Genomic DNA, 230,686 nt, shown 5'->3' with positions numbered 1-230,686 from the left:
GCGGTTCCTGGCGCTGCTGGAGCTGTACCGGGAGGGCCTGGTCGCCTTCGTGCAGGAACAGGCCCTGGAGGAGTTGACCGTGCGCTGGACCGGCCCGGTCGACGGCGACACCGAGCTGCACGTCGACGAGTACGCCGGCACCCCGGCCGACCCCGGCTCACCGGGCGCCGCCCCCGAGCCGGTGGGGGTTGGGCCGGTGGGGGTTGGGCCTGCCCTGGCGGAGGGTGAGCCTGAGTTGGCGGTGGCTGAGCTTGAGTCGGCGGGGGAGAGCGGCGGGCCGGACGGGACGGGAATGACGGAGGGTGCGCGGGATGAGTGACGAGCAACGCCGGGACTCACTGGCCGACCAGGCCGCCGCCTGGGTCCCCCCGTGGGACCGCCCGCGCCCGCCCGCCGCCGAAGCCACCCCCGACAACCCCGAGGCCCCGCCGAACGAGCCGACCGAGCAGCCAGACGAGTTCGCCGCGGCGCCACCATCGAACCACGAAGATCTTGGAGAGAAAGTGCCCCTCCAGGGGCCGGAACCTTCCAAGATCTCCGACGAGCCGGGCGCGAACGCCTCGGGCTCGGCGGCGGGGGAGTCGGGGGGCGCTGGGGACGTACCCCGGCGGCAGCTGGTGGGGCGGCGGCGGGTGACCGTCGCGCCGGAGCCTGCGCCCGACATGTCCGACAGTGAGCTGCGCGGCGCCCTGGAAGCGATCCTGCTGGTGGTCGACGAGCCGGTCAGCGAGCTGGTCCTGGCGCAGGTGCTGGAGCAGCCCGCCGAACGGGTCGGGCCGATGCTCGACGAGATCGCCGCCGGCTACACCGCCGCCGGGTACGGGTTCGAGCTGCGCCGGGCGGCCGGCGGGTGGCGGCTGTACACCCGGCCGGAATACGCTACGTACGTTGAGCGGTTCGTGTTGGACGGGCAGTCCGTACGGCTGACCCAGGCGGCGTTGGAGACGCTCGCCGTGGTCGCCTACAAGCAGCCGGTGACCCGTTCGCGAATCTCAGCCATCCGGGGTGTGAACGTCGACGGGGTCATCCGTACGCTGGTCACCCGCGGCCTCGTCGAGGAGTGTGGCACCGAAACGGACAGCGGGGCGTTCCTCTACCGGACCACCACGTTGTTCCTGGAGAAGCTCGGGTTGAACACCGTTGCCGAGCTGCCGCCCCTCGCACCTTTCCTGCCCGACGACGTAGAAGAGCTTGCTGATGCGACCCGATAACCGTTCCCCCAAACCCGACGCCCCTGTCTTCGAGGGGGCTGAGCGCCTGCAGAAGGTGCTCGCCGCCGCCGGCGTGGGTTCCCGGCGTGCCTGCGAGGACCTGATCTTCCGCCGCCGGGTCACCGTGGACGGGCGGGTCGCCAAGCTCGGCGACAAGGTCGACCCGGCCATCGCCGTGATCCACGTGGACGGCGAGCGCCTCCAGGTCGACGTCCGCCTGGTCTACGTGGCGATGAACAAGCCGCGCGGGGTGGTCACCACCATGGCGGACGAAAAGGGACGCAACGAGCTGTCCGACTTCATCGGCGCCCGGCTGGAGCAGCGGGTCTACCACGTCGGGCGGCTCGACGCGGACAGCGAGGGCCTGCTGCTGCTCACCAACGACGGCACGCTCGCGCACAAGCTCATGCACCCCTCGTACCAGGTGCTGAAGACCTACCTCGCGGAGGTGGTCGGGCCGATCCCGCGCAACCTAAGCAAGCGGTTGCTGGCCGGGGTCGAGCTGGAGGACGGGCCGGTCAAGGTCGACTCGTTCAAGGTGGTGGACACGCTGGGCAAATCCGCCCAGGTGGAGCTGAGCCTGCACGAGGGGCGCAAGCACATCGTCCGGCGGCTGATGGAGGAGGTCGGCCACCCGGTCACCCGGCTGGTGCGTACCTCGATCGGGCCGATCCGGCTCGGTGACCTGCGGACCGGGCGGATCCGGCGGTTGACGAACGCCGAGGTCGCCGCCCTGTTCACCGCGGTGGGTGACTGACCCCCGGGTTCGGGGTACGGCTGCCGGTAGGCTCCACAACGGCCGGGACGCGGCCGCCGGGGTGGCGTGGGTCGCCTCCGGCGGCGTCGCGCGCGGGTCCGCCACGGACCGCGGGCATGATTGATGACGATTGACCAACCGCTTGCGGCGCCAGATCACCGGGCGATCCGTGAGGTACGGGCTGAGGAGGACACGGTGGAGGAAAACGTACGGGCCAGGCGATGTGTGGTCGCTGTGGACGGGCCGTCCGGTTCGGGTAAGTCCACCGTGTCGCGGCGGCTCGCCGTCGCGATCGGTGCGCGCTACCTGGACACCGGAGCGATGTACCGGGCGATCACGTTGGCCGTGCTGCGCTCCGGCGTGGACCTCACCGACGCCGCGTCGGTGGCCAAGGTCGCCGGCGACGTCAAGCTGCACATCGGCACCCACCCGCAGGGGTACGCCGTGACCGTCGACGGCGTGGGCGTGGACGCCGACATCCGCGGCCCGGAGGTGACCGGCGCGGTTTCGGCCGTCGCCGCCGTGCCGGCTGTCCGTGAGCTGCTCGTCACCCGGCAGCGCGAGATGATCGCCAACGTTGGCCGGATCGTCGTCGAGGGTCGGGACATCGGCTCGGTCGTCGCGCCGGACGCGGACCTGAAGGTGTTCCTGACCGCCTCCGAGGCGGCCCGTGCCGCCCGGCGCAGCGCCGAGGACGCCGCTGACCTGGCGGCCACCGCGGCCGACCTGGCCCGTCGGGATCGGCTCGACTCGACCCGCAAGGTCAATCCGCTGGCGCAGGCACCCGACGCGGTGGTGCTGGACACCACCGAGCTGGGCATCGACGAGGTCGTGGCGCGGTTGCGCGAGCTGCTCACGGAGCGAGGCGTGGCATGAGCGAGCGTAGTGAGCGAATCATCGGGCTCAGCGCGATTGGGTCTCAGGTCGGTCTGGAGCGCAGCGGAGGAGCGGCGTGAGCGAGGGTGCGGGATGGGTCGAGCTGCGTGAGCCCGACGTCGCCGTCGAGGAACCGAGCGGCCCGCAGCCGGTGGTGGCCGTGGTCGGCCGCCCCAACGTGGGCAAGTCGACACTTGTCAACCGGATCATCGGCCGCCGGCAGGCGGTCGTCGAGGACGTCCCGGGCGTGACCCGCGACCGGGTGCCGTACGACGCGCAGTGGAACGGCCGGGCGTTCACCGTGGTGGACACCGGCGGCTGGGAGCCGGACGCGAAGGACCGCGCCGCGGCCATCGCGGCGCAGGCCGAGACCGCCGTCGTCACCGCCGACGTGGTGCTCTTCGTGGTCGACGCGATGGTGGGCTCCACCGACGTGGACGAGGCCGCGGTGAAGATGCTGCGGCGCAGCGCCAAGCCGGTGATCCTGATCGCGAACAAGGCCGACAACACCGCCATCGAGATGGAGGCCACGTCGCTGTGGTCACTCGGCCTCGGTGAGCCGTTCCCGATCTCCGCGCTGCACGGGCGCGGCTCCGGCGACCTGCTGGACGCCATCCTCGCCGCGCTGCCGGAAGCCCCGGCGATCGTGGAGAACCGGCCGCGTGGACCCCGCCGGGTGGCACTTGTCGGGCGGCCGAACGTGGGCAAGTCGAGCCTGCTCAACCGGTTCTCCGGCGAGGACCGGGCGGTCGTCGACTCGGTGGCGGGCACCACTGTGGACCCGGTGGACAGCCTGGTCGAGATCGGCGGTCAGACCTGGCAACTGGTCGACACGGCCGGGCTGCGCAAGCGGGTCGGTAAGGCCAGCGGCACCGAGTACTACGCCAGCCTGCGCACCGCCGGCGCGATCGAGGCCGCCGAGGTGGCCGTGGTGTTGCTGGACTCCAGCGAGCCGATCAGCGAGCAGGACCAGCGGATCCTGTCGATGGTGACCGAAGCCGGTCGGGCGATGGTCATCGCGTTCAACAAGTGGGACCTGGTCGACGCCGACCGCCGGTACTACCTGGACAAGGAGATCGACCGGGAACTGCGTCGCATCCCCTGGGCGATCCGCCTGAACCTGTCCGCGATGACCGGCCGTGCCGTGGACAAGCTGGCCCCGGCCCTGAACAAGGCCCTGGCCAGCTGGGAAACCCGGGTGCCGACCGCGCAGCTCAACCAGTGGTTGACCGCGCTGGTGCAGGCCACCCCGCACCCGATCCGCGGTGGACGCGCGCCGCGGATCCTGTTCGCGACGCAGGCCGGCGTGGCGCCACCGCGGTTCGTGCTCTTCACCACCGGCCCGCTCGACGCCGGCTACCAGCGCTTCGTCGAGCGCAAGCTCCGCGAGGAGTTCGGGTACGAGGGCAGCCCCATCGAGATCTCGGTCCGCCCGCGCAAGAAGCTCGGCCCCGGCGGCCGAGGCAAGGCACACGGCTGACCCGTTCTTGTTCTCCCGAAATGCCGGATGGGCGTGCTCGCCCGTCCGGCATTCCTTTCACCCCACCCTCCTAGGACGCTGTAGGGGTTGTGCGGTGGTTCGGTCACCTCGCAATGCGGGTGGGGCCTGTGCGGAGGACCCGGGGCAGCTGCGCTAAGCTGTACCGGCTGCCGCGGGGGAAACCACGCGGGGGCGGGACGTAGCGCAGCTTGGTAGCGCACTTGACTGGGGGTCAAGGGGTCGTCGGTTCGAATCCGGCCGTCCCGACAGCGAGAGGGTTTCCACAGGTCAGAGCCTGTGGAAACCCTCTTTTTCGTGTTCATGGTGGTTCGTCGAGGTCGAGCACGCCGCTTATCGACCCCTTGACTCGACGGGTGACCGACATGGCTCTACTGGACCTCACCAAGCTCACGACCGACCTGTCCTCGACCTGGGCGGGGTACCTGCGCGACTGGGACCGGACGCTGCGGGCGGGCAATTATCCGGAGACGACGCGGTACAACTACCTCCTCGCCGCGGCGCAACTGGCCCGCTACCTGGACGAGCACTCGCCCGACCCTGACGCCGCCGACGCCGCGGAGGACCCCACCGAGGTGACTCGTGGGCATGCGGAGGCGTTTCAGGCGTGGATGATCGAGACCCGGTCCGCGTCGACCGCCTTGAACAAGCACAAAGGTCTGCAGCAGTTCTTCAAGTGGTTGCTGATCGAGGAAGACATCGACCGCTCTCCAATGGATCGGGTTCGACAGCCCAAGACGCCCCAGAAGTTGATCCCGATCATCCGGGACGAGGATACGAAGAAGCTCCTCGACGCCTGTAAGGGCAAGACTTTTCCGCACCTGCGTGACGAGGCGATCATTCGCCTGTACTACAACACCGGGGCGCGTTTGTCGGAGGTCGGCAACCTGCTGCTCGATGATGTGGACCTGAACACGGAGTCGGTGCATTACCACGGCAAGGGTGCCAAGGACCGCCGGGTGCGATTCGGGCCGAAGACGGCACGGGCCATCAGCCGCTACCTACGGGCGCGCGGCAAGCACAAGGGTTCGGAACTGCCGGATCTGTGGCTCGCCGACCGTGGCGGCCGGAGATTGGCGGCGAACGGCATCAAGATTCGTCTGAAGCGGTTGGGCGTCGCCGCGGGCGTGGCGAACGTTCACGCCCACCGCTGGCGGCACAACTTCGCCCACGAGTGGAAGCGTGCCGGCGGGAACACGGGCGATCTGATGCTGTTGTTGGGCTGGACCTCGGAGGACATGCCCCGGCACTACGGCGCCAGCGCGGCTGCCGAACGCGCCCAGGAGATTCAGGTGCAACTGGGCATCGGGGAAGGGGTGTAGACGCGGGCAACACGGTCGGCCGATCCGAGTGCCGGCTTGGCCGACCGCGTTGTCCTCGTCGTCGACCGGCGGGTATGAGTCGCGTCAGGGCTGGGTTCGGCGTCCTGGCTCAGGTGCAGATCCCGGTACGACTGTCGTATGGAGCTGCATCGGAGTAGCCGGTCTACCGCTGATCGGCCGTTCGTGACGCCGGTAGGACCGGTCGTAGTACCGATTGGTGACATCGCGTGACCGGCGGCCAGGCAACGACGCGCAGCTCGGCGTTGGGATCTGTCGATGACAGCGCGTCCTGGCTCGCGTACGTTGCCGCCATGGCAACCCACTGGACCTTGGGATGCGATGCCGACGATCCGCAGCAGATCGCGACCTTCTGGGCACGCGGCCTGGGGTACATCAAGGAGCCCGGCTTCGGTGAGCCCGACAGTGCGTCCATCGTCGACGCGGACGGCAGGGGGCCCGCCATCAGCTTCCTGAAGGTGCCCGAGGGCAGGACCGCCAAGAACCGGGTGCACATTGATGTACGGGTGGCCGGCCCAGGCCCTTGGGACATGACCGAGCGCGCACGACTGATCCGGCAGAAGGTGCCCGAGGTGGCTGCCGGCGCGACGGTGGTCCGCGAGGAGTGGTACGGCGACGTCTTGGGGCACGTCGCGTCATGCGGGACCCAGAGGGCAACGAGTTCTGCGTGGCCTGATGCCGTGATGGGCTAACGGGCAGCCACGATCAGCGTGCGTTGGGGTCACAGCCCGCTAGGCGCAGGAGTCCGAGTCCGTCACGGGGCACGCAGGCGTAAAGAACAAAGGTGCGACCGACTCGCTGTGCCTCCGCCCAGGCCATCACCTCAGCGACGTCGGCCCCCTCGACCTCATACTCGTCGGCGGCGCCGGTCTCGTCGTGGAAGTAGACCTGGTACTTCGGCTGCGAAATCCCCCAGGTCTGGTCACGCGGGTCGACCGCCTTGATGCCCATGTTCTAAAGCGTGTCAGAGGATCGACCGCAGACGTCAGGACATGCCGCGAGCGCGCTAGGCAGCGTCCCGCTAGGCTTCTGCAGGTGCCGTTGCGTGGGGCATCCGGTTCTTCCGGTCCCGGCCACAATCCGCCCCGGACCTACAATGGCCTCGATGACCATTCCCGAACGGCGACCCGACGACGTCCCCACCGACGAAGCCCGGGTCGACGAGGCCCTGCGGCTGCTCTCCGGCGTGCCGGTCGAACTCGATGTCGCCGTCAAATGGCTCAGCCGTGGCAGCGGTGTCTACGCTTGGTGGGCTGCTCCCTCGGTCCTTCCCGACCTCCCCGGGCTGCCGAATGAGAACGTCCCGTCAGTACGGCTGCTGTACCTCGGACGGGCGACCAACCTGCGGGGCCGGATCCTGCGCAACCATCTGAGGCGTTCGGGCAGCTCGACTCTGCGCCGTACCTTGGCCGGACTTCTGGTGGCCGAGGGCTACCGGACGACCTGGACCGACCGTGTCGTCCTGGTCCCCGAGGATGAGGCGCGGCTGACCGCATGGATGCACACGCACCTGCGCTTGACCTGGGCGGAGGACGCGGAACCGGGGACCATCGAGGCGGCACTTGTCCGGCGTGTGCACCCGCCGCTCAACGTACAAGGCGTCGACCCCGAGCATCTCCAAGCGGCCGTGGTCGCCGCCAAGAACTCATACAACGCCAGCAGCCGCCCGGCCGAGCCTCCGCGAACGCCGTAACTGGTTGCCCGACACGCGGACGGGTGCGGTTGCGCGCTCATGCCGCGAACCGCTCGCCTGTCAGGTGCCCGTGTGCGGCTCCTCGCGAGTTGGGAGGTCCAACGCGGCAAGCCGGCTGAGGATGCCGATGAGGTGAGCCAGGTCGTGCCACACCACGGGATGGTCCACGTTGCTGGCGAGCATGTCCCGCATCGAGCCGAGATCGTCGCTGAGCTGTCCGAGAGTTGCCTCGGGCGGCTTGGTGCCCTCGAATCGGAACGCTTCCTGTGGGCTGATCGTCCAGTAGTAGTCGGCCCGGAGATCGACGACTTGCCCGCGTTGCTTCTCAAGCTCGTCAAGCAGCAAGGTCATTCCTTGCCGTAGGTCTGCCAGGGATACGCAAGATTCGGCCGTCATGGGTCCAGTTTGCCCTAGGGTTGTTGCACCACATCGGCGCGCTCTTCTGCCGCGGACCGCGCGTTCGTTCTCGTCGCTCGGTGCGCAGTCATAGCCGATGAGCGGGAGTCTGGCCGGAACCGCTCAGGCGACATCCGCGTCTGCCTCCCCCAATGACGATCACGTGAGGTCGGGTCATGATCGAATCCCAACGCGAAGCGGTGCCGCGCAACGACGGTGGCGATCTCGACACCGCCCTCGCCTTCCTGTCTTTCGCTCGATCCTGCGTGGTGAAGAGGTCGCGGGCTTGAGTGAGGAGCAGCTGCGGCGCCGCTTGGTCGTCTCTGACACCACACTGCTGGCGTGGTCCAGCACCTGATCGACGCCGAACGGTACTGGTTTGGCTACACGTTCGCTGGCGACCCGCGCTACGCCGATGTGGACTTCGACATGGTGGTCGGGCCGGACCGGTCCTCAGATCAGATCATCGCTGATTACCGGGCTGCGATCGCCGAGAGCGACGCCCACATCAGCGCAGCCGCCGGCCCGGATGTTCTCACCGCGCAGCCGGTCGGTGACGCGCCTCGTACGCTTCGCTGGGTGCTGGCCCACATGACGAGTGAGACCGTCCGGCATGCCGGTCACGCCGACATCCTGCGGGAGCTTACCGACGGCGTTACCGGTCGGTAAGAGGTCGCGACTCGGGCCGCACCCCCCTCCGGTGCTACACAGCGTCGGTGAGCGCTCGGCGGCCACTGGCCCGAAAGGTCGGCCAAGCGGCGGTGAGGAAAGCACCGATCTGGTAGCCGCGATTCGCGCGTCGATGGGTCCACGCCTCCGTCGGCGGAGGCGTGGACTCAGTGAGCGGATGCCGTCCGGGTCTGGCGGCAACGGTCAGGGTTCGGTACATCCGGCCAAACGGAGTAGTGCAACTCGATGACGATGCCGTCCTCGGACTCGCTGCCGCCTGGGCCGTGGTCGTGGATGATCTCCACGATCATGTCGAACAGCGTCAGCCCTTGGCCATGCTGCGCGTTGCTGACCCTGACCTCGATGTTCGCGCGGTGCGACGGGTGGCAGGTGAGGAGGATCTGCTCCAGCCATCGGACCGTGGCGTCATAGCCGAGCGCGACGCGGGACGAGCCAGAGTTGACCCACTTGAGCACCCATCCGGTCTCAGGGGTGCCGAAGCCGCCGCGGAGGAGGTCGTTGAAGGCATCGAGGTTGCCGTTCCAGGTGCTGTGACAGAGCAGCTGCGAGAACTCGCGTACAAAGCCGGCGAAGTCGACGAACGAGGCTCCGTCGATGACGAGCACCCGAAGGGCATCGCTCTGGTTGGTCACGAGGCAAGTATGAGCGCGACCCTCAGCATCCGGATCTGCCGTCAACCGAGCATCACGCACCGCCGCACGTGGTTGGTGCAGCGGAACATCTCACCCGGCTACATCCTCGCCGGGCTGCGGAGACATCAAGATTCAGGGGCCATCCGCTGGTAGCCGCACTCATCGTGCAACCAGCGATCAAGGTAGGCCGCCCTGGCAACTCGCGAATCCACGACCGCAAGCCATTCGGCTGCCGCCTGCTTCATGTGTCGGACCGCAGCGGCGTCCTGTTCCGGCGATCCCCTTCCAGGAGCGTCCATCTCATCTGTCAGTGCTCCCCAGATGAGGTTGAGCGCGGTCGGTATGTCAGGTAGGTACTCGCCCGCGGGGGTCTCGGACATAGCCCTCATGGCCAGCCCCTGAAACTCGAGACCCGCGTCGTAGGTGGGCCAACCCTCCTCGACATCGAGCACCAGCCGTGCCTGGTTCGCAGTTACTCCCAGGAAGCCTTCATGCCCGTGTTCCGGATGCCAGCGGCCTGCCATGCCAAAGACGCTACGCCGGCCCTCGATGCCAACGAGCCGGGCTGCCCCTTCTGCAGAGCGCGCAAAGCCTAAAGCGTGGCACACGGACTCACCTGCCGCCGTACATTCGGCGTCAGCGGACGATGGCCAGGTTGGCCATGTCGACGACCGGGCGGTAGCCGAGCGCGCCGTAGATCTTGTTCGAGGTCGGGTTTGCTTGGTCGGTGAACAGGCAGACCCGCGCACCCTCGGCCTGAATCCGCCGGGAGACCTCGGCGACCGCGTTGCTGGCCCAACCACGCCCGCGCTGGGCCGGCGGCGTGTACACCGGGCCCACGCGGGCCACCCCGACCGACGGTGGGTTGACACCGGTGAGGTGCACCGGCTCCCCAGTCTCGTCGACCCAGAACCACAGCCGCCCGGCCTGGAGCCGGCGCAGCATCTCCGCGCGGTCTGGCATCTCGTGCGCACTGGTACCGCGCGGGCGACCCGCCTGTTCGTCGGCGTCGCCCACGAACGCGGCGAACCACTCCGTGACCAGTCCCACGTCATCCTCGGTCGCGACCACCAAGCCGCCAGACACAGGTGGCGGCCACGCCAGCTCGCCGAGCTCGTGCAGCCGCGTGTGCTGGGCGACCTGGACTCGACCCCCGCCGAGCCGGGCCAGCTCGGCGGCGCACAGTTCAACGGCAGGCATCGCTCCGTTGACCGCGAGTACCTCCTCCTCGCGCTCGTGCAATGCGTGGGCCAGCGCAACAGCCGCCTCGTCGGGCATGGGCAGCAGGAATGGCGGGTAGGGGGCAAACGGCGCCGAGCGCATCCCTGCACCGACCACGGCCCCGGAATCGTCGCTGACCACCAGCCACCAATTGCGGTCGGGCTGCGAGATCCCCTCGGCCCGCTGCGACAACAGCCGGTGCGCGACGGTGGTCACGACCGTGCCGACGACCGGATCGGCGCCCAGGTAGTCACCCGCAGCAGCCAGGAACTCGACCGGATCGGTGAAGAACCGCAGCCGCGGTCCGGCCATCGGGATAGTGCTCATCTGCGTACGCTAGCCACCGCCGTGCCACATCGACACCGGAATTTTGCACGGCCGAGGACCTGCAAGCGCTGAGCCAGCCGGCACCTTCGGCCGCACGGAAGCCGAACACCGCAGCCTTCAAAGTCCGCACCTGCGGGTCTGCTCTGCCTGAGTCCGCGGTTACGGATGGCCCCGGCAAATTTCAGCGGTGGGCGAAGACGAAACCGCCCTCGACGTTCGGGGCCGGCCGATGGTTCATCTCGGCCTCGACGGTGAAGCCGGCGGCGTCCAGCCAGGCCGCGACCCGGCCCGGTGGGCGGCGGTGCACGTAGACGTGCATGGGGTGACCGCCGTAGCCCTGCGTCTTCAGTCGACTGCTGTCGCCGGCGTGGAACCCGAGCAGCACGACGCCGCCGGGCCGCAGCACCCGGCGGAACTCGGCGAGGACTGCGGGTACCTCGTCGTCGGGGACGTGGATCAGGGAGAACCAGGCGAGCAGGCCGGTCAGACAGTCGTCGGGCAGGTCGAGGCGAGTCATGGAGCCCACCTCGAAACGCAGGCCGGGATGGTCCCGCCGGGCCACCTCGATCATCGCGGGTGACAGGTCGACACCGAACGCGTCCAGGCCGAGACCGTGCAGGTACGCGGTGATCCGGCCCGGGCCGCAGCCGACGTCGGCGACCGCCCCGTTCCCCTGAGCCCGCACCAACTCGGCGAAGAGCGCAAGGATGCCCCGCTGGAACGGTTCGTCGGCGAGAGCGTCGCGCAGCAGGTCTGCATAGCTGACCGCCGCCGCGTCGTAGGAGGTCCGGGTGTCGTCGAGCCAACCGGGAACGGCCATGCGCAGCACGATAACGCCGACCCAGCCAACGGCATCGGTCGGGCCGACAGCGCGTCTTCATTAGCCCGTCATCAAGTGAGCACGGAATCTGCCGCCGTTCGTGCGCTGCTGGGGATGTCACGGGTCGCTCGTGCCGGCCGGCGTTCAGGGGCAGCGTCGGTCAGCGGGGCGGCTTGGCTGTGCTTGCTGACGTCACGCGACCGTTGATTGCATCTTCGGGAGCGGTGTCTCGGCCCGTTGTGGGGTCGCCTTCAGGCGGCAGGATGACGCCATTCCTTGAGCCGGCGCACGGGAAAGTCGCCGGCAGACGGCCAGAGCTGCACCCGCCAGCTGTCGCCGGGGGTGGTCGAGCCGGGCCAGCCGCGGTTGATGAACCCCCGGCCTGATATTCGTGCGGCATACCGACCGCTGGGCACCTTGAAGTCGGCGACGGCGTCCGTGGGGCTGAAGTAGCGAAGCACATCGTCGACGACCAGGAGGCTGGCCTCGAAGACCTCCTCCCACTCCTCGTGATCATCAAGCGGCCGGTCGTCCCACACCTCCAGACGGAACGGCATCTCGAAGTTGTTTTGGTGAGGGGAGATGACGATGACCCCGTGGTCGTCCGCCGCGATGCCTGAGCCGTTGATCGCTTGTTCGAGCAGGGTCATGTGGTCGGCACCGGGCGATGGTTTACCGCAGAGGCAGAACTGCCCGTAGTCGAGCCGAACGGCTCTCTCCTCGACCTGGAACGCTGCTGGAGCACTCACGCAGGGCATTGTGCCCGATCGGCGGTGCAAGGCCACGCATCCGCCCTGGCCGAAGTCCGCTTGTACGACACGCAGTGCCTTGACTCAACGTGGCCGGAGGGCACCGAAGCCCGCGCGGCGATGGGACACGTGGACAGCAGTCCTGGGAGCCCTTTGCCATGCCGACCCTTCTACGTCACGGCGTACCTGCCTTCCCACTCGGATCGGTGCGTCGACGGCGGGACTTCCGGGACAGTTCCGCCAGCTGCAACATGTACGCCGTCCTGGCGTGTCGTGCCATTTCCGCGCGTATATCTGAATCGAGCAGGCCCTCGGGATCGACTTGTCGCTCGAAGCGATCGAGGAAACCCTGCGTCCCCGCTGCGGTGCGGGCGCGGCGGTCGGTCGTTTTGGCCCAGGATGCGTGGGCGGCCATGCGTGCCCGGCGTCGACGTTGCTCCGGTGTCAGCCCCGTCGACCCGGCTGTCGGTTCTTCGGGCTCAGACACGCTCACCGATCCCGACACGGGATTGGCTCTCCTGGGCGCGTTCGGCGGCTGCGCTGGCGCCGTAGTGCCGGGGCATGTCGTCTGAGGTCCACCCGAGCAGCAGCATCAGGTCGCCGGTGTCGCCGCCGGCGCGCTTCCACTCGTGGGCGAAGTTGTGGCGCCATCGGTGGGCGTGGACGTTCGCGACGCCGGCGCGCCGGCCGCGACGTTTGAGCATGAGCTTGATGCCGTTGGCGGCAAGTGCCCGTATGCCTCGGTCCGCGAGCCAGAGTTCGGCAAGGAACGTTCCTTTGTGCTGCGATCGTGCTCGGAGGTAGCGGCTCATGGCGCGAGCGGTCTTGGGTCCGAGCCGTACCCGGCGGTCCTTGGCGCCCTTGCCGTGGTAGCGGACGGTGTCTGTGTCGGCGAGGCTGACATCGTCAACGTGAAGGTTGGCGACCTCGGACAGCCGCGCGCCCGTGTTGTAAAGCAATCGGATGATTGCTTCATCTCGACGGTCGACGAACGCCCTGCCGCGACACGTATCCAGGATGCGTCGCGTGTCGTCGTCGCGCATGATCGGGATCAGCTTCTGCGGCGTCTTGGGCTGCCGCACGCGCTCCATCGGCGAACGATCGATCTCCTCCTCGTCGAGCGCGAGCCATTTGAAGAACTGCTGCAGACCCTTGTGCTTGTTCAGGGCGGTTGCGGGTGAGCGTGTCTCCACCATCCACGCCTGGAACTCCTCCAGATGTGCCCGGGCCACGGCAGTGGGATCGTGGGCTGCCTCCGACGTGTCAGGCGCCGATTCCGCGCGATCCTGCAGGTAGCGGGCCAGTTGTGCCGCGGCGAGCAGATAGTTGTAGCGGGTCGTCTCCGGATAGTTCCCTGAACGCAACGACCGATGCCAGTCCTCCAGGAAACCCCGCCAAGGAGTGGGCAGACCCGCGAGCATCTTTCCTGCGTCTATTGGCATGGGGTGACGCTCCAGGTCGAGCAGTCGTCGAGGACCGGCCACAGCGTGCCGGTGTGCCCGTCAAGGTGGTGGACGAGCCGATCCGCGTGTACGGTGCGGCCGGTCACCGTGGGCCCTGTCCCTCTCTGACCCGCCGGGGGACGCGGTCAGGAGTTTCGGTTCGGATGCGCCAGTCCTCAGTGGTGACCTGCCAGTGAGTGCGGGTCGCGTCGCTGGTGCTACGCCCCGCTCGGCGCCGTCTGAGCCGATTCCATCCGAGTGCGGAGGGCACCGCCTCGGTGACGACCTTCCAACCCGCGGCCCGTAGGTCGGCGGCGGGCCCGTCGGTGCGGGTGTAGGTGATCATGCGCTGGTAGCCCATGCGTCGGGCGACTCGCCACGCAGCAGCGAGCAGGACCGAGCACGCGTTGCGTGGCCCGTCGTACGCCAAGCGGGTGACCTCGGCGGTCAGGCCGTCGTCGTGGTGGCGGGCGTCGGGACGGCCGACCATTGCGACCCCGATCAGGTTGCCGGCGTGGTCGGTCAGTCCGAGGGAAAACGAGTGTCCCTGCGGTCGTTCGAGCTGCTGGTGGTGGGCGCTGATGTAGGCGCACGCCTGCCGGTAGCTGATCGGCCGTACCCACGGACGGGCTCGGCGGCGACGCGACGGACGGTGGTGAGCGGCAGTCTCCGGCTGGTCAGTCACGGTGGCCTGCCCGTACGACGAAGACCAGCAGGTGCAGGTGAGTCGGCGAGCCGTGCTGACTGGCCGCCGACCGTGCGGCGTCTGCGCTGTCCGCGCTCAGGCCTACCGGTGCGGTGATCGCGAGGATGTGCTGGAGGTAGTTCATCCCACCGGCGTGAGCCTCGGGGACAAGCCCGGCCAGGTGCACGACCTCGGTGGGCGCCGGTCGTGTCGGACGCTGCTCGACGATGAGGACCGCGAAGCCGTCCGGGGTGATGACCAGCCGGAGGGCACGGAAGAGATCGGCCACCGCACCGTCGGCCGGCCTGGGTCGCGCGAGCGGCTGGGGTCGCGGCCAGCGCAGTACGATCAGGTCGACCTGCTCCACGGCGTCGAGGTCAGCCAGGTCCGCAGCATGGGTGACCGGGCGGTAGGTACGGCCCGCGGCAACGCTCTCGTCGCGAACGGTCGGGTCGCCGTCGAAGTCGACCACGGTCGCGCCGCGCCGGCTGTAGACGGCGATGATCCGACGCGCCAGCAGGCGGCGGAACGTGGACTCGCTGATCTCGCCAAGGGCGCCGCTGCGCCAGACCGAGATCCAGATCGGCGAGCCACCGACGATGACGTCGACGTGAAGAAAGTCGCGGTGGTGACCGAAGGTGGACCTGTCGGCGTATGGATCGGGTCTGCAGCCTCGGGACGAGGGGTTCGGCCCGCTGGGATTCTCGGGTGTTGCGGAGGATCTGGTCATCGGTGGGTGGCTTCCACACCGGCTGGCCCGTGCTCACGACCACCAAGAGCGGTCGTGACGGCGACTCTGCGGGGGGAGTAGTGCGTTGGCCACCCAACGGCAACCCAACGGTTGGCAACCTGCTGTCAGGAGGCCCGCCGGGTCGGCCCAACAGCGGGGCGCTGTTACCCAACGACGGCGAGATTCGACCCAACGGCGGACGGGTGCCCGGGGGACTGCTGTTCGGACCACGTCGAGCCGTCCGGTCCTCAACCTTGCAGCAGACCGTGCGCGCGGTTGATGCACCAGCCTCCTAGCGGGTCGGCCGCGCCTTGTTGGCCAGGTTTCTACCCAACACCAGCCAACAGTCCCTTGAGCTGCTGGAACAAGCCCTGTCAGCGAGCTCCGGCCGCGGTCCTGCGAAGAACGGCTTCCTGTTGGCTAACAGGACGGCTCAGCGCTGTGGCCTGCGGACAACAGTCGTATGTGTACCCGGGTCTTGATCGGTTCTCTACGGAGTAGACCATCGATGAACGGCAGGCTGCGTTGGGTGCGCGTGTGTGGATGAGCCTCGAGAGCTACCGCCGCCGGCGGCAGCCCGCCGCACACCGGGAGTACCGCGATGCCTTCCTTCTCCGAATGGCCCGAATCTCCGCTGGACTCCGCCCAGCGCGCGTTCGACCTGCTCGTCCACCCGCCCACGACTCTCCAGTTCGACGGCCGCCGGTTCGACGGCTGCCCGGACCGCCTGATGTCTCTGTACGAGCTGAAGCGGTTCCTCCTCGACCGGGACACCTCGCGGGAGGTCCGCGACCTGGTTTGGCGGGAGCTCGTCGTCCGCTCGCGCCAGGACGGCCCCGGCTGGGGGTTGGGGGCGGTCGGCCTCGCGATGCCCGGCCTGCGGGCCTTGGCCGGTGGGCTGGCGCGGGGTTACCGGGGCGACAGTGACGATATCGACGCGGAGATCCTGGGGACCTTCTGGGACCGTCTGATGCGCCGGGTGGACGTCGACCAGCCGCGGATCCTCCCGCGCATGCTCGACGCCGCCGGGCGGGCGGGCCTCAAGGTGCGTTACGCCGACGTCACCACCGAACCCTTCGACAGTGAGCCACCCGGGCCGCGTACTCCGCTGCAGCCGTGGGATCACCCGGAGTTCGTTCTGGCCCGCGCGGTGGCGATCGGGGTGATCGACGCCGACGACGCCAACATCATCGCCGAGACGCGGCTGGAAGGCGCATCGGTGCAGGCGGCTGCCGCTCGGTGGGGCATCGCGGGACAGTTGGCCTCGCACTGGCGTGATCGGGCCGAGTCGAGGCTGGTCGATGCGATCTGCGCCGGGGAACTCGCCCACGTCCGGCTGCGTTCCCGCCCGGCCAAGCCGGTCCGCCGCACGTCCTTACGGGCGTGGCCCGGCCAGTGACCGGGCGAGCCGTTGGGTGACGGTTGGTCATGCGTTGGCCGGTCAGCCCCGGGAAACCGGGCCCAACACAGGCTCTTGGCGGTCACGAGACCGATCACCCCTCCGACACGCCAGCCGGGGTACGCGAGCGGTCTCGGGCGCCGCCCGGCACGGGTGGTGACTCGGTCCGGCTCCAGGTCCGTGCTCACCACGAAACCGAACCCGGTGTGGAAGGAGCAGTGCTTCCACGGTCCCCGCTCGTGCGGGCGGCGCCTCCCAACCGCTTTCGAGTACGCCCCACCGAGAGGTGGGGCGGGAGGTGACCACCGATGCGCCGCATCCTGAACCGACTGTCCCTGTCCACTACGACCAACGCCAGTGTCCTGCTCGGCCTGGCCGCGCAGGCCATCGCCGGAGCGCCGGACCTGCTCGCCGTCAACAACCTCCCGACCGTCATCAACAACCTGGTGGTCTGGATCGTCGGCATCCTCGTCGGCGTCGCCACGTTGTTCCTCACCTACGGTGGGGCGCTGTACCTGATGGCCGGCGGCGACCCCGGGCAGGTGGAGAAGGCCAAGGGCGCACTCAAGGGCGCAGCGACGGGCTACGCCCTCGCCGTGCTGGCCCCGGTGCTGCTGACCATCCTGCGCGGCATCCTGGGGACCTGACCCCGATGTTCTGGGACATCGCCGGAGTCGGAACCCTGCTGGACGAGATCCTCACCTGGCTGGCACAGCGGGTCGCGGACATCATCGACGCCTTGTGGTCGTTGCTGTCCTCGGCGTTTCTCGTCGTACCCGATGTCACTGGGCTGCCGCAGGTGGAGTCGATCAGCGCCCGCGCCCTGATGATCGTGAACACCTGCTTCGTGCTGGCGATCATCGCCTGCGGCGTCGTGATCATGGGTCGGGACAGCGTGCAGGCACGCTACGGCGTCGGTGAGCTGGCGCCGCGCCTGGTCATCGGCTTCATCGCAGCGAACTTCGCGACGCCGCTGTCGAAGGGGCTCATCGAACTGGGCAACGCGCTCACCCAGGCGCTCACCAGTGACCCCATCGCCACCGACAGCTCCCTCGCTCAGATGAAACGCACCGTCGTCGGCGCCCTCACCAACCCCGCCAATGCGCTCCTCACGCTGATCATCGGGATTGCCATCGCAGCTCTCGTCGCGATGATCATGGTTGGTTGGATCCTGCGCCTCGGCCTGCTGGTGATCCTCGTCGGCATCGCACCGGTGGCGTTGGCCTGTCACGCCACACCATGGACCGAACCCGCGGCGAAGCTGTGGTGGCGAGCCTTCATCGGTGCCCTGGCCACCGTCATCGCCCAAGCACTCGCCCTGCACACCGCGCTGACCGTCTTCCTCAGCCCAACGGCGAACCTGCCCGCCCTCGGCCTGCCCAACGACCCGACCGGCACGTTCAACCTGTTCATCATCTGTTGCCTGCTGTTGGCCGTGGTGAAGATCCCCGCCCTGATGCGCCGCTACGTCACCGGGGGTCAGTCCAACAACGTCGTTGGCGCGTTCGTCCGCGTCGCGATCGTGCAGCAGGTCAGTCGGGCCCTGACCGGAGGTATGTGGCGCGGTGGCCGACAGGCCAGCCGGTCGGCGGCGCGAGTGGCCGCCGGCCAGGCTGGCCTCGGGGGACCAGGGACCGGCCCATCGTTGCCGAGACCGACTGGCGGCGGACCACGGCCCGGGCCGGTCCCGCGCAGGACCGCGCCGACGGCGGCACCGGCCTCCGCGGAGCGTGCTCTCCCGAGGGTGCCGTCCGGGCGGACCCCGGCCACCGCGGTACCGCAGCGGATGCCCCGCTGGCGTCGGTCGTGGGCCTACACCGAATCCGGCACCGGCTGGCCGGCGGACTCCCCGGTCCAAGGCCTGAGCGGGGCGAATCGGCCGTCACGTGGGTCCGGAGCGGCGCCGTCATCGATCGGGCCGGGGCCGGCGGCGGCAAAAACCCCGAGCGGTACGGGTTGGCCGTCAACGACGGCGTATGGCCCGAGCACCACCCGCGCGTCAGCGGCAGCGCGATCCCAAGCCGCCAGCGCTCTGCCACCGACTCCATCCTCCCGACAGTCGGCCCGACGCAACAGCACCGGTAACGGCTTGCCCGGCTGACACCCCGCGCCCCAGACCCAACCATCTGCCTGAGGAGACCCCATGTCTGATGTCGATCTTCGTGCCAGGATCCCCGCCGACGTCGAAACACCCGATCGCCTGCTGTTCAACCTGACCACCCGGCAGGTCGCCATCCTGGCCACCGCCGTGGCCACCGCCTACCTGCTGTTTCGGACGCTGCTCGATGTTCTGCCGATGCCGGTCCTGCTCGGCGGTCTGGTCCCGCTGCTCGGCACCGCAACCGTCCTCGCGCTGGGCCGCCGCGACGGATTGAGCCTGGACGCCTGGCTGCTCGCCGCGGTTCGCGGCTCCCGCACCCCACGACGGCAGGTTCCCGCACCCGGCGGGGTGATCAAGACGCCGCGGTGGGCACCGGTCCCCAGCAGCGCCGAAGGTGAGCTGACCCCACCCACACCACTGCGCCTGCCGGCCCGGTCCATCGCCACCAACGGGGTGGTCGACCTCGGCGGTACCAGCGCCGCACTGGTCGCCGTCAGCACCGTCAACCTCGGACTCCGCACCGCAGCGGAGCAGGCCGCCCTGGTCGGCGCCTACGCGCGGTGGCTCAACAGCCTGACGGCCCCGGTGCAGATCGTGGTCTCCACCCAACGCGTCAACCTGGCCGGGCACGCCCAGCGCATCGCCGACGCGGCGGACCTGCTGCCCAACGCTGCGCTAGCGGACGCCGCAGCGGACTACGCCGAGTTCCTCCTCGATCTGGAAGACGAACGGCAGCCGCTGTGGCGCACCGTCACCATCGTCCATACCGCAACCGGCGCCCGCCGCGACCAGGACGCATTGCGCGCCGCCGAGCACACCGCTGGTGCCTTGCAGAGCCTGGGCGCCAGCACCCGCGTACTCGACGGCCCTGCCGTCGCCGCAGTGCTGGCCGCCGCCGTCGATCCCTACACCCTGCCCGTGCCGGGCGAACGGGCCCTACCTGGCGAGCCCATCACCTCCGAGGAGCCGTCGTGAACCTGCTGCGACTGCTTCGTCCTCGTCGGCCTGCCATCCCGGCCGCACCCCCGCCTGCGGAGGCCGACACCCTCGCCGCGCTGATCGGCCCGGCCAGCGTGGAGGTCACCCCCCGCTACCTCAAGATCGGTGAGGGCTACGCCTCGACGTTGATCGTCAACGGTTACCCGGCGGAGGTCGGGGCTGGCTGGTTACTCCCACTAACCGGCTGGCCCGGTCGTGCCGACGTCGTCATCCACATCGAACCGCTCGCCCCGCAGGTCGCCGCGTCCCGGCTGCGCCGCCAACGCGCCCGACTGGAATCCTCCCGGCGCGCCGATGCCCAACACGGACGCCTCGACGACCCCGGCACCGAGGCTGCCGCCGCGGACGCCGCCGAACTCGCCGACCGGGTCGCCCGCGGCGCGAGCCGCCTGTTCCGGGTCGGCCACTACGTCACCGTGCACGCGCCCAACCTGGACGAGCTGACCGAGTCCGTTGCCCACGTACGGGCCACCGCCGCCTCGGTCATGCTCGACACCGTCCCAGCCACCTGGCGGCAACTGCCGGCCTGGACGTCGACCCTGCCGATGGGCGTAGACAGCATCGGCATGCGGCGGGTCTTCGACACCGATGCCCTCGCCGCAGCGATGCCCCTGGCCTCCGCGGACCTGCCCGCCCCGTTGCCCGGCGACCCGCCCAGCGCCTCCGGGGTGCTCTACGGGGTCAACACCGCCACCAACGGCATCATCTGGCACGACCGCTGGGCCGCCGACAACCACAACAGTGTCGTACTCGCCCGATCCGGTGCCGGTAAGTCGTACTTCATCAAGCTCGAAACCCTGCGCTCCCTCTACGACGGAGTGCAGGTCAACGTCATCGACCCCGAAGACGAATACCTGAGGCTCGCCGAAGCGGTCGGCGGCACCGTCATCCAACTCGGCGCACCCGACGTCCGGCTCAACCCGTTGGACATCGCCGTCGACGACAACCGACCCGACGCCCGCAACCGGCGAGCGCTGTTCGTGCACACACTGGTCAACGTCCTACTCGGCGCCAGCGGCCAGGACGGCGCGATGGCACCCACCGAGCGCGCCGCCCTCGACCGGGCAGTCAACACCGCGTACCTTGCTGCCGGCATCACCAACGAACCGACCACCTGGGCTCGCCCGGCTCCGCTGCTACGCGACATCGCCGCGGCCCTGGAGGTCGACGCCACACCGCCGGCGCTCACCCTTGCCGCCCGCCTTTCACCCTGGACCACCGGCAGCTTCAGCCACCTCTTCGACGGACCCACCACCACCGGACCCATCGGGCACCTGGTGGTCTGGTCCACCCGACAGCTCGCCGACGAACTCCGCGCCCCCGGGATGCTCCTCGCCCTCGACGCGATCTGGCGCACCGTCGACGCCCCACCCGCCGACGGCCCGACCGCCGACCCACGCCGCCTCGTCATCGTCGACGAGGCCTGGACCCTGCTGCGCGACGGCGAAGGCGTCCGATTCCTCAACCGGCTGGCAAAGGCCGCCCGGAAACGGCGGGCCGGGGTGTCCGTGGTGACACAGGATGCCGCTGACCTGCTGGGCTCCGAACTTGGGCAGGCCGTCGTCGCGAACTCGGCCACTCAGCTCCTCATGCGCCAAGCCCCGCAGGCCATCGCCGCCGTCGCCGACAGCTTCAATCTGACCGGGGGAGAGGCGCGGATGTTGCTGTCAGCGCAACGCGGGGAGAGCCTCCTCCTCGCAGGTGCCAACCGGGTAGGCGCCCACGCCGTGTCCTCCCAACGGGAACACGAACTCTGCGTCACGGGCGACCTCGACAGGCAGACACCGTGACAGCGCTCGCCTCAACGACACCGCCGCCGACGATGCCCGGCCCGCCGCCGTCGCCCTTCGTGCCTCCGCCGGTGCCCTCCAACCCGATCGCGGACGTCATCGTGAACGCACTCCGGTGGGCGACCGACCGCCCGTGGCTCGCCGTCGTCATCGCCGCCCTCGGGCTCGTCGTACTTATCGCGCGAGGACAACTGCACAGCTGGCGGCACCGGCGGCTACTGCGCCACGCCCACCAGGTCGTCATCACCCCACCACCGGAAGTCGATCCGGACAGCGCCGCCCGCTGGTGGGCGACCTGCGCAGAGATCCTCCGCCCCGCCGGATGGCGACGCCTGATCCACGGCACTCCACACGTCGGTTTCGAATACCGATGGGCCGGCCGGCAGTTGACCATCAACATCTGGTTGCCCGGCACAGTGCCCACCGGACCCGTCCTCGCCGCCATCACCGGCGCCTGGCCGGGCGCCACCGCCGCCGTCGCTGACGCCACCGCACCGATACCCCTGGCGACCCTCGACGAGGGCGGCGCCCTGCTTCCCACCCTCGCGGCCTGGTACCCGATCGTCACCGACCACGACAGGGACCCCCTGCGACCACTGATCTCCGCGCTGTCTGGGCTGCAGGATCCCGAGTACGCCTGCGTGCAGGTACTCACCCGCCCAGCCACACCCCGGCAGATCCGTCGGCTCCGGGCCGGAACCGGGGCCCTCCGCAGTGGCCAGCCCGCACGAGGGCTGCTCGACCCCACGGCCTGGCTACGCGGTCTGCTCGAACTGATCGTGCCCGGCCCCGGCCGGGCCCCCGCGGGCACTCGGGTCGCCGCGTCCCGGTCGGTACCGACGGATCCGGAACGTGATCGTGACGCCCGCGCCGCAGTCGACAAACTCGCAGCCGGGCAGCTGTGGGAGACCTCGATCCGCTACGGCGTCGCCCACACCAACCCCCGCAAGGTGGCAGAAGACAATCTGCGGGCACGACTGAAGACGCTCGCCCACGGCATTGCCTCCGCCTACGGCGTCTACACCGCCCGCCAACGACTGCGCCGCGTCCGGCTCAAGCAGCCCGCCGCAGTGTTGTCCGCGCGACCACTGCGCTCCGGGTACCTGCTCGGGGCCGGTGAACTCGCTGCCGTCGCCGCCCTACCGACCGACCTGGCCGTGCCCGGCCTCCGACGCGCTCGCGCGAAGTCCATGCCAGCGCCGGTCGAGGTTCCCGCCGGCGGACGCGGCGTCAAACAACTCGGACACGCCGAGATCGGCGGTCACGCCGTAGGGCTGCCCGTCGTCGACGCCCGCCAGCACCTGCACGTCCTCGGCTCCACCGGCGTCGGCAAGTCGACCTTCCTGGTCAACATGATCCTCGACGACGTGGCCGCCCGCCGCGGTGTCGTGGTCATTGACCCCAAGGGAGACCTCGTCACCGACGTCCTGGACCGGCTGCCGGAGACCGTCGCCGACCGGGTCGTCCTCATCGATCCCGACCAGGACCAGGGCGGCTACTTCAACCCGCTCTCGGGAGACGACCACGACCTCGCCGTCGACAACGTCGTCTCCATTTTCAGCAAGATCTTCCAAAGGCACTGGGGGCCGCGCATCGACGACACCCTGCGGGTCGCCTGCCTCACCCTGATGCGAAAGGCGCACGCGACGCTCGCGTTGGTGCCGCCGCTGCTCAACGACCGCCAGTTCCGGATGGCCTTCACCGAGGGCCTCGACGACCCGGAAGGCCTACTCGGTTACTGGAGTTGGTACGAGTCGATGCCGCCGCCGGTGCGGGCACAGGTCATCGGACCCGTCATGGCCCGGCTGAGAGCATTCCTGCTGCGGGATTTCCCACGCCGCACCCTCGGCACGCCCCGCTCTTCATTCGACATGGGGCAACTGCTCGACAACGGCGGTATCCTGCTCGCCCGCCTCCCCAAAGGCCAACTCGGCGAGGACACCTCCCGACTGATGGGCTCCTTCGTGTTGGCCCGCGCCTGGCAGGCCGCCACCGCCCGCGCGAGACTGCCGGAAGACAAACGACGCGACTGCACCGTATTCGTCGACGAGTGCCACAACTTTCTGAATCTGCCCGGCTCGGTGGACGACATGCTCGCCGAAGCCCGCGGCTACCGCATGAGCCTGGTGCTGGCCCACCAAGACCTCGCTCAACTGCCACGACCCACCCAGCTCGCCCTGAGCGCGAACGCCCGCAACAAGATCACCTTCAACGTGGCGCCCGAGGATGCGCACCAAATGGCCCGGCACATGTTCCCCGAACTGTCCGAACACGATCTGAGCCATCTGGACGCCTACCAGGCAGCCGCGAGGCTGGTCATCGGCAATCGGGAGACCGCGGCGTTCACCCTGCACACCCGGCCACCCCGCCCCGTGGTCGGCGCCGCCCCACACATCCGGGCAGCCTGTGCCGCTGCCAGCGGCAACGCGACCGACCCGACCGCCATCGAGCAGCTCGCCAAGCGCCTCGCTGGCAGCGATCGAGGCAAGACATTCCGTCGCAGCGACTGACGTCGGAGCTCACCACCGCATACACCAAGGTTGGTTCCCACCCTGGTCGGCGGTCCGGCCCGGCCATGGTCGCTGCGAGCAGCCTGCAAATCGGTCGCTGCTCACCCAACGGTGCAGCTAGGAGACGTACATGAGCCATGATCAGCCGTCCCGACAGTCCCACCGGGGGGACATCTCCCAATCGGGGGGTGCTCCGTGACCCCCCGATCCCGATCCGACCCCCGTCGCTCCACGACCACGCTGTCCGACGTCTCAGCCCGCCTTCGCCCTCGCGATCGGGTGATCGCCTTCCTGCTGTCCGACCACACCTCCCTCACCACGGATCAGATCACCTCGGTCCTGTTCGACTCACCGGTCACCTGCGTCCATCGCCTCTACTCCCTGCGACGGCTCGACTTCATCGACCGTGTCCTGCGCTCCCACCCCGGCCAACCTGCTCAGGTGTACTGGGTGCCCGGCCGGCTCTCCGCCCGCTTCGTGGCCCTCGCCCGCGGTGACACCCCGCCCACCCCGAAAGCCGTCGCACTCGCCGCGGACTCGGTGCTGTCCAACCGGATCCGGCAACACACCATTGAGACCAACCAGTTCTTCATCGACCTCCTCGCCCACGGGCGCCGTCATCCCGAGGTGAGGCTGACCCGCTGGTGGTCCGAGCAGCAGACAGCCGCGGCCTTCGGCCAACGGGTACGCCCCGACGCGCACGGCGTCTGGACCAACAGCCGCAGCAGCGTCGGCTTCTGGCTCGAGTACGACCGAGCCACCGAAGACCACCCGCGCCTACGCGACAAGCTGGAGCCCTACCGGCGCCTACGGATGGACGGCGGACCCGGCCACATCCTGCTGTTCTCCCTGCCGAGCCGGGAACGCGAACGCAACTTCCACACCAAGCTCGCCGACGCCGCTCGCCGCGATCACCGCGTCGCCGACGCCCTGGCCACACTCACCATCGCCACCTGTGCCCGAGACCGGATCAACGGACACAGCCCGGCCGGACCGGTATGGCGGCTCGTGGGCAATGGGGGACACCGGCTGAGCCTGGTCGATCTACCCACCACCGACGACGAACCTGGCCCGCTCAACCCCGGCCCACCACGCCTGGCCGACGACCCGCTCCAAGAGCTGCGTGAAGAAGCAGAGTAAACCTTCGTGGGCGTCGGTAGCTGGCAGATCGGGACCTGCCGAGTCGCTGCCCGTCCGCCCCAGTAGGGTCGCCCGGTGACCGCGTACGACATCGTCGCCAGACTGCCTTCCATCGACCGGCTGCGGCAGCGGTGTAAGTCATTGGCCGTGCTGGAACGAATCATCGACGGCGGGGCTGCGTACTACGCCTACACCCGAGCCTGGGGCACGGACGAGGCGGCGCTGATGAGCAATGGCAGCGGCGACGAGTGGGCCGTCGTGTTCACCCCCGACGGCGTATTCATCCGGGTCTTCGATCACGAATCGGCGATGTCGCCCTACGGCGATCCAGACTACGAGCTGTGGCCGGGACTGCTCGACGGCCTGCCGGTAGAGCTGCGTCCGCAGATCGAGGAGCCTGCTTTCTGCGACGAGGCCGGGCAGTTCATCGCTACTGCCGTGCTATGGCGGCTGGCCGGTGACGACCGCTGGCATGCTGGTGACGGCATCGTCTTCCCGCCCCTTCGAGGGCCGTACGACGACACCGGGCCGGACGGGTCCGGCATGCTCGAGATCCTGCTTGACGACATCGTTGACCGTTTCGTCGAGTTCGCCAGCGACTACTACGAGATCGAGGTCGATCGGACGGCGGTCGAGAACGTCGTCGCCAACCGGCCGCTCACCGACAGCGTGATAGAGGCGCTGAACCCTCAACTCAACGTTGCCGAACTGCGGAAAGACCTCGCCACGATTGGCTACCCGATCGCCTCGGTGTAGCAGCAGGTAGAGGTAGCCGTCCGTCCGGCGACAGCGTATGTCTGTCATGGACAGGGACGCCTGGCGGCGTCAGATCGGCTATCGGGTTGGCCGCTACTCGACGGCGCGTCGTCCAGATTCGTGAGCGTCACTTCAGCGCCGGCCCGTCAACTGGATGCTGGCGGGGTCAGGACTGTCCGAAGACGTTCGAGGACAGTGCTCGTTACGCTCATGCTCATGCTCATGAAAGCGTGCCGGCTTGTGGTCGTTGCCTGCCTGGCCTTGCTGGTCGCATCGGGTTGTGGCTCCGGGCGTTCCACACCCGCAGCAGGCACCCCGACGACCTACACGTGTTGCGATGGCGAGGACGTCGATACGGTCTACCAACCTGGCCAGGACATGACGGTTAACTGGATCGTCAGGCCGGGGACTGACCCCGCCGCGAAGCCGGCACAGGTCGAGCTGACTGCGCGTCTGACTGGCCCGTACGGGGATGTCAGCGAACTGAAGAGCGCTGCGGGGGGTACGGCTCGGCCCGCTTTGGGAGTGGTGACGTTCGAGGCCCAGCCGGTGCGGCCATCCGGTGCGGCGGGCGAACGACCGGCCAGCGTCATTCCCATCGCGGAGGACGCGCTGCCCGGCTATTACAACCTGATCTTTGGGGTGCATGAGGCTGGCGGCGGCGTGAGCGGAGCGAGCGTCGTCCGGGTGGCCCCCAAAGCCTGAGCCCATCGCATACTCAGGCCGGGGCGGCGCAGTTCTGTTCCCGGTTGGCGGGGGTACGCCACGGGCCGTTGCGTTCGTTCCTCCTGCGGTTGCGGGCCGCCGCCGCCGACGACGATCCGGTCCTACCTGTGACGGGCCGTCGAAACCGTGCGAGGGGATGTGCGTGGGGTCACGACTCGTCGCCTTCTCGACTAGGTTCTGGCGATGCCATCGAACGCAACCTTGGTCTTCGAGAAGCTGGAGCAGGATGTCAACGCCCTGCTGACGCTACACAGCGGTTGCGGATCCCCCGGCCGGCCGAAGGGAGACAACGGTCCTCTGCTGCGATCCGCGCTTGTTCTGCTCGTGACTGCCTGGGAGAACTACGTCGAGCAAGTTCTCAGCGAGGCGATCGACCGCGTCATTCCAACGATCGCTGCTGATCCAAGCCTGCTGTCACCCTTCTTGAGAGTGGCCGTAGCTAACAAGGCCGAGAAGTCCGTCTGGGCTGTCATCGGCGACGGCTGGCTCGACGTCGCTCGGAGACGTCTGAGTCACGAGATTGGCACCTTCAACAACGCGGCCGGCCGCCAAGTGAACGATCTGGTCAAGAAGGTGCTAGGTATCGAGAACATCCTTGATGCGGTCAGCTGGCAGCAGTACGACGCCGTGAAAGCCCAACTCGAGCTGACCTCGCTGGTCAACGACATCAGAGGCGAGATCGTGCATCGAGGCACAACCCCTGGCAGCCTGCACCTGGCCGGAGTCGAGTCGTGGCGGAGCTTCATGAACAACCTCGTGCGTAGCTTCGACGAAGCGCTGGCGGAGGCGGTTGCCATGCGATACGGATCCCGCCCCTGGTGAAGCCGCCGGTCGGGCATCCGACACCGAACGGAACGGCTTCGCCATCGCCGTACTGGCAATCATTAATGTCGCACCGCTGGCTGCGCACTGATCACCCTCGGTGCCGTGCTCGTCATGGCGCTGACCAAACGCCGGCCGGCATAGGCCCTCTGGATGGTCGGCGCCGGCCGGTCCGGCGTACGGCGGCTCTTCTCACTGGAGTTCGCGGCGGCCGTCGCGCTCGGGGGTCTGCTTGGGATCGCTGTCAAGCCCGCCGCTTCCCTCATCGAGTATCACGGGGCGCTGCTGAGGGCGTGCGCGGCTCGCCCTTCGCCGTGCCGTGGCCGCGCTCGCGCGTGGCCGTCCGCGCCGCCCGGACGCACGTCCACCTCGACCCTGGCGTCATGCCGATGTCCCTGGAATCCGGTCCGCTGATGCTCGCTCGTCAGCGTGGGGTGACCTCCCGTGCTCAACGTCCAAATCCCAGACCGCAGAGTCGGCGGCATCTTCGCGCACGTGATCGTCTGAAAGGGCACGCGACTCGGTGGGTGGGACAAGTCTGGGTCGGCCCCACTTGCTCAAGGCCGATCGGACCAGCGCTAGCTCGGCCGCTTAACTGTTCTGAGGGGCGGTTCGCTTGACTAGCCTGGACGTCATGGCAGAACCCTCGGAGTACGAGCTTGCGGCGTGGCGTGCCATTCAGCGGTTCAAGGGCCGACCGCTGTCGGCCGCGTTGCGCAGCGCCGGTGAGGGCGTGTCCAACGGCGCCGCGGCACTTGGTCGGCGTGCGTCGACGTACCTGGAGAACCATTCGGGTGCGCAAACAGTCGTGTCGCGGGGGCGCGGCATCGTCGCCAAGGGTGCTGGCGCCATCGGCACCGGGGCCCGCAAAGCCGTCGGCGTCCTCCCCGTCAGCGCGGGGGACTGGAGTGGCAGTGCTCTGGGCTCGGCGCAGCGAATGGTGGCGAGGATTTCGCGAGCGGGGCTCTCGCCCAAGCGGGTGGTGGAGCTCTACCAGAAGCGCGGGCACGAGGTCACCAAGCTCTCCGACCTGCGGCGCCTCGACCTCGAGCAGATCCACGCGGTCCGCGGGCGGGCCTTGAGTTGGTACTACCCGGCTGCTGCCGCAGTGTCGGGGATGGGTGCGGGGCTGGTGATCTCGGGAGGCGAGTTGGCTACCGCGGTCTCCGGTGGCGCGGCGGCGGCGCCGTCGGGAGGTGCAATCGCCAGCGCTTTCGCGGGCGACGCCGCCATCGTCATCGGACTCGCATCCCGCGCGGTCGGCCATGTCTCGCTGCTGTACGGCTACGATCCCGAAGAACCAGCCGAGAAGCTCTTCGTGCTGTCCGTCGTCAACGCCGGGACGGCCGCGTCCGCGGGCGCGAAGAACGCCGCCTTCGCCGACATCTCGCGCCTCACCCAGGCGCTCGTCCGCGGTAAGACGTGGAAGGTCCTGAACGAATCGGTTGTCGCCCGGATCGCTGGACGGTTCGCGGATGCGGTCGGCCGCACCCTCACCAAGAAGGGTCTCGGCAAGGTCGTGCCGCTTGCCGGAATCCTGGTCGGCGGCACCCTCAACTGGACCACTTTGGAGGGAATCGTCGATACCGCCGAGATGGCTTACCAACGTCGGTTCCTGCTCGAGAAGTACCCTCAGCTTCTGGATGAGGAACCAATCGAAGGCTTCGTTGTCGAGGACACGGACGACCCGAACGACGTAGTCGACGACGGGTTCAGCGTGCTCGATGAACTCGCCGTAGAGGGCGGACCCGACCTGCGCTGAATCCGGAGCGGGCCACCTACGACGGCAGGAACTTGCCAAGCCATCGTTGCCGTGCAGACGAATTCGCTGGCCGTCACGGTTCGGTGGCCCGCTCGCGCCGATGACGGCCCGCAGGCCGTACTCCCAGGCATTGACAGCGCCATGGGTCATCAGCCCGCCCAACCTCCGAGGCCAAGCCCAGCATTCCTCATGGCCGAGAACGGTGGCATCCGTTCACCGGCTACGAAGTGCGTCCGCCGCAGCCCGATCCCGCATCGCGCCGACACGGTCGGCGTCCGATGCTGCCCGACGGAGGGCTGCCGTGATGAGGTAGATCATCGCCCACGAAGTCAATGACGCTGCTGTCAACGCCTCAATCGTGGGGGCCGGCAGCCATACGCGCGGGTCATTGTCGTCCATCAACGCCAGGTAGGTGCGAACCCAACACCCCGCGTCGCGGCACCCAACACCCTTGGCCACTCAATGGCTGCCGGTCGTCGAACCGCCCAACACCCCTGCTTAAAGAGCCGAGCACTGAGGCGATACAGCAATGATCATTTCTTGTTGGGTCGGCAGGATATCGTGAACTCTCTTCCATAAAACTCCCATCACCGCACCACCTCGGGCCTTGGCTCGCCCCGGCAGGAGCCCGCCCACCCGCCATTTTGGCCGGTCGGCCGCGACACGTCCTCCCTGGCACCCACGCCCACCCGCACCACCCCGGCGCCACCGCGCCAGCCCTGCCGTACAGGCAGCATCGCCTCGACGCGCTCGCGTCATCACGCTCGGGATCCCGCCCGCCGGAGCTTCCACCGGCGCCAGCCCTGCGATCCCCGCGCCCCACCTCTCTGTCCGTCGACGCTGTCGCCTGCCCGCGCCTTCTCGCGCGATCGCACCTCAGCCGTGTCCCCGCACCCTGCCTGGAGGAGCCCATGCCCGCACGTCCTGTCGTGCACACCATCGTGGTCTGCGTGCCCACCGACGCCACACCCCAATCCATGCCCGCCCTCGCGGCGACCCGCCTCGTTGCACAACAGCTTCGTCCCGCCGGCCCTGTTGGCCACTTCGCCGCCCGCCACCGACCGACCCGCCAATTGCTGCACCGCTACCAGGGCTACGCCGCCGGCGGCCCGGTCCGTCACCTTGACCTGGCCGGCATGCGTGCCCGCGCCGCCACCAGTGCTGCCTGGCTGTGGCACCGATGGCGAGACGTCGTCGACGGCACGCGCGACGCCCAACCGCTCTCGGCCTTCGTCGACCGCCATCGCGACGACCCGGCACGCTGGCCGCTCAGCCGCGCCCAACAGGCATTCCTCGCCCAACCTCGGGTGCTCGCGATGAACACCTACACCGCCGCCTACCGGCAGCAACCTATTCCCATCGCGGACATCGAAGCCCTTCAAGCCGGCCTCAACAGCTACCGCACCCTCGCGGCACTCGCGGCCGTGCCCGGCGATGCCCTGGCCACCGACGCCGCCAACTGGCTCACGCCCAGATCGGGCCGGCTGGCCGACCAGCTGGACTATCTGTACGCCGCCAACGACCACATCGACCGGCTGCGCCCGAACGAGCAACTGGTCGCGATGGCCGCTTGGCCCCTCGCCTAGCAACCGCCCAGCCTGCGGCGCAACCTGCCGGGCCGGGCGTACCAGCAACGCCCACGACAAGCCGCAATCGACTCGGACCAGTGCAGCGACGGTAGACCCCGCCCCGCCAACTGGCCCGTCTGACTCGCCAACCGCCGTACCTCCCGGCCGGATCAGGCACTCGCCTGACCGGCCGTTTTGCGTGCCCAGAGGTCCCCGACCTCACGACAGCAGAGGAGAAACAAGATGACCATCACCGCGATGCGGCCGCCACTCGACATCCATAAGTCGGCGCCTGCTCCGGCACAACAGGCCACCTACCTAATGGTCGGTCCGTCCGGACGGCTGACCGTCCTGGAGGCCCCTGCCGATGGCGGCGGGTTTCGGCTCGGCCGACGCATCACCACCGGTGCCGCCTACCGAGTCCAGCTCGATGAATGCACCGTCATGTGGCTCGAGGACGACCAGCAGGGCAGGGGAGTCCCCAACTGGACGGCCACCCAGATGGCCCTCGAGAGCACCGGACTTCCGTACCTCGGCCCGTGGGACGAGCCCTACCTGTGCGGGCCGGTCATCTTCACTGGCGCCGGTCGTGGCGCGGAACTGATCGGGCTCACTGACCGGCAGTTCTCGCTGCTCGTGGACGCCCATGCCGCTACGGAGCTGTGGTGATGAGGTCGACGACGGCGCTGTTCGACGAATTCGCTGCGCGTCGGTCCGGCGATCTCTCACCACGACCTGGCGTCAGCCCGGCTGCCGACGGCCGCCCCGGCACCCCCGTTGGACGGGGAAGAGCATGAGGCGAAGCACCGTCGCGGACGCTGTCCGAGCATTCCAACGACTGCGCAACGTCAACGCCGGAAGTTTGGTTGGGGTCCCCCTGGCGGACCGGTACCGCACCTCACCACCACTGAAGGTCGACACACTGCCACCGGTGCAAGCTGCGGTGCTGGGCGCCTCTATCGAGGCTCGGACCGCTGGGGTAATCGACGGGAAAACCCCCGCGTACCTGGTCTACTCCGGCGATCTTCCGGTGGCCTGGTGCACGGTCCGGGCCGCCGTCGTCACCCCTGATCTCGTACTCGACGGAACGCCGGCCCGGCACCAGCGGATGGCGGTGCAGGCGTTGTCCAACCTTGCCCGATGGGTGCTGGTCGCGCTCGCCGATGCCCGGGCGGAGAGCGAGTACGCCGTCGTCCAGTCGGTGATGAGCGAGGAGGGGGCCGTACGTATCGCGCCTGCCGACGACCTGACCTCGTCCGCAGCCGTACTGCTCGACGGCGACCTCATCGCAGCCCGGGCCAGCATCGCGAAGGTGCTTCCGGTCAATGCCGCAGCGGAGGTGGTGGTCATCGACGCGCACGGCTTTGGCCGGTACGGCCGCGACTCGCACCGACTGCCCCTGCCGGTGCTGTGCGCGATGCGTCGGATCGCCTCGACCCATCACCTGCCGTTGGCTGCGGTCGGCGACTGGCTCGCGGCGAGTGGCGGCGTCGACGTGGACGTACCCGCCGACGACCTGCCCGCGATTTTCACCGCCGACTTCCTCGGGCTCTTCCCGCACCGCTCGGACTCCGCCGAGAAGTACCTGGTTGAGCGCGGCTGGGCCGCGGCGCTGGAGCGCATCGGGATGCCCGGGCGCTACATCGACCACGAAGCCCTGGAGCGAGACCTGTTCGACAACGACGTCCACGCCGTCGCCACCACCGATGCAAACGGTGGCCAGGCTGTCGCCGTGTTCCGTCGTCCGGTCCTGTCCTGGCCTGAGACACCGACCTCCACCTCCATTCCTGCCCGTACGCCAGCGCGGGCATCGACGAAGGGAAGGCACCCATGACCGAAGCGTTCTCCGGGGACATCGGGCGGCTCGGCTGCACGGCCGCCCAGGCCTGGCGGGAGGTTACCGGCGAGCCGGTGCCAGATGACCTGCTGACCGCATTCCTCGCCGCCGCAAGCAGCCCCGCCAGTGAACTATCCGCCGCCGCTTGCGAGCACGACCACACCAACGGCGATGACCGCATCGTCTGTCACACCCGGTTGATCGAGGATCTGCTTCAGGCCCGAGCGCGGGCCAGCCGGGCACGCCACGAGGCAGCCGAGCACCGCGCCGGCCTGCGTCGGCTGCAACTGGGCGTCCGCACGGCCGGGCTCGGCACTCTCGGCGAGAACCCTGACTTCGAGGGGAGCCTCAGCGAGGCGCTGGCCGACTGGGGACTGCCACCGATCCCCTCGGACCACCGGGTAACCCTTCGCGTGCCGATCACCATCTGCATCTCCGCGGTCGACGACGACGAGGCTGTCCGCCTGGCCGTCAGCGAACTCAGCGAGGAGTTGCCCCGGCTGCCCCGCCGGCCACTCTTCTGCGCTGACGAGGTGGAGGTCGTCTCCGTCACCAGCGAGTGACCGCGATCGCCGATCTCGACCAACCGAACGATCCGCGCCGTCCCAACAGGGGGCGGCGTTCTTCGTCTCAGCCAAAGGAGGTAACACGATCATGACCGACACCGTCGAGCTGCTCGACGCCCAGAACCGCGCAACCCCGGAAGCTGCGGATCCGGAGACCGGGCCGGCCGCCACCGACTTGATGATCCACACCGCGGTCACCGAGGAGATGCTCGTTGCGGCCTGGCAAGCCACGAACGGGTCTGGCGACACACCGGTGTGGCTGAGCAGGGTCGCGACCCTCCTCGCCGCCGGCTACGGGCCGATGCCCGCCACGCCCACCGACGAGACGGCCCACCACCTACTCACTGCGGCGGCCGCCGCCGCCAACGCGACTGCCGAGGCCGCCGTGGTCGAGGCCAACGCCAGGCAACTCGCTCACGACGAGTTCAGCAATGACGTACGCCGTAGGGCGGCCCGTGCCGTCAACAACCGGGAGATCTGCCTGTCGGGCACGAACTACGCCCTGGAGCGGCTGGGGATCACCAATCTCCCCGTGGAATACAGCGTCGAGCTACTCGTCCCGGTCACCGTCCGGGTGCGCGCGACCGACGAGGAAGACGCCTATGACCGCGCCGCGGACGAGGTGCGCGACATGCTGTGTGGTGGCGACCTGGACTTCGACGAGTACGACCTGCGCCGCGAGGGTGCCCAGGTCAGCGACGAAGAAATCGACCTCGACGACCTCGACTGATCGCTGCGGCCGGCATCCCGTTCACGAGCCTGCCCGATGCCGTTGTCGCTAGGGCAGCGGGCCCAGGTGCGGGCACGCCGCGTGCGACACCGTGAGCGGCGGCTCGTCCGAGCTGGTTCCCGTCAGGCGATAGGCCCATCAAGGGCCGGTACCCACCCCAAGGCCCGGGGGCGGGCCTCGCCTGCGACAGCGGCCCGCCCCCGGAGCTCCTCCATGAAGGAGCCCAATCATGCCCAAACCCGATGCGAGATCCACCGACAGAGGTGATCTGCTTCGCACGACCGCGACCATCGCAGTCGTCGCCATCCTCGCGACCGCACCGGTTGCCCTCCTAGCCTCGGACGGCCATCTCGCGGCGGCGGTACTCGTCGCCGTCATCGCCATGCAGAGCTGGATCCCGGTTGGCATCACCGCGACGACCCGGCTCATCCGGCAACGCCGGAGACTCGCTGCGGCCCATGCCCGCGAGGAGGAATTGGAACGTCGAGTTGCCGCCGGCGCCGCTTCTGAGGAGCTGCTACGGCGAGAACTCGCAGCCGCCCAGTGCGACTCGCTCACCGGACTACCCAACCGGGCACTCGCTGACCGGGCCATGGCCGCCGCCGACGCGGTGGCTGCACCGCTGACCATCGCCTTCGCCGATGCCGACGGCCTCAACACGGTCAACGCCAACGGCGGACACGCCGCAGGCGACCAGTACCTGAAGGCCATCGCCGCCCGCCTCACCCACGCGGCCGCCTCCGTCAGCGCCGGGGCGCAGGTTGCCCGTACGGGAGGTGACGAGTTCATGGTCCTCGTGCCCGGCGCGGACGCCACGGCCCTGCGCAACGCGATCCGCGTGGCCCTCGTCAGGCCAGCGACCGTTGCGGGACGGCGGATGCAACTCCGGATCAGCGTCGGAATCGCCGTCAGCAGCGGTGGTAACGCCCGCTACGCCCTAGCCCAGGCCGACGCCGCCATGTTCACCGCCAAGCGAATGGGCAACCAGACGCTCATCTACGACGCCGACCGTGACGGCGTGCCGGAGCTCGACGGCACCCGACCTCAGGTGCGCCGCCGGGATGTCAAGCCCGACCGCGCCACGGCGGCCCGGGCGACCGACGGCACTGCCCCGACGACGAGGCTGGTCTGCTCACTGGACGATGCGGCCACCATCGCGAACGCCCTCTGGCTCGCCTACGACCGGTGGGCGGCCGTGCTCCAGACCGAGCCGAACGATCCCGCGGCATCCACTGCTCCGGCCGAGACGATCGACGTCACACCCACGGCGGAAGGACTCGACCGCACGGCCGCTTTCGCCGAGACGGAGATGGCCAAGTACGCGGGATTGGCACGGCGTATCTCGGCGCTCATCGACACCGTCAGCGAGCAGTCGTGAACGAACCAGAAGTGCCCGGCACTCCGTCTGCCAGTGCGCGGGGAACCGGCTGCGGAGCTGGATCGCCGTCTACCCGTCAACGAACCGAAGTACGGACCGTCCCGCTTCGGACGCCGGTGTCCGTGAATCCGATCATCCCAATCGCGCTCGCCCGCAAGCGCGGCCAGCCGAGAGGAACATGCTGATGCCCAAGCACGTCGCCCCCGAGACCAAGAGCGGCTTCCTGCGCCGTTGTCTGCGCCGTGGACTCCACCCCGCCGTCCACGTCCTTGCCCTGGTCAGCCTGCACGTCGTTGCCCTGGTCGTCATCTCCGCAACCGGCCTCGGCTCGCTCGGGGGCCACTGACGCCGACCGCCTCGCACCGAAAGCTGTGCAGGGCACTCGCAGCCACACTCGCGCGACCGAACGCCGCCGAGTGACAGCCATCCGCGCAGGTCGAGCCCGCGCTGACCTCACCTGACGGCGCTGCTTGCCTCGACCCTGACCTCCGCCGGCAGTACCCCGGCGATCCCGAGACGACTACGCCTGGGCGCGGCGAAGCGCCGCGCCCAGGCCTAACAACCTCCACAAAGGATGCGTGGCTGGCGGCTGTTTCCACGATCCCGTGACCCGGAAGGAGACCGAAGCTGACATGAGCACCATCGACGACCCAAGAGTCGCCCGCGCCGTCCTGGCCCGGCTGACCATTGTCGGCGACCGACTTATCCACACCATGATCCACGAGGAGGGCCCGGAAGCGGTCCTCCGCCGGTTGATCGCCGGCCACCTGCCTCAGGCTGAGGCGAGTTCCGCAGCTACCGAACAGTTGGGTGCAGCCGGTCTGCGGCAGGTCGCCATCAGGATCATTGCCGACACCGAACGGATCGGTGCACGGATCGTCATCCCGCAGGACGCGGAGTGGCCCAAAGCGCTGGAGGACCTGAACCAGCACAGCGACGCCACCAACGACGATGCCCGGCTGCCCGCCCCACCGCCGTGCCTGTGGGTTCGCGGCGCACAGCCCCTCGTAGAAACGCTGCACCGGTCTGTTGCGGTCGTCGGAGCCCGCGCGGCCACCAGCTACGGGCAGCATGTCGCCGCCGAACTCGGCCACGGCCTCGCCGAGAGCGGGTGGACCATCTTCAACACCGGTGGGTACGGCGTCGACGCCGCAGCGCTTCGCGGCGCACTGACGGCTGGACACGTGGCCGTCGCGATCAATCCCGCTGGACTCGACCGTCCCCACCCGCAGGGCAACTCAGCGCTGTTCGAGCGGGTCTATCTCATCAGCGCCTGGCCGCCCGGCAGTGCACCGTACCGAAGCCGCATCGCCGTCAACGGTGCCTACCTGGCAGCGATGACCGGCGGATGCGTGCTCGTAGAGGCAGCCCTCCGCAGCGGCGCCCGGACCGTCCTGGCGCAGGCCAATGCCCTCGGCCGACCTGTGATGGCGGTGCCCGGTCCCGTGACCTCCGCCCTTTCCGTCGGCTGTCACCAGGCGCTGCGCGAGACGCCGCAGGTGCGTCTGGTCCGGGACGTCGCCGACGTCATCGGACACCTGACAGAGCGACACCCATCCGAGGGAACGACGACATGAAGGCCTCCCGGAACTGGCTGGACCTGCTCGAGTTTGTCAGAGCGGCGGGCGAGACCGACGCCAGGAACGGCACCTCGCTGCCCACCGACCACGAACTGTGGGCGGTCGCCCACCGTAGCCAGAGAGTCGTGCCGCCCGATCAGATCGACAACGACCTGCTCGCTGAACTACGCGACGCCTTCAACGACGGGCGGCAGCCCACCCGCTTCGACATGCAGGCCGTGGTCGTCGAAATCGCCAGGCACGGTCATCCCGCACACATCGACCAGTCGGGTGGGAATGCCGCCACCATCTACGCCGTAAGCCAACACACCGACCAGAGCGGGGATGCCCGCTGGGCGGTCACTGCCGGCCCCGGCTGGTTCGCAAAACCCGATCACCGGGAGCCGGTCGCCGACACGAGCGAGTTCCAGATTGGGCCGGACGACGACACCTGGACCATCGCGGTGCCGGACCACACCAGCCCGACGGAGGTCGCCGCCCTGATCGTCGCGGTCATCGAGCAGGTCGCCGAAGGGCGGGCACGCCTCACCGAGTCCCCACCCCTACCAGTCCAGATCCATGGCCACGATCAGTCGGACGCCGCGGAGGAGGAGCCAACGCGGGGAAAAGATCATGACTGACATCGTCTGCTCGCGGTGCCAGACCCTCAGCAGACTGTGGCGTCACGGCCTGCGGTGGTGTGAAGCCTGCGAGATATACCTCGTCAACGACGCCGGGACCGGCAGGTGGGTCAGCTTCGCCGATCGCGAGCAGCGTCAGCGCGCGGCGGAGAACGAACGGGCCATCGCTAAGTCCGTCGACCTCGTCGACGAGCACCTGCCAGAGGCGCAACGGCTGGTCCCCGAAGGGTGGGCCGCCCGACGCCACCAGACCGACGGTGCCCGGTGCGCCGTTGCCATCGATGCGCCGGCTGATGTCAACGCAACCAGCTACCTGTCTCCACCCGACGGCAGATTCGGCTGGTACGTACGCGTCCACAACGGCACCACCGGGATCGACTTCCCGCTCTACACCGACGGCGGGGCGCGCGCCGCATCGTTCGACACGATCGAGGCTGCAGTCGCCGCCGCCGTTGAAGCGCTTCGCATGGAGAGCGCCAAGGAAGCGTGGCGTCGCTGACGGCCTGAAACACGCAGTAGCAGGTGCCGCGAGCCGAACGTCCAGGACCTACTGGGCACCTTGCACCCCCTCCACTGGCCAACCGAATGTCGCCCGGTGCGCAATCGCACGCCCAGGCGCTCCGTCTCGGCCGTGGCTGCGGGCGGTGCCGGCCAGCACACAAGAACCGACCTTGTAGCCCGGGATCGCCGCTCGCGGTCCCGGGCTGCTCGCTCTGAAGGGACCAACCTCGATGACTGACGACGCCTCTGGCGGTAACGAGGACTACCCGTACATCCGTGCCTGGGGCCGCATGCGCGGCTCTGCCCCCGACTATCTCGCCTACCTGCTCGACCTGGCCCGGGCACAGAACGCGCCCGCCGACGCTGTGGAGTTCCGACACCGCGATGGTCACTGGATCACCACCGACGAAATCTGGGCTGCCGACAGCCGCCACCATCTGGGTCTGGACCCGATTCCACCGATTGCGCCCGACCTTGACCTGGTGGTCGCGGAGATCAGCTATGCGATGCGCTGCTCGCGTTGGATGACCGACCGCAACGGGCTCCGAGAAGTTCAGCGCCTGGACCTGAACCGACTCCGGATGACCTTCGCCACCGGCTTCACCAGCGACCTGCACGTGGAGATCACCCCGCCCCGGCCGTGATTCCGCTCGCGTCAACGGCCGTGCACCGCGCGGGTGCGCGCACCTGGCTTCGTCCGGCGAAGAGGCATCCCTCTGCGCACAGCCGTCGACGCGCACCTCCACGCGTACCCCGGACCTGAATTCACGCCTGGTAGATCGCCCGCGCGCTCGGGCGTGCTCGGCGGAGTCCTTCGCGCCCGCCAACACCTGACCGAACTCGACCAGGCCCCGCAATCCCACACCAATCCAGCCGCTCTCGCGGTGGATCCGAATCGGAAGGAAACACGATGACCAGCCCCGACAACTCCATCCTGCCGGTGCGTTCGGCCGCAGAAATGCTCGCTGCCGTGCCGCACCTGGTCGGATTCCATCCGACAAACAGCATCGTCCTGATCGCGATCGCCGGGACAAAGGTCGCTCTGGTCACCCGGGGAGATCTGCCCGCAGGGCTGGACAGCATCGCGCAGGCGCTGCCGGCCCTCGACCAGGTCGACGCGACCCACGTGGTGATCGTCGCCTACGGGCCAGAAGATCTCGCGACGCCGGCGGTGGACGCTGCCCGTGCGGTACTCACCGTCGCCGGCCTAGAGGTGTACGACGCGCTACGCGTCACCGATGGCCGGTACTGGTCCTACCTGTGCGACAACCCGACGTGCTGCTCACCTGAGGGCACCCCCTACGACGCAGTCGCCAGCCCACTGTCGGTACGGGCCGTGGTATCCGGATCCAGCCCGTTCACGGACCGCGCAAGCCTCGCGGCCTCCATCGCACCCACCGACGACGCCCTCCGTGCTGCGATGGACGAAGCAACCGACCGCGCCCGCCGACGGCTGGCGGACCTACCGGCCAACCTCAGCGCCGTCGAGGCCGAAGGACGGGCGGCGTTGACGGAGGCGGCCAACCGGTACCGGAGCGGCCAGCGGTGCACCGATGACGAGGTCGCCTGGCTCACCACGCTGCTCACCACCATCGCCGTTCGGGACCATGCCTGGCTGACCGCCAGCCGCGAGGAATGGCACCTCGACCTGTGGCGAGACCTCACCCGGCGCGCCGACCCGGACCTGGTCGCGGCGCCAGCCAGCCTGCTGGCCTTCACCGCCTGGCTTCAGGGGAATGGTGCCCTGGCCGACATTGCGGCGCATCGCGCGCTGACGGCCGATCCGAGCTACGGGATGGCACTGCTCGTCCTCGACGGCCTCCGCGCCGGCATTCCCCCGTCAGTCCTCGAGAACTGGCAGAGCTGGGCTGCCCAGCACACCGACCGCCCATGATCCGCCCCGATCAGGAGGGGAGCAACACCGTGATCAACCCACCCACTGACTCGGCCGCCGCCACCGTCGTGCAGCAGAACCCTTGGGGCAGCGAGGAGATCCTCGACCTGCTGTATGCCGGTTTCCAGCACTCCCGCACCGTCGCCCCGGACGTGGACGCGGTCCGCGCCGCCGCCGACCTCGTCGCCCAACAGGTGGCCCTCGTCCGGCAAGCCGACACCGATCTGATCGCCGCGCTGCGCGGCGCACTCACCCTGGCCGATCACGAGATCCGCGACAGCGGTGCGGCCGTCGAGGAAAGCTACCGGCAGTTCGTCGACCTGGTTCGGCGCTGGATCATCTTCGCGGTCAACACTGGAGCACTTACCGTTCCGGACGCGAACGACGCCCTGCGCTACCTGACCATGCCCCCGCCACTGCGGACCCACTTTGAAGCCACCGTCCACACCCCGCTTGCCATCGAAACCGACGCGGCCAGCAGCGACGAGGCCGTAGCCGCCGCAGAGCGCCTCCTGCGCGTCGAACTTCGCTGCCTACGGGATGCATCCGTCCACCCGACCAAACATTGGCAGCTGCGGCTGCGCGCGCTCGACGAGACGCCACTGACCAGCACCGTCAGCGGCGAGCGAGGTTCCCGTTATCGGATCGTCTTCGTGGTGCCACTCGTCGTCGAAGTCAAGGCCCTCGACCCACGAGGTGCCATCTCCGTCGCGGTCGACGTCGTAGCGAACGACCTGGACCGCCTCGAGGTCGCACGCGCGCACACCGACAAGATCCGCGCGGTCGACGTGGTGCCCGTCGACCACCGCGAGTACGACTTCGGCACCGACTGACGACCGCGTTCTCCACGCCCGCACCCCGGGTGACGCACCAACAGGTGCGCCCCTGGGCGCCGGATCACACCGATGTGCGGTGCCGGCGCCTATAGGGCGCCGGCACCGCCCTTCTGGAAGGCGCAAACCTGATGCGATCGATCACCCGAACGCGTGGCCAGCTCGTCGCCACCGCGCCCCGCCTGCCTAGTGCCGCGACCCCGTGTCGACACGTCCCCGGTCCGACCCCGGACCGCCGGGAGGACAGGGGCGCCACGGCGGACGTCGTCGCTTGGACGACCGCCCGGCAGGCGTATGTCACGACACCCGACACTGCACGCAGCCTCGCCCGACCGACCCGTGACATCGGGGTCGCGCCGTCGCGACGACGGGCGGGTCGCTGATGGACATCCGACTCGTCCTCGTGGGCATCGCCGTCGCCGTCGCCGTCACGGCAATCGACGTCGTACTTCGGCGAACCGCCCGCCCGGTTGGACCGGGACGGTCCCTGACCGACATCGTCATCACCACTGCAGCGACCCTCACCACCCTTGGCCTGGCCGGTGTCGCTGGCGCGGTCAGCTACGACCACCTCCGCGAACTCGCCGAATCGCGCGGCGAGCACGGCTGGAAGGCACACGCTTTCCCGCTGACGGTCGACGGCATCGAGGTCGTCGCCACCTTGGCGATCCTCGCCGATCGACGGGCCGGCCGCCCCTCCGGCGCGTTCCCGTGGATCGCCCTCGCCGCAGGCGGCGTCGTCAGCCTCGGCGCGAACATCCTCATCGCCGAGGACGACGTCATCGCCCGGATCATCGCCGGCTGGCCCGCGGTCGCGCTCATCGCCGCGATCAAAATGCTGTCGCGGATGCTCGAACACCCCACCGCCAGTCCGGTGCAGCGTGATGAGAAACCTGAGCCGCAGGCGAGCGGCGAGCGACATCTCAGCGAGCCGGAGATCACCGGGCGAGCGCCGGACCACGACGACAACAGGCCGGACGACGTTTCGCGACACGATCCCGACGTGTTGCGGGATGACCCTGACATGTCGCGACACGACGGCGATGACCAAGAGTCCGGCGAAGACCTCGAGCAGCCGTGGCCGGTCGACCTGATCCGCCGCATCCCCGTGAATGCCGACCGCTACCGTCGCTGGCAGACCGTCTGGGCGGACATGAAGGACGGCGAGACCGACCTTCGTGCCCTCGCGCAGCGACACAACTTCGATGTGCGCTCAGTCCAGGCGATCCGGCGCGCCGGCCAGGTCGGCATGCTCGACCACCCCGTCCCGACCGCCCGCCGGCTGGCCGAACTGGCCTCGCGCAACGGGAGCCACGACAACCCGCCCGAAGTACCGGCGGCACCCTCGATTTCTGGGCACTGAGTGCCTATGAGGGCCGGCTCCGCCTGACCCATCCCGGTCGGTACCCCTCTGTCCCGGTGGTGGGGTCATCCCTACTTGCGTAGAGGGGCAGAGGGGGCCGGCCCGGGCCACACCTGGGTAGACCCAATTCTCGAGGTCGAAGAGCGACCCGCGCCTGGTCCTCGCGCCCATGCGCTCCCGCCCGAGCCTGATCCGCCGAACCAATCCTGCTCAGCCTGCCCGGGATCCGCGTCCGACCTGTCCTCTCGCTGTCGATGCCCCCCGCTCGAACCCGATTTGCACCTCCTGGTGCCGCAAATGCGGCCCTTTTTGCGTTTGTAGACCTGCTCGTCGCAGCGCCAGACCCCTTCGACTCGCCGTACGCGCCGGGTCAGCTCCTCGGCGCCGCTGCGACTGCTCACCAGTGGAGGAAACATGACCATCAAGACACGTCTCCGCACCACCAATCGACCTGAGTCCTGGAGCCGGCGGTGAGTCGTCGAATGCTCGCCACCATGCTCGCTGTCGTCGTCACGGTGGTATTCGTCTGCCTCGCCGGCGCCGGCCTCCTGCTGGGAGGCTCTGCTGCCGGCTGCGGCTCTGGTGCGACACCCGGCCGATCGCTCGCCCCAGCGCCGCCCGGTGGATGGCCCGCTGTCGGCCGGTGGGATCGCAATCAGGTAGCCAACGCTGCCATCATCGCCGCCGCTGGAGCCAGCAAGGGCGTGCCCACTCGGGGGTGGGTGATCGCCGTCGCCACCACGATGCAGGAATCGACGCTACGCAACCTTCCCGGCGGCGACCGGGATTCCGTCGGACTGTTCCAGCAACGGCCCAGCCAGGGATGGGGAACCGTTGCGCAACTCCTCGACCCGACCTACGCCGCCGGTAGGTTCTACGCCAAGTTGGTGACGATCCCCGGCTGGCAGACCATGCCGCTTACCGAGGCAGCCCAACGTGTCCAAGTCAGCGCCTATCCCGACGCGTACGCCAAGTGGGAGCCGGAAGCCACTCAACTCGTCGGCACGATCACTAGCGGCGAGAGTTCGTTGCCAACTGGGGGGCTGGCCAGCTGCGGCGGCGCCAGCGGGCCGTGGACCCAGCCAGTTCTCGCGCCTGTCGGCTCAGGCTTCCGGACCGCAAGCCGGCCTGGTCACGACGGCGTGGACCTCAGCGCACCACGCGGCACCGTGATCCGAGCTGCCTCCGCCGGCATCGTCAGCCGGGTTCGCTGCAACGCGATTGACAACCGCGACGGCAGCAACTGGGGCTGCGATCGCGACGGGGATCCGGGCCTCACCAGCGGCTGCGGCTGGTACGTAGACATCGATCACGACGGCGGGATCATCACCCGGTACTGCCATATGAACGAACTACCGCAGGTTGAGGTCGGCGACCACGTCGTTGTCGGCCAGCCCATCGGTGTCGTCGGCTCGACCGGCCATTCGTCCGGGCCGCACCTCCACTTCGAGGTCCACGTCAACGGTGATGCCACTGCGGATGCGGCCATAGATCCGGTCCCGTTCATGATCAACCTAGGCGCACCCTTGAGATAAAACCTGGGGGCGCACACTCGTACGCGGACACCTGCACACCGACGCAGTCGTGACCGAGCCCGACGGACAAGTCAAGATTCACCTCGGGCCGGTCCGCTTGTCCTACCACCGCCACTGGCCGCCATCGCCGTCGAGCAAGCCGCCGACCCGGCGCGGCCCCGGACCCCACTGGCCCGAATTGCCCGCAAACCATTGCTGTTCCCCGGCCGGGCCCCCGACCAGCCGATCGCCGCGCGCCGCCTGCGCAACAAACTCCGCAGGCACGACATCACACCGGTCCCCGGCAAGCACGCCGCCCTGGTCGCCATGACCGGCGACATTGCGGCCCCGATCCTCGCCGACCTACTCGGCGTCACCCCGGGCGACGGCGGTCCGCTGGGCCGACGCTGTCAACACCGACTGGACCCACTACCTCGCCGCCCGCGACCAGACCTAATCAACGAGAGACCGCGCCTCCGATCTGCGCATAACGGCTCTGTCAATTCAGCAGGCGTTGGGCCCAATACACCTGGCCATCAGGGCCGACGTTGATCAGAGCCACCAACAAGTCGCTGACTGCAGTGGGGGCAGTAGCGACGAGGTGCTCGGGCGGTGTGTCAGGGCTCGCTGGATGCAGAACGGTCACGAAGGTCACCGGTGAGGCGTCGACAGACGACACCGTGATGGCGGCACCGGCGTTCCAGAATAACCCGTTGATGTGACGGGTCCCGATACCCTGCAGCCACGGGTAGCGCTTCTCCGCGATGTCCAGGGCTCCGTCCGAGCCGGCACCGACATCATCCGGCCGTGGCGACGTCACGCTGATGAAGCCGGGCATCCGGCGGGTGCGTTTGTCGAGGATCACGACCCGAAACGAGCCGTCATCCTTGATACCGGGTGGCCTCACCCAGGCCACCCGGCCGAGGAAGATTTGATCCCCGTCGTCCGCATGCTCGGCATTGACCGGGCTCATCGCCGTGTCCGCGGTGGCCTGGTCGACCAGTCGCAGGGTCGCGGTGGCGCCCAGGGCCTTCGGCCCATACGGGGGACGGTTGTGCCACCACCGCCAGCCCACGGTGGTTCCAGCCGCGACGAGCAGTATCGCCACACCGATGAGCAGGCCCGCTCGGCGTCTCATAAGGGGCAGTACAACACATCTTCACCTTGTCGAGCTGTCCCCAACCCACGGTGTCGCTCAACCCTGCCAGCGCACCACTGGGACCGACCCTTCAGGTGAGTACACCAGCGCAGAGCTGGCTGAGCTGTTCGGTGTAGCGAGCTCGACGGTCTACCGGGCGATCGAGCGTGCTGCGGCGGCACTTGGACCGGTTTGAAGACCACGCAATGGCCCCTCTGTCGCGAACAAGCGTCAGCGCCCGTCGCGACCCTTGCGGTATGAAGTGACGAGCCACCCGAGGAAGCCGATCAGCAGAAGGATCACCAAGACGACGGCGACGTGCCAGGGCTTCATGACATCTCCCGAATGGTGAGCCGCTCGTAAGCGAAGGTCCGCAGCATGACCTTACTGGGGCTGTCTGCGGCGACTGCTCTGTTGGGCCCACCCGTGCTCCGCAGGAAGAGTCCCGGGCACATGGACGCTGCCTCAGGGGTCGGCAGTAGCCCGCCGCTCACTTATTGCTGGCCGCCGCCTGCCAGCGGCAAGGACTCGAAAGCAGCCCACCACTCCGGCCGTCAACAGCGCCAGTCCACTGAGGATGTCTGCCACCCGGTTCGGCCAGGGCAGGATCGCGGGGGTGGTGAACCGGCCGGCAACGAACGGCTCGAGCACGGCTCCGACGGGGACGACAAGGCGGGCCGCGGCCCCCCACGGATCCAACCGGCGAGCGATCGCGCCCACCAGGCCGAACGGTCCTCCTACGACCATCGCCGCCAAAAGCCAGTGCAAGTTGGCCGCCCAGACGTTCAGATCGAACATGCCGAAGGCTATCCCCACGCCGTAGTGCACGACGCAAGCGGTGAGCAAGGCGATGACTCCAGCGGCAACGGCCGGCGCAGGGCGGCGGACGAGCCACCCGGACAGCACTGCCAGCCCGGCCCAAACCGTCCCCGCGTTGACCAGCTGGCTCAGAGTCAACCGGCCAGCCATCAAGGTGTCCGCCTTGCCTTCGAGCTGGCTCAGAGTCGTCACGTTTGAGGCAAGCGACACCAGAGCCAGCACAATGGCGGCGACAACGACCAGGCACCACCCCCGCCGATTCATAGCCAGAGGCTACGCACTTGCAGTTCGGCCCCCGCCGTGCGCTGGCTGGAGCGGGCCCTGGAGCACTACCCCGTTTTCGCCGATGAAGGGCGTAGCTTGCCCAGAGCTCGGCAGAACCCAGAGGCCGACCGGCCTGTGAGACCGGCTGTTGCTGCCCGACGATGTCGGCCGACGCTTACTCTCCGGCGTCGGGATCGCGATCTTCCTCAACCCCGGACACCGTCGGCCATCAGTTTCGGCCAGGCGACGAACGAAGGGTGCCAGGCGACGTCGTAGCTGTGTACACGACCATCGAGTCCGGCAGCGCCGCCAGCGCACGGGCTAGGTGAAGCTGGAGACAGCTACCACGACGGCGCAAGCACCTCGCCCAGACCGCAGGGGATCAAGGTGCCGAGGATGCACCCTCAATTGCTGTGCCGCACGTTCGTGACGACGATGCTCGGCGCCGGCGTCAGCCTGTGCTTCATGCATCTCTCCGTCCGCCACACCGACGCGCGAACTACCCTGTTGCCAACGCCTTGACGCAGGGGAGGTGCCGTTAGCGCGAGAGCCCCGCTTTGCCGCTCACCGGGGTGCCGCCGGGACCGGTGACCGGCAGGACACGCGTTTATCAGCTCTACGGGCACGGCCGTCAGCGGGCGCGGACAAACTGAACTGCAGTCCTCGATTGGCCTTGACGCGGGTGCGCGATGGGTGGCTACTGCTGGCAGCAGCGTTGGGGGTTTGTGGTCAGTCGGCGCAGGGCGGCGATGGTCGTACGGATACGACCGGTCAACAGTTCGTCAGCCCAGACGATGTCGTCGGCGAAGCTGGTGGCACCGAGGCGGTTGTCGCCTGCGGCGAGTTTCTCGAGACCGGGGATCGTCTCGACTGCGCGTAGCTCCAGGATCGTTGCCAGGCCATACCGGCCGGCGTAGTCGGTGACGCCGTGAAGCAGCGGCTCGGTCAGGTCTACGGTCGGTACGCCAAGCCGAGCAAGGGCGCGGGACGCCGCCACTCGGCTCCACCGGTCGCCGAGCCGGTTGCGCAGTAGCGGATCGAGGTCGGTCAGGGCGTCGCGGTGGGCAGGGGCCAGGTCTGCAACGAGGTCCGCGGCGGCGCGAGCCGGGGTGTGCCCACCGGCAAGCACCGCGCGCACGGTTGTCAGGATGGGCTGTACGCCGTCGATGGTGGCGACCATCCGAGCAGCGAGCATCTGGGCCTCCCGCTGCGGGTGCGTCCCGGCCGCCGCGCCGGTGAGCCGATCGCGAGCCGCAGGTAGCAGTGGGCGCAGTTCCTCGCCCAACTCGTCGACGAACGTCTGGGGGCCGGGCCACAGCCGCCGCTCGCCGGACAAGGCAGTGTCGAGGATGCCGAGGAGCGGCTGCACGTCGCCGGAGATTCGCCGAATGGCCAGGGCCGCCGCCGGTTCGCCGGCCTGCGTGGCCCTTGTGCGTAGGTGCGGCACGGCGGCAGGGTCATCGTGTCCGATCTCCAGGAGCGCCCACGCCACCTGTGGTCCCTCGTACGGCAGGGCGGCAAGCAGCTCCGGCACCGCCTCTGCGGCGCGCCACGTGCCGAGCACCCCGGCCAGCACGTCCGCACGGGCCGGTTCGTCGGCCAGGCGCTGGCGGACCGCAGCCAGCACCGCAGGCTCGAAGCGGGCGCCGTCGAGCAACCGCTGCGCACGGTGCCCAGCGGCTGCCGCCGCACACACCGGTTCGATCCAGCGGGGATCACCGAGCCGGGCGAGGGCACTGACCGCCCGATACTCAGCGGTGAACCCGGGCGCCCCGGCCTCCTGCGCGAACCCGGCGGCGATGCTCGCCAGCAGGTCCGCGAATCGCCCGGCCGCCGCGCCAGCCCGGCTGAGCGTGTCGAGAGCACGATTCCGCACCCCGGGATCCGGGTCGTGCAACGCAGTCGCGACCAGCGGAACGATCTGCGACGGCGCCGAACGACTGGCGTCGCACCGTTCCGACGCCGCCCACAGGCCGAGCTCCCGGGTCTTCGGCTCGCGGGCCTGCAATAGGTGGCTGAGTAGATCCAGTGCGACCGGCGCGGGCGGCGCCACCATCAGCTCATCGGACCAGTCACCGCCGTGCGCCCAGCAGTAGGTGACCGAAGCGCCGTCGTCGATCGCTGCGACCACCGCGGCGATCGCACCGTCCGGCCAGGGCACCCCGGCCCGCAGCAGCGCCACCGCCGCGGCCACCCGTACCAGCGGCGCTGCATGCAAGACCAAGTCGGCGAGCACCGGTTCGGCGGCGGCCGGATCGATCAGGCCCAGCGCCAGAGCGAGCGACGCCTGAACCGGCTCAGTGGCTTCGACCCGCCAAGCTTGCCAAAGCGGTTCGGGGACTGTCCCGGCCTGAGCCGCCGCGTAGGCCGCGGCCTCCCGTACCTTGGGATCACCGTCTGCAAGCAGCGCTAGGAGGGCCGGAAGGTGCCCGACGACTGCTGCACGCACGTCCGGGAAGTCGTCGCCGTACGCGTGCCGTGGATCGGCCAGTTGTCCGAGCATCCAGGCAAGGTCGGCCCGGCCGTGCGGAGCGGCCAGCGCCAGCTCGGCCAGGAACGGTACGGCCGCCACCGTTGCCAGGTAGACGGTGCCCTGGTGGAAGATGCTGCCGTTTAGCTCAGAGACCGCCTCCTGAGCAGCTTCCTCGTCCGGCGAGGCCGCCTGCCGTAACAGGTTCGGCGTGTCGAGAGCCTTTCCGTACGCGTGGCTCAGCTCATTCCAGCCGACCTCGTCCAGTCCCTGCAGCACGGCCGCAGCATACGTCCCCGATCGACGCTACCGAGAGACCCACCGTCTACCCACTCAACCGGGCATCCGGTGCACCCGAGTCCACCAAACGGTGCCAGCCGTTGATCGACGGCGGTCAGATCGAGGTGGGGCCTGACCGCGGTAGACCTCGGCGAGGCGGCTGAACTCAATCGCCACTGGCCGGCTATCAGCCAATCCGGCGATGGTTGCGCGACCTGCTCTGGGAGTCGCGCGCCCGGTCTCCTCGAGAGCGCTAAACCGTCCCCTCAGTCCGACGGTCCATCGGTTGGCGGTAGGGACTTGTGGAGCAGCCGATGTGCGAGTCGATGGGTATCGTCGGAGACGTCCTCGTCGATTTCCTGAAGCGCCGAGGTAAGTGCCGCCAGCCGCGCGTTGATGGCTGCGGTGTCATCAGTGGCGGCATGAGCGTTCATGGCGAGGCGAGCGACCTCCTCGTTGATCGGGTCGATGTCGCAGGCGGCGTCGAGAAGGGTCCGGGCTCGACCGGGGTCGGTGTCGGCGAGCAGAACCGCGAGTCGGGCGTGGATGTTGACGCCGACCTGCCTGCATCTGTGCTGTGGTCCGTCGATCCATTCGAAGCTGTCGTCGTAGAGCGGGCCGTTCCAGTTGCTGACTGCATCGTCGAGCGCCGCGCGCTGGGCGTCCCGGTCGGTTGTCGCGCCGGCACGGCTGACAGCGTCGAGGACGCGCCACCAGTCGACGTCGAGCAGGGCCGGGTCGAGGTAGTAGCGCCCGCCGGGGTTGACGACCGGTTTGAAGGTTTCGCTAACCGCGCTGGGGTCGAGTCCGGTGGCGTGGGTCAGCCGATTGCGGAGGTTGGCGACGTTGGTGGACAGGCGGTCGCGGGCGCGTCGTGGGGTGGCATCCGGCGTCATCGCTACCTCGATGTCGGCGATGTCCGCACCTTGACGGTGGACGGCGAGGTAGGTGAGGAGTTCATAACTGGCTCGGCGGACGCCGGGGACGGGGTTGCCGTCGGCGCCGAAGATGATCGGTCGGCCGAGCACCTGGACGCGTACCCGTGACTGCCGCTTCCCGCTGGTTCGGTGAGGTTCGGCGGGTGGGGATGGCTTGACTGGCGGTGCTGGGCTCGCGGTGGTCTCTACCGTGGATGTGTCGTCGCCACTGCTCGTGGAGCCCGGCCCTTCGGGCGACGGGTCGTTGGGCGGGGGAGATGGTGGCTCTCCGGTGTGAGCCTCGCGAATCACGGTGAGCAGCTGCAGGGTGGTATCGGCGTCTAGGACCGACAGCTTGGAGGTCTGTCCCGGCTCATTGCTGGTGGTCGTGCCGTCGGTCGCGACAGTGAGGGTGGTGCCGCGCGGCCATTGACCGGCGATGACTGCGCTGATGGCCAGGGGGTGGCCCAGGTGCAGCGCGGTGGATAGCCGAGCCCGGATCGCAGTGTCGGGAATGTCGGCGATCAGTGTGATCGGCGGGAGCGGATCGTGGTGCGGGTCGGCGTCGTGGAGCGCGGCGACATCGGTGACGTCGGCGTCGGTGACGGCACGTGTGCGGTGGATGATCTGCTCTTCGACGTATGTCAGAGCGTGGTCGAGTCCGGCGGTGACTCGCAGCCGAGGTATGGCACCGACCAGGTCGGTGATCGCGGTGCCGCCGAGTAGGTCGGCGAGGACCGTCGCGGGGATCACCACCTGGCCGCGGGCGTCTGGGTCGTAGACCCCGCCGGAGGAGAGCGTCGCCACGAGCATCGCGCGTACGGCGTCGGCTCCGCCTGGTCCGGTGAGGCCGAGGCCTCCTCGTGGGTGGTCGGGTAGTCCGGCCAGTTGCGGTCCGGACGGTCCGATCGGTGCCAGCGGCGGCCGCTCGGCGCCCGCGAGGTCACGGACTGTGGGTTGTGGCGGCGGGGGTGCCATTAGTTCGGGTGCCTGTTCACGGACGGCCCGGCGTAGCCGGCTGACCACGGCCGGCAGGGGCTGCAGGGTGGGATCGGTGGCCGGGTCGATGTCGGCGATGGGGTTGTAGCGGGTGCGTCGGCGTAGCCACACGATCGACGAGGCGGCGACCAGGGCAGCGGCCAGTCCGATGCCTACCCATCCGCCCGGTACCCCCACGCCGCGATCCTCACCGGGCGGCCGCATGGCATCGCTCTGGGCGGACGTCGCCGGGCTGGCGCTGCTGGGGGTCGAGGCCGGACCCGATGCCGCCGGCATGCCCGGTGCCGGCTCGACCACGCCGTCCGGATCCTCAACGGTTGAGGAGGACGGTGTCGACATGGGTGGGGCTGTCGACGTTGCCGGGCCCGGTGATGCGGGCACCGGGCCGGTACCCGGTGGTCGGGCGGGCTTGGCGGGTGCCGTATCGGTGGCTGGTGGCGGGACAGCGTCGGCCGGCATCCGTAGGTCCCAGCCGGGTTGGATCAGACGGGGAGCTCGCAACGTGCCGCCGACCTCGAATTGTCGGCCGCGGTTGAGCTGCCAGATCTCGGGCCATCGGTTGCCGTCGTCGAGACACTTTTCGGCGATGACCCAGAGGCTTTCGTTGCGTTGGACGACGTACACGTAGCTGTTGTCTTCGATGAGAACGTGGTGTTCGCCTGCGCACAGGATCGGTGGTTGCTGCTCGACGCGGACCTTGGCCGGGCCCGCTGCTTGGTAGCCAACCAACACCACCGGGGTGGCGTGCGCCGCCGCGGCCGGCACGACCGCGGGCAAGGGTGGGAGAGTCGCCGTGGCCGGCGCGACGGTGGCGGTGGCGACGACCCCGGCAGTGAGTCCGGAGAGCAGCCAACCTGCCAGGGTCTGTACGGACGTCAAGCCGCGCAGTCTCGGCATGGGTAGGCCGCGGATCCCGGCGATTGCCTCGGCGAGGAGGCTGGCGGTGAACACGGCCCAGAGCAGCCACAGGGCGATGGCCAGCAGGTTGACCGCCATCGTGTCGGTGAAGCCGGCGGTGAGCCATGCCTGCCAGCCGGCGGTGTCACGCGGGACGGCGCGAGGGAGGGGCCAACCGATGTGGGCGGCGAGACCGTAGGGGATGCCGACGGTGATGGAGAGCAGCGCGGTGGCGCTGGCGAGGCGGGTGAGGAGCCGGCCGAGCGCCGCGGTGACGTTCATGGCACCCCCTTCATGGGGTTCTAGCTGGTCACGGGTTCGGCGCGTTCGGTGGTCGAGACGGTGACGGTGGTGATCCCGATGGCGGCGAGTAGCGGCGTGGGTCCGGTCTTGGTGACGGTGACCGTGACCAAGGTCGTGGTGGCGGCGACGGTGCCGGTTGCTCCGACCTGGGCGAGGTATTCGGTCGCTGCGGCTTCGGCCAGGACCGGGTCGAGTTGTACGGTGCCGTCCGTGCGGAGTAGGAGTAGATCGATCTGATCTGCTCCGGCCCGTGCGGCCTCTTGGGCGACGTGACGAGCGTCGACGCGCATCGTCATCGCGGCACCGCCGTCGATGATCAGTGCGGCTGCGAGCATGCCGACGAGGAACATGCCGGCTGCCCAGCCGGTGCCCGAGCCGCGGTCATCGCGCAGCTGGCGGCGGACCGTCTCCAACCAGGGGTGGCTCACGAAACGATCTCCGAATATGTGTCCATTGGGGCCCTGGCGGTCGCGGTCGTGTCGGCGCCGCCCGGGGCGCTGACGCCGATCAGGTCATCGGTCGAGACGTGGCAGGTGACGGTGACGGTGACCGATCCGCCACGGCCGAAGTCGTCGAGGCCCGTGACAATGGTCAACGGGGTGCAACCGCGGGCCCGGCCAGCGAGGTCGGCGCGGGCGGCTTCCTCGGCGGCGGCCTGCGCAGCAGTGGCGGTGCGCTGCTGGGATGCGGCGCGGGCGGCGGACGCGGCGGCGGCGTGTACGTCGAGGCGAGTGGCCGACAACCGCCATGCGCCGACGATCAGCATCGCCACGATCACCATTACCGGCAGGACTAGCCCGACGACCTCGACGGATACCGAGCCGCCATCCCCGGACAGACACCGCCGAGGCAGGCGGGCCCGGCTGCGCTTCGTCATCGACGCCTCGTTCCTTCTCCCTGGTCTCAGCTGACGGGTGGGACAACTTCGGTGGGTGCCTGGACTTGGACCTCGATGGGCACGGTGAGCCCTGGCACGGGAACGACACGGTTCGCCGTGCCGGTGATCGTGACGGTTGTGGTGACCGGGCCACGCTCCACGGTGATCTGGATGTCGTTGATGCCGGCCGGGTTGGTTTCGGCCAGGACTTCGGCGGCTTCGCTGTAGCCGGATTCGGCCGTCGCTCCGTAGACCCGCGCCGCCTGAAGTGCCTCCTTGGCGGCGTGCCGGGCCGATTGATCGGCCAACGACCAGACGGCGGCTTGCACGATCACGGTCAGCGCGAGCAGGAAGATGACGGTGTAGCCGACGGTCTCGGTCGTGACTGAGCCGCGGTCGCCGCGGAGTCTGCTGCGGAGGTGCTGCCTGGTCCTGCTCGGACTCCCCATGATCGTGACTGTCAGAAGCCGATGGTGATGACCAGGGAGTTCCAGTACTGAGTCACGGTGTCCCGGAAGAGCATGCCGATTCCGCCGACGACGACGATGAAGATCGCGATCCACATGATCGTGTCGACGGTCTCGGCGCCGTGGTCGGGATTTTCACGGATGGCCCTGACCCCATAGGCAAGGTTGGTGCGTAGCCGGCGGATCATGGTGATCAACTCCTTCGAGCTCCGTACGGATGCGGTTTCAGAGGCCGGTGCGGATGGCCGCGATGGCCGGGTACAGCAGGAAAAGGCCGTAGCCGAGGGCGATGAGCATGACGGGTAGGGACATCCGGACCCCGGCCGAGCGGGCGGCGGATTCCATTGCGGCGGTTGTGCGAGCGCGCATCCCCGAGGCCCGGGCGGCGAGGGAAGCGCGGACCCGGGCTCCTTCGGCCCCGGCCAACTGCATCGTGGCGGCCAACTCGGCCAGCTCGGTCACGCCGGTGTCGAGGCCCAGTTGGCCAAGGGGCCGCCACGGGGGCTGCCGGGTCAGCCGGGCGGTGCGTAGCGCGGCGCGCAGCTGGTCGGCGGCCCATCCCGTGCAGACACTGGCGGCATCGTCGAGGGCTTGTTCGACGCCGGCGCCACCGGCCAGGCTGATGGTGACCAGGTCGAGCATCACTGACAGGGTGTGGCGCAGCTGGGCACGTCGCCTCTCCGCCTGGGCGCGGGCCCGGGTGACCGCCCATCGGTAGCCGATAAGTCCGCCCAGGCCGGCGAGCCACAGCGGCACCAACCCGCCGACACCCCACAACGCAGCAAGGACGGGCAACGCCAGTACGCCCAGCCCGATAGCCGCGGCCTGCTCGGCAAGAAACGTGGGGACATCCTTCTGCAGCACTGCCAGATCGGTCCGGGTTCGGGCGGTGGGCAGGCCCAGGCGTACGAGGGGCGCCCCCAGCACCTGATAGCGGCGTTGTCGGGCGGTCATCGGCGGTGGCGCCGGACGACGTAGGCCGTCGAGCACGTCGACCAGGGCAGGTCGGTTGGGACGTAACCCCAGCAGGACCAGCGTAAGGCCGGTTCCGGTACCGGCCCCCAGCAGCAGCGCCTCCCGGATCACCTCGTCACCCCAGGGAGGTGGGGGTTGGCGCCGGCCAGCACCCGCTCGTCACGGGCGATCCGGGACATCCGGCTGAGCCAGATGAACCCGACGGCGAACATCGCACCCACGATGGCGAGCACGACTTGCCCGGCCAGAGTGTCGTAGGGAGCGAGGAACGTGCGGTTGAGCAATACCTGTCCGACGGCCATGACCAGGGTGATCGCGATGATGATCCGCACCGACGTGCGGGTGGTCGCCCACTCGGTCTGGATGCGCATCCGGGCGGCGGCCTGCTCCCGTGCGGTTGCCGCGAGCGCGCCGAGCTGCTCGGCGAGGTTGCGAGCCTGCCTGGTGGCCGCCAGCAGCAACGACGCCACGACCATGTCCCCGGTCGGATGATCGAGATCAGCGGCGAACGCGCGCAGCGCGACCGGCAGGCGGACCCCAGCGTCGATCGCCTCCGCCAGCGCGATGACCTGCGGTCGGATCGCCGCTGGCGCGGTGCCGGCCGTCGCGGCGATCGCCTCTTCCAGCCCAGCCGCCGCGGCCAGCGTGTCGCGCAAGCTTTCCGTCCAGCCCGCGATCGCCTCCAACTGTTCCTGCTCACGCTGATGAACCCGGTTTCCGACCAGCACTGTGGGCAGGCTCCACGCTGCCAGGCCAGCCAAGATCGCGCCGACCAGCCAACCGGTTACCAGCCCCGAGACCACCGCCGCGATGATCACCGTTACGGCACGCAGGGGAGTTACGGCCGCACCAGCTCGTCGTAGCAAACCCTCCATCGGTGCAGGGCTGTCACGGTCGCGCCGCCGGGCTCCGTCAACGATCAGCCACAGGCCAAAGCCGCTGAGTAGTCCGACAAGCAGTACGACCGGCATGGCCATCCGTGTCACCACCCGTCACGGTCGAGGACCGCAGGATCCAGGCCAACATCGACGAGCCGGTCCATGGTCTCGTCCCGCAGCCGGGTCGCCGGCACCGCCTGGCGACCAGGACCGGGCCGGTATACCTCGTTGGACATGATCTGGTCCCCGTCGGTGCCGACAATCTCGCGGACGGAGGAGACAACCCGAAGGCCATTGGGAGTGCGGTCCAAGTGCACGACCACGTGCACTGCCTCGCCCAGCAGCGACGTCGCGGCACTTCGCGGATAGGACGCCGGGGGCTCCATCGCATAGGTGGTCATCCGCAGCAGCGCCTGCGAACTCGACGAGGCATGCACCGTCGCCATCGACCCGTCCACCCCGATCGACATCGCCTTGGCCATCTGCACGACCTCAGCCCCGCGAACCTCGCCGAGGATGACCCGATCCGGCGTCAACCGCAGCGCGGCGCGGACGCACTGATCCAGGCTGAACTCGCCCACGCCCTCGATGTTTGCCTGCCGTGCTTGCATCGAGACCATGTCCGGGTGGACCTGCGGGTCCAGCGACAGCTCGCGGGAGTCCTCGATCACGATGAGGCGCTCCTGCGTGGGAATCGCAGAAGCGAGGGCTCGCAGGAAGGTGGTCTTTCCTGCGGCGGGGCCGCCGCTGATGACGATGTTCCGACGGGCCAACACCAGGCCGGTGAACAGATCCGCCATCGTCGGTGTCAGCTCGCCCATCCCCACCAGGTCATCCAGGCTCACCTTCACCATCGGGTGCCGGCGGATCGACACCGCGACGCGGTCGCTGATGACCTGCATCGCGTGCAGACGCGCTCCGCCAGGCAGCTGCATGGCGAGTTCGGGGGCGTCGGGGTCGAATCGGCGCTCATGGGCCCCAAGCCGGGCGCCCATGTCGCGCAACTGCTCGATCAGTTCGGCATCGGAGTTTGCGACTGCGGCCACCCGGGCGCGGCGGCCGTCGCGGTATTGCACCTGCACGTTGTCGCAGCCGTTGATGTTGACGGTCTCGATCGCTTCGTCGTCGAGGAGCGGTTGCAGCCCGCCGGCGCCAACGAAGGAGTTGCGCAACGCTTGTCGAATCCGATGCTCGGCCATCTCGCTCAGCGGGGGTTGCCCGCGGTGCAGCGCTTCGCGCGCGTACTCGTCGAGGGCGTTGGATATCAACAGGTCGACGTCGCCCATGCTGTCTGCTCCGCCGACGACCGACACCTGTAGCCGGACGGCGACCGTGGCTCGTAACGCATCAAGAACGTTTCGCTCGCCACTGGTCAGGGCGTGGGCGCCCCCCACACCCATGCTGTTCCCCGGAGCGGAGTGCCGAGCGTTCATCGGCCGCTCACCCCGGCTTGCTCCGTCAACGGCGCGACGGACGTCTCGGTACTGGCGTGCCGATCGAGGTCCAGTGCAAGGCCACGACAGGCCCGTAGCAGTGGCAACCGCGTCCAGCCCGTCGACTGCCAACCCCGCCGCGGCACCATCCGTCCGGCCAGAATCCCGGCGCCGCGACGGTCGTTCGGGACGGTCGCGGCCAGCGGCAGCCCAAGGCTGCCGGCCACCTCCACTGCCGGCCACCCGTCGCCGCCTACGGTCACCAGCTGTACGTCCCGGACCAATCCGGTCAGCTGCTCGACGTGCTCGCGTCCCTGGCTGAGGTCTCTACCCTTTGCTGATGGGATTGGTCGGCCCGTCGGGCCGTTCAGTCGCACATCCGCAACCCGAACCTCATCTTGTACGGGCCTCAGCACCACCAGCAGGACGTCCACTGCCGATAGCAGCGCGGACGCCGGCGAAGCCGGCTCCCACCTGCCCACGTCGAGCACCACCGCTGACCGGCCAGCGGCCAGCACTCGCAGCATCCGAGGTCCCCGCACAGCTAACGCCCGCAGGCTCGCCGCCGCGGCGCCAGGCTCCGCCAGGACCACATCCACCCCGGCCGGCAACGGTTGCACCCACCGCGACGGATCCATTCGGACGTCGGCCCCGGCCCGGGCATCAGCGGCCATCGACGCCAGCCCTGGCTCCCGCCCGCCATCGTGGTAGGTGCGACCGAACCGCGCCATCAGGTCGCCGCCCGCAGGGTCCGCCTCCACGACTACGGCGCCAGGTTCGGGCCACCGCAGTGCCAGCCCCAGGGCGAGCGTCGTCGCGCCCGGCGAGCCCTTCGCGCTCGTCACCCCGATCAACACGGTGCTCAGCCGCCCGAGCCCTGCAGAATCAGCGATACGTCTCCCGAAGCGACGCTGACCTGCAGTGCCGCGTCTGACGACAGCAGGAGCGACACGGCCGTCAGCCCGGCAGCGTCCGGAACCTCGATCGCTGACACCGACGCGGACGCCCTTACCGGCTGCACAGCTGCGGTTCCGTTGCCCGTCGGAGGCACGACCAGAACGGTCACCCGCGAACCCACGGTCATGCCGGCCGGTGCCTTGCCCGCCTTGACGCCGACGGCGACGACTGATTGGCCCACCGGCGGAAACGCCGAGCCACCCATCTGGCCGGGCGACAAGAGGCTCCCGGCCACCAGTGGCACCGCCGCCGTCCGACCGACGACCGTCTCGCGCTGCGATTCGCCGACCACCTGCACGGCATCGCCGGGCACGATCCGTACGACCTTCAGGTCTGGGTCCCGGATCGTCTGGCCTGCCCTCACGTCGCGGGCCAGCGCAAGGACCGGAGTTGCCGGATCGGTCCGCAACGCGGTGCCGGCGAACAGCAGTGAGCACGCGATTGCGAGAACCAGCCCCAGCACCACGTTGCGCGGTGAACGTCGGCGCACCCCAACGGGCGGAGGTGTCGACGACGATCGCCCGTTCGCCGCCGTGGCCGGTGCTCTCGTCAATGACACTGCCATCGGTCAGCCCGCCCCGTTGAGCGCGGACGAGCGCTGCACCCGAAGCGGCACCGTGGCGGTTGTCGTTACTGGTTCGACCGACCCCGACGTGCCGCCGCCGACCCAGCCGATTTCCCAGGTCACCGTCGCCCGCACCTCGTACACGCCGCCCGGTTGGCCACTCGACGGGGCCTTGTAGGTGTGGCTGCAACTCGACGCTGCTGCCGGATCCATGCCCGCGCTCCACGGAATTCCCGCGCCCGAGCAGGTGAAGGACGCACCGTCACCAGTCGACCACCGCACCTGGGCCGGAGAGGCTGTCGCCGTCACGCTCAGGCCGGGCACCGAAGCCGTCGCTGACTGTGCCCGATAAGAAGGGCCGTCCAGCCACAGCCACGTCGGCACGTTCAGCAGCTGAGCCGCCGGCGGCGCGGGATTGGCCCGGATCGTCGGCGCAGGCAGATTCAGCCGGGAAATCGCAGACCGCGCCAAGACCGCCGGATCCGGCGACTGTGCATCTGCGATCCACACGGGCAGCCTCGCCGAAGCCCCGCCATCGTTGACGCAGTGGCGTGAGTACCACGCTCCGGGCTGAGCGGCGCCCGACGGCGGTCCGTCCCGGCCAATCAAGATGTAACGGCAACCGTCCGCACCCTCGTGCCCATCACCGGAGCCGCCGCCGGTGTTCGGCCCGCCGTTGTGTTCGTCCCCAGAGTTCCCGTCGCCGGTCGAGGGCGGTGTACCTACCTCGACCGAACACTCAGGCACGTCAGGGGTTATGCCGCAGTCCACCGGTTTCCACTTGTCGGCCTGGGCGGGAGACGCAACCACCAGCAGAACCAGGCAGAAGGCTGCGGGTATGACACCGGCAGCGGGCCGGAGCCGGAGCCTCAGCACGAGCCGACCCCCTGTACCCCAAAGGACGTCACCTTCCAGCTCTCGCCGACCATGCTCACGGTGGCGTTGACCAGTCGGCGCCCGCCGGGTGAGTCGGTAAACGGAGTGCCATTCGGAGTCGCTCTCACCCTGGTCGCGCCGGAGGTATCCGCGCAGTCTCGGACTTTTGCCTGCGTCGGCGCGGCCGCGGGCGTGAGGGACTGGATCGACGGATTCACAACGACTTCGCCCTGTCCGACCAGCCCTTCGCGACGATCGGATTCCAGGCCGCTTCTCAAGACCTTCAGCGCGTCGCCGGCCGCGAATTTTGCCAGCTCCGGATGGTCCGGGTTGGACGTCAGCCCGGCGTCGTCGTAGGCGGCCCACATGCTGCGGTACGCACCCAGCGCGAGATCCTCCGGCGTAACCGGTTCGGCGGGAGAGGTGGAGTGGTCGCCGGACGTCGGCGCTGGTGAGCCAGTCTTGTCACCGTCACCACCTTTGCAACCTGTCCCGATTCCCACCAGGCCGATGAGCGCGAGCACGGCCACCACCCTCCCCCTACGGTGTGCCACCAGTTGCCTCCATCACGGTCAACATGTTCTGTCCTATCCCAGGATCAGAGCCTGCCGCTACGGCACGTGAGTGCGCTACAACCGCGCGCGCCAATCGTGCGTCCAGTTCGTGCGCACCGCTGGTAGGGCTATATCGCGCCACCGCGACGGACTGCTCAGCTCCGCGCGGGGCGCTGATCAGAGCGGGGCCATCGGCAACCACTGCTCGTTACGGATGGATTTCGTTTTCACCCAAAGCGGCTCTAACCGGCAGCTCTCTGTCAGGTCGATAAACGAGAGGCCTTGACACCACTGCGACTACTCGGTGAAGTGAGTCCTTCGCGCAGTGTCAGATGCACGACAGCTGACGTCTCAGGCCAGGCGTTGGGCACCTGTGCGGGGGGAGACGATGAACTGTGGCATTGATCCACTTTCGGATCTTGGAGCAGGTTTTCGGGCACAGCTGGTGGGCTTCGATCTTGCTGACGCTCGCTGATCGGCAGCTTCGATACACCGAACTCGCTGCCGCCCTCGTCGAGCGCTGGGGGGCGAGGCCCGGCGACGGCCACCTGTCGAAGGCGCTCAAGCAGATGCGCCAGGCCGGCCTCGTCGACCAGATCGACGACGGACGCGGGTACCTGACCTGGACGCTGACAGCTGAGGCGCACGACAGGGCCGAGATGCTGGTGATGATCGAGAAGGCTCTCGAAGAAGGCCACATCAACAACGAGAGGAACTGATACGGACACGTCGTCCGGTTGACCTATCCGGCTCGATCCTCCGCGGCCCGAGCAGGAGGTCCACGGCAGCTACCGTCACCATCGAAGACTCCACCGGACGGCTCGCCAAATACGGCGTTGCAGGTTCGAAGCCAGCCTCGATGCAGGATGGGAGAGCCTCAGGGGTAGCCAGGAGCGCCTCAAGCACGAAGAGATCAACCCTCACCACTCCCGCTTGGCCAGCCAGACCGTTCAATGGGCGCTGATCGATCGCCCTGCCCCTCCCTGTCTCGTCCTGAACCGTCACCGTGGTAATTCCGCCATGCTCCGTGCCTTGGGGTGAGCGGCATCTGTCGTCGGCCACTGGCCGAAGGGTCACATGCTCAGAGAGTGGATGGACGACCGCTATCGGCCGGAGCTCGGTTCAGTTGGCCGGGCGTCGCGTGGCGGGGTTGCGGCGCATGGGCAGATGGCCGGGCCTTCGGGCAGGTTGATGGGCGGTTGTGGGGTGTAGCCATGACGGATGTGCATGCTCTGGGCGTCGGTGGTGGTGCTGGTCCAGGACAGCAGGTTCACGTGGTCGAGCCGGCTGCGGTGGTGGTTGAGCAAAGCCGTGGCGTGTCCGGAGCCTCTGGCTATGGGTTGTGCGGCGAGAAACGCGAGGTGGTAGTGGGGTTCGGTGGGTCGCTCCTTGGCGAGCAGTCGGTCGAGTAGGTCGAATCGGTCGGCGTGGGGGCCCGCGGCGTCGTCCAGGCGGGTGGGGTAGTTCGCTGGGGGCGGGATGGGCCGGTATCGGTGGAAGCCGACGGTCGCGGCGGTGGCGTCGTCGGTGAGGTAGATGTCGCCGTAGAACATGGCGTGTTCGATCCAGATGCCGAGGACGTCGGTGAGGATGCGGCGCCGTGGCCCTGGGTCGGGAATTAGCCATGTTGCGAGAGGGCTGGGTTGGAGGGCGTCGGCGATGAGTGCGGCGACGTGGTCTTTGTCTGCCCAGCGGGCGGCGCGGATGCGCGGGACGGTGTCCATATGGCGGGCTTTCCCGTGAGTTGTTCGTTAGTGGGGTCAGGAGTTGTCGCTGCTGGCGGCATGGGTGTGGACGAGGAATAGGTGGTAGTCGTCGACCAGGGGGCCGGTTCGGTCGCTCCCGGGTGGTGGCGTGAGTGCGGCTCGCTCGTAGGCGAGTAGTTCGCCGGTGGTGGGGTTGAGGATCAGCAGGAAGCGGATGCCGTCAGAAGTGGCGCTGACGCCTACGCCGGTTCGGCCCGCCCTGTCGGTCACCGAGCCGTGGTACGCAACGCCCGGCGTTTCGCGCAGGACGGTGAGGATCGCTGTGCGGGCGGCTTGGTTGGGAGTACGCCAGCCGAGCAGGCTGACGAGGCCGCGAATGACGGCGGTGTGTCCCAGGAATCGAGGCTGGGTGGCGTCGATGTGCGCGGTGAGCGCTGTCGGGTCGGCGGCGATCGGCCCGATGGGCCCGTCCAACTCGCCGGGGTGGTAGGTGCTGTCGTCGGTGGGCTGGTTGCCGCCGGGGTAGCGGCTGCGGATGACGCGTCCGGAGGCGTCGTCGGCGCGCCAGCGTTGCTCTTCGAACAGCACGATCCGCGCGGTGGTGCTGTTGCCCGCGATCGTGGTGTCCGTGGCCCACTGCAGCAGGTGGACGTAGGCGAACCGGCCCGGGATGGCATCGCAGCCGGACGGCCCAACCGTGACCGCTTCCAGAGCCTGCCGCGCCGAGGTCGACTCCGACAGATGCGTCGGCGACGGGTCGAGTCTCTGCTGTGCGCGTGCCTTGAGCTGTGCCGCGCTCAGGGCGGCGGGTGAGAGACACGGCGGCCCGGCCGGCCGGGACGCAGCAGTGGTGGAAGGTGAGGGTGGGGATTGGGCTGGCCCGGCGGCGCCCGTCCAGTTCGGGATAGCTGTGGCGGTGGCGAGGAGGCCGAGCGCGCAGGCGGCGGCAGTGACCTTTACGGCTCGCCGGCCCAGCGGGTGGGGCGTCTCGGTCGCGGGTCGCACGTGGGGCAGGTTGTTCACGGTCAGCTTTCTCGAGGTGAGGTGGATTGGGGCTAGCGGTAGGCGGCGGTGGCGAGGTCACCCACGGCGGCGTCGACGGCAGCGGTGATGTCGCGTACCGGCTGGTAGTGCTGCCCGGCGATGGCCTTCAAGCGAGTCGTCAGGGTGGTGATGTCGTCGTCGAGGTAGAGGTGGCTGGTGAGGCCGAGGTCTGCGACGAGGCCGGCGAGGGCGGCGGTGTGGTTGTCGGGTTGTTCGTGGCCGGCGGCGAGGTAGCGCAGGCGGGAGCGGGCGATGACCGCCCACTTGCTGTCGGTGGGCAGGTAGGTGTCGGTGCGCATGAGGCCGCCGAGGCGCCGTCGGGTGTGGTGACGCAGGATCCCGCCGGCGACGAGTCCGGCGCGGGTGCGGTCATACAGGTCGTCGGAGAACATCCGCAGCCACCCCCGCAGCGGTGGGTGGGCGTGGCGGATGGTCGCGGTCGCGGCGTCGGCGATCAGATCCCCGACTGGCCGGTCGATGTGCGGGTGTATCCGTGGGTGGCTGGCCGGGCGGGTGCCGCCGTTCGGGTCGAGGGTCACTCGCCCGGCCAGGTACAGGTCGATCAGGACCGCGCCCGCGAGTCCCAGTGCGAGGGTTTGCCGGTGCACGTGGGGGTGTCCGGTGTCGTCGTCGTGACCGAGGAGGAACAGGTCATCGCGCAGCGGCAGGCGCGGGATCGACGCGGTCATTCGAGGGCTCCTACCGCAGCCCGGCGGTGAGCCGCCGCAGCCGCTCGTGCGCCCCGCCATAGGCGGGTCCGGGGGCGGGGAGCAGGGTTTTGTCGACAGCGGCGAGGACGGTGTAGTTGGGGTCGCACACATTGCCGATCGGCGCCCGCCCCGCCTGCGACACGAGTTGGTAGGCGTCCAGGGTTTCCAGGCCGGTCAGGGCGCTGACCCAGCCAACAAGGTCGTGCTGGGCGATGCGGTACGCGTCCTCCAACGGACGGGCGCACCCGATCGTCAAGATGTCCCGGTCGGTCTCCAACCGCGGCCACCGAGTGCTCACGCCTTTGATGACGTCGATGGCGAGGGTGGTGGTCGTGGCGATCTCCACGCCGACGCCGCAGGCCTCGCCCTCGCCTTGGCGGGCGTGTCCGTCGCCGAGGGCCAGCATCGCCCCGTGGACGTTCACCCCCAGGTACAGGGTGGTCCCGGCGCGCAGCTGCGGGGTATCGAGGTTCCCGCCGTGCGTGTCGGGCACGAGTGTGGATCGGGCCTCGAACCCGCCGGGGGCGACACCGATCGTGCCGATCATCGGGTCCAGCGGCAGGTCCACGCTGTGGTCGCTGCGCGTGGCCTGAAACCGGACTGTCCCGGCCTGCCGGTCGATGCCGTACACCCACACCCGCTCCTCCAACGCCGGCTGCAACATGGCCGTGTGGGAGGTGGACGTCAGTGCCCCGAAGTGCGGGAACGTCGACGACACACCCCAGTCCCGCGTCGGGGTGATGGTGGCGAGGTGGACGGCGAGGGTGTCGCCGGGCTCGGCGTCCTCGACGAAGAACGGCCCGGACACCGGATTGAGGTACGGCATGCGGCACACCTGCGACGGCAGGTCCGCTGGCCCCCTCACGAGACCACCGAAGCAGTCCTCCGTCACGACGGTGAACACGTCACCGCCGCGCACATGCGCCACCGGCATCCGACCGCCGAAGGTGTACGCCAGCTCGTCTCGCGCGGGTCGGTAGGTGAACCTGTCCATGCCAGTCACACCCGCTCCACGTGACGCGCCTGCGGCTGCGCGGGCGCCAAGCCCGACAGTGCAGGTCGGCGGCCGGACAGGTACAGGCCAGCCAGAACGATGACGCCGAGGGCGAGCCACGCCAGGCCGAGGCGCTGGGCGGCGATGTTGGCGTTGACCACCACCCACACCAAGATCGCGAAACCGACGGCGGGCATGACCAGGTGCGCCCACCAGTTCCCGCTGCGCTCCCGGATCAGGTGATGCACCACGACCGAGACGTGCAGGACAAGGAACGCGACCATCGCCCCGAAGTTGATCAGCGACGACAACAGGGTGATCCCATCCGCACGGGTCGCCATGTACAGGCCCAGCGCCAGGGACACCGCCCCGGTGAGCAGCGTCGCGTTGATCGGCACGTTGCGCCGGATCGACACCTTCGCCAGAAACGCCGGCAGCTGCCGGTCCCGGGCCATCGCGTACAGCAACCGAGACGTCGCGACCTGCGCGACCATCGAGTTCGGCAACCCCCACGCAATGGCTGTCGCGACTGCGCACAGGGTCGCCAGCCACCCCCCGCCAGCTACGGCGGCGGCGTCGTAAAAGGCGGTCCCGTTCGGGTCACCCTCGGCCAGCAGCGAGGCCGGGTCAGGGACGAGCATCGCGGCCAACCACGTCTGCGCTATGAACAGCACCCCGGCAAGAATCAAGACGGCCGCCATCGCGCGGCCGATCTGACGGGAGCCGCCCTTGGTCTCCTCCGCCAGCATCGAGATGCCGTCGAAGCCGAGGAAGGACAGCACCGCGAGCGACACCGCCCCCGCCACCACCGACCAGGTGAACGTGTCGGCGTTGTAGAACGCGTCCCAGCCGAACCGGCCCCTACCCGAGGCAAGTGCCCAGCCGGCGACGACCAGGAAGACCGCCAGCACGATCAGCTCGCCGATCAACATCACCCGGGTGACGGCCGCCGTCATGCGGATCCCCACCGAGTTAACGACCGTGTTGACCGCGACGAACCCGACTAGCCACAGCCACACCGGCACCGACGGGACCGTGGCGTGCATCGCCACCGACGCCACCAGATACAGCAGCCCCGGCACGAGGACGTAGTCCAGGAGGATCACCCAGCCGGCCAGGAACCCAACCGTTGGGCTGATGCCGCGCCCTGCGTAGTTGTAGACGCTGCCCGACATCGGGAACGCCCGCACCATCTGCGAGTACGAAAACGCGGTGAACACCAACGCCACCACGCCGACGGCGTACGCCAGGGCGACCATCCCGCCGGAGCCGGCGTACACGCTGCCGAAGATCGCCATCGGCGCGATCGGCACCATGTACACCAGCCCGTAGGCAAGTAGATCCCTGAACCGCAGTTGGCGGCTCAGCTCCTGCCGATATCCATATCGCGACAGGTCATTCTGGAGACTCATTAGACTCCTCAGGTATTTGAGTCCTGGCTCGCAGTTGGTCCGTCAGCCAAGGCAACTACTCGTTGGTCTGAAAACGGCTGCTGATGATTTGCCTGGCAAGCCGGGGGCATCTCAACGACGAGAATTGCGTACCGAGCTAGATGAGTCGATAGCGATGATGCGGACATGCGTTGTTGTCCGCATGCGACTGTCCGCGTAGCGTTTGAGCACGTACGGTAACGCCCGTCTGACTGCGGCAGCGGCGGGCAAACGGCATCCAGGAGTACCGGTGGCTCAGGTTCCGCGACGGCTGACCCCGCATCGATCAGTGCTGCATGGGTATGGCGCCGCGCTGCGGCAGTGGCGCGAGTGCCGCGGGCTGTCCCAGCGCGCTCTAGGCAGGCTGGTGCACGTCAGCGGGGACCTCATCGGCAAGGTGGAAAAGGCCGAACGTTGGCCGTCCGCCCGCCTCATCGAGTCGTGCGAGGCCGCACTGCAGACGGGTGGCGAGCTGGTCGCTTTCCTGTCGGACCTTGAACGTGAGCGTCGACTGACCGGCGTCGGCTACCGCCTCGCCGGCGGTGCGGACGGCCAGCTCGGGGTCTTCATGGATCATTCCGAGGAGACTGACCTGCTCCGCTCGTGGCACGAGCAGCTCGCCAGTCTCGCCACAGCCGGAAACCGCACCGGATATGCGGGGATGGCGTCCACCGCCCATGCGCAGATCAGTGCCGCAGCCACCATCGGGCGACGGAGCAGCGCAACCGACCGTCGAAACGTGCTCATCGCCCAGGCCATGTGGGCCGAGTTCCTCAGCTGGATCGACGAGCAGAGCGATGCCGCCGAGGCGGACGCATGGCTGCGACGCGCCCAGCAACACGCCGTCGAGGCCAACGCGCCGGCACTAGCAAGCTACGTCCTGATGAGGCAGAGCCAACGCGCCCTCGAACGATTCGACCCGCGTCAGGCCGCTGCCTTGGCGCAGCAGGCTCTGGACGAGGTCCGGTTACCGGGCCGCATTCGCGCTCTGCTGCTGGTACGTCAGGCTCAGGCTTTCGCGATGGGCGGCGACCAGAACTCCTGCGTTGCCAGCATCGACGAGGCGCACAGAGTCGCCGGCAGCGCCGACTGGGACTCGGAACTGCCGATCGATGTTGGCGTCCACTGCAACCCGGTGTACGTGACTGCCCATGAAGCGCAGTGCCGTCTACTCCTCGGCCAGCCGGCGGCGGCAGCCGATCTCTACGAGCAACTTCTTCAGGACTGGCCAAGTCAGTGGCGTGTCGACGAAGCCCTCTGGCGATCGGCCCTGTCCACCGCCTACGTCAACAGTGGCGACGTCGAACGCGCCGCGACCGAGGCCACCAACGCCCTGACCTTGGCCGCTGGTACCTCCTCCGGGCGGGCTCTGCGCTGGTTGAACCCCACGGCGGTTGCCCTTCGACAGCAGCCAGGCGTTCCTGAGGCGGTGGCCTTCGTGCTCGCCTATCGGCAGGCGACTCTCGAAGCGTGTAACCATTAGCCCGTGGACCTGATCACCACGGCAACGAGCACCGACGAGTCCGAGCGGGCGGCGTCCGTCGCGGTCCTCCCAGTCGGGAGTTTCGAACAGCACGGCGCCCACCTGCCGTTGCTGACGGACACCATCGTGGCATGCGCGATTGCGAAGGCGGTCGCTGAGCGCTACGACCTCTTTCTGCTACCGCCCGTGACGATTTCCTGCTCCCACGAGCACGCGGCGTGGCGTGGAACGGTCAGTATCAGCGCCACCACCCTCGCCGCCGTAGTCGTCGACATCGCCACCTCTCTGCGTGAATCGGGCATCGATCAGCTCGCCGTGATCAACGGACACGGCGGGAACTATGCGCTTGCCAACGTCGTCCAGGAAGCCAACGTCGCCGGACCGCGGATGACTCTGTTCCCCGCTCGGGCCGACTGGGACGAGGCTCGACTGGCCGCCGGCCTGCACAGCACCGCCCACCAGGACATGCACGCTGGCGAGATTGAGGTTTCACTCCTCCTGCACGTCGCGCCGGAGGTCGTGCGTGATGGCTTCCAGCATGCCGACCACGTTGCGGACGACCGACGTCACCTCCTCACCCGGGGCATGGGTGGCTACACCACCAGCGGCGTCATCGGTCTGCCGTCTCACGCCACCGCCGCCAAGGGCAAAGCCGTACTCGAGGACCTTGTCCGCTCCTTCGCCGATCACTACGGCCTCCTGCCGGGGCCCAAGGCATGACCAGGAATTGACGCTGGCGGTCCGGGCGTTGCGTTTCCGGATCACTGACCGGACGACGGCTGGCATCGTCACTCCGATCGAGGCCGTCATGCGGACAAGTGCTGTTGTCCGCATCCGGGTCACATCAATGGTGACGTCGATGGCTGTCTAATGGTCGACGGGAGGCGCTGACGACAGATCCATCGTCGTTCGAGAGGGCAGATGGTGCCCCGCATCAGCGCTGTAGGGCGCGGACCGATATCGAGGTTCGACGTCGAGCGAAAGGTCGTCATGCCCGAAAAGGTCGTCACACACAAGGCATTCTGCTACATCGTGCGGAATAGGCAGCTGCTCGTCTTCCGGCACACGAATTACAGCTACGAAGAGGTGGGCATCCAGGTGCCGGGTGGCACCATCCGCCCCGGTGAGGCTCCGGAGGATGCCGCGCTGCGCGAAGCCCGCGAGGAGACCGGGCTCACGGACCTCAAGGTCGTCCGCAAGTTGGGTGAGTCCGAGTACGACATCAGCCCGCTGCGGTTCGAGACCCAGCACCGACACATCTTCCTCCTGGAGCTCTTCCAGCCCACGCCCATGCGCTGGTCGAGCCAGGAAGACCACGACGGCACCAACTGCCGACCCGGTTCGAGTGCTTCTGGGTGCCGTTGACGGCGGGGCACATCCTGCAATCCGGCCAGGGCGCGCTCCTGGGCCGGATCTTCGACTGACGGATCGGCCTCCGCGCTCGGAGTGCCTGCCGACTCCGAGCAGGACGCCGTGATCCCTGCCTCGATTCAAAGAGCGTCAGCTCCGAGCCGGCGCAGCACGCCTCGAATGTGAACCCGTCTGGACTCCGTAGCGCTGGGGCGCGCGGACCTTCACAAAGGAGTAGGCATGACGGTGATCGAAACACGACCCTCTGCGCCCGTTCAGATGGCGAGGGCAGACGTCGCCGCGGCGGTAGCCGCCGCTGAGCGGATGCTGGCCGCGCTCGGCGTCGACACACAGGTCGAGCACCTCCGGCGCACCGCGGAACGGATGGTGCTGTCGTACGGCGAGGTCCTGACGCCGGCGCCGTTCGAGGCAACGGACTTCGTCAACGACGCGAAGCATCAGGGCTTCGTGATCGTGCGGGACGTGGCGTTCGCCGCGATCTGCGCCCACCACCTGCTGCCGTTCGTCGGCTCGGCGACCGTGGGATATCTCCCGGGTGCGCGGTTGTTGGGGCTGTCGAAGCTGACGCGGCTGGTTGAGCACGCCACGCGAGGGTTGCAGGTCCAGGAGAACGTCACGCAGCAGATCGCCAACGGACTGCAACAGGTCGTCCCAGACAACGGCGGCATGGGGGTGATCGTCGAGGCGGAGCACCTGTGCATGACGCTGCGGGGAGCGAAGGCACGCGGCGCCTCGACGGTGACCTCGGCGTGGCGGGGCGCGCTGGAACGCGATGTCTCGGTGCGGTCGGAGTTCCTCAGCCTGGCGGGGCGGGGGTGGCGGCCGTGACCGCTGCCGTGTTGCCGCTGGTCACTCCGGTGCCCGCGCACGTCGTCGTCATCGCCTCAGGTGGCATGGACAGCACCGTGTTGGCGTACGCCCTGCACCGGGCTGGGTCGACGGTGACGCTGTTGTCGTGCGACTACGGGCAGCGGCACCGCCGTGAGTTGGACTACGCGGCGCGGACCGCCGAGGCCTTGCACGTGCCTCACGTGGTGGTCGACCTGACCGGCATTGTCGGTGTGCTGACGGGCTCGGCTCTCACCGACGCCCAGGTCGATGTGCCGGACGGGCACTACACCGATGCTTCGATGCGCGCCACGGTCGTACCGAACCGTAACGCGATCATGCTCGATGTGGCCGTGGCCCGCGCGGTCTCCGCCGGTGCGGACGCGGTGGCGTTCGGTGCCCACGCCGGTGACCACCCGATCTACCCGGACTGCCGACCAGCCTTCCTTGCCGCGTACGAGTCGACTGTCCGGCTGGCGAATGAGGGCTTCCTGCCCGCTGGCTTTCGGGTCGTCGCGCCATTCATCGACTGCTCGAAGGCCGACATCGCCCGGCTCGGGGACACCATCGGCGTCCGGTTCGCCGACACCTGGTCCTGCTACAAGGGCGGCGAGCGGCATTGCGGGACCTGCGGTACGTGCGTCGAGCGGCGCGAGGCGTTCGCGATGGCGGGCGTGACGGACCCGACCGAGTACGCCACCACCAAAGGGGTGATCTAGGTGTTCCGCATCGGCAAGCAATTCCGGTTCGAGGCCGCGCACTCGCTGCCCGACCTGCCCGAAGGCCACCAGTGCGCGCGCGTCCATGGCCACAGCTACCGCGTCGAGGTGCACCTCGTCTCTGACGGCGAGCTGACCCGACCCGGGTTCGTCGTGGACTTCGCCGAACTCGGCCCGTTCAGCGCGCATGTCCGCGACCACTTCGACCACCGCGACCTCAACACCGTGCTGGACGCACCACCGACGAGCGAGCACCTCGCCGCCTACTTCTACCAGTGGTGCCACGACCATCTGCGACTACCGGAACCGGTTCGCGTGGAGAAGGTCCGGGTGTCGGAAACAGCGTCCACGTTCGCCGAGTACGGGCCAGACCTGCCATGACAGCCCCGTCCATGCCCGCCGTACCGCCATTTCCAGCCGGCTCGCCTGCGGTGCCGGCGCGGCCGTTGCTGGTCGCGGAGACATTCGGCCCGACCCTGCAGGGCGAAGGACCGAGCACCGGCCAGCAGGCGTTGTTCCTACGGCTGTCGCGGTGCAACCTCTCCTGCCCACGCTGCGACACCCCATACACGTGGGATACCTCCCGCTTCGATCTCCGCGCGCACACGGCCGACCGCCCGGCCGAGGAGATCATTCGGTGGGTGTTGACACAGCAGACACGGCTGCTGGTCATCACCGGCGGCGAGCCGCTGTTGCAGCAGGACCGGCTGCTGCCCGTGGTGGACGCGATCACCGCTGCGGGGCGACGGGTAGAAATCGAAACCAACGGCACGGTCGTTCCCCTGCCGGCACTTGTCGCATCGATAGGCGCGTTCAACGTGTCTCCGAAGCTTTCTGGCTTCGCCGGACCGAGGGACGGTCGGCGGCGGATCAACCCGGACGCGCTGTCGGCACTGGCCGGCTCGGGCCGGGCCGTGTTCAAGTTCGTGGCCGCCGACACAGCGGAGTTGGACGAGATCGCCCGGCTTCAGGAGCAGTTCGGGCTGGACCCGGTCTGGGTGATGCCCGAAGGCACCACCAGTGATGCGGTCCTAGCCGGAATGCGGGACCTCGCGGACGCGGTCCTAGCCAGAGGTTGGCACCTGAGTAGCCGCCTGCACGTGTTGCTGTGGGAGGACACCCGTGGCCGCTGAATCACCGGACTCACGCAGGTCAGATGGGCTTGGACGGGGCCGTCGTTCCCGCCGTGACGGGCCGCGCGTGTGGGGGAGCGGCCCTGCGATCGTCGGCGGCGGGATCGTTCCTGCCGTCCAAGCGAACCCCACGATAGCCCAACCGGCCCCACCTGTGCAGTCCCCGGCGCACTCCCTCATGCCGTACCTGGTGGACCTGCCGCATCTGTTGGCGGCGTCTCGGCTGTGCATGCGCCGTGCCGGCGCACCGGGTGCTGACGGCGTTACCTGGTCCGGTTACCGCAGCGGGCTACGACCGCGCCTCGCTGAGCTGTCCGATCGGCTGCGGACAGGGACGTGGGAGCCGGGCCCGCTACGGAACGTGGAGATCACCTCCTACACGGGCAAGGTCTTCCCGGCGGTGATCCCAACGGTGGAGGACCGCATCGTGCACCGGGCGATGCGTCGCGCCGTCGAGCCGATCATCGAGCACCACGTCCTGGCGGACTGGGTATCGGCGTACCGGCCGCGCCGCAACCGGATCACCGCCCTGCGCCAGGCCGAGCAACATCTGGCGGCGGGACGGCAGTGGGTCGCCGATGTCGACGTGGCCGGTGCCTCGGCAGGCGGCAGCACCGATCAGTTCGTGGACTGGCTCGCCGTCCACGTGGCCGACGGCTCGTTCCTGCGGCTGTTCCGCCGCATCGTCGGGGCGCTGCCGACGCCACTGGTCCCGGGCAGCGGCCTGTGGCCGGTGCTGTTTCACCTGCGCCTGTCCCAGGTCGACGCCATGCTCGCCGGCTGGCCGGTCGTGCGGTTCGCGGACAACTACCTGATCTTCGCGACGGACGAGGCCCGCGCGGTCGCCGCGATCGACGCCCTCACCGCCGCCCTCGCCAACTGGCAGATGGAGCCGCACCCGCGCAAGAGCCGCGTCCGGGCACCGCACCAGGCCAACACCGAAGACCTCTTCCTCATCGACGGATAGGAGCCGACCGATGACCATCACGCACACCGGACCGCTCGTACGCCCCCGTAGCGTCCGCTGGATACATGTCCCTGCTGGTACCTGCCTCTACGGCGACGCCCGCAAACCCCGTCCCGTGCCTGACCTCCTCGTCGCGGAGACGCCACTGACCGCCGCCCAATGCGGCGTCGGCGACACCGACCTGCCGATCACCGGCATCAGCCACGGCGACGCCGTCGGCCTCGCCGCCGAAGCAGGCGGGCGGCTGCCCACATCGGTGGAGTGGGAATGGATCGCCGCCGGACCGAGTCGCCGCCTCTACCCGTGGGGCGACGAACCGTGGACCCCCGACCGCGCCCTACTCACGGGGACCGGACAGTCCCCACGTGCCGCCCAGCCGGTCGGCCGGTACCCATCAGGCGCCACGCCGCAGGGCGTGCTGGATCTGGCAGGCAACGTCTGGGAATGGACCGCCAGCACCGCGATGGGCCTGGGAAAGATCATCCGAGGCGGCTCGTACGCCTCCCCACCGCTGTATGCACACACCACCTTCCTCAACGCTGCCCCCGTCGAACGCCGCAGCCCCGGCATCTCCGTCAGGCCGGTGCGCACCCCATGAACCTCCCACGCCTGCGACTCGTCCATAGCGCCCATGCCGAGCGGGCAGAGCTGGTCATCGTCGGCTGCTCGGCGGAGAAGACGCCCGCGACCACGCCGCTGCCTGCCCTCGACCTCTACGACGGTGGTTGTGTGCCGCACCTGCGTGCCCGGCTCGGTCACCTGCCGCACCAGCGCAGCCGGGTCCGATTCCTGTCTGCCGAGCACGGCCTCGTCACCGCCGACACCCACCTGCACACCTACGACCGGCCCCTCGACCCGGCCCGCGCCGTCGCGCTGCGCCCGCGCGTCAGGGCTCAGCTGCAAGCCGACCTGCTCACAGACCACATCCCCGACGACATCCTCGTCATAGCCGAACCGCTCTACCTGGTGCTCCTCGCCGAACTCCTCGCCGATCCCCACCGGCCGCGTATCCACTGGATCGCTGACCACGACGCCGGTTGGCCCGAGGCAGCCAAGGTCCTCGACGCGTGGGGGTGGTGAGCATGCCCACCACCCTCAGCGAGGTGCTAGCCGTCACCGCCAACGATCACCGCCACATCACCGCGACGTTCACCCGCCGCACCGGCCTGGACTGGCATGCCCCGACTCCGCCGCAGCTCGGAGCCGGCGCCCGGCTCAGCGTCGTCATTCCCGCCTGCGACACCGCCCATAGTCTGGCACCGGTTCTCGACGCGCTCGCTGAGCAGCACACAACGGCGACGGTCGAGGTGATCGCGGTCGACGACGCTTCCACCGATGCCACCACCGAGCTGCTCGCCGCGCACCCGCGCGTCGACCGCGCCGTCCGCCTTCACGTCCGCTCGGGCGCGGGAGCTGCCCGTAACGTCGGGGTCCACCTCGCCACCGGCGACACGATCGTGTTCCTCGACGCCGACATGGTCCTGCGAGACCACGTTCTGGCCGACATCGCCGCCCGCGCCCGGCATCACACCGTCCTCGTCGGCTTTCGGAACAACATCCCCTACCTGCCCGACGCCAACGGCTACGCCGTCGTGCCGCCCGGTGAGCCTGACCTCGACGCGGACCATCGAGTGCGGTGGACCCCACCGGCCGGTGTGCCGATGTTCTACACCGGCCAGGTCTACCCGACGCCGTTCGTCGGCAGGCCACTACAGGACACCCGCGATTTCATCGACCTCGGCAACGGTCGCACCTACTACGACTGGGACCTGCCCCGCATGGCTGTGACCGCCCTCGTCGCGGTGCCTCGCCGGGTGGTGCTGGACGTCGGTGGCTTTCACCCCGCGTTCGGTGCCGAGGGCTGGGGCGCCGAAGACACCTATTTCGGTGCGGCCCTCATCGGCCACGGCTGCTTCGTCATCCCGCTGCGGCAAGCCCGAGGTTGGCACATCGATCCACCCGATCCCGCTGCTGCTTGGAAGGCCAAGCTCGCCGGTGTCGCACCCCGAATCGCCCTCTACCGGCAGCTCTGCGCGCAGCTGAAGCCCACCGGCCGCGCTGCGGACCTGGCCGAGCGCGCCGGGATTCTGCTGCGGAAGGCAGAGACCCTGCGATGATGCGAACTTTCGCCGCCCACGGCGACCACATCCACGATCCCGCATCAGGGATGACACACCGCGCTCCCACCCCCATCGGGAGCGGCCGAGTCACCCTCGCCCAGGCCACGGTGACCGGCTGGCCAGCCGTTGCGCCCGGTGACCTCGGGCGGTCTACCCCCGACAGCATTTGCTGGTCGCCGATCGTTCGGTGCAACCTGCACTGCCCGCAATGCCTCGACGACACCTCAGTGAAAGAGGCGGACACCACCGAACGGCACCGGGTTGCCCACGTCCTCGCCGATGCCGACGTTCTCGGAGTCGATATCTCCGGCGGTGAGCCGCTGCTACTGCGAGACCTGCCCAGGCTGCTGGACATCGTCCAGAGCGGGGGTCGCAGCGCCGTCTCCATCACCACCAACGGCTGGCACTTGGCCCGACGCGCCGCCGAGCTGGCCGGGCACACCGACGCCATCCGGGTCAGCCTCGACGGCCCCGACGTGGCCCGCCATGACGCCATCCGGGGATCGCTGAGCTTCGCCAGAGCCATCGAAGGCATCCAGACCGCGGTCGCGCTGCGCATCCCCGTACAGATCCAGACCGTGCTCATGCGCCGCACAGCTGGCTACCTGCAAGAGATGGTGGACCTCGCGGCCGGACTCGGGGCCTGCGGGTTCAGCGCCCTGCAGATGCTGCCCATCGGCGCCGGCACCGCTCTGCCCGACGAACTGCTCAGCGACGACGAAGCCCTGACGCTGTTCACCGCACTGGACGTTCCCGAGCGGCTCAACATGCGGCTGCGTACCCGCGATGTCGCCGGCGACTTCACCGTCATCCGCGCCGACGGCCGAGTCTGGCGCAACGACAGCACCGCCCTCAACATCGGCGGCCTGCACCCCCTTCGCAGCGCCACCGACCTCATCCTCAGCCCTCGGGAAGGCACCCCATGAACATCTTGCCGGCGCACCAACCACCTGCCCGCCCGCGCACGTTCCGCCACCAACGGATCCTCCGCATCCAGCTTGACGCATACGACCGGGCGATCGAGGTGCTGGCCGACGCCGTCCGGCAGCGGAACTGGCCCATCGCCGCCACCATCGGCATCGCCAACGGCGGTCTCGCCCCAGCGCGGGGCATCAGCGAACTCCTGCACATCCCGAGCTTCCACGTCGATGCGAAGCACAACCCAACCGACGCCGCCTACACCGAAGCGACCGGCACCGTTACCTACGACCTCAGCCCCCTCACCACCCGACCGGCTACGCGCAGCCTTGGCGGCACCGTCCTGGTCGTCGATGACATCTGTGGCACGGGTGCCACCTTCGCCACGCTGCTGCCCGAACTCGGCGTGCACCTTGGCCCGGACGTAGCCCTGCGCACCGTGGCGTTGTGCCGCAACGCTGGGAGTGTCTTCGACCCGGACCTGTGGATCTGGACTGTCGACGACTGGGTCTGGTTCCCCTGGGAACCAACACTCGCAGCCGAAACAACGATCGAGGAGCTGCCTATCCCGAGCCGGGTACGGACCGCATGACCATCGCGTTCGTCCTCGCCTCCTGGCGGCCCGATGTCCCGGCCGGGATGGAACGCGCGGTCATCGCGCACGCCGTCGGCCTCCAGCAGATCAACGCTGAATCCGTCATCGTGACCGCCGACCCGGCGGCGCCACCGACCTACCGCAACGTACCCATCGAGCGGCTGCGCAGCCTCGACGTACAGTTCCCCTGCGACGACGGCACCCTGCGCGCGGCGATCGACGCATCCGCCACCGCCATCGGCGAGGAGCTTGAGCGGCTGTTCCGGCGACGTCAGGTACGCGCCGTCGTCTACGTCGACGCCCTGTGGGGACTCGGCCGGGTCATGCCGACCCACCCCGGCATCCGCACCGTCCTCGCCGCACACGTCATCGGCCACGACGTGGACCTCCAAGCAGCACTGGCCCGTCGCCCTGATGCCATCATCGCGCCCTCAGCCACGGTGCTTACCGAGGCGGCAGTCCGCGGCTACGACAGCAGCAGTTGGAGCGTGGTGTCGAACGCCCTGCTCACCGTGCCCGAGCGCCGACCTGGCAGTTACCGCGAGCGTCTCAGGGCCAGCGGTCCCGTTCGGGCCCTTGCCCGGCTCGGACCGGAAAAAGGTGTCGCTGAACTGCTCGAACCGATCAACGTCCTCGACCGGCCCATCGAGGTTGCGCTCGCCGACGCACCATTCGAGCTGGCCGCTGGCAGCCAGGAACAGGTACGCCGCAGGTGCCGCGCCCTGGTCGCAGAGACACCCGGCTTGACCCTGCTGCCCGGCCTCGCCTGGCACGAGGTCCCGCCCTGGCTCGCCGACGCCAGCGTCGTCATCGTCCCGTCCCGGGCCGAAACGTTCGGCCTCGTCGCGCTGGAAGCCATGGCCGTCAGCACTCCGGTCGTTGCCTACGACGTCGGGAACCTGCCCCACCTGATCGGCGACGGTGGCGTCATCGTGTCGCACCGGTCCCGTCCCGACAGCCTGTGGCGCGCCGCCCAGCACCTGCTGGCCGACCCGATAAACTACGCCGCAGCATCACGGGCCGCGTACTACCGCTCGCGGGACTATTGGCCCGCCCTTGTCGCTAACCAACTCTTGAAGGTGGTGAGCTGATGGGCGGCTCTGTCCTGCCATCCGCACCCGAACCCTGTCCGCTCCTGCTCGTCGACGGACACAACCTGCTCTGGGGCGCCACCTTCGGCTTCCCCGCCGAAATCCGCTCCCGTGACAAGACACGCCTACTCACCGGCGTATTCGCGTTCTTCGCCCTGCTCCGCGTCGCCATCCGCGAAGACCTCAGCGACCAACCCGAGGTCATCGTCGTGTTCGACGGACAGTACGGCGGCAGCGACCGCAAAGAGGTCGACCCCACCTACAAGGCCCAACGGCCCACCGATCCGGCCGCACTGGCCCCGATCCAGTTCCTGCCCGACGTGAAGCGCGGCCTCGACCAGCACGGCATCGTCTGGACCGAACTCGACCACGCCGAAGCCGACGATGTCATCGCCACACTCGTCCGCATCACCCCGCCACCCCGCGAGATCGTGATCATGTCCCGCGACCGCGACTACTACCAGCTCGTCACCGATCGCGTCCGCGTCCTCAACACCAAGATGCACCCTGGCAAGCGCTACATCGGTCCCGCCGACGTCTTCGCCCGCCACCAGGTCACACCCGCCCAGTGGGCGGACTTCCGCGCTCTCACCGGCGACCCCGCCGACAACATCCCGGGCATCCACGGCATCGGTGCCAAGACCGCCGCCACCCTCCTCGCTGACGGCTTCACCCTTGACGACCTGGCGTCCTCCGACCGTCTGGACACCGGACGGGGACGCCTCGTCCGGGAACAGCTCGGCCTGGCCCGCAAATGGCGGGACATGATCTGCCTCAACCACGAGCTGGACGTTCTCGTCATCCCCGCCGGCCAGCGGAGTCAACTCCTGCCCGCACCGGCCGAAATCGTTGAAGGGCTGGGCCTGTGGTGACGCCCGACTGCATCATGCTCACCCTCATGGCGCACCCGGACGACGCCGAACTCTGGGCAGGCGGCACCATCGCCCGCCAGGTCCGCCACGGAGGCACGGCCGTCATCGCCGTTCCCCACCACGATGCAGTCCGCGACGCCGAGGCCACAGTCGGCGCACGCCTGCTCGGGGCTGATCTCTACCTCATGGACCAGCTCTCTGTCTCGACTGTTGCCAACGTGCTCAGGGAAGTCCGCCCCGACGTACTGATCACCCACCCGACGAACGACATCCATCCCGAACACCGTCGATGCGCCGAGGCGGTCCTCAGCGCCCTGCCCGCCGTCGTCATCACTACCGGGCGCCCAAAGCGGGTCTACCACTGCGACGGCTACAACAACCTCGACCAGCACGGCCGTCCAATCGATCTGCCGATCATCGTTGACGTCGGTGACCAATGGCCCACCAAGCTCGACGCCCTCCGATCCCACACATCCCAGCCGATCCTCGATCACTTCGGCCCGATGGCCGAGGCGCTCGGGAAGCTGCACGGCCGGCGGATCAACGCCGCGTACGCGGAGGCGTTCCGCGCATTGCCGATTCTCGGCCGCATACCAGCGGCCACCGGGCTTTGACTGCGTGGCTCATGGGCTAGAAGGAGCGATCGCGAAAGGCACAGACGCGGCGGAATCCTCAGCCGGTCGCGACCGCGGCCACCGCCGAGCAGCAGTGAGCACGCTCGGCTTCCATTGCCTGCGCGACATGAGCCGCGGTGACCTGCGGCATCAGCGGCACGAGCACGGTCAGCCAAGGCACGCTGGCGAACTCGTCCGGCTCGGGGCGGCCCTCAGCACTACCGGCCGGTCCTGCCCCCGCGAAAGGACCGGTGGGTGTTGTCGTACATTCCCGCATCCGGCTCCTGCGCGGTTACCCGCTCGACGCCCACGACCAGCCTCTTTAGGCAGTGGCAGGGCCTCTTGCCAGTGACAAATCGTAGTAACATCAGCGTTCGTCGACCTCTGCCGCCTGCGCCTGGATGCAGTAGCTGCGACGCACTCGAAGGGGATGCGCCATGGGGCAGACGCCAAGGGCATTGGAGGCGTTCGCGTCGCAGCGCCACTTCTTCGGCGCCGAGCTCCGTCGCCTGCGCGAAGCGGCGCAGTGCTCGCAGGCAAAGCTCGGGGCGATGATCTGCTTCAGCGCCGACCTGGTGCGTCGGGTGGAAACAGCGGACCGGTTCCCATCCCGCAAGTTCACCGAGGCGTGCGACGCGGCACTCTCGGCTGGCGGCGCTCTCACGCGGATGTGGCCGCTGATCGAGGAAGAGCGTCGCAGGACCCGAACGATTCCAGGAACGGCCAGCCCTTCTGCGGGCGGCACCGCAGGCCACACGAGGATTGGCGAACGCGCCGAGCTGGTCAGGCGGGTAGCTTTTCAGCCCGGCGTCCTCGATCGCGCCGCATTGGAATGGCTGACCGCCGAAGTCGGCTCGCTGACGCAGAGGGTCGACGCTCCGGCCCGTTCGGGGTGGGTGTCGGAAGAGAATCTCCAGGCGGCGGAGACCTCGCTGGCGATGTTTCGCGAGTTGGACCACACCTTCGGGGCCGGCCGAGTCCACGCCCAGGTGCAGCACTACATCGAGGGCGAGCTCAATCAGCTGCTGGCGGCCTCGTCCGCGAACGAGGTCGTCCGTGTCCGCCTGCAAGGGCTCGCGGCGGGATTCTTCGAGCTGTGCGGGTACCAGGCGGTCGACACCGGCGCCTACGGGCTGGCCCAACGCCGCTATCTACGTGCCCTCCGGCTGGCCCAGTCCGCCGGTGACCGCGTGTACGGCGGATACCTGCTCGCGGTCAACATCGCTCATCTGTCCCTGCACTGCAACCACCCCGAGCCCGCGCTACGGATGGCGCTCGCGGCCTTGACGGGCAGCGAGACCCACGCCACCCCGGCCGTGCGGGCGGCGCTGCACGCCGTGGCCGCCCGCGCCCAGGCCCGCCTCGGGCGCGAGGCGGCCTGCGCCGCCCACCTCGGCGTCGCGGAACGGCAGCTTGCCCGTAGCCGGGCGGGCGAGGAGCCGCCGTGGATTCGCTACTTCACCGCCGCCTACCTGGCCGACGAACTCGCCCACTGCTTCCACGACCTTGGCCAGCCCCGGCAGGCGCAACGGCACCTCGGCGCAGCCCTCGCCGGGCTGCGTCCGTCGCACGTGCGCCGGCTCGCGATCGACACCGCGCTCCTCGCCTCGTCATTGGCAACGGCCGGGCGGATCGATGAAGCCTGTGCCACAGCGCGCACTGCGGTCGACCACGCCGCCGCGACCCTGTCCCACCGCTGCGTGCAACGCATCGTCGACGTCCAGGTCGACCTCGATCCCTACCGGGGCGAGCCGGAAGTGCAGGAGCTCGGCGAGTACGTGCGGCACCGGCTACCGTCCGCAGTGGTGTAGCCGTCAGCCGGACGCCAATGCGGCCATCGCCGAGCGGTAGTGGGCAAGCTCTGCTTCCAACGCCCGGGCAGCATGAGCTGAGGTGGCGACATAATGCCCAACACCGTCGAGCAGCATCAGCTCGTGCGGCGCGCCCCGATCCTGCAACTCGTCGGCGAGTTCCCGCACGTCGTCGGCGGTCGCTACGTCGTCGGCGGTGCCATGGATCATCAGGACGGGTCGTCGGATGTCCTCTGCACGAACTCGCCCGGCGCCACCGCGCAGCCGGGCCGCGTGTGCGCGCTGGAATCGAGGCACGGTTTCCGCCCAACGCTCGGGATCGACGATCGCCGAAACCGCGGTCGCCGCAGCGAACGGACCGTCCTGTGTCACCGCGTGTAACGCGGTATATCCGCCGGCACTGGCTCCACGGATGAACACCGCCCCCGGGACCGCCCGGCCCTCGGTCAGCAGGTGTTCGGCGGCGCGGCAGTCCACCACGTCGTCGATGCCCCAACGGCCGTAGAGGGCCTGCCGAAATGCCCGCCCGTACCCGGTGCTTCCGCTGTAGTCGACGTCGACGACGGCGAACCCGCGGCTGGTGAAGAACTGCGCCTGCCAGTCCAGCCGGACCAGGCTGGAAGCCGTCGGACCCGGATGCGCCCGTACGATGACGGGCGCACACCAGTTCGGCGCCGCCCCGGTTGGCGGATATACCAGCGCCACCACCTCCCGGCTGCCCTCAACCAGGATGCGCAGCTCCACCGGCGTCGACACCGCCAGCCCGTCAAGCCCCGGATGCTCGGCCCGAGCCAACACCTCGACACGCGGCTCGTCGCCCAAGTGCACCAGCGCCACCTGCGGGGCCACCTCCGGTGACGATCCCACCAAGGCCACCGATGCGCTGCCCACCGCGAGGTACGGCTTGATCGACGTGTAGGGCAGCTTCACCGGCGTGACCGCTCCCGATCGATCAACGACGGTCAGGCGGTGGCGGGGCCCTTCCTGCACCACCATCACAATCCGGCCATCAGCCAGGAAGTCGTAAGAGACGTAGGCCAGCTCCCAGGGCTCTGCTGCGCACTCGGCCGCCAACGGAGCCACCGGCTCGACCGATTCTCCATCCCAGCGGTAGAGGTTCCACCAGCCGCTGCGATCCGACGCGAAGTACAGGGCGGCGTCCGGTCCCCACCGCGGCTCCACCACGGACTCCGTCGGCCCGCCTGCGAGCTTCACCGGATCGCCGAGCAACCCGTCGGCACCGTAGGGCGCCACCAACAGCTCGCTCGAGTCCCACGGCATATCTCGCTCACTCCACCGCAACCAAGCCAGCATTCCCGGCCCGGGTCGCGGCGCCCCGAAGAAGCCCGAGGTCTCCGCAAGCACCCGCATCACCGGGGCGCCGACGAGTGGAACCGCCACCAGGGCGTCACCGTCGTCGGTTTCCCTCACCGCGAGTAGCTCGCCGTTGCCGATCGTCAGGTCACCGAACGACGACGAGTCCTCCACCATCAGGCGGACGTTGCCTCCGGCTACCCGGTAGAGGCCGTTCGCGCCGACGCACCACACCTCGTCGCTACTCGGGGCGTACGTACCACCGCCGTAGGCGTGCACACTGCTGGTCACGGCGAAACGCGATGGAGTTACGTCGGCCACGCCGTCGTCTGCCGACCACCGCACGAGGGTCGGGCCGCTCCCCGAGCTCGGACGGGACTCCAGCCAGTACAGCGCATCCCCGACCCCGCGTAGCTGGTCGAAGCCGATTGACGCGCGGACGGCGCTGGCCGCAGAGACGGCATCAGATTCTGGTGCCAACTCCACGGACTCCTCCTCGGGCGACCGCCGCCAGCGATCCGTCGTGCTGATCCATGGCGGTGAAACAGGGATGCCATTGTCACCCACCCCCGGCCCGGCGAGCCGGACGCGGGCCAGCACGTGGGCGATCGCCAGACCCGCCTCGCGGGTAGGGCCGGAGACCACGCAGAGGTCATCTTGCCCGCTCCGTTCCCTCGGCCTGTAGTCGCGTGTGTTCCTTCGCAGGCGGGCCGCCTTCCGCACGGGCTCCGGCTCGACGGCCAGCGAGTCGTGTTGGATACTCTTCCCGCTCATTCCGGCCGCTGCTGAGGTGGCCGGGATCGCCGCATCCGACGGCGTATGCAGCTACGGGAGGAGGGGGCGGTCGTGGCATCTCCAGTTCAAGACCACCGTGTGCAGGTCGTGCAGAAGTGGGGCTTCGGGATGGCCCCCGTGAAGCCCGAGGTTCAGCAGAAACGACGTCAGTCGGTAGCTGCCGTGCTGAGCTACCTGCAGAACGACCGGAGTGAGTCCAGCTCGTCACTGCTGGAGGCCCTGTCGGAAGTCAAGGGGCTCTACTCGCGCTGTCACAAGCAGGACCAGTGGGACTGGTTCACCGTGTGGCAACAGCTGGGTCGCCCTGGACGTAAGCGCTGCCTACAAGCTGGTGACGCCCTCAGTCGCCTACGCACCGCGATCAGGGATGGCGACGATGCCACCGCTGCGAAGCAGCTCACGCTCCTGATTGATGCGGACGTGCAGGTTCATCTGGCCGGACTCGTCGGGGAACAGCCGCGTGAAACACGAGGAGCTGGCTACATCTACGTGCTGTCGACTCGCGAGCAGCCGCGGGTGCTGAAGATTGGCTACACCGAGCGGACCGTCGAGGAGCGGGTGAGGGAGATCAACCGGGCGACAGGCGTTGTGATCCCGTATGGCGTGCGCGCTTTGTGGGTGGTCGCGGATGCTCCGTCGGTAGAGGCCGAGCTGCATGCTCGATTGGCGCCCTACCGGGTACGCAAGGACCGTGAGTTCTTCGACCTCGACTTCCGCGACGCGTCCGCCCTCATTCAGGGCTACATAGATGGTCTCCGACGCGAGGACTAAAGTGGTCGCCCGTGGAGCAGCTGTGGAGCAGCTGACGAAATGCGACACGTTCTTCCTTCAGGTCGACGGGCCGGCCCGCCAACTCAGCCAGGAGTTCCGGTAGGCGCAACGTCGTCAGGTGTGCGTAGCGGGCGCTGTAAACGCCGACGGCTTCGATAGCGAACTCGTCAGGGAAGTCCAGCAGTACGTAGCCGAGCAGCTGCATGATGGTCGGTGCTTCCAATGATGAGCGTCGCGTCCCATCGCGGTGCTTGCTGCCGAGGCCCGTCTTGAGTTCGAGCAGCAGGCCTGCGGCGATCAGGTCGGCGTCGGCGTTCATCAGCGATGATCCGGCGAAGGTCGGCCCGAGGGCCCACGCGCCATGCCGTGCCGACAGGGACGGCAGGAGGCTCCGCTCGGCGAAGGCGCGCAGAGTCTGGAGTTCGTCGAGCGCCGCGGGTGGGGCGAGCTCAAGTAGCTTCTCGGCGTTGATGGACCTTGGGGCCAGGGCCATCAACGGGGATCCGGGTGTGGGACCGACCCGGTACAGGTCGGTAAGGAGCGCCAGCGCCCAGCACGCCCGGGCAAGGAGTTGATGGTCGGCTTCGCTGCCTGCGGCCGGCCCGCTGAACCGGCAGGTCCCCACGCTGTCGCCGGTTTGGGAGTAATTCAGCGTGCGCGCCAGTTCGTGGACCGCATGCCGTAGCGGGGGAGTGCGCGCGCCGAGCAGTGCCAAACGCAGGTCCGGACTGGGATGCACCATGAAGCGCACCATCCAGTCGAACGCGGAGCCGATGGTGCCAGGGTTCGCCTGGCTCCCAGGCACGACAAGGGGGCCCACGGATTCCCGATACCGTGCCTGCAGGTCCTGCCAGCGGCCGAACCGCTCCTGAATGAACAATCTCGCTGGCGAGGCTCTGTTGCTCAAGGCCACGGTCAGCGCCGGCCAACCACTAATGATGGTCATGCTTCGACCACCGGGCACCGACGCCGCTGCCCGCCACTGTCCATCATGGTCGAATGCTATCGAACGGCGCGGCATCCGAGCTGCCCGTCGTCACCGGACCGTCGATGGGCGATGGCCAGCACGGCTGCTGTTGGCGAGATCGGGTACCACCAACAGCAGCCGGCTGGACTGGCGATCAACGAGCGGTGGACAGGAATTCGGTCTGGGCCTGCCGAAGGGTGCTGAGGTCGTTGGGTACGGGCATGACGCCGTAGCGGTCGAAGGCGTCTACGCTCGCTCCGAGCGAGGGCGGGCACCGTCGCTGCCACTCGGCCAACGGCACGGTTGGGCCGCCTGGGCGTAGTGGCTCGGCGAGCCGGTCGAACTCCACCTGCTGCCAGTCACGCAGCTCGTTGCCACGCCGCACGGAGGCCACCAGCGACGCGGCGACCTTGGTGGCCGTGGCCGTGTGCGGCTGGACCACGTCGCCGTTCATGATCGAGTGCCGGCCCAGCGGCAGTGCGGCGCGGTGGCCGTACCGCTCGCCGACGACCTGCGAGACGTGTCGGCAGGTTTCGCAGGCCAGCCACGACCACCGGGTTCGGGTGGTCACCGTGTCCCGGACACACAACAGGCACAGGTCGAGGTCACTGGAGATGTCCTGGCCCTGCCACTGCTGCTCCCACTCCGGCGTACGCGGCTGGCAGCGGCACCGCTGCTCGCGTGGGGCACCGTCGCGGAGGTGCCCGCAGGTCAGGCAGACCGCGAAAGCGGCAAGGTTCAGCTCTTCGGATGGCACCGTGAACTCGCTCTCCGGTGCCAGGAGGCACCCGCTCTTGCCGTACCGCTGCTTGCGGTCGGCCTGGTCTTCCCCCGGAGGCACCGTGCGCGGATGGCGCGGTTGCCGGGTCAGCAAGCCGGGAGGCTTGACGCTGACCACTCTTGACGCCCAGGAAGCATAGAGATCATCGAGGCCGGCAGCAACCCGCGGGGGAGACCTGAGCCGACGGCGGTGCGGAACCATCCGTCGGCGGCGAGTCGGAGCCGGGCGAGCAGGTCGGCGACTTCCCGGGTCAGCTCATGGTCTGGCCCGTAGACCACGCAGAGGTCGTCGTGCAGCGGTTGCAGCTCGTCCGCGGCCTCGGTGGCCTTGTCTTCGGAGACCAGCAGTATGCCGATGTTGAAACGTAGGTCGAGAGCCGTGGGGGAGACGTCGCCGGAGGCGGCGCGTACGTGCGTCAGTACCTGCCGGAACTGGCGCAGGGCTGTCCCCGAACCGGTAGACCCCCTCAGGCAGGCTGACCGTTGAACTGACGATCTACCTGACCCGCTCGACTGCACCCGCAGGATCGGGCAGATCGGTGCCGAGGGCCAGTACGTCAGTGAAGAGCCCAGTGGAGCCGGAAGGATCATCATGTGGATAGTTCTGGTAGTCAGACGGCCTGACTGAGCTATCGATCAGCTGTGCTTGCGGGGACGCCCGCGATTCGATTTCAGTGGACGCCAAGCGCGTAGATCCTCCTCGATGACATCCCACCGGACCATCAAGTCGTCTAGCAGGGTGCGGTGGCTCTCGTACTGCTGGTCGCTACACCATTGCTTTACCCACGGCAGCAACTCGAGCAGCCCGGCGAGCAGCGGAACGCCGTCCTCGCGGGTCGGCGCGGCCGACGCGAGGCTTGATAACACCATTGCCCGATCCTCGACGGGCCAGCCGGCCCACCCCACCATGGCGTCCTTGATGGCGCCTCCCGAGCGCGCATAGGACACGAACCGTTCGCCAGGCACGTCGTACTTGCCACGGTGTCGCCAGTAGCTCACCTTCAGGAAGTCGGCGCTGGTGTATTTCGGTGGTATCAGGGCCGGCTCAGTAAGACCCTGGTCCTGCTCCCGTTGTAGCCGCCACGTCTCCTCCCACTGAGCGCGCTTTGCGATGCCCGAGTCTCGGTAACGTAGGGCGGCGAGGTGGGGGACGACCTCGTCCGCGAACAGGTCTCTTACGACGTCGACCAGCGGTTGGCCTGGTGCGTACAGTTCAGCGGCCTGGATGAACGCCGGGTCCTCGCCCAGCAGCTCGGCTAGCTCCACCATTGTTCGCGGTCGTGCACGCCTTGCGCCGTCTGCGCTGTCGTACCAGAGCTCAGCCGTCTCGCACCTGTCGAGCAGCCAGGTCCGCACCGCTCCGGCCGCCATGGTGTCCCAGCCAGGGGAGGCCCATCGTCGTTTGAACTCCGGCCGTTCCAGGGTCCGCAGCCGCCTGTCCCGCTGCATCGCGTCGATGCGCCGCTCGACGACCTCACGGTAGGACGCCGGCCAGTGCGTGGGCAGATCGGTGGTCGGAAGAGCGCCGTGCCGCACAAACCAAGCAGTGTCTAGCTCGCCGACGACCATCTGTCGGGCCATGACGATCTCGAATGCTCGCTCGCCGAAGGCCAATGATGGAACGGCGGAGGCGGCGGCCACTAGGCCCTCTTCCTCGGTTACGCCATACCGGAGATAGACCTCCCAGTCCAGTTCCTCCTGCAGGGCCACCATGCGGGCGCGGATAGCTTCCCAGCGGGAACGAGCCGTGGAGAACCCTTCGCGGCTCGGGGACTGGTGGCTGAGGACCGCTGCGGGAGTGGCCTCAGACAGCTCCCGGGCGAGCCGGTCCAACTCATCGGCGTACGTGGTGCGCAGATTCTCGGGCAATGGGAGCTCGCGCAGCCGGGTTGCGGCGATCTCGTAGAAGGCGTCCCAGTGTTCGCCGGTGCCCGTCTGGTCGAGGCCCGGCCTGCCCTTGCTGTGGCTGCCCTGCTTCAGCCAGAAGCAGACTGAGGAACTGTTGAGCCATGCGGTCAGGTCGGTGCGGCGCTGCGCCGTGTCGGGAGGGAGCTCGATGATCGGCGCGGATTGCAGTGGCACCTCATCCCTGTGTAGGGCGGCGAAGTGGTTGTGGGTGGCAACCCATGAGTACGTGATCAGCCGGTCGTAGGTGCCCCTCCGACCGACGAACTGATGCCAGTCGTACCAAGGCCTTCCGCTCTTGTTGGCAGATCCCTCGAAACCGGATGGGCGGTTCCGCAGCACCAGACCGTACGGCCACAGCCGTCGTAGATGCGCGGGATGCTGTTCGATCGAGACGATGTCGCCCGATGAATCGTACGGGCAGAAAGCGTAGCGGTCGGCCTGGGCGTTCCAGTCCCGGACCTCGGAGCCGGAGATAACGCCCACGAGGGCGTCGTCAGCAGGAATTCCGAGCGTCGCGAACGTATGACGTGGTGCGGTGAAGATGTCGTCCGATCCCGTGTTAGCGAAGTATCCAATTCGCACCACATAGTCGTTCAGCCGACGTGACGCAGCGGCAATCCCCGCGAGGACCTCGGCCGCCTCATTTGTCGCAATCGTCAGCGGAAACGAGCGGAGTTGCTCTCGGCTGACGTAGCGAGATTCCGACCACGTGTCGGCGCGACCAGGATGCGCCGTCTGTCGCAGCAACGATCGCCAGACCGGCGCCCGAGCGGGATCGGACGGGACAGCCGGTTCGCCGCGCAGACCGGCCACGGTGATTACCGGCACCGCATCACGAGGCGGCTCATTGCGGCCGATCAATATCACAGTGGGCGTGCCGTGGCCTGGGATGAACGCGCCCGAAGTGTCGATGATGTGCGTGAGCGCGACCCGGTGCCCGAAGAACTCCTCGACGAGCCTTCGACCGAACTCGCGCTTCATGAACGAGTTGGATGTCAGTTGACCGACATGGCCACCGGGCCGAGCCAACTGGAAAAGCCTCTGCGAGAAGGGGATCGTGAGGGCGTACCTGCCGAGGCACGCGTCGTACCGGGCACGGTAGACCTCGTCGAGGACCTTGTCCCGCACAGTGATGTAGGGCGGGTTGCCTACCACCACGTCGTAGTCGCCGCCGAAGGGGTCCTCGACCAGCGAATCGGCGACGGCTACCGAGAATCGCCAGTCGAATCGGGCAACCTCGCTGAGCTTCGTGGCGCCACACGCGCGCACCGCAGCCATGAGCAGGCGGAACCGGGTGACAGCCACGGCGAAAGGGTTGAGATCCACCCCGTGCACGGAGCGCAGCGCACGACCGACCAGATCCTCGACAGCAACCGTGGGAGCGGCCCGCTGCCAGACGGAAAACAGCCGCGTGAATGCCGCCAGGACAAAAAGCCCCGACCCGCAGACCGGATCCATCAGGCGGAAGGCCTCATGCCCACGCTCCTGAAGGGCAGGTTCAAGCGTGAGGTCCAAGATGAACTCGGTGACGAAGGCAGGCGTCTGCACTAGGGCGTACTGCTTGCTAGCGCTCTCGTCGATGACCTGGTAGAGGTCGCCTAGGAAGCGGGTGTCCAAGTCCGCGGTGGCGAGGTCGTGGGCCATTCCGCCGTTCGCGTCGGGGCGGTTCCAGAAGGCGACCAGGTCGCCGGCCATCTGGTCCGAGACCGGCAGGTCGAAGATCATGTTCTGACCGCGGTCGAACAGCCCGGTCCCCGGATCGACGGCCGCGAAGGACTCGAACCGGGAGAGGAGCCACGGCAGCTGCTGGTCCGGAGCCGCAGGTGCCGACTGTCGATCGATCAGGCGGTTGTCCTCCGCGAACCGCACGAACAGAGTGCCGAGCACCCACCCGACCGCTGCTTGGTCGACATGCTCGTCCGAGACGTCGCTGGCCCCGGACGTGTGTAGGTCCTCTTGGACAAGCCGCACGAGCCGGCGCAGTTGGGTGGATAGCTCCCCGGTCGACACGCTGAGACCCACCTCCCGAATATTCGCATCGTGTTAGAACACTGCTACTCTACCCCCACAGCTTCCCCTCCGTCGCACGCCACTCGCCTTCGACAGGCACGGACGTGCACCGGTGCCCGACAAGCATCCGGGAACAGCCGGAGGCCACGAAAGGACGGATCGGCAATGACTCCTCCGACGCGCCCCCTCTGGCTCGCGGTGATCATCGTCTTCAGCCTCATGGTGGGCGCGGCCGCCGGACTGCTGACGGGGATGAGCTCGCGAGATCCGGTCGCCGGGATCTTCACCGGGGCCGCCGGCTTCACCGGCACCGTGCTCCTCCTGCTGGCGATAGCGGCATTCCTCACTTCCTCGCCCGACCGGTCCTGAAATTTCGGATCCGCAGCCTGAGTCGCCCGCGAGCCGCTGGACCATGCCGGTCCAGCCGCGCTCGCACCGTAGGCCCTTCGCGGATGTGCTGAGGCGCTCGGCACTGGATTCGGACGCGCCCCGCTCCGCAGGCCACGTCCGCAATTGGCCCGTACCCGCCAACACCATCTGAATTCGAGTACCCGGCTCCGCCACCCGAGCAGGCTCTACGTCTTCGAAAGAGCGGCTTGAGCCGGCCAGCCCGGCCGTCAACACCCCATCTGTCTTGAAGCCTCTGACCAATCAGCCAACGCGATTCCCGCGGATGTACATCTCCCTCGTAGGGCGGCAACTTGCGGAGCGGAGACGATGGCCACCCGCTACTGACCGGGTATGCTCCTGCGGCCCGGGGCAGTAGGTTCGGGGACGAACCAGGCGCGGTGCGGAGGGTGAACGGTGGCAGAGGCTGGGCAGGACCGCTGGATCGAGGTCTCGCCCTCGCAGTTTCCGCACGAAGCCGATGGGTTGGCACTGGTCCGCGCGATCATGCCCGACGAGACGCCGTTTCGCGCCTGGTCGAACTTCGAGTTCCGCGATTCGCGGGGTCGATGGCACGAGGTAGACCTACTTTTGCTCGGTCGCAAACAGCTCCACCTCATCGAGCTCAAGTACTACTCTGGCACCCTCCGCGGCGATGATCAGCGTTGGGCCCGCGACGGTCGGCGCCCCGAAGATTCTCCGCTCAAGCTGACCCGGCGCAAAGCGCAGTTTTTTGCGAGCAAGCTGAAGGACGAGCTGCGTCTGTGGGCGCAGGAGCAGAACGTTCAGATTCCCGACGAGCGAGACGTCATCCCGTTCGTGCAGGAGGCGGTGTTCCTGCACCACCCCGACCTGCGCTGCGTTCTCAGTTCATCCAGCGCTATCAACCTCTACGGCCTGGATGACCACAGCTCCCGAAGCAACCTGGCCGAAATATCTGAACTGGTTCTCGAACCTGCGGGGCGGCGGGCGATCGGCCCGAACCAGGAACACATCCTGGTTAAGCTGCTTGAACGCATCGGCCTTGTGCAACGCCGGGAGCGTGAGGCGGGGTCCTGGGTCATTGAGGATCAGGCCATCGACTCTGACGAGGGCTGGCAGGACTGGCTCGCCTACCACCGGGTGGTCCAGCAGGACCGTGCCCGGATCCGGTTCCGAGTCCTCCCACCGGCCGCCGGCCAGCAGGAGCGGGCGTCGGCCCGGCAGATCGCGGAGCATGAGTTCCGCATCATGTCCCGGTTGCAGCACGACGGGCTGCTGCGCCCGCGTGACTTGGTCGAATCCGAACTCGGCATCGGGCTCGTCTACCCCTATGACCAGCAGTGGCAGCGCCTCGACCTATGGCTGGCCGGCCAGGATCAGGGTGTGCCGCTGGCAACGCAGTTGTCGATGATTCGCCAAATCGGCGAGGCACTGCAGTACGCCCACAACAACCGAGTCGTACACCGTGGGCTGATGCCGCCCGCGGTCTGGGTGCGTCCGGTTCCCGGCACCCAGAGCGACGTCAAGGTGCGGGTCGGTGATTGGCAGGGCGCCGGCAGCGTCCAGAACGGCTCGGCCGCCAACTCTTCCCTCCACGGGGTGACCTCGCTGGTCGACGCCGCCCTCGCGAATCACGGACCGGGAGCGGCCGAGGTGTTCAGCGCCCCTGAAGGGGCGTGGAGCGCAGACGCCGACCGCATCCGGCTCGATGTTTTCGGCCTGGGGACACTCGCCTTCTACCTGATCACGGGGAAGGCGCCGGCACCCACCCGGAGCGCTCTCAAGCAACGACTGCGTGACCAGCACGGCCTTGACCTGGCGATCGAGCTGCCTCAGGTCCCGTCGACGTTGCGATCGCTCGTCCTCAAAGCAACTGATCCGGCGCCCAGCCGGCGGACGGCCGACGTCGCGACTTTCCTGTCGCAGCTCGCCGCAGCCGAGCGCGACTCCGCGACCTCAAGCGAGGAGACCGATCCGCTCGAGGCGACATCCGGAACGGTCCTCGATGGACGCTTCCGGCTGATCCGGCGCCTCGGGCAGGGCTCGACCGCTGTGGGTCTGCTCGTGCAGGATCTGCACATCGACGGAAACGGCGAGTGTGTCCTGAAAGTGGCCCTCGACGACACCGCCGCGACCCGGCTCGACGATGAGGCGGAGGTGCTGCGTCGGCTCGACGCCCCCCGCATCGTGAAAGTTCTCGAAGGACCGATCGTCGTCGGCGGCCGGCGTGCCCTTCTACTCGAAAGTGCCGGTCCGGAGACTCTCACGACCGCGCTGCGGGCGCGTACCCGCCTGTCGATCGACCTGCTTGAACGATACGGGACGGACCTGCTTGACAGCCTGGTCACGCTGGACAAGGCCGGGATCGACCACCGAGACATCAAACCTTCCAACCTGGGTGTACGGGAAAGCCGCAGCGACCGCACCAAGCATCTGATCCTCTTCGACTTCTCGCTGACCCGGGCCGCGGCCTCTGCTCTCCAGGCCGGCACCCCGCCGTACCTCGACCCGTTCCTGACCGGCACACGGGACCGGTACGACTCGGCCGCGGAACGTTATGCCGCCGCCGTGGTTCTCTTCGAGATGGCGACCGGCAGCACGCCCGTGTACGGGGACGGCGAAGGCGACCCGGGGAGCATCCAGGACGAGGCGACCATTCGGCCGGAGATGTTCGACACCACGCTGGCTGGCGACTTGGTCGACTTCTTCCGCAAGGCGCTGGCCAGCGATGCCAGCGCGCGGCACCACACCGCGGAAGGAATGCGGGCCGCGTGGCTGACGATCTTCGCGCGGGACGCCACGACCGAGCCGGACGAGTCCTACGACGAGCTGGCAGCCCAAGCCGTACTGACCACGCCGCTGCGTGACTCCGGGCTGACTGCTCGCGCCTTGTCGGCGCTGGAACCCTATGCCGTCCAAACGGTCGGCGAGCTGCTGACCGTTGACCCGGTGCAGCTGTCCCGCCTACAGGGCGTCGCGAACGCTACTCGTTTGCAGATCACCTCGCGTATCAAGGAGTGGCGCGCCCGGCTCGGGGCTGAGATCCGCACGACCGAACGTGATGGCCCGGAGCTGACTCCCACCGACGCCGCCGATCTCTTGCTCCGCGTTGTCGCCACGCCTCGCTCACCGTCACGCGGCGGAGTCGTCCGCCTGATCTTGGGTTTCGACACGGCACTCGATGCCTTTGCGACACACGCTCAGCTCGGAGCGAACCTCGACGAGCCGGTGCAACAGTCGCGCATCACGACGCTGCTCGGAAACCTGCAAGAGCGGTGGGCCGGGGACCATGATGCGCGGGCGCTGCTCGACCGCTTGGCCGAGGCCGTCTCGATCCGACTCACCGAACTCGGCTCGGTCGCGACGGTCGCCGAGTTGACTCGTACGGTGGTCGAAACGCTGCGGCCCGGTGCGCATCCGGACGAGCGGCTCGCTCGTGGCCTGCTTCGCTTCGCGTTGGAACGTCGTAAGGCGATGAACAAGGCCGACGGCTCGCAGCCGCCCGTCTGGGTACGTCGGCGCGGGCGAGTGGTCACGCTGCTGGCTGAGGATCAGGCGCTGTGCGATGTCGCTGAGTCACTCGCAACGGAAGCGGATCAACTGGTCAACGCGACCGGCGACGCCGCGAACGCGGTCATTCCGGCCCAACGCGCGCAGGCACGCCTCGAAGCGGCTGTCCCCACCGAAAGCGGCTGGCCGGCGGCTCTCGCCGACCCGTTGCGCCGGGTGACTCTGGCCGCCGCAGCATCGACCATCGCGGCTGCCTCAGGCGCTGGCGACCTGCACCACCGGGATTTCACCGCCGTCGCGGCCTTGGCCCAGACATTCGCGGACTTCGGCGGGCAGCAGCTCACCCCGGATGAGATCCGCGAACGAGTACGGGTCCGGTTTCCCGCAGCGCCGGAACTGCCACGGAGGCCGGCGCTCGACAGCCTGATCACGGATGCTGGCCTCGGCTTGACCTTCGACGACCGGCTGCGGGTCTACCGGGCCCTCCACACGGGCGCTGCGACGACCGGGCTGGATTCCCGGCCGGCGACCAGTCTCGCGACGACCACCTCCCCAGTGGGCACCACGGGCGCACTGGGTGCCAGGCTGGAAACCTCGATCGGCAGCCGCTCGTTCCTCGCGCTCGGCGCCCGCGCCGATCGTCTTGGTCGGCTGATCGATGCGGCCCAGGCCCGGTACGGGGCGACGACGGTCGACCTGACCGGAGCGTTGCTGGACGCGCTGCGCTCGGTGTCCGAGGCCGCCAACATGCCTTGGGATCTGGTGCGTGCCGCTGACGCCGAACGGGAGTCGAGTCGCCCCCGACGCGGTTTGGAAGAGCTGGTCCGCCGATCCTGGCCCGAGGTCGAGGCCGCCGTCGAGCGGGCGCTCACCGCGGGACGTGAGGACTCGCCCGTGCTGCTCACGGATGCCTCACCGCTCGCCCGCTACGACAACATGGCGCTGCTCACCCGCTGGACCGACCTAGCCGCCCCGCGCCGCAGGGCGGTCTGGCTGCTCGTGCCACAGCTCAACGGCAACCACGGCCCTGTGGTCGACGGCCGGCCGGTCCCGCTCGCCGCACCCAACCAATTCGTCAACCTCGACAACGAGTGGATCGACAGCACAGCTGCTCTGAGCGCAGCCACCCATAAGGAGCAGTAGGAATGGCGGTCTCAACGGGGTTGACGGCAGCGCTCAAGAAGGTGGTCCTCGATCTGGAGGACGACCTTCGCGACCGTGTCGCCTCGCAGCCCGACGTCCTGGCAATCTGGAAGCAGGAGCACCAGGCCGCGGAAAACCGCGAGCGGACGGCCATGTCGTGGCAGGAGTGGCGCGACGACCGGGTAACGCAGGCCGCGGTCGCATGGGTGCTGACCACGGTCTTCGTACGATTCTGCGAGGACAACCGCCTGCTCAAGCCGGTCTGGATCGCCGGCCCCGCCGACCGTCGGCAGGAGGCCCTGGACGCGGAACTCGCCTACTTCCGCGCTCATCCCGAAGACACCGACCGCGAGTGGGTGCTCCAGGCTGCCGAATACCTGCGGAACACGAAGGCGACCCAAGATCTGGTCGAGTCGCATTCGCCGCTGTGGACGGTCTCTCCGTCGGGTCAGGCTGCCAAGCGGCTCATCGCCTTTTGGCGCGAACGCACCGCCGACGGCGATCTCGTCTGGGACCTCGCAGACCCCGACCTGTCGACTCGATTCCTCGGTGACCTCTACCAAGACCTCTCCGACTACGCCAAGAAGACGTTCGCGCTGCTCCAGACGCCGGAGTTCGTCGAGGAGTTCATCCTCGACCAGACTATGGAGCCGGCGCTCGCCGAGCGACCGCTCGAAGGCTTCAAGCTCATCGATCCCACCTGCGGGTCGGGTCACTTCCTTCTCGGCGCCTTCGCCCGGCTGAACGATCGCTGGGCCGCCCACGCGCCAGGCTTGGAGGTGCAGGCGCGGGTACAGGAGGCACTCAACGCCCTCCACGGCGTTGACCTCAATCCCTTTGCCGTCGGAATCGCGCGTTTCAGGCTCATGGTCGCAGCGGTCCAAGCAGCCAGCCTGACATCCTTGGAAGAGGCACCCGCATTCGAGTTCCACCTTGCGGCCGGCGACTCGTTGCTGCATGGGCGACCGCAGTTGGCCCTGGACCTTCCGGGCATGGAGGACTACGACTCGGGACTGAGTGGGTTCGTCTACGTGACGGAGGACCTCACGGTTCTCCGTTCAATCCTCGACCCAGGCAAGTACGATGTTGTGGTCGGTAATCCACCGTACGTCACAGTCAAGGATAAGAAACTCAGCGCAGCATATCGTGAGCGGTACCCGACCTGCAAAGGGACGTACGCGCTGACAATCCCTTTCATGGAGCGGTTCTTTCAGTTGGCCAAGAGGGCGGCTGGTGACCGCCCTGCGGGCTGGGTCGGCCAGATTACGTCGAACTCCTTTATGAAACGCGAGTTCGGGTCCCGGCTGGTCGAAGAATTCTTTGTCAAACAGGACCTGCGGCTCGTGGTTGACACATCAGGTGCCTACATTCCGGGCCATGGAACCCCGACGGTCATTCTGGTCGGGCGCCCTCAGGCGCCTATCGAGGACATCGTCAAGGCAGTGCTTGGCATCCGTGGGGAGCCAGGGCAGCCCGCCGATCCGGCCCAGGGCTTGGTCTGGGCAGCCATTGTTGACAACGTCGCTAAAGATGAGTGTCATAACAACGTCTACATCACTGTCACCCGACTCCCGCGTAAGGCGCTGTCTACCCATCCATGGAGCCTCAGTGGCGGCGGCGCGTCTGCACTACTAGCAGCAATTAACAAGCCGCAGGCGAAGCTGGGAGAAAAAGTCCGTCTTATTGGGCGAACTTGCCATACGGGATCAGACGATGCCTACTTCGCGCCCGTTGGTACTTGGTCTCGGCATGGCGTAGCAGGCGACAAGATAAAGCCGCTAGAGACTGGCGATGCAGTGCGAGACTGGTCATTGGGGCAGGAAGTTGAGACACTTTTTCCGTATGCTTCTGACCTAAAGGCTGACCTCTCGGATGCTGCCGTGCAAAAGCTCCTCTGGAATCATCGAACCGGGCTTTCAGAGCGTCGAGAGCCAGGAGGGAATCATGCCGACATCGGCTTGACATGGTACGAGTTTAGTCGCTGGCATCCGGAACGATTTGTAATACCTCTCGGTATCGCTATGGCTTTTGTGGCGACACACAACCATTTCGTTTTGGACCGGGGTGGGAAGGTCTTCAAGCAGTCGGCGCCGGTGATTAAGTTGCCGGAGGGGTCGACGGAGGGCGATCACCTCGCGCTGCTCGGAGTACTGAACTCCTCGACCGCCTGCTTCTGGATGAAGCAGCAAAGCCAGGCCAAGGGTGGCGCGGACAACAACAGCGGAGGTGGCAATAGATGGTCAGCTGAGCCATGGGTCGAGCGGTATGAGTTCACCGGTACCACTCTTCAAGATTTCCCACTGCCAAATACTCTCGACTTGACTCATTCTCGTCCGCTGGATGAGTTATCCCACCGCCTCGCCGGCGAATTCGAATCAATATGCGGTGACGGCTTGGTGGCTCCGACTGCACCGGGTGTTGAACAAGCAAAGGCGGCCAGCGACGCGATTAGAGCTCGGATGATCGCAGTGCAGGAAGAGATGGACTGGCATGTCTACCGTTTGTATGGTCTTCTGGAGGAAGAGCTCACGTTTCCGTCGGATGAAGCGCCGGAACTGCAGTTAGGGGAGCGCGCCTTCGAAATCGCCCTGGCACGCAGGGTTGCGGAGGGCTCGGAGTCCACAGCGTGGTTTGCTCGTCATAGGTCGACCCGGATTACGGAGATTCCGACGCGCTGGCCGCAGGAGTATCGGAAACTGGTACAGCGGCGCCTTGATCTGATCGAGTCGAACAAATTCATCAACCTTCTTGAGCGTCCCGAGTACAAGCGGCGGTGGGCTACCGAACCCTGGGAGAAGCGTGTCGAGAAGGCGTTGCGGGCGTGGCTGCTCGACCGCTTGGAGGCACGCCTGTACTGGTTTGATTCCCACGGGCGACCAACCGCACGATCGGTCGCGCAACTCGCCGACATCGTTACTCGTGACTCCGATCTCATCTCCGTCCTGCAGCTGTGGGACGGACGCAAAGACCGGTCGGTCACCCAGCAGCTCTCCACGTTGCTGGACACTGAAAGCGTGCCCTTCTTGGCCGCGTACCGGCTTAAGGATTCTGGACTACGCAAGCGTGAGGCATGGAAGCACACCTGGGATCTTCAGCGTCGCGAGGACAAGGGTGAGAAGGTCGGCGAGATCCCGGTGCCGCCGAAATACGCCACCGCGGACTTCCGAAAGCAGTCGTGGTGGCAGCACCGGGGCAAGCTCGACGTACCCAAGGAACGGTTCATCCTCTACCCGGACGCCGGTCGCGAGACCGACCCAACCCAGTTGCTCGGCTGGGCCGGCTGGGACCACGCTCAGCAGGCCCTCGCCCTAAACGCGGTCATCGCCGAGCGCGAGGCCGAAGGTTGGGCCGACGATAAGCTTGTTCCCCTGGTCGCGGGCCTCGCGGAGCTTCAGCCCTGGGTGCGGCAATGGCACGACGAGACCGACCCCACTTACCAGCTCAATCTGGCGGCCTACCTGGAAGAGCAGCTGCGCGGCCGCGCTCACCAGGTAGGCATGACCGTCGAGCAGCTTGGCGCTTGGAAGCCGCCGGCCGCCACGCGCGGTCGTAGGGCGAGGGCTTGAGGGAGACATCGGAGTCATGACGATGCAGTTTGAGGAGAAGGCTTGAATACCCCGCTGCGCGACGTCATCACCATTCCTGAGCGCGCTGGCGCGGAGGACTACGTCCTGCGTTTGACCGACTCGGTAGGGCACAGCGCGGTCGAGCGCACGCTCGATGAATACGTCGTCACCGATGCGCTGGTCGAGGCATTCGACACGGCGATGGGGCTGGTGGCCGAGGGCATCACCTCCGGTACGAGCCGTGGTTCCTTCCTTACCGGGTCGTTTGGTTCGGGTAAGTCGCACTTCATGGCTGTGCTGCATGCCCTTCTCCAACACGAGCCTGCCGCCCGCTCCAAGCCTGAGCTTCAGCCTGTAGTGGCGCGCCACGATCCCGTTCTGGCTGACCGGAAGATCCTGCCGCTCGCCTTCCACCTGCTCGGCGCGCGGACGATGGAGGAAGCCCTCTTCCAGGGGTACATCCGCCAGATCGCCGAACGTCATCCCGGTGCGCCGCTGCCCGCCGTGCACAAGTCTGACGCGCTTCTTGAAGACGCCGAGCGCTACCGGGCCCAGCTCGGTGACCAGCAGTTTTTCGCCGGTCTCAACGGCGAGGCAGACGGCGAGGGCGGCGGTGCCGCGGACCCCTGGGCCGCCGTGCTGGGTAAGGGGCAGTGGGATGCGGTTCGTTACGCGGAGGCGCGTGCGGCGTCGGCGGCGAGTCCGAGTCGGCAGAAGCTGGTGTCGGCTCTGGTCGACGTGTACTTCCGCTCGTATACGCAGCAGGCGGAGTACGTCGACCTGGACACCGGGTTGGCGGCGATCTCGGTACACGCCAAAAGCCTCGACTACGACGCTGTGGTCCTGTTCCTCGACGAGCTGGTTCTGTGGTTGGCGTTCTCGGTGCAGGACCGGGAGTTCTTCCGCCGGGAGTCGCAGAAGCTCACCAAGCTGGTCGAGTCTTCCATCGGTGGACGGCCGATCCCGCTCATCTCATTCGTGGCCCGGCAGATGGATCTGCGGCGCTGGTTCGCCGACTCCGGCGCCAGCGGTGCGGAGCAGGACGCGTTGGATCGTGCGTTCCGCCACCAGGAGGGTCGGTTCGGCGTCATTCCGCTGGGCGACGACAACCTCCCGTACGTCGCGAATCGGCGCCTCCTGCAGCCCAGGAACGCTGAGGCTGCCGCGGTCCTTGAGGGCGCTTTCGGGTCGATCGACCGCCGCCCTGCCGTGTGGGATGTGCTTCTCGATGGCGTGAACACCGACGAGCGGCATCGCGGCTCCGACGAAAAGGCGTTCCGCCTCACCTACCCGTTCTCGCCGGCTTTGGTGTCCACGCTGCGCAGCCTGGCCAGCGTCATGCAGCGCGAGCGGACCGCGCTCAAGGTGATGCAGCAGATGCTCGTCGACCGGCGCGAGACCCTGACCATCGACCAGATCATTCCGGTCGGTGACTCCTTCGACCTCGTCGTTCAGGGGCAGACCGGGCAGGCGTTGGACGCTGAGGCGGCCGCGCTGTTCCGGTCAGCCAACAAGCTGTACACGGACAAGCTGCGACCGCTGCTGCTCGGTATCCACGGCATCGACGAGCGGACGCTGCGGGAGGAGCCGGAGAAGGTTCCGCCAGGCTTCCGTACTGATGACCGTCTGGCGAAGACTCTCCTGCTGTCGGCTGTCGCCCCGAGGGTGCCGGCCCTGATGGCGCTGACCGCGGCCCGGCTCGCGTCGCTCAACCACGGGTCGATCGTGTCGCCGCTGCCGGGCGGTGAGGCGGCGGTGGTGCTGTCCAAGGTGCGTACCTGGGCCCGGGACGTCCCGGAGATTCACCTCGACGGCGACGATCGCAACCCGACGATTCGGGTGCAGCTGTCCGACGTCGACTACGAGTCGATTGTGGAGCGGGCGAAGGCTGAGGACAACGAGGGCCGACGCCGTGAGTTGTTGAAGGACCTTGTCAGCGACAGTCTCGGCGTCACTCTGGCGTCCCAGGACCTGCAGGGCGCATACCCGTACGACTTCGTCTGGCGTGGTTCGAAGCGTAAGGTCGATGTGCTCTTCGGTAACGTCCGCGACCGCAGCTGGCTGTCCGACGACCACTTCCGCGCTGCGCCGGACACCTGGCGCATCGTCATCGACCATCCGTTCGACGACCCGGGCCACTCCACCGTCGAAGACCTGCAGCGGCTGGACGAGATGGTGGCGCGGGGCGTGCAGGAGCGCACCCTTGTGTGGCTGCCGCGATTCCTGTCGAATGACAAAATTCGCGAGCTGCGGCGTCTGGTCATCCTCAACTGGCTGCTCGACGGCAGCATCGAACGCTGGCAAGGCCATGCCGACCACCTCAACGAGGCTGACCGTGCCTTGGCCCGGTCGATCCTGGAGTCCCAGCGCAACACGCTGCGGCGCAGCCTTGAGGACGCGGTGCAGCAGGCATACGGCGCCGCGTCACCGCGCCCAGGCGTCCTCCTCGAAGACGCGTCGCACGAGCGGACGCTGTTCTCCTTCGAACGGCGCTTCGCCCCGGCAAACCCGGTCGGCGCCACGCTCGGTCAGGCCTTCAACAACCTGCTCGACCAGGCATTCAAGGCCCTCTACCCCGCGCATCCGCCGTTCGAACCAGGCGACGTCGAGGTCAAAGTCCGCGACCTGAAAACCGTTGCTCGATACGTCGCACAAACTGCGGCGGACAGCGAGAAACGCGTCGAGCTTCAGGCCGACGCCGCCGTGGTACGACGGATCGCCGAGCCACTCGGCGTCGGTAAGGCCACGGAGATGCACTACCTCTTCGGCGACGATCGGTTCACTCCGTGGGGTCAGGAGATCGAGCGAGCACTCGGCCGACGAGCGCAGGAACAGGGCAAGCCCGCCGACGGTCCGGTGACCGTCGCGGAGTTGCGACGCTGGATCCGGGACGTCTCGCCCGCCCACGGCCTGCGGGACGAGGTCGCCGACCTGGTTGTCATCGCATGGGCGGCGCTGCGGCAGCGGGCTTGGTTCCAACAAGAGACGGCGCTACCGGTCGTACCGGAGCCTGGCTCGCTCTCCCCGATGATGGAGTTGCGCACCCAGGAACTGCCGGCGGCTGGTGATTGGGAGACGGCGCGAACCGTGGCCGGCGCGATGCTCGGCATCACGGCCGGGGCGTATCTCACCGCGCCCGCTGTGGCCGATTTCGTCGGGCAGGTCGCCATTAAGGCAGCCGAACTGTCGAAGACAGCGCCCGGGTTGGTGGGAGCGATCGAGGCGGCGTACCGACGTCTGGCGATTGAAGATGGCAGCCGGCTGAGGACCGCCAAAGCCTGTTCCGCGCTGATGCAGCAACTGCGTCATCTGGACGGCGTCAAGCTCGTCCAGGTGTTGGCGAAGGCGGACCTCGGCGGAGCGACTCCAGTCGCCGCGGGTAAATCGCTGGCTTCGGCGGACGCTGTAGAAAAAGCGCTCATTGCGTTTTCTTGGCACCGGCTCGACCCGCTTCGCGCAGCCATGGACGGCGAAGAAAGCCGCGCCGCGGATGCCGCTGCCGTCGTCAACGGACTGCGTGCCGCCCTGGAGCAGGACGAGTTGCCAGTACCGATCGGACGGGCGCTTGCCTCCTGCGAGGACGGGATTTTCAGGTGGTTGGCGGGGAGCACCGTGCCCCCGCCGGGTCCTGAGCCCAAGCCGAAGCCGCCGGTGGTGCCGGGCCTCAAGGCCGGGAGTTCCAGCCGGGCAGGCGGAGCGGAGAACACAGAAATCATGGACCGGCTGCAAACCTTCCTGAACGACAACTCCGACGTCACCGTCGAGGTGACGTGGCGAGTGCTGCCGTGACCGTCGCCTTGGCCGCAACGCGGGTGAGCGCATCGATGGTGCTCGCCATCGTTGACGAAGCCCGCGCCAAGAACTACGGCAGCGGCGTCATCGGCATCCGTGGCGTCCCCGACCGAGCCATCACCGCCGACCTCCAACATCAGGGCCAGACCGTACGGGTTCGCGCGGCCGAGTCGGCGCTGGCCGCCCGCGAGCTGCTCGGTGACCACCGAGACGGCGACTGGCTCGTCGTCGTCACCGACCGCGACGATGGCGACCTCGGCGCCGGTATCCTCGCCCACTTCATCTGGCAGCGCTTACGCAGCCCTGACCCGTGGGAGGCAGTGCGGACTCGATTCGCTGCCACCGGGATCGACCCTGCCCTGACCAGCCGACCGGACAACCGAGAGCTGGCCACCGCGTTGGTCGCTGCAACTCCACAGGCGGGCTGGCCTGCAGCCCCGGCCGGGGTGCTCACCCGCACCCACGCGCTCGGTGCCGTGGCTGCAACCCACCTCGGCTTCGATACGGACACCGCCGACGTCCTTGGCGTCCTCCGCTGGTCGATCGCTGCGCAGAGCGTCGCCTCGCTCGGCGCCTTGCGACGAAGCGTCGGAGACCTACTTGCCGACACCACGCTTGACTGGATCGCCCAGCGGGCGGGCTCGGCGGCAGGCCCGATCCGTGCGCTGTTGTCTCGCGGTGAACTCGCCGACGTCGTACCGCTCGGTCTGGTCCTTCGGTTGTTGACCGCCGACCGATATGACCCGCCGACAGCCCATCAGGCACAACTTGCTCTGGTCCGGCTCGAACCGCGGTGGGGCGATCCCCGCCCGTCGCTGGTCGCGTTGGCCGCACTCGGACAAGCAGCGGACACACTGCTGTCCGACCTGATCCACGATCGGCGTGCCGATGACGATGTCGCGCGCTCCCTCGACCGGGCCGACGTAATCCTTAAGCAGCTCCAAGCCGAGCCGCTGGCCCGCTACTCAGGACTTCTCGCCGGCGGATTACGAGCGCGATATGTCGCGCTTGCCGACGCCCTGCGCCGGGCAATCGCTTCACCCAGCCATGTCGACAACACCAACACCGTCGAAACCGCCTGGGCTGCAGTTCAGACGCACCGGCTCAAAGCGACAACGCCACTGCGCGTTCCCTTCGAGGCCGCGGTACGACTTGTCCGGTGGCTCGCGGAGGTTGATCCACCGGCCGGCGCCGCCTCGGATGCCGCTGCACTCGGCGCTCTCGTGCGCCAGTACCTCGACAGCGAAGCATGGGCTGACGCGGCGATCAACGACGCGTTCGGCGGCGTTGACGATCCGAGCTTGTCAAGCGCACTCCACGCCGTCGTCACGGTCGCGCAGAAGCGACGCCGCGCACAGGAACGTCGCTTCGCCCGGGCGCTCGCCTCAGCGCCGCTCCCTACCGGCCGCGGCGTGCCCGCTGACTCGGGAACCATCTGGTACCTGGAGCAGTTACTGCCAGGCACCGTCATCCCGCTCGCCCGCAAGGCACCCACGCTGCTGCTCGTCCTCGACGGCATGAGCGCCGCCGTCGCGACGGAAATCCTGTCCGACGCGACTACACGCCTCGGCTGGCTCGAGGCTGCCCTGCCAGGAGCCGGCAACCGCCGAAGGTCAGCAGCGCTCGCGGCGCTGCCGTCGGTCACCGAGGTGAGTCGAGCCTCTTTGCTCACCGGCCGCCTAACCCGCGGGCAGCAGTCCGAAGAACTGCACGGGTACGCCGAACTCACCGCCAAAGGCGGGAAGATCACTGCACGGCTCTTTCACAAAAAGGCAGTGGATACGACGGCAGCGGGCTGGTCGGTCAGCCCGGACGTCGGCGGCGCCATCGACGACATTGAGCTGTCGCTGGTGACAGTCGTCCTGAACACGATCGACGACGCACTTGACCGCAGCGACCCCGCGGGAACGGTTTGGACCGCTGACGCTGTCAAACATCTTGAACCGCTGCTTGCGCGGGCTGCCGCTGCGGGGCGGACGGTCATCGTGACCTCGGACCACGGTCACATCGTCGAACGTCGCCAAGGCACACAACGGTCGTACCCGAACATTTCCAGTGCCCGGTCTCGCCCGGCGACTGCTCCCGTCCAGGACGACGAGATTGAGGTCAGCGGTCCTCGCGTCCTCACCGACGGCCACCGAGCCGTCCTGGCCGTCGACGAGACTCTCAGGTACGGACCGCTGAAAGCCGGCTACCACGGGGGAGCGAGCGCAGCGGAGGTCGTCGTCCCAGTCGTCGTCCTCGTACCCGATGAGACCCGCAACCGGGCCGGCCTGGACTTGCTGCTGCCGCAGGAACCCGCCTGGTGGCTAACCTCCGCAGCCGCTCCGCGGCTGCCTGCCGAGCCGCCAGCTCAGAAGGCCGCGACCACCAAGAGCCGCGGAGCTCGACAGGACAGCCCGACCCTGTTCGACCTGGGCCCACAGGTCACCGAGCAACCGGCGGTGACACTCGGGCGCGCCATCGTGACCAGCTCCGTCTACAAGGCTCAGCGGAAGATTACCGGCCGGCTCATCGTCACCGACGATCAGATCGCGAGCATCATCGACGCCCTGGTGGGGGCAGCTGCCAACCGGCTGGCACCCACTCTCGCAGCCCAAGCCCTAGGAGTGGCACAGACCCGGCTCCGGGGTGCGTTGACGCAGGTTCAGCAACTGCTCAACATCGAGGGGTACGCCGTTCTGGCCGCCGAGCCAGCCACCGGCACGGTCGCGCTCGACGTCACACTCCTCACCGAGCAGTTCGAGGTGCCTGCGTGACGCCGGACGTCTCCCAGCGCCGCCGACGTGAGGTGATCGACGCGCTTCGTCGTGGGACCGTTCCGGAGAGCGGACTCGACCTGCTCGCGGTCGGCCTCGACCGATTCTCCGCGGCTCTTGACGGTGAACTCGACACGGTCAGGTCCGGTGGCGCCGTGTTCAAGGCGGTGCGGGGCGAATACGGCGCCGGCAAGACATTCTTCACGCGACACCTGGCCGAGCGGGCTCTTCGCCGCGGCTTTGCCGCGGCCGAGGTGCAGATCTCTGAGACCCAGACGCCGTTGCACCGGCTGGAGACCGTGTACCGGCGCATCACCGAGTCCATGCGGACGGCGTCGATACCACCCAGCGCGTTCCGCGCTGTTCTTGACTCCTGGCTGTTCACGCTGGAAGCCGATGCGCTCGAAGCTGATCCCGCCGCGGAGGCAGACGTGGGCGCGGCGGTGGATCGGCTCCTCGAACAGCGGCTCGCCCAGGTCAGCAAGCACTCCCCGCTCTTCGCGCTGGGCTTGCGCGGCTACCGGGCGGCGTTGAGCTCGGGTGACACCGTCGTCTCCGATGGTCTGGCCGCATGGATGGCCGGACAGCCACAGGTCTCGGCGTCGGCGAAACGAGCCGCCGGAATCCGCGGCGAGCTCGACCATTTCGGTGCCATGGCCTTCCTTCAGGGGCTACTCACCGTCCTGCGGGACGCCGGTCATCCGGGATTGGTCCTTGTTCTCGATGAGGTCGAGACGCTGCAGCGGGTCCGTGGGGACGTCCGGGACAAGGCACTCAACGCACTGCGGCAGCTGATCGACGAGGTCCACTCCGGCCGCTTTCCCGGGCTGCATCTCGTCATCACCGGCACGCCGGCGTTCTACGACGGGCAGCAGGGTGTGCAGCGGCTCGCCCCGCTGGCGCAACGGCTTGCCGTCGACTTCGCCACGGACCCGAGATTCGACAACCCCAGGGCCGTGCAGATCCGCCTGCCGGGCTTCACTATCGAGTCCCTGGTCGAGCTGGGCGCCCGCGTTCGGGACCTCTACGCCGACGCATCAACCGCTCCCGACCGGATACGGACTCTGGTCGACGACGCGTACCTTGACCAGCTGGCTCGTGCCGTTGCCGGCGGCCTGGGTGGAAAGGTCGGCATCGTGCCGCGCCTGTACCTGAAGAAGCTGGTGGGCGATGTCCTCGACCGCGTCGACCAGTTCCCGGACTTCGACCCCAGACAGCACTACGCGCCGACCATGTCGGCAGCGGAGATGACCGACGTGGAACGCAACGCTGCAAGCGCCGACGACATCACACTAGACGTGTGACTGCCGCCGACCTGCTACATCCCGTCCTGCTGCACCACATCGTCAACTCCCTGCAATGGCAGGGTCTGCGACCCCTGCAGGACGCTGCTCTGGAGCCCCTTCTGGCTGGCGAGGACACGCTCCTCCTCGCCCCGACCGCTGGCGGCAAAACCGAAGCGGCAGCGTTTCCGCTGTTGTCTCGGATGGCAGCCGAGGGCTGGTCCGGAACCTCAGTGCTTTACCTCTGCCCGCTCAAAGCCCTACTCAACAATCTGCTGCCGCGCTGGGAACGCTACGCCGACTGGCTGGGGCGGCGAGCCGCGCTCTGGCATGGCGACGTCACCGCGTCGCGACGGCGGGCCATCCTGGCCGCCCGCCCGGACGTGCTTCTGACCACGCCGGAGTCCCTGGAATCGATGCTGGTCAGCCGAAACGTCGACCATCGGGCGTTCTTCGCTGGCCTGCGGACCGTGGTCGTCGACGAGGTGCACGCCTTTGCCGGCGACGACCGTGGCTGGCATCTTCTCGCTGTCCTGGAACGTCTGACCCACCTGATCGGCCGGCCCGTTCAGCGGATCGGGCTCTCGGCAACCGTGGGCAATCCGGATCGCCTGCTGACCTGGCTGCAGGGCTCCGGCGCGGGTGTTCGGACCGGACGTGTCATCGCTCCTGACCTGCCGGTCGCCGCGACAGCGACCGCGGCGACACCTCCGCCGGGCGAAATCGAACTCGACTTCGTCGGCTCCCTGCAAAATGCTGCCACCGTGCTCGCCGGGCTGCACTCCGGTGAGAAGCGGCTGGTCTTCTGCGAATCTCGCCAGGCCGTAGAACAGCTCGGGAGTCTCCTGCGGGAGCGCGGCATCACCACCTTCCTGTCACATGCCTCACTGTCCGCCGACGAGAGAAGGCGTTCGGAAGAGGCGTTCGCCGAGGCGCGTGACTGCGTCATCGTTTCGACCAGCACACTCGAACTGGGAATCGACGTCGGTGACCTCGATCGCGTCATTCAGATCGACGCCCCCTCGACCGTGGCGTCATTCCTGCAACGACTCGGGCGTACAGGCCGGCGGCCCGGCGGCATCCGCAACTGCCTCTTTCTCACCCGCAGCGGGGACGCCCTGCTGGAGGCGGCGGCTCTGCTGGTGCTCTGGGGCCGCGGATGGGTCGAGCCAGTCGTCGCCCCGCCCGAGCCACGGCACATCGTCGCCCAGCAGATGCTCGCGCTCTGCCTGCAAGAACACCGAGTGGGAGATCAGAACTGGCCGCAGTGGTGGAACGGTCTCGACCCCTTCGGCCGCGGCGCCACCCCGATCATTCGCCATCTGATCGATCAGGGCTACCTCGACAGCGACAGCGACATGCTTTACATCGGTCCCGAAGCTGAGCGGCGCTTCGGGCACCGACACTTTATGGGCATGACAGGAGTGTTCGTCGGAGCACCCGAGTTCACCGTCCTGGTAGGCCGCGACGAACTGGGCCGCGTCGACCCCGCGCTGCTCACCGAGGAGGTGCAGGGCGACCGTCGACTGCTACTCAACGGGCGAAGTTGGCGGGTCACCTACATCGACTGGCGGCGCCGCCGCTGCTTCGTCGAACCCGCCGAGAGCGGCGGGAAGGCTCGTTGGATGGCCGGGGGCTGGGCAGGCCTCGGATTCGAGCTGAGCCGCGCCATGCGCGAGGTGCTTCTCGGCGCTGACCCCCCGGTAAAGCTCACACAGCGAGCAGCCAAGCGCCTCGGCCAAGAGCGGGAAGAGCGATCCGCGCTGGTGCATCCGGGTGGCAACGTCATCCTTCGCGATCGGCACGGCGATGACCTGCGGTGGTGGACCTGGGCCGGTTTCCGCGCGAACGCCACCTTGGCGGCCACGTTGACCGAGGTGGTCGACCCTGTCCAACGCTTCGATGACTGCCAGATCCGCCTGCGGGCGAATCTCACCCGGGACGAATGGCGGACACTCATCGCCGATGCAGACCAGCGTCTGTGCTTGCCCGAGGTCAACAAGAAGGCTCTTGACGGACTCAAGTTCAGCGAAGCGCTGCCGGAGCGGCTCGCGCTGGCGACGTTGGCGTCTCGCCTCGCCGACCTCGATGGCGCAACCGCTGTCCTGCAGGAGCCGACGCGGTTCGTTCAGACATAGTCGGGCACTGTGTCAGTCTGGCTGCGTGACGCGCTCTCCAGTCTCACGCTTGATGGGGACCTGACACGACGCTCTGGCCCTTCAGCGTGCTGACCCAAATCCGCTCGGAGGTAGCGCTGGGCAGGTTCAGTCGGTCGGAGCTTTTGATCTTGCTGGTTCCGTGGGACAGGTTGTTTCGCCGTGCGTGCAACGTTGAACCTGGCTGATCGCGAGGAGATATCCCGTGGCTTAGCCGAAGGCCTGGAGTTCAAGCAGATCGGTGTGCTGATCGACCGGATCCGTTGGTGGTGTCGCGGGAGGCTGCCCGGCGTGGTAGCCGGCCCGCCGCAGCAAGCGCGCCGACACCTCGACGGTTGCAGTCCAAACACCAGGTCTATTACCTGGCGTCTGGCCGGAGGACGGGCTCGCGGCTGATGATGGTGAGGCTCCGGCGGGCCCTTGTCAGTGCCACGTAGAGGCTGGTCGGGTGATGGGCATCGGCATCAAGGATGATCGCATGGTCGTACTCGAGACCCTTGATCAGGACAGGGCGTGAGATGACATGTTGCGTCGTCCGGCGGCCTGTGACACGTGCGCGGTTGCGGAGCTGCGTCACGGCTGCCGCCACGTCGGTGCTGCCCGAAGTGGCGATTCGCAGGGCGTTCAGGATCGTGTACCAGGCGTCGTGACGAAAGATCTTCGTGGTCGGCACGGAACCGAGGGCGTTGAGCGCTTCGTGCACTCGGACGGGTGACGGATCATCGAGCAGCACAGACAATCGGACGAGGGCGTCTTGGGCACCTTGGCGTTTCAGGTGGGCAACGCTTTGGCCGGCTGCAAGCTTCTTCAGCACAGCGGTGTCGAGGACGTCCGCGAGCTTGGCGGCGCAGGTCTTGGCGAACTTGGCGGTCTCGGAGGCGACGGTCGCAGGATCTCCTTTGTCGACGAAGGCGGCGAACTTCATCATCTCCTTGCCCTCGATTTCCTCCATCACGGTGTAGAGACCACCAAGGTTTCGGGCCTGGGATGCGACATCGTGGGGCAGGTCGCCGATGGCCACCACAGACCCGACTGCGGTCCGATGGCCGAAGCAGGCACGTGCCCGGTTGGCGGGGTCGGCGGCGATCCAGGTCACCGGTGCGGACTCGTCGAGGACGATGGGGGCACCGGTGATGATGTCGGTACGTACCTTGATCAGCCACTCCCCAAGGACCTCGTTGTGGCCCAGCCAGCGCCACGGCCGCGCCGGGAGCTCCGTGTTCGGCCATCGTGCCGCGACGTCCGTTTCCCAGGTGATTGGCACGTTGCCGCCGAAGTTGAAAATGCTCTGCAGTGGGTCGCCGAAGACAGCCACCGGCAGGATCTCGCCCAGGGCACGGATGAGGGCGTGCTGGTCGGCTCCGCAGTCCTGGTACTCGTCAACGACCGCCAAGTCGTAGCTGGCTGCCAGTACGCGGCGAATAGCGCGGCTGGATACGACAAGCTCGGCGCCGGTGTAGTAGCGCAGCGAGTCAGACCAGTTCGGCAGTTGCGGCGCCGAGAACTGCGCGAGCTGCGGGTAGCGGTTCACCAGGGAGTGAGACCAGCTCGCGATTGTCTCCACGCGTACATGCCTTTGCGTGACCCCGAAGGCGGTCATTCTTCGTCGAAGCGCGTCAACTCCGGCGTTGGTGTGAGTAAGGACCAGGGTTCTCTCGCCGGCGTTGGCTGCTAGAGAGCCGACGGCGGCGATGACGTGGGTTTTGCCAGTACCTGCAGGCAGCTGCACAGAGCACGGCATAGCCTGGCGGACCTTGCGGGCGACGGCGAGCAGTTCGTCATTGGGAGTAGTAATGGCTGTCTCCGTAAATGAAACTGTGCAGGTCTGCGAGGCGGTGTCCCAGCGCGACGCCCTTGAACTGGTCCCAGTGATCGAGGACGAACGCACCCAGCCGTTCACCGGTGTCTTCGCGCTTGAACCATGCCTTCTTCCCGGCCGCTGCGGCAACGGCTCGCTGCAGCTCCGGTAGGGCATGGCCGGCCTCCAGCCATGAGGCAGGGCTCAGCTGGCCCGGTGCGGGGACCCGATCTAGCTTGGCGATGACCGCGTCGCGGACAGGGTCCTCACCGCTGAGCTCGGCGGCCAGCTGCAACAAGTCCGAAAGTCCGTCGATGTCGAGTGCCGAGGTGATCTCGGCCTCCGTAGAGTGCCCGGCCTGCCAACGGATTACGGCGACGCCTGCGTGAGTGGCGGTGGCGATGTCTGCGTCGAAGTTCGGGTCGTCGTTGTCCACGAGCAGCAGCGTGCTGAAGCCGAGGTCCTGGAAGACCTTGGCCCGCACGGGTGCGGTCTTGCCGCCTCCGTCGGCCAGGGCAACGCCGAGCGCAGCATGTGTCGGCTGGTCGGCGTCGATCTGTTCGGTATCCCAGGCCCGCATGAGGTGGCGGACCATGCCGACCTCGGTCTTACCTTCGCCCACGATGACTTTGCGGGCCAGTACCGCGCTGGGGCAGGCTCGCAGGGACGACTGGGCGTCATGGACGACGTCGGGGACCTGGCGCACGGTGGTCTCGCCTGCGGTGCTCCGCACCACGCAGATGTCGGCCGTTTCGAGAGCCTGTACAGCGGAGGGTGAGTGGGTGGTGATGATGACCTGTCCACGGCTGCCAATCGCACGCTGCTTCACCCGGTGCAATACGTGCAGCAGCCGATGCGGCTCAAGGCCCTGCTCGATCTCGTCGACCAGCATGACGTGCCCATTGAGCGCAGCGCCTTCCTGAACGGCGATGCTGGTCAGTCGGCGAGTGCCCAGGCCTGCGTGCGTGAGGGGCACGGCTCCTTCATGCAGCAGCAGGGCGCCCGTCGACGCGACCGCCAACGGGTCCCACCCTGGCCGCAAGCCCGTGTAAGCAGCACCGCCGATACTGCTGGCGGCCAGAGCGACCGTGTCGGCCGCTGCTTGCAGGGCGGTATGAGACGCGTCGAAGACGGCGTTGCGCGCAGCCCGCCCCGCCAGGGTGACGGCTTGGCTCGCACCAGAGGTCTCCGTGAGCCGAGTGAGCGCGGAGCCACGGCCCCACCGCAGGTGGGTGTCGACTCGCTCGTCGATGCGGAACAGGCCAAGCGCCTTGCGCTTGGAAGCGGTGAGCGGCTGGGTGGTCTCGGTGGAACCAGGCCGCATGACAGTCCACTCAGCCTCAAGGTCTTCATCCACGCGCAGCTGCAGCAGGACGCACTCTTCCGCGCCGTCAACCGGGTCGTGCAGCAGCTGCCCACTCTCGGCAAGTCCGCACAGGTCGAGGCCGAAAGCGCTGTCGGCCAGCATCGTGTCGTCGAGATCGCCGATCAGGAGTTGAAGCACGATGGGCTGGGAGACGTCACACCGGTGGAAGTCAGCGTCGGTGAACTGGACCGTCCATCGCGGGCTCAGCACGAGCGCAATGGCGTCGAGCAAGGTCGTCTTAGTGCTGTCGCCGGGACCGACCAGGCACACAAATCGCTGGCGAGGTAGTGACCAGTCGGCGTGCCGAATGCCGCGGAAGTTGCGAGCGATGACCCGCCGAATCTGCATCGGCGCATTCTACGGCTTGGGCGGACCGACTTGAACTCGAACACCGCGGGGCGACTCCTGGTCATTCGAACGGCCGGGCATCGCCAGCCGAGCGGTCCGGAAACCTTGAGGCTCAACCCAACGTGCGGGCGAGCTATTGCGGCGGGCAGAGCAGCCGGCGCAGACAGTGAATAGCCGACGGGTAGGTCGGCTTTGCCTCGAACGGAGTTCAACTCGCAGGTTGCGTTAGGCTGCGCTCTAAAACCCGCCAGCCCGGGGGAGGGCGGAAGGAGTTGACTTTGAGGCAGTGGCGTCGAGGTCTCGTCGCGGCTCTGGTGATAGTTGTTGCGGCAGCGGGACTGTGGGCGCTGCTCCGATACGGCCTTCTGTCGTGGCTGCCGAGTGAGAGTGATCCATTACGGCCTGTTATTGAGGGCTTGAGCTGGGTGGTGGCGATCCTCTCGTTCCCCCTCGTGGTCGCTGCGCTCGTGCTCCAGGTGCGGGCCGGGCGGCGTGAATCGACGTCCACCAGCGCGTCACCGCAGCCAAGGATCACCATCAACAATGGTGTTCACGGTCATGGGTCGGGGCAGACTGTCGGTGTTGTGACAGGCGGGCAGGTCGCGACGGGAGAAGCTACACAGTACCCGCGCCGGCCCGGCGAGGACGTGGGACAGTCCTTGTCGGAGAGAGGCGACGCCCCAGTTGAAGAGCCCACGACCGTCATTAATGGCGGAGTGGCCACTGGGACGGGCGGACTCAGCATTGGACACTCCGGTCCGGTGAGCTATCACCACACCGTTGTCGTTGATCCCTTTCCGCCTGCATCAGAGACGCTTGAGCTGCGGTTGGTGCCGGTCACCGAACTCGACCCTTTCGATCTCGAGGTTCACCGAGCCATCACCGCTCCAGGCGAAGCCGGAGCAGCGCTTCCCGAGCTCCCTCGATACTTCTTACGACCGCACGACGAAAAGCTCCGTCAGAGCGTGCAGCATGCTTGCGATGGTACGAGCGAGTTCATCGTTCTCGTGGGTGGGTCTTCGTCGGGCAAGACACGGGCGTGCTGGGAGGCGATCCAGCAATTGCCCGCGCGGTGGACGGTGTGGCACCCCATCTCGCCGTCGCCGTCGCAGGCCGTGCTTGATGGGTTGGCGCGGCTACCCCCGTTCACGGTTGTCTGGTTGAACGAACTCCAGCATTACCTGGTTTCACCCGATCCCAGTGTGAGCGAGGTGGTGGCCGCGAACTTGCGCGAACTCCTTCGTGATCACGAGCGTGCGCCGGTGCTCATCGTGGGAACGATCTGGCCGGACTACCTCAACAGGATCACAATGGCCCCTCCTCCGGACCAGGCGGATCTGTACGCGCAGGCTCGTATCCTCGTTGCCGGCAACGAGTTGCCGATCCCCGGGCGGTTCAGCCCAGAGGAGTTGGCCGCCGTCGGCGCCGCGGGAGGCGACGACCCGCGCTTGCGGCAAGCCCTTGCCTTCTCCAGGTCTGGCGAGATCACGCAATACCTAGCGGCTGGGCCAGCCATAGTCGAGCGGTATGAAGCTGCTCCCTCCGCGGCTCGAGCGGTTATCGATGCCACGATCGACCTTCGTCGGCTCGTCGCTGACCTGGACCCGCCCCGAACCTTTTTGGAGCACGCTGCTCCCGGGTATCTGTCAAACTCCGAATGGCAGTCGACCAGCGACGACTGGTTGGACCAGGCACTGGCTTTCGCAGGCGCCAGGTGCCGTGGTGCATCCGGACTAGTGACGCGGCGGAGGCAAAAGCCGGGGCAGAGTGAGCAGGGCGAAGCGGGTTTCACCGTGAGTGACTACCTGGCGCAGTGGGGCAGAATTAGCAGGTGTTTCCAGGTCCCGCCGGTGGAGTTCTGGCAGGCAGCCCGTGATCACTTCGCCGACGCCGGAGTCCTCGTGTCGCTTGGCTCCGCGGCGGCGACCAGGTGGCGCCTCCGGCACGCAGCCATGTTGTTCGAGCGGGCTGCGGAGCTCGGCAACGCCCGCGCACTCGTTCTGCTTGGTGACATGCACGCTCGATCCCGAAACCTCGAACAAGCCGAACTGCACTACCGGCGAGCGGCAGCCGGTGGCGGTACGGACGCGCAGATTGAGCTAGCCCGCCTTCTCGTCGCTCGGGGAGAGATCGATGAAGCTGAACGATGGCTGATACTGGCGGCAGGTAAGCACGACGCTAAGGCTCAGCAATTGCTGGCCCAGCTTGCTGAATCGCAAGGAGACAATGCCCGCGCGGAAAAGTGGCTACGAGAAGCGGTCGAAACGGCCGGTTTCGAGCAAGCATGGCCGCTCAGGCAGCTAGCGCGCCTTCGCTCCGAAGCCGGTGACGCGCGTGAGGCGGCAGAGCTTCGTGCGCGGGCTATGAAGGGTTCCCAGATTTTCGCTCGTCGGCCGTTGTGGGACATCCAACAGCGAAGTGGTGGTGCGGACAAACTGGAGCAGAATCTTCGGCGGCGTGTGTCCGAAGCAGAGTTGGCGGGACACGGAGCCGACCCGCGTGACCTCGTATTGTTGGCCGAAGTGTGCGAAGACAAGGGCAACCATGACGAGGCGGAGGCTTTTGCTGAGCGTGCAGCGTGGGCCGGAGACGTGTCCGCTTTTGAGAACCTCGTCGTGGTTCGTGGCAACAGCGGTCAGGATCAAGAGGCAGAAAGATTGGCGCGGCGCGCGACGGACGCCGGTGACAGGAATTGCCTGATAATCATATTCGATGCGTATACCGATGACCCCCGCTGGCAGCGAATTCGCCGGTTTGGCCTGGAGCCGGATGGCGGGACGGCCACGGATTGGTTTTGAGCTCGGTGGTGGACGCGCGCCGATCGACTCGACTCGCGATTCGCGCGGTGCCTGGGACGGACGAGATCCCGGTTTCGGTTGCCGAGATGTTCCGGCGGATTGGCGTCGACGCGACGACGGCCGAGGTGGCGGGTTGCCCTATGTGCGTCGTCGGATAGCCACGCAGGGCGCCGCGGACGGCCTCAGTGAGCCAGTTGGCCGCATTCAACAGCCGTTGCATCCGGTCCAGGGAGTGGTGCGAGGACTCCTTTACTCGGCCGGTATATGCTTTCACCGACCTGGGCAAACGTGCCTGAGCATGCCGCTGGACCACCGGACTACTGGGGGTCAAGGGGTCGTCGGTTCGAATCCGGCCGTCCCGACAGAGTTTCGGCAGGTCAGAGGCCTTGATTCACTTCGGTGAGTCGAGGTCTTTTGCTGTTCTGTCTCACAATTTCTCACGTACGCCCGTACTGCTGAATTTCGGGCGCTCAAGTCACCCGAACAGGCCTGATTCGAGGTGCTCGGCCGCCACCTTCAGGTGGCTGCTGTCGGGGTGAACGTAGACCCGTTTGGCGAGCGTGCCGCCGTCGGCGTGGCCGGCCCACGCCGCCAGCACGACATCGGGAACTCCGGCGCCGGCGAGGTAGGTCAGGCAGGCGTGCCGCGCGTCGTACGGCCGGACCTTGCGGACCCCGACCTTGGCCATCAGCTCGTACACCCGGCGGCGGAGCCAGTCGGTGCGCTGCGGCTGGCCGAGTTCGTTGACCAGGACGTAGCCGCTGTCGACGTAGGCGTTACCGGCCTTCAGGCGCTCTTTCTTCTGCAGGGTGTGGAACGCCTTGAGCGCCTTCGTTACCGTCGCGGGCATCGGCAGGCCGCGTTTGCCGGCCGCCGACTTGGCCTCCTTCTCCTCGATCTCACCGTCGACGAGCGTCCGGGTGTTGTCCCCGGCCGCGATCGTTCCGGCCTCGAAGTCGACATCGGACCAGCGCAGCCCGCACACCTCGGCCGGTCGGAGACCCATGAGCGACAGCAGGCAGGCGGCGTAGAGGCGTTCGCCCGTGATGCCGGTCAGGAACGCCTTCACCTCTTCCTGGGTCCAGGGCTTGCGCTCAGCCTGTGCCTCGACTGCGGCCTTCGCGGCCGCTCTGGGGATGGCGACGAACGCGGCGACGTTGCGGACGACGAGCTGACGCCGAACCGCCACGTTCAGCGCGGTTCGAAGGCGGCCGAGCGTCAGGCGCACTGACCGAACACCGAGCCCCGTTCCCGGCTTGCCACCACGCTTCCGGCCCTCCGTCAGCATCCAGTCGATCAGAGCCTCGATGTCGGCCTCGGTGACGTCCTGGAGTGGCTTGCTGCCAAGGCGGGCGCGGACCGGCAGCAGCGCATCGCGGTAGTTGGCGGCGGTGGCCTTCTCGACATCCCGTGTGGCGGACGTTAACCACTCGTCGAGGAAGTCGTTGACCGTGATCTTGCCGGGTTTGACGTACGTGCCGCGGTCGGTCTCGTGCTTGATCCGGGCGTACTCCGCCTTCGCTTCCTTCCTGGTGTCGAAGGTGTACGTCCGCTGGTCCCGACGCCCGTCCGGCTTGCGTCCGACGTCGAGGACGAACCGGTAACGGGTCTTGCCGCTTCGAAGAATGATCTTCTTGATCGGGTCCGAGGTGCTCACGTGGGGTCCTGCTCCTTCCGCGGGGTTGGTGACGCACTGCTTCCGCGCGCGGGAAGCTGCTGCGCACTTCAAGAAATGGTACCGAAAACTGGTACCAGTTATCGGTCCCGATGGGCACGCGCGTCGGCGGTTGGTGATAGGCGATGTGGAATGTGGGAACCTCGACTCGTCATCCAACCGTTCGAGAGATCGCCGAGGAGTTGAGGCATGCCGCGACAGCGTCCTGTCGCCGAGGAGCTGCCCCCGTTGCCAGCGCGCGAGAAGCGGGATCAGCAGGTCAAGATCCGGCTCACGCCCTCGGAGGTGGAGAGGCTGGCGGTGATGCGGCCTGACCTCGCGCCATCGGGGATCGTCGCGTTGCTCGTCGACGACGTGCTCGCTGGACGGTACCGGCCGGCATGGGCGGCCGCTGCGCCCGACGAGGCCGGCCGTCAGCGGGAGGCGTAGCTACGTGTCCGTCCGCGCTGGAGGGTCCTCACGGCTGGGCTGCTGCGGTTCGATGCCAACGAGGTTGAGTAGGTCCGCTGTGCGCACGCGGTAGGTGGTTCCGATCCGAAGCACCGGACAAGGGAAGGCACCTCTCTTCGCCAGTTCGTAGGCCTTGGTACGGCCAACGCCGAGAGCGCGAGCGGCGGTCGCGAGATCGACCATCGCGGGTAGTTGGAGTAGCTCGTCCCGGTTGAGAGTGCTGACGTTCATCACCCTGCTCCTTAGGTCGAGGGGACCGGACGCCGGGGCGTCCGGCTGAAGAGGCACGGTCTGGCATACCTCGACACGACCATCCGGTCCGGGCGTTGCACGTGGCGCTACCCGTTCCTGGTAGCGGCGTCCCGGGAGCGCCGGTAACACGGCATGGGCTCCAAGGTCGGGCGTGCTTCCTCGCCGGTCCGGCCGTTCTGTCCCTGCCTTTAGCCGTCTTGCTTCGTGATTTGGCGACGCTTCGGAATGGCGCTGACGGCTGGCGCCGCCTGCGGGCCGCGGAAGGCATCAGCCCGCTACGGCCGCCGTCGGAACTGCTGGGGCGCGTCTTCCGGAAACAACTGCCAACGGGCCGGGTGCCGGCTTGACGCCGCTTGGCAGCGCTCGGGAACGCCTCGTCTTAAACCTGACGCCGCTGCGCCAGCCAACGGGCTGCCTCCGGTGGAGGTGACGGGATGACAAAGTGGACCGACGGCAGGTTCGAATGCACGTGGCACGACAATGCTGCGCCCTGGCATGGGCCTCGACGCTCTGGGAGGCTGGGTGCTCGATCTTGGTGCTCTGGTCGCGTTCGCCCCACCAGCGGCTCTAGCTCAAGGCCAACCCGAATTGTCCTGAAGCGTTCAGATAGGACTATGGCGCCCGACGGAGTCGCGAGCCGTCAGGGTTTGCGTAGTGCATCACCGTTCTGAAGTGCTACTTTGCCGCCGGTGGCGACGACGGTCAGGACAATTGCTGCGGCGGCGACGCCGAGTGTTGTCTTGTTGACTAACCTGTCCAGAAAGTGCTTGTTTTCGGAGTCTTTTGTGGATTCCTTGTCCGCCGTTTGCATGAGCAATTCGTTCAGGTACCTCCGCGTCTCTGGGTCCAAGTCGTCGCGTTGGAGTTGAGCGATGATCGCTGCTCTGGTCTCTTGGTAGCCCCGATGAACGTTCTTTTGACTCTTCTCGTTAGACGAGAGAGTGGACTCGTGCACTTTGCGCACCGTAGTCATCGCTTTGACGGCGAGCTTTGTGATCTCAGGTAGTTGCTCGATGATTTTCAGCTGGACCTCCTTCTCTATCTCCGGCATCATGGCCACGAGCTGGAAGACTTTGTCTTTGGAGAGATTCCGCCAGGTGTCGATGTCAAGCACCTTCTTGACGTCCTCTTCACTTCCGAAAACCATGCTGTGCCCCATCTGTCGACAAGAGAGACCCGCGGCGGAGAGTGTAGCCGGGGCCAGCCGTCCACACCGGCGTTCGATCCGCACTGCGGCGCGGCCAAATGAAGTGTCCGGATCTGCTAGTAAGTGCACCGAGCGTCGCCATTTGCGCCACATTTGCTCGCGCCGGTGCGCGGTCCCCGAGGGTACCGAAGCCAGTTCTATCGGGGCTGCGTCATCGACACCATCCTGGACCACTCGCCGGCCGACTGCGTCCACCGGCCCACGTGCCGGCCGAGCCGCCGTCCCTCGGGCTGGTGATGACCTCAGGTTCGAGGCCCTGATCCCAGTCGCCCGGCTTGGGCCCGCCAGGCCTGCGGATCTTGCGAAGCCTGCGGGGCCAGCATCACCGGTCATCGATGAGACCCGGTATGACTGTGAGCCGCGCGTATTCGTCCGGTGCAAGTGCTGGTGTTGAGCGGCCCTGGTTGTTACCGACTGTCACGGGTGACTGCGGTACGGCCACGGCGAGGCCGATGAGGACGGACAGCATCCGGATGGAGACGTCATAAGGTTTGGTTCCGGGCGCGGGCGAACTGCAGGGCGCTAAGGGCTTCGCCTGTGGCGTGAATGTCAGGGTGGTCAGGGCTGATGACGCGCTGGCGGCTGTCGAGCGCGGCGCGGTGTACGGCCAGCGCTTCGTCGGCGCGGTCCAGGCGGGGCAGCATGGCTCCGTGCAAGGTCATACTCGTCAGGGTGTCGGGGAGGTCGGGTCCAAGCGTTCGCACACGATCTTCCGCACCCACTTCGTGGATTTAGTTGATCTTATTTTGTCGGCCGAGCTCGCCGGTTATACGCTGGCCTCCCGGCGCCGTGATTGATAGACCAGCATGATGACTGAGTTTCCGTATGCGAACGGCAGCGTGTTCCTGCAGGGATTCGGTGACGAGGAAGCCGCAAAGGTCATGAATGTCGTCGACCTGATGGCGGACCTGGAGGCGCAGGTACGCCTGGTGCGGTCATGGAGGTCTTACCGAACAACGACCTTCATGCCGGAGTCGGGCAGTCGGTTGGCGTACGACGACCAGGAGGCACCGCTCGGGGTGTCGGTGAGCCTGCCAGCGCGGATCGGTGTTCACGCGGCTCGTGAACACCTAGACGTCGCGGCGATGCTGTGGGAGGCCGAGCGGATCGCATCTCCAGCAGCTTGGTCGTCGCTGTGCCGCCCAGCGCAGCTAAATGCAGCGCAGGTGATCTGGATGCTCGCACCACCGCAGCAGGACGAGCGGATCACGCGGGCGTTGATCACAGCCGCAGATGAGCGCGCCCAGGAGAAGAAGCAGGCCGAGGACGTGGTGCGGTACGCATTCTTGCCTCCGCAGGGGCTCGACGATGCCCGGGCGCACATTGCAGAGCTGACGGAGTCCCGCCGGCGGCTGTGCGCCGAGCTGGCCCAGCGCGGATGCACCCGCCCGAATTTCAACGCCACCGCTGTGGTCCAGTGGGCGGCCGAGCACCTTCACCCAGGTGATGTGGTGAAGCAGTACTCGCACATGTTCATGTGGCGGGTCGGCAGCGGTGCCGCGCACGGGAAGGTGTGGCCGGTGCCGATGCTGGCCCGCACACCTGAGAAGTACGACGACTACATTGATGCCCGGCACGCGCTGGAACCATCGCACATGCACATGTTCTTCACCGCTGCCACGGCGATGCTGCAGGCGGCGCTGACGCTGCTGGAGGAACAGGCCAGTGCTGGCGAGGAGCAGCCCAGCACCCGGTGAGGCCTGCGGCTGCAGCTCCCGCAGCGCGCCAATCGAGGCGACCGTCTACAGCGCTACCAGCCGCTGATCGTGGTGCTCGCCGCCGGCCCAGGCCGATCAGGTAGCGCAGCAGGTACCCGACTGAGCGGCTTCGGCGGTGGGTGCGCAGGATCACCGGCTGGCCCGCGTGAGCAGCTGGTGGATGTCCGAGGCGGTCGCGTCGACGCGGGCACCGCAGCCGCGCACGCCGTGACCTGCTCGCCGTCCAGCGCACGGTGCCGGCCCACGCCGCCGCAGCCGCGACCACACACGGCATTCTGATAGCCGTCCCCCTCGGTGCCGATTCTGGCCCCGCCCCGCAAAGTAGATCCGGACCACGCAAGGTAAGTCCGGACATCGCAAGGTTCGACCGGACGCAACACCAACGAGCCCGTAAACGCATCCGGCCGGACAGGTGGCGGTTGGAGCAAGATATGGCCATTGCTTATCAATCTGCGACCGGGCGCGGTCGCAGATTGGCAATGGGTAGCGGGCGGCGCCCGTCGCGTCGGCCCCGCTGAACCCGGTACCGCTGGCGCTGACGTCGCCGGCAACGCCGTGGGCGCACAGTGGTGTCAATGGACAGTGAGCAGCCCGCCCCGCCCCGCACGGCCCGCCATCGTGCCCACAATCGGCCGGGTCGCCCCCACGCCGTGCTGCTCAGGCTGTCCGATGAGGAAAAGGCCGCGATCGACGCAGCGGCGGCGATCACGCAGCTGACCACGACCGGCTACGCGGCCAAGGCCGCTGTCGCCGCCGCGTCCGCCGCTCAGGCACCCGGTGGTACGTCCGGCGACCTACGCGATCTGCAGCACGAGTTGTTCGCCGCTCGCCGCGCGGTGGTGATGTTCGGCAACAACGTCAACCAGGCCGCCGCCGCGTTCAACTCGACCGGCCAACTGCCCGACTGGGCCGCTGAGGCCGTCCGGCTCTGCGCGGCCGCGGTGGCCCGGCTTGACGAGGTGATATCCCGGATCGACAGGAAGCTGCGGTGATCACGCGGGTGCACCGACGGGGCTCCCGCATCGGCGGCCTGCTGCGCTATTTATGGGGGCCAGGCAAGGCGGAAGAACACATCAACCCGCACCTGGTCGCCGTTTGGGATGGCGCAGGCACTCTGGCAGGCCTGGAGCCCAAAGTCACCGCCAACGGCAAGCGGGACCTCCGCGTGCTGACGGCACTGCTAGAGCAGCCGGTCCGCGCCGGCCACCGGCCGCCGACCAAGTTTGTCTGGCACGCCAGCATGCGGCTCGCCCCAGAGGATCGCCATCGCAGTATCAGCGACACGACGTGGGCGAACATGGCGGTGCAGATGCTCACCGAGGTCGGCGTCGCCACCACCGCCGCCGATCCGGGCCTGCGGTGGATCGCCATGCGTCACGCCGATGACCACGTACACATCGTCGCCACGCTGGTGCGCGAGGACGGCCGTACCAACTGGTTGCGCAATGACTACCCGCGTTGCGTCAAGGCCACCTACAACGTCGCCCGCCGCTGGAACCTGCGCCGCTGGGTCCCGCCGGCTGACCGCACCGCGCACCGCCGCCCCCACCCCGCGGAGGTCAGCAAAGCCCGCCGCGCCGGCCGCGGCCGAACGCCGCGGGACGAGCTGCGCCGGCGGGTACGCACGGCTGCGGCTGCTGCCGGGTCGCAGGAGGAGTTCTTCGCCCGGCTACGAGAGGCGGGCATCCTGGTCCGGCTCCGGCAGAGCAGCACCGATCCCCGCCAGATCACCGGGTACGCGGTGGCTCTCCCCGACACCCGTACCACCAGCGGGCAGCGCGTGTACTTCGGCGGCGGGCGGTTGGCGCCCGACATGACCCTGCCGAAGCTGCGGCTGCGGTGGGGCGCTCCCACGTTCATGCCGGTAACGCCAGCGGTCGGACGGACCGAGCGGGTCGCCGCGATGCGCCAGGCCGCCAAGGTGGTCACCGCGGCCGCCGACGACATCCGCCGCGATGCCCATGCCGTGCCCGGGCGGGCGCAGGCCACTGCGGTCGCCGCAGCGGACCTGCTCACCAGCCTGGCCTACACGATGGAAGGTGACCGGCGCGGGCCACTGCATCGGGCCGCCGAGGTGTTCGACCGGGCAGCCCGGGACCTATACGGCCGGGTTCAGAAGTCCACCAGCCGCTCCCAGGAGATGCGCGTCATGTCGCGCCTGGTAGCGCTCCTGGGCCGCCTCTCCGGCGACGACGACACCATCGCAGCCCTTGCACTGGTCATGGACCTCGCCCGGCTCGCCGACACCCTCGAACAGCTACGAAATGCCCAGCACCGCCTACACCAGGCCGAGGCCGCCCGGACCGCAGCCGACGCCCTTCGGCTGGTAGCGGGCGGCCGGCAACGGGCGGTAACGCTGCCGCTAACTCCGACATCAACACCCTCACCGACAGTGAGAGGCGGCCGGCGTACCAAGCGCGGCCGCTGAGCAGGCTAGGGAGGTGCACGTGTCGCACCCGCAGCAACACGAAGACCCGATGGCCGAGACCCGCCAACAGTTCCTACAAGGTCTGGCGACGATGGCGACCGTCGGCGAGGCCGGCGCCCGCTGGGCCGCCGTGGGCATCCAGAACAAGGCTGCCGAACGGGAACGCGATGTCCGCCGCGACATGGCCGCCGCGGCGGCCCGCCGCGAAGCCGACCGGCTGGCAGCGAAGGTACGGGCGGACCGGGAGCAGATGGCAGCGTCGGTGGACGGCGATTGGCTGGTCAACAAGGCCACCTTCGCCGAGGCCGCTGCCGTATGGCGTACCGCGACGATCCACGCCAGCAGTGACCCGGTAGCCCAGCGGGCGGCCGAGTTCGCCGAGCAACGGCTGCGGCAGATCCGCCCGGACCTGATGGCCGCCTACGAACGCCATCGGCAGGCGGGAGTACCGATCCCAGAGGCCATGCGTACTGCCGCCCGGGAGGTGTGGGAGCGTGACGCGCGCTCAGCTGGCCGCCCGCGCGGCGGCGCTCGCGCACATGGCGGCATGCCCGACCGGCGGGGAATCACCCCGGACGGTCCAGTTGCGCTGCCACCCGGTGGCCGCGCGCTGGTCGACGACCTCGACGCCGCCGTTAGGCAGGAGGCGATGAAGCTGGCCGAGTACGTCCGGCCGGAGGCCCTCGACGAGTTGCAGCGCCAGTGGCGCGCCGCGGGGAAGCTCCCCGCTGGCGATCCGGTGCAGCTGCTCCGCGATCTCGCCGCGGAGATGAAGCAGGCGATCAGGGTCGGCGACGCCGACGGACAGCCGGTCGAGGCGATCCGCCTTGCGCAGCGCCACGTGGATGAGGCCCTGGCCCGCGACCTGCAGAGCCGAGCTGCTGCCGAGCGCGACGAGGGAGTCCGCGACGGCGGGACGATCGACAGTCCCCGTACCGTCGCTAACGAGCACGCAGCCGGGCAGTCGGCGAGCGTGCTCCACGACGACAATGCCGATCACCTTGTCGCCTACGCAGCGACTGTCCAGGGCGCTGACGTCCTTAGGACGCCGGCTTGGGTGCAGGCCTTCCCAAAGCTTCGCGTAGGTCAGGTCAGCTCCGCGGTCGCGGGTAAACAGCCTGCGGCAGCGGTCACCGCGGTTTCGATGCGGGGCAAGACACGATGACGGCCACCACGTCGCAGGGGATCCGAACTGAGGCGGCTACTCAACTTGACGAACTCGGGGCTCAAGTGGCGAGCCTGGCGGCGCAGGTTGCCGATCTACAGCAGGCCCAAGCCGAACGCGTCCATCCCGGCGATGGAGACGATCAGCCGCCGCTGTACTCGACCGTCGAGCAGTGGGTGACCACCTACCTGCTGCCGACCTTCCCGCGCCCGGTCGGCGAGGTAGGCATGACCCGCTGGCACTGGTGCGAGCAATGGTGGCGCCACGACGAAGCGGTCACACGGCTGACGGCCCTGTGGTACGGCTGGGAACAGGCCCGACTGCAGATGACCGGCATGCTGCCCTGGCTGCGGGAACTCGACCATCAACTGCCCATCCTGTACGGCGATGATGGCCCGTTCCGCAATTGCGCTGCGTCAGGTGAGCTCGGCGAGCCGCGACACCATTCGTTGTCAGAGATGCCAGCCGAGCAGGCTCCAGAGAACTGGTGGAAGTGGTGGGAATGACACCGCGCCGTCTGCCGTAGCGTGCGTGACCACGTACAGGCCGTCCCGCCGCTGCTTGTTCCCACACGTCCCACCGACGCACCGGAGCACGGCATACATCGGGATCGGCACTACCTGCCGCGGCATCACCGGCGTTGCTCCGTCGGATGGTCGGTTGATCGAGATGGCTAACATCCCCTGGTGACCGAGGAGTTGATCGGAGGTTGCGCCGAGGATGACGAGGCCATTGAGGAGCTGTCTGTGATCGCGGCCACCAGTCCGCAGAGACTGCCTCCATACCTTGGCTTTCTGCACGACCGCGACGTGTTGTGGCCGGGGTAGTTGTACCGGGCTGCGGACACCGACTTGGTCCGCCGAGTCATCGAACGGATGGACAGCGGCCGGACGCCGGACGCCGGACCAGCTCAATCACCCGCTGATCATCCTGGGGCACAGTCCTCGTCCGCTGGCCGAAAGCGCCATGCGTAGCTGGTCAACGACCATCGGTCGGCGCGGACAAGCTGTACGTCGGGACGTTGGACGACGCGCGTGAGGGCGGCTGGACGGTCGGGCCGCACGGGCAATCGCGGGACATTCGCGGCGGCGCCGCGCACTGGCGAATCATGCGCGAGGTGCGCGCCGCACGGAGGTCAAAAACCGTCCGTGGTGTGCGTCGCCGCAGACCTGGACACTGCCGATCCTGCCGTCGGTACCGCGCTGAGGCGCACGGGGGTGGCCAGGGAGGCCGGAGATCGATACGTGCCACTTCTGCGCCTGGTATACGACGATGTATAGCCAGGCCACGCCGGGCGGCGGCGCCGTCTGGTGCGGTTTCGCCGCGGGAGCTGCTAGCAAAGCTGACTGCTGTAAGGGTTCCAGGCTGGGCGGTCAAGCAACGCTTAAACGCACCCGTGGCATGCCGGAGGACCGTTGCAGGGGGTGAGCGTTCTCAAGAAGGCCGATACGTTGTTGGTATGAGCATGAGCTGGATACCACTCGTAGCGGCTGTCGTCGGTGCCTTGATCGCGCTGTCTGGCACGCTCTTCGCGGACGTGCGTCGGGACAGGCAGCAGCGCAACCGCGACTACGAGCAGTTCAGGCGCGAAACCTACGTCGAATTCGTGCTTGCTCTGAACGCCGCCCACGCGGCGCTACGGAAGGTAAGCGACTCGCCTATGTCAGTGGAGGAACGTCGAAATGCCGTCAACGCTGCCATGAGCGATGCCGGCCTGTACGGCGCACGCGAACAGTTGCTCATGACGGCAACCACGTCGGTGGTCAAGGCAGGGGAGGCAGTCTTCCACCGCGTCGTCGGCATCCGGAAGGCAGTCAGGGACGGTGCCACGACTTCATCTGTCGAATACCACGAGGCCTACCACCCATTCGCCGAAGCGCTGTGGAAATTTCGTATGGTGGTACGGACGGATTTCCGACAGTTGGTACTGGCGCCCATGGACGTAGACCGCACCACTTGGTCAGAACTCGAATCATGCGCTGTCTGTGGCAGATCGATGACACAGCGGTGACGTGGGTCTGCCGTCATCGCCGACGAGATGGCAGTATGGCGACATGGGCAGCCCTCACCAGGCCGGCGAGGACAGGCCGATGCCTCCGGTCAACTCCCGGAGACGTGTCCTGGCGGTCGACACTAACTGGTTCTCGACAGGCGGCGGCATTAACACCTTCAACCGACTGATGTGCAAGGCGCTCGCCGACGCCGGCTGCGACGTTTGTTGTTTGATTCCGGGGGCGTCCAAGGCGGAGGAGGAGGACGCCTCCAACGCGAGGGTGACGCTTGTTGGACCCAAGGATATACCCGGCGCTACGGAAGAGAATGCGCTTTTCCTCCGGCCGGACCTGCCGGACGGGTTTACGCCCGACATCATCATTGGTCATGGCCGCGTTTCTGGGCCCGCAGCAGAGGCCCAAAAGCAGTATTTCCCGAACGCCGTCCACCTTTATGTGATGCACACAGCACCCGACCAGATTGAGTGGCACAAATCGGGTACGGTGTCGCCAGCGGTCAAGGCCGAGACGAAAACTAGGATAGAGACAGAGCTTGCCCGGCGTGCCGACCACTCGCTAGCAGTCGGCCCCCTGCTGGCGGCCGAACTCGAGAATCTCTTAAACCGGCCAAACGTGCTCAGCGGCCTATCGATCTATCCCGGCTTCGACGGAATAAGTAGGCTCGAGCCGAGGCAGCCGAAGCGTCAGCGCGAAATCCTAATCATGGGCCGGATGGAGGACCACCGGCTCAAGGGCCTGGCGCTCGCAGCCCGAGCTTTGGGCCATGTCCGCAGCCAATTGGGCGTCGATGACGCGTCGACCATCAAGCTCGTGGTGCGCGGCGTGCCGCCGGACGAGGCGGACAAGCTTCGTACGAAGATCCAAAAGTGGGCGGGATGGCCCGGCCTGTTAGTCGTCCCGCGGACGTTCGCCGTCAACGAGGCATGGCTGGAAGAAGATCTGCGGCGCGCCACTCTCGTGCTGATGCCGTCACGCGCGGAGGGATACGGCCTTGTCGGCGTCGAGGCGATCTCGCTCGGTACACCCGTGCTGATCAGTGAAGCCAGCGGACTCGCCCAGCACCTGCGTGACGCGGCACCCGAGTATTACGACCGGATCGTGGTGCCCGTTGAGGGCGGGGCCGACGACGTCCGCCGCTGGGGCGACGCGATCGCTGCAGTGCTCAAGAATTCGCAAGTCGCGTTCGATCGGGCGGCTGCCCTGGCACGGCACATGCGGACGACGGTGACCTGGAAGATGGCGGCACAAACCATAATCGACCTGGTACCGCAAGGCTTGAAGCATACCGACCTGGTGGCAGAGGCGGAACCCTCAGCTCTGCCCATACGGCGGGATACCCTGTCGGTCCTGATGTTCGGTTCGCCTGAAAACGAGCGGCTGCTCCGCGAGTTGCGAGTGCAGGTGGCCGCAGTAGCGCCGCACGTTCATCTCTGGACGGTTACGGAGGACGACGAGCAAGCGCTTCGTCGTGCCAACGCGGTGATCGTCGTGCTTGGCCGCCGCCGGTCGGAGTCCGTCACGGAGGACGCCGCGCGTCGGCTGATCCGTGCCGCCCAGGACCGCAGAAGACCGGTCGTGGTCATCCGGACCGATCCCGCCATGGCGGTGCCGGATGAGGCCGCTGAACTGTCCGTCGTGGACATAGCGGAAGGTTCCGCCTCCGAATGGCGGCGCCTGCATCGCCTCCTAGACGAACTCGGGTCGGCGGAGGACAAGGCCTTTCCGGTGACCCTTGAGGCTACGGCCGAGCCGCGGACCATCCCACGGCCGAGCGGAACTCGACGGGTCAACGAGATGCCGCGCGGATCGTCCGTGGCATTCGTCGATCGCGAAGACTACCTCCCTCCATTGTGCGACCTGATCCGCAATCCGGAGGTACCCGTTGTGTTGCTGCACGGACGCGACGGCATCGGCAAGACAGCGATGCTCCGGCACCTCTACGATGACCCTGCTCAAGCATGCCCCGGATCGCCGTTTGACGGCATCGTTTACCTCTCGTATCGCAGCCATCGGTGGATCACTCCCGAGAGCTTGCTCGCGGACATCGCCCGGATCGCGCAGAGCGGCGCCGACGATCAACCACACGCACGGCGACCTTGGCGGACCATGCTTGGCGAGGTGCTTACGGCGGTCAGTGGACTAAAGGTGATCGTCATGATCGACGATGCCGATGACCTCTTCGATGACAGGGGCGAGTGCAAAGACCGGGAACTGCGGGAGCTGATCATCACACTGGGCGTTCAGGCTCCAGAGCACTCCATCACTCTCCTTTTCAGCGTTCAGCACCAGCCCGCTGCTTTCCTCGGTGACCTGCGTCGACGGGCCAAGACGCTGTCACTGGAACGCGGACTTCCGCGGCTGTGGGCAAAGAACCTCCTGCGCAGTCTTGATCATGATCAGCTGGGCCTGGGCACCGCATCGGAGGCGGAGTTAGATCGCCTCTACGACATGACCAGGGGACATCCGCGGTCGCTCGAGCTGATTGTCGGTCTGCTTCGAACGACGGCGTGGACCGTGGCGGTGCTAGCCAACCGCATCGACGGCCTACCTGATGCCCCGGAGGTCCTTCTGCAGCTCATGGCCGACGAGCTGACGAGGACGGAGCTGCGCGTCATGCAGGCACTCGCAGTCTACGGCCGGCCGGTGCCGCCCAAGGCCGTTGACTATCTGCTTCACGACATCGTCCAGGGTGCCGACAGCAGGGGACCGCTGCACCGGCTGTTTGGACGAAACCTGGTGCGCCGACGTGAAGATCACTATTACATTCCTCGCGTTCCCGACGCTCAGTTCTTCCTGTCGACTCTCCTCGACGGACGTGTCGCTGCAAGCGGTTTGGACCGCCCGACGCTGTGGCAGCAGGCCACCAGCTACTTGCAGGCCCAGCGAGTTCACCCGGTTCGTACCGTGGATGATCTGTGGCCCCGGCTTGGGGAGATTGAGCTTCATCTGCGGATCGGGGAGGCTAACGGCTCAATAGCGGCCCTCCGTGCCGCCTTGGAACTCATGGACGACATCGACGACCGCTACCTCGCCCGGTGGGGCCAGAGCCGGATCTTTACCGCATGGCGCCGGCGGTTAATCGGAGCGCTCGGGGAGCCAGCCCTTGAAGGCCGGAACCTTTCATACCTTGTTGCCGCGGTTCAGCAGCAGGACGGACAGCCAGACGACTTGGACAACCTCAGGAAGGCCTTGCGCCACGCAGCGGATGCCAGAGATAGCACGGCCGCGACCTTCGTCAAAGTGCAACTAGGTATTGCGCTGTTCGAGGCCGGCTTCGTGACTGAGGCGGCTGGCAATTTCCGCGAAGGCATTACCAGCTTCGAGAAGCTTCGCTGCGGTAGGCGCGAGGCCGGGGCTCGGCTCGAATACGCCCTCTGCCTGGCCAAGGGCGGCAAGCTTGAGGAGGCGCAGCACGAGCTCGCGCGGGCTTGGCTTCTCATCAAGCCGCTTCCGCTGGACGACCACCGGGAGATCCGGGTGCGCCTGCTGCAGAATGTGGGCTGGGTGGCAAGTCAACTTGGGCACGACGAAGAGGCCCTAGCTCGGATCGATCAGGCGCTCGACCTTGCCGGCTTCGCAGACAACGCGAGTGATGGAGAGCTGCACAACGCCAAAGCTGCCGTCCTTCTGTACTCAGGGAAGGCGTCCGGAGCCATAGTCGAGGCTGAGAAGGCTGCCGCGATCGGAGAGCGTCGTGCCCACTACGCGATTTCGCGGGAGGCCGCAGTGAACCGGGCGCTCGCCCTTCTCCTCCGCGACAACCCTGGCGACGAACAGCACGCGATGCAAGCGGCCGACTCGGCCGCGCAATTCTCCAGCACAGTACAAGCGTTAGGAGCGCTCGCCGTCAAAGGGGTTGTCGCTTTCCGTCTCGGCGACGAGGACAAAGCAAGGATGGCGTTCTTCCAGGCATTTGCTAAGTCCGACGAGCGCTTTAGCCGTGACCAGCACGACTACCAGATGCTCAACGCGCGTGGTCTCGCCCTCTGTGGGTTGGCGCTCCTGCGTGAACGTCAGGTGCAGGACGCGATCGACGCCTACGAGTCGGCACGCGCCATCACCTGCGCACCCGGCGTCATCCGGCGGAATCATCTGCACCTCGACCTGTTCGGACCGCACGCCGACCAGGCCATCCTCGCTCAGGTGCGCGCTGCTAGCGGTCGCGCATCAGTGGATGATTGGTCGTAGGTACGGTCAGTACGCGCGCCGTAGCGCCCGGCGGGGCACCAGTTCGGTACCGAGCAGGTCGAAAGTGACTGCCGCGAGCGGCTCTTCACCAGACACGAACTGATTTACGGTGGCGGGCTGCCTGTACCAGGGGTCCGTCTCGCTGCGGACGTCCACAACGACCCTCTCGTCCCGCTTGAGGGCCAGACCGGAATCGTCCATGGTGCAGCGCTCGGACCAATCGTCGGGACGCGGCCACGTCCAGTCGTCATGGCGGTAATGCGGATCATTCATCAGTTTCTCCCTCGAGCTACATGAGGACGCTACTTGGCGTACTACGTGCCGTTCTACGCCAAGATGGCGTCGCGACACCGCCAGGAAGTTCCGACTCCTGACATGGCTGGCCATATCCTGCGGTGCCGACCAATCGCCCGTGGAGGCGCCTACAGATGGAAATCCGTGCCGCCATCCTCGACCCGTTGCCGCTCTACTGCGACGGCGTAGCTGCAGCGTTGAAGCCTGGTGGGTACATCGTCGAGCGACCACCGGACATCTGGGGCTGGCTTGCCGACACGGGGCGACAGATCGTCCTGCTCAGCCTCAGCGACTCCGTCGACTGGCAACTGCTCGCCGACCTCCACTTGTCCCGTCCGGATGTTCACATCCTCGCTCTGGTCGGCGAACTGACAACGGCGTCGTGTGCTCGCGCGCTGATCGCGGGTGCCGCGGGGGCACTAGCGCGTGACGTATCAGCGAATATGCTGCGCAGCGCATTCGAGCAGCTGAGCCGTGGGCAAGCGGTTCTACCCGTCGAAGTCCTCACCTTGCTCACCGGCAGCTCAACGGACCGGGCGCGAGCCACCACCGGCAATCGTCCCGATGAGGCACCGGAGATCGTCCCATCGCCCCAAGAGCGTGATTGGCTCCGCCGTCTGGCCACCGGCGCTACGGTGGCCCAGCTCGCCCAAGCGGCGGGTTACTCGGAGCGAATGATGCATCGGTTGTTGCGCTCTCTTTACGGCAGGATGGCCGCGAGCAGCAGAACTGAGGCCCTGATCCGAGCCCGCGACCTAGGTTGGATTTAGACCCGGCGCCGTGCGGCGCTACACCTACGACTGTCGGTCGTGATTGAGGTCGAACGTCATCGGCGCGTTTGCGGCGTCAACGCTGCGTGAGCCCATGGGGGAGCAGCTTCAGCTGACCCGTCCCCGCCAGGAGCGCTGTGCCATCCGATCCCGGCGCGCGGCGCGGGTGCGCTGTGCCTGATGGGTCATCTCAGCGGTGGACGTCACGACGGCCTCGGTCAGTCGGTCTGCGCTCGGCTCGTCGTACCAAGGCAGCAGGTCGAGCATGGCCACCTTCACGCCGGTGGCGAACAACAACGCCGTGCCCTTCGGCAGCGCCCGGATCCGCGCCGGATCGAGGATGCGCTGCCGACGCACCGACGTCTGGTACGAGGTGTGGCCCTTCCCGTCGCGGGTGCGGGAGGCGACGGTGACGTCGTGCTCGCCAACGAGCCGGGACAGGTCCTCAGCGAACCTTGCATCGTCGATGCCCGCGCCGACCAGTTTGACGGTGGCGGCCGACCACAGCGCGTCCATGCCCTGCTCACCCCACACCCTGGTCCCTTGCCGGTAGGACTGCAGGATCGTCAGCGGGATGATGCCTCGGCTGCCGAAATGGCTGTAAAGCTCGGGCAGGTCCGCGATCTTGCAGATGTTCGCGGCCTCGTCCAGGCAGGCGACCAGCGGCGGATCGAGCCGGCCACCGTGCGCCTCGGCTAGCGTCACTGCGGCGCGCAGCACCTGGTCGGTCAGACCAGCGACGAGCGGTGCGGCCGCTCCGGCGCCGTCTTTGGACAGCAGGTACAGCGTGTCGGTGCTCTCGACGAACGCTTCGACGTCCAGCGCCGGCAACGGCAGGTCCGGTGGGGTGACCCAGGCCATGATGGTGGGGTTGGCCAGGCACGCCGCTGCGGTGCGGGCGGTTTCGTAGAGCCCTTCGCGGGTCTCCGGCGCGCCGGCCTGCCGGCCGGACATCGCCCGGGCGGAGGCCCCGAACCCGTGGCTCTTGAGGATCGTCGCAGGCTCCCGCGAGGTGGAGTCCGACAACCACGCCTGCACCGATGCCAGCGTCCGACCCTCCAGCGCGGCAGCCAGGATCAGCGACGTGAGCAGGTCCAGCGCACCCTGGATCCAGAAGTCGTCGCTGCCCTGCGAATTGCGGACCTGTTGGACGAAGTGGTTAGCCAGCCGGTGGGCGTCCTCGACGTCGTCCACGGCGGCGAGCGGGTTCCACCACCAGCCCTGCGGCACGTGAGCGATCGACTGCGGGTCGAACACCCACACGCTGCCACGCTCGGAGCGAGCGGCTGCCGTCGTCGCCCAGAGATCGGGCTTGTTGCTGGTGGCAAGGGCCGCCCCCGGCGCGCCAAGGATGGACTGCACGGCTAGGGCAGTGGTTTTTCCGGCGCGGGGGGCCATCACTGCGAGGATGACGTCCTCCCAGGTGGAGTAGAGCCGAGGGCCTGAGCCGCGCCGCCGATGCGCGCCGAGCACGATCCCAGCGGACTCGGCGGAGATCTCCTTCACCGCCGTATCCGCCAGGCCGTGTCGTAGGTGCCGAGCCTTGGCGGCCACTGCGGGCAGCGTCATCGCACGCACCTCGGCCGGGCCAGCCAGCGACGGCAGCGGGTCTTCGGCGTCGGTCCGGCGCCCGAGCCGCCACAGCGTCGCGAGGGTGACCAGGCCGAGCAACACCAGCAGCAGCACCGCGTAGACCAGACCGACAACGGCGGGGGACACCCCGGGCCACAACACCGACCATTCGGTACGCAGCAGGTGTTCCAGGTACGCCGATCCGAAGCCGGGACCGCTAGCTGGCTGCCCGGTCACGGCGGCGGCCATCCGTCCAGCGAGCCAGGACAGCCACATCAGGGCGATGACCGCCCACGCCAGCCCCAGCATCAGGAACGGGGTGAGCGGACCTCCGGCACTGCCGCGCGGCTCGACGGGCCGGGTGTTCATGGCTGCGCCTGTCGGATCGCGGCGTCGGTGTCGTAGAGCTCCCACTCGTCGCCGACCAGAGTTAGCGACACTGGCAGCCCGTTGCGTTCACCCGTTTTGATCAGGTACTTGCCTCGGCCTGGGTGCACCGAGCCGGCGAACCATGCTTCCGGCGCGGCCCAGGATGCCACCAGCTCGCGTTCGGGCCCGGAAAGCTTGATCACCTCATTGACCCGGTTCAGCTCGCGAGGCGGCAGCCCGGCCAGGATCTTGATCGCGGACCGTTCGATGAAGCCCTGCGCCTTTGCCCGGTCCTCCCGAGTCGGCAGAGCGTCGAGGTCGGCGAGAGAGTGGGTGACCATCACGCTGGCCATTCCTCGTTGTCGGTTGAGCCGGGTGAGCGCGTCGGCGTGCTCGACGAGGCCGGATGCACCTCGCAGTGCTCGCCACAGCTCGTCCATCACGCCGAGGTACTGCCGGCGCGGTGCGAGGCCCTGGTCGGCCAGTACGGATGCGGCGTCGACCATGCCGAAGCCGTACGCCCAGGTGCACAGCATCGCGGCCGCTACCAGTTGGTCCCCGGCAGCGGCGACCTGGGAGATGTCGACGCTGACAGCCGGGGCATCCAGGTCCAGCGGCTTGGTCGTCGGGCCGTCGAACACCCCGCGCAGGCTGCCCTCGCACAGCAGCGCCAAGGTAGGCACCAGCTGGTCGACACGGCGGCGGTACTCGCCGTCGGTCCGGGCCCGGGCGGCGGTGAGCAGCTCGTCGGCGCCGGCTTCGACCAGGCTCAGCACGTCGGGCACCGTGGGGTCGTGTGCCAGGCGTTCGGCGAGTAGGTCGATCGCCCGTCCGAGGACGATCTCCTCGGTGTTGTTCAGCGCCTGCCCTCGCACCAGGGCGCACAGCGCCAGCAGCAGGGACATGCGCCGGCCCCGGATCTCCAGCCGTAGTTGCCGCGCGTCGGCGCTGCCCATGCGCGCGAGCGCGCTGCCCAGCGGGCCGGAGTCCAGTGGGTTGAGCCGGTCGAGGCCACGGCCCACGCGGATGACCTGTCCGCCGAGGTGCTCGACGAGTCGGGTGTAGTCGGGTTTGGTGTCGCCGAGGATCAGGGCGCTGGTGCCGAACCCGGTCATGCCGGTGATGAGCCGCTTGACCACCGTGGATTTGCCGACGCCGGGTTGTCCGAGGACGAACACACCGGGGTTGGTGATGAGGCCCTCTCGGAGCCATTCGAGGGGGTCGAGGCAGACGACCTCGCCCCAGAGCATGTGACGTCCGATCGGTACGCCGATCGTGGGTGCCCCGGATCCGGCGACGAAGGGGAACAGTCCGCACAGCTGGACCGTCGTTCCTTGGTACTCCATTCCAGGGGAGATGTGGCTGGCTCGGCCGGCGCCGGGTGTCCGTACACCCCATGCTGGCGCCGGCGTGACCGCGTCTGCGGCGGCGGTGCGCTTCATAGAAGTCTCCTGGTCATTTGGTCAGCGGGGCCAGTGGCGGGCCAGCTGCGGCGGGCATACGCCGCAGGGCAGGGTGGTGGCGAAGCCGGCGGCCTGGCTGGCGCGCAGCTGCCGCAGCCGAATCTTGGCGACGTCGGCTCGGGACTCGACGTCGGCAATGGCCCGGCCCAGGTCGTCGGCGCAGACGACGGTGGTGGTGACGAACAGCGACATCAGACCCACCCCAGACCCGGTCGCCTCTTCCCGCGCGGTCTGCAAGGCCCGATCCCGGTCGGCGTGGTCGCGAGCGGACTCGTCGCGCTTCTGCGCCCGGTTGTACGCCGCCCGGAACGCTGCGGCGTTGACCTCGCTCTCTACGATCCGCGCGGCCTCGCCAGCGGGGAAAGGTCGGTACAGCAGCGAAACCCGTTTCGGGTACGGGCCGGGCGCCAACATCCGGGCGAGGACATCGGCGTGCACGTGCTGACGTGGTGCCTCGTGCCATGCCCACGAGACCGAGGTGCCGGAGTCGTGCACGTACCGGTCGAGGTGCTCCTCGGCCATCACCGGTCCGGCGGTGTCCCAGTCCAACCACCGGCTCAGATCAAGACCGGGAGTCGCCGCCAGCCGGGCCATGTCACCTCGGCTGGCCGGATCGAACGCCGTCCGAACGATGGCCGAGATGGTCTCCGCGCGGGCTCGGCCGAGGACGGTCAGTCCGCAGCTGCCCAGCGAGTCCTGCAGACCCGGCAAGGCCCGGCTGATCTCCTCCAGGGCCTCGTCGAGGTTCTTGGGTTTGCTGGGGGAGGCACCGGGCCTGAAGGTCACCGACACCCGGGTCTCCACGTCGGCGGCGGCTGCCGGGGACACCTCCACCAGCCGTTGCAGCACCCGCCGGGCGGAAGCCGGACCGTGCGGGACGACCCGTCGGCTGACGTGATCGGCCAACCGGGAACCCGGATCCGGCGCGGTGTCCACGGTGACGGTGACGTGGTCGACGATCGACAGGTAGCCCAGGTTCGCCAACCAGCCGCCCCAGTTGGCCACCCACGCCGCGCTCGCGTCGGGATCGGCCAGCCAGGTCGAGGTGGCCGCGCAGCGAAGCGTCACCGTCATGGTGTCCAACCGGCGGTTGTAGACCACCCCGTACCGGCCGCTGCCCTCGTCCTCGACGGTCAGCAGGGTGGTCGGGGCGAGCACGCCCGGAAGCTGCCAGGCGTGTTCGCCGGCCACCATCACCCCGGAGCGGTACGAGGTGTAGCCGCGGCTGGTGCCGATCAGCCATCGCACTCGCTGTGCGACTCCGGCTGATAGCGGCACCCCGTCCCATCGCAGGACCAGTAGCACCACGAGCAGCACACAGGGACCGGCGGCAACGGCCAGCGCCCGCAGTCCCATCGATCCGGAGATGATCAGCGTGGTGATCGCCGCGAGGACGACGAAGGTCTGCGTCGGCCCGAGGCCGAACAGCCCCATGCCCCGCGCCCGCCGCCAACCTCCGTAGGTACGAATCTGCGCCTGGTCGCTGCTCATGACGGCGTACTCCCGTCCCGCATCGCGGAGCTGGCCGTGTTCGCGCCCGCCTTCGCTGCCGCGGCCCCGGCCTGCGCGGCCAGGACGGTACCGACGACGACCGGTGCCGCCGGCCCGGCCGCGGATCCCGCCGCCCCGGCCGCCGCGGTGCCACCCCCGGTCGCCGCGCCACCCGAGGCCGCGGCGCTACCACCGGCGGACGCGGTAGCACCGGTACCGGCGGGCACGGTGGTGGGTGTTACCGGACCCGGCATGCCGCCGGCAGTGGCGTTACCGCTGATCACCGTCGGAGCGCCACCGGTCGTACCCCCACCGGATCCGCTCGTGGGCGAGGGCGCGGACGGAGTCAGCATGGCCCCGGTGGGGCCGTTGTCGCCGCCGTTACCAGGACCCCTTGAGTCCATGTAGCGGGCGTGGTCGCCGGCGCTGTGACCGCCGGCCGCTCCGCGTATCGAGGACGCGGCGTGCAAGCCTGCGGCGGCGCCGGCACCGGCCATACCGAGGCCTCCGCCCCCGGAGGCGACACCGCCGGTGAAGACGGTGAAGAACTTCATCAGCGCGGGTAGGGCGATCACCGACAGGGCCAGCATGCCGAGGCCCATCAGCCAGTCCCGACCGTTGCCGCGCATCATGACGAACGAGGTGGCATACACGGATACCGCCGCTGGCTTGTACAGCGCGAGCGCCAGCGACCAGCCGAGAGTTTTGTGCAGCCACTGACTGGTGCCTCGGGTGATGGAGCCCGCCGCTGCCAGCTGAAGCAGTCCGGCCAGGATGACCACGGCGCCTTCGCGGAAGACCATCAGGATGGTCTGCACCACGGCCGCGAAGATGACGACGACACCGACGAGGATCATTACGAACGGGGCTACCTCGGTGCCGGGAAGCAGCAGTGCCCCGAGCGCGGTGCTCATCGCCTCGTTGGGTGGCTCGTTGGACTCCTTGAAGATCGCCTCGTCCAACAACCACGTCGAGTAACTGTCCCCGGCCTTGAGGACCAGGTGGGTGCCGGCAACGCCGACACTGCCCCACAGGGCGGTGTTCCAGACTCCCCGTACCACCTGCAGAAGCGGTGCACCCTTGCGGCTGATGACGATGGTGATGCCCTGCCACACCAATCCACCGACAAGGACAAGGATCGTGATCGGCAGCATGAACCCACGCAGCTGCTGCGCGGGTCCGGCGGCCGCGTTGCACTGGGCCACCCAGTCGGTAGCCCACTGACCCGGGTCAGACCCGCTGGTCGGGCACAGGTCGTTCGACGGGATGAGCGTCCAGCTGGTCAGCAGGCCGGCGACCCACTGAATGGCGTCTTTCGTCGCGTCGGCCAACCCATCGAGGAGCGCGTCGACCATTGAATCCCGGACGGCACCCGGGGCTTGAACGCCATCGACGATGACGCCGGCGCAGGTCGCGGGCATGAAGGGGTTGCAGAAAGGCACGACGATCACCCGCCCGCGTTGAAGGGAAGGAACATGGCGGTGTACGGATCCAAGACGACGGTCACGGCCTGGTCGAACGTCCCGCCAGCGGGTGCCAGCAACGCCCAGTCCGAACCCGTCCAGCGCATACGAACCTCTGTGCTGACCATCAGCGACCTACCCGAGCCGTCTGGTGCCTCGGTCAGCAAGCGAAGGACGACCTCGTCTTGGGTGTAGTTGACGATCCGGTAGCCGAGCAGAGTCGCAGTCAGGCGCCCGAGGGGCTGCCCATCCGCCACGCCCGTCTGGCCGCGCAGCTCGTCGTACGCCTGCCTGATCTGAACCCGCATCGCGGCCGCGTCGGCTCCGACGATCTGAGTACGCAGTGCGGACTCGAAAACAGCCGGACCGACCTGCGGGTTCACGCGCACGACAATGTGCACGGCGGCCAGCACGGCACCACCAAGGTCGTGTGTAAATCCCCGAGCCTGGCCCTCACCAGAGACGCGAGGACCGGACTGTCGCGAAACAGGCACCGAGACTCCCGCGACGTCCACCCAATCCAGGTCACGAGGCAGAACTGCCTGGCCGTTGGCGGTGGTCTCGGGACGGACCAGTACCGGTCCCAAGGTCGAGGAAGCAGGTCGATCCGAGTCCGCGCCGAACGCCATTGCCACGGCCGCAGCGCCGAGCACCGCCGCAGTGGCCAGACAGAGGGCGGTAATCCGGCGACGCGTGGTGCGGTGGGCGCGAGTGATGACGTCGTAGGTCATGACTCAGCCCGGCAGAACTGCGCCGACGACCACGGCCGCAACCGCGCCGCACGTGAGCCCGGCCAGCACCCACGGGATGCCAGCCGCGCCGTCGGCCGCGAATGCCGACCGGTTCCGGCGACCGACGGCCATCATGATCCCGCAGACAAGCAGACCGCCGACACCAGCGACGATGAGGATCCACTTCATCCAGCCGATGAACAGATTCCCGGTGGCATCGAGGCCGGGTGGGGCGGCGGGCGGGGGAGTAGGGACTGCCAGGGCGTCGAGCGCAACCCCAGCGAGATAGTGAGCAAGCACAGCAGTCTCCCGAAGGTCATGACGCCCTCGGTTGGGCATCTGCCGTGGACCTTCGCCGGGTAGGGCTGACGGCAGACTTGACGCTGGGATTGCTGCCACCGTTACCGCCGCTACCAACCACGACTGGCAGCGGTAACGGCCTTCGCGACTCGGCACCGTCGTGACCATGAACGCGCGAACTCAAGCAGTAGCGGCGCTTGTCCTGATGCTGTCCGTTACCGGCTGTTCCGGCGGCGGACGGCCGGCGCCGACCCCGCCGAGCACAACCAGGGCCGTGTCCGCCCCCAATTCGGCTGGCGTCGTTGCCCCGGTGCCGCCGCCTTCGCAGGCCGGGTTCGCGTACGAGGACCCCGGCGAGGTGTGCACCCGCTTCACCGCGGCTCTCTACAGCGCCGACACGCGGCGAGATGCTGGACCGGACGACGCCTATAAGCGCGCCGCGAACTTTGTCAGCGGAACACTGGCCGCACAGAGCCCGGCTGCCAAACGGGACGGTCGTTGGGCGACCTGGGCCGAATACCGGGCGTACGTCGACGCCGCTGTGGAGCCCTTCGTCGACGCACTGCAAGCCGCAGATACGGCGATCTCCGCACGGCGCACGGTCCGGGTGACCGCAACGCCCCTCAGTGAAGACGGCTGGCGCGGCTGGACTGAGGACAGCCTGGTCGACTGCACCCTGCGCCGCGGCGGCCCAGACGGATCCGGCTGGCGGGTCGCCGGATACGAGATCCGCCAGGCAGGTCTGCGATGAGCAAGCCGTGGCCATTCATCGCGGGAGGGCTCGTTGTTGTCGGTCTGGCACCGCTTGCGCTGATCGTGTTCGTTGGCCTCGCAATGCTCCCAGTGAGCCCAGCGACGGACTGCACCATCAACCCGCCGGGCGTCTCGCCTGGTGCTTCGGCTGCGCCGCCGGAGTGGCCCGCTGAGGGCTCCTGGACCTCCGAGCAGGTCGGCAACGCGGCCGTCATCGTCTCTGTCGGAGCCGAGCTGCACGTGCCGCGCTACGGCTGGGAGATGGCGTTGGCCACCGCCATGCAGGAGTCCACGCTGCGCAACCTCGGCCACCTCGGCGCGGACAACGACCATGACTCGCTGGGTCTGTTTCAGCAGCGACCCAGCCAGGGCTGGGGCACCTCCGAGCAGATCCTCGACCCCCGCTACGCCGCCCGGAAGTTTTACGAGCGCCTGGTCACGATCGATGGCTGGCATGCCATGCCGCTCACCCAGGCCGCGCAGGCCGTGCAGCGATCGGCGTTCCCCGACGCGTACGCCAAGTGGCAGCCCGAGGCGCAGCAGTTGGTCGCTGTGATCAGCGATGGCATGAACATCGTCTGCACCAGCGACGGCGGGGACGGGCTGCCGTCCCTGGACGATGCTGGACTGCCCGAGGGTTTCGTTCTGCCGTCTGACCCGCAGCTGCGAGCAGTCGTCACCTTCGCCCTGGGCCAGCTCGGCAAGCCCTATGTCTGGGGTGCCGAAGGGCCGGACAGCTACGACTGCTCCGGCCTAATGATGGCCGCCTGGGCCAAAGGCGGCGTGCAGATCCCTCGGGTCACCGCCGACCAGGTCCACACCGGCACCGCCGTCTCATCCCTGGCAGCGATGCGACCCGGGGACCTGATCTTCATCCCCGGTTCAGACGGCACGATGACCCGGCCTGGACATGTCGGGATGTACATCGGCGTTGATCGGAGCGGACGGCAGTACCTCATTCAGGCACCCAAGACTGGTGACGTCGTAAAGGCCGTCGCGGTCAGCAACTGGAGTCGGCAAGTTGCTGTCATCCGTAGGCCGACGCCGTGACAAGTCCTGTACTCGGTCAGATGACCTGGGGCGCTCACGGGGTCAGGCTAGGCATGTCCAGCAGCACCTTTGGTCAAGCCGATCCGAATCTGCTGACGAGAGTGCGCCGGCCACGCTGAGGAAGACCATCGTCTGCACGGGAGATCATGGAGGATTATTCAGGACGGTGGAGACCAGGCCGATGACCTGCGGCTGAATGCAGCTCAAGGCAGGTTCTGAATAACCCTACATGACTATCCGTCAAGATGACATTGCTAGACTGTCGTTTGCAGCTCAAGCTGTATTCGCTTGGTCAGAGCAGCCTTAGCAGCGTTTTCGGCTGGCACCCGCACTTCGTAGAGTCGACTCCATTCCTCCGACGTTTGCTTCCCGTTGAGCCGTTTGGCGGCGGAGTCGGCGTTAAGATCTATTGTCAAGAGGTAGAACGATTTTGAAATATCCTGCACGCGTGTGCGCCAAGCATCGAACAGTTCGATCACCTCATCGGAGCCATACGTTCGCAGCAATGCGTCAGGAGACAAATCAGTTACGAGATGAAGGTGCCTGGGGGCTTCATCCTTATCGAGCGCACCATCCGGGTGACTTGCATTCGCCCAGAAAGAAACCCGCTGAACCTCTTTCACAATTTCAACATAGGCGGTCGCCCGCCTTTCTTGCTGCCGTTGCTCGCGAGCCAAGCGAAGATCGTGTCCGCTCTTCTGCTTGGCCAGTTCAAGCTCGTGCCGATGTCTCTCTTTTGCAAGGTTCTCGGCATGTTGGCGACTCCTTTCGCCGGTCTTGAACGAAATGACGATGCCCGAAATGCCAACAAGCGTACCGAAGCCGCTCGTCGCAACCGGTACTACCCAGTCCCAAGCCATGCCTCATTTTGACTGAGCGATGCAAGATTCGGAAGTGCCGTCCAGGGACGGTTCCGCTGATCGCTCTGGCCTGCAGCGATCAGCTCGCCACGGGCGTGACAACTCGGTGCAGCGCTCGGCTCGCGGGCATGCCGATGTCAGCGCACTGACTCTTTGATATGTCAAGGCTGCCTATGGCCGTTTCCAAATCAATCTCAGATCCGCTGATGATAGTTAAATTGGAGATTTCCGGGCGCGGCGCCCCGTGGGGCGAAGCGGGATGCCGTGATGGTTGAGAACGTTTTTGACGGTGCCGGCTGCTACACCGTATCGGCCCGCGAGCTCAACCATTCCCGCAGTGGCGTACTCGGCTGCAAGCTCCTCTCGACTGAGAGACCATATCGCCTCGGTGCGACCGAGGCGCCCTCGACCTCTCAGCGTAACGCCTTGTGCAGCTAGAACCTCCCGGATGGGTGCTTCGCTGACGCCGTAATAAGTAGCGAGCTCCGATAAGCCGAACCCCCTTTGATAAGCCTGGGCCAGTTCAAGCTGTGGCAACTTCTCTGCGATGCGCTCGCGCGGCGGGCGCTCGGGCATGCCGGCGAGTTCAAGAGCCTCTCGTACTCGAGCTGGCGTAGAGCGCACCTGGAGGGCGATCTCATTCACCTTCCGCCCCGCGCGCCGGAGAGCCATAGCCTCTCTCATGAGGGTGTTCGAGTCGCCAATCGAACCTGTCCAGCGGTGTGTTTGCGCTGGCGCACCTGGGAGAATTTTCTCGTGCTCGGCACAGCCATCAACCGCAATTCCGTTAATGGCAAGCCATCGCGAACCTGAGACGATGTGGACCTCTACAAGGTCCGTCCTGTAGTGCTCAACGGAGGCAACGCGGTCTTCGGGCTTTTTTCGGTATGTTGTCATCCCAGCCGTCAGGTTATCGAACTTGCTCGCCTTGCTGGTGTCGACAAACCCAGCTACATCGGCGAGGCGCCGAGCGTCCGAGCTGCCCACAATTAGCCGCCAGTTCGCCTTCGTCGCGTAGGCGCGTAGGCCTCCCTGCCCATCCGGCATCATGCGGCTCCCGGCTTCACGGGCAGCATTGATCGTTGCGCGTATCCCCAGCCACGCCATCAGCCGTTGGCACCGACCCAGAAGGTCACGGTCTGATTGACTCAGCCGGATCGTGACCCCCTTCTCGGGCTTGCCTTCCACGTGTCCGTCGGTATCAAGGAGGCCGGATATCACGCCTCGAATGAAGTCTGAACTGGCTGATTCCATCCTGTCGTTGAGCGTCTTAGCGCCGGGAAAGAGCTGCCACTCAGTCATGAAACCGAGTAGCGCAGAGCTTCCCAGTTGGTCCTTGTTATGGCCGGGGATCCTTCGGAATCCCATCCAGTTCGCCCGGTGCGGAAAGCGCTGCGCTATAGACAGAAGTAGTGCCTTGACCGGCTCCACGCCTGGTCCGTCCCAGACGTCGAGGTGAACCAGGTTACCGGCGAAGTGACCATCGCCGATGAAGTGGCCGATCAGATATCCATCGTCGTAGGAGCCCTCACCATCCCATCGCCACGCAGGCAATGCCAACCCCACCTTGGTGCCCGGCTGCAAACGGGCTATCGGCACCGCGGTTTCCGTTGCGGAGACGACCCGAAGCGCCCGGCGGGCGGGAGTTCGGCCATTCCGGAGCCGTGTCGCGGCCGCATTCGGAATCATCACTGCTCCGTCGGCAAGACCGTCTTCCATCCCTAACGTGGCATCGAGCCCACCAGCGAGGCGAACGCGTACCGCGGGGCCGCGCTTAAGCGTGCTGACCTGGACCCTCGTGCGCTTGCCATCAGCGGCTGCGATTGTCACGGCTTTCCCGACCAACGTGCCTGTTTGGCGTGGGCCATCCTCAGTGAGCAGCCAGGTGTCACTGCCGAGTGCTGCATATGTTGTCACGTAGATGGAACCGCCTTTCCCGGCCTGCCCCGACGTCGCGGAGCATCGTCAGGCTGCCATTCTGACTCTGGGGTACGACAAATTTGAGTACGGCGGACCCGCAGATCGGATAAATTGGGAAATCCACAGCATCTTGCACAGATGGTACGGCGCACTGTCATGCCGCGATCCGGGCGTTCGACCCCTCATCGATGTCCGATAATCTCCGAAGTCGAACGCGAGAGTGCCCGCCGCGATGCGGTCGATCAGATCACTGGCGTCGTCGGCTTGCCCGATGACGTTGTCCAATCCGCTGCTGTTGATGTCTACCAGCAGCACCGCTGCGGGGTCGCTGCTCAGGTCAAAGGCGAGGTGTTCCGGGGGCGCGTGCGTCGGCCACCGTGACGTCGGCCTAGTTGGCGACAGCAGTCGGGACCACGGCTGAAGCCCGATCGAGTAGATCAGCAACATCCGCCCCGGATTATTAACATCGCCGCAGCGTTACCGGAACGGCCCCCACCAGCGCACGGTAGCCGCGATCCCCGCGTTGGTTGACTGCCCCACGGTACTGAACGTGGCTAGGGCGCCAACTGTCGACAATCCGCTGGATTCCACGTCAACTCAGGCGAGAAGGAGGAACGCAGGCACAGCGATGAGGATGCCGGCTAGAGCGCCTGCGACAACCTGACCAATCGTGTGATCGCCCAGCCGCACACGAGACCAGCCCACCAGGGCGACGATCGCCAGCGATGGGATCAGCGCCGGCCCGAACACGATGATCAGTACGGACATCGAGCCACTCGCGACCGCAGCGTGTGCACTGAGCTTCCACACCTGGTTGATCGCGGTGACGATGAGCAGCACGGCGAACATCACCACGACCATGGCGACGAGCGGCTGAGGTGCGCCGACGAGTGCGAGCACGGCGAGACCAACAAGGACGGACAGCAGTCCGTAGACCAGGGGCATGCGGCGTTGCTCGCGTACCCCGATGTGGTGGTCGGTGAGTCGTCCTCGTCGCACGCCGACCCAGATGACGCCGTACGGGACGGCGGAGCAGAACAGTATGGCGAGCAGTGCCCAGCCGAGGCCGGTCACTACGGCGGGGGCGGTGCTGTGCAGGGCGATGATCAGCGGCATCAGGGCCGCGAAGACCGCCGGCGCACATGCTTCGGTGACGATCCGTGCCACTCGGGAGGTGCTGTTGGCAGGCAGGTCAACGAGTGCGGACACGATGAGGTTCTACCTCTCGGACGACTGCGGAGTAAGAGGCAACGCTGCGGATCTGGCGTGCGAGATGATTATCCCAGCCATCGGGGATGCGATCGCTCGGGCTACCTGCGCGAGCCACGTCACCTGGTCCGCGGCATCGAGGTCATCAGCGTCCGAGTCACGGGGCGGGCCCAGCGGCAGGGTGAGTGCTTCGGTCGTCTCAGTGGAGGGGGGTGCGCCATTGAGCCGGGAGGCCAATGCCGCACCGATGACGACGGCTTCAGCCATGGCGGTCTGCTGCTCACCGAGGAGGCCGCCTTCCCTAGCAGCGGTCTGCGCCTGCGTGAGGACTGCCGTCGACATCCACGGTCGCAGGGTGGCGTAGCCGTCGAGAATCTCCACGGTGATCCTGACCCGGCGCAGGGAAGCGTCCCGGGCGACCGATAGAGCGCCGCGCACACCGGACGGCGGCGGAAGTAGCGCGATCTCAGGCAGCACGGCATGGATCCGCGTCCACAACGGGTACAGCCGGTAGTAGTCCCGGAATGCCACGGCCGCCACCCATAGCCGTTCCAGGCCGATACGAGGGCCCCAGGATGGGATTGTGGAGCCGATCAGGACCAGAAGGATCGACGTGCTGAACGTCAGTACGACCACCGAGTCCGTGATCCGAGCAAAGTCTGGAGACCTGTTTCCCAAGGCGACGGCCACGAGCTTGGCGGCCACGTACGCGAGCCCCCACAGCGAGCCAGCCGTGATCATCCGGAGGCCGAAGCGCAGCAACGGCCGATGGGCGATGCGGGCGTAGCGGTTCGCCAAGGCCACTACCTGCGTCAGTGACCAGCCCAGGTAAGCCAGGTACACGAACAGGTAAGCCAGGTATACGAAATGGAATGGAGGGTGGACGGGCTCGCCGTAGTACTCGCGGGTGCGAACGCGCGGATCGGAGAGACTGCCATCCACGAGTGTCGCGCCAAACATCATGATCATGACAGCGATGGTGAGCGCCAGTGCGATGGTCAGCCGCCGCACTCGCCGCCGGGTGCTGTCGTCGCCACTGGTCATGTAGAGGAGGAATGCTTGTGCCGCCGTGGCGCACACCAGCGACAGGCAGTTGGACATCAGTCGGGTGACGTCCGGCGTCCCAAACAGCTGGTCGATCTTTGGCATGAGCGGCTGAAGGGTCATCGAGATGGTGATCGCGATCAGGGCAAGGCACAGCGCACGAAGAGGGCGGTTGCCTCGATCCCGCGCCAGGTCGCGCAACTTGTAGAGGCTCATGCCCCAGCAGATGAGCGTCACGACGATCATGAGGCCTCGAGCGAGGCTCACCATCAGGCCGCCCGGCCTTCCAGCGTTGCCACCAGCCTGGCGGAGATTTGAGGATCAGCTGGCGCGGAGGTCGGAATCGTGGACCACGACTCGGCGCGTTGCACGGCGACCGTCCCGAAGACTTCTGCCCGGCGCTCGATCGGCTCGTCATACGCCAGACGCGCCAGTGCAATTTCGGGTACGGATGGATCCACCGACGGCATGAGCATGGCCGCGAGGCATTCAAGATCATTCGGAACGGCGACGTCATCGAACATCATGTGCCCGTATTCGTGGCCGATGATGAGGCTCTGGCGCACTTTGCCAGCATTGGCGTCGTAGAAGACATAGTCGGCGAGCTCGCCGGCTACCCAGAGGCCGTGGGGGGCAAGGGCTGGCAGATGCCGGGGCATGAGGTGAACCTGGCGTCCACGGCGATGTTCGATCCGGTCGTGAAGTTGAGCGAAGGTGAAGGTCGAAGGCAGCTTGAGTGCGGCGAGGAGCTGCGCTGCCTGCTGTCGCAGGTGGCTCACGCTGCTATCGGTATGACGTTGCATCGAGTTCCCTGTTCATCAGGCTTCGGCATGGTCTGGTCCCGTGGCGAGATCGCAGCGGCCTCACCGCTCTGCCCTGCCCGGGTGGTACTCGAGAACGGAGGAGAGCTGCTCCAGCAACAGTGTCTGAGATCCCGAAGGCGGCTTCGGTGCCACCCAGCCATTCACCAGTTGCAGCACCCGGCTGGCGAACACCTCGGCCTGGTGTTCCTCGCGATGTGTGTAGACGACGCGCTTGAGACCTCGCCGCAGGTCGGCCATGTCAGCTGCGTGAAGCGCCTTCTTGATATCGCGGCCGACGGCGGGGCTACCGACGTGAGCAAAGACCATGTGGCCGATGCCGTGCAGGACGAGATGGTCCCGGTGGAGGAGAGGGAGATCCGATCCAATCAGGATGTGATCCGTCGTCGCGCCGCGACACCACATGGCGCGAGCCTCTGCCTGGCGCGTCCGGACAGCCCTCACCACCAGCGGTCGGCCTCGGGCACGCTGCAGTGCGGCGCAGAACTCGCTCACCGTGAAGGGCGCTGGCATGGAAAGGCTGTGCAGGAGCTCGTCGCATCGGCGAATCTGCCGCTCGTTCCACGCTGTGGTCTGGTCGTCGTACCACCACCAGCTCTGTAACCGTACGCAGCCGGCGGTGACCGGTGGTTGGTGGCTTGCTTGTCTGAAGACGTCTGCCATCAGCGGCGCTGCCGTTCGCTGCTCTCCAGCCGGCCGCGGGCGGCAGCCTCCAGTCGCTGCACCTGCTCGATCATGGCGACAACTGCCGCATGGCCCTCAGGCGATAGCCGTGCGTCTATCAGACGCATAGCTACCTGCTTGATATGCGGATCGGTCAGAGCCTGGGCGAGCCTGTGCTCATGTTGATCCTCGGACGTCTCAGCGAAGAAGGCGGGCGGCTGCCCGAAGAAGGCCGCAATGGCGTCGACGATCGAACGCCGTGGGTCGGGCGATCGACCCTGGCGGAGGTTGCTCAGGTGGGTGTGGGAGATCTTGCAACCCCGCCGAGTTAATTCGTTCGCGACGTAACGGATGCTGTAGGGCTTCCCGGCAGGGTCCGTGACATGGAGAAATAGCCAGTCGAGCCGTTCGGCGAACGTCTCGCCGGCTGAATCGTCGGCCTCGACCATCGGGACTCCTCGCAAGTTGGAACACAAGGTTTACACGATAGTCCTTGATGGAATCAAGCATTGACACGGCTACACAGTGTATGCGTAACATTACGAGCCTCTGGCAGCGGGTGTGGCCAACGGGGCTGCAGTGTCATTGCCCGCTGCCAGAGTGCTCCTGCAAGCGGATGCAGCGCCATTACCACTGCCGCGCTGGCCGCAGTCATCTTCGAGCCAGCCTGCGGCAGAGCGCTTGCAGCCGGCGGTATGGCCATGCGCTGGACACATAGTCAAAGGGGGACGCGTCGTTGCGCCAGATCCAACTGATCACCAGCCGCGCTGCCATCGCAGCTGCGGTAGGCGCCCTCGCCGTGAACCTGGCCGCGTGCACCTCGGACGAGGACGCTGCCACACCGAGCGCAGGACCGGTCAGTTCACAACCGGCTCCCAGCATCGACGCGGAGGACGCCCGTGCGAGTGCGTCCACGCTTGCCGCCTACCGAAACTACGTACAGGCCTACGTCACCGCGTCGAATGCCGGCGACTACAACGCAAAACTCGACAGCTTCGTGGCCGATCCGGCGCTGCTGACTGTGCGCCAGGACTTGCTGATCAAGTTTCAACAAGGACTCGTCACCAAGGGTGAACCCACCTCGACGCCCAAGGTGAGCAAGGTCGACACAAGCCGGCGCCCCTTCACCTCCGAGGTCGAAGACTGCTTCGACACCGGCAAATGGGACGTCGTCTCCAAGAAGACCGGCAAATCGGCGCGGACCACGGGACAGGCGACAAGGTACGTGGTGATCGCGAAGGCCGAGTTGTTCGACGACGGTCAGTGGCGTATCCGAGAGGTCAGCGCCCAACGGGAGAGGCCATGCTGATCCGAAGGACGCTTGTGGCTGCGACCCTGGCGATCGGCGGCAGCAGTCTCGTGGCACCGCGCCCGGCGTACGCGGACTACGAGCACTGCGACGCATTGGGCAACTGCTACTGGGTTGTCGAGAGACCCGGCACCGGGGGTGGCCGCAACGGCGGCGGGGGAAACAACACGGGTGGTGGCGCCGGTAAGGGCTGCAGCTACGAGGGCCAGACCGTGCCGTGCGTGGTCGATGGGCTCGGCGTGTGGGACGGCTCCTGCTACGTCGACCGAGTCCCCCCACCGCCAGGCGGTCGGACCGACGGCTACTGGAGCATCCGCACATGCGGCGTTTTTGGAGGCGTCGCCTCCCAGACGCCGGCGACCTGGTCGGCGGATCCGCCCGCCGGGATTCTGCCCTCATACCAGGAGCTCGCCCAACGAGCCATCGCTCAGATGAACCTCGACGGTCCGAACATCGGAACCGCCCCGCAGACCGACGGCGCCGGCCTGGTCGGACTGCCCATCTGGCTCTGGAACGCGGTGGGTCCCAGCACCTGGGGCACGATCACGCGAACAGCGGCAGTGCCGGGGCGGGCAGTCACTGCCACCGCCAGGGCCGAGAAGATCGTCTGGAGCATGGGCGACGGCCAATCCGTCACCTGCACCACGCCGGGCACCCCCTATCAGCCCTCATACGGCAACAGGAAGTCGCCGGACTGCGGTTATGACGGCTACTCCCGGCCGAGCACCGCTCAGGCCGGAGGCCGTTACACCGTCACAGCCACCACATCATGGCTGGTCACGTGGAACGGCGGGGGTGGAAACACCGGCTCCCAGACCGTCGACCTGTCCTCCACCACCACGATCGACATCGACGAACTGCAGGTGATCACGTCATGACCAGCGCGCCGATCAAGTCCTCCCGTACTGCCTCGCCGGTTGCTGCTCCCTACGCCGTTCCCCGGGTCGCACCGCAACGCCGCTGGCGGCCAACTCTCGTCTGGTTGGCGGTGGCGCTTGTCGCTGCCGGTGGGCTGATCGCCGCTGCGGTACTACGCAAGGTCGGCACCACCGCCGAGTATCTGGCAGTGAGCAGCACGGTCGAGGTTGGCTCAACTATCGATCGTTCGGATCTCAGCACGGTACGCATCACCGTCGACCCGGCCCTCAAACCGATCAGGGCCGGCGCCGCTGACGAGGTCATCGGCAAGTTCGCGGCGGTCGGGCTGGTACCCGGCACCCTGCTGACCAGGGCGCAGCTCACCGAGACGGCCGTGCCGGGGCAGGGTGAGCAGCTGGTGGGACTCAGCCTGTCGCAGGAGCGCATGCCCGCCGAGAGGGTGAAACCCGGAGCTCGGGTGCTGCTCGTCGTCACCCCGGCCGACGGTCCAGCCTCGGCCCAGCAGCAGACGACGGCTGCGCCGATCAGCATCACGGCGACCGTGGTGGACGTGCGTGCCGGCGTCAAGGAAGGCACAACGCTCCTCAACGTCGCTGTCCCCGATCGTGACGGACCCCTCGTCGCTTCCCGTGCGGCCGCCGGGCAAATCGTCGTCGCCCTGACCCCGGGGAGTTGATGTGGCCATCATCGCGATGGTTTCGGCCAAGGGCTCGCCCGGCGTCACCACCACCGCATTGGCGTGCGCCCTGTCCTGGCAGGGACGCACCGTGCTGGCCGAGTGCGACCCGGCTGGCGGCAGCGTCCTGAGCGGCTACCTGTCCAGACTCGAGATCCCGCCCATCGGCCTCCTGCCGCTGGCCGCGGCGGCCCTCCGCGACCAGCTCGCCGACACCTTCCCTCACCAACTCGTCGATCTCGACGCCAAAAACGCGGGTCAGCGTCTCGTCCTGCCAGGCATCAACGACACGGTTCAGGCGGGCACCATCCGACCGACCTGGGATCCACTGACCACGTTCTTCGGCCAGCTGGAGCACCGTGAACCCGGCTACGACGTCATCGCCGACTGCGGCCGACTCGCCACCAGTGCACCGCCGTGGCCGCTGCTGTTCCGCGCTGACCTGCTGCTCCTCGTAGTACGCGTGACGAACCTGCGGACCATCGCGCCGGCCGCGGGCGCGGCAGAGATGCTCCGCCGGGAATTGACCCAGTACGGCCAGGGGACCGGAACGCTCGCCCTGGCTCTGATTGGCGACGGTCCCTACCGCCGACGGGACATCGAACAACGCCTGCAGCTGCCCACCGTGATTGAGCTCCCCGACGACCGGCGTACCGCCGAGGTGTTGAGCGACGGAGGCGGCCGACTACGAGGCAGCGAGCGATTGCTCCGGGCCGCCGCCAGTGCGGAGCCGGCGGTACGCGATGTGATCGCGCGGCGGCGGGCTCACCTGGCGCCTGCGTCAACAAGGGGGAGTAGCCGTGCCTGAGGAGCGCCAACCCAGCGGTCCGACGTGGCCGGCAGCCGTCGACCGCGTAGCCACAAACGGCCACCGCTGGCCCACGAACGGCACCACGGGCGCCTTCAGACCGGCGCCCGAACCGCCCGCCGTTGCGGCACATCAAACTGCGAGTACCAGCATCGACTACGCGGCGGTACGACTGCTGCGCGCCCGGGTCAGCGCGGAACTGACCGTGGCACTCAGGGAGACGCCGAACGTCTCCACAGCCCACCGGCACGCCGAGGCCGAGCGCATCGCCGCTCGGCTGGTCCGCGAGCATGTCGACGCTCTGCACCAGGCCGGGCAACCGATCCCGCAGGCCGAAGAAGACGCCCTGCTCGACGCGGTCGCGGCCGACATGTTCGGCCTCGGCCGCCTGCAGCAGCTGCTCGATCGTCCGGACATCGTCAACATCCACATCCTCGGCTGCGACAACGTGCGGATCGAGCACACCGACGGTCGAATCACGGTAGGCGAGCCCGTCGCCGAGACCGACAAGGAACTCATCGACATGTTCCAGGTCCTGGCGATGCGCGCCGGAGCGACCGAGCGTTCACTGTCGTCGACCAAACCGTGGCTGGACATGCAGCTGCCCGACGGCAGTCGCCTCACCGTACTCATGCAGGTGTCGGTGCGCCCCTACGCGGCCATCCGCCGGCACACGCTGATGGACGTCAGCCTGGAGGATCTCCGCGACAAGTACGGCGCCATCGACGACCTGATCTGCCACTTCCTCAAGGCGGCCATGGCCGCCGGCCTCAACATCATGGTCGCCGGACTGGCCGATGCCGGCAAGACGACCCTGCTACGTGGTCTGGCCCGTGAGATCCCGGACCGGGAGCAGTTCGTCACCCTAGAGGAGTCCCGCGAGCTCGGTCTGCACACCACCGGACGACACCGATGGGCGATGAGTCTCGAGTCGCGCGAGGGCCATGGTTCACGCGGCACCGACGGTCGACCTGCGGGCGAGGTCACGATCATGGACATGATCCCGCTGACCCTCCGGATGTCCGTGCAGCGAATCATCGTCGGTGAGGTCCGATCCCGAGAGATCGTGCCGATGCTGCAGGCCATGGCTACCAGCAAGGGCTCGCTCTGCACCATTCACGCCCGGCACCCCCGAGCCGTGATGGACCGTGTCATCGAGCTGGCGCTACAGCACGGACCCGAGATGACCGCCGAACTGGCACGGCGAATGGCCGGCGGGGCCATCGACCTCATCGTGTACGTCAACGTCGAGGACGAGACCAAGCTCGGTGGTCGGAAACACCGCTATGTCTCTGAGGTCCTCGAGGTGGGCGGGATGAGTGGTGATCAACTCGTCACTACCCAGGTCTTCGGTCCGGGCTCGGACGGACGAGCCGTACCCCGGCATCTGCCGGAACGTCTGCTCGAACCCCTGCTGCGTGTCGGATACGACCCGCGCCACCTGACCGCCTACATCCAGCAGGGAGAACACAACCACGGCACATGGACGGCCGGTCTTGACACCCTGAAGAGGCGGCCATGAGCCTGCTCGACCTCGCCGCTGTGCTCGCGGGCATGCTGGCTATCGCAGGCGCGGTGCTCGGTGTTTTCGGCGTCGTGGGTACCACCCGTCCGCCCCGACCTTCATCGGCCCTACAGCAGCACGCCCGTCGCTGGTGGACCGGGCCCGGACGCACGCGCCGGGAACGCCGCGCCCACCAGATCAGGGTGGGTACGGCGATCGGCGCAGGTGCCCTGACCTGGTTGCTGACCGGCTGGCCGGCCGCCGGGCTGATCATCGGCATTGCCCTCCCCGGGATACCGTGGCTATTCGCCGCAGGTCGTGCGGAGAAGCAGGCGATCGCCCGGCTGGAGGCCGTGGAAGCCTGGACTCGCCGATTGGCCGACATCGTCGCCCGGGGAATCGGTCTGCAGCAGGCCGTCGTCGCCACCGCAGCGACGGCGCCGCAGCTCATCGAGCAGGAGGTCCGCGACCTGGCGGCGCGTTTGCAGGGCAGCGCCGACCCCATCGCTGCTCTCCAGCAGATGGCCGACGACCTCAACGACTACACCGCGGATCAGGTCATTGCCCCGCTCATGCTCCACGTCACCGACCGCGGTGAGGGTCTACACGAGGTGCTGACCGGAATCAGCCGATCCATCGCCGCCGAGATCGAGATGCGCTCGACGGTGGATGCGAAACGCGAAGGCCCCCGCTTCGCCGTTCGGTTCCTGACGGGCATGACCATCCTGCTGCTCGGCTACGGGGTGATCAACCCGCACTATCTGCAGCCGTACGGCAGCGTGCTCGGGCAGCTCGTGCTGCTCTTCCTCGCCGGCCTGTACGTCGTGCTCATGACCTCGGTCCGCAAGCTCAGCCTGCCGCCCAAACGGGAACGACTACTACCACCGGTCGAGGTGCAGACCTTGGCGGCGACGGCATGAACAACAGCTACGTCACCGCCATGGTCCTCGCCGGCGCGATGGCTGGGTCCGGGGTGTTTCTGCTGGTCGTACAGCTGATTCCGGCCCCACCGGCGCTCGGTCCCGCGCTTCGACGGCTTCATCCGCTGAGCGCCGCGAGCGATACCCCGGCCGGCATCAGCTGGCTCCGGCGGCGGTTCACGGTGCCGTACGCCGACCTGCGGTTGCTGGACCGCAGCACCGACCAGTACTTCCTCACCCTGGGGCTGTCGGCACTGTTCTGCCTGGTCCTGCCCGCCCTGATCACCGTCGCCGTTGCGGTGCTGTCCCTGCCAATCTCGGTGTTCATCCCCGTGGGCGCGACGATCGTCGCCGCCTTGGCCGGTGCAGTACTGGCCCACCGAGAGGTCGTGTCCAAGGCCGCAGTCGCACGGGCGGAGTTCACCCGGGCCATGTGTACCTACCTCGACCTCGCGGCACACCAGGTTCTTGGTGGGCATGGTCCGGTGGAGTCGCTTGAGCGCGCGGCCAGCGTCTGCCACGGCTGGGTCTTCGCCCGCATCCGAGAAGCCCTGCTCAGCGCCCAGCTGCAACTGCGACCGCCGTGGGACGAACTGAAGGTCCTCTCCCGCGACATCGAGGTCATTGAGCTGGGTGACCTGGCGGACATCATGCGCACCGCCGGCAGCGAAGGTGCCAACGTCCACCAGACGCTCCGCGCCCGCGCCGACTCGATGCGAGACCGGATCCGCACCGAGGCTCTCGCCCAGGCCGAGCTGCGTACCAACAAGCTCGACATCCCCGCTGCCGCACTGATCCTCGTGCTCCTCGTCCTCATCGGCTATCCGTTCATGGCCCGACTGTTCGTCCGCTGATCCCGGCACACCTCTCACGGAAGGAACCCGCCATGCTCACCATTCACGGCGTCGTCGCCTACCTGACGACTCGCTGGCAGGACTTGACCGATCCGACCCACGCCGACCGCGGCGACAGCCCAGTCGGTACCGCCGTCATCACCGCGATCCTCGTCGCCGGCGCAGTGGTCGTCGCCGGTGCGATCGTCGCCGTCGCCAACGGCTGGGTCGCCCTCATCCCGACCCAGCCGTGAGCCGGGAGCAGCCCACCAACCGCCCGTGCCCGACCGGACGCGGGCAGGCGGGTTCCGGGCCCAGCGATCGTGGCAGCTCACCGGTGGAGTTCGCCATCATCGCGCTGCCGATGATCCTGCTGACCTTCGCCGTCATTCAGGCCGGGCTGATCTTCTTTGCCCAGTCCATCGCGCTGGGTGCCGCAACGCAGGGAGTCAACGCCGCCCGGGGCTACCAGTCCTCAGCCGCAGCGGGAGAGACGCGAGCCACCAACTTCCTGTCGACCGCCGGGGTGGGCCTGGAAAACCAACAGGTCACCGTTATCCGCACCGCGACCGAGGTGCGAGTCACCGTTACCGGCCAGGCGATCTCGGTGTTACCAGGGCTCAGCTGGACCATCAGCAAGTCCGCCCATGGACCCGTCGAGCGGCCCACCACGCCATGAGCACCCGGTGGATCCGCGATCAGCGCGGCTCGGCGAGCATCGAGATGGCAGTGGTGGCACCGGCCATCCTGGCGTTGTTCGCCGGCGCCGTCATCGGTGGTCGGATAAACCTCGCCCGCCAGGCGCTCGAGGCGGCGGCCTACGACGCCGCCCGTACGGCGTCCCTGGCCCGTACCGGCAGCGAGGCGAACGCCCAGGCGCTGGCCGCTGCCGACTCCACCCTCGACGCCCAAGGGCTGAGCTGCACCGACTTGGCCGTCGCCGTTTCCACCGCGGGCTTCGGTGTTCCAGTCGGCCAACCCGCCACCGTTACCGCCACAGTTAGCTGCACCGCTACCTTCTCCGACGTCGCGCTGCCCGGGATGCCCGGCACCGTGCCGCTGGCCGCTTCCTTCACCAGCCCGCTGGACACGTATCGGACACGGCAGTGACCGTGCGCAAACGCCGGTTGGGCGACGACGAGGGTCGGATCACGATCTGGTTCGCCGTCCTCGCACCGGCCTTCCTCGCCTTGATCGGCCTGGTCGTCGACGGTGGTGCCAAGGTCCGCGCCTACCAACGGGCGGACAACATCGCCGCCGAGGCGGCCCGGGCTGGCGGGCAGGCGATCCAGGCGGGGCAGGCCATCGACGGCGGCGCTAAGGAGATCGACGCCTCGATGGCCGCCACCGCGGTCCAGGCGTACCTCAACGATCTCGACGGGGTCACGGGCACTGTCACCGTGGACGGCGTCCAGCAGCTCACCGTAACCGTCACTGTCACCTACAACCCGATCCTGCTCGACCTGTTCGGTGGGGGAGCAGGCACGACGGTGACCGGCCGGGCCACCGCGACCCTCATCGCTCAGTGACAGACCGGGAAGGAGTAACCGTGGCGCGGACCGTACCGACGATCGGTCGGGGCAGGCAGGTGCTCGATGGCCTCGGCGCCCTCGCCGTGGTCGCGCTGATCGTCGCCCTGCCGGTCCTTCTCGTCTGGGCCGCCGGCAATCCGTTGCCCGGTCTCGGAGCATGGTTCACCGACCTGGTCGAAGATCCGAGCGCAGCCGCCTCCCAGGTCTGGCACACCATCAGCAGCCGGGACGATGGAGACCTCTTCCTGCAGACACTGGCGCTGATCGGTTGGGTCGCCGTCGTGCTGGCTGTCTGGACCTGGGTCACCTTTCTGATCGCCCTGGCCGTGGAGACGATCGCCCAACTGCACGGGCGTCGGCGCGGTCGGGTTCCGCGCAACATCGCTCGCATCCCCGGCATGCGACTGCAGCAACGTGCCGCGGCCGCGCTCGTCGCCGCGATCCTCGGTGCGCTCGCCGCTCCGGCTTTGGCATCAGCATCAGTGCCTGCAGCCATCGCCAGCCCGCCTGCAGTCGCGGTTGCGAGCGCGGAGCAGGTGGCACCGCGCACGGCCGCATCGGAAAATGTTCCGAACCTCGCCGGTTACCTTGAACACTCGGTGGAGCGCGGAGAGAGCCTGCTCGACATCGCAGAGGGGTACAACGTTTCCTGGCAGCGCTTAGCTGAAGCCAACCACGGCCGTGCGCAAGCCGACGGGCGAAGCCTCCAGCCAGGCAACACCCGGGTGTACGCCGGCTGGAAACTGCGGATACCGGTGGACGTCTCCCTGGCAGCAACTACCACGACGCAGACGACACCAGCTGCATCGGCCGGGCCACTTGTCTATGAGGTGGCACGTGGCGACTGGCTAGCCGGCGTCGCGCAACGCTTCCTCGGTGACGCCGATCGCTACGCAGAAATTGCGGATATCAACCCGGATCTCGAACGACGTGAACACCGATTCCCGAACCACATCGAGCGTGGCTGGCGCGTCAAACTGCCCAGCGACGCCCGCGATCGTGGTCCTGTCGACCACGCCCAAGGCCAAGTTGTGGCTAGCGGCCGCACCGAACCGGGTCCGAGCGCACCAGAAGTCGACGACCAGCCAGCAGTGCCCCGCTTACCGGACGCTGGGGGGAATCGGCCCGGCGCACCAGCTCCGCCGTCACCCGAGACCTCTGCGGCCCCTGCGGCTACGCCAACTGCCTCGGTCAGCCCGTCCGTGACGCCCGGACCGTCGACCACAGCAGGAGGTACTGCGGATCCTCCCGCGCCGCGTGACCAGACCAGAAACCCGGCCGAAGACGGCGACCTCGACGAGGTGATCGTCCTGGGATCGTTGGCCGGTGCAGGGTTGCTCTCCGCGCTGCTGCTCGCCACCGTTCTCCGTCGCCGGCGCCGCCAACGTCAGCACCGTCGACCCGGCCGCCGGCTGCCACATCCTCAGGGTGGTGCCACGGAACGCGCCCTGCGAGTTGCCGAGCAACCCGCGGACGTCGACCGACTTGACCTCGCCCTACGCAGCCTCGCCGCAGCGCTGGCGGAGCGGGAACAGCCCTTGCCGGATATTGCCGCCGCCTGGATTGTCGACCGCGAGGTTACGGTCGTGCTCAGCGAGCCGGGCCCACAACCGCCCGCACCGTGGATCGCCGCGGGCAGGGACTGGACCCTGCCTGGTGGAGCGGTCATGCCGCCCGTTGACGAGCAGCTGTCCCCGTTACCCACTCTCGTCGCCATCGGATCCCAGCCCGGTCGACACTTCCTGATCGACCTCGAACGTCTAGGCAGCCTCACCATCGCCGGTGACAGCGAACGCGCCCTCGCACTGCTGCGCTACCTCGCTTGCGAGTTGGCCTGCAATGCCTGGTCCGACGAGGTCGAAATCATCGTCACCGGCTTCCCGGTGCTGGAGACCGAACTGCTCATCGCCCTCAACCCGGACCGGGTGCGGGCGGTCTCGTCCGTCGCGGAGGCTGCCACGCGGATTCGGCGGCGTGCCGCAGTCGTGGCAGCTGCCCTTAGTGCAACCGGATCAGCCGACACGTTCGCCGGTCGCATATTCGATGTCGGCGAAGCCTGGGCACCTCAGGTGCTGCTCGTCGCCGATCCGGACGCGAACGATATCGGCGTGCTCGATGAGCTGGGGAAGGAGTTGCGGGGGCTTGGGCGATCCGCTGTCGCGGTGGTCAGCACCACGACGTCCCCCGCCGCCGCAGGCCCGAACACCGCCCTGATTGATGTTGGCGGCCGACTGCGCCTCGCCCTGCCGTTCCTCCTTGTCGAGGGCGCCGCAGCAGGATTGCCGGTGCGAGAGTTGGAACCGCTCGTCGAGATCATGACGCAGGCGAGGGCGGCCACGGACGAGCCGACCCCGCTGGCGACTGAGCCGGAGTCGTGGGCGGAAGATACCGACGCCGCCGGCTCAGTGCTCGACCTGTTCACTACGAGCCAACCGGCCAGGCCGACGGCGCCCACGTCCGGCGATGCAGCGACCGGCGCCGTCGACACGTCGACGTTGGCGGACCCCATCGTCGCGGTGCCCGGCATCGAACATGCCCGTACTGTCGCCACGGCTCCACCGCGCGAGGTCACGGCCGCGATTCGCCAGCGACGCCGCCAAGCTGACCCGCAGCTCGATGCCGATTTGCGGGCCTGGCGAGAGCGGGACAGCTACCGTCCTCGGATCAGCGTCCTCGGGGCGGTAGTGGTCGAAGCCCCCGGCCCGGTGCCCGACCAGCGTCGCCGTTTCCACGCGGAACTCATCGTCTACCTTGCTCAACGCGGCGCCCGCGGAGCATCGGCCGAGCAGCTCACCGATGCGCTGTGGCCCGATCAGCAGGTCAAGGACGCCAGTCGACGGGTGGCCATCACCCGCGCCCGCCGGTGGTTGGGAGAGACTGCCGACGGCACCGCCTGGCTGCCAGAGATGGGATCCGACCGGCTCTATCGGTTGGCGCAGGGCTACCTGCTGGACTGGCACCTGTTCCGCCGGCTGCGCAGCCGCGGCGAGAGCCGTGGTCCTGCCGGCGTAAAAGACCTTCGAGCTGCGTTGGAGCTCGTTCAGGGTGCCCCTCTCGACGGAGCCGACCGCGCCTACGCAGCCGGTACCCGCAACCCCTTCACCTGGCTACCTGAGTCCGACATCTATCCCGGGCACATCACCTCTGCTGTCGTCGACACCGCCCACGAACTTGCCGAGCTCTACCTTGAGGCGGGCGACCCCGCAGGTGCGCGGTGGGCCGTACAGCGGGCCTGGCTAGCCGATCCGGAGCGCGGTGACGACGGGCCCTGGCACGACATCATGCGAGCCGCGCACGCGGAAGGACATACCGCTGAGCTGCGGAACCTTCTGGGTGAGCTGATGCGTGCGCGAGAAGCCGAGGTGCCCGAAGACCTGGCACCGGTCACCTACGCCCTGCTACGCGAACTCCTGCCAGATTTGCTGTCCGCGAGCAGCGGGGCTGGATAGACGGACCAGCATCGGGCGGGTTTCGTCTCACCGCGATGTGTCAAATTACGAGGGGAAGAACCTGATGATGACATCGAACCAAGCTCACGGCATGGACTATGCCGAGGCAGCTCGAGAGATAGCAGCTCGACTTGCCTATGGTGCCGATGACACCACCGCCGCAGGTGCTGTTCAGCTGGCGATCGAGGCGTGGAAGTGCCTGGCCGGCACCGACCTTGCTTGGGATCATTACGGCCTGGAGCTGCTTGACGTCCGAGCGAGGCTCTACTCGGATCACGACGACGTCGTTGTTGACGCTGGGGCGCCGGTCCGGGATGACGCTGAGACTCGCCTCGCCGTGACGGCGCTGCTGGAGCAACTGGCGCAGTACCACGATCGTCTGGCCGCCGGTGATCGCGACGACCTGGCTCGACGGCTTAGCCATGACGCCGGCGCCCAACAGCTGCGACGCGCGGCCGCGGCCCTGGTATGACGGTTGGCCAGTGGTACAACGAGGCGTATCAGGCCTTACGTACCGCGTCTACCGCCATGGGTCTGAGCCGTGCAACGACTGCGGCCGATATCAATGCCGCCGTGATTGCCAGGTCTGCCATCTACACGCAGTTGGCTCGAGCGACGGTCCTGCTGGTTGGTGGCCGCCCGGCAGCGGAGGCGCCAGATCGGGCCCGTGCCACGGCCATTCTGGCTAGGCACGGGCAGAGTTTGACCCAGCTCTACGTCGGGCTTCAAGCCGCCGCGGTCATTGATCGGCAGTTTCCAGCCTCTTCCGCGGCCGTGGTCGCCGGACCGGCGCGTTGGCTCCGTCGGGCTGCCGACGCCATCGGCGTGATCGGTGACATTCTTGCCAGTCACGTCCCGCCGGGGCAGACACCTCGTACTCCGGAAGGGCTCGCGGTTCGAGCTGGCGGGGGGGTCCAATCTGGCCTCGCCGACATCGCCCGGCTCACCTCGGCCGCGATTATGATCGACGTGGCACTGCCGGGATGGCTCGACCAAAGGCGGGACCATCTCACCGAGATCTACCGACCGGCGGCGGAGGCCGCCAGGTGGACCGCCAGCAGCCGCTTGAGCGCGGTCACCCATGAGTTGATCTCCTTGGGTCGCGGACAACCCCGACTACACGGGCTCGACGTTGCCCGGCCTCCGATGAATCCCGCACCCGCCGTCAGTACCGCGGATGACGCGGTCACAGCTGTCAGCGCAGCGCGAACGTGGATGTGGCAGAACACAAGGGAGTTGACGGCTGTCCACCTACAGCTCGGGACTCAACTCGGCCTGGCGGTGCGTGTGCTGTCCAGCGCCGGCCACCCGGAGACGACCGGCAGCTGGCGTCAGGCAGCCATTGCGGCTGCTGACCTGCGTGCCACCCCTCCGATTGGCCCAGCCCGCGACACTGCTGCCGAACTGACAGAGGTCCTGCGCTGGCTTCGATCTCTCAGCAAGGGCGACCATGGAGGGCCGGGCGGCCGGCAGCTCCAGCAGATCTCACGCCTCAACTCGGAGCTTCCGATCATGGCGGCCACGCTTCACAAAGGGCTTTCGGCTGCCCTGCAGCGCCGCGACCTGTTTGTCAGGGATGAAGGCATCCTGCAGCGCCCTGTTGGCTCACTCATTTTCCGCGCCGCCGAGCGTTGGCGTCCCGCCACGAGAGGCGACGACGTCGTTCAGGATCTCACCCATGGGCTGGTGCAGGGGCAGGACGCCCGCAGTCAACGTGAAAACCGGAGCCCGTTATCCAGCGCTTTTCCGAGCCCGCCACGGCCTAGGACAGCGATTTCTGGGTCGTCCAGCGCGGGGTTCGATCCGTCGTCCGGGCCGACTGTCCGCCGGTCGCGGTGATCTCGTGCTGGCTAACAGTTCATGGACGACGTCACGTAGGGCTGATGCCCCTGATGCAGAAACGCGTCGATCTGCGGTGATCACTGAGGGCAGCGAGCCGGTTACGACCGTTGATAGGGTCACCGCCATGACCGCCTCGCGACGGGATGGCATCTCCGTCGGGCACCAGCATGACCCTGCTGGCAGCAGTCCGCACGACTGCCGGAAAGGACCGATCCGATGACGCCCGGGTCACGAAAGCCCTTGAATCCCGACGTACCCGCTCTCGGACCTGACGTGGATGTCTACTCGCCGGACCGGTCCGTTCGCATCGCCGCATCGAGTCAGGGTGATGTCGCGGTCGAGGTGGACGGCCTGCGCCGTCACACGGATGACTCGCTGGCTAGGCAAGTGCGGGCGGCGGCCAGGATCGCGTTGGCCGCACTGCAAACGTCGGCACGCGACGGTAAGCCACCCGTGTACGAGCGGCGGAGTGGTCGTTGAGCGGTCAGATGAGCAGGAAGACGCTGGCCATCGTGGCCGGCATCGTCGTCCTGGCCCTCGGGCTGCTGGGCGGTTGGCGGTGGTGGCCGTTCGGTGACGACGAGGTCGTTCCCTCGTGCGCCGAGTTTGCTGCAGCCCTACCGGATGTCGTTGAAGGGTCGTGGATCCTGACGCGTACGGAGCCGAAGCGCGAGGTTGACCGGTCGCGGGTTCGCTGCGATCTCGACTTCACCTCTGCTGATCAGACGTATCAGGGCAGGGTCGTGTTGAGCGTCATCGAGAGCAGTGACGAGGACTTCCTCCGTAGCACGGCCACGACCGGCCCGTGCGAGGGCGAGCAGGTCCCGAACCCGAGCGCGGCGCGATACGAGGTGGCGCGATCCTGCTCGGCGAGGATCAACGACAAGGTTTACGCCGGCGTCTTCCTCGCCTCCGACAAGCGTTACGCGCACATCCTCGCGGACTTCAGCAACGCCAATTCTGCGGTCGCGCAGCTCGTCACGTACGCCAACACCAGCGCCCAGCGCATCACCGATCGGGCGATGACGCTGAAGGCCACGGATTAGGAGGACGCCGTGGGCAAGTTGCAACGCTACTTCGAGGACGTGGCACGGATCAGAGCCGAAGGCGTCTCCGCCAACGGTTGGGTGACGGTCGTCCGGGACCACGACGGCGACCTGAAGGTCGACATTCGGTCGGGAATGCTGCGCCGGTGCAGTCCGGACCAGGTGGCGTCCGAGATTCGGACGGCCCTGCTCGCAGCCCTGGCGGATCATCGGCGGCGGTACCGCCGGTTGCGCATCGACTACTTCGGCTCCCCGGTCGGTGTCGAGCTGTTCAATCCGAGCGAGCCAACCCAGGAGCAGGGGCAGGCAGTATGACCACGGACACGTCGGCCCTGCGGGTCGAGTCGCGGGCACTGGTGGCCTTCGGAGTGGAGCGTTACGAGGACGCGGTGACCTACAGCGCCGTTCGCCGCTACGTCGGCGACGTCGGTGCGATCCCGGTGGCCGCCTGGGGCACGCTCGAGGGGATTTCCGACAAGCTCAACCGGGACTGGGCGACGGCCTTGGGTAGCAGGATGTCCGAGGCGGCGATCGCCCGCGACGAGATGGAGCGCATCGCCGACGGGTTGTTGCAGATCGCCGCTGACTACGAGGGCACCGACCTGGACGTTGCCACCAACCTCGACGTATTCAACCGGGATCTGGGGCCATATCTGCCGCTTGGCGACGGCTACGGCAGCAGCGTACGAGTCCGTCCGGGTGGCGCAGGCATCCTGTCCCAACCGCACGACCGCAGACTCCCGGACGACCAGCCGGTGTTGGTCATCCCGGAAGGCAACGACCGGCTAAGCGCCACCCGCAACGAGCGACTACCGCGGACCCGCGTCGTCGAGGAGCCGATCACCATCGGCAGCACCGACGGCAACAATCTCGGCTTCAGCGGCGGCCGGACCATTTACTACGAGAACGGCGAGGGCGACCAGCTCGACACGTTCATCCACGAGCACCGGGACACGCTTCTTCAGCTGGAGGCGATCCTGATTGAGCTCGGCACCGGCGACCGCCTCCCACTGACGGGCCTGATGGTCCACGCCTGGCGGTCGGCGCCCAAGGTGATCTGGAACCGGGCCGACCTCCTGCATTCGGTCGCCGGCACCTACGCCGAGTTGCGCGCCGAAATGGACGGCGAGCTGAAGAACCTCAAGCTCTACTGGGAGGGCAGCGCCTTGCAGGCGTTCAGCCAGTACGCCGAACGCGCCTCGGCTTACCTGCTTCAGCTCGAGACCCAGACGCGCTGGCAGGCCGAGGAGGGTAAGAAGGCCGCAAGCATGCTGGAAGGCCTCCGCAACGCGTACGCCGGCCTCGGCTACCAGCACATCGGCACGCTCATTGAGGCCCTCAAGGGCTACATCGAAGCGGTCAACGGTCTTTTCTCGTCGTGCTCGAACCCGGAGGCCGCGCTGCAGAAGGTCGTACAGGAATTTGTCACCTTCCTGTTGGAGGCCGAGCGCCTGCACGCCGAAGCCATGTCCGACCTGATCAAGATTGATGAGCAGGAGCGTAAGGAACGCCCCGACCTCGGCACCCGAAACCACACCACGACGCCCTTCCCGCAGGCCGAGGTGGGTGCCGATGCCTGGTTGGACGGCGGCAAGTGGGCTCCCCGGCCGGACCGCCCTGCGGCATGACCGCAGACCTCCGCAACTCGGCGCGTCTGGTACAGAATGCTGATGCCCATCAGGTGGTTCAGGGGTACGCGGCGGGCCGGGTGCTGGCGGTGTGGCCCCGTTCGAGGATGAGGACGTACGAGAACAGGCCCGGCCGCCGCCCTGTCACCCGCTCCTGAGCGGCGAGGATCTCGCCGCTATTCGGATCGATCACGAGCTGCGACGTGGAGCCGTCGGCAGTCACCGAGAAGCCCAGGCCGGGACGTCCGGCGAGATCAGTGGTTTTTCCGAGGTATTTGATCTGGGGGACTGTGGCGAGGACTCGGAGGCTTGCCGCCCGCTGCTCTCGGTTGAGGTATTGGCTTGTGGCGAGCCCGACGACACCGCCGGTGAGCATCCTCGGGTAGGCGGGCTCGGCAGCCAGTTCGCGGGGTGCCAGCGCACCGGTCAGCGTTTCTGCGTCGGCCGGCAGCGGTCCGGGTAGGTGCGGATGCAAGGTGTTCACCCGGTGCCGCGTCAAGGTCTCGGGCGCCTTCGCAAAGAGTTTCCGCTCGTCGCGCTCCGGCTGATGGTCAACGCCGGGTAGGTCGGGAAGGCGCCGGGTGACTTCTTGGCCAGAGCCGTCGGCGTCCCGGCGCCACCGCCGCACGTCCGTACGAACGATCATGTTAGTTGCGCGGGTCCACGTCTGGGTGTGCAGATAGGTGTACGGAAGATCGGCCGTGCCGTCGGCGGGTGTGGCGGAGATGCTTTGGGCCAGGGCCATCAATCGCTGGTGTGGGGTCAGATTTGGGTCGGCCGAGGTCACACTCGGCGTGGCATCTAGCTGATTTCCATCGGTCAACGACGTGGCTGGGCCTGGCGTCTGCTCCAGGGGCGTTCCCGACCCGCAGCTGGTGAGAAGCATGCTTCCGAGAAGGCTGACGACCACGCAGCGGATGATGACGGTCGATCTGAGCATAGGTCTCTGATTCCTCGCTGGTGTCTGAGAAGGTCGATCCCGGCATAGGATCCGTCGTCGAGGCGGCCTTGGTGCCGGGCGTTAGCTGGTGATCAACCGATCTGATTCGCCGTCGCCGGGCGGACGGCAGCCGCGCGGGCGATGCGGCGCAGCGGCCAGAGTCGGGGCCCGCTCGGCAGGTGCAGCGGCAGGCTCGCGAGGTAGCCGTTGGCCTGCAGGAAGTCGCGGGCAGCCTGGTTGGTCACCACTGTGTCCACCGGGTGACCGAGTTGATCAACGACCTCGTGGTGACGAGCGAGCAGCTCTGCGCCGATGCCCTGCCCACGGTGGCTTCGTGCCACGTACAGCCACGCCAGCCATTGATGCGGCGCGTCGGATCGGTAGCTGCCCACCAGCGAGCTGAGCTGCTGAAACCGAGGTAACGCGCGCCTTGTGAAGGTGCCCAGATGGTGATCGGACAACACCGGTGCGTCGTCGGCCGGATGCCGGCGCCACACCGCGACGCCGCCCATGTCCGGCAGCAGGTCGACGTCGCCCCACTCAACGGAATGGTCAACTTCTGTTGCCAGTAGTCCCTGGAAGACGGCTTGCCGCTCGGCGGGGTCTGGAACAAGCCACTCGGCCACCGGGTCTTCGGCGAGGCCGTGAGCAAGGAGAGCGGCGATCGCCGCTACATCTTTGGGCTGCCCGGGGCGTACGAGCAGGGTCCTCACCGCGGGGGTCACGGGGCGTTGCGGCGTGGCAGCGGTCCGCTTGCGGGGAAGCCCGCGGGCCGGGCGGCATCGGGTTGCCCGCGCCACATCCGCCATATCGTCGGCCCGGTGGTGGGAAGGATCAACGGTGGACCCGCCCGGTAGCCGAGTCTGACGTACAGCTCGCGGTTGCGGACGTTGCTGGCCTCCAGGTACGCGGGCATGCCGAGCGCGTCGAGCTGGCGGTGGCGGTGGCTCAACAAAGTGGCGCCGACTCCGCGATTCTGCTGTTCCGGGCTGACGGCAGCGTAGGCGAGGTAGTGGTGTGGCTCGCTGGGGTGAAACGCCTCGAACACCGCGTCGAGGAGGGCAAACTTCGGCGCGTATACCCCGGTGGCCGCTTCCAGTACAGCCGGATGCTCCAGAAAGTTGGGCGGGGGTTCGATACGCGGGTACCAGATCGCGACGGCGGAGAGATCTGCGGTGGTGTCGACATAGCCATTGTCGAAGCCGTGGTTCAGGACCAGCTCGAAGTAGCGGCGGTAGACGGCGTGGCGGTCACTGCGGTCTGGGACCAACCAGTCGGCTACGGGTCCGTCGAAGAACGCCTCGGCGAGGACGGAAATCAAGCCCTCCGCGTCGCCGCGGCCTGCCTGGCGAACCGTCACGTTGGTGCTGATGTCGGTCATGATCACTCCTGGCTCTGGTCAGGCCGGTTGGCGGACGGCGGCAACGCCGCGCAGGGACGCGATGGCGCTCTGCGCGCCGAGGCCGATGGCGTCGTAGACGTCCGGCTTGGCGGCCCGAAGGATGAGTGCCCAGGTCACGCCACCAAGGGCGACGATGGCGTACGTGGTAGGGATGAGCCAGCGCAGCGGCGAATGCGGGTGTACGCCGAGGAGGGTGTCGAACTCCTGCACAGTGACGGCGAGGATGGCCGCCAGCGCGACCGTCGCGATCAGCGGCGCGACGACGGCCCGCCAAGGCCCCTCGGTATGTCTGATCCGGGCGAAGAAGCCGACCACCGCCGCAGAGGTCACGGTCATCAGGGCCAGGACGCCGAGGCCACCGGTCACCGTGACCCAGAAGAAGAGGTGCACGATCGGGTCGGCGTTCGCCACCGCGTAGCCGACGAGTACGACCACCGCGACGACGCTCTGGATGATCGAGCCGATCTTCGGTGCGCCGGTACGGTGGCTGGTCCTACCTAGCGCCGCGGGGAGCACTCGCTCCCGCCCGAGGGCGAACAAGTACCGGGCCACGGTGTGGTGAAACGACAGCAGCGCGGCGAACAGACTGGTGATGAAGAGGACGCGGCCGATCGTGATGACGCTCGTGCCGAGGTGCGGCGAGACGAGGTTGAAGATCAGGTCGGTCCCGTCCGCGCGGGCGGCTCCCACGACCCTGTCGGGACCGGTGGCCACGGACATGGCCCACGCCGACAGGCCGTAAAGCAGACCGGTGATCGCCACGGCGATGTACGTGGCGCGCGGTACGGTCCGGCCCGGGTCTTTGGTCTCCTCGCTGAAGACGACCGTGCCCTCGAATCCGACGAAACCTGTGATCGCGGTGACCAGTGCGGCGCCGATTCCGGCGGCGAAGACGTGCGACGGAGCGAGGGTGTCGAAGGTGACCGTCCCGGTGGCGGGGTGACCGACCATTACTGCGTCGAAGACGACTGCGATGGCGCACTCGGCGACGAGCATGACTGCCAAGACCTTGCCGTTCAGGTCGATGCGCAGTAGGCCGAGAACGGCTACAACTGCCCAGGCGATCAGAGCGCACAGCCACCAGGTGGTGCGCCAGCCGTACTGGCTCTGCAGGAACTGGGCGAGGACCGCGCCGAACCCGCCGTACAAGCCGATTTGCATGGCGTTGTAGGCCAGTAGCGCGACCATGGCTGCCGCGACGCCGGCCGGGCGGCCGAGTCCCCGGGTGACGTAGGTGTAGAAGGCACCGGCGTTGACGATCCGCCGGGACATGGCGACGTAGCCGACCGCAAACACGGCGAGCACGGCGGCGACGACCAGGTACGACACGGGGATGCCGGTCACACCGGTAACGGCGTACCCGGTGGTTGCTCCGCCGGCGATGACGGTGAGTGGCGCGGCCGCGGCGATCACGAAGAAGACGACGGAGGGGATTCCGAGTCGGCCGCGTGCCAGGACAGCTGTGACCGTGTCGGGTTTCGAATGGGGCATGGTTTCTCTTTCACGTGGGGTGTCTGGTGCGCGACACGTCAAGTGGTGCGGTGGCTGAGGACGCCTGCGCCGATGACGCTGCTGAGGTCAGCGAGGAGATCGCGTAGCGGTAACCACGATTGGTTGACCACCTGGCGCAGGTGTGTCTGGGCGCTGTACGGCGCGCCGTCGAGCAGAGCTGTGTCCAGCTGGGTGTGCAGAGTCAGGCCGGCCAGCGCGACATCGAAGTGGTCGAGCTGCCGGTAATTGCGCACCTGCTGCGACAGTCGTGCCCAGGACCAGGCCGCAGTGTTGATGTCTGTCGGCAGGTAAACGGTGCGCTGCCGCCAGAGCCGGCTGACCCGGTGCTGTCGGAGAAGCCCGACCTGCCACATGCGTGTGGCTACCTGCTCGTAGGCGGCGGTGGCCAGAAACGTCAGCCAGGTCCGGGTGTCGGTGTGCTGCGGCTGAGCGATCAACCGGTCGAGGACGAGGTGTTGCAGCCAGTCGTTCGGCGGGATCGTCCGAAGGACATAGACCTTCCCGTGCTCGAACGTGATCCGGCGCATGTAGTACAGCTCGGCCAGCAGCGCGGCGGCGAGGCCTGAGGCGAGTGCGGTGTCGAAGAGCCGGGGTCGGCCGGTCTGATCGTCGTGCGCCATGTAGAAGAACTCGTCGGCGATGCGAGGGGTGACTGCGGCAGCGGTACCGACGGCTCGCACCGGTCGACGTGGCGGTGCCGGGTCGTCGTGGGCTGGCGTGGGCTGTTCATCTGCTGCCTCAGGTGGTCTGTTCACCGCGGCTCGCCTTCCGGAGGTGAGTGGCCGGAGGCGGGGAGGAGCCCGAGCCGCCGGAGGAGGTGTCGGCCCCCGGCGTGGTGGGTGAGCTCCTCCACTGCCCAGGCCTGCTGCTCGCATTCGTTGTTCCTGCAGTGGAAACAGGTGCGGTCATCTACGTGCTGGAGCACCGTCAGGCGAGCCGACTCGAAACGGTCGACCGGACGGTCGCTCTCGTCGGTGCTCGTCACGGCGTCTGCGCGATCCGGCGTAGCGCGGCGACACCAACGCGCAACTCCATACAGGGCGGGTGTAGATCAACCTTGGGGTAGTCACACTGGGGTCGGTGGCCGCGTACCCAGATCCACTCTTCACTGAGGTGAGCGAGATCGGTTCGGAGCCAGGCGACGACGACTTCGACACGCGTGCCAGGGGTCAGGTCGCGCCCGAAAGACCAATCATCGGCGCCGAGCCTCAGCAGCGTCCCGGGCTCCACGGTGGGCAGGTTGCCAGGGTCGCTCATGGTGTTGGCTTCTCGTCGCCCTGTGGGTTGTGACGGATCCGCCAATCGGCAGGCACCCGATCAAGACCGGCCCAGAAGGCACGGTTCTCCGCAGTGAGCTCTTGAGGGGAGGCCTGGTTCGGGCCGGCCGTGCCAGTCCGGTTCCATCCGCCGTGGTGGCCGAACAGCGTCGCTGCGCCTTCGCAGTCGATGCCAAACGGTCGGTACTGCCGACCGTCCTGTGCTGGGACGAACCACTTGATTCGCTTCGCCACCGTCATCTCCCTCACTGGCTGGGCGCGCGGCCGGGATCCTCCGGCCCTGGCCGCACATCCGTCCGGGGGTGCAGGGACCGACTCGCGCGGGGGACGCGACGGGCCCCTGCACCCTGCTCGCCTGGGTAGTGCCGAAACAGGCACCTGCCCAGCTGGATCTCGGGCGATTGAGCGACCGCGTGGTGGGGGTGGTCCCACCCTGCGAGCAACTGAATGCGACTCAACGATCACTGAATGCTGTGCGACTGGGAATGCCGACCTTTGGTCTGACCTCGTATACCGACCTCCGGTCCGACCGTCTTCTGACCTGGGAATTCATGGCTGCGCAGGAACCGTCTCCAAGATCGTTTTGCTGTCTGTCGGGGTTACATTGAGATCACCGAGCCGGCCGCATGGTCGACCGGCTTGAGACGAAGCCGTGGAGGCCGCCGGTGACCAGACCCAGTCCGCACGTCCGGCGACGATGGCTTGGGCGCGAGATCAGGCGCCTGCGTAACGAGCACGGGCTGGCTGCGGAATCACTTGCACGCGCTGTCGGATTTCCGCGGCAACAGCTCAGTGCTCTAGAAAATGGGCGTCTCGGCCCCGACATCGACCTGGTCAGCGGGATCTGCGAATACCTGGCAGTCGGCACCATCCGGCGCAGGGCCATCATGGACGCGGCGACCGACGGCTGGGCGCCCGGATGGTGGATGGCGAACGCGGAACAAATAGGTGCCCGGCAGGCTACCTACGCCGACCTGGAGAGCGGCACCAGAGTCATCACGGAGTACGCCTTGGCATTGGTTCCCGGTCTGCTCCAGACGAAGGCGTTTGCCGATGCTCGGCTGCGGAGTGACCCTGCCCGGCACCCCGAGACCTTCGACCCCGCGGCAGCCGTGGCCGCCCGCGCGTACCGGCAGCAACTGCTACTCGCCGCCGATGGGCCGCGATACGAGGTGGTGCTCGACGAGATTGCGATCCGACGCTGCGGCGCCGACCCACATATCGTCGCCGACCAGCTCCGGCACATCGTCGCCGTCTGCGCTGCACACCCAACCGTGACCGTCCGCGTGCTACCGATGGACGCGTCCATCAAGGGCCACAGCGCGCCCAGGTCGGCGTACTCGATCTACCGCTACCGCGACACGCCGGACTCGGTGGCTGTCGCCGCCGACACGCTCACGAGTGATCTGATTTACACCGAGCCGGATGAGGTCCAGCCCTATCTGAGCCTGCACAGCCGGCTGAAGGCCGCCGCGCTTCCACCCAACAGCAGCATTCATCTGCTCCGCGTCGCGGCGCAGGACCTGTCACCGATCAAAGGAGTTCCCGCATGACTTCGCGATACACGAGGTGGCGCAAGTCCACCCGCAGCGACGATGGCAACTGCGTTGAGGTCGCCAGCGCCGCCAACGGCACCGTCGGCGTACGCGACTCGATGGACGCCACCGGCCCGCTACTGGAATTCCGCCCTGCGACTTGGAGCGCCTTCACCAGCGGCATCCGTGCCGGCAAGTTCAGCCTTTGACACCGCCCCCGTCCACTGCAGCGCCGTACGATGCGGCTCGACCTTCGACTTGAGGGCTTGATCCCATCGGAACCATGGCCCTCTGGGCCCGATGTTGGCATCCTGGACATCGAATCCACATGGCTTCGAGTAGCCGATCAGCAGCAGCCAAGCGCCCGCTACGGATAGACGTGAAAGGGGGAGCCAGTGTCACGTCATCCCGAAAGCGTTGTTGAACTTGGGCGGCAGCCCAGAGTTGGCGGCAACGAGGGTCTCAGCCTTCACCTGCGAATGCGCCGGGACCAGTAGTGCCCCGCCACCCGGACACGGTGATCAGCCCGAACACCCTGCTCAGCGGCGCCCGCCGCCGTCTAGCCTCACCTCGGCGGCCAGGTCAGTCACTGTCGCGCAGCGAGCTGGCCGACGCCGTCAACGCCGCTCTCGATCGGCTCTACCCCGGCAGGGTCCTCACCGCGCACTACGTCGACTCTCGCTGGATCGGCAAGCTCGAACGTGGCGAGCACCGTTGGCCCAGCGAAGAGCGTCGCGCTGCTCTCCGCCACGTTCTCGGTGCCGTGAGCGACGGCCAACTCGACCTCTACAGCCCGCGGCGTACCGACGTCACCACTACCGCCAACCACGGCATTGAGCAGCCGGTGCCGGGAAGTTGGGATGAGACGATCTTTGAGCTGCGAGCCCAGTGGCATCTGCTGGTCCAGAACGACAAGCTGTTCGGACCGCAGTACGCCCTGATTGGGGTTACGGCTCAGCTCAATCTGCTCGACCGGCTGCTCAACGACGTGCCATCGTCGCTTCGTCCCAGCCTCATACGCCTGGCGGCCCAGTACGCGGAATCGGCCGCCTGGTTGAACCACTCACTCAACGACGCCCCATCGGCCCAGCACTGGACCGGGAAGGCGCTCGACTGGGCAGATCAGATCGATGATCCAACCATGACAGCGTGGGCGACGTACCGCAGCAGTCAGCACTGGCTTATCGCCGGCAAGCCGTACCGTGCTATCGAAGAGGCCGAAGCTGCGATGCTGCAGGACAAGAAGGTACCCAGGCCGGTGCGCGCGGCACTCCGCGTGCAGCATGCCCACGCGCTCGCCACAGTCGGCGAGCATCGCAAGGCCATGCAGCTCCTGGACAAAGCGCATGAGTGGGCCGCAGACCGCAGGCCAGGTAAGCCCGAAGGCGAGCACGCCTCCTACTGCACAAGCGGCTACATCGAGGTTCATCGAGGCACATGCCTGAGAATTGGACGTCGGCCGGAGGAGGCCATCACGGTGCTCGACGCCGCGCTGCCGTCGATCCCATCGCTCCACCGCCAGGATTTCACCGCAGCCCTGCTGACCAAGGCCGCAGCCCACGTGGCGGCTGAGCAGCCTGAGCAAGCCGCCGCCACGGCGCACATCGCCCTACCGATCGCTCGGCGAGCTGGATCGCGCCGGATCCTGCACCAACTTGGCCAGATCGGCTCCGCTGTCGATGAGCACCGCCACTTGGCCGACGTCCGTGCGTTCTTAGACGACCTTGTGGAGACTGCCTGATGGCGTCAGACCTCGAGCTGTCCGCGATGCGGCATGCCATCACCCTTTCCGCTCTTGGGCTAGGCACCACGAGCCCGAACCCGCCTGTTGGGTGCGTGATCCTGGACCAGCACGGAACGGTAGTAGGGGCGGGATTTCACCGCCGTAAAGGGGAGCCGCACGCTGAAGCACACGCTCTCAACGCGGCGGGAGGTGCAGCTCGTGGTGGTACAGCCGTCGTCACGCTTGAACCATGCAACCACGTCGGAGTTACGCCGGCTTGTCGTCAAGAGTTGATCGACGCCGGCATCTCTCGGGTGGTCATCGCCGTCATCGACCCAACGTCTCGCGGTGAAGGTGGCGCGTCAATGCTCATTGCCGCAGGCGTCGAAGTCGAGACAGACGTGTTGCGCGAGGAAGCCTTGACCGTCCTTGAGCCGTGGCTGACCGCAACTGGGCGCCGTAGGCCCTACCTGACTTGGGCGTTCGCAGTGAATGGCGAGCATCAGGCGTTGGCGGAGAAACGGCTCCTGATGGACCTTCGCGCTAACGCTGATCTCGTCACAGCGGGCAAGACCCTCGACGAGGGTCAATCAGGAGGCCACGCTAGCGGGCATTTCGTACTGCCCGGTGATGCCGAAATTGGCGTCGGCCTGTCGCAGTGGCTGTCAGCCGCCTACGAAGGCGGCGTACGCAGCGTGCTTGTAGTCGGTAACGAGCACGTAGCTGAGCTGCGACCGCACCTACACGCCGTCGACGAGATCGTCGTCTCTCTACCGCGAACTGACCCGTCTCGAGCGTTGGAAATGGTCCACCCCGGCCTCATACCGATCGGGTTTCGAGTGGTTGAAGTCATGGCTCACGCGGACTCGTCGACGTCCCGCGTGCGATGCCTCCAGGTGTAGCGTAAGGAGGAACCGCATGCCGGTCGCTTGCTGATCATTGAGCGGTGTCAGCCAGGGAGCACAGAAGACAGGTCACCTGGAGAGTCGGCGTGTCGGCATGCTGGGCGCCGAGCACTTCCTGCGCGCCGACAACGGCTGTGTAGCCACAACGCCACGCGCGCATCCACCCATCGCCGGCCATTCCGAGGGTGTTTGAATCGGAGTGTGCAGCGAGGTGCCGGCGGTTTGTCCAGGTTAGACCTAATGGCAGTCAGCCCGGAACCGAGGTCATCGAGACCGTCGTGGCTGGCGGCCAGTGCCCGCCTGCGTACCCCGACCCCGTGCGGACGATCGGTCTCCCCAGAGGCCCGTGCACCTACGGGTCAGGGCGAATCAACCAAGTGTCCATGGGAGTCGCGATTGAATATGCCGGCATGCCGAAGGGTCGCCGGCAGCAGCCATCTCTGCAATCTCAGCGTGGCGGCCTTCCTGGGCCAGTAGCTTGAGCAGCGCCTCCCGCGCCTCCCGGTCCCCATCGTAAGCCATTCGGCGAATCTCGTCTTCCCGGCCTTGGTGTGCCAGCAATTCGACTAGACACCGATGAGCGTCATGTGCGGACTTTCCGCGAGAGAGCGCCCTCAACTCTTCCTCCGCTCCGGCTGCCGCCAGGGCTCGGTGCAACTCCGGCGCCGCAGCAGTAGCGTCGCGTTCGGCCAGCTCACGCAGCTCCTCGACGAGGCCCAGCTTGGAGAGTAACCGCGCAAACAACGTCATTTCAGGAATACTGTCGTTCCCTGCAATTAGGATGCGAAGTTCGTCGACGCGTCCCTGATCCGACAGAAACTGGGCGTAGTACATCCGTGGGACGCCGTAACCGTTGGCTTCTTCCTGCACCATCCACGCTCGGAGCTCTTCACCTCGGCCGGTAACGGCAAGGAGCCGGGCCAGAGCGCGGGCGGCCTCATCCGGAAAGTCGCCTTCACCGTTCTCGATGAGGTCGTCGTACTCCTCCACGGCCTCATCGACCCTGCCTTGCTCGACGTAGACAGCGGCCAGACACATTCGAGCATCTTGGTCGCCAGCCTCTGCGAGGTCGACCAGCGCGGCCTCCCGGCAATGGTCCCTCAAAAACCGCACGAGGTAGAACCGGCCCTCCTCATAGCCGCCGTCCGCGAGTCGCCGCAGTACAGCCTCGTCTCCTCGCTGGTAGAGCACTTCGGCGAGGTTATACCAGCCGTCTTGGCTCACATCGTCTTTTCCCCAGTGCGACATCAGCTCGTCGAGGCGATCCTGGTGGATCATCAGCCAAACGATTCCCCAGCGAGCCGCCCCGACGCCTTCATCGAGTAGCGCGCGGAGACTGTCCTCACGACCTTGATCTAAGAGGAGGTAAGTTAACCGCCACGAACACTCTTCGTCAATCATGTAGGTACGCAGCAGCAAAGGAAAGGCCTGCTCCCTGAGTCCACGTTCATCGGCGGCTAGCGCCAATTTGCTGAGGATCTGCACGTCGGTGACATGAGTTCCAACGACCTTCCACAGGGCCGCCGGTACGGGAAGATAGTGGCGTTCGAGTCCGCCACGCTGCTGCAGGTAATCGTGGAGCGCGTAGCCGCCTTCCGCACCCATCTGCGAACCGCGCAACGGCCGGAGGGCCCGGATCCCGCCTCGCAGCTTCGCCTTTGCATACTGCAACGCATCCGCGACGGCACCTGGTGAGGCTTCGGCGAACTGGTCGTCGGTCAAGTAAGCCGTCATCGCGCTGGCCAACAGGCCTGAGCTGAGGACGTGCACACCCAGGTTAGTAAGGTCAATGGCTGCGGTAAGGACCGCCGCGCCGTAGGGCTGGCTAACCTGACCGAGCTTCCAGTGTTGTAGAAGTTGTGGAGCGCCGGCGAGGTGCTGCGTGAACCCGTAGTGATCGTCCTGAAGTGCGGCTGCGAGTCGTTGATCGCCGGTGGTCCCGGCAAGGGCCGCCGCGCGCCTGGCCTCCAGCTTGGTGAACGTGTCGCTGACCAGGATGACAGGTCCCGTCGCCAGACTCAGGCATTCTCTTGCAGGGCGCCATGGATCTGCAGCAGGCGCCGATCCGAACAAGGAGACCCTGGGCACAGCACTCATTATCTGGTAAGCATCTGGCCACAACACGTGGACCACGATGTTTGGTCTACCTCTCGTCTTTGTCCATGCCGAGACCTCACTGGAAGTCAGGCCCTCAGGCATAAGGAAGCGCGGACTCGGCGTATCATCAAGCCATATAAGGGTGCGTCCCGATGATGCCCCCATCGCTTCCCGGACGCCGTTAGCATCCTCGGCTAGCAAGATCTGCCAATCATCTAGGGTGTGCCGGCAAGCCTCATACAGGCTCCGCGACTTGCCCGCCGACGAGTCACCGATTACCACGATCGATCCTCCTCCGCTCTCGGCTGCACGGCGCAGTTGGGCACGAAGCGCTGAGTCGTGATCGCGAGCGACATATGGAGGAAGGCGTGACGACTCCATCTCCAGCTCTAACGTGGGATGAACTCCGAGATCGAAAGGCGAAGAGGAATCGATGTACAATAGACGCCACGATCTGCGATGAGGTGCCGGCACCGTAATGGCAAGGTCGGGTGCTACGAATCGCCCGCGCGACCCCCTGCCGCTTTGGGCCAGATCGGGAAGGGCGTTGCCAACGACATCGAAAACCTTTGCGAGGACATTGGCTGGAGTGATGAGGTGTGAAAAGCCCTCGCGCACGCCGGGGTAGGCGTTGAGGTATGTCGATAACTGGTCGCCATCCCACAACGCAAAGTCCTCGAGGCCGAGCTGCCCGGCGTATCCGTCCAACAAAGTGCGTACGTAATCCTTGCCGTTGCCAGGAACGCTGGAGAGCCGAACATTCGTCGCAATGATAAGGTATTCCGGCGGTCGCCCGTTGTTGAAGCGACGGGAGCTCGGATTGAGCCATGCGGCGAGCTCGAGTTTGATCTGTCGGCTTAGCCACTGGGTGTCTTTGCTGCCGACGTCCTTGCGGCGGTACTTGGCCTGGAGCACTACATGGCCGTTCCATGGCTGGACGGGACCGGGGTAGGTCAAAGGCCCGTCGAACGTAGCCTCCCGTCCCCCGTCGGGGCCGTCGCCGAACGCCTGGATACCCGCGCCCAGCACGTGTACCGCCAGGGCCCGACAAAGGTCCTCAAAGAGGCGCTCACCCAGCCGACTCAGATCGTCATTCATCTCACCATCATCAACTATCGGCCCTGACGCAGCTCAGCGTCAGGTCGGACCAAAGGTCGGCATACAAGGTCGGACCGCAAGTCGGCATTCCCAGCCGCTGCACGCCGGGAGAGTCTGAGCGCAGGAGTGATGACGTCGGATCCGTGAGCTCCGCGGGTTCTGTGGAGGCTCACCTCCCGGCCATCGGCAGGGAGCGCGACCGGCTTGGGTGCCCCCGCGCCGGATGTTCGTTGCAAGCATGCGGCCGTTGCGAGCCGCAGCGGCTCGGATTGGTCGGAGGGACGTTCATGAGCGTCGAAACGAGAAACAGCGGAAGTCTGCGCCAGGCGATGGTCGATCAGCTGGCCGCTGATCATGCCGATAAGGGCTTGATGCTGCGGCCGGAGGTGGAGGCGGCGATGCGGACGGTACCTCGCGAGCTGTTCACGCCAGGCCTCCCTGTTCAGGAGGCGTACGAGAACAGGGCGGTCATCACGAAGCGGCGCGGTGAGGAGAACATCAGTTCCGTCTCGGCGCCGTTCCTCATCGCGGAGATGCTCGGCCAGGCGGCTGACGCGCTCGGCGGTCTGAGGGGCCGTCACGTGCTGGAGATCGGTAGCGGCGGCTACAACGCCTCGCTGCTGCGGGAACTTGTCGGCGCGGCCGGCTCGGTGACCACCGTGGACATCGACCCGGACGTGACGGATCGGGCCGTCACGTGCCTCACGACGGCGGGCTACGACGATGTCAAGGTCGTGTGCGCCGATGCCGAGCGTCCGGTCGAGCCCGGCCGCCGCTATGACCTGATCATCGTCACCGCTGGCGCGTGGGACATCCCGCCGGCGTGGTGCGAGCAGCTCACGGACAACGGGGTCCTGGTGGTGCCGCTGCGCACGTTCGGGATGACGCGATCGTGGGCGTTGCGTCGTGCCGGTGTCGGCCTGGTCAGCGTGAGTGAGCGGCAGTGCGGGTTCGTGCCGGTACAGGGCGACGGGGCGTACGACGTGCAGTACGTCGACGTGGCCGACGGGGTCCACCTGCGGCTCGATGAGGGCCAGCAGATTCCCTCTCAGGACCTCGGCGGCCTGCTCGCGACGCCTCGGCAGGAGGCATGGGCCGGAGTAAGTCTGCCGCCTCCCACCGTGCTGGCTGACTTGGACCTGTGGCTTGCGACTCGCGTCGGCGCCGCAGGACAGAAGTTCGTGGTGCTGACTGCACAGGATGAGGCCATCTCGTCCGGCGCCGTCGCGCCGTCGTGGCGGTTCGGGACGCCTGCCGTCCTGCACGACGATGGCAGTTTCGCCTACCGGTCGGAGTTGCGGTGGACCGGCGACGCGTTCGATCTGGGCGCGTACGCCCACGGCCCCGACGCCTCGGCGGCGGCTGCGGCAGCGGGGCGAATGGTCGAGCACATGCGGGCTTGGGTGAGCGCCGGCTGTCCCGCGCCGGCGCTGCACGTCGTGCCCGCGCAGACCCCCGACGGCGACTTGCCGGCCGGGACGGCTGTGGACAAGCGGCACAGCCGCATCGTCCTGGCCTTCGCCAATGAAGGAAGGGAGCCCTGATGGAGCTCGACGAGCACGAGGTTGGCCAGGAGTACGTGGAGGGCGAGCTCAACCTCCGGCTGGTTGACGCCGGCCCGGCGCTGAGCGCGTACGCCACCGCTACCGACGACGGATGCGGCTCGGGTAACACCGGGTCGAGCGCCTGTACCGGCAGGTAACAGCCGCCGTCACGGCGGGGCCCGGCCTTCATGAGGTCGGGTCCCGCCTCCAACCCCCATTTATGCCGCCGGCTCTAGGAGCACGCGATGTTCCAAGCGACGGGTGCAGCCATGATCAGGGCAGCGTCCTACCCCTCCGACCTGACATTGCCGACGTGGCCGGACCTGACCGCCGAGCAGCCAGAGCAATGGCGGGATTGGCTACGGCAGGCATGGGTGCTACCAGAGTTTGCCGCCGCCGTTACCGTCGCTGCACCACAGCTAGCCGACCAGATCGCCCGCGTACTCACCGACGAAGCCGTGACCGGTCTGCGGCTGCGCCGGGCGGTAGAGGCCACAGTCCGATACCTCCTGAGGTGGACGACGCGCGCGACCCCGTTCGGCCGATTCGCCGGAGTCGCTCCCATGCAACTCGGCCCCCGCGCGACAGCCTGCTGGGGTGCCGCTCATAGGGAGGTGAAGCGCCCCGACGGCCGGTTCATTGCCGAGCACACAGCCCGGGCGGAACGAGACTTGCACACGCTCCGCGCGGTCACGGTCGTGACCAACCCGATCGGGTATTCGCGCGGCGGAACGTGGGTGTTGCCCTGCCATCACAGCAACGGTGACCGGATCAGTGACGTGCAAATCGACCTCACCGACGCGATACGACGGGCGGTGCAACTTGCCAGCTCGCCAATCGCGTTCGCTGACTTGACCGCCCAGATGGTCGATCGAGCGAACATGGACCAGCCGGACGGCACCGCAGGTGTCGAACGGCTCTTGGCCGCACTCGTTGCCGCTGGCGTCCTTGTGTCCGAGATCCGCCCTCCATTGATCGCCACCGACCCAGCCGCCTACCTCAGCCAACACATCAACCTGCCCGATCCCGGCGAGTGTGTTCAGGTCGACCTACGCGTCGACTGCTCGGTGACGCTGCCACCGGCCGTGGTCCGGGAGGCGTGCGAGGCCGCAGCAGCGCTCGTCAGGGTGGCGCCGCGTTTACCGGGCTGGGGGGCCTACCATTCCGCATTCATCGAACGCTGGGGCCCCGGCGCGGCCGTGCCGTTGCGCGATGTTCTGCGGGGCCTAGGCTTTCCCGCCGGCTACCGCGGCTCGGGGCGCCGCGAGCCGGCCGGACTGACCGCCCGCGACACCCTCCTTGCGGAACTGGCGCAGCGCGCGGCCCTGCAAGATTGCGCCGAAGTGGTACTCGACGCGGAGCTGATGGATGAACTGCGCGGCGACGACGATCGGCCCCCGGTTCCACACACTGAGCTCCAGTTCGCCCTCGCCGCATCTACCCTCAGGGACCTCGACCGAGGCGACTTCACGCTGACGGTCACCAGCGGCGCCCGCCACGCAGGCGCCGCAGCAGGTCGGTTTCTGCACCTGCTCGCACCTTCCGAACTCGCGCTGTTCTCGGACGTCTACACCCACCTGCCAACGGCCCTGCCCGGCGCGGACCCAGTACAGATATCCAGCCCTCCACTGGGCAGCCGGCTGGCCGCTCTCGCCCGTGCCCCGCAACTGCTGCCAGTCCTGCCCGTCGGCGACTTCCACCCCGACCCGCGATGGACACTCGCGGACTTGGCCGTCGCAGGCGACGGTCAGCGGCTCTGGCTCATGTCGCGTACGACAGGCCGGCCGGTCGAGCCCATGCTGCTCAACTGCCTGCTGCTGCCGACGCTCCAGCAGCCGCTCATCCGGTTCCTGACGGAGATCCCCATAGCGTGGACGGCACCGTGCCTCCCGTTCGACTGGGGTCGCTGCTATGGTCTGCCGTTCCTGCCACGCGTACGGCGAGGCCGGTCGATCCTTTACGCGGCCCGCTGGATCATTGCCGCAGGGGCACTGCCCGGGCGTAGTGCGACCTGGCACCAGTGGCGGGCGGCCTGGCAGCGGCACCGTGAACAGCAGCGGCTACCCGCAGACGTACTCCTTGGCAGCGGTGACGCACGGCTACGCCTCGGCCTGGACGACGCCGCTCACCTGGCGCTGCTGCGTAGCCACCTCGACCGGCACAGACACGCCACCCTCACCGAGGCACCGGGACGGGCCGGCTGGATCGACGGCAGACCCGCCGAACTCCTGCTCACCCTGATCCGCACCCCGCCGGGCGACGAGCTGCCTCCTCGGCCGGCGCGGCCCGCCAGCACTGTGCAGCACCGCCCCGGCCAATCGCTCTGGCTGGACGCCCGCCTCACCGGCCAAACCGAGCACATCCTCGCCGACCTGTCGAAACACCCCGAGGTGTTGCCTGCTGGCTGGTGGTTCCTGCGCTACCCCGATCCAGAACCCCACCTGCGGCTGCGTATTCCACTCGACGACGTCAACCAGTTCGCCAATGTTGCCCGCGACGTTGCCGCGTGGGCTGAGCGGCTCGACGAGCAGGGCCTGCTGGCTGACTACAGCTTGGCCACTTACCGGCCCGAGACACGCCACGGCACCGGGCCCACCCTCGCCGCAGCCGAAGCGGTGTTCGCCGTCGACTCACGCGTCGTCCTCGCGAACCTGACCGGCGACCGGTACGCCACCACAGCCACCAGCATGCTCATCATTGCCGACGGCTTCACCGGCGACGGCCCACGCTGGATAACCGAACACGTCCCGCATCGCAGTGGTCCGCGCCTGGACCCGACCCAGCTCAGCCACGTTCGCCGACTCCGCGGAGACGACAACCTGACCGCGGCGCTCACCACGGCGTTGACCGCCTACCGGGCACTCGTCGACCGAGACGGCCTCGACCCGCACCAGGTGCTGGCCGACCTGCTTCACCTGCACCACGCCCGCATGATCGGCGTCGACCCCGCATCCGAGCAGCACTGTCTGCGCCTCGCCCGGGCCGTCGCCCGCACAGCCCTTATCCGCGGCGCGTTATGACCGCAGGACAGTCACTCGCCGATGGGGCAGTCGGCATCGCCCTTTGGCACCTCGAAACCGGCAGATGGAACGCGGCGTACACCGCGCTCGAGCAGGCAACCGCCGACGGTGTTAACGCCACCGACAACGCCAGCCTCTACTACGGCGTACCCGCGCTCGCGTTTGTCCTCGCCGCCTCCGACCACCCCGCGCTCACCCGGGCCCGAGCCGTCACCGCAGCCGGGACCGCCACGGTGACCCGCCGCCGGCTACGCACCGCCCACCGCCGCATCGACCAACGGCAACAGCCCGCGTACGCCGAATTTGACCTAATCCGCGGCCTGACCGGCCTCGGCGTCGCCCTGCGCCGTATCGGGGACCTCGACCTCCTCCGCGAGGTACTGACCTACCTCGTACGACTCACCGAACCCATCGGGACCCTTCCAGGCTGGTGGTGCCCACACGGCCCCAGTCGCGCCGAGGCAGTACCCGCCGGAGGCCACAGCAACCACGGCATCGCTCACGGCATCACCGGCCCACTCGCACTCCTGGCGCTTACCCTCCGCGAGGGCATCACCGTCGACGGACAGACCCAGGCAATCAACCGCATCTGCGACTGGCTCGACACCTGGCAACGCCACACCAACACCGGAGCGTGGTGGCCCCAGACCATCACGCTCGACGACCTTGACCGTGGCCATCCAAGCCAACGCGGACCGCTCCGGCCGTCCTGGTGCTACGGCACCCCCGGCCTCGCTCGCGCGCAACAACTCAGCGCGCTTGCCCTCGGCGACACCACACGCCAACGCCTCGCTGAGAGCGCGATCGTCGCCTGCCTGAACGACTCGACCCAGGTCGGCCAACTCACTGACCACAGCCTGTGCCACGGAACCGCCGGACTCCTCACAACCGCACGTCGCATCGCCGCCGACGCCCTCACACCCATACCCCTCGCGCCACTGCAACGTCTCCACCAACAGGCACCAGAGGCGACCGACGAACTCGCAGGCTTCCTCGACGGGACATCCGGCGCCGCCCTGGCCGCGACCGGAACCACAAAGACCTCATGGGACGCCTGCCTGCTCCTCTGCTAACCCACCAACATCGACCGGACGGCACTCATGGAACAGAACTCCTGGCAGCAGGTGAACATTGCCTATCCCGGCCCAGACTCCAGGCAACGGGAAGTGCAAGCCGCCGAACACCTCACCCGCGTGCTACCGGCGGCTGAGGCCGAGGGCCTCATCACCTCGTGGTGGTTCATCCGCAAGGGCCCGTGGCGGATTCGCTACCTCCCTGCCACGTCCACCAGCGATCCGGTGCACCTACTGCTCACCGACACCATGAGCTGGACCAGCGACATCTACGAACCGGAGATCCACGCCTTCGGTGGCGCCGCCAGCATGAGCGCCGCCCACCTCCTGTTCCACCAGGACAGCCACCACCTCCTGGACTACCTCAGCGACAACCCAAATGACCGGCGGGAACACGCGCTCATCTTGTGTACTGCGCTCATGCGCGCCGCCGGCCTCGACATCAACGAGCAAGGCGACGTCTGGGCCCAGATCGCTGATCAGCGCGGCACGTTGGTAAGCCCAGCACCCACCCAGGACGTTCGAGCACGGGTTGATCTCATCGCCGATGTCCGCCGCCTCTTGGTCGGCTCACCTCGCCCGGGCGGCATCGCCAGCGAGTGGCTGAGCGCCTTCGAAGATGCCGGCAAGGCGCTTCGCGCCCTCCGTGAGTCGGGCAAGCTCACACGCGGAATCCGCGGAATCATCGCGTTGCACGTGATCTTCCACATGAACCGTCTTGGAGTCCGCGCGAGTACCCAAGCGACCCTCACCCGCGCCGCCAAAGAGGCAATCTTCGACGACCTTCCTCCGTAATACCAGCAGCCGATGGTGGGGTCGTGCTGAACCCCCTGCTCGCCGTGCCCGATACTTGACCACATCGCGATCACGATCCGTTCATCGCGACGGAATTCGTTCGCGTCCTCGCCTGCCTCGTGGCGGGGAATAGCGTGGTGGCTCCCTCGAGATGACTTCTCACCCGGGTGCGTTGAGCTGGCGGCGCATACCATCGCTCTGGACCGGGAAACGGGCACCGTTCGGGGGCGGAACGCTAAGGGACGTCTCGTATCTCGACGATGGTGAGATGTCCGTCGCTGGTGCGGTGGTCTTCGAGGTGATCTTCCGCCGGTGACCGCCGTATCAGTACGGTCGGTGGATCCCTCGCTCCGAGAGCGTCGCTTCGTAGAAGCCGAGGAAGCGCTCTAACTCTCCGACTGCGTCGTCCAGCTCGTCGAGAGCTGCGCGGTCACCGGGGTCATGGCGCAGTAGGCGCGCCGTGTCCGCCAACTGCAGCAGCAGGGCATCGAACGTATCGCCCTGCAGATGGATGCCGGGATAGGCCCTACCCGGAAGCTGCACGACGGCAAAGTTGGTACCACGGGACAGTACCTGCGCTTGGTCCTGGCTCATCTGAGCAGGATTCCAGCACCACTCGAAGATCGTCCAAGGGAGGTCTCCTCACCCCGGTGACTGTCTGGTTAAGACGGTCGGGGGGCTGCCTGGGCGCAGGTGACCACCGCAGCCCGCCCGGCTTGGATTTTCCCGTTCACCGGGCTGCAGCCCGCCCAGTTCCGCAAGCTAGTCCGACTGGTCGCCGAACGCGGCGGGGACGCCATCGCTGACGGCCGGCCGGGCCGACAGTGTGCCCTCAACTTGCCAGACCGGGTGCTGCTGGTGGCCACCTACTGGCAACGAACCTGACGATGCGCCAGATCGGCCCGCTGTTCGGGGTGTCGCACTCCACCGCGCACCGGGTCATCGACACCCTCGGCCCATTGCTGGCCCTGGCACCGGTGCGCCGACGGCCGGTCGACCAGCTCGCCATCGTCGACGGCACCCTGATCCCCACCCGCGATCACCGCTTGGCCGTCAAGAACAAGAACTACCGGTACCCGACGAACCTGCAGGTCGCCAGCACCCAGATGGTCATCGCTGTCGGCGACCCGCAGCCCGGCAATCGAAACGACACGATCGTCTACCGCACCAGCGGCATCGAAGAGAAACTGGCCGGGCGACCCGTCATGGCCGACGGCGGTTACCGCGGCAACCCCGAGGTGATCATCCCGTACCGCAAGCCCGCCGACGGCGGCGTCCTGCCAGCCTGAAAGAAGAGCTGAACAGCCACCACCGCACCGTCCGCGCCGGAGTCGAACACGCTCTGGCCAGGATGAAGTACTTCAAGATCCTGCGCGACTACCGCCGCGCCGCCCACACAAATTGGCCGACGCCGCTTCCGGCATCGCCAACCTTCACAACATCATCCTTACCAGCTGACCACCGGCCCAGTGCCGGGCAACCCCTCCACCCAGTTACGAGACGTCCCTTAGGGCGGGTATCGGTGGCGCCGTCGAGTTGCCCAGCGTCGCACCCGGGCAGCAGATGATCTAGGAACCTCTGGTAATCATTGGTTGAGCGTGAGGTTCCGAACTTGAAAATCGGGCGATCTGGTGAATTTAGGCCAAGAGGGCGTCCTGATAATGCTCGAAGTTGATGAATCTATGCTGTTGAGCAAGGGGCTGCGCCCGGTCTCCGGACCGGGCGAGGATCGCAACAGCGCCTGCGCGGTGGCCTGCTGACGGGAGCCGATCTCGCTGCGCCCGGTCTCCGGACCGGGCGAGGATCGCAACCGCGGCTGGACCGTCGACTCGGTCCTCGTGTACTCGCGCTGCGCCCGGTCTCCGGACCGGGCGAGGATCGCAACGCCGCCCGGAAGCCCAGTTCGAACCGGGACGCGAGTGCTGCGCCCGGTCTCCGGACCGGGCGAGGATCGCAACCCTTATTTCCCCGTAGCGGTGCCTACCGGCGGCGCTTGCTGCGCCCGGTCTCCGGACCGGGCGAGGATCGCAACTGGAAACTGCGCGCAGCAGAATCGGTTGCCGGACCGGGCTGCGCCCGGTCTCCGGACCGGGCGAGGATCGCAACTCCGGCGTGACGCCCGCGACCTGCTGCCGGTTCGCGCGCTGCGCCCGGTCTCCGGACCGGGCGAGGATCGCAACGTGGTGTTCGCGGTGGACCTGCTGGTCGACTGGGAGCCGCTGCGCCCGGTCTCCGGACCGGGCGAGGATCGCAACCCCACGACCCACGGGCAGCCGACGTCGCCGCCGTCGGTGCTGCGCCCGGTCTCCGGACCGGGCGAGGATCGCAACCTCGGCTGCTGCGGCGACCAAAACCACGCATCCGGGGCTGCGCCCGGTCTCCGGACCGGGCGAGGATCGCAACCTGGCCCTGTCCATGGGTGAGGCGGTGCGCCAGGCCGGCTGCGCCCGGTCTCCGGACCGGGCGAGGATCGCAACTTCGGCAGCGTGTCCACCTCAACTCCGTGCTCGCGTGCGCTGCGCCCGGTCTCCGGACCGGGCGAGGATCGCAACCTCGGCGGACCGTGGGGTGTGGCGCTGCTTGGCGCCACGCTGCGCCCGGTCTCCGGACCGGGCGAGGATCGCAACAGGCTGCGGATTTGCCACAGCCCGACCGACGGCCCCGCTGCGCCCGGTCTCCGGACCGGGCGAGGATCGCAACGTGTGCACGGGCGCGGCGCGGTGGTACCTGGACGCGCTGCGCCCGGTCTCCGGACCGGGCGAGGATCGCAACACGATCCTCGATGATGGTCAGATCAACTACCTGACCGGCTGCGTCCGGTCTCCGGACCGGGCGAGGATCGCAACACGTTCTGATCTGGACTGATGAATCTTTGCTCTCGCTGGCTGCGCCCGGTCTCCGGACCGGGCGAGGATCGCAACGATTCGGTCAACAACCGGCCGATGATGCGGCGAGAGCTGCGCCCGGTCTCCGGACCGGGCGAGGATCGCAACTGGTATTTCAAGGACGGTGCTGCGGGGGAGTGGGAGAGCTGCGCCCGGTCTCCGGACCGGGCGAGGATCGCAACGAAGTCGTCCCGCTGGACGTTCCCGTGGAGGCTCCGCGCTGCGCCCGGTCTCCGGACCGGGCGAGGATCGCAACCTGGTGCCGCCCTTGAGCATCGCGACCAGCCAAAGCAGGCTGCGCCCGGTCTCCGGACCGGGCGAGGATCGCAACGTCTGCACGGGCTGCTCGGGCACCAGCCGTGCCTTGCTGCGCCCGGTCTCCGGACCGGGCGAGGATCGCAACAGCTTCACGCCCGCGCCGGAGCCGGCCAGGCTCACCGCTGCGCCCGGTCTCCGGACCGGGCGAGGATCGCAACGTCAAGGGCAACTTGCTCCCGATCGCCGTCGGTGTCGCGCTGCGCCCGGTCTCCGGACCGGGCGAGGATCGCAACAACACCGTCGGCCGAGACCGCGGCGTGAGCGCGCTGGCTGCGCCCGGTCTCCGGACCGGGCGAGGATCGCAACTGGTACGCCCGCAGCTCGACGTAGTCGCCCTCGCCGAGGCTGCGCCCGGTCTCCGGACCGGGCGAGGATCGCAACCGGCAAGGGCGACGTGCTTATCGACCTGATCGAGGCCCGTTGCGCCCGGTCTCCGGACCGGGCGAGGATCGCAACACCTGAAGGCGTACCGCACGGCCGACGGCGGCGACATGCTGCGCCCGGTCTCCGGACCGGGCGAGGATCGCAACGCCGACAAGGGGCTGCTTCGCGTCCTCTACACCGCTGGCGCTGCGCCCGGTCTCCGGACCGGGCGAGGATCGCAACGCCATGTGGCTGGACGCACTCCGGGACGGCACCCGGGAGCTGCGCCCGGTCTCCGGACCGGGCGAGGATCGCAACGGGTGGGAGGTGTACCGGGTCTACATCGACAACGACATGCTGCGCCCGGTCTCCGGACCGGGCGAGGATCGCAACTTGGTCAGCGTTTCCATAGGGTCGGACCCCATGTCTACTGGCTGCGCCCGGTCTCCGGACCGGGCGAGGATCGCAACGGCCGAGCTTGGCCGACGTGTCGCTGATCCGCCGGGTGCTGCGCCCGGTCTCCGGACCGAGCGAGGATCGCAACCACGCGTCCGCTAAGTCGTCGACAGTCCATGGAACGCTGCGCCCGGTCTCCGGACCGGGCGAGGATCGCAACTCGTCGTCTGCGGCCAGGCCGCTGAAGTGGATGTGGCTGCGCCCGGTCTCCAGACCGGGCGAGGATCGCAACTACGACGCCATCGCCGCAGCAGTGCGCGCCCTCGTCGCTGCGCCCGGTCTCCGGACCGGGCGAGGATCGCAACAGGGTCGACGGCGGCACCATGGCGTAGGGCAGGCCGGCTGCGCCCGGTCTCCGGACCGGGCGAGGATCGCAACCATGTCATGTACCCGCCGGTCGTGCCGAACGTGCCGGCGCTGCGCCCGGTCTCCGGACCGGGCGAGGATCGCAACAGCTTGAACGGAGTCGACGCGCTCTTGTTCGGGCTGGCTGCGCCCGGTCTCCGGACCGGGCGTGGATCGCAACATGAGCCGTGCGGGTACGTGCGGCACTCGTCGGGCTGCTGCGCCCGGTCTCCGGACCGGGCGAGGATCGCAACCACGTCGTGCCGATGGCCGCGCTGGTGTACGGGGTGGCTGCGCCCGGTCTCCGGACCGGGCGAGGATCGCAACATGCGGATCGTCGACGGGGTCCTCGACGTGACCGCGCTGCGCCCGGTCTCCGGACCGGGCGAGGATCGCAACAGGTGAAACCGGCTGTAGTCGGCGCCGCGCGGGGCGCTGCGCCCGGTCTCCGGACCGGGCGAGGATCGCAACAAGGCCGTGTTGATCGAGAACGTGCCCGACGTGGCCGCTGCGCCCGGTCTCTGGACCGGGCGAGGTTCGCAACCGGGTGTCCGCCGTGCCGGAGCCGCGCCTCAACGCGCTGCGCCCGGTCTCTGGACCGGGCGAGGATCGCAACGCCAGCCAGGGCTGGAAGGAAGTCCTGGGCGGGCTCGCTGCGCCCGGTCCTCGGGCCGGGCGAGGATCGCAACCGGGACGTCGAGCTCGCGGCGTCGAAGGTCGTGGACCGCTGCACTCGGTCCCCGGACCTGGCGAGGTTCGTAACTTGACCTGGATATCGCGTCACTGCGTTGTGGCGCGGTGCTGGTCCCGGTTCTCGGACCGGGCGAGGATTGCAACTCGAACAGGTCGTGCGCCCCGGTGCCGACGTCCGCGCTGCGCCCGGTCTTCGGACCGGGCGAGGATCGCAACGCGTTCGCGATCGCGAACAAGGTGCTGTGGACCTTGGCTGCGCCCGGTCCCTGGATCAGGCGAGGATGGCAACCGCGCGCGATGGAGGTCCTGGACGTGCTCGCCGTCATCGGTGCTGCGCCTGGTTCCGGACCGGGCCGGCGAGGATCCCCAACTGGGTTGGCTAAACGGTTCGCTGTGTTCATGAAGGTGATTGGAGAGAGCTGCGAGCTGGTGCGGCGGGTCAAGCCCATCGCTGTCCAACGTTGCTCACCATTTGCGAACGATTTGGAAAAGGAGTCCAAGGGCAGTCAGGAACGCAAGGATTCCGGCCGGTAGCCCTTCCACGGTGCCGACCACTATTCCGCAGGCCGCACTTATGGTGAGGATGAGCGTCCACCGTAAGGAGAGTCGGGAATCAGGCTCATCATCATTTGGGTCTGGACCGTTTGAGGGCGATTGGCCGACGCTCATCTACTCTCCTCGAATCTCGGGAAGCGGTCATCGCGGAAGGCCGCTATGCGATAGCGCGCCAGCTCATTTCTAGGCCTCAGGGCAGGGGCGGTCAGGCCAGCACAGTCGCCGGTCATCGGCGTAAGCGCTGCCATGGTTGCACGCCGCCTGCATCGATGCAACCCTCAGTAGTAACGCCAACACCCTAATCTGTTGACGACTACAGAGAAGTTGCTAGAGGGAGGGCCGCTATGATGCCGCTGGTGGTTGTAGAGGCCCCGGGAGGGGACTGCGGCTGGCGTGGTCGCGTTGAGCCGAGGGTCGCAACTCTGTTGTCGTGCCAGAGTTCGGTGTTGGCACCGAGGTAGCCGCGGGTTGGGGGTAAGTCCTCAACCCGCGGCGCTCAGGCAAATATCCGACAGATCGCGAACGTGACATTGACTCCGTTGTAGCGGGGTGGCTGGATAGGCCCGTGTTGAAGCCATCTTGTAATCAGTTTGGGGACCGTGTGTGAGCGGCGAGGCTCCGTTGTGGGCGCATAGCCCTGCTCCTGGTACCGAGGTGTGGCACTCTCTCGAGGATCACCTGCGCGGTACGGCCACCCTTGCGCGACGTTTCGCGGCCCCCTTTGGTGGCGGCGACCTTGCATACTGGCTGGGTTTGCTGCATGACTGCGGCAAGGCCGGGTGCGCCTGGCAGGAGCGGTTGTTGAAGGTTGCCGGTGGTGGCGGCCGTGTCGGCATCGACCACAAGGCGCTCGGTACGCGAGTCGCGTGGGACCGTGGCCTGAGTTGGTTCGCTGTCGGCATTTTCGGACACCATGGTGGACTCCTGGACCGGCGCGACTTCAAGAAGAAGCTGGCGGCTGCGTTGAGGGACAACCCGCGGAACGTGGCGTCGGCGGAGGCTGCCCTGTCCCGTCTGTTGCCGGAACTGCCCGCCGACCTGAGTGCCGCGCTGCCTGAGCGTTGGCAACAGGATCCGCTGGTGGGGGAGATGGCGTTGCGGTTGTGCTACAGCGCTCTGGTTGACGCCGATGGGTTGGACACTCACGCGCACCACCATCAGCTCGCCGCTCCGAGGGTGCGCCCGGACGCCGACTTCGCCCACCTGTTCGCCCTGTTCGAGCGACGTCGGGCAGAGGCGCTCGCGCAGCGTCCGCCGTCGCCGATCGATGGGCTACGGGAGCAGGTTTACGCGGGGTCTCTCGCCGCTGCCGAACGACCTACCGGGATGTTCCGGTTGCACGCGCCGACTGGGGTCGGGAAGACGCTCGCCGCGGCTGGCTTCGCGCTGCGTCATGCGCAGCGCCACGATCTGCGTCGGGTGATCGTCGCGGTGCCGTTTTTGACCATCACCGAGCAGAACGCCGATGTCTACCGGCGGATGCTCAATGAGGACGGCGCCGAGCCGGTGGTGTTGGAGCATCACAGCCAGGTGGATTTCGATGCTCCCGAGGCTGGGCCTTGGGCGCGTCAGGCCGCGGAGAACTGGGACGCGCCGTTCGTGGTGACGACGTTCGTGCGTCTGTTCGAGTCCCTCTACGCCCGCAAGCCGTCGGCGATGCGGCGGGTGCATCGACTGGCCGGGTCGGTGATCGTGCTGGACGAGATTCAGGCGCTGCCGCACGACATGCTCGTACCGATCCTGAACGGCCTGCGTCTGCTGGTGGAGCACTTCGGGACGACGGTCCTGCTGTCGTCGGCTACCCAGCCCGAATTCTGGGCGTTGCAGACCTTTGCGGACCTGGACCGGTTCGAGTTGGTCTCGGAAGTGTCGGTGCTGAACGAGAAGATGCGGCGTGTGTCGTACGAGTGGCGGCTGGACGCAGGTCTGACCCTGGGTCACATCGCTGATGACGCCAGCGGGTCGGCTGGCAGCGGTGTCGGTGGCGGGTCGGCGATGGTGGTGGTGAACACGACAGCGGATGCGCGGACGGTGTATGAGCGGTGGCAGGAGGAAGGCTTCGGTGATGTCGCCTGGCATCTGTCGACGCGGATGTGTCCGGCGCATCGGCGGCGGGTGCTGGAGGTGGTGATCCGGCGGTTACGTGCCGGTGAGCGAGTGCTCCTGGCGGCGACGCAGCTGGTGGAGGCGGGCGTGGACCTGGACTTTCCGCTGGTCTATCGGGCGATGGCACCGGCTGATTCGTTGCTGCAGGCCGCCGGGCGGGCCAATCGGGAGGGGCGCTTAGAGCGTGGACGTGTCGTCATCTTCGCTCCGTCAGACGGTGGACAGCCTGCGGCGTACAAGAAGTTGGTCGGTGTGGCGAAGACCTGCTTCGGGCCCGACGTGGCCGATCCGGACAACGAGTCGGCGTTGTCGGACTACTACTGCCAGGTCTACGACGCGCTCAACCTGAAGGACCCGGAGCACGTTGGTCAGCGCATCCAGCAGGCCCGTAAGGAGTGGGCGTTCCAGACCGTTGCTGATGGCCCGCTGATCGATGTGAACAGCCGCCGTCGTGATCACGAGCGGGCGTTCCGGCTCATCCTTGACGAGGGCATCTCGGTGGTGACCCCGCAAGGTGCGTTGACGGACGAGGAGTCCGCTGCTCTCGTCGACCTGATTGAAAAAATCCGCCACGCGTCGGTGCCGGACCTCCATGATCTGCGTCAGCTTCAGCCCTACACCACCACTGTGCACAGCGGTGTTCTCCGTAAGCCGGAGGTGACGGCGTACATGCGGCCGATCCTCGGCGATGAGGTGCGGGTGGGCGCGTTGGTGGAGTGGATCGGTGGATACGACGAGGCAACTGGCATCACCTTCGACCCGAGATTCGAGGAGTTCGTGCAGTGACGACGGATGTGATCGACGGGGTGACCCTGCGGCGGAGCCGCGAGGGTGACCTGCCCGTGGTGGTTCAGGTAGTCGGCGAGGCCGCCCTGTTCTCCCGCCCGGAGCTGAAGGTGGAGCGGGTGAGCTACCCGGTCATGACGCCTCCCGCCGCGGTGGGCGTGCTGGAGTCGATCTACTGGAAGCCGGAGTTTCGCTACGAGATCGTCGCCATCGAGGTGCTCCGCCCGATCCGGCAGTTCACGATCCGCCGCAACGAGACCACGGACGTGGCACCGTTGGCGGAGGCGATCAAGGGCACCCGCCGGGTGGACACGGTGGCGCATCGCGATCAACGCAACGCCGTGTGCCTGCGGGACGTGGCCTACCGCATCCACGCCCACATGGTGCCGGCTCCGCACGCGGACAAGCCGGCTTCCGCGTACCGGGATCAGTTGCGCCGCCGGGTCCGCCGGGGTGCCTGCTTCCAGCGCCCCTACCTGGGTACGCGGGAGTTCAGCGCGGAGTTCAGTTGGCCGGACGACACGGTCGAGCGCCAGCACGATCTGCATGAGGACATCGGCATCATGCTGCACTCGATTCACCGCGACGGCGGCGGCAGTCCTCGGATGGAGTGGTTCTCCGCCCGGGTGCAGGCCGGGGTTCTGTACGTGCCGCAGCGGGGGATGGAACTCGCCCTTCCGGGCGGGGGAGTCTGATGTTGCTGCAGCGGCTCGTCGAGTACGCGGAGTCCAGTGGCGAGGTGACTCCACCGTTCTATGGCAGGAAGCCGGTGCGGTTCCTGCTCTACATCACCGCTGACGGCACGCCCGCCAACGCCGAGTTGGTCGATTTCGCGGATCCGGGCAGACCCGGCCAGCGTTTCGGGATTGAGCGGTGGATGCCGAACGTCACCCGTACCGTGGGGGTCGCGCCGACACTGGCCGCTGACACCGTCGAATACGTGCTGGGCTGGGTCGCCGAGGACGGCAAAGCCGACCGGGTGGCCAAGCAGCACACCGCGTTCCAGGAGCTGATCCGGGACTGGGCTGCCGCGGAGCCGGATGGCCCAGCTCCCGCCATCGCCGCCTTTTACGCTGGCGGTCACGCGCCGAAGGTCGTCACCGATGCGACGTGGAGCCGCGCCGATGCGGTGGCCTTCGTCATCGACGGGCAGATCGCCACCGAACACGAATCAGCAAAGCGGTACTGGGCAGGCGTCGCCGCCGGGCGTAAGGGCCTCGGCCGGGCCGGTTACTGCCTGGTCTGCGGCCAGGTCCGCGACCTGCTCAAGACGATCCCGCAGCAGATTCCACGGCGGTGGCTGCCCGGCGCCACCCAGAGCGCCTCGCTGGTGAGCGTCAACGAGGCGTCCCACGGCTATGAGCTGACGAAACTTCTGGCCCACACGCCGATCTGTGTCACGTGCGGTCTGACGTTCATGTCGTCGTTGACGGCGGTGCTGTCCGATGAACGGCACAGCACCGCACTACCCGGGCAGAACGCCCGTCTGGCCTGGTGGTTGGTCGGCGGCTCCCGCTTCGACCCCATGGCCCCGCTGGACGCCCCGGACCTCGACGACGCCCGCGCCCTGCTCACCACCCCCAGCGATGGGCTCGATCCCGGCGATGATGACCTGTCCACGTTCTGCTCGGTGATTGTCGGCGGCAACGTCGCCCGGGTCGTGATCCGCGACTGGGTGGAGATGCCGCTGCCCAGGGTCAAGGGCCATATCCGTTCGTGGATCGACGATCACGAGATCGCGGACTGGTCCGGTGAGGTCACCCAGGTTCGGCTGACCCAGCTGGTCCGCGCGGCGGGCCGGTGGCAGGTCGGGCGGGGTGGCGCCCCCGGCAGTTGGGTCAAGCTCGGCGCCAGGGGCGAGGACCGCCCGACCGGCCTGCAACACGCGCTGCTACGGGCCGCGCTGCTCCACAAACCGCTGCCGCCACGACTGCTCACCCATGTGCTCAACCGAATCCGCACCGACGGCCGGGTCGATCCGGCACGCGCGGCCCTGATCCGGCTCGGCCTGCGCCGCCGATCACCTCGACTTGACGATCCCGAAAGCCGAACCGCCGAGTTTGAAAGGCTGACCCCCACGTTGAACTTGGACAACAACGACCCCGCTTACTTGTCCGGCAGGGCCTTCGCCGTTCTCGATGACCTTCAGCAGACGGTTTTCCGCGCGGCAAACCAGCCGCTGAACACCACCTTCGCCGAGCGGTACATGGGCCGCGCCATCACCAACCCGAGAGTCGTCCTGGTCAACGGGCAGCGGACCTCGACCGCCTGGTTGCGCCGCCTACGAGGACCGCTGCGCAAACCGGGCTGGGCCAGGGCATACGCCAACCGACTCGACGACATCTTCGCCCAGATCGACACCAGCCGCGACTCGATCCCGAGCACCGCCGTCCTGGCGCAGAAGGCCCAGTTCGTCCTCGGCTTCCACCAGCAACGCGCCGCCATGCGCGCCGAGCGCATCGAGGCCGCCGCCAAGAAGAAGAACACCGACCTGCCACCCGCCTCGGACGACCAGCCCACCACCGAAGGAGACGCCGAATGAGCGACAACCACCTCGACCCGGCCCGCCGCCACGACGCCGTTCTCCTGTTCGACGTCACCGACGGCAACCCCAACGGCGACCCCGACGGCGGTAACCAGCCGCGCACCGACGACGAGACCGGCCAGGGACTGGTCACCGACGTCGCCATCAAACGCAAGATCCGCGACACCGTCGCCCTGATGCGTGGCGACGACCCAAAGTTTGGGATCTTCGTCGAGGCCGGCCACGCGCTGAACACCCGCATCGAGGAAGGCCTCAAGGCCAACCCCGGCCGCGCGGACGAGGCACAGCGGTGGCTCTGCGAGCACTACTTCGACATCCGCATGTTCGGCGCCGTCCTCAGCACCGGCACCACCAAGGGCGGTGCCGGACAAGTACGCGGTCCGGTGCAGCTCACCTTCGCCCGCAGCGTCGACGCGGTCCTCCCCACCGATCACGCCATCACCCGGGTCACCCAAACCCGCCAGGATGACATCGACAAGGGTGAGCGGACCGAGATGGGCTCCAAATGGACCGTGCCCTACGGCCTTTACCAAGCCCGCATCTTCTACTCCGCCCCCCGCGCCGGGAAGACGGGCGTCACCTCTGACGACCTCGCCGTCTTCTGGCGGGCGATCACCCTGATGTTCGACCACGACCGCTCCGCTACCCGCGGCGAAATGAAACTCTGCGGCCTGCACGTCTTCAGCCACCCCGACGCCCTCGGCGTCGCACCGGCGGCCAGCCTCACCGAACGCGTGTCCCTCAGCCGCACCAACACGGAAAAGCCCGCCCGGCACCACCTGGACTACCAACTGACCCTCGCCACCGACAACCTGCCCGACGGTATCGAGTTCACCCCACTGGTGAATCTCTGGCCGTGACCCCGACGACCGACGGCGACGGCACCCTCGCCGAGATCCCGCTCTCCGCACTCGAGCACTACGCCTACTGCCACCGACAGACCGCGCTCATCCACGTCGAGGGCATCTGGGGTGACAGCGCGCAGACCGTACGCGGCGATCTGAGCCATCGACTGGTGGACCTGCCCGGCCTGACCCGGCGGGCAGGTCTCACCACCATCCGCTCCCTACCCGTGGGCAGCGCCGTGTACGGACTCAGAGGCATCTGCGATGTGGTGGAATTCGCGGGCGCCACCGCCACCCCAGTGGAATACAAAGTCGGCCGCTACCAGCCAGACGGGCCCGCCGACCTGCAACTCGCCGGTCAGGCCCTGTGCCTCCTCGAAGCCGGGTTCGACGTACCCCTCGGATACATCTACTCCGTCGCCGAACGCCGCCGCCACCCGGTCACGATCAGCCCCGACCTCCTGCACCGGGTAGTGCAAGCGACCGAGGCCATCCGGCGTCTCCTCGCGTCCCCACACCTACCAGCGGCACGCAACGACACCCGATGCCGTAAGTGCTCACTGCGCGACGACTGCCTACCCGACATGACCGACGGTCGACAGACCCGACCGGCAGCCGACCTCTTCACCCCAAGGCCGTTGAGACAGTGGCGTGACTGAACTACTCAACACCCTCTACGTACAAACACCGGGGACCAGCCTGCACCTCGACGGCGACACCGTCCGCGTCTACCACCCGGAACAGACCGGACGACGCCTGCTGCCCCTGAGCCGAGTCGACCACCTGGTGCTCTTCGCTGGCGTGACCATCACCGACGACCTGCTGCTGCGCTGCGCCGACGACGGCCGATCCGTCAGCTGGCTCACCGGCATGGGCCGATTCCGAGCCCGCGTCGCCGGCCCCACCAGCGGCAACCCACTCCTGCGACAAGCCCAGCACCGCGCCGTCGACAACCACGAGCACCGGATCAAGATCGCCAAAGCCATGGTCGCCGGCAAGATACACAACTCCCGTCAAGTTCTGCTCCGCGCCGGCCGCGACACATCCGGTCACCGGCAGACCGCGCTACGAGCATCAGCGGAACTCATCGCCCAACGACTGGAACTGCTCAAGAGCGCCGAGAGCATCGACAGCGTGCTCGGCACCGAAGGCATCGCCGCACACGACTACTTCGCCGCCCTGCCATACCTGGTCACCGACAAACAATGGCGCGGCACCGGCCGAACCAAAAGGCCACCCACCGACCCCGTCAACTGCCTCCTGTCGTTCCTGTACGGCATGCTTCGAGTCGCCGTACACGGCGCACTCGAACACGTCGGCCTCGACCCCTACATCGGGTTCCTCCACGCCACCCGCCCCGCCAAGCCGGCACTCGCACTCGACCTGATGGAAGAGTTCCGCCCCCTCCTCGCCGACCGGCTCGCCTTCACGCTGCTCAACCGACGAGAACTCTCCACCGACGACTTCGAGCTACTCCCCAATGGCGCATACCGGCTCACCGAGACCGGCCGAAAAAACACCCTCAACGCCTGGCAGGCTGCACGACGACGAGCCTGGCCGCACGCCCAACTCAACCGCGAGATAGAAGGCGCCGTTCTCCCGCTCGTGCAAGCACGCCTGCTCGCCCGGCACCTCCGCGGAGACCTCGCCACCTACCGCCCCTGGACAGTCAACTGACGTGGACATCCTCATTACCTACGACGTCGAAACCATCACCCCAGCAGGCCAGAAGCGGCTGAGGAAAGTCGCCAAATCTGCGAAGCGTACGGACACCGCGTCCAGAAATCCGTCTTCGAAGTCGTCTGCCGCGACACCGACAAGGTAAAACTCGTCGCAGCCCTGCAAGGCGCCATCGATCCCACCCGCGACAGCATCCGCATCTATCGCCTCCCGGCCAACGCACTCGACAACGTCGAACACCTGGGGCTGCCACGACACGTCGACCCCCGCGGCCCATTCGTGATCTAGGAACCCCCAGCGACCACCCAAAGAGCCTGACGTTCCCAACTAATAAATAGTATCAATTCGGACCTATCTAGCGCTGCCGCGAGTGCCAAGATAGTGATGAACCAGAATATTGGCTGTTCACAAGCCGCTGCGCCCGGTCAACGGACCGGGCGAGGATCGCAACGTCACGTCCGGGGGCGGGTGAGCGAGCAGGCTGGCTGGCTGCGCCCGGTCAACGGACCGGGCGAGGATCGCAACGTGGCCCGTCATCACACCGAGGCCGTCGACACGGCGGCTGCGCCCGGTCAACGGACCGGGCGAGGATCGCAACTCCGGCAGCCGCTCGTCACCAGCCAGCAGCTCCTCGCTGCGCCCGGTCAACGGACCGGGCGAGGATCGCAACTGGCTGCCGACGGTCGCCTCGACGAGCAACGCCGACACGCTGCGCCCGGTCAACGGACCGGGCGAGGATCGCAACACCCCGGTCGTGCTGGACAGCATCGGCACCATCCGCGCTGCGCCCGGTCAACGGACCGGGCGAGGATCGCAACCTGCCCCGCCGTCCGGTTGTTTCGCATTGGGAGCGCGCTGCGCCCGGTCAACGGACCGGGCGAGGATCGCAACCGGTGTCAGGGCGGGCCATCAGGCGGCCTGGAGGGCGGCTGCGCCCGGTCAACGGACCGGGCGAGGATCGCAACCTGCTCATCGCGGAGCGGGTGAGCGTCGGTGATGCCGGCTGCGCCCGGTCAACGGACCGGGCGAGGATCGCAACTGACGGCGGCGACGTTCCCCACGACGTTCCGCGAGGCGGCTGCGCCCGGTCAACGGACCGGGCGAGGATCGCAACGGTGGTAGAGGGCCACCTGGTCGCCGGTGAGGTCCCGGCTGCGCCCGGTCAACGGACCGGGCGAGGATCGCAACTACGTGCCGAGGCGTGAGGGCGTCGACAACGACCTGAGCTGCGCCCGGTCAACGGACCGGGCGAGGATCGCAACGCTGGTCGTGATGGCGATCCTCACGCCGACGATTCAGAGCTGCGCCCGGTCAACGGACCGGGCGAGGATCGCAACACGGCCTTAGCGGCCTTTCCAACTGGTGCGACGGCACGCTGCGCCCGGTCAACGGACCGGGCGAGGATCGCAACGGGATCATCCAGCCCAACGCGTTCGTCGAGATCGAGCTGCGCCCGGTCAACGGACCGGGCGAGGATCGCAACGCGAAGCACTACGGCTACATGCCCATCATGCTGACGGGCTGCGCCCGGTCAACGGACCGGGCGAGGATCGCAACTGGACAACTGGGGCCGGAAGGAAGGCACCGACTACCGCTGCGCCCGGTCAACGGACCGGGCGAGGATCGCAACCCGTACATCCGGGCCAACTCGGCACCCTTGATCAGAGCGCTGCGCCCGGTCAACGGACCGGGCGAGGATCGCAACTTCGCCGACCGGCCCATGAACATGATGTTGCGGAAGGCTGCGCCCGGTCAACGGACCGGGCGAGGATCGCAACCTCACCATCACCGAGTCGCACCTGTTCACGCTGCAGCTGCGCCCGGTCAACGGACCGGGCGAGGATCGCAACGCCGTCGAGTACCGGCGCGGTGTGCCGCTGCCGGCCGCGCTGCGCCCGGTCAACGGACCGGGCGAGGATCGCAACGCGGAGGAGTGCCTTGTGTCGCTGGCCGAGGTCGTGCTGCGCCCGGTCAACGGACCGGGCGAGGATCGCAACGGTGGTCGTATCGGCCCGCTGATGGCGTCCGCGCCGGCTGCGCCCGGTCGACGGACCGGGCGAGGATCGCAACGACGGGCCGACGCCGCTGACGATCACCGACGACGGCGCTGCGCCCGGTCGACGGACCGGGCGAGGATCGCAACCCCGGCCGCCGCCGGGCCGCCGGCGCCGGGGACGGACGGCTGCGCCCGGTCGCCGGACCGGGCGAAGATCGCAACGACGCGGTCACCATCGGCACCGGCAACACCTTGACGAGCTGCGCCCGGTCGCCGGACCGGGCGAGGATCGCAACAGGGTCTTCGCGAACCCCTTCGCCGAGGGATGAGTGCTGCGCCCGGTCCCCGGACCAGGCGAGGATCGCAACGCGGACTACGACCCGCAGCCGGACGCCGAGAACGGGCGCTGCGCCCGGTCCTCGGACCGGGGGAGGATCGCAACTTCATGTACGCGGTTTCCACCGCGAAGGCCAGTCGCTGCGCCGCTTCTTGGGCCGAGCGAGGGTCGCAGCGACGCCCGGCTGGCCAGGTCGGGCGAAGAACGCCCCGTTGCGGCCGGCTCTCGAACCGGGCGCGAGGACCGCAAAGATCTTCACCGCGAGCGCTATCCGCGCGTCCGGCTCCCCAGCTGCGCCCGGTCCTTGGACCGGGCGAGGATCGCAACTGGAGCAGTCGGTGAACGGTGAGGAGGCCGCCGGCCAGGCTGCGCTCGGTTCTCGGACCGGGCGAGGATCGCAACCGCAGTACGCGGGGCCGCTCGAAACCGCGACGGGCGCTGCGCCCGGCCCTCAGGCAGGGCGAGGATCGCTCGGTCATGGCCCTTTCGGCCTCGGTCGTCTCCGCGTGTCAGTAGAAGCTGTAGGCGGGCCTTGCGGGTGGGCGCGAGAGCCGAAGGGCCGCCTGTTGGCGGGTCTTGAAGTTCGAGTTCGCGCTCCATTGCCGATGATCGTTATAGTCCTCGCGGTGTGTGAGTTCGATGTAACTGGCCGCGCTAGGAGGTCGCGCCGTGTGTTCGGACGTCGTGGCAGCGGAAGCGGCGAAGGCGGTCGCGGCAGGGGCCGGTGGGGTGGCGGTTGCCGGGGCGGGTGATGTGCTGCGGACATTGCTGCGTCGTTTCGGCGCCTTGCCGAAGGATCCCGCGAAGCTGCTCGACGCGCTCGTGCGGGAGGGGAAGCGCGATGCGGAGTCCGCGGCCGAGGTCACAGCCGCGCTCGCCGCCGTCACAGGTGACGCGCTCGGGAGGGGCATGTTGCCGCCGGCGCAGTTTGCGGACCGGGACGCCGCGCGGGTCGAGCTGGCGCAGGCCGGTGCTCATCTAATCGCCGGCGTCCGCGGGGTGGGCAAGACCGCGCTGGTGCTCCAGGTGAGCAGCGAGGTCGCGGACCGCTTCCCGGGCGGGCAGGCGTACGTCGACCTTGATGCCTTTCGGGTCGGCGGTGGCCTTGCTGACCCCCGCCGCGTGCTGCGCTCGGTCCTCGGACCGGCGAGGATCGCAACCCGCTCGGCCGGATCCGGATGGGCCACGATGTCGGCCCGCTGCGCTCGGTCCCCGGACCGGGCGAGGATCGCAACAGGGTCTCGACGGGGGCCGGGGCCCCCGGGTCGACGCGCTGCGCTCGGTTCTCGGACCGGGCGAGGATCGCAACGGCAAGATCGACGGGGATGGCGTGGAGGGCACGCTGCGCTGCGCTCGGTCTTCGGACCGGGCGAGGATCGCAACCGCACCCGGCAGGTCGGTACCGACATCCGGTTCGAGAGCTGCGCTCGGTCCTCGGACCGAGCGAGGATCGCAACAGTTTTTCGGCAAGCGGGAACGCTTGAACGGAGCACGCTGCGCTCGGTCCTCGGACCGGGCGAGGATTGCAACCTGGAGGCGACGGCGCAGCTAACGAAGCGCAAGAACGCTGCGCCCGGTCCCCGGAACCGGGCGAGGATCGCAACCTCGGTGTCGTGTCGGCAGTCGCTGGCCTCGTGGCGGGAGCTGCGCCCGGTCCTCGGACCGGGCGAGGATCGCAACGCGGGGATGGTCGTCGGTGACGACATACGCTTCGTGCTGCGCCCGGGCCCCGGACCGGGGGATCGCAACGATGCCGACACCACCGTGCAGCCTGCCGCGCAGCAGGCTGCGCCCGGTCTCCGGACCGGGCGAGGAGCGCAACGCGGAGATGACGATGCGCGAGTGCAGTCGCAGCTCACGCTGTGCGCCCGGCTAGCGCGCCGGGGCGGGGGATCGCATCTATGCATCACCGTCCAGCGCGCAGCCAGCAGCACGGCTGCGTCTGGCCGCCGCGTCCGGCAGGGATCGCAACAACGTCTACCAGGGCCGCCGGCACCTGAACAACGTTCCCCGCCCGGTCCTCCTGAGATCGGCGAAGGTCGCGAGCTATCCGGCGTATGAAGGGCACACAAATGCCATCGGCACTTCGCGGCACCGTCGCGTTGCTGCCATTGCTATAGATGAGCATGACTGCATCACTGTTCAGCGAAGCTGGAGGCTCCCCATGCCGCGACTGACAACTGACACCCCGATACTCCCACGCCGCGGTCTGCGCTTCTCCGCCATGGCGATCGCTGCCCTTGTCAGCGCGGCGTTCTCGGTCACGGGCGCCACGCCCGCCTCGGCAACACCGCCGGCAATCCCGTCAAAGGCGACCGCGCAGTCGCAGCTCAACGCCCTAACCGTGGCCCTCGAAGGCTCGACCAGCGGATATTCGCTTGACCTCTTCCCGCATTGGATCACGATCAGCGGTAGCTGCAACACCCGCGAGCAGGTCCTCAAGCGCGACGGCACCTCAGTCGTCGTCGACAGTTCATGCGCGGCCACCTCGGGTCGCTGGTACAGCCCGTACGACGGCGCTACCTGGTCGGCGGCCTCGGACGTCGACATCGACCACATCGTGCCTCTCGCCGAAGCATGGCGCTCGGGCGCCAACTCGTGGACGGCCAGCCGTCGGCAGAGCTTCGCCAACGATCTGAGCCACCCGCAGTTGATCGCGGTGACGGACAACGTCAACCAGTCCAAGGGCGACCAGGACCCCTCCACGTGGCAGCCGCCCCTGTCGTCGTACCGGTGCACCTATAGCAAGATGTGGATCACCGTGAAGCACAACTGGAGCATGCGGCTGCAGTCGTCGGAGAAGTCCGCGCTGCAGAGCATGCTCAACACCTGCGCCTCCTGACCAAACCTCTGGCCGGCGCCGAGGCCGGCCAGGGGTTTGTCGTCTGCCACGCGCCGGGCGCCAGGTGCGGTGCGTGGCCATGCTTGATGTGGGGAAGCGCTTCAGCCGTCTCGGCAGGTTCGCCCTCCGCGCGGGGTTGCGGTCAATGCGCCGCCGGCGGGGGCGCTCCGGCTCCAGGATGGCCGAAGGTCGTCGGCGGCCGCCGGCTCCGAGGGTGGTGGCGGCGGTTCATCCTGCCTGCCATCGACCCGGGCAAGCCGAGCAGACCGCCGCCCGACCCACCAGCGTCCGTACGAGCCATCTGGGCCCGTGGGGCGTGGTGGGCCGGGCGGCGGCCCGCTCCCCGACGGGCGGGTCGATGGCAGACAGGATGGCGGACGGGTCTGGAGGGGAGCGACTCGCCTTCTTACCCGACGTCGTTCGGCGGCAGTGGACAGGGTTACCACTTCCCCTAGCTGGTCGAGAATCAGCGGGGCCCGACCGTGCCGATCCCTCCTGCGAGCCGGCCAGGCCGTCATGTGGCGGGCGAGGCTGTCCGGGCGGGACCGCACCTCACGCAGCGTCGGGGATCGATCAGCTGCGCCCAATGTGACCGCCAAGTCCGCGAGCACACCGAGCGCCTCCCGCCGCACTTGGCAGTACCCGCAGAGGTGCGGGCAGCTGCCTCTACCCAACGACCAACCCAACCGGGCCGCTCTCTTGTAGAGCTTGACCGGACGACTCCAGCGGATATTCTTTCGACCTCGGTTCTCTCTGTGTGCCTGAGGTTGGTGTGGAGCAGGCGGTTCGTCAAGCTGGTCGCCCCTCACCGGTCGACCCCGCCTCACCCGACCTGAGCCTTGCGCCTACGGACCTGACGATCAGCTAGGGGAGTAAGCGGATCATGAACGATAGTGCTGCGATTCTCCCTCCTCGCGACGACGAATTGGTACGCCGTGTTGGCTGGGAGCTCCTCGAGCAGGGCTTGAATCGAGGCGGATCCCTTTTCACGCCCGGGCGCCTAGTCTGGAGTGCCGAAACAGCGAAAGAGCTGTTCCACCTTTACAACGATCGGGTCGATACCGGCACGGATTCGTTCATGGTCAAGCTGCACAGGCAGCTCGACACTGGATCCGACCTCGCGATTCAACTGGCAGCGGAGCTGCTGACGCTGCAGGGACTGCCGTTGGTGAACCTGAGTGCCGGCAAGCTGCGCGAACGGGTAAGCACAGTGCTCGGCTGGATGAAGGAACCAGTTTCCATCCCTGAGCAAGTGCTGGCCGCGTTCGAGCAGGGGACGTGGAACGGTGGCATCGGCGGCCATACGATGATCTGGAAGTGGCTGGCGGACGCAGTCGTCTTCCTGCGCGAGTGGTGGACCATCTCGCCCGACCGCCGGCAGCGTGCGCTGGCCGACCCCTGGGAGTGGCAGGCCCTGGTGGACGAGGCCAAGATCGTTCCATCCCTGCGAGAGTCGCTGCTCTATCTGCGGTTTCCCACGCACTTCCTGCCGATCGTTAACACTGGACACAAGCGGGCGATCCGCGACGCCTTCAGCGGTCCAGATGATCGCACGCCATCTATCAACCGCGATCTGCTTGGGATCACCGCCAGAATCCAGAGCGAGACTGGCCAGCCAGTGGACTACTACCTGCCGCCATTCGTGAATCAGTGGCGAGTCAAGGAGAGGCCGCCCGGTGAACGGCGAGCCTGGCTGATCCGTCCGGGTCAAGGTGGTCCTAGCCTGTTGGCTGACTGGCTAAAAGAATCGTTCGTATCCCTCGGCGCCGCGCATCTCGGGGAGGTCACGTTAAGCGCGTCCCGAGCCGAGATTCGGTCGGCCGTGGACACCGGATACCAGCATCTCGACTACACCCAACGTGTCAGCCACGCCAACGAGTTCCATGCTTTCCTGAGCCAGATGGAAAGTGAAGACATCGTGACGACCCTCATCGACGACCGGATGTATCTGGGAATCCTTGCCGGTGGGCCGGAGTTTCGTCTGGCCGCAGCCGGTAGTGAGCTGCGCAGGCCGGCCGAGTGGGCCGTCGCGTCGCTCGAGGCTGCCGCGCTTCCCGCGCCCCTGCCAGCGGAGCTGGATCAGCAGGGCAATGTGGTTGATCTGACCGGTGCACTGCCAGTGCTGATCGAGCTCTTCGAGTCAATCAGCCAGGTAGAGCAGGAAACCGGCACGGCAAGTACGGCGGATGTCGTGGACCGAGCGGTCGGCCCCACCACCCTGAAGCTCAACGCCGCCACCGTGGCGTTGGCTGAGCATGTACACATGAGCACCGACTGGCTCACCCGGTTGGTTGAGCTCTGGCAGGAGCGGTCGCAGATCATTCTGTACGGCCCACCAGGCACCGGCAAGACTTACCTGGCCCGAGCGCTGGCCGGACACGTGGCCGAGCGGGACGCGATCCGCCTCGTGCAGTTCCACCCGTCGTACGCCTACGAGGACTTCTTCGAAGGGTTCCGGCCGGTCGAGAACGTAGAGGGCGGCGCAGTGAGCTTTGTTAAGACACCAGGCCCGCTGCGGGAGATCGCTTCGCAGGCAAGAAACGACCGGCACCGCCCGTACGTGCTGATCATCGATGAAATCAATCGGGCGAACCTGGCCAAGGTCTTCGGTGAGCTGTACTTCTTGCTCGAGTACCGCGAATCCACGGTGCGGCTGCAGTACTCACCGTCCGAGGCCTTCAACTTGCCGCCCAACGTGTTCATCGTTGGGACGATGAACACGGCCGATCGGTCGATCGCGATGATCGACGCGGCCATCCGACGCCGCTTCGCGTTCGTCGAGCTGCACCCCGACGAGGATCCGGTTCGCGATGTTCTCGGGAGTTGGCTTGCCGCCAACGGCCGCGAGGACGACGAGCGTCCCGGGCTGTTGGTCTCACTCAACACCCTGATCGGTGCCCAGGGCCACGACTTCAAGATCGGGCCGTCGTATCTCATGCGGCCCGGCCTCGACGATGAGGCTGCGCTCCAGCGCGTCTGGCGGCACGATCTGCTGCCGCTGCTCGAGGAGCACTACTACGGTCGACTCAGCCGGGCGCAGGTGCACAGCCGATTCGGACTGGCTGCGGTCCGTGCCCAAACCGCTTCCGTCGACATTGCCGATGATTCGGATGATGAGCGGTAGCAGTGGACAGCGTGGATGCGGTCATCCTGCCGGAACTGGATACCAGTGGTGTGCTGCGGCCCCTCGACGGCGCTCAGGTTCGGATACTCCGGGCGTCCGGCCTGGTCAAGCTGACTCCCGAGGGCAGGAGCTGGCGTATTCGACCCGGCGGCAAGGTGGGCGCGGTCCGCGCCGGAGACCTCGACGTCCAGGTGCAGCCGAAGGTCGGCGTGGTGAGGCTGCTGTTCTTTCTCGGGTACGCGAAAGATCCGCGGTTCCGCCCGGAGGACGTAACTGCGGCGCCGGCGTCAGGACTGTGGCCGGCAATGGCCGAGTCGTTGATCCGGCAGGCCGAGCGGGCCCTCGCTGGTGGTCTCCTGCAGGGGTACACCTCGTTCGAGGAGGCGCTCCCTCTGATCCGGGGGCGTGTTCGATTCGCCGAGCAGTTCGCCCGTCGGCCAGCTATCCCGCTGCCGATCGAGGTGCAGTTCGACGACTGGACCGTCGACATCGTCGAGAACCGCCTGCTCCGCACCGCTGTACGCCGAATGTTGGCCGTGCCCCGGCTCCTGCCGTCCGCACGGGAGCGGCTGGAGCGGCTGGACGCACGCCTTGCCGGGGTACCGGTCCTTCCGTCCCATGCGCCGGTTCCCCTGTGGAGCCCCAGTCGGATCAACATGAGGTATGTGCCCGCACTCCGGCTGGCCGAGCTGATCCTCGATAACCAGTCCGCTGAGCCCGATGCCGGCGGCATCGCAATCGCTGCCTTCGCCGTCAACATGGCCACAGTCTTCGAAAACTTCGTCGCCGCTGCGATCCGCGAGGCACTCGGATCCTGTCCGGGGGTGGTGGAGGAGCAGTATCGGACGTATCTGGATGCCGAACAGAGCATCCCGATTCGGCCCGACCTGGTCTATCTGGTCAACGGCCGGCCCGTCGCGGTGTTCGATGCAAAATACAAGCTTGAGCACCCAACGTCGGGTTTCCCGAACGGAGACACGTACCAGATGCTCGCCTACTGTGCTGCCCTCGATGTGCGAACTGGATGGCTGGTATACGCGAAGGGAACGACTCCGCCGGAGCGCAAGCACATCCGGAATACGGCGATAGAGATCATTCATCACCCGCTCGACCTGTTGAGGCAGCCGCACGAGATCCTCAATGACGTTGCGGCGCTGGTTCGGCGCGCAGCCGCTCCGAGCGCCTACTGAGGAAGGCGACGACTTTGTGCACAGCCGGTTAGCGACAGAGCGGCGGGCCAGCTGATCGCCGTCGCGCCGGCGATCACACCTGTCGCCGGTGGACCGACCGACGAAGGCCACCGGTGGCCGACGATGCAGCTGACTCTGCGCTGTCGGGGTGCGCGCTTCGAAGGGGTGTCCTCCGAACGCAACCCGCTCTGCTCGAGAAGTATGGGAATGCCTAGTGCCTTGACCACGAAGGTTCGCGGTGTCGGGGTCAGGCTGCGAGGGCGGCGGGTATCAGAGAATGCTCCACCGGTCGCCCGTGATCTCGTAGGTTGTGGTAGTCGTGTCCTCATTGCGTCGGTACACGTCTGACGGCTCGAATGGGCCGAGCGCTGGTGCGTCGCGCATCAAAGTACGGTGCCATCGGTTACGCAGGTCGTCCGTCCAGCCAGGGTCGATGTCGGAGGCGAAGGCGAGCAGGCCGTCGATGTGGCGGGCGAGCCCCAGCGCCGATGTGAAACCCCGGGCGACTTGATGCTCTCGCAGCCCGAACTTCTCTGCGGCGTGGATGTGCGTGGCGATCCTCGTTCTCGTCTTCTTCGGCAAGCGCACCCGGTCACCGTCGACGAGCAGACCAAGCACGATGCGGCGTGCGCCCGGCGTCGCCAAGCGGGTCTTCTTATCGTGGACAGCGAATCCACATTCGGTGATCGTTTGCCGAGCTTGACGCATCACGGACGCCGCCGTGCGACGGTCGAAATTTCCCGCGCTGGACAGAACGATGTCGTCGGCGTATCTGGTGTAGACCAGCCGGTGAGCTGAGGCAAGAGCTGCCAAAGCGTCGTCCATGGACCGGACCGTGAGATTCGCGATAGCCCCGCTGGTCGGAGCGCCCTGCGGAACAAATCCCAACGATTGAGCTGAGTATGGCGAGATGGCGAAGTGACGCTGACCGTGGATCTGAAATCGGGTCGGGTGCGGGAAGCCGTCGCGGGCCTGCCGGGTGCACAGACGAGCCAGTTCGAGTGCCAGCAGAGGCGCATAACCGAGGCTGGCGAAGAGGCGGTAGACGCGGCGCTCGTCGATGGTGTGGAAGAAATTGTGCAAGTCCATCTTGATCATCCAACGCGCTCCGACATGCCGTTCGGCGCACAGGCGGATCGATCTGCCGGGCTGGTAGGCGTAGCTCGCCGGGTGGGGCGGTACGTGATCCAGGATTCTGGCGAGGATCCACCGTTGGACGTTCATGAGTAGCGGGTCGGGCGAGGAGATCAGCCGCGGCTTCTTCCCCGAGCGACGGTTGATCTTGAAGGCGTGGTACGGATCGATGGACCTTTCAACGATGCGTCGCAGGTAGGGGTACGGTGCGCCGCTGCGGCGGGCGAGGTGGCCCAACGTGAACACCACGGCGACGCCCTGGGCTCGCAGGAGAGCGGATATGACTTCGACGGCGTCAATGACTTCGGGGGACCGGTCGAGCAGGAGTCCCGTCCGGCGGTAGAGGTGAGGGGAGTCGGTGTTCATCTACCTTCGATTCCTGCGCCCGGCCGGGCGCGAGTAGCGTGCCGCCGAGACCCCGAGGGACCAGGCACGCTGCTCGTTCCAGCCGCTTACGTGGGCTTGGTCATCGCCGACGCCGACGGCGCCGCTACTGTGTCGAGGCCTACGGTCCCGACGGTTCTCTAGACGGCACTGACTCCCCTCAACGACAAAGGATAGTAGGTAACATCGCTGTCGCTCAACCGTGGGCGGACCTGCCGGATTTTCGACCGCGCCTGTCGAAGCAACGCGTGCCCCTCGTCGGTGAGCCGCCGCTGATCATCGACCAGATGTAAGCGGTGTGCGTTAGCCAGCAGATTCTGCAGCTCAAAGAGGGTCAGGTGCAAGACGGTCATTAGCCAGTCGTCGGTGCGCGGCGGCTGGCTGAGTCCCGCCAAGACCAGTATGAGAAGCAGTGCGGTGTACGAGTCGCCGAACCGGCCCGATCCTAAGTTAGGGTCGTTCAATGCTTTCGCAACGCCGTCAAGGTCGGGTGGTGTCCGGCGTCCCGCCAGTGTCACTTGTTGTTCCGGCGTCAAGCGCCGATGCCCCTTGGCGAAGAAGCCGGCCCACGGCTGCACCGTGGACTTCCCCTTCCACAAAATATGCGGCAGGTTGTTCGGCAGCGTGTGGCCGACGATCAACAGTGACTCGCTTCTTTTGTAGCCGAGCGCGAGAGATTTGTTGACGGCGTAGCGTCGACAGACGTCACGAACTTCATTCCGTTCGTCATCGGTCCAGTGCGCGGAGACAAAATCTGCACCGAACTCGACGAATTTGATGTCATCGGCGAGCCGGTGGCGACGTACCACAGTTTGGCCTTGACGAGAGCAGGCGTATGTGACGATCGCGAACTTAATAAGATGGTAGGATCTCCAGCTGCGAATAGTGGGATTCTCCCACCATTTATCCAGGTGCTTCGTTAACGTATTACCGGACGCGATATTGTCGTCGACAAGCACGATTGTCCGCACCCGCCGGTCACGCAAGACCTCCAGTGTTGGGGAGGCGATCACGGCTCCTGTGTGTTTCAGAGTTTTCGAAACTTCGCTGATGATGTTGGCGGTGATGTGCTCGCTGCCATCCAAAGGGCCATAGGGCCGGTCCGGGAACGGCTCGGTGTACGCCAGATCATCATCCACCGGCCGCACCGGGTAGAAGGCCAACGGTCCTGCAGTCAGTGCCTGGATTGCCACGTCGCGCATCAGCTGCTTCATGCCGGCCCGAAATTCATCGGACGAGACGAACCGCAGCGCATCGAGGAGCCGTGCAGCCGCCGGCCGGTCATCAGGCAGGAAGTTGTCCAGCCACCGCTGTCCCTCGATCGTGTCGCTGAGGCGGACGGGCATCACGCAGCGAGACTACCGCGGTCGCCATGATCAGGTTGCTGCACTAAGTACCGTCGTCTGCCCTGAATACGGCGTCGGCCTGCCGCCCAGAACGGATGGAAGTCCTCGGTCACTCCAGCATGGACGTCGTCCTCGATTGGTGCTGCGCCATACCGTCGACCAGATTAGCCGAGCCAGCCAAAACGTCGGATCGACAGCAGACCTGGCAGGGGAGCCGTTGCCCGGCCCCACGATCAACCGCAGGAGCGACTTCGCCGTGACTGTCCAGTTCGAGTAGGTGAAGCTCTACCTGCATCACAATACCTGGATCTGCATCGACGACTGCCCGTTGTCGTCGCGGCTCGGCACCGGGCACACGAAGGTCAGCGAACGCCCGAGCCGATGGTGACCGTTCGGCCCGTGCAGCACTGTGACCACCGCCCGCCGGCGGGTTGGTCCGGATCTTCTATCTGGCCGGCTACCGCAACGCCCGGCACCGAGATCGTGGGTACTTACCGCGCCCTGTCCTCGCCGGACCGGCGGTGGCCTTCGGTCGCCGACGTGACCAACGTAGCCGGCGGCGGGCTACGCCAGCGCCTACGCCCGATCGACGCCACCGGAATCGGCCCCGGAGTGCGGCTGGCCGCGACGATGGCGTTGTGACCGTCACGGCTCTCGCCGGCGGCTGGGCCATGCTGGAGCTCAATCCGTGGACGACGGCGTGGTTCGGCTTCGAGCAGCACGGCCCGTCCGTCTCGCTCGGTCTGGGCGTGTGTGGCATGGCTGCTCGAAGTCGGCGACGTCGAGCATCCGGGTCTCGTTGCGACGCAGCCCGTAGGGAGTACGCGGTATTGAGCAGCGCCGCGTCCCGGAATGCTGACAGCCAGCCCTTGCGGCCCGCACCGCGAATCCGCGTGATCTGCTCATCCGCGTGGCCGAACAGAGCTCCGTGGGCGCGGCGGACCGGGCGCCGGTCCGCTCCTTAGAGGGCGGATCGACGGCAGACAAGACGGCGAAGACTTCGGTGAGCGGTGCGAGCCGGATAGCCTCATGAGCCACAGTTCTGGCAGCGAGCACGTGTTGACGGTGAGGTACTAATGTCCAGAACCTGGAAGTTCTCCGCCGTCGTCCTCATCGCCGCGCTTGCCGCAGCCGCTTGCAACCCGGCCAGGTCGACAGATGCGGATCCGCCATCGACATCAACCCCGAGTAACATCCGAACCGCCGCCACCCCGGCATCCTCAGCAGGGCCGGCCTGGCAGAAGCCGAGCCAGACGCCTGTCAACGATCCGTCGCTGTTCGCGTCATTCAGGTCGTCAATCTGTGGCGGTGTCAGGGAGCCCTGTCCGCCCTCATGGGTGGAGCCGAAGGCGGTCGCTCAAGTCGATGACGAGCTGACTATCTACCTGCCAGTGGCTAGCGGCGCGTCCGGTAGGGAGTCAGGTGACTGGATGTGTCGCAATGCTCGCGTGTGGGCGCGCGACGAGCTCGCCGACTTGACCGCTGTCGTGGTCTATGCCAACGACGGAGTAGTAGTGGACGAGGGCACGATTGACGGTGGCTGTTGACGGATCGTCTGTCCTGATCCGGTAGTCCGGTGGGCTGACGACCGGCGCGTGCGACAGGGGATCGGGACACCGCGCGGTAGCCACCCGCGTGGCGGCCTTCGGGCCCGTGCCGGGGCCGCCCGGCAACCAGGGACACCCCCAGGGCTGCGGCGAGCTGCGAACATCGTGAGGTCGCCGTCATCGATGCGCCCAGAGCTCACGTCGGTCTCCTGTCATATGGGCCGATTGCCGTGACCTGTCATGGATTCCCCGCAGGTCGCGGGCACCCGGTGGTCCGCCGGCGGTGACGCCGACCAGGCTTTCTCCTTCGCCATCGGCCTTGAGGAGGCCACTCCTCAGCGGGTCGCCGCGGTGGCTGCCGTGCTTCCGAAGACGTGGAACGTCGACTTAGGCCGGTTGGCGGCTGCGGTCCCGGTGTGCCGGCGGCGCCACAGCGAGGGGCGTGAGGAGGGCTGGGGAGAAGCTGCCGGTCTCCTGGACCAGGCCGTACGCATGGTCTACGAGGCCGGCGCCGATACCGACGCTGATGCTCGTGAACAGTTCCTCGGGCGGCTTTTTCCGGACCTAGGGCCCTTCCAGTGGGACACCGGGCGGCGTAGTGAACCGCTGTGGTGGCTGCGCCGCCTTGCGGCCATGTGCGTCCGGCTGGTGCACCAGCCATCCACAGAGCCTGCCGGGGTCCAGCGGGTGGTCCTTAATCGGGGCCGCAGGTCGGTCGGGCAGGTTGACTACCAGGTGTGCGAGAGGTGTCAGCGCGGCTACCTCTTGAAGATCAGCGTTGACGGGGCGGCCAAGGGCTACGGGATCGGCACCCGCACCGTGCTCAAGCTCTACCGACGGCACCCGGAGCTGACCTGGTATACCACCACCCAGTACGACACCGCCGGTACCTTCTGGCACAAGATCGCACGGCGGACGGGTGGGGTCTTCGCCCAGAACCACGACGGCGCGTGCGAGCACATGAAGACCGGCCGCCGAAACTGAGTAGCGGCCTGCTCAGGCTAGGAACGCGTCGACCACTGAATCGCCCCGACTCTGGTGGAGGCCACCAGCACCAAGACGATTCAGGACTCCGGCGACTCAGGTGCAGGGCTGGGGGGACCGAGCACCTGATGGATCGGCTTCCATTTTTCACCGAGCTCTTGGCCGGCAACCGGGATCGTCATGGGTTGGTCGGGGGAGTGCGGTTCGGCGAGGAAGATTCGTCCTTCCGCCCGGAAAGTCGTCTCTGTCACGACGACCTCGGTGTCGAAGGCGGCGTCCAGACCGCTGACCATGCCGTTCTGGTGGAGGACGCGAATGAAATTTAAGGTGCTAATCGTTAGCACAATGATCTGCGCGACCAGCGGCACCGCGGCGCGGAACCGCTCTCGCACACCGAACGTGCGCGTCTCCGCTAGTCGTTCGGCGTCAGCGTGAACGACGTCGCCGTAGATCCACGCGAACCCGAGCACATTGTCAGTGAGCTGCTCGAACTCACCGGAGCCTGCTTTGGACACCTGGAGGTAGTAGCCCCGAACATCCCGTCCCTTTGGTTGGATCGATGTCCATTCGGCCTTGAGTCCCCGTAGGTTCTGCATCACCGGCTCCGGTGCGCCTGCCGAGTGGAGGAGGTAGCCGAGGGCATTGAGGGCCTTCCCATAGTGGGTCGGGTCGTCGTTGAGGATCAACGGCCGCACCCGGGCTGCAGCTGACTCGACTTGCTCCTCGGGCGGGAACTCCTGGATCCAGGTCGCCGTTCCCGTCGAGGGTGTGATCTGGATCTTGGACTGCATTTGTGCGAGCGAGAGCAGGGCGGTGCGATCGCGGGCGAGCGAGTGCTCCTCGGTGCGGCGGGCGCGAAGGATGAAGGCGATGAGAGCAGCGCGGGCCTTACGCTCTTTCTCTTGATCTTCGGGGTTCACGATCATCACGATACCGAGTGTGACAAATCAGTTCTGTCTGGATCGTTCGGCAGAGAGGCGCTGGTCATGATCTCCAGCGCCCCTCCCCTAGCCGGACCGCCCGTGATATCTCACAACCGTCTCACGGACGGCCTGGGAAGGCCCGGTAGAGCCCGACCTGCCTCCGACCGCCGCCTGGCCGTTGACCTGGATATCCGGCAGGAGGCGGTATCGTTCGGCAGCTACCGGTAGGCCTGCTAGTTCACTGGGGGTCAAGGGGTCGTCGGTTCGAATCCGGCCGTCCCGACCGATTGACCTGGGGAGATGAAGATCTTCTCAGGCAACGGCGGTAACATCCGGTAACGGATGATCTTTGTCGGCGGTAACGGCGTGGGTTGTTGGCCGTCGCGGTGCGCGCTGTAGAACGCTCTAACCTGCCGCTTCATCTGCGTCCTGGATGGAGCGGCAGGTTTGCTCTTGATTGCGCGTCAAGCGCTGCAGATGCTGCCAGCTGCCGCTACATCGGCTCTTCCGATGAGCCTGGATGCGAGGCAGGATCGTCAGCTCTCCCAGGTCCTGGTCTTCTTGAGTTGACCAGTGGACAGTGGAGCGAACTGTTATCGCGTCGGCGGCGAGGTCGACGTCGGGCTGGCTCGGGCGACTACCTCCTGAGCCGTTCGATGAGCGCGGCGTCGGCTTGGGCGAGGATCGGCGAGCCGTGGAGCGGTGTGGTCAGGACCTGCCGGCAGTGGTCGGGTTCGACGCGGACCGCGTCGCCGGTGATCGTGGCGTCCTGTAGGACGGCGATCCGGTTTGCGCCGTCGCAGCAAGGATCGGCTGGGCGCAGCGCCGTCAGCGTCCGTTCGATGGCCGTACGCCGGTGCTGTGCAGGAGTAGCCAATGCTCGAAGGTGTCATCGCGACTGCCAGGAGAGCGGGTGGCCTGCGGCGATGACCGAGCGGTTGCTGCCGTCGAATGCAACCCACAGGTTTGTGGAGTACCGGTACTTCTTGTTCTTGGCCGACAAGCGGTGATCGTGAGTGGGAATCGGGCAGTCGGCGCTGGTCATCTGGTGGAGCACCGGGGCCAGTGCGAGCAGTGGGCCAACAATGTCGATGACCCGGTGCTCCCCGGTGCGCCGCAGTGTGCAACACCCCGAACATCAGGCGGATCTGGCGTATGGCCAGGTTCGTGCTCTGGGCACTGCCTGCCCTGCCGGTGCCCAACCACAGCGCCGACGAGCCCGAGAAAAGGTACGTGGCGGCGAGTACCTGCGGCGGCCGTACCGGCAGCGGAGTGGTCATGACACCGCTCCGACCGTTCACCGGGTTCGGCGATCAGGCGGTCGCCGACGGCCAGCCAGGTCAACCTGGGAAGCGCGGTCAGGTAGAAAGACGGCTGGCGTAGCGGCGATGTCGGTGACGGGTTGGGCGCGTGTAGTGGGCGTTCGGTGGTACGGCCACCGACCTATACCGCACCGTTACCCTCCGCACTTGATGATCGGACCGTGCGGTCGACCGTCGGCGTCCCGTCGGCGAGGAAGAAGCGCGTGATGGCTTGGCGTGTGGCCGTGGGCTGGTCTCCGTCTGCGCCGATCTCGAACAGTAGGTCCCGGTCGGTTTGGTTAACGGCCAATGTATGCAGCAGCGACAGGCAGGTCCGGCCGGTGTCGCCGGTCGGGTCGTTGGCCCTTTGCTCCAGCAGCGCCGCCAGCACGTCAGTCCGTAGCCCGGGGTGGTCGTCGGTGCCTCGGAACGCGTCGGTGCTGACTAGCAGATGCCCGGCTGCTGCGGCCCCGCTCGGCTCCGCCAACCGGCTCCGCAGTAGCTCGGTTGGCTGTTTTACGTCGCCGCCCACGTCGATCGCGACCGGCGTGAACGACGGCGCCGACTCGACCGCACGGGCCGTCCGGCGAGCCTGAAATGATCAGGCGCAGGTTCTCGGCCGGGGCGTCGCCCGCCACCCGCTGACCGTAGGCGAACCGAGGCACCTTCGGGTCGCGGGCCGATCACCGACGGGCCGGATCCGTTCCGGGTTCCGGGCGTGGTCGATCCGGCCCGGACCGTGTCATGCTGCACAGACCCGAACGGAGGACGACGATGGCTGCTGGCGATGCCGTACAGGTGCGGCCGGCGCGAGGGTCGCTGCGACCGCTGGTGTCCGGGGCGACGCTGGTCGCGGTCCTGGCGTTGCTGTTCGGGCTGCCGTGGTGGACGTTGACGGTGGCGGCGCGGTGGCCGGCGCCGGTGGTGGCCGCCGGCACGAGCGTGTTCGTCGTCGCGCTGGTCGCGTTCCCCGTTCTGATGTATTTCGGGCACGGCCGGCGGCGGCTGGACGCGGCGGCCCGCGCGGGGGACACCCTGCTTGGCCTGGTCTGGATCCTGTTCGTCTGGGCGCTGCTCGGCAACGTGGCCCGGCTCCCGCTGGCCGCCGCGGGGGTCGCCGATCCGGTGCGGTCGCGGGCTGTGGCGGTCGGTGCGGCGGTCGTCTCGGTCGTCCTGGCCGTCTGGGGGTACGCCGAGGCGATGCGAGTGCCCCGGGTCCGGCGGGTGGACGTCACCGTGGATCGGCTGGGTGCCGGTCTCGACGGCGTCCGGGTGGTGCTGCTGACGGACACCCACTACGGACCGATCAACCGGGCCCGCTGGTCCGCCCGGACCACCGAGGTGGTCAACGGGTTGGCTGCCGACATCGTCTGCCACACCGGCGACATCGCCGACGGTACGGTCGACCAGCGCCGGGCGCAGGCCGCGCCGCTGGGCGCCGTCCGGGCGCGGCTGGCCCGGGTGTACGTGACGGGCAACCACGAGTACTACGGCGAGGCGCAGGGCTGGGTCGAGCACATGCGGACCCTCGGCTGGGAGCCGCTGCATAACCGGCACCTTGTGGTGGAGCGAGGTGGCGCCCGGCTCGTCGTCGCCGGGGTGGACGACGTGACCGCCGCCTCGTCCGGTGTCGCCGGTCACCGCGCCGACCACGCCGCGGCGCTCGCCGGCACCGACCCGCGGCTGCCCGTGCTGCTGCTGGCGCACCAGCCCAAGCAGATCGACGACGCGGTCGCGGCCGGCGTGGATCTGCAACTGTCCGGGCACACCCACGGCGGCCAGATGTGGCCGTTCCACTACCTGGTCCGGCTCGACCAGCCGGTCGTGCAGGGCCTCAGCCGGCATGGCCAGACCCAGCTCTACACGAGCCGAGGGACCGGTTTCTGGGGTCCGCCATTCCGGATCTTCGCGCCGAGCGAGATCACCCTGCTCACCCTCCGAGCGAGGTAGCCCCGGCCGGGCCAACACCTACCGCCTCACCTGAACGTGACCCGGACTCCCCCGGTCAACTCCGGTGGCTATCCCCGGGCCCCGGGATCCATCCGCATGCACCCGATGTCCAGTCGCCTCGCTTGGTCAATGCGGCGCTCACCGACAGACCGAGGCACAAGACCTCCAGGGTGAGTGCGATCGTGAGGATGACGCGCTGGCTCTTCCCGAGGGTGACACCCAGTCCGACGAGCAGGCCGTCGACGAGCGTCTCCACCGTGGGGCGGTGGTCACGCTGGCGATCCCGTCCTGTTCCGCCGGTTGGGTGCCGACCCAAGAGGTGACCTGCGAAACGACGTCAATTGAAGGATGTCAGGGCAGGTTGTCAGCGGCCGACGCCGGATCGCGGCGTGCTGGACGGGAAGCGTGACGGTGGCCACGTCATGGACGACGGAGTCCAGCAGGCGTTGGACGCGGGGCTGCTGCCGGGAGATGAGTCGAACCGCGTCGATGATCATCGCCAGGATGGTGTCGTACGAGATGCCTCTCATCTGGGCGCGGACAGTGCCGTCGTCGCGGACGATGTGGGTCGGGTCGGGTCGGGGTGGGTGGCGAGCCGGCTCAGGAGGTCGTGTGCTTCCTGCACCGCGCGTACGGCGGTGGTGACGTCGTTGATGCCGGGAACAGCGCGCGTTCGGCGATGTCGGCGAGCTGGCGGAAGCCGAAACCGAGGTCCTGGCCCGGGGTGCGTTCCGCGCCGATGGTCACGCCCTGTCGGCCGCCTCGGCTGGCACCGGGCGAGGCGTGGCGTCGGCTGTCGCTGCGAAGGACGGGTGCGGCAATGGAGTCCCGGGGCACCAGCCGGCACGGCCCGGCGCGCTGATCGTGCACCGGTTCGCCATTGATGGCCACGAATAACAGGTCCGCGGTCGTCCGGCCGATTCCCTCGGGGTCCATGTCGATGCTGGTCGGGGTTGGGCCGGCAGCGCTGCCGCAGAAGATCGCGTCGATCGGAGCCTCGGCCGACAGCAGGATTCCCGCGGCCTGCCGCCCTCACGACTCGCTCCACTCGCCGTAGAGGGTGGGGGTGGCGAGGTGTAAGCCTTCGGTGGTGAGGGTCTCGATCGTCGCGGCGGCGTGGACGGTGGCGGAGTGGTGGTGCTCTGTGCCGGCGCCGAGGGCGTCCTCGGCGCCGATGAGCATCGGGATGCTGATCCGGCCGATGGTGTCAGTGGTGATCATGCCGACCGTGTGGGTGCGTCCGGTCTGCGGGCAGCGCGGCGGCGTTGGCGACGAAACCCAGCTGATCGGCGGCCTGTTGCACCCGTAGCCGGGTCTCCGGCCGTAGTGCGCCGCGACCGTTGAGCGCCGTGGAGGCCGTGCCGGTGGAGGCACCTGCGAGCGCCGCAACCTGGCTGATGGTGACGGCGCGTTCGACGGTGCTCAGCGTTTCCTCCACAGTTTCCTATCGGTCCCTGCTGGTCAGTTGTTGGGACCATGGGCATGTCGAAGTTCGACTTGACGTGACCGCTACTCTGTTGTTGGTCAATCACGGTGACCAAGTCGTCATGGGCCTCCCGGCTGGGGTCCAGTGAGGGCGACTGAAGGGTGTGCCACCCTCCGCGCGTTACACCCTTGTCGTTGTAGGTGCGTTATCTCGATTGCCGTTGGCCGGGCAGCGGAACGGGAGACGATCGTGCCCTCATTCGACCTTGCGGCTGTGCCGGCCACGGTGGTGCGACCGCTGATTGTCGCGATCGCCCACATTCCGATCATGCTGCTAGCGCTGTGTATCGCGCCGATCTTGCTCCTCGTGGCGGTAAGGCCCCAGTCGCACGGTGACCTGGCGGTCCGACTGCTGTGCGAGTTGCGGATCTGGAGCCGAGACGCGGTGGGTGCCGCTAGCGGTCGGCGTACGCGGTGACCCGCGTGCAGATCAAGGATCTCGCACGCGCCCGTCGCCGCTACACCGGTGAGAGCTACCAGCAGGCTCATAACCTCGTCGCGGCTGTGGCTGCCGGCGAGGCGCTGTTGCCCGACGCGCTCAGCGAGCCGCAAGCGGCCGTCGAGTCCGCTGTCATGAACCAGCTTCTCCTTGCGTCGCGGGAGTTGTCGGTAGACCTTCCCGATCGCTGTGTTCCGCTGCCGGTGCAGGCTGTTCGTCCGCTGGCGGCGTCGCTTCGCGTTACGGTGCCGATCAACGAGGTCGAGCAGTTCGCCGCCATGCTCAGCGCCGGGGGCACCACCTCGGGCGGGCGGGCGGGTGAGGCATTCATGGTCACCTCGGCCAAAGATGTCGTGACCCTGGCCTTGTCGGACCAGGCGGATGGGCAGGTACAACTGCGGTGTTCGTGGGATCGGCTTCGTTCGGCGCTACGCACCGCGCCCAGCGTCGAGGTCCTGTCCGGCGGCCGGCTGCGGGTGTTTTCTGGTTCGCTGCGGGCGGCACCCCGCCCGGAGCACCGTGCGGCGCTCAGTGCCTGCCTCCGGCGCTTCAGGCTGTTCTCGAACCCTCATGCCCTCTCCTGGTTGGTGGACTGGAATGAGTGGGTGCTCTCGGACCGCCGCCAGGATCGCCCGGTGCCGCCAGAGGATGTGCGGTCGGCATTTGCCAGGTCACGCTTTGGCCCGACGAGCGCCGAGGTTTCCGTGCTTCTCTGGGGCGGGGCGCAGGCGGGGACGGCTGGCGCCCCGCGGCCCCGGCCTTCTACTGACCGCGTCGATCCGCGCACCGCCACCACGCGCGTTTTCCCGGACCCGGAGAGCGATGGGGTGTCCCTCGCCGGCGTCACGTTCGTTCTCTCTGCCGCCGAGTTGACGCGACTCGTCGCGCAGCGCGCTCTGCCTGGGGCAGTCATCGGGCACACCCATCCCGACTCCGATCCCCTCGTGGCGGCCGCAGTTCGCGCGGCGATGCGCCGGGTGGCCACGTTGGCCGCGGAGCTTGTGCGGGCTGGGCTCGGCGCGGTCTCAGTGATCATCGGTTTCCAACTCCCACTGAGCACCAGGCAGGTCGACGTGGTGCTCGCCGGTGTGCATCCGGAGACCGGGCGTCCTGCGTACGTGGTTGTCGAGTTGAAGCCGTGGACGCATGTACGGTCGATAGCGAATTCTGATTCGCTGGTGGCGGTCGGGCACGCAGGAGTGGCGAACCTGCATCCGGGTGTGCAGGTTGGTGCCTACTGCAAATACCTGAGTGACGTTCTCGATGTGCTGGCCGCTGACGGGGACGGTTCGATCCGAGGGGCCGCCTATCTATACCAGGCCGTGGATCGCGACGTCAGCGACCTGCTCGCCCACAGTGCTGACGACCACGGCCGGGTCTTCACCAAGCAACGACGGGGACCGTTCCTCGACTACCTGCGCACTCACCTTGGTTCCGCCTCCGGAGCGGGTGCCGCTGACCAGTTGCTCGCGAGTCCCGTACGCCCCAGCAGGCACTTGCTGGGGTACGCCGGCCAAGAGCTGCGGGAGCGCTCACACTTCAGGCTGCTCGACGAGCAACGCGTGGCGTACGAGATGGTGTTGCGCGCGGTGAAGCGCGCCCGTACCGCGGAACGCAAGACAGTCGTGGTGGTGTCCGGTGGGCCAGGTAGCGGCAAGAGCGTCATCGGCCTGTCAGTGCTCGGCGAGCTGGCCCGGCAGGGCCATTCGGTCATGCACGCCACCGGGTCGCGGTCGTTCACGCAGACCTTGCGCCGGTACGCCGGTAAGGGAAGTCAGCGGCTCCGAAGCCTGTTCCGCTACTTCAACAGCTTCATGGAAGCTGAGCCGAACGGCCTCGACGTGCTGATCTGTGACGAGGCCCATCGCATACGGGCAACCTCGGTCAACCGATTCACCCCCGGAAGTCGGCGGGACCGGCATCGACCGCAGATCGAGGAGTTGATGGAAGCCGCCCGGGTGCCGGTCTTCCTCCTCGACGAGGATCAAGTGGTCCGGCCTGGCGAGCTGGGTAGCCTGACGCTCATCGCCCGGTATGCCAGAAAGCACGACCTGGAGATCGAGGTTGTCTCCTTGCATGACCAATTCCGGTCGGGCGGTAGTCGCACCTACGTCCAGTGGACCGAAGCCCTGCTCAGCGCCGACGATGATAAGCCATTGACGTGGAGCGGGGACGGTCGTTTCGACCTGCGGATGGTCGACTCGCCGGAAGAGATGGAGGCGTTTCTCGCCGGCAAGCATGCGGCTGGCGAGACGGCGAGATTGTCGGCCGGCTACTGCTGGCCCTGGAGCGATCCTCGACCGGACGGTTCGCTCGTGCCGGACGTGCAGATCGACGGGTGGGCCCGCCCCTGGAACGCCAGGAGTGAGCGCAGCGTCGGCGGTGCCCCCGGTTCCGCCTTCTGGGCAACCGACCTCAACGGCTTCGGTCAGATCGGCACCGTCTACACAGCGCAGGGCTTCGACTACGACTGGGCAGGCGTCATCATCGGTCCGGACCTTGTCGCCCGTGACGGCCGACTGGTCACCCGCCCTTCAGCATCGAAGGATCCGACGTTCCGCAACAGTGCAGCCATGAGTGACGAAGTCGCCGACCGCCTCATTCGCAACACCTACCGGGTGCTGATGACCCGGGGCATGCGCGGTGTGCTGCTCTATTCCACGGATCCAGAGACTCAGGCGTTCCTGGCTGCCCGGATGCATGCCGGGGCACGGTCTGCCACCGACTCCGGGGGTTCCGGGGGCTGACGACCGGTGGGCCGTGTTCTTCGCGGTACCCCGATCGTCTGGGCCGCCCCTTCGGCCACTGGCAGAGCATGACGGCCACGCGCCGCGGGACGGGACTCGGGCGGCGCGCTCCGGCGGGAGCCGGATGCCGAACGAGGCGCGTGTGCTCGTATACGGTCAGGGTCCAGCGGTGGCGGTGCGGCCATGGCAGTCCCACAGCTGCGCGCTGCTTGCCTGCCTCTACCGGCTGAGCAAAGATAACGCTGCCTGTCCGTGACCTGCCGTGCGATGCCGGTGGGCCTATGAACGCGATGGGAGGGACGGAATCGATCCGCGCCAGCAGGTCGAGGTGTTGTCTGGGCGCCTTCGGCGGAGGCGCTTCGGCTCCAGGCCGGGCGGGTGTGGCCGCCGGATTCGATCATCGTGCAGGAGCCGCCCTGTCGGTCGTTGAGCCGGGGAACGCTCAATGTTGCCGGCGAGCCAACGGCACTCAGGACGGGAATTCCTAGCGGCCGTGATCCCGCCGGATCGGAGGCGGGCATTTATGGGTGGCCACCTGCTATTCGAGATGAGGCGATATCTTCCTAGGATGCCCTGTGGGATGCGTGATCTGCCACAGAACCACGGGACCCAACGTCAGAGCGGACTCTTGACCGGACGCCGTAACAACTCCGGTAACGGATCGAGGTTAACCGGCGGGGGAGTGGCTGACATAGGTCAGCAGTGGGCATCATCGAAGGTCGCGGTTCTGTCCGCATTGGAGGAGGTGTAAGGCTGTTCTGGCACGGCGTGACACAATCGTTGTAGAACTGGGGGTCAAGGGGTCGTCGGTTCGAATCCGGCCGTCCCGACAGCGAGAGGGTTTCCGCAGGTCAGCGACTTGCGGAAGCCCTCTTTGTCTTGCGCTCGCGCAATTTATCGCCGTGTGAGGCGCTGCTGGAATCCTTGACTCGGGCAGTTTTGCGAGCAGGTCTTGGTTGCGTCCGCTGTGAATCGCCTGGTAGGCGCGCTGCATCGGTGTGGTGTGGTCGCTGCTGGACCTCTAAACGGCGGGCGATTTTGGTCAGAAAGGGCGTGATTTCCGTGCGCCGCTCTCGGCTCTTCTGTTGACGGGGAGCTGTTGGCTGGCGCCCGGTTGGGAAACGGGCGTCCGGGCGCTTAGGCCGGAAGCGGACTGCACGGCGGCGGGGGGCGGAAGCCTATGCCACCCAAGGATCGTGTCCGGACGGACCAGCAGCCGAAGCCGCCGCCGTACCACTCTGCGCGGAACCGGCACCAGCAGCGATGCCGGTTGCCCGGGCTCGTACGGCCACATCGTCATGTCGGCCGCCCCGGCGGCGGCGCCTCGCTGACGTCCTGCGAGGGGAACGGCTGAACCTACGACGCAGTCGTTCAACGGAAGCGAGCGATTGCGTGAGCATGCACCGTCGGTGGCATCGCCCCGCGGACCGCGGGCCTGACGTACACGAGGACAACGCCGATGCACGACGTACGAGTGACACACATCGGGGGACCGACGGCCCTCATCGAGGTGGCCGGCTGGCGGATCCTCACGGATCCGACGTTCGACCCGCCGGGTCGCCGGTACGCGTTCGGCTGGGGGACCAGTTCGCGGAAGGTCACCGGGCCCGCGCTGAGACCCGAGCAGGTCGGGCCCGTCGACGCGGTACTGCTCAGCCACGAGCATCACGCGGACAACCTCGACGAGAGCGGTCGGGAGTTGCTCGCCGACGTACCCGTCATCGTCACCACCCGCGCCGGTGCGCGTCGCCTCGGCGGCCGGGCGCGTGGCCTGCGACCGTGGGACGAGACCGTCCTCGATGCTTCCGGGCGGCTGCCGATCACGGTAACCGCGACGCCGTGCCGGCACGGGCCGCCGCTCAGCCTCCCCATCGCGGGGCCGGTCATCGGGTTCGCGTTGCGGTGGGACGGCCAGGAGCACGGCGTGTTGTGGGTCACCGGTGACACCGTCATGTTCCGTGGCCTGCGGGAGGTGCCACGGCGGCTGACCGTCGGCACCGTCCTGCTGCACCTGGGCGCCGTCAGGTTCCCGATGACCGGCCGCCTGCACTACAGCCTCACCGGACGCGAGGCCGTCGAACTCTGCCGGCTCGTCCGGCCACACACCATCATCCCGGTGCACTACGAGGGCTGGTCCCATTTCAGCCAGGGCAGAGCGGCGGTCGAGCGGGCGTTCGCGGCCGCACCGGACGGACTCGGCGACCGATTGCGGTGGCTTGCCGCGGCAACCACCGTCAACTCACTGAAGCACCGCCGGGGCGGCATCCCGCAGCGTAGTGGCGCAGCACATGCAGCCATCGCTGAAAGGGTTTCATGACATGCCGACCACTCGACGTACCCTGATCGCCGGCTCTGCCGCGGTCGCCACCAGCACCCTCATCGGGGCGCCGGCGGCGACCGCACACACCAGGCCGGCCACGCCGAAGCCGACAGTCGTGCTGGTGCACGGCGCGTTCGCCGACGCGTCCGGCTGGACCGACACCGCCCGGATCCTGCAGCGCGACGGCTACCCGGTCCTCGCGCCGGCGAACCCGCTGCGCAGCGTCTCCGCCGACGCCGCCTACCTGGCCAGCATCCTGGCCAGCGTGCCCGGACCGCTGGTCCTGGTCGCGCATTCGTACGGTGGCATGGTCATCACCAACGCGGCCGTCGGCAATCCGAACGTCAAAGCCCTCGTCTACGTCGCCGCGTTCGCCCCCGAACAGGGCGAGACGCTGCAGGGACTGCAGCTCAAGTTCCCGGGCAGCAAGCTCGGCGAGGCGGCACTGGACTTCCGCCCGTACCCGACCGCCGACGGCGCCGGCAGCGTTGACGGCTACGTCAAGACAAGCGTCTTCCGCGACGTGTTCGCCGCCGACCTGCCCCGCGCCACGACCGACCTGATGGCCGCCACACAGCGGCCCGGCGACGTGCACACCCTCGGGGAGCCGTCCGGTGCTCCGGCCTGGAAGCACATTCCCACCTGGTACCTCGTGGCCCGCCACGACAACCTCATCCCGGCCGCCGCGCAACGGTTCATGGCGCAGCGGGCCGGTGCCCGGATCACCGAGGTCAACGCCTCGCACGTGGCGATGATCTCGCAGCCGCGGGTCACCGCCGATGTCATCAAGCACGCAGCCCGTTGAGAGGACCCACAATCATGTACGTCACCACCGCTGACGGCGCGTCGATCTTCTACAAGGACTGGGGTGCCGGCCGCCCGGTCGTGCTGTCGCACGGCTGGCCGCTCAACTCCGACAGCTGGGAGGCGCAGGCGCTCTTCCTCGCCGAGCACGGGTTCCGGGTCATCGCCCACGACCGACGCGGACACGGCCGGTCGACCCAGACGTGGCACGGCAACGAGATGGACGCCTACGCCGACGACCTCGCCACGCTCCTGGACACCCTGGACGTGCGGGAGGCGTCCCTGGTCGGGTTCTCCACCGGCGGCGGCGAGGTGGCCCGGTACATCGGGCGGCATGGCACCGGTCGGGTCGTGCAGGCTGCGCTGATCTCGGCGGTGCCGCCGTTCATGCTGCAGACACCGGACAACCCCGGCGGGGTCCCGGTTGCGGTGTTCGACGCGATCCGGGCCGGATCCCTCGCAGACCGTTCGCAGACGTACAAGGATCTCGCGGCCGGGCCGTTCTTCGGCGGGACCGCCTCGCAGGGCGTGCGGGACGCGTTCTGGCTGCAGTCGATGGCCGCCGGCCACCGCAACGCCTTCGAGTGCATCGCCGCGTTCTCCGCCACCGACTTCCGACCCGACCTCACCGCGATCGACGTGCCGACCCTGGTCATCCACGGCGACGCCGACCAGGTCGTGCCGTTCGAGGTCGGCGGCATGGCCTCCTCGGCGCTGATCAAGGACGCCCGGCTCGTCGTCTACGCCGGCGCACCACACGGCATCACCGACACCCACAAGCAGCAGCTCGGCATCGACCTGCTCGCGTTCCTGAGGGAGTACGACGCATGAGCACGATCGTCCTCATCCACGGCCTGTGGGTTACCCCACGCAGCTGGGAACACTGGATCCCGTACTACGAGGCGCAGGGCCACACCGTCGTCGCACCCGCCTACCCCGGCTTCGAGGTGGAGGTCGAGGCGTTGCGCGCCGATCCCACCCCGATCGCCACGGTCACCGTGCCGGAGACCCTCACGCGCCTGGAGAAGGTCATCACGGCGCTGCCCGAGCCGCCGATCCTCATCGGTCACTCGTTCGGCGGCACGCTGACGCAGCTGCTGATGGACCGGGGGTACGGCGCAGCGGGTGTGGTCATCGACTCCGCCCCGCCGGAGGGCATCCGGGTCACCCCGCCGTCGCAGATCCGGTCCCTGTTCCCGATCCTGAACAACCCCGCGAAGCGGCACCAGGCGGCCGGGTTCACCCCGGCGCAGTTCCACTACGCGTTCACCAACACGCTGCCCGAGGACGAGGCGCTCGCCGCCTACGAGCGGTATGCGATCCCCGCTCCGGGCAGCTGGGTGTGGACCTACGGGCTCACCGCCAACTTCACGCCCGGGCATCAGGAGACCTGGGTCGACTTCCGAAACGAGCGGCGGGCCCCGCTGCTGTTCATCGCCGGCGGCGCCGACCACATCATGCCGCCGTCGGTGAACAGGTCCAACGCCCACCACTACCAGGCGGCCGGCACCGTCACCGACTACCACGAGTTCCCGGGCCGCTCGCACTGGACGTGCGCCGAACCCGGCTGGGAGCAGGTCGCCGACTACGCCCTGACCTGGGCGTCACAGCACCTCCGGTAGGTGCGCGGCGGCGGTCGGGCGAGCCGGTGCCCGACCGCCGCCGACGGCTGGTGCGTAAGACGATCTTGGGCGATACTGGCGTTCCGGGCATGTGCGAGCACGACGAGAACGGAACCGATGGCAGCGGCACGGCAGGCGGACCCCGATTCGCGCGGTGCCGGGCGATTCACGGCGCTGCGAGAGGTTCTCGCCTACCTGCGTGATGCTTCGTCCGTCGTTTCCGGTATGTACCTGCAGGGAAGCGCCGGCGTCGGCATGTCGACGGTGCTGTCCAGCGTCGCGGCCCGGGCGCGGCGTCGCGGTCACCGTCTCATCGTGGTCAGCGGGTCTCATGCGGAACGTGACGTTGCGTTCGCGGGACTGCACCAGATGCTGCACGCGTGCCGGCGCCTTCCCGCCGCCCGTCCGGCGATCGACCTGCTGGCGACAGCCGTCGGCCGCGGTACTGCAATCCCCGTCGCCAGCCTCGATCCTGCTACCGGCGTCGACTCGGCTGTGGTGAGGGCTGTCGGGTCGCTGCTCGCGGCGATCACCGTGGACGCGCCCGCGCTGGTCGTCGTCGACAACGCCCACCGCCTCGACGCGCAGACGTCCGCGACCATCGCGTCCGCGCTCGCCGGTGGACCCGTTCCCGGCCTGGCCGTCATTCTGGGCGGGCTCCCGGCGGGCGCTCGGGCGTGGCCGTCGCTGCGAACCCGGACGCTGCCCGGTCTACCGGAGGCCGCGGCGCGGCGGCTGCTGCTCGCACGGGCGCCGGGACTGGACCGGTGGCTCGCCGACCGGATCGTGGACGAGGCCGCAGGCCGGCCGCTCGCGCTGGTCGAGCTGCCGATCGCCTGGCGCGACGGGTACACCCCCGGCGCCGACCTCCTGAGACAGCATTCGCCGCTGACGACACGGCTCGCGCAGTCGCTGCTGGAGGAGGTCACCGCGCTGCCCCTGGAGGGCGCTTTCGGCTTGTCGGACGTCCTGGGGACCCGGGACAGCAGAGGCACCGATCCGCTGCTCGCCGCCGCGCTGGCGCAGACGGCGGACCCCGCCGACCCGCCCGCGACGCACGCGGAGTCCGGCGGGCCCATCCAACGCGCCGTGGCCGTGATGCGATCCGGGCAGCGGGACGAGCAGGCCGGCAGGGCGCTCATCGAGGGCGCGAGCGTCGCCGCGGACCTCGGTCGGTTCGAGGTGGTCGCGGCGCTGCTCGACGACCTGCCGGAGCAGATCAACCCGATCGACGCCGTCCGCCGCGACCTGCTACTGCGCCGCGTCGGCGACGGGACATGGCCACGGCTGCCGTCGGCGGAGACACTGTGCACCGTCGCCGACACCTGCCGCGGCGCCGGCAACCCCGACCTGGCCCTCGACCTCCTCGCCGGGTTCGCCGAAAACGTCACCTGGACCGACGTCGACGAAGCGGCCCGCCAGCGGCTCCTAGTCTCGCTCGGCGACCTCGACCCGCACCGCGACGACCCGCGAGGGCTGCTGGTCGCCGCGACCCTCGCCGGCCACTCAGCCGGCGTCGGCGTCGGCGTCGATGCCGGCCGGCAAGCGGGGCTGGCGCTGCGGCGGCTGGGCCACCTCGAACCCGCCACCGTGCACCTGGAACCCGTCGTCGCGACGCTGACCCGGCAGCGCCGTTTCGGGTTGCTGGTGCCGGCCGCGGCAGCCCTCGCCGACGCACAGCTGTTCCTCGGCCGGTGGGACGACGCCGACCGGCACCTGCGGGCCGCGACCGACGCGGCAGAACGCACCGGCCAGGTGGTGTGGCTGGCGTACCTGCGGGCGACGGCGGCGCTGCTGCACGCGTGGCGCGGCGAGGTCGACAGCGCCCGCGGCGCCGCCGACACGGCCGAGCTGACGCTGGGAGACCGGCCGGTGTGGCCGGTGCGGCTGCGGCTCGCCGCCGCCCGCGGGACCGCGCTCATGACCGAGGACAGCTTCGCCGAGGCATGCGTGGCAATGGAACCGGTGATGGTCGGTCAGGGCGTTCGCGCGTACACGATCGACCTCGCCGTCGTCGCGACCCTGCACGCGGAGGCCGCCAGCCGCGGCCGACCACGACCCGAGCACCAGCTGCCAGACAACCTGTCACCCGACGGCGAGACGCACCACATGTACGCGCGGGCGCTGCTGCAACCACACGAGGCGGTGTTCACCGACCTGCTCGAGCGGACCGGGCGGCTGCCGTGGCTGCGGGCGCGGGTCCAGCTGACCTACGGGTCGTGGCTGCGCCGGGACCGGCGCATCGGCGAGGCACGCGAGCAACTGCACGCCGCCCGTGCCGCGTTCGCCGCGCTGTCCGCCCGGCACTGGTCCGACCGTACCGAGCAGGAGTTGCGCGCGGCCGGCGCCGACCAGCGCGGCGGGCTGCTCACCCCGCAGGAGCTCGCGGTCGTCAAGCTCGCCGCGACCGGCCTGTCCAACCGGGAGATCGGCGCGCGGCTGGACCTGTCGGCGCGCACCGTCGAATCGCACCTCGCCCGGGCCTTCCCGAAACTGTCGATCAGCTCCCGCCATCAACTGCCCGCCCGCCTGTACGAGCTGACATGACCGACCTCTTCGGCAGGGCTCACGAGATCGGTGTGCTCGACGCCCTGATCGCCGGCGCGCGCCAGGGCGGCGGGTCGGTGCTGCTGCGCGGTGACGCCGGCGTCGGCAAGTCAGCGCTGCTGCACGCGGCCACCGCGATCGCCGACCGTCACGGACACCTGGTGCTGACCGCCGTCGGCATCGACGGTGACGCCAGCCCGTACGTCAGCCTTCGCCGGATGCTGCCACCCCAGATGATCGACGCCGCGGACCTGCCGCCCGCCCAGCGCGCCGCGCTGCTCGCGGCGACCCGCACGGACGACCCCGCCGCCGTGCCCGAGCCGTTCCTGGTCGGCATGGCCGCCCTGACCGTCCTCACCGACGCCCCCGAGGACCGGCCGATCACGCTCATCGTCGACGACGCACACTGGCTGGACGCACAGTCCCGCGCCGTGATCGCGTTCCTCGGCCGCAGGCTCGCCGCCGACCCGGTGCTGCTGATCGTGGCGACCAGACCCGTCGACGACCCCGCCCCGCCCTCGACGCGACCACGACCCTCACCGTGCCGCCGCTGCCCGCCGACGCCGCGACCGCACTGCTCGACTCGATCGCCGCCGGCCTGGACCCGTTCGTCCGCGGCCAGATCCTGCACGCCGCCCGCGGCAACCCGTTGGCACTGGCCGAACTACCCCGCACCTGGGCCAGCATGGCACCCGCCGCGGCGACCATCCCCGTCGGCGACCACATCCGGTCCAGCTTCGCCGGCAGCTACCGCCGCCTGCCACCGATCAGCCGCGACGTCCTGCTGATCGCGGCCCTCGACGAACACTCCGCCACCACGGAGATCCTCCACGCGGCCGAGCTCTTCGCCGGCCGACCGATCCCGCACGGCGCCCTGAGCCCGTCCGCGGCGGCGGCCCTGATCACGGTCTCCCGTAGCGACGTCGTCTTCCGCCACCCGTTGGTACGGGCAGCCGTCATCGAATCCGAGGACGCCGAACGCGTACGGGCCGGACACCACGCCCTCGCCGTCGCCCTGGAACGTTCGGATCACCGCCGCGCGCTGACCCATCGGGCACAGGCTGCCCATGGCACCGACGACATCCTCGCCACTGACCTCGCCGCCGCCGCGGAGGAATGCCGCCACCGTGCCGAGACGACGACCGCGATCTGGCTCATGGAACGCGCCGCCGGCGTCACCGCCGATCCGGGTCTGCGAGGCCACCGGCAGCTGATCGCCGCCACCTGGGCGTATGAGCTCGGCGACCGCCGTACCGTCGACCGGCTGCTCACCCACGCCCGCGCCGAGCCCCTGGCCCCGCTCGACCAGATCCGCGCCGCGTGGCTCGCCGAGATCTTCACCGGCCACGGCACCGACATCCTTGCCCTGCACCGCGACGTGCAGCTCGCCCGGGACTCCGGCGACCTCGAACTCGCCTGGAACGTCCTCATGTCCATCGCCTCCCGCTGCTACTGGACACCACCGGACGAGCCGACCCGGCAACTGCTCGCCGCCACCGCGCAGGCGCTGCCCGTTGCCGGGTCCGAGTACCGCCTGGTCTTCGCCCTGTCCGGCATCGACCAGGTCAGCCACACCGCCCGCATCCTCGCCGAATGCCGCCGCGCCCTGACCCGGGAGGTCCCGGACGCCAACGCCCTACGCATGTACGCGATGGGCGCCGTGGTCGTCGGCGACGCGCTCGTCGCCCGGACCTTCGGCGACGAGGCCGAGCGCCTGCTGCGGGCCCAGGGCCGCCTCGGGCTCCTGCCGCACGTCCTGCTCACCCGCATCCAGGCCGACTGGTCCATCGGCCACTGGGACCGCGCCCGGACCGCCCTCGATGAGGGTCGCCGCCTCGCCGCCGAGACAAACCAACCGACCTGGCGTAACTCGGCCCGCCTGAACGAGGCCCGCATGGCCGCCCTGACCGGCTCGTTCGAACACCTCTCACAGACCTTGGCCGAGATCGACGCCGAGGCGCTCCGCCAGGGCACCACCAGTTTCCTGCCCCGGGTCCAGGTCGTGCGCGGCACAGCGCTCGTGGCCTGCGGCAGGTACGAGAACGGGTTCGACGTGCTCCGGCGCGTCTTCGATCCGCAGGATCCGTTGTACGACCCGCGCAGCACCTTCCCCGCGATCATGTTCCTGGCCGACGCCGCGGTGCACACCGGCCGCGGTCTGCTCGCGCTGCAGCTCATCGACGGGGTCCGCCGACTGCTCGGCCCGACCCCACCGGTCGACTTCCGGGTCGTGAACGCCTACGCCGGCGCGGTCCTCGCCGACAGCGAAGCGTCCTTTCTGAACGCATTGGAGGGCGAAGCAGCCCACTGGCCCTGGGTGCTGGCGCGGCTCAGGCTGGCGTACGGCACATTGCTCCGCCGACGTCGTAGGGACGCCGATGCGGTGCCGCACCTGCAGTTGGCCCTCGCCGGGCTGTCTCGGATGGGTGCGCTGCCCTGGGTCGGACAGGCCCAGCAGCAGCTGCGCGCCGCGGGCGCTCAGACCTCCCAACCGGGTGTGGTGCCGCAGCAGGTGCTGAACGCGCAGGAGCTGCAGATCGCCACACTGGCCGCCACCGGCCTCACCAACCGCGAAATCGGCACGCAACTGTTCCTGTCCCCACGAACAGTCGGCTCCCACCTGTACCGCATCTTCCCGAAACTCGGCATTACCTCCAGGGGACAACTGACCGCCGTACTGAACACGACGCCAGAAGACTGACGTTCACGGCCGGTGAGACCTCCCGGATTGGGCCGGGCCGGCGTTACCGATCGGGCTGCGACGGAGACCCCTGCCGCAGACGGCCGGGCTGTGCCAGGTCCCGAACCGGGTGAGGATCGTAACGGCCCGACCGGCGAGCTGGTCTACGACCGGACGTACGCCGCGCCCAGGCCGGGTTCCTGCTGCATGGGCTGCACCTCGCGCTTCCCGGCGACCTCGACATCGCCAGCGGCCCGGCATGACGGCCCCTGGACTTCACCGAGCAGACCGCGGCACGGTTGCGCGCCGGCGTCGCCGAGCCGGTGCACGCTGCCGCGTCTGAAGGTCGGCGAAAGGATCGTCAGGACCGAGGCGCTGCACGGCGGCACCACTGCCGAAATGCGGACGCTGACCATCGGCACGCGGGACGGAAGCACCGAGGAGCTGGGGCTACGGAGCTTCGTCGACCCGTCCTATCTCAGACACGCCGGGGACTGGCTGAAACGGGAGGCCGAGCCCTGTCCCTGCTCACCGGGACCGGTGTGCCGGCTCCCGAGCTGGTCGCGGTTGATCCAACCGCCGTGCCGCCCGGCTCCGCGGAGCGGATCGCCAGCAATCTGTCGTCGTTGCTAAAAGGCAGGGGCTGTGCGGAGCGCCCGGCTGTCAGGCGCTTGCCCTGCAGGAGCCCAACGAGTTCCACGCCCACAGCCCGAATTCGGCGCGGCACTGCCGGGGGAGTGTTGCGACGACTCCTTTACTCGGCTGGTTTACGCTGTCGGCGACCTGGATAAACGTGCGTGAGCATGCCGCTGGGCCACCGGACTACTGGGGCCCCGAAAACCCCCCATTTACCGGGGTCGGCAACCAGGCTCGTCATCCATGCGCATCGTTGGGCATCGCGGGTGCGGTAGGCAGCCGCGCCCCGCGGTCGGCACCGAGTCGCTCGAGGATGTCAGAGACGTCCGTTACCGAGACAGCCCCCGATCCGCTCGAACGACCGGTCGTGGTCGCCCCCGGACGGGGACAGCAGCACGTCGAGGTCGTGGCGAGCGGCCGCCTCCACGACACTGGCGACGAAACCCAATTGCATGTCGGTCATCCGCTGACTCGCCGGGGGAATCACCAGGCCGAGGGTGCGGCTGCGTCCTCCCTTCAGCGCGCGGGCACTGGCGTTCGGTCGATAGTCCAGCTCGTCGATGACCGCCTGGATCCGCTGGCGGGTCCCCTCCGAGACGGTCCGTTTCCCGCTCAGGACGTAGGAGACGGTGCTGCGGGACACCCCCGCCCGGCGGGCGATCTCCCCGATGTTCATGCCGCGCCCTCGAATCGATTCTTGCTCGACACGGGCACGCACCATCTTTTCCTGACGAGCATATCCGTCCGGAAACCCAAGCCCCGAGGCAGCAAGTTCCCGGCCAGTGGGGCGTCGACCGGGTTGGATGCGACGGCCCGCACCCGGTGGCGCAACGAATGGACGGGCATTAATGTAAACAGGTATGACGTGTGACGTCGGTCTGCGTCGGTAGACGAGGCTCGAACCACCGCCGCCCACGGCACCAACCGTATCGAACTGGATCGGTCCGGCAACACAGGCTCAACCCGCCACCACCACGCTCCACCTCACCGCCGAGAGGATCCGATGAATGTGAAGAGACGACTGAGTCGTCTGCTCGCCGCGACGGGGACCATGCTGGTTCTCGCTGTCGGCGCCAGCATCTACGTGGTCTCGGACGCGCCGGGTGTCGCCCGCGCCGCCGGCACGGGACCGTGCGACATCTACGCCTCGGGTGGCACCCCGTGCGTGGCCGCGCACAGCACCACCCGTGCGCTGTACGGCGCGTACAACGGCCCGCTCTACCAGGTCCGGCGCTCCTCGGACAACACCACCCGCGACATCGGCGTGCTGAGCGCGGGCGGCTACGCCGACGCCGCCACGCAGGACACGTTCTGCGCCAACACGAACTGCGTCATCACGATCATCTACGACCAGTCCGGCCGCAACAACCGCCTCACCCAGGCCATGGGTGGCGGCGTGCCGGGCCCCGGCCCTGGCGGGTCGGACAACCTTGCCGACGCGAAGGCGGCGCCGATCACGATCGGCGGCCAGAAGGCGTACGGCGTCTACATCGCTCCCGGCACCGGCTACCGCAACAACAACACCAACGGCATCGCGACCGGCGACCAGCCCGAGGGCATGTACGCCGTCCTCGACGGCACGCACTACAACAACGGGTGCTGCTTCGACTACGGCAACGCGCAGACGAACGCCATGGCCGACGACATCGGCATCATGGAGACCATCTACTTCGGCAACAACAAGGTGTGGGGCTACGGCGACGGCAACGGCCCCTGGATCATGATGGACATGGAATGGGGACTCTTCTCCGGAGTGAACCCGCGATACAACCCCATGGCGCCCATCAACCACCGCTTCGTGACCGCCATCGTCAAGGGCGAACCGAACCACTGGGCCATCCGGGGCGGCAACGCCCAGGCCGGCGGCCTGACGACCTACTTCGACGGACGCCGCCCCAACGGCTACCACCCGATGAAGAAGGAAGGCGCCATCCTGCTCGGCATCGGCGGCGACAACAGCAACACCGCCCGAGGCACCTTCTACGAGGGCGTGATGACCTCCGGCTACCCGACCGCGGCGACCGAGGACGCGGTGCAGGCCAACATCGCCGCCGCCGCGTACGCGCCGTCCGGTGGCGGTAACCCGACACAGAGCGTCCAACTCGTCGGTGGCCAGTCCAACCGCTGCGTCGACGTGCCGAACGGCACCACCACCAACGGCACCCAGGTCCAACTCTGGGACTGCGTCGGCAACACCGCCCAACGCTGGACCCACACCGCCGGCAAACAACTGCAGGTGCTGGGCAACAAGTGCCTCGACGCCAGCGGCCAGGGCACCACCAACGGCACCCAGGCCATCATCTGGGACTGCCACAGCGGCACCAACCAACAATGGAACATCAACTCCAACGGCACCATCACCGGCGTCCAGTCCGGGCTCTGCCTCGACGCCAGCGGCGCCGGAACCGCGAACGGCACCAAGCTCCTCCTCTGGGCCTGCAACGGACAACAGAACCAGCGCTGGTCCACCCGCAGCTGATCCGTAGCACCACCCAATCGACGGTGCCGCCTCCGCGAGTCTCACGGAGGCGGCCCCGCCGGCGGGGCCGGCACCGGGCAGCGCGCGCGGCAATCCGGGGCGCGCGGCCGCGGG

General features: G+C 67.7%; 192 protein-coding genes, 1 tRNA gene, 3 pseudogenes, 2 CRISPR repeat arrays and 1 riboswitch (1 of these 199 cut by a window edge). Of the genes and pseudogenes, 123 read left to right on the top strand and 73 right to left on the bottom strand.

From position 1 onward, the window contains the following. The 8 genes from AB0C01_RS08020 to AB0C01_RS07985 all read left to right on the top strand — a co-directional run. Window positions 1–319 carry the 3' portion of a segregation/condensation protein A gene (locus AB0C01_RS08020; RefSeq protein ID WP_357255832.1) on the top strand. 734 nt of this gene lie to the left of the window's left edge, so only the last 319 of its 1,053 coding nucleotides appear in the window; its start codon lies beyond the left edge, outside the window; it ends in the stop codon at window positions 317–319. After that, on the top strand, window positions 312–1,211 hold the full coding sequence (scpB, locus tag AB0C01_RS08015; RefSeq protein WP_357570682.1) for an SMC-Scp complex subunit ScpB: 900 nt from the start codon (window positions 312–314) through the stop codon (window positions 1,209–1,211). Before AB0C01_RS08020 ends, scpB begins: the two co-directional genes overlap by 8 nt. Then, window positions 1,198–1,968, top strand: coding sequence for a pseudouridine synthase (locus AB0C01_RS08010; protein ID WP_357255828.1), 771 nt, complete (start codon window positions 1,198–1,200; stop codon window positions 1,966–1,968). The genes scpB and AB0C01_RS08010 overlap by 14 nt, the downstream gene beginning before the upstream one ends. Before the next feature lie 195 nt (window positions 1,969–2,163). Beyond that, window positions 2,164–2,844, top strand: coding sequence for a (d)CMP kinase (cmk, locus tag AB0C01_RS08005; protein WP_357255826.1), 681 nt, complete (start codon window positions 2,164–2,166; stop codon window positions 2,842–2,844). A 103-nt stretch (window positions 2,845–2,947) separates the two neighbouring features. Further along, window positions 2,948–4,324 carry a ribosome biogenesis GTPase Der gene (gene der, locus AB0C01_RS08000; protein WP_357570711.1) on the top strand — a complete coding sequence of 459 codons (1,377 nt, stop codon included), beginning with the start codon at window positions 2,948–2,950 and terminating at the stop codon, window positions 4,322–4,324. 193 nt (window positions 4,325–4,517) lie between these two features. Continuing rightward, window positions 4,518–4,591: transfer RNA gene (locus AB0C01_RS07995), tRNA-Pro, on the top strand. Window positions 4,592–4,707: 116 nt separating this feature from the next. Then, window positions 4,708–5,664 (top strand): tyrosine-type recombinase/integrase, encoded by a 957-nt coding sequence (locus AB0C01_RS07990; RefSeq protein WP_357570710.1) that lies wholly within the window; start codon window positions 4,708–4,710, stop codon window positions 5,662–5,664. Window positions 5,665–5,975: 311 nt separating this feature from the next. Continuing rightward, window positions 5,976–6,374, top strand: a complete 399-nt coding sequence (locus tag AB0C01_RS07985) for a VOC family protein (RefSeq protein WP_357570681.1) — start codon at window positions 5,976–5,978, stop codon at window positions 6,372–6,374. A 13-nt stretch (window positions 6,375–6,387) separates the two neighbouring features. On the opposite strand, the gene AB0C01_RS07980 is transcribed toward AB0C01_RS07985, so the two are convergent. After that, window positions 6,388–6,633: a hypothetical protein gene (locus AB0C01_RS07980; RefSeq protein WP_357570680.1), complete on the bottom strand. Its 246-nt coding sequence runs from the start codon at window positions 6,631–6,633 to the stop codon at window positions 6,388–6,390. Window positions 6,634–6,787: 154 nt separating this feature from the next. On the opposite strand from AB0C01_RS07980, the gene AB0C01_RS07975 reads away from it, so the two are divergent. Further along, window positions 6,788–7,375, top strand: coding sequence for a GIY-YIG nuclease family protein (locus AB0C01_RS07975; protein WP_357570679.1), 588 nt, complete (start codon window positions 6,788–6,790; stop codon window positions 7,373–7,375). A gap of 60 nt (window positions 7,376–7,435) precedes the next feature. On the opposite strand, the gene AB0C01_RS07970 is transcribed toward AB0C01_RS07975, so the two are convergent. Next, the gene (locus tag AB0C01_RS07970; RefSeq protein ID WP_357570678.1) at window positions 7,436–7,720 is read right to left on the bottom strand and encodes a hypothetical protein; all 285 of its coding nucleotides are present in this window, start codon (window positions 7,718–7,720) and stop codon (window positions 7,436–7,438) included. A 227-nt stretch (window positions 7,721–7,947) separates the two neighbouring features. On the opposite strand from AB0C01_RS07970, the pseudogene AB0C01_RS07965 reads away from it, so the two are divergent. Next, window positions 7,948–8,440, top strand: a pseudogene (locus tag AB0C01_RS07965) (DinB family protein). 167 nt (window positions 8,441–8,607) lie between these two features. Here AB0C01_RS07965 and AB0C01_RS07960 read toward each other — a convergent pair. The 8 genes from AB0C01_RS07960 to AB0C01_RS07925 all read right to left on the bottom strand — a co-directional run bounded on the left by AB0C01_RS07960 (window position 8,608) and on the right by AB0C01_RS07925 (window position 15,067). After that, complete coding sequence (locus tag AB0C01_RS07960; RefSeq protein WP_357570677.1) at window positions 8,608–9,093, bottom strand: barnase inhibitor; 486 nt, start codon at window positions 9,091–9,093, stop codon at window positions 8,608–8,610. A gap of 125 nt (window positions 9,094–9,218) precedes the next feature. Continuing rightward, entirely contained in the window at window positions 9,219–9,617 is a 399-nt protein-coding gene (locus AB0C01_RS07955) for a hypothetical protein (RefSeq protein ID WP_357570676.1), read from the bottom strand. A 112-nt stretch (window positions 9,618–9,729) separates the two neighbouring features. Next, on the bottom strand, window positions 9,730–10,641 hold the full coding sequence (locus tag AB0C01_RS07950) for a GNAT family N-acetyltransferase (RefSeq protein ID WP_357570675.1): 912 nt from the start codon (window positions 10,639–10,641) through the stop codon (window positions 9,730–9,732). A gap of 181 nt (window positions 10,642–10,822) precedes the next feature. Further along, window positions 10,823–11,461 (bottom strand): class I SAM-dependent methyltransferase, encoded by a 639-nt coding sequence (locus AB0C01_RS07945; RefSeq protein WP_357570674.1) that lies wholly within the window; start codon window positions 11,459–11,461, stop codon window positions 10,823–10,825. 251 nt (window positions 11,462–11,712) lie between these two features. Then, complete coding sequence (locus tag AB0C01_RS07940) at window positions 11,713–12,111, bottom strand: hypothetical protein (RefSeq protein ID WP_357570673.1); 399 nt, start codon at window positions 12,109–12,111, stop codon at window positions 11,713–11,715. 578 nt (window positions 12,112–12,689) lie between these two features. Further along, window positions 12,690–13,631 (bottom strand): tyrosine-type recombinase/integrase, encoded by a 942-nt coding sequence (locus AB0C01_RS07935; protein ID WP_357570672.1) that lies wholly within the window; start codon window positions 13,629–13,631, stop codon window positions 12,690–12,692. Window positions 13,632–13,755: 124 nt separating this feature from the next. Beyond that, complete coding sequence (locus tag AB0C01_RS07930; protein ID WP_357570671.1) at window positions 13,756–14,337, bottom strand: XF1762 family protein; 582 nt, start codon at window positions 14,335–14,337, stop codon at window positions 13,756–13,758. Beyond that, a complete protein-coding gene (locus AB0C01_RS07925) occupies window positions 14,330–15,067 on the bottom strand; it encodes a hypothetical protein (RefSeq protein ID WP_357570670.1) in 738 nt (245 codons plus the stop codon). The genes AB0C01_RS07930 and AB0C01_RS07925 overlap by 8 nt, the downstream gene beginning before the upstream one ends. A 601-nt stretch (window positions 15,068–15,668) precedes the next feature. Between AB0C01_RS07925 and AB0C01_RS07920 the strand changes: the two genes are divergently transcribed. The 26 genes from AB0C01_RS07920 to AB0C01_RS07795 all read left to right on the top strand — a co-directional run bounded on the left by AB0C01_RS07920 (window position 15,669) and on the right by AB0C01_RS07795 (window position 43,477). Then, on the top strand, window positions 15,669–16,466 hold the full coding sequence (locus AB0C01_RS07920) for a hypothetical protein (protein WP_357570669.1): 798 nt from the start codon (window positions 15,669–15,671) through the stop codon (window positions 16,464–16,466). A 308-nt stretch (window positions 16,467–16,774) separates the two neighbouring features. Then, window positions 16,775–17,113, top strand: a complete 339-nt coding sequence (locus tag AB0C01_RS07915; RefSeq protein WP_357570668.1) for a pilin — start codon at window positions 16,775–16,777, stop codon at window positions 17,111–17,113. A 5-nt stretch (window positions 17,114–17,118) separates the two neighbouring features. Next, a complete protein-coding gene (locus AB0C01_RS07910; protein WP_357570667.1) occupies window positions 17,119–18,567 on the top strand; it encodes a hypothetical protein in 1,449 nt (482 codons plus the stop codon). Window positions 18,568–18,609: 42 nt separating this feature from the next. After that, complete coding sequence (locus AB0C01_RS07905) at window positions 18,610–19,542, top strand: PrgI family protein (RefSeq protein WP_357570666.1); 933 nt, start codon at window positions 18,610–18,612, stop codon at window positions 19,540–19,542. 35 nt (window positions 19,543–19,577) lie between these two features. Beyond that, a complete protein-coding gene (locus AB0C01_RS07900; RefSeq protein WP_357570709.1) occupies window positions 19,578–21,356 on the top strand; it encodes a conjugal transfer protein TraC in 1,779 nt (592 codons plus the stop codon). A 32-nt stretch (window positions 21,357–21,388) separates the two neighbouring features. Then, on the top strand, window positions 21,389–23,866 hold the full coding sequence (locus AB0C01_RS07895; RefSeq protein ID WP_357570708.1) for a DUF87 domain-containing protein: 2,478 nt from the start codon (window positions 21,389–21,391) through the stop codon (window positions 23,864–23,866). A 279-nt stretch (window positions 23,867–24,145) separates the two neighbouring features. Next, a complete protein-coding gene (locus AB0C01_RS07890; protein ID WP_357570665.1) occupies window positions 24,146–25,006 on the top strand; it encodes a replication-relaxation family protein in 861 nt (286 codons plus the stop codon). Between the two features lie 75 nt (window positions 25,007–25,081). Beyond that, window positions 25,082–25,762 carry a hypothetical protein gene (locus tag AB0C01_RS07885; RefSeq protein ID WP_357570664.1) on the top strand — a complete coding sequence of 227 codons (681 nt, stop codon included), beginning with the start codon at window positions 25,082–25,084 and terminating at the stop codon, window positions 25,760–25,762. Window positions 25,763–25,978: 216 nt separating this feature from the next. Further along, window positions 25,979–26,467, top strand: coding sequence for a hypothetical protein (locus tag AB0C01_RS07880; protein WP_357570663.1), 489 nt, complete (start codon window positions 25,979–25,981; stop codon window positions 26,465–26,467). Between the two features lie 204 nt (window positions 26,468–26,671). Then, entirely contained in the window at window positions 26,672–27,310 is a 639-nt protein-coding gene (locus AB0C01_RS07875; protein WP_357570662.1) for a HEPN domain-containing protein, read from the top strand. A gap of 634 nt (window positions 27,311–27,944) precedes the next feature. Next, window positions 27,945–29,072 carry an EcsC family protein gene (locus AB0C01_RS07870; RefSeq protein ID WP_357570661.1) on the top strand — a complete coding sequence of 376 codons (1,128 nt, stop codon included), beginning with the start codon at window positions 27,945–27,947 and terminating at the stop codon, window positions 29,070–29,072. A gap of 950 nt (window positions 29,073–30,022) precedes the next feature. Further along, window positions 30,023–30,658, top strand: coding sequence for a hypothetical protein (locus tag AB0C01_RS07865; RefSeq protein WP_357570660.1), 636 nt, complete (start codon window positions 30,023–30,025; stop codon window positions 30,656–30,658). A gap of 225 nt (window positions 30,659–30,883) precedes the next feature. Next, on the top strand, window positions 30,884–31,309 hold the full coding sequence (locus AB0C01_RS07860; RefSeq protein ID WP_357570659.1) for a hypothetical protein: 426 nt from the start codon (window positions 30,884–30,886) through the stop codon (window positions 31,307–31,309). A gap of 262 nt (window positions 31,310–31,571) precedes the next feature. Further along, window positions 31,572–32,474, top strand: coding sequence for a hypothetical protein (locus tag AB0C01_RS07855; RefSeq protein WP_357570658.1), 903 nt, complete (start codon window positions 31,572–31,574; stop codon window positions 32,472–32,474). Further along, on the top strand, window positions 32,471–33,040 hold the full coding sequence (locus AB0C01_RS07850; protein ID WP_357570657.1) for a hypothetical protein: 570 nt from the start codon (window positions 32,471–32,473) through the stop codon (window positions 33,038–33,040). The genes AB0C01_RS07855 and AB0C01_RS07850 overlap by 4 nt, the downstream gene beginning before the upstream one ends. Window positions 33,041–33,131: 91 nt before the next feature. Then, complete coding sequence (locus tag AB0C01_RS07845; RefSeq protein ID WP_357570656.1) at window positions 33,132–33,773, top strand: hypothetical protein; 642 nt, start codon at window positions 33,132–33,134, stop codon at window positions 33,771–33,773. 229 nt (window positions 33,774–34,002) lie between these two features. Continuing rightward, window positions 34,003–35,151: a GGDEF domain-containing protein gene (locus tag AB0C01_RS07840; RefSeq protein WP_357570655.1), complete on the top strand. Its 1,149-nt coding sequence runs from the start codon at window positions 34,003–34,005 to the stop codon at window positions 35,149–35,151. Between the two features lie 184 nt (window positions 35,152–35,335). Beyond that, the gene (locus AB0C01_RS07835; RefSeq protein ID WP_167944793.1) at window positions 35,336–35,497 is read left to right on the top strand and encodes a hypothetical protein; all 162 of its coding nucleotides are present in this window, start codon (window positions 35,336–35,338) and stop codon (window positions 35,495–35,497) included. Window positions 35,498–35,783: 286 nt separating this feature from the next. Continuing rightward, entirely contained in the window at window positions 35,784–36,728 is a 945-nt protein-coding gene (locus AB0C01_RS07830) for a DNA-processing protein DprA (protein WP_357570654.1), read from the top strand. Further along, the gene (locus AB0C01_RS07825) at window positions 36,725–37,351 is read left to right on the top strand and encodes a hypothetical protein (RefSeq protein WP_357570653.1); all 627 of its coding nucleotides are present in this window, start codon (window positions 36,725–36,727) and stop codon (window positions 37,349–37,351) included. The genes AB0C01_RS07830 and AB0C01_RS07825 overlap by 4 nt, the downstream gene beginning before the upstream one ends. Next, window positions 37,344–37,850 carry a hypothetical protein gene (locus AB0C01_RS07820; protein ID WP_357570652.1) on the top strand — a complete coding sequence of 169 codons (507 nt, stop codon included), beginning with the start codon at window positions 37,344–37,346 and terminating at the stop codon, window positions 37,848–37,850. The genes AB0C01_RS07825 and AB0C01_RS07820 overlap by 8 nt, the downstream gene beginning before the upstream one ends. A gap of 232 nt (window positions 37,851–38,082) precedes the next feature. Next, window positions 38,083–38,496 (top strand): hypothetical protein, encoded by a 414-nt coding sequence (locus tag AB0C01_RS07815; protein WP_357570651.1) that lies wholly within the window; start codon window positions 38,083–38,085, stop codon window positions 38,494–38,496. Window positions 38,497–38,762: 266 nt separating this feature from the next. Next, complete coding sequence (locus tag AB0C01_RS07810) at window positions 38,763–39,746, top strand: DUF4192 domain-containing protein (RefSeq protein WP_357570650.1); 984 nt, start codon at window positions 38,763–38,765, stop codon at window positions 39,744–39,746. Further along, on the top strand, window positions 39,743–40,579 hold the full coding sequence (locus AB0C01_RS07805) for a hypothetical protein (protein ID WP_357570649.1): 837 nt from the start codon (window positions 39,743–39,745) through the stop codon (window positions 40,577–40,579). The genes AB0C01_RS07810 and AB0C01_RS07805 overlap by 4 nt, the downstream gene beginning before the upstream one ends. A 403-nt stretch (window positions 40,580–40,982) precedes the next feature. Beyond that, window positions 40,983–41,942, top strand: a complete 960-nt coding sequence (locus tag AB0C01_RS07800) for a DUF2637 domain-containing protein (protein ID WP_357570648.1) — start codon at window positions 40,983–40,985, stop codon at window positions 41,940–41,942. Between the two features lie 482 nt (window positions 41,943–42,424). After that, window positions 42,425–43,477: a M23 family metallopeptidase gene (locus AB0C01_RS07795; protein ID WP_357570647.1), complete on the top strand. Its 1,053-nt coding sequence runs from the start codon at window positions 42,425–42,427 to the stop codon at window positions 43,475–43,477. A 478-nt stretch (window positions 43,478–43,955) separates the two neighbouring features. On the opposite strand, the gene AB0C01_RS07790 is transcribed toward AB0C01_RS07795, so the two are convergent. From AB0C01_RS07790 to AB0C01_RS07720, 15 genes are all read right to left on the bottom strand, one after another. Then, the gene (locus AB0C01_RS07790; RefSeq protein ID WP_357570646.1) at window positions 43,956–44,564 is read right to left on the bottom strand and encodes a hypothetical protein; all 609 of its coding nucleotides are present in this window, start codon (window positions 44,562–44,564) and stop codon (window positions 43,956–43,958) included. Window positions 44,565–45,059: 495 nt separating this feature from the next. Further along, window positions 45,060–45,677: a hypothetical protein gene (locus AB0C01_RS07785; RefSeq protein ID WP_357570645.1), complete on the bottom strand. Its 618-nt coding sequence runs from the start codon at window positions 45,675–45,677 to the stop codon at window positions 45,060–45,062. Window positions 45,678–46,374: 697 nt separating this feature from the next. Continuing rightward, complete coding sequence (locus AB0C01_RS07780) at window positions 46,375–48,426, bottom strand: hypothetical protein (protein WP_357570644.1); 2,052 nt, start codon at window positions 48,424–48,426, stop codon at window positions 46,375–46,377. A 266-nt stretch (window positions 48,427–48,692) separates the two neighbouring features. Further along, window positions 48,693–51,521: a BTAD domain-containing putative transcriptional regulator gene (locus AB0C01_RS07775; protein WP_357570643.1), complete on the bottom strand. Its 2,829-nt coding sequence runs from the start codon at window positions 51,519–51,521 to the stop codon at window positions 48,693–48,695. 20 nt (window positions 51,522–51,541) lie between these two features. Further along, window positions 51,542–51,970: a pilus assembly protein TadG-related protein gene (locus AB0C01_RS07770; protein ID WP_357570642.1), complete on the bottom strand. Its 429-nt coding sequence runs from the start codon at window positions 51,968–51,970 to the stop codon at window positions 51,542–51,544. Then, window positions 51,967–52,419 carry a hypothetical protein gene (locus tag AB0C01_RS07765; protein WP_357570641.1) on the bottom strand — a complete coding sequence of 151 codons (453 nt, stop codon included), beginning with the start codon at window positions 52,417–52,419 and terminating at the stop codon, window positions 51,967–51,969. The genes AB0C01_RS07770 and AB0C01_RS07765 overlap by 4 nt, the downstream gene beginning before the upstream one ends. A gap of 26 nt (window positions 52,420–52,445) precedes the next feature. Then, window positions 52,446–52,754 (bottom strand): hypothetical protein, encoded by a 309-nt coding sequence (locus AB0C01_RS07760; RefSeq protein WP_357570640.1) that lies wholly within the window; start codon window positions 52,752–52,754, stop codon window positions 52,446–52,448. A gap of 125 nt (window positions 52,755–52,879) precedes the next feature. After that, window positions 52,880–53,074: a hypothetical protein gene (locus tag AB0C01_RS07755; protein WP_357570639.1), complete on the bottom strand. Its 195-nt coding sequence runs from the start codon at window positions 53,072–53,074 to the stop codon at window positions 52,880–52,882. Between the two features lie 37 nt (window positions 53,075–53,111). Further along, a complete protein-coding gene (locus tag AB0C01_RS07750; RefSeq protein ID WP_357570638.1) occupies window positions 53,112–53,972 on the bottom strand; it encodes a type II secretion system F family protein in 861 nt (286 codons plus the stop codon). Beyond that, window positions 53,969–54,664 carry a type II secretion system F family protein gene (locus AB0C01_RS07745; RefSeq protein ID WP_357570637.1) on the bottom strand — a complete coding sequence of 232 codons (696 nt, stop codon included), beginning with the start codon at window positions 54,662–54,664 and terminating at the stop codon, window positions 53,969–53,971. Before AB0C01_RS07745 ends, AB0C01_RS07750 begins: the two co-directional genes overlap by 4 nt. Window positions 54,665–54,843: 179 nt before the next feature. Continuing rightward, window positions 54,844–56,025 (bottom strand): ATPase, T2SS/T4P/T4SS family, encoded by a 1,182-nt coding sequence (locus AB0C01_RS07740; RefSeq protein WP_357570636.1) that lies wholly within the window; start codon window positions 56,023–56,025, stop codon window positions 54,844–54,846. A gap of 143 nt (window positions 56,026–56,168) precedes the next feature. Continuing rightward, window positions 56,169–57,017 carry a hypothetical protein gene (locus AB0C01_RS07735; RefSeq protein WP_357570635.1) on the bottom strand — a complete coding sequence of 283 codons (849 nt, stop codon included), beginning with the start codon at window positions 57,015–57,017 and terminating at the stop codon, window positions 56,169–56,171. A gap of 17 nt (window positions 57,018–57,034) precedes the next feature. Continuing rightward, entirely contained in the window at window positions 57,035–57,595 is a 561-nt protein-coding gene (locus tag AB0C01_RS07730) for an SAF domain-containing protein (protein WP_167944771.1), read from the bottom strand. A gap of 102 nt (window positions 57,596–57,697) precedes the next feature. Beyond that, the gene (locus tag AB0C01_RS07725) at window positions 57,698–58,204 is read right to left on the bottom strand and encodes a hypothetical protein (protein ID WP_357570634.1); all 507 of its coding nucleotides are present in this window, start codon (window positions 58,202–58,204) and stop codon (window positions 57,698–57,700) included. 359 nt (window positions 58,205–58,563) lie between these two features. After that, window positions 58,564–59,094, bottom strand: coding sequence for a hypothetical protein (locus AB0C01_RS07720; RefSeq protein WP_357570633.1), 531 nt, complete (start codon window positions 59,092–59,094; stop codon window positions 58,564–58,566). A 449-nt stretch (window positions 59,095–59,543) separates the two neighbouring features. Here AB0C01_RS07720 and AB0C01_RS07715 point away from each other — a divergent pair, with 449 nt between their 5' ends. Next, entirely contained in the window at window positions 59,544–59,843 is a 300-nt protein-coding gene (locus AB0C01_RS07715; RefSeq protein WP_356978767.1) for a hypothetical protein, read from the top strand. A 384-nt stretch (window positions 59,844–60,227) separates the two neighbouring features. Here the strand turns inward: AB0C01_RS07715 and AB0C01_RS07710 are convergent, their stop codons facing one another. The 5 genes from AB0C01_RS07710 to AB0C01_RS07690 are packed head-to-tail and all read right to left on the bottom strand — an operon-like array spanning window position 60,228 to window position 64,990. After that, entirely contained in the window at window positions 60,228–60,848 is a 621-nt protein-coding gene (locus tag AB0C01_RS07710) for an N-acetyltransferase (RefSeq protein WP_357570632.1), read from the bottom strand. Window positions 60,849–60,884: 36 nt separating this feature from the next. Continuing rightward, complete coding sequence (locus AB0C01_RS07705) at window positions 60,885–61,835, bottom strand: hypothetical protein (RefSeq protein WP_357570631.1); 951 nt, start codon at window positions 61,833–61,835, stop codon at window positions 60,885–60,887. 50 nt (window positions 61,836–61,885) lie between these two features. Beyond that, on the bottom strand, window positions 61,886–62,563 hold the full coding sequence (locus AB0C01_RS07700) for a GPP34 family phosphoprotein (RefSeq protein ID WP_357570630.1): 678 nt from the start codon (window positions 62,561–62,563) through the stop codon (window positions 61,886–61,888). 10 nt (window positions 62,564–62,573) lie between these two features. Next, window positions 62,574–63,587, bottom strand: coding sequence for an acetamidase/formamidase family protein (locus AB0C01_RS07695; RefSeq protein WP_357570629.1), 1,014 nt, complete (start codon window positions 63,585–63,587; stop codon window positions 62,574–62,576). Beyond that, entirely contained in the window at window positions 63,584–64,990 is a 1,407-nt protein-coding gene (locus AB0C01_RS07690) for an APC family permease (protein ID WP_357570628.1), read from the bottom strand. Before AB0C01_RS07690 ends, AB0C01_RS07695 begins: the two co-directional genes overlap by 4 nt. A gap of 268 nt (window positions 64,991–65,258) precedes the next feature. On the opposite strand from AB0C01_RS07690, the gene AB0C01_RS07685 reads away from it, so the two are divergent. The 17 genes and pseudogenes from AB0C01_RS07685 (at window position 65,259) to AB0C01_RS07605 (ending at window position 79,530) form a co-directional block, all read left to right on the top strand. Beyond that, entirely contained in the window at window positions 65,259–66,491 is a 1,233-nt protein-coding gene (locus tag AB0C01_RS07685; RefSeq protein WP_357570627.1) for a helix-turn-helix transcriptional regulator, read from the top strand. Window positions 66,492–66,494: 3 nt separating this feature from the next. Continuing rightward, on the top strand, window positions 66,495–67,211 hold the full coding sequence (locus AB0C01_RS07680) for a creatininase family protein (RefSeq protein ID WP_357570626.1): 717 nt from the start codon (window positions 66,495–66,497) through the stop codon (window positions 67,209–67,211). Between the two features lie 270 nt (window positions 67,212–67,481). Beyond that, a pseudogene (locus tag AB0C01_RS07675) lies at window positions 67,482–67,915 on the top strand (NUDIX domain-containing protein). 166 nt (window positions 67,916–68,081) lie between these two features. Further along, window positions 68,082–68,690, top strand: coding sequence for a GTP cyclohydrolase I FolE (folE, locus tag AB0C01_RS07670; RefSeq protein ID WP_357570625.1), 609 nt, complete (start codon window positions 68,082–68,084; stop codon window positions 68,688–68,690). Next, window positions 68,687–69,409, top strand: coding sequence for a 7-cyano-7-deazaguanine synthase QueC (gene queC / locus AB0C01_RS07665; protein WP_357570624.1), 723 nt, complete (start codon window positions 68,687–68,689; stop codon window positions 69,407–69,409). The genes folE and queC overlap by 4 nt, the downstream gene beginning before the upstream one ends. Then, a complete protein-coding gene (locus AB0C01_RS07660) occupies window positions 69,410–69,790 on the top strand; it encodes a 6-carboxytetrahydropterin synthase (RefSeq protein ID WP_167944743.1) in 381 nt (126 codons plus the stop codon). It begins immediately after the preceding gene. Further along, the gene (locus tag AB0C01_RS07655) at window positions 69,787–70,542 is read left to right on the top strand and encodes a 7-carboxy-7-deazaguanine synthase QueE (RefSeq protein WP_357570623.1); all 756 of its coding nucleotides are present in this window, start codon (window positions 69,787–69,789) and stop codon (window positions 70,540–70,542) included. Before AB0C01_RS07660 ends, AB0C01_RS07655 begins: the two co-directional genes overlap by 4 nt. Before the next feature lie 361 nt (window positions 70,543–70,903). Beyond that, entirely contained in the window at window positions 70,904–71,509 is a 606-nt protein-coding gene (locus AB0C01_RS07650) for an RNA-directed DNA polymerase (Reverse transcriptase) (RefSeq protein ID WP_357570622.1), read from the top strand. A gap of 115 nt (window positions 71,510–71,624) precedes the next feature. Beyond that, window positions 71,625–72,107: an SUMF1/EgtB/PvdO family nonheme iron enzyme gene (locus tag AB0C01_RS07645; protein WP_357570621.1), complete on the top strand. Its 483-nt coding sequence runs from the start codon at window positions 71,625–71,627 to the stop codon at window positions 72,105–72,107. Beyond that, a complete protein-coding gene (locus AB0C01_RS07640) occupies window positions 72,104–72,589 on the top strand; it encodes a DUF6884 domain-containing protein (protein ID WP_357570620.1) in 486 nt (161 codons plus the stop codon). The genes AB0C01_RS07645 and AB0C01_RS07640 overlap by 4 nt, the downstream gene beginning before the upstream one ends. A 2-nt stretch (window positions 72,590–72,591) precedes the next feature. Next, complete coding sequence (locus AB0C01_RS07635) at window positions 72,592–73,626, top strand: glycosyltransferase family 2 protein (RefSeq protein ID WP_357570619.1); 1,035 nt, start codon at window positions 72,592–72,594, stop codon at window positions 73,624–73,626. Beyond that, window positions 73,626–74,555: a radical SAM protein gene (locus AB0C01_RS07630; protein ID WP_357570618.1), complete on the top strand. Its 930-nt coding sequence runs from the start codon at window positions 73,626–73,628 to the stop codon at window positions 74,553–74,555. The genes AB0C01_RS07635 and AB0C01_RS07630 overlap by 1 nt, the downstream gene beginning before the upstream one ends. Then, window positions 74,552–75,139 carry a phosphoribosyltransferase family protein gene (locus tag AB0C01_RS07625; RefSeq protein WP_357570617.1) on the top strand — a complete coding sequence of 196 codons (588 nt, stop codon included), beginning with the start codon at window positions 74,552–74,554 and terminating at the stop codon, window positions 75,137–75,139. Before AB0C01_RS07630 ends, AB0C01_RS07625 begins: the two co-directional genes overlap by 4 nt. Beyond that, entirely contained in the window at window positions 75,136–76,233 is a 1,098-nt protein-coding gene (locus tag AB0C01_RS07620; protein ID WP_357570616.1) for a glycosyltransferase family 4 protein, read from the top strand. Before AB0C01_RS07625 ends, AB0C01_RS07620 begins: the two co-directional genes overlap by 4 nt. Beyond that, window positions 76,233–77,105 (top strand): 5'-3' exonuclease H3TH domain-containing protein, encoded by an 873-nt coding sequence (locus AB0C01_RS07615; RefSeq protein ID WP_357570615.1) that lies wholly within the window; start codon window positions 76,233–76,235, stop codon window positions 77,103–77,105. Before AB0C01_RS07620 ends, AB0C01_RS07615 begins: the two co-directional genes overlap by 1 nt. After that, entirely contained in the window at window positions 77,099–77,719 is a 621-nt protein-coding gene (locus AB0C01_RS07610; RefSeq protein ID WP_357570614.1) for a PIG-L family deacetylase, read from the top strand. The genes AB0C01_RS07615 and AB0C01_RS07610 overlap by 7 nt, the downstream gene beginning before the upstream one ends. Before the next feature lie 437 nt (window positions 77,720–78,156). Next, the gene (locus tag AB0C01_RS07605) at window positions 78,157–79,530 is read left to right on the top strand and encodes a helix-turn-helix transcriptional regulator (protein ID WP_357570613.1); all 1,374 of its coding nucleotides are present in this window, start codon (window positions 78,157–78,159) and stop codon (window positions 79,528–79,530) included. A gap of 3 nt (window positions 79,531–79,533) precedes the next feature. Here AB0C01_RS07605 and AB0C01_RS07600 read toward each other — a convergent pair whose 3' ends face one another. Then, window positions 79,534–81,021, bottom strand: coding sequence for a prolyl oligopeptidase family serine peptidase (locus AB0C01_RS07600; RefSeq protein ID WP_357570612.1), 1,488 nt, complete (start codon window positions 81,019–81,021; stop codon window positions 79,534–79,536). Between the two features lie 696 nt (window positions 81,022–81,717). On the opposite strand from AB0C01_RS07600, the gene AB0C01_RS07595 reads away from it, so the two are divergent. Next, a complete protein-coding gene (locus tag AB0C01_RS07595) occupies window positions 81,718–82,410 on the top strand; it encodes a GIY-YIG nuclease family protein (RefSeq protein ID WP_357570611.1) in 693 nt (230 codons plus the stop codon). Here AB0C01_RS07595 and AB0C01_RS07590 read toward each other — a convergent pair. The 3 genes from AB0C01_RS07590 to pglX (AB0C01_RS07580) form a co-directional block, all read right to left on the bottom strand. Then, window positions 82,370–83,356 (bottom strand): hypothetical protein, encoded by a 987-nt coding sequence (locus tag AB0C01_RS07590; RefSeq protein WP_357570610.1) that lies wholly within the window; start codon window positions 83,354–83,356, stop codon window positions 82,370–82,372. The two genes, AB0C01_RS07595 and AB0C01_RS07590, sit on opposite strands and share 41 nt — an antisense overlap. Window positions 83,357–83,531: 175 nt before the next feature. After that, a complete protein-coding gene (locus AB0C01_RS07585; protein WP_357570609.1) occupies window positions 83,532–84,134 on the bottom strand; it encodes a hypothetical protein in 603 nt (200 codons plus the stop codon). Window positions 84,135–84,162: 28 nt separating this feature from the next. After that, window positions 84,163–84,283, bottom strand: a riboswitch (SAM riboswitch). A 510-nt stretch (window positions 84,284–84,793) separates the two neighbouring features. Then, on the bottom strand, window positions 84,794–88,075 hold the full coding sequence (gene pglX, locus AB0C01_RS07580; RefSeq protein WP_357570608.1) for a BREX-2 system adenine-specific DNA-methyltransferase PglX: 3,282 nt from the start codon (window positions 88,073–88,075) through the stop codon (window positions 84,794–84,796). Between the two features lie 165 nt (window positions 88,076–88,240). Between pglX (AB0C01_RS07580) and AB0C01_RS07575 the strand changes: the two genes are divergently transcribed. The 7 genes from AB0C01_RS07575 to AB0C01_RS07545 all read left to right on the top strand — a co-directional run bounded on the left by AB0C01_RS07575 (window position 88,241) and on the right by AB0C01_RS07545 (window position 106,635). Next, on the top strand, window positions 88,241–88,444 hold the full coding sequence (locus tag AB0C01_RS07575) for a hypothetical protein (protein ID WP_204000645.1): 204 nt from the start codon (window positions 88,241–88,243) through the stop codon (window positions 88,442–88,444). A 435-nt stretch (window positions 88,445–88,879) separates the two neighbouring features. Continuing rightward, window positions 88,880–93,097: a BREX system serine/threonine kinase PglW gene (gene pglW / locus AB0C01_RS07570; protein ID WP_357570607.1), complete on the top strand. Its 4,218-nt coding sequence runs from the start codon at window positions 88,880–88,882 to the stop codon at window positions 93,095–93,097. Window positions 93,098–93,099: 2 nt separating this feature from the next. Further along, window positions 93,100–96,663 carry a BREX-2 system adenine-specific DNA-methyltransferase PglX gene (gene pglX, locus AB0C01_RS07565; RefSeq protein WP_357570606.1) on the top strand — a complete coding sequence of 1,188 codons (3,564 nt, stop codon included), beginning with the start codon at window positions 93,100–93,102 and terminating at the stop codon, window positions 96,661–96,663. A 42-nt stretch (window positions 96,664–96,705) separates the two neighbouring features. Further along, a complete protein-coding gene (locus AB0C01_RS07560) occupies window positions 96,706–100,452 on the top strand; it encodes a hypothetical protein (protein ID WP_357570605.1) in 3,747 nt (1,248 codons plus the stop codon). Continuing rightward, on the top strand, window positions 100,449–103,214 hold the full coding sequence (pglZ, locus tag AB0C01_RS07555) for a BREX-2 system phosphatase PglZ (RefSeq protein ID WP_357570604.1): 2,766 nt from the start codon (window positions 100,449–100,451) through the stop codon (window positions 103,212–103,214). The genes AB0C01_RS07560 and pglZ overlap by 4 nt, the downstream gene beginning before the upstream one ends. Next, window positions 103,211–104,518, top strand: a complete 1,308-nt coding sequence (gene brxD / locus AB0C01_RS07550; RefSeq protein ID WP_357570603.1) for a BREX system ATP-binding protein BrxD — start codon at window positions 103,211–103,213, stop codon at window positions 104,516–104,518. Before pglZ ends, brxD begins: the two co-directional genes overlap by 4 nt. After that, complete coding sequence (locus AB0C01_RS07545; protein ID WP_357570602.1) at window positions 104,515–106,635, top strand: DEAD/DEAH box helicase; 2,121 nt, start codon at window positions 104,515–104,517, stop codon at window positions 106,633–106,635. The genes brxD and AB0C01_RS07545 overlap by 4 nt, the downstream gene beginning before the upstream one ends. 376 nt (window positions 106,636–107,011) lie before the next feature. Here AB0C01_RS07545 and AB0C01_RS07540 read toward each other — a convergent pair whose 3' ends face one another. Further along, window positions 107,012–108,394, bottom strand: coding sequence for a UvrD-helicase domain-containing protein (locus AB0C01_RS07540; RefSeq protein ID WP_357570601.1), 1,383 nt, complete (start codon window positions 108,392–108,394; stop codon window positions 107,012–107,014). 37 nt (window positions 108,395–108,431) lie between these two features. After that, a complete protein-coding gene (locus AB0C01_RS07535) occupies window positions 108,432–110,165 on the bottom strand; it encodes an AAA family ATPase (protein ID WP_357570600.1) in 1,734 nt (577 codons plus the stop codon). A 761-nt stretch (window positions 110,166–110,926) separates the two neighbouring features. On the opposite strand from AB0C01_RS07535, the gene AB0C01_RS07530 reads away from it, so the two are divergent. Continuing rightward, window positions 110,927–112,963 carry a tetratricopeptide repeat protein gene (locus AB0C01_RS07530; protein WP_357570599.1) on the top strand — a complete coding sequence of 679 codons (2,037 nt, stop codon included), beginning with the start codon at window positions 110,927–110,929 and terminating at the stop codon, window positions 112,961–112,963. Between the two features lie 475 nt (window positions 112,964–113,438). Here the strand turns inward: AB0C01_RS07530 and AB0C01_RS07525 are convergent, their stop codons facing one another. Then, window positions 113,439–114,620, bottom strand: a complete 1,182-nt coding sequence (locus AB0C01_RS07525; RefSeq protein ID WP_357570598.1) for a tyrosine-type recombinase/integrase — start codon at window positions 114,618–114,620, stop codon at window positions 113,439–113,441. 207 nt (window positions 114,621–114,827) lie between these two features. Between AB0C01_RS07525 and AB0C01_RS07520 the strand changes: the two genes are divergently transcribed. Next, window positions 114,828–115,067, top strand: coding sequence for a hypothetical protein (locus tag AB0C01_RS07520; protein ID WP_357570597.1), 240 nt, complete (start codon window positions 114,828–114,830; stop codon window positions 115,065–115,067). Here AB0C01_RS07520 and AB0C01_RS07515 read toward each other — a convergent pair whose 3' ends face one another. From AB0C01_RS07515 to AB0C01_RS07505, 3 genes are all read right to left on the bottom strand, one after another. Then, the gene (locus AB0C01_RS07515; RefSeq protein WP_357570707.1) at window positions 115,068–115,271 is read right to left on the bottom strand and encodes a helix-turn-helix domain-containing protein; all 204 of its coding nucleotides are present in this window, start codon (window positions 115,269–115,271) and stop codon (window positions 115,068–115,070) included. It abuts the gene before it with no gap. Window positions 115,272–115,980: 709 nt separating this feature from the next. Then, the gene (locus AB0C01_RS07510) at window positions 115,981–116,499 is read right to left on the bottom strand and encodes a hypothetical protein (protein WP_357570596.1); all 519 of its coding nucleotides are present in this window, start codon (window positions 116,497–116,499) and stop codon (window positions 115,981–115,983) included. A 530-nt stretch (window positions 116,500–117,029) separates the two neighbouring features. After that, complete coding sequence (locus tag AB0C01_RS07505) at window positions 117,030–117,191, bottom strand: hypothetical protein (RefSeq protein WP_357570706.1); 162 nt, start codon at window positions 117,189–117,191, stop codon at window positions 117,030–117,032. A gap of 165 nt (window positions 117,192–117,356) precedes the next feature. On the opposite strand from AB0C01_RS07505, the gene AB0C01_RS07500 reads away from it, so the two are divergent. The 8 genes from AB0C01_RS07500 to AB0C01_RS07465 all read left to right on the top strand — a co-directional run bounded on the left by AB0C01_RS07500 (window position 117,357) and on the right by AB0C01_RS07465 (window position 128,058). Further along, window positions 117,357–118,244 carry a hypothetical protein gene (locus AB0C01_RS07500; protein WP_357570595.1) on the top strand — a complete coding sequence of 296 codons (888 nt, stop codon included), beginning with the start codon at window positions 117,357–117,359 and terminating at the stop codon, window positions 118,242–118,244. Window positions 118,245–118,840: 596 nt separating this feature from the next. Continuing rightward, the gene (locus AB0C01_RS07495) at window positions 118,841–119,257 is read left to right on the top strand and encodes a hypothetical protein (protein ID WP_357570594.1); all 417 of its coding nucleotides are present in this window, start codon (window positions 118,841–118,843) and stop codon (window positions 119,255–119,257) included. Next, window positions 119,254–120,693, top strand: coding sequence for a relaxase (locus tag AB0C01_RS07490; protein WP_357570593.1), 1,440 nt, complete (start codon window positions 119,254–119,256; stop codon window positions 120,691–120,693). The genes AB0C01_RS07495 and AB0C01_RS07490 overlap by 4 nt, the downstream gene beginning before the upstream one ends. Before the next feature lie 19 nt (window positions 120,694–120,712). Further along, window positions 120,713–121,858 carry a hypothetical protein gene (locus tag AB0C01_RS07485; protein ID WP_357570592.1) on the top strand — a complete coding sequence of 382 codons (1,146 nt, stop codon included), beginning with the start codon at window positions 120,713–120,715 and terminating at the stop codon, window positions 121,856–121,858. Then, on the top strand, window positions 121,855–122,364 hold the full coding sequence (locus tag AB0C01_RS07480; RefSeq protein ID WP_357570591.1) for a DUF4913 domain-containing protein: 510 nt from the start codon (window positions 121,855–121,857) through the stop codon (window positions 122,362–122,364). The genes AB0C01_RS07485 and AB0C01_RS07480 overlap by 4 nt, the downstream gene beginning before the upstream one ends. A 180-nt stretch (window positions 122,365–122,544) precedes the next feature. Further along, window positions 122,545–122,685 (top strand): hypothetical protein, encoded by a 141-nt coding sequence (locus tag AB0C01_RS07475; RefSeq protein WP_357570590.1) that lies wholly within the window; start codon window positions 122,545–122,547, stop codon window positions 122,683–122,685. Window positions 122,686–123,317: 632 nt separating this feature from the next. Beyond that, a complete protein-coding gene (locus AB0C01_RS07470; RefSeq protein WP_357570589.1) occupies window positions 123,318–123,869 on the top strand; it encodes a hypothetical protein in 552 nt (183 codons plus the stop codon). Between the two features lie 43 nt (window positions 123,870–123,912). Then, a complete protein-coding gene (locus AB0C01_RS07465; protein WP_357570588.1) occupies window positions 123,913–128,058 on the top strand; it encodes a glycosyltransferase in 4,146 nt (1,381 codons plus the stop codon). 6 nt (window positions 128,059–128,064) lie between these two features. On the opposite strand, the gene AB0C01_RS07460 is transcribed toward AB0C01_RS07465, so the two are convergent. After that, the gene (locus AB0C01_RS07460; RefSeq protein ID WP_357570587.1) at window positions 128,065–128,331 is read right to left on the bottom strand and encodes a hypothetical protein; all 267 of its coding nucleotides are present in this window, start codon (window positions 128,329–128,331) and stop codon (window positions 128,065–128,067) included. Between the two features lie 155 nt (window positions 128,332–128,486). Between AB0C01_RS07460 and AB0C01_RS07455 the strand changes: the two genes are divergently transcribed. After that, window positions 128,487–129,122 carry a hypothetical protein gene (locus tag AB0C01_RS07455; protein ID WP_357570586.1) on the top strand — a complete coding sequence of 212 codons (636 nt, stop codon included), beginning with the start codon at window positions 128,487–128,489 and terminating at the stop codon, window positions 129,120–129,122. Between the two features lie 108 nt (window positions 129,123–129,230). On the opposite strand, the gene AB0C01_RS07450 is transcribed toward AB0C01_RS07455, so the two are convergent. From AB0C01_RS07450 to AB0C01_RS07425, 6 genes are all read right to left on the bottom strand, one after another. Next, window positions 129,231–131,063 carry a TraM recognition domain-containing protein gene (locus tag AB0C01_RS07450; protein WP_357570585.1) on the bottom strand — a complete coding sequence of 611 codons (1,833 nt, stop codon included), beginning with the start codon at window positions 131,061–131,063 and terminating at the stop codon, window positions 129,231–129,233. After that, complete coding sequence (locus AB0C01_RS07445; RefSeq protein ID WP_357570584.1) at window positions 131,060–132,505, bottom strand: hypothetical protein; 1,446 nt, start codon at window positions 132,503–132,505, stop codon at window positions 131,060–131,062. The genes AB0C01_RS07450 and AB0C01_RS07445 overlap by 4 nt, the downstream gene beginning before the upstream one ends. Before the next feature lie 21 nt (window positions 132,506–132,526). Next, window positions 132,527–134,017, bottom strand: a complete 1,491-nt coding sequence (locus AB0C01_RS07440) for an SCO6880 family protein (RefSeq protein WP_357570583.1) — start codon at window positions 134,015–134,017, stop codon at window positions 132,527–132,529. Next, window positions 134,014–135,372 carry a hypothetical protein gene (locus AB0C01_RS07435; RefSeq protein ID WP_357570582.1) on the bottom strand — a complete coding sequence of 453 codons (1,359 nt, stop codon included), beginning with the start codon at window positions 135,370–135,372 and terminating at the stop codon, window positions 134,014–134,016. Before AB0C01_RS07435 ends, AB0C01_RS07440 begins: the two co-directional genes overlap by 4 nt. 92 nt (window positions 135,373–135,464) lie before the next feature. Further along, complete coding sequence (locus AB0C01_RS07430) at window positions 135,465–136,211, bottom strand: hypothetical protein (RefSeq protein WP_357570581.1); 747 nt, start codon at window positions 136,209–136,211, stop codon at window positions 135,465–135,467. A gap of 3 nt (window positions 136,212–136,214) precedes the next feature. Then, window positions 136,215–136,550 carry a hypothetical protein gene (locus tag AB0C01_RS07425; protein WP_357570580.1) on the bottom strand — a complete coding sequence of 112 codons (336 nt, stop codon included), beginning with the start codon at window positions 136,548–136,550 and terminating at the stop codon, window positions 136,215–136,217. 127 nt (window positions 136,551–136,677) lie between these two features. Here AB0C01_RS07425 and AB0C01_RS07420 point away from each other — a divergent pair, with 127 nt between their 5' ends. Continuing rightward, window positions 136,678–137,262, top strand: a complete 585-nt coding sequence (locus tag AB0C01_RS07420) for a hypothetical protein (protein WP_357570579.1) — start codon at window positions 136,678–136,680, stop codon at window positions 137,260–137,262. After that, the gene (locus AB0C01_RS07415; RefSeq protein WP_357570578.1) at window positions 137,259–138,314 is read left to right on the top strand and encodes a C40 family peptidase; all 1,056 of its coding nucleotides are present in this window, start codon (window positions 137,259–137,261) and stop codon (window positions 138,312–138,314) included. Before AB0C01_RS07420 ends, AB0C01_RS07415 begins: the two co-directional genes overlap by 4 nt. A gap of 254 nt (window positions 138,315–138,568) precedes the next feature. Here AB0C01_RS07415 and AB0C01_RS07410 read toward each other — a convergent pair whose 3' ends face one another. From AB0C01_RS07410 to AB0C01_RS07380, 7 genes are all read right to left on the bottom strand, one after another. Then, window positions 138,569–139,174 carry a hypothetical protein gene (locus tag AB0C01_RS07410; protein ID WP_357570577.1) on the bottom strand — a complete coding sequence of 202 codons (606 nt, stop codon included), beginning with the start codon at window positions 139,172–139,174 and terminating at the stop codon, window positions 138,569–138,571. Between the two features lie 213 nt (window positions 139,175–139,387). Next, window positions 139,388–140,863 (bottom strand): LAGLIDADG family homing endonuclease, encoded by a 1,476-nt coding sequence (locus AB0C01_RS07405; RefSeq protein WP_357570576.1) that lies wholly within the window; start codon window positions 140,861–140,863, stop codon window positions 139,388–139,390. A gap of 828 nt (window positions 140,864–141,691) precedes the next feature. Then, entirely contained in the window at window positions 141,692–142,210 is a 519-nt protein-coding gene (locus tag AB0C01_RS07400; RefSeq protein WP_357570705.1) for a hypothetical protein, read from the bottom strand. Window positions 142,211–142,312: 102 nt separating this feature from the next. Next, entirely contained in the window at window positions 142,313–143,593 is a 1,281-nt protein-coding gene (locus AB0C01_RS07395) for an MAB_1171c family putative transporter (protein ID WP_357570575.1), read from the bottom strand. A 23-nt stretch (window positions 143,594–143,616) separates the two neighbouring features. After that, a complete protein-coding gene (locus AB0C01_RS07390) occupies window positions 143,617–144,126 on the bottom strand; it encodes a hypothetical protein (protein ID WP_357570574.1) in 510 nt (169 codons plus the stop codon). An 84-nt stretch (window positions 144,127–144,210) separates the two neighbouring features. Continuing rightward, window positions 144,211–144,831 carry a hypothetical protein gene (locus AB0C01_RS07385; RefSeq protein ID WP_357570573.1) on the bottom strand — a complete coding sequence of 207 codons (621 nt, stop codon included), beginning with the start codon at window positions 144,829–144,831 and terminating at the stop codon, window positions 144,211–144,213. Further along, window positions 144,831–145,280, bottom strand: a complete 450-nt coding sequence (locus AB0C01_RS07380; protein ID WP_357570572.1) for a hypothetical protein — start codon at window positions 145,278–145,280, stop codon at window positions 144,831–144,833. Before AB0C01_RS07380 ends, AB0C01_RS07385 begins: the two co-directional genes overlap by 1 nt. 287 nt (window positions 145,281–145,567) lie before the next feature. On the opposite strand from AB0C01_RS07380, the gene AB0C01_RS07375 reads away from it, so the two are divergent. From AB0C01_RS07375 to AB0C01_RS07295, 17 genes are all read left to right on the top strand, one after another. After that, window positions 145,568–146,140: a hypothetical protein gene (locus AB0C01_RS07375; protein WP_357570571.1), complete on the top strand. Its 573-nt coding sequence runs from the start codon at window positions 145,568–145,570 to the stop codon at window positions 146,138–146,140. Beyond that, on the top strand, window positions 146,134–147,018 hold the full coding sequence (locus AB0C01_RS07370) for a hypothetical protein (protein ID WP_357570570.1): 885 nt from the start codon (window positions 146,134–146,136) through the stop codon (window positions 147,016–147,018). Before AB0C01_RS07375 ends, AB0C01_RS07370 begins: the two co-directional genes overlap by 7 nt. Before the next feature lie 110 nt (window positions 147,019–147,128). Next, the gene (locus AB0C01_RS07365) at window positions 147,129–147,695 is read left to right on the top strand and encodes an SAF domain-containing protein (RefSeq protein WP_357570704.1); all 567 of its coding nucleotides are present in this window, start codon (window positions 147,129–147,131) and stop codon (window positions 147,693–147,695) included. A gap of 1 nt (window position 147,696) precedes the next feature. Next, complete coding sequence (locus AB0C01_RS07360) at window positions 147,697–148,503, top strand: ParA family protein (RefSeq protein ID WP_357570569.1); 807 nt, start codon at window positions 147,697–147,699, stop codon at window positions 148,501–148,503. A gap of 205 nt (window positions 148,504–148,708) precedes the next feature. Next, window positions 148,709–150,025: an ATPase, T2SS/T4P/T4SS family gene (locus tag AB0C01_RS07355; RefSeq protein WP_357570568.1), complete on the top strand. Its 1,317-nt coding sequence runs from the start codon at window positions 148,709–148,711 to the stop codon at window positions 150,023–150,025. Next, window positions 150,022–150,927 carry a type II secretion system F family protein gene (locus AB0C01_RS07350; protein ID WP_357570567.1) on the top strand — a complete coding sequence of 302 codons (906 nt, stop codon included), beginning with the start codon at window positions 150,022–150,024 and terminating at the stop codon, window positions 150,925–150,927. The genes AB0C01_RS07355 and AB0C01_RS07350 overlap by 4 nt, the downstream gene beginning before the upstream one ends. Beyond that, window positions 150,924–151,781 carry a type II secretion system F family protein gene (locus tag AB0C01_RS07345; protein ID WP_357570566.1) on the top strand — a complete coding sequence of 286 codons (858 nt, stop codon included), beginning with the start codon at window positions 150,924–150,926 and terminating at the stop codon, window positions 151,779–151,781. The genes AB0C01_RS07350 and AB0C01_RS07345 overlap by 4 nt, the downstream gene beginning before the upstream one ends. Window positions 151,782–151,813: 32 nt before the next feature. Beyond that, the gene (locus AB0C01_RS07340) at window positions 151,814–152,014 is read left to right on the top strand and encodes a hypothetical protein (RefSeq protein ID WP_355030266.1); all 201 of its coding nucleotides are present in this window, start codon (window positions 151,814–151,816) and stop codon (window positions 152,012–152,014) included. 83 nt (window positions 152,015–152,097) lie between these two features. Beyond that, window positions 152,098–152,439: a TadE/TadG family type IV pilus assembly protein gene (locus AB0C01_RS07335; RefSeq protein ID WP_357570565.1), complete on the top strand. Its 342-nt coding sequence runs from the start codon at window positions 152,098–152,100 to the stop codon at window positions 152,437–152,439. Then, a complete protein-coding gene (locus tag AB0C01_RS07330) occupies window positions 152,436–152,870 on the top strand; it encodes a TadE family protein (RefSeq protein ID WP_357570564.1) in 435 nt (144 codons plus the stop codon). The genes AB0C01_RS07335 and AB0C01_RS07330 overlap by 4 nt, the downstream gene beginning before the upstream one ends. Next, the gene (locus AB0C01_RS07325) at window positions 152,867–153,289 is read left to right on the top strand and encodes a TadE/TadG family type IV pilus assembly protein (RefSeq protein ID WP_357570563.1); all 423 of its coding nucleotides are present in this window, start codon (window positions 152,867–152,869) and stop codon (window positions 153,287–153,289) included. Before AB0C01_RS07330 ends, AB0C01_RS07325 begins: the two co-directional genes overlap by 4 nt. Before the next feature lie 20 nt (window positions 153,290–153,309). Then, on the top strand, window positions 153,310–156,741 hold the full coding sequence (locus AB0C01_RS07320) for a LysM peptidoglycan-binding domain-containing protein (protein WP_357570562.1): 3,432 nt from the start codon (window positions 153,310–153,312) through the stop codon (window positions 156,739–156,741). Window positions 156,742–156,832: 91 nt separating this feature from the next. Further along, the gene (locus tag AB0C01_RS07315) at window positions 156,833–157,213 is read left to right on the top strand and encodes a hypothetical protein (protein WP_357570561.1); all 381 of its coding nucleotides are present in this window, start codon (window positions 156,833–156,835) and stop codon (window positions 157,211–157,213) included. Window positions 157,214–157,269: 56 nt separating this feature from the next. Next, a complete protein-coding gene (locus AB0C01_RS07310) occupies window positions 157,270–158,580 on the top strand; it encodes a hypothetical protein (RefSeq protein WP_357570560.1) in 1,311 nt (436 codons plus the stop codon). Between the two features lie 515 nt (window positions 158,581–159,095). Then, the gene (locus AB0C01_RS07305) at window positions 159,096–159,629 is read left to right on the top strand and encodes a hypothetical protein (RefSeq protein WP_357570559.1); all 534 of its coding nucleotides are present in this window, start codon (window positions 159,096–159,098) and stop codon (window positions 159,627–159,629) included. Window positions 159,630–159,638: 9 nt separating this feature from the next. Beyond that, window positions 159,639–159,944 carry a hypothetical protein gene (locus AB0C01_RS07300; protein ID WP_357570558.1) on the top strand — a complete coding sequence of 102 codons (306 nt, stop codon included), beginning with the start codon at window positions 159,639–159,641 and terminating at the stop codon, window positions 159,942–159,944. Further along, window positions 159,941–161,257 (top strand): hypothetical protein, encoded by a 1,317-nt coding sequence (locus AB0C01_RS07295; protein WP_357570557.1) that lies wholly within the window; start codon window positions 159,941–159,943, stop codon window positions 161,255–161,257. Before AB0C01_RS07300 ends, AB0C01_RS07295 begins: the two co-directional genes overlap by 4 nt. Before the next feature lie 58 nt (window positions 161,258–161,315). On the opposite strand, the gene AB0C01_RS07290 is transcribed toward AB0C01_RS07295, so the two are convergent. The 6 genes from AB0C01_RS07290 to AB0C01_RS07265 form a co-directional block, all read right to left on the bottom strand. Next, window positions 161,316–162,167 carry a hypothetical protein gene (locus AB0C01_RS07290; RefSeq protein ID WP_357570556.1) on the bottom strand — a complete coding sequence of 284 codons (852 nt, stop codon included), beginning with the start codon at window positions 162,165–162,167 and terminating at the stop codon, window positions 161,316–161,318. Window positions 162,168–162,289: 122 nt separating this feature from the next. Next, the gene (locus tag AB0C01_RS07285) at window positions 162,290–162,910 is read right to left on the bottom strand and encodes a GNAT family N-acetyltransferase (RefSeq protein WP_357570555.1); all 621 of its coding nucleotides are present in this window, start codon (window positions 162,908–162,910) and stop codon (window positions 162,290–162,292) included. Window positions 162,911–162,918: 8 nt separating this feature from the next. After that, on the bottom strand, window positions 162,919–163,578 hold the full coding sequence (locus AB0C01_RS07280; RefSeq protein WP_357570554.1) for a GNAT family N-acetyltransferase: 660 nt from the start codon (window positions 163,576–163,578) through the stop codon (window positions 162,919–162,921). 18 nt (window positions 163,579–163,596) lie between these two features. Continuing rightward, the gene (locus AB0C01_RS07275; protein ID WP_357570553.1) at window positions 163,597–165,090 is read right to left on the bottom strand and encodes an APC family permease; all 1,494 of its coding nucleotides are present in this window, start codon (window positions 165,088–165,090) and stop codon (window positions 163,597–163,599) included. Between the two features lie 38 nt (window positions 165,091–165,128). Beyond that, complete coding sequence (locus tag AB0C01_RS07270; protein ID WP_357570552.1) at window positions 165,129–165,791, bottom strand: GPP34 family phosphoprotein; 663 nt, start codon at window positions 165,789–165,791, stop codon at window positions 165,129–165,131. A 573-nt stretch (window positions 165,792–166,364) separates the two neighbouring features. Beyond that, window positions 166,365–166,622: a hypothetical protein gene (locus AB0C01_RS07265; RefSeq protein WP_357570551.1), complete on the bottom strand. Its 258-nt coding sequence runs from the start codon at window positions 166,620–166,622 to the stop codon at window positions 166,365–166,367. A 431-nt stretch (window positions 166,623–167,053) separates the two neighbouring features. Here AB0C01_RS07265 and AB0C01_RS07260 point away from each other — a divergent pair, with 431 nt between their 5' ends. From AB0C01_RS07260 to ribD, 4 genes are all read left to right on the top strand, one after another. Then, window positions 167,054–167,941 carry a helix-turn-helix transcriptional regulator gene (locus AB0C01_RS07260; protein WP_357570550.1) on the top strand — a complete coding sequence of 296 codons (888 nt, stop codon included), beginning with the start codon at window positions 167,054–167,056 and terminating at the stop codon, window positions 167,939–167,941. Further along, window positions 167,938–168,132 (top strand): DUF397 domain-containing protein, encoded by a 195-nt coding sequence (locus AB0C01_RS07255; RefSeq protein ID WP_357570549.1) that lies wholly within the window; start codon window positions 167,938–167,940, stop codon window positions 168,130–168,132. The genes AB0C01_RS07260 and AB0C01_RS07255 overlap by 4 nt, the downstream gene beginning before the upstream one ends. Window positions 168,133–168,440: 308 nt before the next feature. Continuing rightward, the gene (locus AB0C01_RS07250) at window positions 168,441–169,664 is read left to right on the top strand and encodes a hypothetical protein (RefSeq protein ID WP_357570548.1); all 1,224 of its coding nucleotides are present in this window, start codon (window positions 168,441–168,443) and stop codon (window positions 169,662–169,664) included. Further along, a complete protein-coding gene (gene ribD / locus AB0C01_RS07245) occupies window positions 169,664–170,548 on the top strand; it encodes a bifunctional diaminohydroxyphosphoribosylaminopyrimidine deaminase/5-amino-6-(5-phosphoribosylamino)uracil reductase RibD (RefSeq protein ID WP_357570547.1) in 885 nt (294 codons plus the stop codon). Before AB0C01_RS07250 ends, ribD begins: the two co-directional genes overlap by 1 nt. 372 nt (window positions 170,549–170,920) lie before the next feature. On the opposite strand, the gene AB0C01_RS07240 is transcribed toward ribD, so the two are convergent. Then, entirely contained in the window at window positions 170,921–173,746 is a 2,826-nt protein-coding gene (locus AB0C01_RS07240) for a hypothetical protein (RefSeq protein ID WP_357570546.1), read from the bottom strand. A 287-nt stretch (window positions 173,747–174,033) separates the two neighbouring features. Between AB0C01_RS07240 and fxlM the strand changes: the two genes are divergently transcribed. From fxlM to AB0C01_RS07215, 5 genes are all read left to right on the top strand, one after another. Further along, window positions 174,034–175,290, top strand: a complete 1,257-nt coding sequence (gene fxlM, locus AB0C01_RS07235; RefSeq protein WP_357570703.1) for a methyltransferase, FxLD system — start codon at window positions 174,034–174,036, stop codon at window positions 175,288–175,290. Continuing rightward, entirely contained in the window at window positions 175,290–175,448 is a 159-nt protein-coding gene (locus AB0C01_RS07230; protein ID WP_357523139.1) for an FxLD family lanthipeptide, read from the top strand. Before fxlM ends, AB0C01_RS07230 begins: the two co-directional genes overlap by 1 nt. An 87-nt stretch (window positions 175,449–175,535) precedes the next feature. Then, window positions 175,536–178,310 carry a lantibiotic dehydratase gene (locus tag AB0C01_RS07225; RefSeq protein WP_357570545.1) on the top strand — a complete coding sequence of 925 codons (2,775 nt, stop codon included), beginning with the start codon at window positions 175,536–175,538 and terminating at the stop codon, window positions 178,308–178,310. Next, window positions 178,307–179,383 (top strand): lanthionine synthetase C family protein, encoded by a 1,077-nt coding sequence (locus tag AB0C01_RS07220; RefSeq protein ID WP_357570544.1) that lies wholly within the window; start codon window positions 178,307–178,309, stop codon window positions 179,381–179,383. The genes AB0C01_RS07225 and AB0C01_RS07220 overlap by 4 nt, the downstream gene beginning before the upstream one ends. 27 nt (window positions 179,384–179,410) lie before the next feature. Continuing rightward, window positions 179,411–180,178 carry a thiopeptide-type bacteriocin biosynthesis protein gene (locus tag AB0C01_RS07215; RefSeq protein ID WP_357570543.1) on the top strand — a complete coding sequence of 256 codons (768 nt, stop codon included), beginning with the start codon at window positions 179,411–179,413 and terminating at the stop codon, window positions 180,176–180,178. 324 nt (window positions 180,179–180,502) lie between these two features. Here the strand turns inward: AB0C01_RS07215 and AB0C01_RS07210 are convergent, their stop codons facing one another. Then, window positions 180,503–180,772 carry a hypothetical protein gene (locus AB0C01_RS07210; RefSeq protein WP_357570542.1) on the bottom strand — a complete coding sequence of 90 codons (270 nt, stop codon included), beginning with the start codon at window positions 180,770–180,772 and terminating at the stop codon, window positions 180,503–180,505. Window positions 180,773–180,871: 99 nt separating this feature from the next. Here AB0C01_RS07210 and AB0C01_RS07205 point away from each other — a divergent pair. The 11 genes and pseudogenes from AB0C01_RS07205 (at window position 180,872) to AB0C01_RS07155 (ending at window position 203,244) form a co-directional block, all read left to right on the top strand. Continuing rightward, window positions 180,872–181,636: pseudogene (locus AB0C01_RS07205) on the top strand (transposase family protein). A gap of 241 nt (window positions 181,637–181,877) precedes the next feature. After that, window positions 181,878–185,527: a CRISPR direct-repeat array (repeat unit 37 nt; unit sequence GCTGCGCCCGGTCTCCGGACCGGGCGAGGATCGCAAC). Between the two features lie 869 nt (window positions 185,528–186,396). Continuing rightward, on the top strand, window positions 186,397–188,685 hold the full coding sequence (gene cas3, locus AB0C01_RS07200) for a CRISPR-associated helicase Cas3' (RefSeq protein WP_357570541.1): 2,289 nt from the start codon (window positions 186,397–186,399) through the stop codon (window positions 188,683–188,685). An 8-nt stretch (window positions 188,686–188,693) separates the two neighbouring features. Further along, window positions 188,694–189,380, top strand: a complete 687-nt coding sequence (gene cas5c, locus AB0C01_RS07195; protein WP_357570702.1) for a type I-C CRISPR-associated protein Cas5c — start codon at window positions 188,694–188,696, stop codon at window positions 189,378–189,380. Then, entirely contained in the window at window positions 189,380–191,227 is a 1,848-nt protein-coding gene (cas8c, locus tag AB0C01_RS07190) for a type I-C CRISPR-associated protein Cas8c/Csd1 (RefSeq protein WP_357570540.1), read from the top strand. Before cas5c ends, cas8c begins: the two co-directional genes overlap by 1 nt. Continuing rightward, on the top strand, window positions 191,224–192,090 hold the full coding sequence (gene cas7c / locus AB0C01_RS07185; protein WP_357570539.1) for a type I-C CRISPR-associated protein Cas7/Csd2: 867 nt from the start codon (window positions 191,224–191,226) through the stop codon (window positions 192,088–192,090). Before cas8c ends, cas7c begins: the two co-directional genes overlap by 4 nt. Then, window positions 192,087–192,734: a CRISPR-associated protein Cas4 gene (gene cas4 / locus AB0C01_RS07180; RefSeq protein ID WP_357570538.1), complete on the top strand. Its 648-nt coding sequence runs from the start codon at window positions 192,087–192,089 to the stop codon at window positions 192,732–192,734. Before cas7c ends, cas4 begins: the two co-directional genes overlap by 4 nt. Further along, the gene (gene cas1c, locus AB0C01_RS07175) at window positions 192,727–193,752 is read left to right on the top strand and encodes a type I-C CRISPR-associated endonuclease Cas1c (RefSeq protein WP_357570537.1); all 1,026 of its coding nucleotides are present in this window, start codon (window positions 192,727–192,729) and stop codon (window positions 193,750–193,752) included. Before cas4 ends, cas1c begins: the two co-directional genes overlap by 8 nt. Before the next feature lie 75 nt (window positions 193,753–193,827). Continuing rightward, window positions 193,828–194,043 carry a CRISPR-associated endonuclease Cas2 gene (cas2, locus tag AB0C01_RS07170; RefSeq protein ID WP_357570701.1) on the top strand — a complete coding sequence of 72 codons (216 nt, stop codon included), beginning with the start codon at window positions 193,828–193,830 and terminating at the stop codon, window positions 194,041–194,043. Window positions 194,044–194,169: 126 nt separating this feature from the next. Then, window positions 194,170–196,263: direct repeats of the CRISPR family, unit length 37 nt; unit sequence GCTGCGCCCGGTCAACGGACCGGGCGAGGATCGCAAC. Between the two features lie 2,049 nt (window positions 196,264–198,312). Then, window positions 198,313–198,930, top strand: coding sequence for an HNH endonuclease family protein (locus AB0C01_RS07165; protein ID WP_357570536.1), 618 nt, complete (start codon window positions 198,313–198,315; stop codon window positions 198,928–198,930). Window positions 198,931–199,813: 883 nt separating this feature from the next. Continuing rightward, window positions 199,814–202,054 carry an AAA family ATPase gene (locus AB0C01_RS07160; protein ID WP_357570535.1) on the top strand — a complete coding sequence of 747 codons (2,241 nt, stop codon included), beginning with the start codon at window positions 199,814–199,816 and terminating at the stop codon, window positions 202,052–202,054. 2 nt (window positions 202,055–202,056) lie between these two features. Continuing rightward, complete coding sequence (locus AB0C01_RS07155; RefSeq protein ID WP_357570534.1) at window positions 202,057–203,244, top strand: restriction endonuclease; 1,188 nt, start codon at window positions 202,057–202,059, stop codon at window positions 203,242–203,244. 270 nt (window positions 203,245–203,514) lie between these two features. On the opposite strand, the gene AB0C01_RS07150 is transcribed toward AB0C01_RS07155, so the two are convergent. Together AB0C01_RS07150 and AB0C01_RS07145 are read right to left on the bottom strand one after the other, a co-directional pair. Continuing rightward, entirely contained in the window at window positions 203,515–204,744 is a 1,230-nt protein-coding gene (locus tag AB0C01_RS07150; RefSeq protein WP_357570533.1) for a reverse transcriptase family protein, read from the bottom strand. 158 nt (window positions 204,745–204,902) lie between these two features. Then, on the bottom strand, window positions 204,903–206,111 hold the full coding sequence (locus AB0C01_RS07145; protein ID WP_357570532.1) for a hypothetical protein: 1,209 nt from the start codon (window positions 206,109–206,111) through the stop codon (window positions 204,903–204,905). 1,895 nt (window positions 206,112–208,006) lie between these two features. On the opposite strand from AB0C01_RS07145, the gene AB0C01_RS07140 reads away from it, so the two are divergent. Continuing rightward, entirely contained in the window at window positions 208,007–208,639 is a 633-nt protein-coding gene (locus AB0C01_RS07140) for a hypothetical protein (RefSeq protein ID WP_357570531.1), read from the top strand. Window positions 208,640–208,719: 80 nt separating this feature from the next. Here the strand turns inward: AB0C01_RS07140 and AB0C01_RS07135 are convergent, their stop codons facing one another. The 4 genes from AB0C01_RS07135 to AB0C01_RS07120 form a co-directional block, all read right to left on the bottom strand. Then, complete coding sequence (locus AB0C01_RS07135) at window positions 208,720–209,568, bottom strand: hypothetical protein (RefSeq protein ID WP_357570530.1); 849 nt, start codon at window positions 209,566–209,568, stop codon at window positions 208,720–208,722. Window positions 209,569–210,199: 631 nt separating this feature from the next. Beyond that, on the bottom strand, window positions 210,200–210,439 hold the full coding sequence (locus AB0C01_RS07130) for a hypothetical protein (protein ID WP_357570529.1): 240 nt from the start codon (window positions 210,437–210,439) through the stop codon (window positions 210,200–210,202). A gap of 12 nt (window positions 210,440–210,451) precedes the next feature. Next, the gene (locus AB0C01_RS07125; RefSeq protein ID WP_357570528.1) at window positions 210,452–210,607 is read right to left on the bottom strand and encodes a hypothetical protein; all 156 of its coding nucleotides are present in this window, start codon (window positions 210,605–210,607) and stop codon (window positions 210,452–210,454) included. A 398-nt stretch (window positions 210,608–211,005) separates the two neighbouring features. Continuing rightward, window positions 211,006–211,254: a hypothetical protein gene (locus AB0C01_RS07120; protein WP_357570527.1), complete on the bottom strand. Its 249-nt coding sequence runs from the start codon at window positions 211,252–211,254 to the stop codon at window positions 211,006–211,008. A 383-nt stretch (window positions 211,255–211,637) separates the two neighbouring features. Between AB0C01_RS07120 and AB0C01_RS07115 the strand changes: the two genes are divergently transcribed. Continuing rightward, window positions 211,638–212,813, top strand: coding sequence for a metallophosphoesterase (locus AB0C01_RS07115; protein WP_357570526.1), 1,176 nt, complete (start codon window positions 211,638–211,640; stop codon window positions 212,811–212,813). Window positions 212,814–213,413: 600 nt separating this feature from the next. Here the strand turns inward: AB0C01_RS07115 and AB0C01_RS07110 are convergent. From AB0C01_RS07110 to AB0C01_RS07100, 3 genes are all read right to left on the bottom strand, one after another. Continuing rightward, on the bottom strand, window positions 213,414–213,749 hold the full coding sequence (locus AB0C01_RS07110; RefSeq protein WP_357570525.1) for a DUF2254 family protein: 336 nt from the start codon (window positions 213,747–213,749) through the stop codon (window positions 213,414–213,416). A 96-nt stretch (window positions 213,750–213,845) separates the two neighbouring features. After that, on the bottom strand, window positions 213,846–214,034 hold the full coding sequence (locus AB0C01_RS07105; RefSeq protein ID WP_357570524.1) for a hypothetical protein: 189 nt from the start codon (window positions 214,032–214,034) through the stop codon (window positions 213,846–213,848). Beyond that, window positions 214,021–214,251, bottom strand: a complete 231-nt coding sequence (locus AB0C01_RS07100; protein ID WP_357570523.1) for a LacI family DNA-binding transcriptional regulator — start codon at window positions 214,249–214,251, stop codon at window positions 214,021–214,023. The genes AB0C01_RS07105 and AB0C01_RS07100 overlap by 14 nt, the downstream gene beginning before the upstream one ends. Before the next feature lie 470 nt (window positions 214,252–214,721). On the opposite strand from AB0C01_RS07100, the gene AB0C01_RS07095 reads away from it, so the two are divergent. The 8 genes from AB0C01_RS07095 to AB0C01_RS07060 all read left to right on the top strand — a co-directional run bounded on the left by AB0C01_RS07095 (window position 214,722) and on the right by AB0C01_RS07060 (window position 227,478). Continuing rightward, window positions 214,722–217,484, top strand: coding sequence for a DUF2075 domain-containing protein (locus tag AB0C01_RS07095; RefSeq protein WP_357570522.1), 2,763 nt, complete (start codon window positions 214,722–214,724; stop codon window positions 217,482–217,484). A gap of 1,459 nt (window positions 217,485–218,943) precedes the next feature. Further along, the gene (locus AB0C01_RS07090) at window positions 218,944–219,801 is read left to right on the top strand and encodes an MBL fold metallo-hydrolase (protein WP_357570521.1); all 858 of its coding nucleotides are present in this window, start codon (window positions 218,944–218,946) and stop codon (window positions 219,799–219,801) included. Between the two features lies 1 nt (window position 219,802). Then, entirely contained in the window at window positions 219,803–220,609 is an 807-nt protein-coding gene (locus AB0C01_RS07085; protein WP_357570520.1) for an alpha/beta hydrolase, read from the top strand. 14 nt (window positions 220,610–220,623) lie between these two features. After that, window positions 220,624–221,439 carry an alpha/beta hydrolase gene (locus AB0C01_RS07080; RefSeq protein WP_357570519.1) on the top strand — a complete coding sequence of 272 codons (816 nt, stop codon included), beginning with the start codon at window positions 220,624–220,626 and terminating at the stop codon, window positions 221,437–221,439. Beyond that, on the top strand, window positions 221,436–222,230 hold the full coding sequence (locus AB0C01_RS07075; protein WP_357570518.1) for an alpha/beta hydrolase: 795 nt from the start codon (window positions 221,436–221,438) through the stop codon (window positions 222,228–222,230). The genes AB0C01_RS07080 and AB0C01_RS07075 overlap by 4 nt, the downstream gene beginning before the upstream one ends. Before the next feature lie 117 nt (window positions 222,231–222,347). Further along, the gene (locus AB0C01_RS07070; RefSeq protein ID WP_357570517.1) at window positions 222,348–224,777 is read left to right on the top strand and encodes a LuxR C-terminal-related transcriptional regulator; all 2,430 of its coding nucleotides are present in this window, start codon (window positions 222,348–222,350) and stop codon (window positions 224,775–224,777) included. Next, window positions 224,774–225,565: an AAA family ATPase gene (locus AB0C01_RS07065; RefSeq protein WP_357570516.1), complete on the top strand. Its 792-nt coding sequence runs from the start codon at window positions 224,774–224,776 to the stop codon at window positions 225,563–225,565. The genes AB0C01_RS07070 and AB0C01_RS07065 overlap by 4 nt, the downstream gene beginning before the upstream one ends. Further along, window positions 225,463–227,478, top strand: coding sequence for a LuxR C-terminal-related transcriptional regulator (locus tag AB0C01_RS07060; RefSeq protein ID WP_357570700.1), 2,016 nt, complete (start codon window positions 225,463–225,465; stop codon window positions 227,476–227,478). Before AB0C01_RS07065 ends, AB0C01_RS07060 begins: the two co-directional genes overlap by 103 nt. A 143-nt stretch (window positions 227,479–227,621) precedes the next feature. Here AB0C01_RS07060 and AB0C01_RS07055 read toward each other — a convergent pair whose 3' ends face one another. Further along, a complete protein-coding gene (locus tag AB0C01_RS07055; protein WP_357570515.1) occupies window positions 227,622–227,879 on the bottom strand; it encodes a hypothetical protein in 258 nt (85 codons plus the stop codon). 530 nt (window positions 227,880–228,409) lie between these two features. Next, window positions 228,410–228,769, bottom strand: a complete 360-nt coding sequence (locus AB0C01_RS07050) for a LacI family DNA-binding transcriptional regulator (protein ID WP_357570514.1) — start codon at window positions 228,767–228,769, stop codon at window positions 228,410–228,412. Between the two features lie 327 nt (window positions 228,770–229,096). Between AB0C01_RS07050 and AB0C01_RS07045 the strand changes: the two genes are divergently transcribed. Beyond that, window positions 229,097–230,572, top strand: coding sequence for an arabinofuranosidase catalytic domain-containing protein (locus AB0C01_RS07045; protein ID WP_357570513.1), 1,476 nt, complete (start codon window positions 229,097–229,099; stop codon window positions 230,570–230,572). Window positions 230,573–230,686 lie beyond the last annotated feature (114 nt).

Origin of the sequence: Micromonospora sp. NPDC048905 (assembly GCF_040649655.1) — a bacterium.
Classification (GTDB): Bacteria; Actinomycetota; Actinomycetes; order Mycobacteriales; family Micromonosporaceae; genus Micromonospora.
The sequence above is the reverse complement of the archived record's forward strand: the minus strand, read 5'-3'. Positions and strand labels throughout refer to the sequence as shown.

What these genes read in the sequence shown, in the direction of transcription:
- AB0C01_RS07950 (WP_357570675.1), bottom strand. Translation starts at nt 10,641, where the DNA reads ATGAGCACTATCCCGATGGCCGGACCGCGGCTGCGGTTCTTCACCGAT.
- AB0C01_RS07740 (WP_357570636.1), bottom strand. Translation starts at nt 56,025, where the DNA reads ATGGGCGACGTCGACCTGTTGATATCCAACGCCCTCGACGAGTACGCG.
- AB0C01_RS07980 (WP_357570680.1), bottom strand. Translation starts at nt 6,633, where the DNA reads ATGGGCATCAAGGCGGTCGACCCGCGTGACCAGACCTGGGGGATTTCG.
- AB0C01_RS07620 (WP_357570616.1), top strand. Translation starts at nt 75,136, where the DNA reads ATGACCATCGCGTTCGTCCTCGCCTCCTGGCGGCCCGATGTCCCGGCC.
- AB0C01_RS07710 (WP_357570632.1), bottom strand. Translation starts at nt 60,848, where the DNA reads ATGGACACCGTCCCGCGCATCCGCGCCGCCCGCTGGGCAGACAAAGAC.
- AB0C01_RS07045 (WP_357570513.1), top strand. Translation starts at nt 229,097, where the DNA reads ATGAATGTGAAGAGACGACTGAGTCGTCTGCTCGCCGCGACGGGGACC.
- AB0C01_RS07435 (WP_357570582.1), bottom strand. Translation starts at nt 135,372, where the DNA reads ATGGTCGACGCGCTCCTCGATGGGTTGGCCGACGCGACGAAAGACGCC.
- AB0C01_RS07840 (WP_357570655.1), top strand. Translation starts at nt 34,003, where the DNA reads ATGCCCAAACCCGATGCGAGATCCACCGACAGAGGTGATCTGCTTCGC.
- AB0C01_RS07395 (WP_357570575.1), bottom strand. Translation starts at nt 143,593, where the DNA reads ATGATCGTCGTGACGCTCATCTGCTGGGGCATGAGCCTCTACAAGTTG.
- AB0C01_RS07050 (WP_357570514.1), bottom strand. Translation starts at nt 228,769, where the DNA reads ATGAACATCGGGGAGATCGCCCGCCGGGCGGGGGTGTCCCGCAGCACC.
- AB0C01_RS07220 (WP_357570544.1), top strand. Translation starts at nt 178,307, where the DNA reads ATGACCGCAGGACAGTCACTCGCCGATGGGGCAGTCGGCATCGCCCTT.
- AB0C01_RS07230 (WP_357523139.1), top strand. Translation starts at nt 175,290, where the DNA reads ATGGAGCTCGACGAGCACGAGGTTGGCCAGGAGTACGTGGAGGGCGAG.
- AB0C01_RS07105 (WP_357570524.1), bottom strand. Translation starts at nt 214,034, where the DNA reads ATGATCACCACTGACACCATCGGCCGGATCAGCATCCCGATGCTCATC.
- AB0C01_RS07925 (WP_357570670.1), bottom strand. Translation starts at nt 15,067, where the DNA reads ATGACCAGATCCTCCGCAACACCCGAGAATCCCAGCGGGCCGAACCCC.
- AB0C01_RS07630 (WP_357570618.1), top strand. Translation starts at nt 73,626, where the DNA reads ATGCGAACTTTCGCCGCCCACGGCGACCACATCCACGATCCCGCATCA.
- AB0C01_RS07345 (WP_357570566.1), top strand. Translation starts at nt 150,924, where the DNA reads ATGAACAACAGCTACGTCACCGCCATGGTCCTCGCCGGCGCGATGGCT.
- AB0C01_RS07945 (WP_357570674.1), bottom strand. Translation starts at nt 11,461, where the DNA reads ATGGCCGTTCCCGGTTGGCTCGACGACACCCGGACCTCCTACGACGCG.
- AB0C01_RS07985 (WP_357570681.1), top strand. Translation starts at nt 5,976, where the DNA reads ATGGCAACCCACTGGACCTTGGGATGCGATGCCGACGATCCGCAGCAG.
- AB0C01_RS07500 (WP_357570595.1), top strand. Translation starts at nt 117,357, where the DNA reads ATGACTGAGTTTCCGTATGCGAACGGCAGCGTGTTCCTGCAGGGATTC.
- AB0C01_RS07810 (WP_357570650.1), top strand. Translation starts at nt 38,763, where the DNA reads ATGACCAGCCCCGACAACTCCATCCTGCCGGTGCGTTCGGCCGCAGAA.
- AB0C01_RS07110 (WP_357570525.1), bottom strand. Translation starts at nt 213,749, where the DNA reads ATGGACCCCGAGGGAATCGGCCGGACGACCGCGGACCTGTTATTCGTG.
- AB0C01_RS07275 (WP_357570553.1), bottom strand. Translation starts at nt 165,090, where the DNA reads ATGCCCCATTCGAAACCCGACACGGTCACAGCTGTCCTGGCACGCGGC.
- AB0C01_RS07905 (WP_357570666.1), top strand. Translation starts at nt 18,610, where the DNA reads ATGTCTGATGTCGATCTTCGTGCCAGGATCCCCGCCGACGTCGAAACA.
- AB0C01_RS07370 (WP_357570570.1), top strand. Translation starts at nt 146,134, where the DNA reads ATGCTGATCCGAAGGACGCTTGTGGCTGCGACCCTGGCGATCGGCGGC.
- AB0C01_RS07870 (WP_357570661.1), top strand. Translation starts at nt 27,945, where the DNA reads ATGGCAGAACCCTCGGAGTACGAGCTTGCGGCGTGGCGTGCCATTCAG.
- AB0C01_RS07590 (WP_357570610.1), bottom strand. Translation starts at nt 83,356, where the DNA reads ATGACCATCATTAGTGGTTGGCCGGCGCTGACCGTGGCCTTGAGCAAC.
- AB0C01_RS07210 (WP_357570542.1), bottom strand. Translation starts at nt 180,772, where the DNA reads ATGAGCCAGGACCAAGCGCAGGTACTGTCCCGTGGTACCAACTTTGCC.
- AB0C01_RS07085 (WP_357570520.1), top strand. Translation starts at nt 219,803, where the DNA reads ATGCCGACCACTCGACGTACCCTGATCGCCGGCTCTGCCGCGGTCGCC.
- AB0C01_RS07420 (WP_357570579.1), top strand. Translation starts at nt 136,678, where the DNA reads ATGAACGCGCGAACTCAAGCAGTAGCGGCGCTTGTCCTGATGCTGTCC.
- AB0C01_RS07115 (WP_357570526.1), top strand. Translation starts at nt 211,638, where the DNA reads ATGGCTGCTGGCGATGCCGTACAGGTGCGGCCGGCGCGAGGGTCGCTG.
- cas7c (WP_357570539.1), top strand. Translation starts at nt 191,224, where the DNA reads ATGAGCGACAACCACCTCGACCCGGCCCGCCGCCACGACGCCGTTCTC.
- AB0C01_RS07845 (WP_357570656.1), top strand. Translation starts at nt 33,132, where the DNA reads ATGACCGACACCGTCGAGCTGCTCGACGCCCAGAACCGCGCAACCCCG.
- AB0C01_RS07975 (WP_357570679.1), top strand. Translation starts at nt 6,788, where the DNA reads ATGACCATTCCCGAACGGCGACCCGACGACGTCCCCACCGACGAAGCC.
- AB0C01_RS07295 (WP_357570557.1), top strand. Translation starts at nt 159,941, where the DNA reads ATGACCACGGACACGTCGGCCCTGCGGGTCGAGTCGCGGGCACTGGTG.
- AB0C01_RS07445 (WP_357570584.1), bottom strand. Translation starts at nt 132,505, where the DNA reads ATGAAGCGCACCGCCGCCGCAGACGCGGTCACGCCGGCGCCAGCATGG.
- AB0C01_RS07615 (WP_357570615.1), top strand. Translation starts at nt 76,233, where the DNA reads ATGGGCGGCTCTGTCCTGCCATCCGCACCCGAACCCTGTCCGCTCCTG.
- AB0C01_RS07240 (WP_357570546.1), bottom strand. Translation starts at nt 173,746, where the DNA reads ATGAATGACGATCTGAGTCGGCTGGGTGAGCGCCTCTTTGAGGACCTT.
- AB0C01_RS07480 (WP_357570591.1), top strand. Translation starts at nt 121,855, where the DNA reads ATGACGGCCACCACGTCGCAGGGGATCCGAACTGAGGCGGCTACTCAA.
- AB0C01_RS07655 (WP_357570623.1), top strand. Translation starts at nt 69,787, where the DNA reads ATGACAGCCCCGTCCATGCCCGCCGTACCGCCATTTCCAGCCGGCTCG.
- AB0C01_RS07815 (WP_357570651.1), top strand. Translation starts at nt 38,083, where the DNA reads ATGACTGACGACGCCTCTGGCGGTAACGAGGACTACCCGTACATCCGT.
- AB0C01_RS07940 (WP_357570673.1), bottom strand. Translation starts at nt 12,111, where the DNA reads ATGACCCTGCTCGAACAAGCGATCAACGGCTCAGGCATCGCGGCGGAC.
- AB0C01_RS07520 (WP_357570597.1), top strand. Translation starts at nt 114,828, where the DNA reads ATGCCGCGACAGCGTCCTGTCGCCGAGGAGCTGCCCCCGTTGCCAGCG.
- AB0C01_RS07535 (WP_357570600.1), bottom strand. Translation starts at nt 110,165, where the DNA reads ATGCAGATTCGGCGGGTCATCGCTCGCAACTTCCGCGGCATTCGGCAC.
- AB0C01_RS07165 (WP_357570536.1), top strand. Translation starts at nt 198,313, where the DNA reads ATGGCGATCGCTGCCCTTGTCAGCGCGGCGTTCTCGGTCACGGGCGCC.
- AB0C01_RS07640 (WP_357570620.1), top strand. Translation starts at nt 72,104, where the DNA reads ATGAACCTCCCACGCCTGCGACTCGTCCATAGCGCCCATGCCGAGCGG.
- AB0C01_RS07600 (WP_357570612.1), bottom strand. Translation starts at nt 81,021, where the DNA reads ATGGTGGAGGACTCGTCGTCGTTCGGTGACCTGACGATCGGCAACGGC.
- AB0C01_RS07430 (WP_357570581.1), bottom strand. Translation starts at nt 136,211, where the DNA reads ATGACCTACGACGTCATCACTCGCGCCCACCGCACCACGCGTCGCCGG.
- AB0C01_RS07450 (WP_357570585.1), bottom strand. Translation starts at nt 131,063, where the DNA reads ATGAACACCCGGCCCGTCGAGCCGCGCGGCAGTGCCGGAGGTCCGCTC.
- AB0C01_RS07835 (WP_167944793.1), top strand. Translation starts at nt 35,336, where the DNA reads ATGCCCAAGCACGTCGCCCCCGAGACCAAGAGCGGCTTCCTGCGCCGT.
- AB0C01_RS07955 (WP_357570676.1), bottom strand. Translation starts at nt 9,617, where the DNA reads ATGGCAGGCCGCTGGCATCCGGAACACGGGCATGAAGGCTTCCTGGGA.
- AB0C01_RS07125 (WP_357570528.1), bottom strand. Translation starts at nt 210,607, where the DNA reads ATGACCAGCGCCGACTGCCCGATTCCCACTCACGATCACCGCTTGTCG.
- AB0C01_RS07935 (WP_357570672.1), bottom strand. Translation starts at nt 13,631, where the DNA reads ATGCTCGCGGGTCTGCCCACTCCTTGGCGGGGTTTCCTGGAGGACTGG.
- scpB (WP_357570682.1), top strand. Translation starts at nt 312, where the DNA reads ATGAGTGACGAGCAACGCCGGGACTCACTGGCCGACCAGGCCGCCGCC.
- pglX (WP_357570606.1), top strand. Translation starts at nt 93,100, where the DNA reads ATGGCGGTCTCAACGGGGTTGACGGCAGCGCTCAAGAAGGTGGTCCTC.
- AB0C01_RS07405 (WP_357570576.1), bottom strand. Translation starts at nt 140,863, where the DNA reads ATGATTCCGAATGCGGCCGCGACACGGCTCCGGAATGGCCGAACTCCC.
- AB0C01_RS07280 (WP_357570554.1), bottom strand. Translation starts at nt 163,578, where the DNA reads ATGACCGACATCAGCACCAACGTGACGGTTCGCCAGGCAGGCCGCGGC.
- AB0C01_RS07605 (WP_357570613.1), top strand. Translation starts at nt 78,157, where the DNA reads ATGGGGCAGACGCCAAGGGCATTGGAGGCGTTCGCGTCGCAGCGCCAC.
- AB0C01_RS07215 (WP_357570543.1), top strand. Translation starts at nt 179,411, where the DNA reads ATGGAACAGAACTCCTGGCAGCAGGTGAACATTGCCTATCCCGGCCCA.
- AB0C01_RS07755 (WP_357570639.1), bottom strand. Translation starts at nt 53,074, where the DNA reads ATGATCCGCCGGCTACGCACCAACCTTGCCTATGGGGTCAGGGCCATC.
- AB0C01_RS07700 (WP_357570630.1), bottom strand. Translation starts at nt 62,563, where the DNA reads ATGACCGCGTCGATCCCGCGCCTGCCGCTGCGCGATGACCTGTTCCTC.
- AB0C01_RS07540 (WP_357570601.1), bottom strand. Translation starts at nt 108,394, where the DNA reads ATGCCGTGCTCTGTGCAGCTGCCTGCAGGTACTGGCAAAACCCACGTC.
- AB0C01_RS07160 (WP_357570535.1), top strand. Translation starts at nt 199,814, where the DNA reads ATGAACGATAGTGCTGCGATTCTCCCTCCTCGCGACGACGAATTGGTA.
- AB0C01_RS07310 (WP_357570560.1), top strand. Translation starts at nt 157,270, where the DNA reads ATGGGTCTGAGCCGTGCAACGACTGCGGCCGATATCAATGCCGCCGTG.
- AB0C01_RS07330 (WP_357570564.1), top strand. Translation starts at nt 152,436, where the DNA reads ATGAGCACCCGGTGGATCCGCGATCAGCGCGGCTCGGCGAGCATCGAG.
- AB0C01_RS07400 (WP_357570705.1), bottom strand. Translation starts at nt 142,210, where the DNA reads ATGCCGCTGATCATCGCCCTGCACAGCACCGCCCCCGCCGTAGTGACC.
- AB0C01_RS07895 (WP_357570708.1), top strand. Translation starts at nt 21,389, where the DNA reads ATGCCCGGCCCGCCGCCGTCGCCCTTCGTGCCTCCGCCGGTGCCCTCC.
- AB0C01_RS07465 (WP_357570588.1), top strand. Translation starts at nt 123,913, where the DNA reads ATGGGCAGCCCTCACCAGGCCGGCGAGGACAGGCCGATGCCTCCGGTC.
- AB0C01_RS07850 (WP_357570657.1), top strand. Translation starts at nt 32,471, where the DNA reads ATGACCGAAGCGTTCTCCGGGGACATCGGGCGGCTCGGCTGCACGGCC.
- AB0C01_RS07515 (WP_357570707.1), bottom strand. Translation starts at nt 115,271, where the DNA reads ATGGTCGATCTCGCGACCGCCGCTCGCGCTCTCGGCGTTGGCCGTACC.
- AB0C01_RS07915 (WP_357570668.1), top strand. Translation starts at nt 16,775, where the DNA reads ATGCGCCGCATCCTGAACCGACTGTCCCTGTCCACTACGACCAACGCC.
- AB0C01_RS07090 (WP_357570521.1), top strand. Translation starts at nt 218,944, where the DNA reads ATGCACGACGTACGAGTGACACACATCGGGGGACCGACGGCCCTCATC.
- AB0C01_RS07415 (WP_357570578.1), top strand. Translation starts at nt 137,259, where the DNA reads ATGAGCAAGCCGTGGCCATTCATCGCGGGAGGGCTCGTTGTTGTCGGT.
- AB0C01_RS07775 (WP_357570643.1), bottom strand. Translation starts at nt 51,521, where the DNA reads ATGAACGTCACCGCGGCGCTCGGCCGGCTCCTCACCCGCCTCGCCAGC.
- AB0C01_RS08010 (WP_357255828.1), top strand. Translation starts at nt 1,198, where the DNA reads ATGCGACCCGATAACCGTTCCCCCAAACCCGACGCCCCTGTCTTCGAG.
- AB0C01_RS07380 (WP_357570572.1), bottom strand. Translation starts at nt 145,280, where the DNA reads ATGGTCGAGGCCGACGATTCAGCCGGCGAGACGTTCGCCGAACGGCTC.
- AB0C01_RS07455 (WP_357570586.1), top strand. Translation starts at nt 128,487, where the DNA reads ATGGAAATCCGTGCCGCCATCCTCGACCCGTTGCCGCTCTACTGCGAC.
- AB0C01_RS07765 (WP_357570641.1), bottom strand. Translation starts at nt 52,419, where the DNA reads ATGACGAAGCGCAGCCGGGCCCGCCTGCCTCGGCGGTGTCTGTCCGGG.
- AB0C01_RS07860 (WP_357570659.1), top strand. Translation starts at nt 30,884, where the DNA reads ATGACCATCACCGCGATGCGGCCGCCACTCGACATCCATAAGTCGGCG.
- AB0C01_RS07060 (WP_357570700.1), top strand. Translation starts at nt 225,463, where the DNA reads ATGGCACCCGCCGCGGCGACCATCCCCGTCGGCGACCACATCCGGTCC.
- AB0C01_RS07625 (WP_357570617.1), top strand. Translation starts at nt 74,552, where the DNA reads ATGAACATCTTGCCGGCGCACCAACCACCTGCCCGCCCGCGCACGTTC.
- AB0C01_RS07635 (WP_357570619.1), top strand. Translation starts at nt 72,592, where the DNA reads ATGCCCACCACCCTCAGCGAGGTGCTAGCCGTCACCGCCAACGATCAC.
- AB0C01_RS07880 (WP_357570663.1), top strand. Translation starts at nt 25,979, where the DNA reads ATGCTCATGAAAGCGTGCCGGCTTGTGGTCGTTGCCTGCCTGGCCTTG.
- AB0C01_RS07350 (WP_357570567.1), top strand. Translation starts at nt 150,022, where the DNA reads ATGAGCCTGCTCGACCTCGCCGCTGTGCTCGCGGGCATGCTGGCTATC.
- AB0C01_RS07080 (WP_357570519.1), top strand. Translation starts at nt 220,624, where the DNA reads ATGTACGTCACCACCGCTGACGGCGCGTCGATCTTCTACAAGGACTGG.
- AB0C01_RS07075 (WP_357570518.1), top strand. Translation starts at nt 221,436, where the DNA reads ATGAGCACGATCGTCCTCATCCACGGCCTGTGGGTTACCCCACGCAGC.
- AB0C01_RS07070 (WP_357570517.1), top strand. Translation starts at nt 222,348, where the DNA reads ATGGCAGCGGCACGGCAGGCGGACCCCGATTCGCGCGGTGCCGGGCGA.
- AB0C01_RS07315 (WP_357570561.1), top strand. Translation starts at nt 156,833, where the DNA reads ATGGACTATGCCGAGGCAGCTCGAGAGATAGCAGCTCGACTTGCCTAT.
- AB0C01_RS07875 (WP_357570662.1), top strand. Translation starts at nt 26,672, where the DNA reads ATGCCATCGAACGCAACCTTGGTCTTCGAGAAGCTGGAGCAGGATGTC.
- ribD (WP_357570547.1), top strand. Translation starts at nt 169,664, where the DNA reads ATGGCGTCAGACCTCGAGCTGTCCGCGATGCGGCATGCCATCACCCTT.
- AB0C01_RS07385 (WP_357570573.1), bottom strand. Translation starts at nt 144,831, where the DNA reads ATGGCAGACGTCTTCAGACAAGCAAGCCACCAACCACCGGTCACCGCC.
- AB0C01_RS07255 (WP_357570549.1), top strand. Translation starts at nt 167,938, where the DNA reads ATGACTTCGCGATACACGAGGTGGCGCAAGTCCACCCGCAGCGACGAT.
- AB0C01_RS07150 (WP_357570533.1), bottom strand. Translation starts at nt 204,744, where the DNA reads ATGAACACCGACTCCCCTCACCTCTACCGCCGGACGGGACTCCTGCTC.
- AB0C01_RS07470 (WP_357570589.1), top strand. Translation starts at nt 123,318, where the DNA reads ATGAGCATGAGCTGGATACCACTCGTAGCGGCTGTCGTCGGTGCCTTG.
- AB0C01_RS07460 (WP_357570587.1), bottom strand. Translation starts at nt 128,331, where the DNA reads ATGAATGATCCGCATTACCGCCATGACGACTGGACGTGGCCGCGTCCC.
- AB0C01_RS07410 (WP_357570577.1), bottom strand. Translation starts at nt 139,174, where the DNA reads ATGGCTTGGGACTGGGTAGTACCGGTTGCGACGAGCGGCTTCGGTACG.
- AB0C01_RS07510 (WP_357570596.1), bottom strand. Translation starts at nt 116,499, where the DNA reads ATGGGGCACAGCATGGTTTTCGGAAGTGAAGAGGACGTCAAGAAGGTG.
- AB0C01_RS07440 (WP_357570583.1), bottom strand. Translation starts at nt 134,017, where the DNA reads ATGAGCAGCGACCAGGCGCAGATTCGTACCTACGGAGGTTGGCGGCGG.
- AB0C01_RS07820 (WP_357570652.1), top strand. Translation starts at nt 37,344, where the DNA reads ATGACTGACATCGTCTGCTCGCGGTGCCAGACCCTCAGCAGACTGTGG.
- AB0C01_RS07225 (WP_357570545.1), top strand. Translation starts at nt 175,536, where the DNA reads ATGTTCCAAGCGACGGGTGCAGCCATGATCAGGGCAGCGTCCTACCCC.
- AB0C01_RS07785 (WP_357570645.1), bottom strand. Translation starts at nt 45,677, where the DNA reads ATGAATCGGCGGGGGTGGTGCCTGGTCGTTGTCGCCGCCATTGTGCTG.
- cas8c (WP_357570540.1), top strand. Translation starts at nt 189,380, where the DNA reads ATGTTGCTGCAGCGGCTCGTCGAGTACGCGGAGTCCAGTGGCGAGGTG.
- AB0C01_RS07825 (WP_357570653.1), top strand. Translation starts at nt 36,725, where the DNA reads ATGAAGGCCTCCCGGAACTGGCTGGACCTGCTCGAGTTTGTCAGAGCG.
- AB0C01_RS07910 (WP_357570667.1), top strand. Translation starts at nt 17,119, where the DNA reads ATGTTCTGGGACATCGCCGGAGTCGGAACCCTGCTGGACGAGATCCTC.
- fxlM (WP_357570703.1), top strand. Translation starts at nt 174,034, where the DNA reads ATGAGCGTCGAAACGAGAAACAGCGGAAGTCTGCGCCAGGCGATGGTC.
- AB0C01_RS07505 (WP_357570706.1), bottom strand. Translation starts at nt 117,191, where the DNA reads ATGCTGCCCCGCCTGGACCGCGCCGACGAAGCGCTGGCCGTACACCGC.
- folE (WP_357570625.1), top strand. Translation starts at nt 68,082, where the DNA reads ATGACGGTGATCGAAACACGACCCTCTGCGCCCGTTCAGATGGCGAGG.
- AB0C01_RS07690 (WP_357570628.1), bottom strand. Translation starts at nt 64,990, where the DNA reads ATGAGTCTCCAGAATGACCTGTCGCGATATGGATATCGGCAGGAGCTG.
- AB0C01_RS07495 (WP_357570594.1), top strand. Translation starts at nt 118,841, where the DNA reads ATGGACAGTGAGCAGCCCGCCCCGCCCCGCACGGCCCGCCATCGTGCC.
- AB0C01_RS07990 (WP_357570710.1), top strand. Translation starts at nt 4,708, where the DNA reads ATGGCTCTACTGGACCTCACCAAGCTCACGACCGACCTGTCCTCGACC.
- AB0C01_RS07830 (WP_357570654.1), top strand. Translation starts at nt 35,784, where the DNA reads ATGAGCACCATCGACGACCCAAGAGTCGCCCGCGCCGTCCTGGCCCGG.
- AB0C01_RS07805 (WP_357570649.1), top strand. Translation starts at nt 39,743, where the DNA reads ATGATCCGCCCCGATCAGGAGGGGAGCAACACCGTGATCAACCCACCC.
- AB0C01_RS07425 (WP_357570580.1), bottom strand. Translation starts at nt 136,550, where the DNA reads ATGCCCAACCGAGGGCGTCATGACCTTCGGGAGACTGCTGTGCTTGCT.
- AB0C01_RS07575 (WP_204000645.1), top strand. Translation starts at nt 88,241, where the DNA reads ATGACTCCTCCGACGCGCCCCCTCTGGCTCGCGGTGATCATCGTCTTC.
- AB0C01_RS07065 (WP_357570516.1), top strand. Translation starts at nt 224,774, where the DNA reads ATGACCGACCTCTTCGGCAGGGCTCACGAGATCGGTGTGCTCGACGCC.
- AB0C01_RS07795 (WP_357570647.1), top strand. Translation starts at nt 42,425, where the DNA reads ATGCTCGCCACCATGCTCGCTGTCGTCGTCACGGTGGTATTCGTCTGC.
- AB0C01_RS07340 (WP_355030266.1), top strand. Translation starts at nt 151,814, where the DNA reads ATGCTCACCATTCACGGCGTCGTCGCCTACCTGACGACTCGCTGGCAG.
- AB0C01_RS07920 (WP_357570669.1), top strand. Translation starts at nt 15,669, where the DNA reads ATGCCTTCCTTCTCCGAATGGCCCGAATCTCCGCTGGACTCCGCCCAG.